This window comes from Sediminicola luteus (genome assembly GCF_002514735.1).
Classification (GTDB): domain Bacteria; phylum Bacteroidota; class Bacteroidia; order Flavobacteriales; family Flavobacteriaceae; genus HQA918.
Window position 1 is genome coordinate 922,743 of record NZ_NBWU01000001.1, and the last position, 230,686, is coordinate 1,153,428.

Consider the following 230,686-nt stretch of genomic DNA (forward strand, 5'->3'; position numbering starts at 1 on the left):
TATCATTATTTCGGACGTAATGATGCCCGTAATGGACGGCATTCAATTCTGTAACCTGGTAAAAAACGACCCCAGGACCAGCCATATTCCCGTGGTATTGCTCACGGCATCCCAATCGGTTCAAAATGAACTACAGGCCCTTAAGTACGGCGTGGATGCCTATGTAGCCAAACCCTTTAATTCGGCACTTTTGCTGCAACGTATCCAAAATCTGGTAACGCAAAGGAAGGAACTGGCCAAGTCCTATGCCTCGAATTGGGACTTGGATCCCAAAATAGATCTGACCCCCATAGAATCACAATTTTTGGAAAAGGTACAACGGTTATTACAGGAAGCATTGACCCAACCCGATTTCAATGCCACCACCATGGCCGAAAGATTAGGCGTTAGTAGAATGCAACTACACCGAAAACTACAAGCCTATACCGGCCAAAGTACTTCGGCCTTTATACGTTCGCAACGTTTAAAATTGGCCAAGGATCTTTTGACCAAAGGAGAACTCACCGTAAGTGAGGTGGCCTATGCTTCCGGCTTTAACACCCCTAGTTATTTTATGAAAAGTTTTAAGGCCCAATATGGTATGACGCCTTCAGAATTTGTGACACAGCAAGATTTTCGGTAATCCATTTCTAATCATCTATTTCCATAGTAGCCCATACATGGTGTGAAAACCATTTTTGCTAACATTATCCTATCTTATTTACATTCAATTATATAGGATACCCTTTCCCAATTAACCAATACATTCGATTTGTAATCTATAAATCGAAAACTATGAGAGCGTTTGCCATTTTACTCCTTCTTATTTTGGTTTCATGTGATGCCGAAGTATTCGTACCGGAAGAGGAACAATTAGAGACCACAAGCTTGATCCATTCGGTAGTTTGTGAGGACTTTACCAATGAACCCGACTTATTCGATCATTTTTTCGTGAGTGCCGGAACCCCTAAAAACCACACCAAATACCGAAGTCCTAGACGAATTATCCTACCCATTAACCCTGAAACGGGAAGGCGGTATTTCAAAAGGGATGTGGTAGGTATGGCAACGGATGGCCATCCCGACCTTCACTTTGTTTGGTATAAAAATCGACGATACAGTGCTGGAAAATCGCACGACCTAGATAGCAGTAGAAAACCCGAAGACTTCACCTACATACTTCCTATAGATCCTGAAGGTAATGGGCAGCGCTATACTCCGGAAGACATCGCCGGTATGGCTATAGACGGAACAAGCAATTGGGTATTCACTTGGTATAAAAACGGATTTGTAAGTGCGGGTAGCCCAAGCAATCTGGGAAAACATAGAGAGCCACAACCCGTTACTTTTCCCACAAATCCCCGCACTAACAGCCCATTTAAAGGAACCCAAATAAGGGCAGTAGCCATAGATGGTAGATATAACCGTACCATTATGTATTTTAAGTATAATTACATGAGTGAAGGAATATCACACGAACCAGGAAGATATGCGGATCCTTACTGCGTAGAAAACAGAGCGGCCGGCAACATTGAGCCAAGACACTATATTGGTGCAGGTATCGACTATACCAATAATCACATGTTCTTTTGGTTTCGGGCCAGGAATAGCGATTGATCCTCCTAAAAAATTGATTTACCGTTGAAATGCCCCAAATTCAGGGGCATTTCGCCCTTTGGTTACATTTGAATACCCTTTAGTTACATACTTACAGCGACTGGCCCCGGGCCTAAAATAGCTTTACCCTAAAAAAGGAAAAAGCTATGCAAGCACAACTATACCACCTCGAAGAACTCAAGGCCATCAGTTACTTTTCATCTTCATTATACCTCAAGGAAACCGAGGAAGAAGTACTGTGGGACATCACTAAAAACGTAATCCATCACCTTGGGTTTATAGACTGCGTAATCTACACCCTGGACCACGAACGACATAAACTGATCCAACGTGCGGCCTATGGCACCAAAAACCCCTGCCAAGAACAGATCCATAACCAGATCGAGCTCGAAATGGGCCAAGGTATCGTAGGTAGTGTAGCCCTGGCCAAAAGGGCCGAAATCGTGCACAATACGGCCGACGACCCTAGATATTTGGTAGACGATGCCTGCCGACTTTCTGAAATCAGTGTGCCAATTATAGTAGGTAAAAAACTATATGGGGTTATCGACTCAGAACACCCAGAGGCCCATTTTTTTAACGAAAGACATCTGCACCTGCTTAAAATAGTGGCGGCCCTTTGCGCACAAAAAGTAAAGGAATTGGGAAGCCAAAGACGCAAGATCTTTACCAAATCGAATCCGTATTTCAAAAGGCTCGAGAACATGATGCGGATCAAAAAAATATACCGCGACCCCTGCTTAAGTCTCGGAAACACCGCTGAACGTCTGGGTATCTCGGCATGCTACCTTTCTAGCTTGGTCAATAGCCTACTTCAAAAAAGCTTTAACGACTTTGTAAACGAATACCGTATTGAAGATGTGAAGGAAAACCTAGGCTCAGATTCCTTTTCCCATTATACGGTGGTCTCCGTGGGCCTCGAAGCCGGTTTCAATTCCAAATCGGCCTTTTACGCGGCTTTTAAAAAACATACGGGTATAACCCCGGTGCAGTTTAAAAACAGTTTGCTGGGAATGGCCTGAACATCTAAAAATGCGTCCCGTTTTTTTTCATTTCCAAAAAACGGGATACCCATGGGATAGGGCCAATCTAGTTTAGCGGTATAGAAACCAAAGTATAAAAATCATGACCACCGCTTCGCTCAAATACGGCCTATGGATACTTGGCTGCATGATGCTTTGCCTTTCCTGTTCCAAAACGGAAGAAGAAGCACCCCTAGAAGATGTTTCCTACCTACAATTCGAAACCAAAACAAACACGAATGGTACAAAGGTATTGTACTCGGAATGGGTAGACAGTGAACTGCCGAATTCCAGTGTTTATGGGGCCGCATTTTGTGATCTACCAAAGGTAAAAAAATCCCTATTCGATATAGATCGTGATTTGGTCATGTTTTTTGCCAAACGCAATAGTATTATGCCGCTACCCGTGAGTATCCCCGTTAGTCGGGAACATTATATGGTAGAAATGGCCCCACATCTCTGGTATAATATCTATATCCCAAGAATACGGGTTACCGCAACCGATTGGGAAACAGAGCCCTTAGATGACATTTTCTTTAGTCCGAACAACAATACCAAGTTCAGGATTATGATCATACCCGGTAACACCCCCTTTCCCTCAAAAGGAACACCAAGACCCGACTTTACAAAAATGGACTATGCCGAGATCTGTAACTACTTCGGTATACCACAATAATCGATAATTAACATAAACCAATTGTAATGAAAACGAAACATGTATGTAAGGCCCTATTTTTATCCTTTAGCCTCATTTTTTTGATCAACTGTTCGCCCGAAGATGGTGAAATGGGCCCTCCCGGACCCCAAGGTGAGCAAGGCCCCGTAGGTCCTGCGGGTGTAGATGGCCAAGACGGTGCCGATGGAGCAGACGGGGCTGACGGTACCGATGGCGAGACCGGTACGGCCAATGTAATCTATTCCGACTGGCTCGATTCGCCCATTGTCGACAACGACAACAACATTATGGCGCCCACCGCCAATGGTTCGTACGATGTGCCCTCTTTAGATGCCGCCATAGTAGAAGAAGGTGTCGTTTTGGTATATGGTAGGACCACAACCAACAATTTTGTCTTCGCCCTACCTTTCATAGGAAGTTCGGGGGTTTCTTACTACTTCCGCTACGAAGAAAACGACCTCAACATCAGATTGGCCAAAATCGATGGTTCGAACATCGGTACACCACTGTTCGATCAATACCGCTACATTTTGATTCCTGGTGGCACCCAAGCCAGTAATGGTACTGGCGGAATCACCGGAAAAACGGCCGACCTAGATCTAAATAATATGAGTTACGAAGAAATTCTGGAGCATTTCAATATCCCAGAATAGTGTCTAACCGGTTCCTCGGGATCCCTGTTTTCCCGGGGGACTTTTTTAAAAATTGCCATGAAGTACTTGAGATATTTTCTTTGCTACCTTTTACTACTGGGCTCCTGTAGCCCGGAAGATGGAGCGGCCGGTGCCATAGGCCCCGCCGGACCACAAGGCGAACAGGGTATTCCGGGTGAGACCGGACCCAAAGGCGATACCGGGGATCAAGGCCCGGCCGGTGAAGATGGAGCCGACGGAACCGATGGCGCAAACGGAAACGCCAATGTAATCTATTCAGAATGGATTCCACTGGATCTACCCGACCCCGTTCCCTTTAGAAATATAGCCCGATATCTAGATGCTCCTGGGATAACCTTGGAAATAGCGGAGACTGGAGACATTCGTGTCTTTGGTACAAAATTACCCGTAAAGGAATCCGATATCGCCGTTTTCCCTATCCCCTACACTTTCTATGGTAACCGTTACCAACATTATACCTATTGGATAGAAGACCCGGAAGTAATCAATTTGGAATTGCATAGTATCGACCCTGATCCAGACGCCCCTTTTGGTAAACCGGCCTTCAATGCGATCCGCTATATAATAATTCCTGGTTCAACCAAGATCGACGACAACGAAGGGCCGGGATCGTTCGGAAAACACAAAGAAGCCCCTTGGCAGGATATGGGTTACCACGAGTTATTGGATTATTTCAATATCCCAGAATACCCCTAGGGTTCGAAAAAACATCTAAATCGAATTCAAAATGAAAACATACCCCATTCTTTTATTAAGCCTGTTTCTCCTTTTTTCATGTAGCCCGGAAGACGGAGCGGAAGGTGCCACAGGCCCTGCCGGACCACAAGGCGAACAGGGTATTCCGGGTGAGACCGGTCCCAAAGGCGATACCGGGGAAGCAAACATCATTGCTTCGGATTGGATTACCGCAACTACCGGAAAACCCAGTATAGACTATAGCCAAATGTCTTATGACGAAGTTGTAACCCTCTTAAATCTGGAACCATGAGAACAGTAACTCTTTTTTTGACCCTAGGTCTGGCAATCTGGACGATTTCCTGCGAAAAATCGGAGGTTCAAGCTGTAACCCCACCGGATGCGCTACTAACCGACGGAAAAATCATCGTAAAAAACCCCCAACCCACTACACTGATCCCCAAAGAGATGAGCAAATCCGTTCCCTTTAACGCACGTCATGGGCATGAGGTCTTGGTATTCCATAAAAAACTTTGGGTAATCGCCGGAGATGGTATGGGCGATTTCTATAACGATGTTTGGGCCAGTGAAGATGGCCTACATTGGGAGACCATGGTTGAAACGGCCCCATTCTTGGGCCGACGCCATTTTGGCGCCTCGGTAATGCAGGATCAAATTTGGTTGGTCGGGGGCGAATTAGGCCAGCCCAACAACCTAACGCAGACCAATGAGGTGTGGACCTCAAAAAACGGATCGGAATGGTTTCAGGTCGAACCCAAATCCCCGAATGCCATTTTTTCACCTAGAAGAAGGCATACCCTGACCACCTTTAATGATAAATTGTTCCTAGTTGCCGGGGGCACCCATGGCACCTATGGGCAATCGCGTAACGATGTTTGGAGTACAAAAGATGGAGCGGAATGGAAAATCGCCATTTTTAACGCGCCTTTTGCCCCCAGGGAAGATCATGCCGCCTTGGTGTTCGAAGACCGACTTTGGATTGTTGGTGGTTTTAGCAAGACAACGGGCAATCCGGTTTTCTTAAATGATGTCTGGTTCACCAAAAACGGGGTCGATTGGCATCAGGCTACCGAAAATGCCGCCTTTACCGCCCGAAGGGGACACAGCCTAACTACCGACGGAGACTATATGTACCTCATCGGGGGCGATTCCGAAGACTATGTATACCATAACGATATTTGGCGCAGTGCCAATGGTATCGATTGGGAAATGGTGACTACCGAAGACAGTTCTTTTGGTCCACGATCCGATCATGCCTCGGTCTATTTTAACCAATTACATTGGATCATTAACGGCTATCCGATCTACAGTGCCTTCGAAAACGGCAGCGTTGACCAATGGGGCTTTTACGATGACATTTGGGCTTTTGAAACCAACTAAAATATAGGCTATGAAGATTTTGAAACTCCTTCTATTCGGATGCCTTGTTTTACTAAGTTCCTGTTCCAATGACGACGGAATTGAAACAACACCCATGCCTAAGACGGAAACCATTTCGGTACCTACTTCGGTTTTTATGGAATACCATACGGGCGAAACCGTAGACTATTCAATGCACTATTCGGCCAATAACCAACTCGAACGGATTGAATACAACCGAAACTTCGATGGGCTCGCCAATAAGGCCCTAGTCGATTTTACGTATAACCAGAACGGACAATTGATCGAGGTGATGACTACCAATACCATCATCGATAAACAATTCCAAATCGCATTTCAATACTATGAAGATGGTACCATTGCCTACCTAAACGCCACCATGGATGGCGAAGCCAAAGCCTGGGACCTTTCTTATTCGAAAAATGAAAACCAATATACCTTGGAAGGTGAACTGGCGACCATGCCCATGGTGTGGCAATTTGGCGACAACAATCAATTACAGACCCTAAGTATGGGTGAAACGGTTACCGAAATAACCTATACCAATGCCGAAAAAGGCTGTTTCCATGCAGTTCCTTTACAACCGGCCCACCGCATTTGGCATAGCATCATTTTTACCTATAACCACTTTGAGCTCTTGTATTTCTCACAAAACAGTATTGGATCGATTATTCATGCAGGGGGCCCAACTCCCCTAAGATTTTCCAACCACTTACGGGATATGGCCGGTTATCCTATTTCATTCACCCTTAGCCAGGCACCCCATTTTTCCTCTAAATATACAATTCGGTATGAAAAACGTGAACTTTAACAACCCTAACACTTGGGTGCTAATAAGCTGTTTCTTTTGCTGGCTGTTTATCGGCTGCTCCAAAGATGATGACCATTCGATGGAAGTAAAAGCGATCGCTAAACCTTTTCGGATCATTTCGGACAGGACGGATGGCGATTATTCTTCCTATAGGTTCGTGTACGATGAAAAAGATCGGATCCAATCGATAGCGATGGTCATCGGCAAGCGGATTGCGGATAGTGACTTCGATCAAATCCTCAACGAATCGCAAATAACCTTCGGTTACCATAACGATGGCCAACTGAACACCATTCGTATGGAGCACCCCGAAGATGGGTTACAGGTACGATTCAATTGGAAATACGACACTCAAGGCGAGTTGACAGGTATGGAGGTAAATTGGCCCGACTCTTCACAAGACTATACCCTCGAATACGATCCAAATTCCCGTAGATTGGACTATACGGCGGAATCGATAAGTTCGGCCTTCCCGTTTTGGGTCGACTTCGATACCAGTGGCAAACCCACAGCAGCTGCATTCGCCGGAAGCCAAAGGGTGTATACTTATTCCGATAGACAAGGTGCTTTTAAAGATATTGAGTTACCTAGGGCCCTTACCCTTTTTTCTCTGTATTTAAACATTATCTACGATCATACCATACCGCTTCAATTGGGCCAGCCCATGGTTCTTGACAGTTATGGCCTTGGATCGCAACATTATCGGGCCAGTGGTTTTGAATACGATACCGAAGACCGGATTACCGGCTATTCATTAATCCAAGAACTACCGGAAGGAACACAGAACGATTTTCTTTTCAAAATAGATTATTTAGATGAAACCATTACGAATGAAACCAGGCCCTAAACCCCTAAGTGCCGAATACCTAGCCACCCTAATGTTCTTGGGGTTTCTTGGCGCTTGCAGTTCGAACGACCCCCAGGTTCAAGAAACACCCATACAGTTCCAATACGCTTCCGATAGTATGGTCGTTAGGCTCGCATCTGCCGGTACCATACCAAAACCAGAAATGGAATGGTCGGGCAATACCGGTAGTTTCTCATTGGTCGGCAATTTGGATGGCCTTGAGATCGATTCCGAGACCGGTGCCATTGAATGGACCCGCGACCTACCCATTGGCCATAATACGGTGCTGGTCAATGCCGTAAACGACCAAGGCAATTGGCATACCGGCTTCGTACTGACCAAGAGTGTCGAGAATAGCTTGTGGGCCGTATCCTATGCCGAACACGATAAGCCGGAAACGGAAGCTGCTACCTATTATTTGAGACTTGGGTATGACAACCAGCTGCAAGTATTGCCTTTGGACGACCCGGAAAACCCCATTGGCAAAGGAATTTGGCAACAAGTTGAAGATGCGGTGGTGATGCAGTTTTGCGACGACTGCCCCGAAATAACCCCAAAGGCAGTTTTAGAAAGACCCTCATTCCTTTTGGTGGAAGCCACGGCCAGAAACGACTCCCCATTCTATTTCATGCGTGGAAAACTGTATAACTATTCCACAGCAAACTCAAGTAAGACCTTCAGCAAGAATTGTTACTTAGGGTTTGACTAAGACCCACCCAATAATCCACAGGAATTTTATCCTCCTCTAACCCATTTAAACTAAAAAAACCATGTTAAGAATACTGCTTTTCGTACTGATCTGCCCCCTAATCGGTTGGTGTCAACAACCCACAAAGATCACGGTCTCGGGCCAGGCTAGCCTTATACCTAAAGATATGGTATACAAGGCCAATATGACCTTAAGTAAAAACCTTGGGGGTAGCTCTCGAGACGATTATGAAATGTCGAACCTTAAAGATCTTTATACCTCACAATTACAAAAACAGGGAATGGCACTCAACAAGCTAGAAGAGTTTCCGTTGGACTATAAACTTACCTATTCGCATACCGAGGGTACCAAATATGTTTTTAAGACACGTTCTTTAGAAGAATTTAATACCTTTCTCGACATCAGTTCGGTGGGACTGGAAAGGGGTTACGTTGACATCGAGACCAAAATCTCGACATCCGAAGCCTTACAACTTAAAAAAGCCGCCATAGACCATGCCCACCAACAGGCCGAACTCACGGCGGAAGCATTGGGTAAAAAACTAGGTGACATAGTTTCTATAGAAGAGGTTACCGCAATTCCTATTAATACCACCCACATTCTTTATTTTAAATTGCCATTGGAAGGGTATACCCACCATCTTAGCATTACCTATACCTTAAAGTAATTTCGGCCAAAAAGCCTCCCCACTAAAACCTATATAACAACCCAGCCATCCTTTGTAGCACATGCATCGGATGGCTATTCTTTTTTAAATAGTTACACTGATAAAAATCATTGTTTATTTCGTTTTTGAAAAAATATATGTCGTCCATTTCCGGCATCTCTCTTTATACCCATTCTAAATAGACACCCCGTCTCTTAAGGGCTTGTTAATAAAGGCGCCGGGGCCTAAATTTGTAACATCAAATTTTTCGATATGAGTGGATTTTTCAAATCTTCGATAGGCCGGAAATACGCTATGGCGCTTTCGGCGATTTTCCTGATCTTTTTCTTAGTTATGCACCTTCTTATCAACCTTTTATCGGTTTTTAACGAAGGGCTTTTTAATGAAGCCTCCCATTTTATGGGTACCAATCCGGTGATTCAGTTTGCTATGCAGCCGGTACTTATCTTCGGAGTGGTCTATCACTTCGTTATGGGCTTTATCTTGGAAATTCAGAACAGAAACGCCCGAGTGGTGTCTTATGCCCGTAACAATGGTGCGGCCAATTCTACCTGGATGAGCCGTAATATGATCTATTCCGGAATGTTTATCTTAATTTTCTTGGTAATCCACTTTATCGATTTCTGGTTCCCCGAAATGAACACCAAGTACATCTTGGGCGATATGAGCGGCATGCACAACGGTGAATTCCGCTATTTTGAAGAGCTTCAGCATAAATTCGTGCCCATCTGGCGTGTGGCCCTATATGTAATGGGCTTTGTTTTCTTGGCGCTTCACTTGCTTCACGGTTTCAACTCCGCCTTCCAATCGGTCGGGGCCAATAACAAATACACTAACGGTTTAAAAGGGTTCGGAAAGGCCTACGCGATCTTGATTCCGGCCGGATTCATTTTCATTGCACTTTTTCACCACTTTAACCATTAATAATACCCTTTCTTATGTCTGTATTAGATGCTAAAATTCCAAAAGGTCCCATAAAGGATAAATGGACGACCTATAAAGACAAGATCGATTTGGTAAACCCCGCCAATAAACGTCTTATCGATGTTATTGTGGTAGGTACCGGATTGGCCGGAGGTTCTGCAGCCGCTACCTTGGCAGAGTTGGGGTATAACGTAAAAGCCTTTGCTTACCAAGATTCGCCACGTAGGGCGCACTCTATTGCCGCGCAAGGGGGTATCAATGCCGCCAAAAACTATATGGGCGATGGCGATTCTACCTACCGCTTGTTCTACGATACCGTAAAAGGGGGCGACTACCGCTCGCGTGAAGCCAACGTATACCGTTTGGCAGAGGTATCGGCCAATATCATTGACCAATGTGTGGCCCAAGGGGTACCTTTTGCCCGCGATTATGGTGGCTTGTTGGACAACCGTTCTTTCGGTGGGGTATTGGTTAGTCGTACTTTTTACGCCAAAGGACAGACCGGACAGCAGTTGTTGCTCGGTGCCTATTCGGCCATGAACCGACAAATTGCCCGTGGTAAAATCGAAATGTTCAACCGTCACGAAATGTTGGACGTGGTCAAGGTCGATGGTAAGGCACGAGGTATTATTGCCCGTGACCTGGTTACCGGTAAGATCGAACGCCACTCGGCCCATGCCGTGGTTATCGCCACTGGCGGATACGGAAACGTATACTTCTTATCGACCAACGCTATGGGATCCAATGCCACCGCGGCTTGGAAAATACATAAAAAAGGCGCCTATTTCGCCAACCCTTGTTATACGCAGATCCACCCAACCTGTATTCCGCGTTCGGGCGATTACCAATCGAAACTGACCCTGATGTCGGAATCGTTGCGTAACGATGGACGTATTTGGGTACCCAAGAACATGGACGATGTAATGGCTATTCGTGAAGGGAAACTGAAACCGACCCAGATTGCCGAAGAAAACCGCGATTATTACTTAGAACGTCGCTACCCGGCTTTCGGTAACCTGGTACCACGCGATGTGGCCTCAAGGGCCGCCAAAGAGCGTTGCGATGCCGGTTATGGTGTAAACGCTACCGGAGAAGCGGTATATCTAGATTTTGCATCTGCCATACAGCGTTATGGTAGCGAGCAGGCTAAAATTCAAGGTATTGCCAATGCATCCAAAGAAAAAATCACCGAATTGGGCGAAAAAGTAGTGGAAGCCAAATATGGTAACCTCTTCCAGATGTACGAAAAGATCGTGGATGAGAACCCCTACAAAACCCCAATGATGATCTATCCGGCCACCCACTATACCATGGGCGGGGTTTGGGTAGACTACAACCTAATGACCACTGTCCCCGGACTTTACTGTATCGGAGAGGCCAACTTCTCTGACCACGGTGCCAACCGCCTTGGGGCCTCTGCCCTAATGCAAGGTTTGGCCGATGGGTATTTCGTATTGCCCTACACCATTGGCGATTATTTGGCCGATGATATCCGTACCGGAACCATACCTACCGATAGCCCCGAGTTCGACGAGGCTGAAAAAGCGGTAAAAGACCGTATCGACTTCTTTATGAACAATAAGGGGACCAAATCGGTAGACCATTTCCACAAACGTTTGGGTAAGGTAATGTGGGATAAAGTAGGTATGGCACGAAACGAGCAAGGGTTGAAGGAAGCCATGGCCGAGATCAAACAGATCCGTGAGGAATTCTGGAAAGAGGTAAAAGTACCCGGAAGCGCCGACGAACTGAACCCAGAACTTGAAAAAGCCGGAAGGGTAGCCGATTTCCTCGAATTGGGTGAACTCTTCGCCAAAGATGCCCTAATGCGTGAGGAAAGCTGTGGGGGACACTTCCGTGAAGAATCGGTGGAATTGGATGGCGAGCAAAAAGGAGAGGCCAAACGTAACGATAAAGATTACGCCTTTGTTGCCGCCTGGGAATACAAAGGAGAACCCGCTGATTCGGTACTGCACAAAGAGCAGTTAGAGTTTAACGATATAGAATTGAAACAGAGATCATATAAATAAGAAGACTATGAACTTAACGTTAAAAATCTGGAGGCAAAAAGGTGCCAACGATAAAGGTAAAATGGTCGATTATAAAGTGACCGATATCTCTGAACATATGTCCTTTCTAGAGATGATGGACGTGCTTAACGAGCAATTAATCGCCGAAGGCGAGGAGCCCGTAGCCTTCGATCACGACTGTAGGGAGGGTATCTGTGGTATGTGCTCTATGTATATTAACGGGGAAGCCCACGGACCAGACCGTGGTATTACCACCTGTCAATTGCATATGCGTATGTTCAACGATGGCGATACCATTACCATTGAACCATGGCGCGCCAAAGCCTTTCCGGTAATCAAAGATCTTATCGTAGATCGTACGTCTTTTGAACGTATACAACAGGCCGGAGGTTATATCTCGGTGAATACCTCGGGGAACACCCAAGATGCGAATGCCATCCCAATTTCCAAACATGCTGCCGACGAAGCCATGGATGCCGCTACCTGTATCGGTTGTGGGGCTTGTGTGGCCACTTGTAAAAACTCATCGGCCATGCTTTTCGTAGGGGCCAAGGTTTCGCAATATGCCCTGTTGCCACAAGGACAGGTAGAAGCCGCAGACCGTGTGAAGAACATGGTTGCCCAAATGGATCTCGAAGGTTTTGGTAACTGTACCAATACCGGTGCCTGTGAAGTAGAGTGCCCTAAAGGTATTTCCCTGACCAATATCGCCCGTATGAACCGTGAGTTCCTTAAAGCGAATTTAAAAGGGTAAAATCTTTTTAAACCATATTTTTAAAAAAATCCTGGTAGTGACCTATCAGGATTTTTTTATGACCATAAGTCATCATGTAATCCAAAGCCTACTATTGTACGTAAATATTTTCAAACAAAACCATTGATTTATGAAATATCTCGGTCTATTCACCTTAATCTTGCTTACGACAAACTGTAATACCACTTCGGAAAACATCACCGATTCCCAAAGCGAAGAGCAAGTGTTTTTAAAGGCATTCGACCAAGAGCTGCAACTGAACAACACAGATACACATACCATTTCCATCGGTGATTTTGGGGATGAGGAAGGTGCCGTGATTTTACAACACCCCTCCCAATTCGAACAAAGTGAAATCGTGCGCGATGCCAGTTCGAATTGGAACCCCGTTTATAAATACAAGGCCAAAAATAATTTTAAGGGCGTAGATGTCGTTTTGATAGAAACCTGTAAGCTAGCCGGCCAATCGACCTCCTTACAATGTGCCAAGGATACCTTAAAGATCAAACTTACCATAGGCAACTAAACAGTAAGTTTTACGCTTAAGAAACGCAACAGGGCCCATTGCTGGACCCAAGGTCTATTTTTTCTTGGTGAGCTTATACAGCAGGTACATAATTCCTACCACAAAATGTAATAGTATAATGCCTGCAATTATATAAATGGTGGTATTATCGCCTCTCATACTTCAAAAATATCCTTTGATCGGGGCAACTACAGTTACCCCGGTTACAAATCGCAAAAAAGAAACCCTAGACCTGAATATAGATCTAGGGTTTCAACAACCTAAAACCAACATTACAAATAAGCGACCGCTTAACCAACCTAACCATTAATCCAACCGCAAGCGGCCGCTTTTGTTACCACAAATATCGGTAGCGCTAACAGGCTATACGGTGACAAAGGTTACATAAGCAGTTGATTTTAGACTATTTAACTTCTTTTTGGGTTAAAACGTCAATACTATACTCCCGTGAAGGCTCCCGGTTTCCTTGGGTATTTTTTCAAAATCCGGATTACCGTTCCTGAGCCGATCTTTGGCCTGCGCTTCTTCGTCCCACGGATCGTAATACAATATGGCCTCCCCCTGAAATTTTAGGTGCACCCCACCCTTATCCATACGATAGGCCTCAAAACGGCCTTGTTGCACTTCCAATTCGTATTCCAAGGTGTCTTGCTTATAAGGAATGTAGAAGACCAATCCGAAATGGGGTTGATCGCTATCAAAACCAGAGTCCAGGTCCATTTCCATTACGCCACTTCCCTCGATTTTGGCTATCTCACCATTCAAAAGTTTTTCCAGTTCGGTAACCGCAGCCATATCGCCGGAAGCGGCCCTTTTACTCAAGGCCTGCATTCGGGCCTCTTTAGATTCCAAGGACTTTTTCAGTTGGGCCGAAGTAGCTTGCAGTTTTTTGGCCTCATCGCTTTGTATCATGGCCCTATTCGCTTCGAACTCCATCTTTCCGAATTCCGGACTGGCCAAAGCCATCCTCAGGGTATCTTTTGTCCCCAATGGTAACAACCCCTCAATATTGTCTAGACTGAATACCAAACGCAGACCCAGGTCCTTTTTAACCCCATCACCGATTTTGGAGGGATCGGGCAGTTTTTTTTCATGGGCCACTAAGGTCAAATACTTACCGTTATGGTTGTATTCTTTGGTGACCAAGCTGCCAACGTTTTTATTAATGCCGTTGAATTGTAGTTGAATGTTATCCTGTGCCCTGCACATAGCTATGGAGGCCATGGCCAGGAACCCTATCAAAATCGTACGCATAACTGGTTGTTTTGTACACAATTTCGGGTATTAGCCCAGTGGTAAGGCCTGAAATTGTACCACTGACCCTAGAACTGTATAGATGGTACGGAAGCGATTAATATTCTTATGGTACAACCAATATTTGATGCAAAAATCAAATGTCGCTTCAATTGTCGCATCGAAAATCCGGCGTATAGCATCTTTTTTATATAATTTCCCGCTTTAAATCGATACCATATGATCGGGAAAAAAGTTCGGGAAATCAGAATAAGAAAAGGACTTACCCAAGCAGAATTGGCTAAAAAATCTAAATTGACCCAAAGGACCATCCAACGGGTCGAACTTGATAAAAATACCCCTAGGGATTACACCCTAAAACAAATCAGTACCGCCTTGGGAATAGACATCGCTATGTTCGATAAAACCCTAGAAAAACCAAAATCCCTTTGGGCGAGCCTATTAAAACTTTCATGGCTGGTAGTATTGAACATCTTCTTAATGACGGTAATCGGTTATGCCACCTTGGATTCAAATGCCAATACCAATAGTAGAATTACCGCTTTTTTACTCAGCTTTTCGTTACCCTTTTTAATTGCCAGCCAAACCCCAAAAACAACCTCTTGGTCTAGGGTACTACAATATGGAAGTGGTTTTATCTTCTATCTAATTCTAATCGTAGTCCAGCATTATAATCTACTATGGTCCGTGGGATTTAAAACGGGATTGATTCCTTGTTTGATCCTGGGTCTTTCTACCTTATATTTCGTCAAATACAACGGCAACCGTGGCACATATTCCCTAAACTGATATTCGAAGGGGTAACAAGCTCCAAATCTATTTGGGCCTATAGGGTTCCGGCGTACCCAATAGAATGGGAGGTTCTTCTTGTAAGGTCTTTTTAAACTTCAACACTTCCTTGGTAACGGCCGGTAATACCCAAGTCAGGTTTTCGGCCCCGGTCTCGTGTCCGCCATAAATACCGAACAATTCCTTGGGGTCGCGCAACAGATTATGTACCCTGGGAAAATTATGCTTTATGGGTTTATCGAACATGTTTTCGTGTTTGTAGTAATGCACCTTGTAATTGCGCCATTTATAAGCGAACATCTCATCTCCATTATAGACCGGGAAACCTTCCCGGGCCGAGTCTTCGGTCTGCCCCATGAACAAGGGCATTTGGTCTACACCATCAATCTTACGGTCGGTGGGCATATCCAAACCTACGGCACTGGCCAAAGTGGGTAATACATCGGTTATATGTACTATAGCGTCGGTCTTTACCCCGGCCTTGATCTTGTTGGGCCACCGGATCAAAAATGGCGTTCGTAAAGAACCTTCCAGGGCGGTAAAGTAGTGCCCACGCCAATATCCTGCTGTCCCGAACCAACTCGATGCCTCTTCAGGACCGTTTTCACTCATCCAGATCACTATGGTGTTCTCTCGTACCTTAAGATTATCTATGGCATCAAAAATCTGCCCGGCCCTATGATCGATCTCCATTAATACATCGGCCCAACCCCCATTACCCGATTTCCCATCGAATTCCGGATTGGGCAAAGTGGGTAAATGCGCCAAGGTATAAGGAAGATAGACAAAAAAGGGCTTGTCTTGCTTTACACTTTTTTCCATAAAGGCTATGGCTTTATCAGCCAATTCGGCATCAATAGTACGCCTGGTTTTAACATTGTATTCTTTGACCGCGGTAGGTGTTTTGCCCTTGGTGCTTTGTTGTATCTGTGGCGGAGTTACCACAGTCGGATCAAAGCCTATTTGGGAGGTATATTCCGATTCATCAGTAGTATTGGCAATACCATACCACTCATCAAAACCTTGATCGGTGGGGAACCTACCTTTCATATCACCCAAATGCCATTTACCATACATTCCCGTAGCATATCCTTTTTCGGAAAAGAGCTCGGCCATGGTCTTTTCCCAACCTACCATACCGTAGGGCAGGCCCCAAACTACCTTGGTGGTGCCGGAACGAATGGGATGCCTGGCCGTCATCAATGCCGAACGCGAGGGGGTACACTGGGGTTCTACATTAAAATTCAGCAACTGCATGCCTTCTTTCGCAAAAGCATCCAAACGTGGGGTTGGCGCACCCCTTAAAATTCCCCCACCATAGGCCCCGATCTCTCCCCAACCCAGGTTATCCATAACAATGACCACCACATTAGGTCGTTCAGAGGTTTGAGCCATACAAAAAGAGGTGACCAAAAAGGCAAGTACTAAGGAATATCGTCGTAACATGGAAAAATGGTTAGATTAAATGTTTCTTTGAAACGAATGTAAGGTTTTTATGCGCTTTTATCAATGCTCTTACGTACTATTCGTATTGTTTATGCCTACAATTTCGGATTTGGACAAGATGGAATCTTTTGGAAAACCGACTTTAAAAAATTCGTAATTTATGTAGCAAAACTAAGTCATGGATCCCTATTCCGAAAAACCCATACAGGTGCCCCGATTTACGGAAGCAGCTGGTTTTTACACAACACCGGAACGTTCGAAGATCATGGGAAAGATTCGCGGTAAGGACACCAAACCCGAAATCGCATTCCGTAAAGCACTCTGGCATGCCGGGTATAGATATCGCAAAGACTACCGCAAACTTATTGGTAGACCCGATATCGTACTCAAAAAACACAAAACCGTTGTTTTTATCGACGGAGAATTTTGGCATGGGAAAGATTGGGAAATCCGGAAACATAAACTCAAAAGCAATCGTGAGTTTTGGATCGCCAAGATCGAGCGCAATATGCAGCGCGATGTAGAGGTAAACCGTGAATTAGTACGGCTGGGTTACACCGTTTACCGGTTTTGGGCAAAACAGATTGAAAAAGATATGGCACATTGCCTGAATCAAGTACTTCGCCATTTAAAAACCTAACACAAACCACGATTTCACAAAGATATATCACAGCTTTAGTGTTTTTTTTAGATATACCGTAAAACAATTGTGAAAACAATAACAATTGGCCCAATGTTTGCGGGCTTTCAATGATTACATTTGAACAGCAATCCTAATCCAATAACCAACCTAACATTATGAAAAACAAAAAGGTCCTCTTGTATGCAGCCTTGGGACTGGTTGCGCTCTTTGTTTTGTACTCCGTTTTCTTTTCCGATGATTCCGAAGCCGATACCGATATTACCGTCAAGGTACGTAAAGGTGAGTTTTTGAACGAAGTGGTAATTTCTGGGGAAGCCCAGTCTACCAGCCTCAAAAAAATCAACGGACCCAGTGAAATACGCAAATTCGGACTCAATCGTGTAAAAATCCAAGATCTTATTCCTGAAGGCACCGTCGTTAAGGAAGGCGACTATGTGGGTAAGTTGGATCCTTCCGGTTTAAATGGTCAGATCATCGATGCCCAATTGAACCTAGAAAAGGCCCAATCGAAATTTACCCAAGAACAATTGGATACCACGCTAACTTTGAAACAAGAGCGTACCGCCATAAAAGATCTTGAATTTACCCTGGCCGAGGACAAATTGGAGTTGGAACGCTCTATTTACGAACCGCCTTCGACCATTAAACAACTCGAAATCAAAATCGAACGTGCCGAGCGTGATCTAAAAGAAAAAAAAGAAGACTACTATATTAAAAGACGTAAAGCCATTGCCAAAATGGCCGAGGTAGGAACCGAAGTTTCCAAGATAAATAAACGCTTGGAAGAACTGCACAGCCTACAAAAATCGTTCACCATTTTTTCTAATGCGACCGGAATGGTCACCTATGCCAAAAATTGGGATGGTAGTAAACGTACCGTTGGCACCGAGATTAGCCCCTGGGACCCCACTTTGGCTACCCTGCCCGATCTAACCAAAATGGAATCTAAGACCTATGCCAACGAGGTAGATATCCGTATGATAAAAAAAGACCAAGAAGTTACTATTGGTTTCGATGCCTTCCCCGATGTATCCATCACCGGTACGGTTACCTCCGTGGCCAATGTTGGTGAAAAAAAGAGGGGTTCCGATATCAATCTATTTCAGGTATTGGTGAAACTGAAGGAATCAAACGATAATATTAGGCCGGGCATGACTACTTCCAACCGGATCCTCATCGATAAAGAAACCGATGTACTCGTAGTGCCCTTAGAAGCTATCTTTAAGCAAGACTCTACCAGCTATGTGTATGTTAAGTCGGGCTTTTCTACCAAAAAACAAGAAGTAGCATTGGGCAATTCCAATCTAAACGAGGTTATCATTACCCAAGGGGTAGCTGAAGACGATGTGGTTTTCTTGAGCAAACCCCAAGGTCTTGAAGATAAAAATATAGAACCCCTTAAATAATGGATGCGATCTTTTTAGAAAAGGTCCGCTCTAATTTTGGGGAGGCCCTTCGTGTAATTGCCATCAATAAGGTACGTACCTTTCTTACCGCCTTGGGAATCATTTTTGGCGTGGCCGCCGTAATAACCATGTTGGCCATAGGTAACGGGGCCGAAAAAGAAATTCTATCGCAATTGGAATTGGTTGGTGTGAACAATATCGTGGTTACGCCCATCCCGGATAAGGAAGAAGACCAAAACACCGAGCAAAGCGATTCGGGCTCAGGCGAAGGTGTGGCCGAGGCTCGACGCTTTTCCAAAGGTTTGGATATGCTCGATGTGGCCAGCTTAGAAGAAAACATTCCTACCATTAAACGTACCAGTCCGGAAATTATACAAGAGACCCATGTAATTAATAAAGGGAAACAATATTCGGTAAAACTGATCGGTATCAGCAATGCCTATTTTGAAACCGCCAATATCCATCTGGGAAGGGGAAAAATGTTTACCGAGGCCCAGATAACCCATGCTATGCCCGTATGTATTATTGGCGAAAAGGTCGAAAAAAAACTGTTTACCGGGGAAAGTGCCTTAGGCAAGCGCATTAAGGTAAAAGATGTCTGGTTACAAGTGGTTGGGGTGATCGAAGAAAAATTGATCTCTGAAAAGGCTCAAGAAGATCTTGGCATTCGCGATTTGAACCAAGATATCTATATTCCCATAAAGACCTTTTTGGTGCGCTATCAAGACCGAAAGATTCTCCACGACAAACGTATGGACTTTAGCGGGGGCTTTATCGTAATGGGAGGCGGTAGTGGCCCTAAAAAACGAATTCCGAGAGGCAACTACCACCAAATAGACAAACTGACCATTCAGGTTAATAACTCGAACGAACTAAAGGCTACGGCCGAAGTGGTAAGCCGTATGCTTAAACGGAGGCATAACGATGTGCTCGATTTTGAGATATCGATACCCATTAACCTACTTAAGCAACAACAAAAAACCAAACAGATCTTTAATATAGTACTGAGCATTATTGCCGGTATTTCGCTATTGATCGGCGGTATTGGCATTATGAACATTATGCTGGCTTCCGTTCTAGAACGCACCAAGGAAATCGGTATCATCCGTGCCCTAGGGGCCACCCGTGAAGATGTCATCTGGCAGTTCTTGTCCGAATCCATTCTTATTAGTTTAGGGGGTGGTATTATAGGAGTGGTATTGGGTATTGTAGCCTCTTATGCCTTGGAGAAACTCACCAATATAGAGACCATTTTATCTATGGGCTCTATACTACTCTCTTTTTTCGTGGCCACCTTGGTCGGACTGGCCTTTGGGGTTTTCCCGGCACGTTCGGCGGCTAGAAAACGACCTATTGAGGCCATACGACAAGAATAAGCTAACCCACCTAATGACTAAGAAAATGAAAAAAACACTAATATACCTATTGGTTTTTACCACTTATGGCCTTGTCGCGCAAACCCATAACATCCAGCTTTCGCAAGCCATAAAAAAAGCCCAAGAGAACTCTCCGGCCTACCAAGCGGTAAAGAATAGGGCGCAGGCTAGTTATTGGCGTTATAGAAGCTACAAAGCTTCCTTTTTGCCCCAACTCGACTTTAGTTTCGATCCTACCTACACCAACTCGGTAAACCGGATCACCAACGATCAGGGGCAAGATATTTTCGTAAAACAAAACCAGTCGTTAATGTCGGCCGGACTCGGGTTACAGCAACAAGTGCCCTATACCGGTGGTATCTTTTCGGTAAATTCGCAATTGCAGCGCATCGACCGTTTTGGCGACGACAAATCGAGTAGTTATTCGGTAGTACCCTTTTCCATCAACTATTTTCAAAACTCTTTATTCTATAATCCGTTTAAATGGGATAAAAAAATAGAGCCATTGTTGTATGAAGAGTCCAAACGGGAGTTTATTGAACGTATGGAGGATATTTCACTTCAAACCTGTGCCCGCTATTTTAGTTTGCTGAAGGCCCAGGAACAATTGGAAATCGCCAAGCGAAACCTCTCGAACCAAGACACGCTGTTACAGATTTCAAAAGGTCGTTATCGTATCGGGAAAATCGCGGAAAACGATCTCTTACAAATGGAACTTAGACATTTGAATTCGAAAAATGCCGTTACCACCCAAACCATAGCTTTTAAAAAGGCTTCCCAAGATCTGGCACGTTTTTTAAAACTCGATTCAGAAGATTTTTCCCTTTCAACACCTGCCACCTTAGGTGATTTTAGCATTAGTGTAGACAAGGCCTTGGAAGAGGCCCAAAGCAACCGGAAAGATGTCATCGAATTTAGAAGAAGACGCTTGGAAATGGAACAAAACTTGGCCGAAGTACGGGGTCGCAATGGGGTAAGCCTTCAGATGCAAGCGAATTTCGGGCTTAATGGCCAATCGGACGAGTTCGAGACCCTTTACCAAGACTACGACCAGCAACAGAACGTACGGGTCAGTCTTCGGGTACCCGTTTTTGATTGGGGCGTAAACAAATCGAAACGAAAAATGGCCGAGGCCAACCTCGAACTTACCGATACCGAAATCGAACAAGACAAACAGGCCTTTGAACAAGAGATTTATCTGCATACCCTGAACTGGTCTAACCAACGTGAGTTTTTACAGACCGCCCAAAAAGCAAAGGAAGTGGCCCTAAAACGATACGAAATCAGTATGAAACGCTATGTTTTGGGAAAGATTTCCATTACCGACCTCAACTTGGCCCAACAAGAAAAAGATAGGGCCATAATCGATTACCTGAACTCCTTGGAAAAATTCTGGTCGGACTATTACCTATTACGCAGGCTTACGCTCTACGATTTTGTGGCCGATCAAAAGATATCGGTGGCCCAATTGGTGTTTGAATAAACCTTTTGGTAAAACTGTTTAGTAGTGGAGTTGTGGAGTCGTTTAGTTGTTTAATTGGATGTTTTTATAGTCAAAATTGAACGAAAACATACTTTGCTTCCTCTCCTGTGGGAGAGGTTTGGCCTGTCCCCAAACATTTCGGGGGGGGGGGGGGGGGGGGGGGGGTGGTGAGGGCTAGCCAGTAAAGAGGTTAAATCGTTTAATCGTTGAGTTGGTTGTGAGGCCTCCCTAAGATCGAGGTGACGTGGTACTGAATTTCAGAACAATGAACACTGATCCCAGGACCCATACTCCCACCTAACGGATCTATCTGTCCCCTTATCCCAATTCTTTGAATGAAAACAGGCTTTTGGTTACTTTCGGTGGTCCCGGTCACTATGAAAACCTATGAAAAAATCAATACTTGTTCTGTTGGCATTGGCGGCTATGGCCAGTTGTAAAAGCAAAAAGGTAGTCCCTGAACCCCTTCCGAAAATTAAAGCCCTACAAGGTAGTTCCCTGTTGGGTTTACCTTTGGTGAGTCCGGATTTGGATAAAGTCGAAGATTCCACCAAAATTTTAAACTACCGCCAAGCAGAGGCCCGTTACGAAAAAGATCCTTCTGCCGATAACTTGATCTGGTTAGGCCGTCGCATGGGCTATTTGGGCGATTATGCCAAGGCCATTACCTTGTTTTCGAAAGGGGTGGCTGAATTTCCGGACGATGCCCGTTTTTATAGACATAGAGGACATCGCTATATCACCTTAAGGCAATACGATTACGCCCTGGCCGATTTCGATAAAGGCATTACCCTTATTCAAGGGACCGATGATGTCATCGAGCCCGACGGAATCCCCAATGATGCGAATATCCCGGTTTCATCTTTACACACCAACCTATACTACCATAAAGGGGTGGCCCACTATCTAAAAAACGAAATGCAGGCTGCGGAAAAGGCTTTTTCCCATGGCTTGGCCATTTCGACAAACGACGATATGCGGGTGGCGTACATCAATTGGTTGTACTTAATCAAAAAACGTTTGGACAAAAACGAAGCCGCCAAAGAAATTTTGTTTTCCATAAATACCGACCAAGAAATCATTGAAAATACGGCGTATCACAAGAATTTGTTGTTCTTTAAAGGTGTTTTGACCCAGAAACAACTAAATCCCGAAAAGGCCAATGCTGCCACAAAATACGCTTATGCCAACGCCCTTTATTTTCAAGGCGATATAACCAAAAGTAAAGCAGCCTTAAAACAAATCGTAGCCCAAGACCATTGGACAGCATTTGCCTATATGGCCGCCGAAGCCGATTTGTCACGAATGTTGGACTGATCTAGAAGTAACGTTCGCGTAATATCTTTAAATGCCAACGTTCATGGCCCAAAATAATGAAGGCGGCTGCCCGGGCCGATAAATGTCCATCACTAGCCGTACCAATAAAAGTTAGGTCGGTCTCCGAAAACTCGTCTAGTATAGATTGGGTATACCCCCGCGTCACTAAATAGGCTTTTAACAAATCTTCGGGCGATTTATCGTTGGCTCGCGAAGGTTTTACAAAAACATCTTGGTCAAATCCGGGCAAAGGGGTATGATCGTGACGCCCGATTCGAAACATACGATAGGCAAACACCCGTTCAGTGTCTACGATATGTTGTAACACCTCCTTAACCGTCCATTTGCCTTCGGCATAGGCATAATCCCATGTATCCATAGGAATGGCCTTAAAAAAAGCCAGTATCTCCTCAGCGCCTACACTTAGGGCCATTTCTAAATCGAGGGAATTCGGCACCAAGTCAATATAACGTTGGTAATATTCTTGGAATTCGGTGGCTAATACATCTTTGCTTGTCATAGGTGTCAATTGGAATACGATCTTAGTCCGTCGCTCCATTAAAACATTACAAACCTATGCTTGTTATAGGTTTCCTTTCTTACTTAATAGGGCCAACATATCGGCTTCCCAATTCTTATGGGGCCTTTCAATTATACGCCCAATTTCCGTTTCCCCTTCATAAATTATTAAGGTAGGTACCCGTGTAATGTTTTTCCCGACTTCTTCTTTACCAGGACTTTTTTTATACATATTTCCCCTATAGTCGACTGCTATCATTTCCAGTTGGTCATCGGATACTTCCAAACCTTCAAACACTTTTAATAGCTGGGGCACGCCCCGTTTACTGTCGCCACACCAAGTTCCCATAAACAATTCGAATCGTCTGCCTTTGATCATGGGTTTCAGGTTGGTCATTACCGCTGGTTTGGGTTTATAATTGGATTTATAGGGAACATACCACTGGGCAAATGCCCCATGCTCTAGAATAGATTCATCAAACTTTCCTAATAACAATGTCCGTCCCTTAGCATCGGTTTCCAATCGGTTTTGTGCCTTAATCGAAAAAGCGGACAATAACAAACAACACAGTATACAAAGATTTCGCATGGCTCTAGTTTTTGCTTAAACCTACACCAGCTAAGGAAACCCACATGGCAACAGGGTATCGATTACCACTAAAAAGGGACCTAAACATTAGCTAGCGGGATAAAACCATAGATCACCTTATTGAGGCTGTTGGAACCGTCTTAACAGCGTTTCGTACCCAAATGCAGCCAGATAGGCCTTATTTTTGGTACCTTTTCGCAAATAATCGAATATGCCCCTTCGCAGTGCCTTATTTAGCCAAATCCTTATCCATTGCTTGTTCTGGGCCCTATTCGTCTTTATTTCACTTTTCGTTTTCTCGGATTTTTATTGGCGTGCCAATCCGTTTTTACACTATCTGGTAATTTTGGTGGCTATCGTATATGCCAACAACCACTTTCTGTTACCCTATTTTGTACAACGTAAACTGTATTTCCCCTATGCCCTGCTTTTTGGGGGTATTGCTTTCTTCGCCACTCAGGCGTATTGTCAATTTTTCGCCCAATGCGGCTGCACCATTTTAAAATGCCTTTCAGATTACCTTTGGCAAACTTTATTCCCATTGGTGTTTTTTTCATTCCTATGGATATTAGAGCGTTATTGGCAACAACAAGAGACCCTAAAGCAGGTACGACAAGAACATACGGCCATGGAACTACAGCTATTGAAATCGCAATTGGATCCGCATGTCTTGTTCAACAATCTAAATACGGTTTATGCCTACGCCTTGGAAAAACCCCAAGATGTGGCCCCATTGATCCTTAAATTGTCCGATAATCTGAAACATATGATCTATGGCAGTACGGAGCCCTGGGTACCCTTAGATCATGAAATGGCCTATCTCGATAATTATATTGCTTTTCAACGCATTCGTACCGAGAACATTATTGCCATTGACTATACTACTACCATAGCTTCCAATGCCTTTAAAATTGCACCCCTATTGTTAATCGCCCCTGTAGAAAACGCTTTTAAACATGCTGCGCCCCATACCAGTATTCTAATCCACATAGATTTACATGGAAACCGATTGGTTTTAAAATGTAGAAATAAAATAAAGGAAGCACCTTCGGCTACAAAGGGAACCGGCACAGGACTTAAAAACCTTAGAAAACGCCTAGAACTTATTTATCCGAATGCCCATAGTTTGGAAATCGTTGAAAATGCTTATTTTGAAATCAATTTGAGCGTAAAACTCCAATAACGCCAAAGAAGGCCAACAAACAACATCTTCCTATGAAATGTATGATTATCGAAGACGAGCTTCCGGCACAAGGGGTGTTGCGCAATTATTTGGCCCGTTTACCCGAAATGGAACTTTTGGGTTGTTATCAATCGGCCTTGGACGCCCATTCCCAATTAAAAACCGGACAAACGGATTTGCTTTTCCTGGATATAGAATTACCTAACATTTCCGGAATGGATTATTTGAAAACTCTGAATAACCCACCGAAGGTGATCATGACCACCGCCTACCCCCAATATGCCGTGGCAAGTTATGATATGGATATGATTATCGATTATTTGGTAAAACCCTTCTCTTTTGAACGCTTTTTAAAGGCCATAAACCGCGCTGAAGGAACCTCAAAAAAAACCGTAGAGCCCAAGGTCAATTCAGAAGAAACACCAGAATCTATTTTTATAAATGTAGACAAGCAATTGCACAAAATACGTTTTAAGGATTTGCTTGTTGTTAGTTCGGAACGCAACTATGTAAGCATGCAGACCACCTCTAAGAAATATGCTTTTTTAGGTAATCTAAAGGATTGGAAAGAAAAACTACCTATTGAATCTTTCCTTCAAATTCATCGTTCTTTTATGATAAATTACAAACAGATAGATGGTGTCAAAAACAACCATGTACTTCTGGGGAATTATAAAATACCTATTGGTAGAAAATATAAAGAGCAGTTACTTAAGACCTTAGGCGTATTTGACAACGAATAGCGCCCCAAAACCGCCCTTCGTCGCTTTTTGCCCTCAATAGCTGTTAATTTGCCTACCTTTTTCAAAAATTTAGCTATGTCTATCATTCGCATTAGTCTAGTACTCTTGGCTTCGGCAAACCTTTTGTTCGGGCAGTCTAAACAAGAACGACCCAACATCCTATTTATTCTTTCCGATGACCATACCTCACAGGCCTGGGGACTTTATGGAGGCATCTTGGCCGATTATGTGAAAAACGACAACTTGGAACGTTTGGCAAAAGAAGGTACGTTATTGGAAAATGCCTTTTGTACCAATTCTATCTGTAGCCCCAGTAGGGCGACCATACTTACCGGGCAATATAGCCACCTCAACCAAGTGTATACCTTACGCGAGGCCTTGCCTAAAGGCCATCCGAATATAGCCAAAACTTTGGGCCAAGCAGGTTACCAAACCGCTATCATAGGCAAATGGCATTTGGTTGAACAACCCGAAGGTTTTGATTATTTTAAGGTGTTACCGGGACAAGGAAAGTATTGGAACCCCACTTTTAAGGTTAAGGAAGGTTGGAAAGATGGTTATATAGGCAAAAATGAAGGCATAAAACACCAAGGTTTCAGTACCGATATCATTACCGACCTTACCTTAGATCATTTAAAGGCACGCGATACCGATAAACCCTTTTTTATGGTCTGTAGTTTTAAGGCCACCCATGAACCCTTCGAATATCCTGAACGGTATAATGATTATTTGAAAGATGTAGAAATCCCGGAACCTGCATCGCTGCTCGACCAAGGGGCAGAAACCACAGGCCGAACCTTCCCCGGCCAGCCCTTGGAAAACTTAGGGAAACGTTGGGACGAAGCCACTAAAAACCCCGATAAGTTCTGGACCTCCTATCCCGGATTACCCTATCCATTAGACGGGCTGGATGCCGAAACCAAGCGAAAAAAAATATACCAAAAACTGGTGAAGGATTTTATTCGTTGTGGGGCAGCCATAGATGATAATATTGGGCGTCTATTAGATTATCTCGAAGCTGAGGGGCTTGCCGAGAATACGATCGTAATCTATACGGCCGACCAAGGTTACTTTTTAGGCGAGCATGGCTTTTTCGATAAACGCTTGATCTATGAAGAGAGCTTACGTATGCCTTTTGTAATCCGCTATCCGAAAGAGGTAAAATCTGGAAAACGATTAGATGATTTTATCCTGAATATCGACTTTGCCGCCCTGTTGGCAGATTATGCAGGCCTAGACACGCCCGATTATATGCAAGGCCGCAGTTTTAGGGACAACCTTAGGGGAAAGACCCCAAAAGACTGGCGTCAGCAAATGTATTTCCGTTATTGGTTGCATCACCCAGATAGGCCAGCCCATTTTGGTATTCGTAACAAACGGTATAAAATGGCTTATTTCTACGGCCAACCTTTAGAGATGCATGGCAGTGACTCTCGTACCACTGCTCCCGCTTGGGAATTTTATGACCTTAAAAAAGACCCTAAGGAAGAACAAAATGCCATTGCCAATCCGAAATACGCCAAGATTATCAAAGAAATGAAGGAGGAATTGATACGGCAACGAGATAGGTACGCCGATACCGACAAGAATAGCACGGTTATGCAGCCTATTCTAGAGCAATTAAAAAAGTAGTTTTCAAGTAACCCGCTCACTAACGTTTCTTAAACTGGAACAAAGAAGTACCCACCACATATTGGTTCAATACTTCGAGGGAATACCCCTCTTTTCGCCAAGAGAGGAATAATGGTTTCTCTTCTATGGCCACATCTTTGGCACTAAAATCGGGTTTGGCAAATATATTCTGGGTCGAATCATTAAGAACCTCGACCTGGCCGGTAACCGTGGCACCATCGGCAACCGACATATGGGTGGCTTCTCCATATTTTTCACCTATACGCCGGTATAAGTTATGTTGTACCACCTCCCGTAGCTGAAACGACACTTCGGTTATGGTACCCTGGTCATTGGTCCGCACCTCCAATTCTCGAATCCATCGGTCGCAAAAGCGCATTTCGGCAGGTTTAAACTTATAGTACCCCACTTCTTCGTGGGTACTGGTCCAGCCCCATTCGTAGAGTTCCGAAACCTGTCTCCCAATCAGCTCTTCCGGTTCGAGACGTTCACCTGGAAAGTTCAGTAATAACAATAGCAGTAATATACGCATGTCCCAAAAATGCAAAATTCTGGTTACAAGCCGATTAAATTTCGGGCTATGTAAAGCTTTTACCGATAATTATTCCTGATTTGTATTATAAACGGACCTGCATTACCCAATCCATCTGTTCGTCGGTACCGATTAAATACGGATGTTCGCCAATCTTCTTAAAACCATGGCGTTCGTAGAAGGCAATGGCCCTTAGGTTGGCCTCCCACACGCCCAACCATAATTTGATCTTGCCTTTTTCACGAGCAATTTGCTTTACCCAGGCCATGATTTCGGTGCCATGGCCATTCCCTTGGAATTCGGGTAAAATATAGATGCGTTGCAGTTCCAAAGATTCGGGATCGTTAAGATCGGTCTGGGCCGGAGCAACATTACATTTTAGATAGCCGACCAAAATTTCTTGCTCATAAATAAAGTAGAAAGTACTGTTGGGCTCTTGCAACTCGGCCAAAAGGGTGGGTTTGGCAAAGGCCCTTTTCATATAGTTGGCAAAATCGGCAGGGTCGTTCTGATCGGCAAAGGCCGCGTGAAAGGTATCTTTTGCGATTCGAATCAACAGATCTAATTCAGCTTCGGTACAAGGTGAAAAACGTAATGCCATACCCAAAGATACACCTTCTGTTACACTTTAAATGGCGTTTTGGTTATCTGAACGGCTAGGTTGCTACAATAACAAATCTATGATAATGCGAGAAGGCCCCAGAATTGGAATGAAGCTTTGTACATAAAAGCTAAATGGAACCTATAAAACAAAAAAAAGGGCGGAAAACCCGCCCATATTTCTTTACGATGATCTGTTGGTTAGATCATGAACAATTTCTTTGCCAGCAACATGAGACCACTATAAAAATCAGATCGGTCTACATAGGCTTGCTCTTCCTGGGGTTTGGTTTGCGCGTTCACGTCAACGATAATTTTTGGGTATTACTAAATAATTTTGTAGGCAACAATATAAGGCATAACGTTGGTTTAAACCAACAAATTGTTTTTATGCCTATGTTAAATTTTCAGTTTTCGATGAACGACACCCTGTTTTGGCGATTTTATGACAAAAATCAATACAATAGCCCGGCAAATCGACCAACTACCCTTAGGCAAATTGCCCTTGCTCGGGGGAAGATAAAAACTCTTTTTTCAACATCTTTATCTGTAGGCCAAAGAAGATTCCCATAAAAAGCACGGCATACAATAAGGTATTAGATCCGTTGAACGGCATTTTCCAGTCGATCTGGGGCATCGATAAATCCAACTTTGGGGTATTTAGAGGTATTTCCAATCCAACTGCAGCCGGATTAAAAAAGAACAGACCTATGGTGGCCGCCGCAAAACAGAGTGCGATTAACCACCACCCTTTTTTACCGATCAAAGGTTGACTTACCACTGGTGTGGGTAGCTCATGTACGGCATCCATGATATTACCCAACAATTGGTCGCTGGGTTGGGGCCGCTCTAAATTGGCCAATATTTTTTTTAGTTCTTCATCTTTACGCACATCCATTACTCCGCAATTAAAGTTTGCTTCTGCCCCTCTAGGGCCGTATACAGCCGCTTACGCGCCCGGTGTAATTTTACCTTCACATTATTATCGGACATACCCAAGGCTTGGGCAATTTCCTTCAAAGATAATTCCTCAAAATAAAATAGCTCTATTATGGTCTTTTGGTCGGCCGGTAATAATCCCATCGCCGTTTTTATCATTCTTTTTTTGGGGTCTTCCTCCCAATGGCCTTCCAAAGCCGGAGATTCGCCCATCTTTTTCTCATGAACTTCTTCCCAGGCCTGTACCCCTCGCCTATCCCGTTTCTTTTTGGCATCTAAAGCCGCATAATAGGCAATGCGGTACAACCAGGTCGAAAATTTGGATTTGCCTTCAAAGCTTCCCAAGGATTTATAGGCCTTAATAAAAACCTCTTGAGCCAGATCTTCGGCTTGGGCAGCATCTTTCAATACATTTAATCCTATACCATATACCATACTTTGATATTGGGTAACCAAAGGCGCGTACGCCCTAGAGTCGCCTTTCAATACAGCTTCGATACAGTCTTGTTCGTGCAGTTGGTTCATTTCAAGGGTATGACGCCATCCTTGTTCCAAAGGTTACAGCCTTGCCTTATAATTTACGAAAAGCAGGGCGTTAAGGAAGGTTTAAAAAGCCTAAAACCGTGTATTGCCCTAAAACTTATCCGTAAATTTACCCTCTAATCCACTATTTGGTTGTTTACAAAAGCGTTTCCCACATACTTTAACCGCATTATAGCTTTTTGGCTGTTCGCTGTGGTATCATTGCTGTTGTTACCATCCGCTTCTGCGCAAATTCGAGGACCCCAAAAAACAGATAGTACATATATACGCCGGTACGAAGATCCTGTTGTTTTCAAAGGCAGTTTCGATACGAATATTAAGGAGTACGAGATTACCGAATCGGGTAATACCCTTAACCTGGCCACGAACGAAAACCTAAGAACGGCTATTACCTTTTTTTACAGGGGTATTGGATTTACCTATGGGTTTGCCCCAAGTGCCATTCCCGTAAACAACGATGATGTACTTAAAGGTAATACCGACCTTACTACCTATCGCCTAAATTTGAATATGGTTAAGGTGATCACCAACTTTGAGTACACCAAAACCAAAGGATTCTATGTAACCAATACCGGAGACCTCCTATCCGATTGGCAATTGGGTGAAGACCCTTATTTATTGTATCCCGATCTAGAAATTACCCGATTTTCGAGTACGGCGGTATATGTGAATAACTATAAAAAGTTTTCTTTCAAGGCACTGACCAACCAGGCCGAAGACCAAATAAAAAGCGCTGGCAGTTTTATCCCTTCCTTCCAATACATATATACCCGTTGGTATAATAAAGACCCTGAAGTGGTAGACGACGATCCTATTCGCGATTTTCATGATTTTATTGTCCGTGGTGGGTATCAATACACCTTTGTCATCTCAAAAAAATGGTTCGCTTCATTAGGCCTGGGATTGGGTGGTGGGGCCAAGATGATCTACGACAAAGAACGTTCGGGTAACACCCTGAAAAAAAAGACCGTACCTATGTTAAGTACCACTTCTGATCTTCACCTTGGGTTTTCGGGCAATCATTGGTTCGGTGGTATGCGCTTAAGCGCCAATACGAACAATTACCAAGACCGCCAGGAAGATGTAAAGATCGAAGACGGTAACACTTATTTTCTTTTCTTTGTAGGATACCGTTTTACCGCCCCTAAAAAGGTGACCCAAGCGGTCGATAAATTCATGGACAAGGTATTACCCATCAAACAATAACATATGTTTCCTCTTCGTAGAAACCGACGTTTACGTACTAATGAAAGCATCCGTGCCTTGGTACGCGAAACCTATTTGACCCCCAACGATTTCTTAGTACCCCTTTTTGTAGTGGAAGGCCAGGGTATTAAGGAAGAAATTCCGTCTATGCCCAACTATTACCGCTTGAGCTTGGATATGCTGAAAAAGGAAATCGTGGAGCTGTGGAATATGGAGCTGAAGGCGGTTTTGCTATTCGTAAAGGTACCCGATAACCTAAAGGACAACAAAGGTACGGAAGCCCTGAACCCAGAGGGCTTGATGCAACGTGCCATTAAGACCATAAAGGAATTTTGCCCCGAAATGTTGGTCATGACCGATGTGGCCCTAGACCCCTACTCGTCTTATGGCCATGACGGCATCGTACAAAATGGTAAGATCGTAAACGACGATACGGCCGAAGTGTTGGCCGAAATGGGGCTTTCGCACGCCCAGGCCGGGGCCGATGTGCTGGCCCCCTCCGATATGATGGATGGCCGCATTCTTAGCTTGCGGGAAGCCTTGGAAGACGAAGGCTTTTTCGATACGGGTATTATGAGTTATTCCGCCAAATATGCTTCTTCGTTCTATGGACCCTTTCGCGATGCGCTCGATTCGGCCCCGGTAGATATGCAAGAGGTGCCCAAGGACAAAAAAACCTATCAAATGGACTTTGCCAACCGTTTTGAGGCCATTCGAGAAACGGAAATGGATATTGACGAAGGGGCCGATATCGTGATGGTAAAACCCGGATTGGCCTATTTGGACATTCTACGAGAAATAAAAAACGAGGTCGATGTGCCCGTAGCCGTATATCAGGTTTCCGGGGAATATGCCATGCTCAAGGCTGCTGCCGAAAAAGGCTGGTTAGATCATGATGCCGTAATGCTGGAGCAATTGATTGCCTTTAAAAGGGCCGGGGCCGATATTATTGCCTCTTACTTCGCTAAAGATGTTGTAAGGTTATTATCGTAGCCATGGCTAATTTCACTACCATAAAGACAAGTTTCTGCGCCTTTTTGCTTAGCGTTAGCTGTACAGGTACCTTATTAGGGCAAGCGAATACATTTGCCCCTAACGGTAGCCTACAACAAGCTGGCCTGGACAGTGTTCTAATATACCAATCGGTAGACTCCATAATGCAAACCTCGATCCAGGCCCAAGCCTTTCCCGGGGCCAATCTATTGGTAGTCAAAAACGGTAAAACCATATTTCATAAAGCATACGGTTACCATACCTATGATAGCTTGGTACCGGTGGGTCGTAATGATGTCTATGATCTGGCATCGGTCACTAAAATTACCGGTCCGCTGCCGGCCCTGATGAAATTGCATGGCGAAGGCAAACTGGACTTGGATGCCCCTTTTTCCAACTACTGGAAACCTTGGAAAAAACGAAAGGATAAAAAAGAACTGACCTTTCGCGAGGTATTGGCCCACCAAGCCGGATTAACCCCTTATATCATTTTCCTGAACGAGGCCATGCGTAAAGGGGCACTCAAAAAACGTTGGTTCTCGACCACGCCCAAAAAAGGGTATGTTCAGGTTTATACCGATCTCTATATCAAAAACCAGTTTCGAAACAAGGTGTACCGTATGGTTAACCGATCCAAGGTATCTGTTGAAAAGAAATACAAATATTCGGGCCTCACTTTTCTACTCTACCCCGAAATCATAGAAAACTTGACCGGTAGTGACTACGAAGCTTACCTGCAACATGAGTTCTATGGGCCATTGGGGATGGAGACCTTTGGCTTCAATCCGAAATCCAAGGGAATCAAGGCCCCTATCGTACCCACAGAGGTCGATACACTATTCCGTCATGATCTTACCCACGAATGGGTACACGACGAAAATGCAGCCTTGTTAGGCGGGGTTTCGGGCAATGCCGGATTGTTCGGAAGTGCCTCGGACCTAGCCAAACTCATGCAACTCTATGTGCAAATGGGCGAGTCTAAGGGTAAGCGATATATTGCAGAAAGTACCCTTAAGGAATTTACCCGCATCCAATACCCTGAAAACGAAAACCGTAGGGGACTCGGGTTCGATAAGCCCTTGATCGGAAATGACACCTTAAGCATAGCCAAGGCCTACCCGGCACCAAAAGCTAGTCCGGAAAGCTTCGGGCATGCTGGTTTTACGGGTACTTTCGTTTGGGCCGACCCAAAAAACCAATTGGTATTTATCTTTCTATCCAACCGGGTTTACCCTAGTAGAGGCCACCGCGAGTTATATAATTTGAACGTACGAGGGGCCTTGCAGCAATTGTTTTATGAGTAAGGCGGTTATACCCCAAAATTGCAACAGCCAGGCAAAAGCCCGGCTGTTGACCGTCAACTCAAATAATCCAGAAATGCTGCTGGGCTTGGGACCCCGTTCCGGATATTTTTGATGACACTGGATGGGTTATTGCCTAATCCCTTAGTGGTCCATCCAATTGATGCATAAACTCCATTTTAACTTCAATTTAATTACTGGGCATAACCCGGATTCTGACTTAGGTTTGGGTTGGCGTCCCGTTCGCGTTGGGGTACGGGCATAACCAAACTCGGATCGTTATAAGGCAAACTGCCAATATTCTCCTGAAGTCGTTTTCGATCGTGTAAATTGTGCCCTTCGAATGCCAGTTCGCGTTTCCGCTCGTCCAAAATGTCCTGTAAGCTTAGCCCAGCGATCGCCACCGCGCCAGAACGTCCGCGTAGGGCATTGATCTCGGCTTCGGGCGATAACCCTAAGGCGGTACCTTCCCTAAAATTGGCCTCGGCCCGTATCAAGTGCATTTCTCCAATCCTCAAAAAGGGGATATTACCAAATTCACTTTGCCATTTGGTGGTGGCCGTACCCCCATTGTTCTCATAAAAGAAGGCCGCACGGGCATCGTTATCCGGATCGTCGTAAATGGCCATATGGGCCGCGGTAATGGCCACATCGGGATTACCAGATCGGCCTCCAAAAGCACTACCGGCCCAATAGGTGTTAAAGTCGTTGGTACCATCTTGAGAGGTTATCTGCCAGGCGAACAGGTCTTCTACCCCATCTTCGGCATTGTTAAAAGCACCGGAGAATTCAGGGGCAAGGCTATGGCCACTGTTCTGCAGTACCGCATGGGCGGCATCACGGGCCGCGGCATAATTACCTTGTTGTAGGTACACCCGTGCCAAAAGGGCTTGGGCCGAATAGCGATCGGCAAACTCCCCGTTCGATTCCGGTAACAAAGAAACGGCCGAATTCAGGTCGGAAATTACTTGGGCGTAGACTTCGGCTACCGTATTCCTAGACGGTGCCTCTACCTGGGCCGCATCGGTAACACCGGTCAATACAATGGGCACCCCTTCTTGACCATTGGCCCCACCAGCTTCGTAGGGCAGACCAAAGCTGCGTACCAAATCGAAGTACACCAAGGCCCTTAAAAACTTGGCCTCTCCTTCCATACGGTTTTTGGTGGCCTCATCTTCTACCACCCCTAGGTTTTCGATAACCAAATTGGTCTGGTTACTTACCTCATAGGCATTCAACCAAAAGTTGGTTACCCAACCATTGGTAGTGGCCAAGGCTTTTTCATTGAATTCCGCCGGCTCTTCAAATGTTCCATTGAACATCAACTCCCCGGCATTGGCATACAACTCCATGCCCGTATATATTTCGCCACCCCAAGTGTTGTCGGGTACCGCCTCCACGCTGCCGTGTGCCGCTTCATCGTAAATACCTACCAAAAGATTCTGTAGGTTGGCCTCATTGGAAAGAACGATTCCCGGGGACAGACTTTGTTCGGGCTGTAAATCTAAATTATCGTCGCAACTACCTAGGATTACCAAGGCAAGCAACATGCTAAAAAATCTAACTATATTCTTCATGGTCTTCTGGATTAAAAGTCAATGTTTACACCTATGGATATGGTCTTGGCCGGAGGGGCCGAATAGAACTCCTCCCCCACTTGGATGTTACTCACGGTCTGGCTGGCACTACCTGCAGTAAAATCGGCCGTTGCCTCTGGATCATAACTCTTATAATCGGTAAAGGTGAGCAGATTGATGCCAGAGAAATACAGGCGTAAACGATCTACGTTGAACTTTGAAGTAATGTCGTTGGGCAGGGTATACCCTAAAGTGAGGTTCCGAAGTCTGATAAAATCCGATTCATCTAAATATCGCGTCGATTCTTGTTGGCCATTGGTGCTGAACAAACGGGCCTGCGGTACATCAGTTACGTCGCCCGGCTGTTGCCAACGGTTCAATTGATCGGCCGTTTGGTTGTCGAAGAACCTGGCATTACCAGACTGGAACCTACCGCCTTGGTTGTATATGCTCGCCCCCCATTCGCCTTGGAAGGTAAAAGCAAAGTCGATGTTCTTATAATTCATGGTATTGGTAAAACCGGCCATAAAATCAGGATACGGACTACCTACGATTACCCGTTGCGCCTCGGCATAGTTACTGGTAGTGCTGCGATCACGGCTACCGTCAGGATTCAAGGTATTGCGTACGAACATGGCATCGCCGGTCTCTGTGTTCACCCCGGCGTATTCTACCGTATAGAACGAGGAAATGGTCTCACCCTCACGAACGATGTTACGGCCAACGATAATATCGCCCCCAGGTAACTTGGTCACCTCATTATCTAAAGTAGAAAGGTTAAACGAGGAGGTCCACTGGAAGTCTTCGGTCATGATGTTCTTGGTGTTCAAGACGAATTCGAAACCTTGGTTGCGCAATTCACCCACGTTTCTGGTAATGGATCCAAACCCACTGGTACCGGGTATGGGTTCGTTCAGCAAAAGATCGTCGGTGTTCTTGATAAAGTAATCGATCTCACCACTGATGCGCTGGTTAAAGAAACCGAAATCGATACCTACGTCCATTTGGGTGGTACGCTCCCACTTCAGCTCGGGGTTACCCAATTGGGTGGGGGTCAAAGCCGCTTTTTGGTTATAGGGTGATCCCTGGAACAGACTTAAACTGGCAAAATTGCCAATCCCGGCATTACCCGTAATACCCCAACTACCCCGAAGTTTTAAAAAGGAAAGGGTTTCGGATTCGTTCAAGAACTCTTCCTCACTTAACACCCATCCCACGGCAGCGGCCGGGAATATACCGTATCGGTTCTCGGCCCCAAATCGGGAAGAACCATCGTAACGGACACTGGCCTTGAACAAATACTTATCGGCAATAGAGAAATTGGCCCTTCCGAAATAAGATAGGAAATTAAAGGCGGTTCGGGTAGAGCTTCCGGCTACGATTTCAGCGGCTGAGGCCAAGGTCTGTAAATCGTCGGACGGGAAACCAGTTCCCTGGGTCAATTGCAAGCGTCTACGACTTTCCTCGAAACTCATACCTGCCACTACATTAAGGTTTAAGGCATCGTTCAGGTTCTTATCGTAAGTAAAGTAATTTGAAATAATATACTTTTCGGTATTTGCATTATTGGCCGTACCCAAGCCACCCGTAGAGGCAGATTCGGTCAAACTTCCCGAGAAACGCTCGGCGATCTGACTATTCAGGTCATAACCCAATTCGGTTCGGAAATTTAAATCGGGTAGTATCTGATATTGCAGATAAGTATTGGCAATAACCCGCCAGATATTGGTCTGGAAATCGCCATTGTACTGCTCCATTAAAAAGTTATAATACTCCGTAGACTCGGTATTCGGGGTAACCCCATCTTCTAAATAAGCCGGTGATAAAGGTACTTGGGCCACAGCCTGCATAGGGGTAGCAAAGGCATTATCGTTAGAGAGCCGGTCCAGTTTACTTTTCGAAACCGTTGCATTTACCCCGATTTTGAACTTTTCGGAAATATCGTGATCCACATTAGTACGCAAAGAATAGCGCTCCAAACGGTTGCCCCGTACGATACCATCGGTTTTGTTATAGGCAGTAGATATAAAAAAGCGGGTTTTGGCATTACCTCCAGAGGCCGATACGCCAATATCTTGCACACTACCATCTACCAAGGCCAGATCTTGCCAATCGGTATCGACATTTTCCTGACCGTTCCTATAAAAATCGAACTGGCCGCGAATGGCGGCCTCACTAAAACCAGAGTTGGCCCCCGCCTCTAGGAACAATTCTTCATATTCGGCCGCATTTAACCAATCTACTTTATTGGTCGCCGTACTCCAACCATAAGAGGTGTTCAATGACACCTTGGTTTTACCTTCCTTACCTTGCTTGGTGGTAATCAAAACGACACCATTACTACCCCGGGCCCCATAAATGGCAGCCGAAGAGGCATCTTTAAGAATCTGGATCGACTCTACATCGTTAGGGTTTAACGAGATCAAAGGGTTAATCGGTGAATTGTTAATAGACTCATCGGCATTGGTCATAGGTACACCATCTACCACATATAAAGGTTCTTGGGACGAAGACACCGTAGAAATACCACGAACCCTAACTTTAATACCCCCTTCGACCTTACCGTTTAATTGGGTTACCCGAACCCCGGCCGCCTTGGCCGTTAGGGCATTCTGTAAACTGGGTGTGGGGATCAGGTTCAGGTCTTCGGCGCTAACCGTGGCGATATTGTCGGTAACCTTTCGCTTCGACTGGCTACCATAGCCCACCAAGATAACCTCTTCCAATTGATTGGAACCCTCTACCATTTGTAGGTTGATGGTATTGGAAGTACCTACGGTACGTTCTTCGGTCTGCAGACCGATATAACTAAAGACCAATACATCGCCTTGGTTCACTTGAATGGAATAGTTTCCATCGAAATCGGTCTGTACCCCTCTAGTAGTGTTCTTGACCACGATGTTGACCCCGGGCAGGGGCAAACCATCTGTCTGGGCACTCACGGTACCCGAGACGGTCTTTTCCTGTGCACTGGCCCAAGCTAGGGAGCATAGCATGAGCACCAGCAGCTGCTGTTTTAACTTTTTCATAAAAAAAGATTTAGTTAAACAATTATTTGAGTTTGGTGCATTTAGATCCCTTACACTATAAGGGACCATTGAAAGACAAAGGCAGTTATTCTTTTCAATAGCTAATTCAAATAAGAACATGGAGATTCTGACCAAGAGGAATCACTTGAGTGTGTACAGAAGTAACCTGCTGCCTTTGTCGGTACAAATGCAACGTAAAAGAAAAGTAAGTGGATGAAAATGGCGGGAACGCCTATAAAGATTACCCTTGCCGAAGGGTATTTACCCCTAATTTACCGCTGTTTCGCGTTATGGCCTCTATATACTGCGAGGGAGTAAGGCCCGTATCTTTTTTAAAGGCTTTGTTAAAGGTCACTTTATTGTTGAAACCTACCCCGTAAGCTATCTCTATTATGGTAAGGTTACGATACACATCTTGGGCCATTTGATCCTTGGCCTCTTGAATACGATAGCGGTTTACCAATTCAAAAAAACTACATTGAAAATGGGCGTTTATAACTTGAGAGGTATGATGTCGGGAACATTCCAATTTGGCAGAAAGGTTTTCCAAAGAAATATCGTTATGCCGGAAATATTCCTCATGATCGAATATATAGTGGATGCGATCGGCCAACTCTTGGGACAGGCTTTCTGCCAAGCCCGATTTTTTGTATTTCTTTATAGGTTCAGGTTTCTTTTCGCCCCCAACCAAAACATTAGGATTAATGTAAGCCGAATAACCCACATACAATACCAATACCGCCATGGATAGGATCTGCGGGTGCACCAAAAATTCGGCATTTACCAAACGGGTTATGATAAGCCCGTAAATGATATACGATAATACATATACCCCATTGAAAATGGTTATGTTCTTTTGCCAAATCATGGCCTTTATACCGGTTTGGCCAATTTTTCGATTCCGGGTATAAATTTTATAGCAAAGGAAAGCATAGGTAATCAGCGAAACTGTTTTTAAGACCACAATGGCGTGATCCAACCAACCCACCTGGGCCTCCCTTTGGTACATCATGGCCAACTTTTGCTCGGCCGGGTACATATAAATAGGTATCAAATAGGCAATCAACAATAAAGAAGGTAGTAAATGCAACGCATCTATGATTCTCAGTTTATAGTTGGAGGATATCCGTTTAAAATAGAAATACAACAAAGGCCCATACAAAAAGGAAAATGAGGCCGAACTATACAGGGAATGCGGAATATAAAATGTGTATTTGGCCCTAAATAGTGAGATATGGATGATGAACAACGAATGTAAAAATAGAAAAACACCGATTAAAACCCGGGCCACCCGATCGCCTTCGCGTTTTAAGTTCAATACCACGGCAATAAATAACCCGATTAAACCCGCATAAAGATAAAAAAGGGACCATCCATCGAATTTTGGGGTATACGCCTCATTCAATTTCTTAAAAGGCTCTTTCTCCTGATGGGCCACCAGCGCATCTTGCTGTAAAATCTGTGCATTATGCGTTTTTTGGATGTATTTTTCGGTAAGGTCGGCTGCTTTTTCAATGGCACCCAATTCGGCATAGATCATGGCCGACTCCTTTAAGGCATCCACAGAAAGGGTATCGCCCTCTTGGGGTATTGGGATTACGTATTCGGGTAATTCAGATAAAACTACTTCCCGTACCACAAAGGCAGCATTCACATGCCAACATAGCATACTCAAAACGCAAAGGAATAGTCCTCGTTTCATTAGGTCTCAGGATTAGGCTAGTAAAAATATAACTGAATTTGACCATTTTTAACAGCAAACCTGTAAGTCCCGATAAAAGTTTACCCCTATTTTAACCAAGTTTTAACGGTTTACCCGTAAAAACTGCATTTTATTAACATTTCAAAATATAAAAACCCTATCAATCCACTAGGGAAAGTTGAATACGCTTCCGGTCCAAATCGACAGCCAATACGGTAACTTGAAGTGTTTGGTTTAATTTAACCACTTCGTTAACATCACTAACATATCCCGCCTTCAATTTAGAAATATGGATCAAGCCACTTTCTTTGATACCGATATCTACAAAGCAACCAAAGGCAGTAATATTATTGACCAAACCGGGTACCTTCATACCAACCTTTAGGTCGGCAATGGTTTTTAGATTTGGATCGAAGGCAAACACCTTGGCCTTCTCCCGAGGGTCTAATCCAGGCTTTTCCAGTTCCTTTAAAATATCGTTTAAGGTAGGCAACCCTACTTCTTGGGTAAGGTATTGCTGTTTGTTTATACGTTTAATGGCGGTTGTATTGGCTACTAGGTCTTGCAATGGCATTTGAAGGTCTTTGGCCATGCGATTTACCAAATCGTAGCGCTCTGGGTGTACTGCCGAATCGTCTAACGGGTTCTTGGCCCCTTTCACCCGGATAAATCCGGCGGCTTGTTCATAGGCCTTGGCTCCCAGCCTGGGTACTTTTAGCAATTCTTTGCGACTAGAGAAGCCGTTGTTTTCTTTTCTATAAGCTACGATATTTTGGGCCAAGGTAGCGCCTATACCCGAAACATAGGTCAATAAATGACTACTGGCCGTATTTAGGTTTATGCCCACGGCGTTTACACAACTGGATACGGTCTGGTCCAATTCTTCCTTAAGTTGGGTCTGGTCTACATCGTGCTGGTATTGGCCCACCCCAATACTTTTAGGATCGATCTTTACCAATTCGGCCAATGGGTCGGCCAGGCGCCTTCCAATGGAAATGGCTCCCCTTACCGTTACATCGTAATTGGGAAATTCCTTTCGGGCCAAGCTAGAGGCGGAATATACCGAGGCCCCAGCTTCGTTTACCACAAAAACCTCCAGATCGCGATCAAAACCAATCGTCTTTATGAATTGTTCGGTTTCGCGGGAGGCCGTACCGTTGCCAATGGCTATGGCCTCAATTTTATGGGCATTTACCAAAGATCGGATCTTCTTTGCCGCTTGGGCCGACTGCCTTTGGGGCGGATGCGGGTAAATGGTCTCGTTGTGCTCCAGCCCACCGTTGGCATCTAAACACACCAACTTACAACCACTTTTAAAGCCAGGGTCTAAAGCCAAGATACGTTTGGTTCCCAGTGGGGCGCCCAAAAGCAATTGTCTTAAATTTTCTGAAAACACCGAAATAGCTTTGGTGTCGGCTTTTTGTTTGGCCTCTTTTAAAACTTCGTTGGCCAAGGCTGAGGCCAATAAGCGTTTAAAAGCATCTTTATTGGCCAGCAACAACTGGTCTTCGGTACTTTTATTGTGGCCTTTTATGATGATATCGTCTATGGTATCCAAGGCACGATCTTCATCTACTTGTACCTTTAATTTACAATAGCCTTCTTTCTCGGCCCGTAACATGGCCAGTAGCCTATGTGAGGGGCAACGCGACAGATTTTCTTCCCAGTCAAAGTACTGCTGGTATTTTTGGGCTTCCGGACTATCTTTTTTAGCAGCGACCACCTTGCTGACCATTTGTGCCTGGCGCCCGTAAATCTTGCGTAATTGGTTACGCACTTTTTGGTTTTCGTTTACCCATTCGGCCACGATATCACGGGCCCCGGCCAAGGCTTCGTCTTCATTGGGTACGGCATCGTTTAAAAATCCGTGGGCGGCTATTTCAACATCGGTATGCCTTTGGGCCATTAGGATCTTGGCCAAGGGTTCCAAGCCTTTTTCACGGGCCACTGTGGCCTTGGTCTTACGTTTCTTTTTGTAGGGTAGGTACAAATCTTCTAGCTGTACTAGGCCCATACAGCCTTTTATTTTTTGGCGTAAGTCTTCATTTAGTAGACCTTGTTCGTCAATGGCCTTACAGATGGTTTCCTTTCGCTTCTCCAAAGCTTCGAACTCCTTCATTTTATTGGCAATGGCTTGGATCTGTACCTCATCCAAATTACCGGTCATTTCCTTTCGGTAACGCGAAATAAATGGAACGGTAGCATCTTCTTCCAATAGCTTTAACGTATTGGCGATCGCTTTTTCAGGAAGTTCTAGGGATTTTTGGATATAGGATAACATCTGTTGATTTTTGGGTGGCTAAAAATACGGATTTTGCCACGCTTTTGACGATAGAAACCACACCGTCATTTATTTGTTTTTACGTATTTTTGGATTATTTCCATGATGAAAGGTAGAGGGGCACAAAACAAAACACACAATAGGTTCGAAAGTCTGCTGTATGAAATGCGGGACGATTTTTTGGAGTATTGCCGTCTCGAAGGCGAACCGGCCGATGCCAACAAGACCCAATACCAAACCATTTTTCCAAAAAGCATTGTAAATCGGGTAACCAGCCCCGATGTGGGCATGGAATTTTCACTGAACCCCTATCAGGGCTGTGAACATGGTTGTGTATACTGCTATGCCCGAAACACCCACGAATATTGGGGTTATGGCGCCGGGCTGGACTTTGAACGGGTAATCTTGGTAAAAAAGAACGCCCCCGAACTGCTGGCCAAAAAACTACAAAGTCGGCATTGGAAACCCAAAACTATAGTCTTATCGGGTAATACCGATTGCTACCAACCTGCCGAACAAAAATTCGGACTGACGCGAGCCTGTTTGGAGGTCTTTGCCAAACACCGACATCCCGTAGCCATAATCACCAAGAATGCTTTGGTATTACGCGATCTAGACCTTTTGCAGGAATTGGCCCAACGGAACCTAGTACGAGTGATCATTTCGGTAACCTCCTTAGACGAAACCACCCGAAGAATCTTGGAGCCGCGTACAGTATCGAGCCAAAAACGTTTGAAAACGCTACAAACGCTCAGCGAACACCACATTCCCGCATTTACTATGCTGGCACCCATTATCCCCGGTATCAATAGTCACGAGATCATGGATTTGGCCCGGGCCACGGCTGCCCATGGCGCCCAGGGCTGTGGCTTTACCTTAGTACGCTTAAACGGCGCCATAGGAAGTATTTTTACGGATTGGCTGCATACCCGATTACCGGATAAGGCTGAGAAAGTACTTAGTTTGATCAAACAATGCCGGGGTGGTAAATTAAATGCCAGTACATTCGGCGACCGCATGAAAGGTCATGGGCCTATGGCCGTGCAAATACATCGGATGATGGCCCTAGCCAAAACCAAGTACTTCCAAGACAAAAAACTTCCGGATCTAGAGACTGGCCATTACCTTAGGAATCGGGGTAACCAATTGTCGTTCTTCGATTAAGCCATAGCGTATATACTAGGAAAATGAAAACGGCGTTACATAAAAAACGTAGTCTTTTTCCTACTTATGAACAATCTGATTATTTTCCGTCTTCTTGTTTCGCTGGCCTTCTTTTTAACCAGCATATGCTTACTAGAAGCCCAAGTTTCCATTACTTCGGGTGCGGTTGTGGGCTATAGCACAGCCAATGAAGGCGAGGTTTATCTTACCAGCGATACCGATGAATTGTATTTGGGGCTACAGGATGGCAGCCTTAGAAAAATTGGGAATGATCCTTTTCAGGCCCAATTGGCCGAATATGGCATCAGTTCCGCTGTAAATGTTACCGCAGCACCTGCCATTCGAGACTTCTTTCAAGACGAGCTAACGAACGAAGGTGCCATATCCAAAACATCGGACAATACGCTTAGTGTGGTCTCCAACGGCTTATACCAAATACATTTCAATTGTAGGCTTAGGGCTACCACAACCTGGATGGGCGCCAGCGTGCGTTTACGCATCAATGGAGCAGATATAGGTATAATGGCGCATTCCGGTTTTCTTTATTCAGGATTTATGCCCGATGGCAGCTGGAATTTTACGCATACCCTTAGGCTGAACGCCTCGGATACCATTCAACTCTATACCCAACGCGAAGATACCGGTGGGGGCGGGGTTATTACGGCCCAAACCAATTTTACCCGCTTTACAATAAGCAAAATTGGGGAATAGATTCTGATCTAAAGCCAATTTTAAATTGGGATAGTAACACCCCTATTGTTTTGGATACCTATATCATATAAACCAAAAAGAATTATGGGAGGAGAAGGGAGTATGTTACATGCTATTAAATCGCTGAAATATAACAGGGATCAACTCCGCGCACGAATAAACCGGAATTCTAAAAAATCGAATAGCAACAGTTCCCAACATAAAACTAAGGTTCAATTTAAGCAGTCAACACCAGAGGATATGATAATTATCCGTGAAAAAATCAGAGGTTATAAACGTGAAGAATTTAAGTTATATCTCATATCCTTTGTGGTGATGCTTTGTATTCTTGGATGTATAGGCTACCTCTTATATAATCTTTAATAACAACAAAGATTACTCAAACACCGGATGCCGGGCCAATTCCTTTTTTAAGGCTGTTTTGATCTTTTTCTGCTTCCGTTCAAGATCGCGGTCCAATAATGGACGTTTTTCCAAGGTGTCTTGGGCCACATGAAAGAACTGTCCGTTAGCGTAAAGCTTATACCCCAGATTTCGAACGAACTGGTTCCGGTATTGGTTTACATTTTTGCCCCACAACGGATCATAGTGTACAAAGGCCTTATCACGTTTATTTTTACCTGTTCCGGTTAACCGTTTTAAAAAACTTTGTCCGTCAGAACTATGTTTTCCATCAACCATATCGTTTAGGGTGGCAAAGAAATCGGAAAACTCAATGAGTCCGGTTTCCACTCCATTTTCTCCAATACCCTGGGGCCAATAGGCAATAAAGGGTACATGGGTACCTGCATCGGTGGTATTCCCTTTTCCACCACGAATATTCCCATGATCGGTTCGTGAACGTATGGCTTTATTGGTACCATTGTCCCCTAAAAAGATCACCAAGGTATTCTGGTCTAACTCCAGTGCCTTCAGTTTGGCCATGATTCGCCCTACCAAGGTATCGGTATAACTTACCATATCGGCAAAAAACCTGGGATCTTGTTTGGTTCGCAGGGCCGGATCTTGCCATTCGGGGGAATTGGGGGTGGGTACAAAAGGATTATGTACCAAGACCATGGGGTAATACACAAAGAAAGGCTGGGCTTTTTTGCGTTCTATAAAATCGAGTATATAATTGGTGAACAAATCGGGACCATAGGCGTTAGGATCACGTTCCAAGAATTTTCCGTTGGCCTCGATCAGGGGATCGGAAAACCGTTCGCCTTGGGCGGCAGTGGCCGTTAATTGCCAGAGACAGTACTCGTCAAAGCCAAAAGCGTTGGGCCTTGAGGCATCTTTCCATTGGGGTAACTCTTTTTTATAGGCTAAACCATTCAATTGCCATTTGCCCACAATGGCGGTACTGTAGCCTGCATCGCGCATCAGGTTACCAAAAGTGTATTGGTCGTCGGGTAAAAAACCGAAATGGGTATAGTTGCGGTAATTGTACTGTCCCGTCATCAGTTTTACCCGAGAAGGGGTACATAAAGGCTGCGATATACAATTGGCAAAACGCAGTCCGTTTTGAGCCAAGGAATCCAATACAGGCGTTTGATAGGCAAGGCTACCATAGCTTCCCAGACATTCATAGCCCATATCGTCGGACATGATCAGAATTACGTTGGGCCTATCGGTCTGTTGGCAAAAAAGCGGCCCCATGGAAAAACTTATCCAAAGGGCCACCCACCAAAATCTTACTATGCGCATAGTGCACGTCTTATTTTAATTCCCAACCTGGACGGTAATCCCGTTTTACCCACTCGTTGGCTTTTTCGTAATTGGTTACACGCATATTCTCGCCATCCCAAAGTAACTTTCTACGGCCTGGATATTCGAATGGGGCCCAATCGCCAATTTTCTTACCAGGTTTCAATTGCTTGTACTGGTACGATTTAATGGCCAAATTCCCCATAAGCACGGCCTCAGTAAGCGGTCCGGCCTTCGAGAAATCGGAAGAGGTTTTGGTCCCGGTCAGACAACCCTCTACAAAATTCTCGATATGGCCATCCATACCACCATCGATCCTAGGATATACCGGTGTCGGCTTTTTAAAGAGATCCATAGTTTCGGAAGGCAACAAACGGGCATTCTTGGAATAGGTGTCGGTTACCATAATACCTTTGGTACCATAGAAAATACAGCCACCACCGCTAGACCCAATAGTCTCATTATCCTTTAGCTCGTCTGGCAGGTCTGGCTTAATTCCCCCGTCGTACCAGTTTACGGCAATGTCGCCATGGGCCTCGGTCTCGTATTTTAAGCGAACGATGGACGATGGCGGACAAGAAGCGCTATAGTCGGCTTCTACAAAATCGCCTACCCAAACGGTAGTACAACTGGCCTCGGCCTCGGTAGGGTATTTAAGATCCAATACACTAAAAGGGGTTTCCATAATATGGCAACCCATATCGCCTAAGGCACCTGTACCAAAATCCCACCAGCCTCGCCATTTGAACGGCAGATAGGCATCGTTATAGGGTCGCATGGCCGCTGGGCCCAACCAAAGGTCCCAATCGAGTCCTTTAGGCACTTTTTGAGCCTCGGTGGGCACGGGAACCCCTTGGGGCCACACTGGTCTGTTGGTCCAACAATCTACTCGTTCTACCTTGCCCAAAACCCCCGATTCAATAATCTCACGTGCGTTTCGGCTACCGGCACTAGAGGCACCTTGGTTTCCCATTTGGGTGATTACCCCATTCTTTTGGGCCTCTGTGGTCAATAGGCGGGTCTCGTGTATGTTGTGGGCCAAAGGCTTTTCAACATAAGCATGCTTTTTGGCCCTGATAAAGGGTAGGGCTATGGTCGCATGGGTATGGTCTGGCGTGGCTACCATAACCGCGTCTATATCGTTGAGTTGCTGGTCGTATACTTTTCTAAAATCGGTATAGCGTTTTACTTTCGGGAATTTTTTAAAAGTATCCTTGGCACGGCGTTCATCTACATCGCACAAGGCTACGAACTTTACCTTTTTGGTATTGTGCAAGCCATTGACCACACCCGATCCTCGGCCACCAACCCCAAAAGCGGCCACATACAGGGTATCGCTAGGTGCTACATGGTTTTTACCCAATACATAACTGGGTACAATGCTGAATGCGGCCGAACTCGCCGCAACGTTTTTTACAAAAGTCCTTCTTTTCATTTCTGTTTCGTTTTGCGTTTCATGGCGGTATGCCGTAGTGAAAAGTCAGCTTCCAGATGGCCGGATGCTTCCCTATACCACATACCTTGGTTTGGTAGTGCATGAAGATACGAAAAATGCCAGGGCATCCCGGATGAATTGACAACTTTGGTCAACTAAAACGTTGTAGTAAAATGTTTTAATGTCAATCTAGGTATTGGGCTTCATCCTATTATTTGGCCTATTGTGGAAAAAACAGTGGAGATCTTTTCCCTTACCCTATTTTGTAAGTGACTGAATCAGGGTAACTTGCCCTAAACCACCAACACATGACACGTTATCTTTCTGCGATTTCTATCTGCATCGCACTCATCTATACCGCACTAAAGACCCAATGGGACCGTTGGACTGTAGAGGAAATAAAACTGATGTCTACATTTAATACATCGGGGAGCGAAACTATGGTTACCGCCCATGCCGATATGCTGCTCTTTTACCTAATACCGCTATTGGTCTCTTTTGGCCTCAGTGTGGCCGGACTCTATCAAGACAACCGTTACAAACTACTTGGCGTAGGCCTGAACATTTTGGCCCTGGTTTACCTTTTTGTCCCCGTGCATTTGTGGTACGGGCCCACCTGGACATAATACAAGCTCTTTTTATTGGTAAGGTCAAGTCATTTAAAGCTAAAAGAAAGACCAGGCTAATCAAAGATTAAGAAAAAAGACGCACTGACTTACGTCTAAAGCCATTAAAATTCCGGATTGCTCTGAGGTATGACATAGGGTTGACAGAACCCCACCATATTTTTGGGTAAAATCGTCTTATGAAACACGAATGGCGTAAAAAAGAAAAATCCTTATATCTACCTAAGGCAAAACCCGAATGGGTTAGCCTTCCGGCCATGCGTTTTCTGAGTATTTCTGGGGAAGGCAGTCCGGAAAGCCCTGCTTTTAGTGAAACTATTCAAGCTTTATTCGCTGCCTCATATGCGGTAAAAATGAGCTTAAAAAAAGAGAAGCATCCCCCTATGGGGTATTCAGATTATACGGTTTACCCGCTGGAAGGGGTCTGGAGTCTACACGAAACCGCGCAAAAGACCTTTACCGGCAAGGTTAATAAAAATGACCTGGTCTATACCTTAATGATCCGCCAACCTGATTTCGTTCCGGAGGAATACCTAAGGACCAAAATTGCAGAAACCATTGAAAGGAAATCAATACCATTTTTGGAGCTGCTAAAAGTGGAGCAAATCACGGAAGGCCCTTGTGTTCAAATGTTGCACCTGGGCCCCTTTGAAACCGAGGCCAAATCATTTGCCCAAATGGAGGCATTTACCGAAACCCAGGGTTTGATACGTAAGTACAAATGGCACCGTGAGATCTATCTATCCGATTTTAGGAAAGTGCCCAAAGAAAAGCTGAAAACCGTACTACGCTTTTCGGTTGAAGAAGTTTAACTTAATCGTTGCATAACAACTACTTAAAAACACAAACCCGTACTTTTCGTATTTTTAAAAAGATATATTCGAATCGTTTTTTTATCAATCTAAAACAACACTTATGACAACAAAAGAAATTGCCGACAAACTCGTTTCATTATGCCGGGAGGGCAAGAACATGGAAGCTTATGACCTTTATGCCGACGACGCCATTAGCCAAGAAATGGACGGAACCCCCAACGAAATCACCCAAGGCAAGGCCAACATCTTAAATGACTTTGAACAATGGGCCGAAAATATCGTAGAAATGCATGGGGGAACCGTAGGCGAACCCATTGTGGCCGACAATCATTTTTCGGTGGTCATGACCAGCGATGTTACCTTTAAAGAAATTGGCCGTTGTACCATGGAGGAAATCTGTGTATACGAAGTGGCCAATGGCCAGATTAAAAAGGCTCAATTCTTTTACGACCCTAAGGCCATGGGTGGGGAAGCATAAGCATTGTAGCATAACTAAAGAAGTGAAAAGCGCTCCCCAAGGAGCGCTTTATTTTTTACCGTCCCATTCGGCATAAAACTGATCCAAGAAACCCTGCATATATTCATGTCGGGCCTGGGCCAATCGTTTTCCGCTTTCGGTATGCATACGATCTTTGAGCAGCAGTAATTTTTCGTAAAAATGGTTTATGGTAGGGGCGTTCGATTTTTTATAGGCCTCCTTGTCCATGTCTAGATTTGGGGCAATATCTGGGTCGTGCATGGGCCGGTTTTTAAAACCTCCGTAATTAAAGGCCCTACCGATGCCTATGGCCCCTATGGCATCTAAACGGTCGGCGTCGCGTACGATCTGTAGCTCCAAAGGGGTGTCTCCCTCGGTATAGCCCTTTGCCAGACTGTTTTTAAACGAAATATGTTCGATAATATAGACCACCTGGGCAATTTTGGCTTCGGCCACACCCTGACCTTCCAAAAAAGTCCGGGCCACCCTAGGGCCAACCGTTTCATCGCCTTGGTGGAATTTGGCATCGGCAATATCGTGTAAAAGGGCCCCTAGGGCCACTACTTCGGCATCAAAGCGCCCTGTCTCTTGGGCCGCTATCATTTGACTGTTGTTATAAACCCGCTGTATATGAAACCAGTCATGTCCGCCTTCGGCCCCGGCCAAGGTTTCCTTTACAAAGGCAATGGTTTTTTCTATGAGTTGACCAGCCATGGTTTATATCTTAATTTGGCTGTTAACCTGCTGCTCTACCTCAGCCAAAAAGGCATCGATATCATCGGTACGTTCTAAGGCCTTCTGGGCATGTACTTGCAGGCGAACCCCAATACCATAGGGGAATTTGCCATACTTAAGTACCTTCCAGGAATTGTTGATGGTCACCGGCACGATCAAGGCCGATGGCGAGGCTTTCAACAACATTTTTAAGCCTACGGTTTTCCAATCGCGGGGTTTCCCGGTTTTAGAACGGGTGCCTTCCGGAAAAATCACCACCGATCTACGGTGCTCTTCAATGTATTTGCCCATTTTTATCAATTGGGTAATGCTCTGCTTGCGGTCTTTACGATCGATCAACACCGAGCCACCATGTCTTAGGTTGAAAGATACCGAGGGAATACCCTTTCCCAACTCAATCTTACTGACGAATTTAGGGTGGTGTTTTCGCAAATACCACTGTAAAGGGGAAATATCGTACATACTCTGGTGGTTCGACACCAAGATCAAAGGACGGTCGGTGGGATAGGCCTCGGCCTGTGAAAAACTATGGGTATTGCCCAACAACAAGGAAGCCTGCATAAGACAGAAATTCATGGCATCTACCGCCTTTTTATGTCCGGCATACCCGAACACTTTGAGTCCGAGCCATTGAATGGGGTGGAAAATCACCAACAATAGCCCAAAGGCCAGTAAATAAATAGGGGTCAGTATAAATGAAATCAGTTTCGCCATAGTAGGGTGTTCTCTTTTAGGTTTGGCACCAATATATTTTCAGACTTTCTGAGATGAACTTCTTTAGATTTTTTGGGTTCAAGCGAAAACTGATTGTTTTGCGGCCAATTGAAAGCTTTTTTGAGTTTCATAGCAGCGCTACGAAAGGAAAAAAAGGTGATTAGTGGTCGTAAAACTGCATTTTTTTAGCGAATCTAAAAGGTCTAAAGGAGTTCAGTAACAAAAAAACCACCCTGTTGAGAGTGGTTTGTAGGTCGTATTCCTATGGGATCAGCAGAACTCGTTATAAGCCTCCATTAGGTTTTCGGCGATTACCTCGGCCGGTCTACCTTCAATATGGTGGCGCTCGATCATATGAACCAATTCCCCATCTTTGAACAAAGCCATACTTGGTGATGAAGGAGGAAAAGGCAGCATCATGCTACGGGCCTGATCAACGGCCTCAAAATCGACCCCGGCGAAAACCGTGGCCAAATGTGCTGGTTTTTTATCGTTCTGCAAACTTAGTTTAGCAGCAGGACGCGCATTGGCGGCGGCGCAACCACAAACCGAATTGACCACCATTAACAAGGTTCCTGGCTTTTTCAAGCTTTCGGTTACGGCATCGGCGGTAAACAATTCTTCGAAGCCGGCAGATGCCAAGTCTTCGCGCATAGGTTTTACTAATTCTGCTGGATACATATCAGTAGTTTTTAATTCGTTTGCAAAGATAATACATAGTAACCAAAGCAATCGAACCACAATGGTCATAAACAAAAAGACGGTTATTCATTTGTGGAGTCGTTTAGTTGAAAGATGCACTGCGTATCAATGTAAAAAACCATTTTCCATTCAGAATAACCTAGCATCAATCACAAGACCTACTTTCGTGCGAATTCGTGAAATTAGTGTCCGCCTGAGGCAATGTACCAATTAAGCAATGAAGCAATGAAGCAATTTGATAATTGGGTAATTTGAAGATTTGAAAATGGGGGCGGGAAGTACGATTTTGGAATTACGAAGTGGGAAGTTTTTGCGTCATAACCCTTTACCCCTAACTCTTTGTTGAATTGGCCAAGCAAAACCTCCGTAAAACTATCCCACTTTTCGTGCCAATTCGTGAAATTCGTGTCCGCCCGAAATTGACTATCGAATATTGTTGATAGATTATTGAGGAATCGTAGAATTATCATTATGATATACCCATAAAACCCAAACCAACGGTAGCTCATAAATCCGCACATAACTTCAAGGGCTAAACGTTTCCTTAGCGCCTCCTTTAGCGGGCAAACCCCTATATTTGGACAAAGTTTTAGACTATGTTCAAATGGGGGGCCGCGTTGTTCGGCTATTTCTTTTTTCGATTGCCCGGTGCCATTCTCGGTTTTTTGGTGGGTAGTTTTATCGATACCCTAGACCCCAAATCGGTGGGTCGTAATGCCGGCAACGTATTTAAAGATGCGACCCGGCCTAGGGTTTCACCGGCCGATTTTGAACTGAACCTTTTATCGCTCTGTTCCATTGTTATTAAGGCAGACGGACAAGTAAACCAACGGGAGTTGGATTATGTGCGCCAGTACTTTGTAAGTACCTATGGTAAAGAACGGGCCAATGCTACCTTCCGCACTTTTAACGAGGTGATTAAAAAAAGGGAAATCTCGGCCCAACGTATCTGCGCCTTTATGACCCAACATACGCGTTATGAAGTGCGCTTGCAATTGTTACATTTCCTTTTCGCCATTGCCCAATCCGACGGGGCCGCCTCTAAGGCCGAGGCCGATAAAATCGCAGAGATTGCGGGCTACCTGCGGGTCCACGACCGCGATTTTCAAAGTATCAGGGCCATGTTCGTAAAATCGGCCGACAATGCCTATACCATTCTCGAAATTGCCAAGACCGCTTCGGACGATGAAGTGAAAAAGGCGTATCGCAAAATGGCTAAAAAATACCATCCAGACCGGGTAGTAACCGATAACGAAGCCATTAAAAAAGGAGCCGAGGAAAAATTCCGAAAAGTACAGGAAGCCTACGAAACCATCCAAAAAGAACGGGGCATGTAGGTGATTGACTATTTTTTATAGCCTATTGATGATTGTTTTGTGTGGAATCCTTTAATTGACAAAAATATCTCCGTGAAACTCTGTGTCTTCTCTGCGAAACTCTGTGTAAAGATTTTTCTTGATTCAGAATAACCAGCTTCAAATACAAAAAGAACATTCGTGTGAATTCGTGAAATTCGTGTCCGCCTATGGCAATGTAGCAATTTGATAATGGGTTAATTTGAAGATTTGAAAATGGTAAAACCAGGTTTTATTGAATTGGCAAAGTAATACCTCCGTGAAACTCCGTGTCTTCTCTGTGAAACTCTGTGTAAAGTCCTTTCTTAATTCAAAGTAACCCATAAACACAAAGCATCTTATTGGGTTAAATCCATTTACATATCCAACTACCCCATCGATTCCCTATCTTAGCCCAGACCAAACCTATTCTTTTATAAAGATCACCTCCTCATGGAAAACTTTCGCTTTTATATCGAACTCGGCCTAGACCATGTGTTGGATCTTGGTGCCTATGACCATATTTTGTTCTTGGCCGCCTTGGCCATACCCTTTATGTTCCGCGACTGGAAAAAGGTGATTTTACTCGCCACCATGTTTACCCTTACCCATTGTGTGGCTTTGGGACTATCAGTATACGAAATCGTGGAGGTAGACGTAGCCCTGATTGAATTCTTAATCCCAGTTACCATTTTCCTTACTGCCTTTTTCAATATATTCATGGCCATAAAAGATCGCTTCGAAAGCGCCTTTAGCTGGCACCTATTGGCCACGGGCTTTTTCGGTTTCGTTCACGGTTTTGGGTTCTCGAACTATTTTAAAATGATGATGGCCGATCAAACCCATAAACTCATGCCACTCTTAGGCTTCGCCACAGGTATAGAATTATCTCAGGTAACCATCATTCTATTGGCCTTGTTATTGGGCTATGTGTGCCTTCAACTCCTTAAACTCCCTAGAAAACACTATGTCTTGGTGGCTTCCATAATCGTCTTGGTTATCGTGCTTCCCATGCTCAAGGACACCTATCCGGGGTAATTTTAGCGTAACATTAACGCATTCCGCCGGAAATACGATGGCTTGGCCCACTTATTATGATAACTTTGTGTGATAGCCTAAGTTATGATAAACGATAAGCAACGAAAATATGATAGGGCCTATCTACGGATGGCACGTGAATGGGGCAAACTTTCGTATTGCGAACGTAAACAGGTAGGGGCCATAATCGTAAAAGATCGTATGATCATTTCCGATGGGTATAACGGTACGCCTACCGGCTTTGAGAATATCTGCGAAGACGAAGCGGGCTACACCAAATGGTACGTGCTACATGCCGAGGCCAATGCCATATCTAAGGTAGCGGCCTCTACCCAATCTTGTGAAGGTGCTACCTTGTACATTACCCTATCGCCTTGTAAGGAGTGTAGTAAACTGATCCACCAATCGGGTATTAAACGGATCGTTTATGAACAGGCCTACAAAGACACCTCTGGACTCGAGTTCTTACAAAAGGCGGGGGTAAGTATTGAGCATTTGCCCTTAGAACCAGTCGAAATGCCCCGTTAGGCATCCCTGCCTAGCCGGCAGTCAAGAAAAAACGAAAACACATGATCAACAAAAAATATAGATTTCTTTGGCCCTTGGTTATCGGGGTTATCTTGGCCCTAGGTATTTTAATTGGGGGCAAACTCGATTTTTCCGACAATCCCGAGCGCTTGTTCTCGGCCAATTCCAATAAAGACAAGCTCAATCGGCTAATCGACTATATCGATCATGAATATGTAGACGAGGTAAATACCGATAGCATCGTAGATGTTACCGTGAACAACATTCTAGAAAAATTAGATCCCCATTCGGTCTATATCCCCAAGGAAAATATGGCGGAGGTAACCGAGAACATGAAGGGCGATTTTGTAGGCATTGGGGTTAGCTTTTATATGTATCGCGACACCATTACGGTAGTGCGTGCGGTAGAAGACGGCCCCAGCTATGGCAAGGGCATTTTACCCGGCGATCGGATCTTGATGGCCGGGGAAGATACCCTATACGGCCCCGAGGTAACCAACACCTCTGTAGTAGAACGTCTAAAAGGTTTGGAAGGCAGTAGGGTGCATTTGCTGATGTACCGTAAAAGTACCGATGAGACCTTTCCGCTGGTCATCCAACGCGGACGCGTACCCATTAAATCGGTAGATGCCCATTATATGCTGAACGACGAATTGGGCTATATCCGTGCCAACCGCTTTGCCGAAACTACTTTTGAGGAGTTTAAAGATGCCCTAGATGACCTATTGGATGAAGGCGCCAGCAAATTGGTACTGGACCTGCGTGATAACCCCGGTGGATATTTGGGTATAGCCGAAGAAATGGCCGATGAATTCTTGCCCGACGATAAACTCATCCTGTTTACCAAGAACAAAAAAGGGAAAATCGACAATACCTATGCCACCTCCAAAGGTGATTTTGAAGACAGACAAGTGTATGTACTGATCAACGAACGTTCTGCCTCGGCCAGTGAGATTATCGCTGGGGCCTTGCAAGATAATGACCTGGGTACCATAGTAGGTCGGCGTTCCTTTGGTAAAGGTTTGGTACAACGCGAAATGCAACTGGGCGACGGTTCTGCCGTACGCCTTACCATATCGCGGTACTACACCCCAACGGGTCGCTCCATTCAACGCGATTATAAAAATGGATCGCGAGATTACTACAAAGAGTTTACCCAACGTTTCCACAACGGGGAACTGACCTCGGTAGACAGTATAAAAGTGGCCGACAGCCTAAAGTTCACCACCCCAAAAGGCAAGGTGGTCTATGGCGGGGGCGGAATCATTCCCGATGTGTTCGTACCCATAGATTCTAAGGAAGAAACCATTAAAGCCCTTGAAAACCTGGTCTCCAGGTTCGCATTCGAACATTTGGAAGACGACCGCTTACGCTATAGCGATTATGACAAAAACAGCTTTGTAACCGATTTTAAGGTAGACGACATCCTATTCGAGAACTTTATCAGTTTTGCCCAACGTACCCCAAGGGTTCGCGAGCTGAATCTACAGTATTACGACCTAGAAACACAGATAAAACTGTATATCAAAGCCGCATTGGCCGAACAGTTGTACGACCCACATACCATGGCCAAGATCCAGAGCGGACAAGACGCCATGATACAAAAAGTATTGGAACTCGAGGCCGATTGGGAAGGGAAGCAGTAATTCTAGTTTGCCTTTTTACTAGTATCCCTTGTAAAAAACATAAATCGTAATATTTATTTCTTCCCGCTCCTATTCATGTCTCGCGGAATGGCGTGTAAAGGGTTCTACTTCCGTCATCATCATCCTTGCTGTGGAAATTTAATCCAAATTTACTAAGGGGGCCTCGAACTTACACCATTGGACATTCACACTGATTACCTATCTTAGCCGGAAAGAATTTTCCCATGGCCCTGCTACTTTTCTACGCCTTTGTTTCCATCTTCTTTTCGTTTTTGTGTTCCATACTAGAAGCGGTATTGCTCAGTATTTCGCCCACCTTCGTAAACGTAAAGAAAAAAGAGGGTAAGGCCTATGCCGTCACCTTGGAAGAATTGAAGAAAGATGTAGATCGACCCTTGATCGCCATACTTACCCTGAATACTATTGCCCATACCGTAGGTGCCATTTTGGTGGGGGTACAGGCCAAGGTAGCCTATGCCGAAATGTATGGTAGTCAAACCCGGACAATCTTCGGAATCACCTTTACCGAAGAATTAATGGTCGGGGTAGTTTCTACGATCATGACCATATTGATACTCGTAGCTTCCGAGATCATTCCTAAGACTATTGGGGCCACCTATTGGAAACAATTGGCCAATTTTACCGCCAAAGCCTTGACCATAATGGTGGCTATCTTAAAATATACCGGCATACTTTGGTTACTGCAACTCTTTACCAAAATGGTGGGTGGCAAAGAACACCACAAAAGTGTGTTGAGTCGTGAAGACTTTACCGCCATGACCGATATTGCTCATGAGGAAGGGGTTTTTGAGGAAAATGAAAGTAAGGTCATTAAAAATATGCTGGAACTGGAAACCGTACAGGTCAAAGATGTCATGACTCCCCGTACGGTGATGAAAATCGCACCGGAAGACCAAACGATACAAGACTTTTACGATGCCCAGAAAAAACTGCCTTTTAGCCGTATACCCATTCATGGCGACGATACCGACAATATCGTAGGCTTCGTTCTTAAAGACGATGTATTGGAAGAGCTGGTCAAACAGAACGGTTCGGCCACTTTGGGTAGCATTAAACGTAAGTTATTGGTTACGGCCCGCAACACCCCGGTGCCCAAACTTTTCGAGATTTTTATTGCCCAGCGCGACCATATCGCCTTGGTAGTAGACGAATATGGCTCGGTCAGTGGTTTGGTTACCATGGAAGACGTTATCGAAACCTTACTCGGATTGGAGATTGTAGACGAAAGTGATAACGTAGCCGATTTGCAACAAATGGCCCGTATGAGTTGGGAAAAGAGGGCGAAACGCCTCGGCCTTATCGACACCGAAGAATGACCGAACAAGCCTATATACAAACCCCTTTGGGAGTAGCCCTTTTGGAAGGCGATACCGACGGTCTGCAAAAAGTGAGCGTTCTAGATGATGCGAATGTGGCCATAGATTCGGTTATACCCGAGATCTTGGAAGATGCCGCATATCAGTTGGGTGAATATTTCGAAGGGAAACGCGACCGATTCGATCTAAAACTAAACCCACAAGGTTCCGAATTCCAACAAAAGGTATGGAACGCCCTGCTCGAAATACCCTACGGCAAACGTATTACCTATATGGATCTGGCCAAACGCTTGGGCGATCCCAAAGCGATCCGGGCCGTGGGCGTGGCCAATGGAAAAAATCCGTTATGGATCATCGTGCCCTGCCATAGGGTCGTAGGTGCCAAAGGCGAACTTACCGGTTATGCCGGTGGACTACACCGTAAAGCTTGGTTGTTGGAGCACGAAAGCCCGAATAAGCAACAAAGTTTGTTTTAACTCTAGTCGGGAAGTATTCGTAATTCGAGCAAAATAACCCCGAAGCCTGGCTAACTTTTATAGCTCCTTTAATACCTCTCCACAATCAGAACAGATCTGTATCCGTACATCGCGTTCGGCATTGTATAGGGTATAGGCAGCAGTATGCGGACAAAAATGTAAGGTTAGGCGTCCGTTGGAATCCAACTTGGATTTGGTCAATTTCATTCTTCTCGGTTCTGGGCAACAAAATAATGGTAAGGCCTAGTCTGCCCCAATATTTCCGATGGTTAGATGAAAATACCGACCAGCGGCCATGGCTACGGAAAAACCTTACGTGACTAATCGATGAACGGCACAACGACCTTATCCAAAATGCTTTTCTACAGCTGGCTATGCTGTGCAAATTTGCCAAATACGATATACATCCAAAAAACCTACCATACACCCTTAACACCAAGTGTTAGCTGCTGTAAATCTGTATTTTACGGTATAGCACTAATCCAAATGGAACAAATAACACATATTCCAAACGAAGCCATTGTCCAAAAAATATATGTGATCCGGGGTCAAAAAGTAATGCTCGACAGCCATTTGGCACAACTTTATGGTGTTAGCACCAAACGATTGAAGGAACAGGTAAGGCGTAACCTCCATCGTTTTCCAGAAAGTTTTATGTTCGAATTATCAAGTTCGGAGTATACGGCTTTAAGGTCGCATTTTGCAACCTTAAAGCGCGGAAGGCATTCCAAATACTTACCTTATGTTTTTATCGAACATGGTATTTTAATGCTTTCCAGTGTTTTAAAAAGCGAACAGGCCATAGCCATGAGTATCCAAATCATTGAAACCTTTGTGCAACTCCGGAAATTGGCCCAGAACTATGAATAATTAATGCATAAGATCCAACAAATGGAATCGAGGAATACGGCCAAGTTCAATGACATCTATAGGGTTCTAAAAAACCTGACCCAAGAATCCCTTCCAAAAAAGCGAACCCGGATCGGTTACAAAAAATAATTCCATTTTCAATTGGCCCATAAAACCTTAAATTGAAGGATGCAAAACCCATATGCGACATGCTCCAAAAAATAAACCTTGAAAACCTCTTGTTCCTAGATATAGAAACGGTACCCCAATTTGCCACTTATGACGAACTGTCCGAAGAGGTACAAGATCTATGGGAACATAAAACACGCTACCAACGGAAAGACGAGTTTAGTGGGGAAGAGTTTTATGATCGGGCCGGAATCTGGGCCGAATTCGGAAAGATCGTTTGTATCTCGGTGGGGTATTTCCATGCCCAAGGCAGTGCATATCAGTTTCGGGTAACCTCCTTTTTCGGGGATGAGGAAACCCTGCTCAAAGAATTTAAAAACCTTTTGGAAAGCCATTTTTCAAAGCCCTACCACCTTTTGGCCGCCCATAATGGTAAGGAATTCGATTTTCCGTACATCGCTAGGCGCATGATTATCAATGGTATTGCCCTACCCCATAAACTGAACCTCTTTGGTAAAAAGCCTTGGGAGGTTCCCTACATCGATACCATGGAGCTATGGAAATTCGGGGACTATAAACATTATACCTCCCTTAAGCTAATGACCCAAGTTTTAGGCGTACCCTCGCCTAAAGAAGATATAGACGGTAGTATGGTACGCGATGTGTTTTACAAAGAAAACGACCTGGACCGTATCGTTCGTTATTGCGAATTGGATGTTGTGGCCACCGCCCAAGTATACCTCAGGCTACGTGGTGATGTATTGCTAGAAGAAGATCAAATCTTAAGGGTGTAAGGCCTAATTCGCTTTTGTTTTCTTAAAAATAGTGAGGTGTATCGCCTCCCCCATTTCGGCTTTTGCCCTAGGATCGTGGTATATTTCGCTAAGCCCATAGGCTTCAAATGCTTTTCTATAGCTGGGGTTTAACAACCAAGGTGGCCCTTTTTCAAAACTTCTTTCCTCTTTCCGTATTTCTGTAATTAAAAGTAGTTTGCCGCTATCGGAAACAAAATCCGAAAGGTTTTGGATCAAGGTGTTTTCATATTTGGGAGGTAAAGCCTGAATAGTGAAAATCTCCAATACCAAATCGAATTTCCCGTGCCATTCCGGAACACCCGCCAAAAGATCGGCCTGTACAAAGTCAACCTGGGATTCAGGAAAGCGTTTTTTACATAAGGCAATGGCACTGTCGGATACATCGAATGCGGTAACCGTATAGCCTTTGGCTTCTAAGGCTAGGGCATCGTCTCCCAAACCGCAACCTACCACCAGGGCGGTTTTACCCGAACCACTTTCGGCCTGTTCCAACCAAGCCTTAAAGAGCGGGTGTGGGGCCATATTTGCCCAGGGCACTCCGGCGCCTGCTTCTTTGGTGCCGGCATATAAGGTTTCGAACCAATCGGTGGGTTTATCTTCTTGTACCCCTAAATGCTTTCTGGTGCTTTCGTCCATAGGTTATATCAAACTTTATTTACGGATTCCATTTTAGGGAAATATAAACGGGAAAATGATCGCTATACCCACCCAGGTACTTTCGGCCTCTATAGGTTCTAAACGGACTCCCTTTGGCCCTGCCCTTCCATTCGGTAAGGAAGCGTTCATCGAAAATATCGGCATGGGCAAAACTATGGGTGCCGGGTACATGGTCAAAAAACGAGTGGGAGATGATGATCTGGTCGAACAGGCTCCATTCCCCTTTGTAATTGGCACTTCCCCTATGGGGCATCAATAGTTTTTTCATGGGGTTGTACAGGGCCGGATACTCCATTAGTGCGTTTACCGAATCGGCATGGGGTCCCGCATTAAAATCACCCATGATCACCAGATTCGGATTGGCTTCCGTTTGACCTAATTCTTCCAATTTTCGTTTTAGGGTCTTGGCGGCTTCCAGTCGTTTGGGGGCCGTTTCTTCATCACCCTCACGGCGCGATGGCCAATGGTTTACAAAGACATGTATGGGTTCGCCGTTCAAATGGCCCTTAACATACAATATATCGCGGGTATAATCGCGCTCGCCATCTTCTTCATAAATCAATAAGGGCAATACTTCGGTCTGTTTGATCTTAAAAAACTTTTTGTGGTAGAGTAGCGCCGTATCGATTCCCCTTTCGTCCGGAGATTCGAAATGTACATAGCCCAAATCTTGGTTACGCAGTCCGCCTGTGTGCAGCAGATCCTTTAACACCCTTATGTTCTCTACCTCAGCCAACCCTAAAAGCACCGGAATGCCGAAGCCTTTGTCATCACCAATCTGGCCAATGGCCTTGGCCAGTTTCTTCAACTTCCGGGCATAGCGTTTTTCTGTCCAGTTTTTTCGTCCCCTTGGGGTAAAATCGTCGTCCAAGACCTGGGGGTCGTTATGGGTATCGAATAGATTCTCCAGATTGTAGAACCCAATGGTGTAGCGTTTGTATTTTGCTTGCATAATTAGCGTAATTCCTACAAATATACGCTTCCTGGATTTTGATATGCCAGATCATGGCGATACGGTTTAGCTCCATTTCAGCCACAATACGTAATTTTGCGGTTCACAACGGAATATGTTAGAAAAAAAGACCAATACCTACGAAAAAACGGTTTTGATTGGCGTGTTGAACCAACACCAAGATCTGGCCAAGGTTACCGAATATTTAGACGAGCTCGAATTCCTAACCTATACAGCTGGGGGCGAAGTAGTGGCCCGTTTTACCCAAAAGATGGATGTACCCAACCCCAAAACCATGATCGGCAGTGGTAAAATGCAGGAAGTTGAGGCCTTTGTAGAAGAACACGAAATAGGCTCGGTTATCTTCGACGACGAACTGACCCCGGCCCAACAGCGTAATATTGAAAAACAATTACGATGTAAGATCATTGATCGTACCAGCCTAATCCTCGATATTTTTGCCCAAAGGGCGCAGACCAGTTATGCCCGCACCCAAGTAGAATTGGCACAATACCAATACTTATTGCCCCGACTGACCGGACTATGGACACACTTAGAGCGACAAAAGGGGGGTATAGGTATGCGTGGACCCGGGGAAACGGAGATTGAGACCGATAGACGTATCGTACGCGATCGCATCTCGCTATTGAAAAAGAAACTGCAAAAGATAGACCGCCAAATGGAGACCCAACGTAGTAACCGCGGGGCCTTGGTACGGGTGGCCCTGGTAGGGTATACCAACGTAGGTAAATCGACCTTGATGAACGTGATCAGCAAATCGGAGGTTTTTGCCGAAAACAAACTGTTCGCCACCCTCGATACTACCGTGCGAAAAGTGGTCATCGGAAACCTACCCTTCTTGTTAAGTGATACAGTAGGTTTTATACGAAAGTTACCTACCCAATTGGTAGAGAGTTTTAAAAGTACCTTGGACGAGGTACGTGAGGCCGACCTATTATTGCATGTGGTGGATATAAGTCACCCTAATTTTGAAGACCATATTGAATCGGTGAACAAGATATTGGGTGAGATTGACTGTACCTCCAAACCTACCCTAATGGTCTTTAATAAAATTGACCAATACCAGGCCGAAACCTTAGACGAGGAGGAGACCGAAAGGACAAGCAAACATTTTACCATTGCCGATTGGGAACAGACCTGGATGCAAAGGGTAGATGGCAATGCCCTCTTTATCTCGGCATTGAATCGCGATAACCTAGAGGACTTTAGAAAAAGGGTGTATGCCGCCGTGCGTGAGATCCATGTGACCCGTTTTCCTTACAACAACTTCTTGTATCCTGAGAATTTAGACGAATACATGTAAGTGTTTTATGACGTTTATCGGTTTTTACTAACGCTTAATTGGACACGCCACAGAATCGCCATAGTTGACAACAAACTTTACCAAAAAGGGCTAAAGCGCTGCTATATTTGCCTTGTATTTAAGTGATAGTGTTTTCCCCAAATTATACCATCACTAAATCGCCGCCGAATGCTTTGTTCCCCAAATTGAGTATAGGCACCTACAGCGCTTTAAAAACGTGGAGTAAAAACCACAAATCTTACAAACCTACTTAACTAAGAAACCCCTCTTTACGGAGGGGTTTTTCTTTAGGATAGATTTTTGAAAGGCCTTAGAAAGTGGCATTTACACCCAAACCGAAAACCTGACGCGTCTGTAGCTCGGTAACGGCATTGTCGTCGTAAATGGCCTGGAACTCAAAGTTGGCAGATAGGTATTTGTTTATCGTCATTACGATATTACCGGTATAATCGATATCTACGTTCTGTGGGTCTTCCAAATAGTTGCTGTATAAGTTCAAAATGTTCTCGAAACTTACGTTTTTCATGATTTCGAACTTGGCATAGGCTCCTATAGAGGCACCGAACTCGAAACGGGTGGTCTTACCTTGCTCAACCCCAAACGAATCACCATCTACCGTAAACTCATCGTGTACCACGATCAGTTTGGAGGTAGCTGGAGCGAAGTTCACTTTTAGGTTATCGCTCTTTTTCCATAACATACCCGGACCGATCTGGAAAAAGGCAGGAGAGAAAAAGTGGGAGGTGCGTACATCTACCCCATTTTCATCTTCTACGTAACCCACATCCATTTGGGTCTTAAAATTGAAAAAGGCGGAATAGAACCAATTACCGCTTGCATTTTTACCCAACACCGAATTGTATTCAATCCTATCGTTGGTTTTTTCCGCGTCGTTCCCTTTAATCTTGGTACGCCCATAGGTGAACAACAATTTGTTGTCCCAAGTAATATCGTCCTTCAAATAGTTGAAGTCGTAGTTCAAATCTAAATTACCGGATAAACTGGAGGTACCCCCTGCTTGCCAAGAGTCGCTAAAAGAAGACTGATTGAACAATAGGGTGGCTTTTCCGGTCTTCGTCCAACCTTGTTTGGGTTCTTCTTTTTCGTCATCGCTTTGGGCAAATCCAACAAAAGTCGCCAATAAGGCAAACAGACAAAATGTGTGTTTCATGATTAGGAATTTTGGGCAAATGTAAGCAATGTTACTAAAAGGACACTGGCTTTTCCTATCCTTAAATTACCGACTTACTTACGTTTAAACAGAGGAACGGCCGAACAAGCCTCGCCATACATTACCGAACGGGCCAATGGCTGTATCTTGTCCATGGCCATGATGTAGGCATTCAAGGGTACGGGTTTATTACTACAACCTTTTAAAATGACTGGTTTGTCTTTTAGGTATTCGTAATCCAACTGGTCGAGAACTTCTTGATACAATTGGGTCTCCAAATTTTCTGCCGTGCCGAAAACCACCCGTTTGGCCAAGGGTTGTAGGTGCGATGCCACCAAAACAAAGGCCCATTGGGGCACGATGGCCTCCACCGAACACGACACACTTACAAAAGCATCTTGATACTGCGACCAGTCGTGTTCCTTTAAATGCCCGCGGAATTCCTTTTCGCGAAGCACCATATGTTGGAACAACCATTCCTTAATATCGATATGCATGCGAATCCCTTGGGGATAATGCTCCTCCAAATCAAAGGTGACCAAGGCCGATTGGGACACGCGGTTTACGATTTCATCCATAACTTTTAGGCATAAAATACCCTACAAAGTTAACCCATTTCAAATCGAGATCAAAAATCGGTCTTGACCCCGGCGACGGCTTTTTCCAATTCAGTCAACTGCTTTTGGGCCAAACTAAAATTGTCGCGCTGGGTTTGGGTAATCTGGGTACTCTCCCATTGGTTATCCAACACCCGATCTAATCGATTATAGATGCCGGGTAGGTAATACTGAAAACGCTTCCTTTTGGTCTCATTGCCATACAACTGGTATCTCAACTCTAACAATTGCTTTCTGCTATGATCCAATCCGGCCAGTTGGGTAGCTTTTCCGGCAGCCAAAAAGGCTTCTTTCTTAGACTTTAAGGTTTTTAAAAGGTCATCGATCGTATCGCCCAAGGCCTCGGCTTGCATACTGCTTTGGGCGACCTGGGTATAAAACCCGAAGCGGTTCGGGGCTGGTTTTTCCTCGGAAATTTCCAAATCGTTCACCTGAAAACTTTGGCTATTGCCCAGCTTTTGGTAATGGCCCGCATACAAGCTCACCAATTGGGCGGTATAGGTCCCAGGTGCTACGAATGACAGCTCTCTTTTGTATTCTCCATCGCTTGACCTGATTTGGGTATGAAGATCCCATACGACTTCCTGAAAGCCTTGGCCCGAAACCGGAATCAATGCGCGGGTAACCCCTTGGGCATCGCTAATGCTTACAAAGCGTTTGGGGCCTTGTTCAAAATCTTCGGCTTTCAATTCCTCGGCAGAGGGATAACGGGAGCTATCGGCTTTTCTTTTTTGGGAAAGACTTGCTATGGAACTTTGCACATATACCCGGATCTTGGCCCCATATTCCGGATTATCAGCACTATAGAAATCGTCGCCCATATTGCCCTTTCTACCATAACCGATATCGCCCTTTTCAAAAAACTGCCAGGTATTCTTGATGGGGAAAATGCGATCAGCCTTGGGGTTATCCAGCTCTCGAAGTGCGCTATAATCGTCCAAGACATACATACCACGCCCAAAAGAGGCCGCAATTAAATCGTGCTCGCCTTTATGGATTTCAAGATCACGGAAGGCAATGGTGGGCAAACCGCCCCTCATCTGGGTCCATTGGGCACCTCCATTAACACTGGCATAGAGCCCGAATTCTGTGGCCGCGAACAAAAGATCAGGGTCGCTATGGTCTTCTACTATGCTCCAGCCGGTATGACCGGGCTGTATGCCCGAATTTATGCTACGCCAACTTTTACCCCCATCGATCGATTTTACAAAATAGGGTTTATAATCGCCTTCTTTATGGTTGTTGAATACCGCATAGATGGTTTTTGGGTCGTGGTTGGAGGTGAACACATCGGCCACATAGGCCTTTTGGGGTACGCCTTTTATTTGATCTACCTGCCTCCATTGGGCACCATCGTTTTCAGTAATCTGAATGAGTCCGTCGTCGGTACCGGCCACGATCAGTCCTTCTTGTATGGGCGATTCCGATAAGGCCACTATGGTGCCGTATGGAGAGGTAAATACATTTTTATAGACGGCTTCGGGCGGCCAAAGCTTGCCCATTACCTTACGTTCGTTCCTGTTTTCGTTCCGACTCAAATCCCCACTTATGGGTTGCCAGCTATCGCCGCGGTCGTCACTTTTAAAAATACGTTGGGCGGCGTAATACAAGCGTTTCGAATTATGCGGACTTAACACTAAGGGAGAGTCCCAATGCCAGCGTAGCGCATCGTCGGTGGCGGCCGGTTGGGGCTGAATATCTATACGTTGGCCCGTACGTTTATCAAATCGTACGATCCCGGCATATTGGTATTGACCATATACGATATTGGGGTCATCGGGATCTACCCTAGCCTGAAAGCCATCGCCGCCGATTACCATTTTCCAGTCGGCATTGGTAATGCCATGTCGGGTAATATTGCGTACTGCGGCATAGTGGGTACAGTTGTCTTGGGTACCCCCATACACATTGTAAAAAGGTTTGGCATTATCTATACCTACCCTATAAAACTGCATAATAGGCAGGTTACTATGGTATTTCCAAGTACCGCCTCGATCCCAGCTTTCATAAATACCGCCATCGCCCCCGATCATCATATAATTGGGGTCTTGGGGGTCGAATTCCATTTCGTGGTTATCGCCATGACGGTATCTACTGTTCAGGCGCTCGAAACTATCCCCGCCATTGGTGGTATAGTGCACCATAACATCCATAGCGTATACATGATCGAAACGGTGGGGGTCGCAAAAAATCTCGCCATAATATTGGGGATCTACCACGCTGTAATCGTTTTTCTTTACCCAGCTACCCCCTGCGTTTTCGGATCGATAAAAACCACCGCTCTGCGGGTCTTTTCCAGAAATTAAGGCGTACACCACCTCGGAACGTTGGGGAGATATGGCCAAGGCGATCCTACCCAAATCCCCTCCGGGCAAGCCGTTGGAAAGGGTGTTCCAAGTAGCACCGGCATCGGTCGATTTGTAGATGCGGGCCTCAGGACCACCAGCAATCAAAATACCCACATGCCTCCTGCGTTGGTACGAGGCCGCATACAACACATCTGGATTATTCGGGTCTTGTACCACATCAGTGATCCCGGTATGCTCGCTTACTTGTAAGACTGCATTCCAAGTTTTTCCACCATCGGTGGTTTTATACAGTCCGCGGTCGCCACCTGCTTTCCAAAGCGGCCCTTGCGAAGCTACATAGACCGTATCGCTATCGCGCGGATCGATTAATATCTTACCTATATGTTCCGATTGGGTAAGGCCCATATGTTGCCAATGTTGCCCGCCGTCGGTACTTTTATAAACACCGTCGCCCCAAGAGGCAGAGCGCTGGCTCTGGTTCTCCCCAGTGCCCAACCAAATGGTTTGTGGGTTTTTGGGATCTACGGTAATGCATCCGGTAGAAAAAGAACCATAATGCTCAAAGATGGGTTGCCAAGTGGTACCGTTATTCTCAGTCTTCCAAACGTTACCCGATGCCACAGCCACATACCAGGTACTGGGGTCTGTGGGGTCTTTGGCAATATCGGAGATGCGACCCGTCATAAATCCAGGGCCCATATTCCGGAATCCGATCTGGGAAATGACTTCGTTGGCCATTTGGGCGTTTAGACCCAAGGCCATAACTAGGGTTAAGCTAAGTAGCAGGAGTTTTTTCATCGTCAAAAGCGTAATAGGGTAACCTATCAAACTTAACGATTAGGACTATTTTGTCCAATTCTTAGCCCTTTTTCTAGAAAATCAAGTTAACATAGTACCTCCTCGGGGTAATTTTGGGTAAAACCCTTGGCTGGGTAATTTTACAAGGCCACTTGAACCAATTGTTTTTTACTGCCCCGTTTGGCGTAAAAAAACAGTCCGTCCGTGGTTTTTAAGGGTTTTGATACCATAAGTGGAATACGGGCCTCTTTATCATTAATCAATTTCCGGTATTCCATTTTCCCTTGTGCATCCAAATTGATGGAGAACAGGTTCGGATTGCGACTATAACCTTGTTTGAATTGAATGCGATCGTTCGAAAGTTTTTGCGGATTCTCACCCGAATTGATAAAGAAATACAGACGACCGTCTTTGGCAAAAGTACTGTAGGAAGCATAGGCGCCATCGCCCTGGGTTACCTCCGTCTTGTTAATGTTCCTGGCCCAGGCCATATGGCCCGAAGCATCTATTTTGGCACAGACGATATCGTTATAATGGAAACGCTCAATCTTTACCCGACCCCCGGCAGAATTGGCCTCTGTGGTCTCGGTTACGAAAAACTCCTCGGCGCTGAATAACAATCCGCCATCGGGACTTAGGGCTACTTCCTTAAAAACCAAATTTTTGATCTCGGCCTCATCGGTACGGCCGAATTTATCGAGCATAAACTGCTCCGAAAAGGCATTGTATCTGGTCTTCTTGATGGAAAGATCCTGTGGGTCCAACTCAAAATACACTAACCCATTAAAACGTTTATCCTTACGGTCGGCATAGAATCCGACGGTCTTTAACGCGCTGCCATCCAATACAGGCTTTAAGGATTCCGGATATTTACCCGCTTCCGAAAAAGATTGAAAATGGGTCTTATCACCAGCTACCCGGACCAATTCATATTGAAAGCGTCTTTCTTTGACATCGAAACGTTTTTTACGGAAAAAGGCCTTCCCCATAAGATAACATACCCCATCTTTTTGGGCCAAATATTCGAAAGCGTAATCCTTGGCTTCGGCGGGAATCTTGAAATCGTGTTCCATAATCGGACTCAAATCGGCATTGAAACCGTAAAGCATTTGTCCGCGTTCCTTACCCTTTTTAAACCGGATATCGATTGCAAAGGCCTGTTTGGAATCGTCAAAAAGTACCTGGGTATTAAAACTACCGTTCGATTTCCCCTTAATGCGTTGGGCCCTTAGCGGGTCTTCGACAGGTTTGGAAGGGAAACTGAGTAATTTTTTAGGTTTAAACCCAAAATGGTCTACCGAGCTGGAGTGTACTATATACTCATAGGCCAAACGCGATTCGTTATAGGTGAGCTCCAAGATGTGGAGTTGCCCTTGGGCCACCCAGGCATCGATCATATACTTACTGGGCTTTTTGAAATTGTAATCGCTCAGCAATTGCATTTGCTTGTCGTACACTTCAATAAATACCCCTTTGGGCTGCAATGGAAGTCCGCCAAAATACTTGCGCACCATAAATATTTTGCCGTTCTGGGTCTGGGCAGATGCCAATAAGGTGGAGTATTTGTAACGGTCGTTAAAACGCTCGCCTATCTCATAGCTAGGCGCTTGAGCGTTTACAAAAAGTACGAATAGCAATAGTAGACCTGATACGGCAGAGGTTTTCATGGGAATGGCGGTTTAAAGAACCTCCCGGATATCCCCCTTATTCCCCCGGAAAATCGGCTTTGCGCTTTTCAAGAAAAGCAGTGGTGCCTTCCTTAAAATCGGCGGTGCCAAAACACTGTCCGAAAGCGGAAATCTCGGTCTGATACCCATCGGTTCCATCTTTAAAACCAGCATTTACTGCTTTTATTGCATGGGTAATGGCCACGGGGGAATTCTGGGCGATTTTTGCCGCCAATTTCTCGGCCAAAGGCACCAAATTCTCTTGGGCCACCACTTCGTTTACCAAACCATAGGCCAAGGCTTTTTCAGAAGGAATCATTCCGGCGGTCATGATCAATTCCATGGCCCTTCCCTTTCCAATGAGTTGGGGTAAACGTTGGGTGCCACCGTATCCGGGAATTACGCCTAAACTTACTTCGGGCAATCCCATTCGGGCATTGTCGGAGGCCAAACGGAAATGACAGGCCATGGCCAGTTCCAGGCCACCTCCCAAGGCAAAACCGTTTACCGCGGCAATGACCGGGGTACCTAGGTTTTCGACCAAATCGAAGAGCTTTTCTTGGCCTTCGGCAGCCAAACGTTGGCCCTCGGCCTCCCCGAAATGGGCAAACTCTGAAATGTCGGCCCCGGCCACAAAAGCCTTTTCACCACTACCGGTTATAATAATGGTCCGTACATCGGGATCGGCATTCAAATGACCAAAAGCATCGCTTAACTCGGCAATGGTAGCCTTGTTCAAAGCATTTAGTTTTTTAGGCCGATCGATAATGATCACCGCCCATTGCTCTTTATATTCGATACCGATGTTTTCGTAAGTCATGATTCCGTGTATTTTGATTTCAAATTTCGGGTTTTTTGGATGGATTAAGAAGCTTCCTGTTATGTCTATTTTTGCTAAATATGGACAAAATACATATCTTTTAACTTAAAACTCATCGAGATGAATATCAGTTTTACCAAAAAACAGGAAGACTACATCCTTGACCAAGTGGCTTCAGGCGATTATCAAAACAATAGTGAGGTCGTTAGGGATGCCCTGAGATTACACAAACTATACCGGGACAAGGTTTTGGAAGATTTAAAAAAAGCCATAGAAGAAGGGTGGGATGGCCCTGATAGTAAAATGACTATGGCAGAAATCATTGCTTCCAAAATGTGATGGATAATTACATTTTATCTATAGCTGCTGAAAGGGATATCGATGCTATATTTTCATATTCTGAAAGCCAATTCGGAACAAAACAAGCCATTACTTATCTCAAAGGACTTCAAGGAACTTTTGAAAAACTTTCGGAACAACCGACCCTTGGCCAGAAACGCGATGAAGTAAAAGAAGGACTGTATAGCTATTCATTTAAATCGCATATCGTCTTTTTCAGGATGCTCCCCCAATTTATACGCATTGTTCGGGTTCTCCATTATCGACGTGATTTACCAAAACTTGATTTTGACTAACTCCCCTTCGGCAAAATCACCGTAAACACCGTGCCCTTGCCCGGTTGTGAGGTAAAATCGATTTGGCCTTGGTAACTATCTACAATGTTCTTGACCATGCCCAGTCCCAGTCCCATGCCACTGGTTTTGGTAGTGAATTTGGGCTCGAAGACTTTTTCGCGGTTGTCGTCTTCAATACCGATACCGTTATCGGCCACTTGGATCTTAACGCTTTCGGCCTCTTCGTTTACCGATACCAAAATATAGGGATCGCTGACCTCAGGTACGGCCTGTAGGGCATTTTTGACCAAATTGGTCACCACCCGGATCAATTGGGTACGATCCATATGGGCCCAAATACTATCGGAGCCGGCCCGGAAATGGATGCAATCCTCGGTAAAGATGTCGAGGGCACGTTTTACAACCTCCACCACATCCAGGCTTTCGTTCTTTTGTACGGGCATATGGGCAAAATTGCTAAAGGCAGAGGCAATATTGCTCATGGTATCTATCTGTTGGATCAGGGATTCGGAAAAGTCGGCCATTTTCTCGGCCATTTTGGGATCGTCGGGGTCAAATTTGCGCTGAAAACTCTGTACCGTAAGCCGCATGGGTGTCAGCGGGTTTTTAATCTCGTGGGCTACTTGTTTGGCCATTTCGCGCCAGGCCTGCTCCCGTTCGCTACGGGCCAGTTTTACAGCACTTTCTTCCAACTCATCGATCATACCGTTATAGGCCGCTACCAAAGAAGCGATCTCGCCCGAAGGCCTATCGAGGTAGATCTTTTGGTTGCGTTGGGCCAAGTTGGTACGGTTCAACAGATCGGAAATGGTTTTTAAGGATCGGGTAATGTACTTGGAAATAAAATAGGCCAGGGCAATGGCCAAGGCGAACATAAGTATATACACTAAGGATAAGCGGCCCAGAAATTCCTTTAGTTCTTTATTCGTAAAGGAATTATCTTCATAATAGGGCAAATTCAAAATGGCGATAGGCTTAAAACGGGTGTCAGTGATATACCGATACGCTGCCTGATAGTTATCGCCCGCCGCCACCAGTTTCTCTACATAGCGCTCATCTTTGGCCAGTTTTAATCCGTCTAGAATCTGTGCATCCAATTGTTGTGCGATGGAGTCGTTCTCTAAACGCGGACTACTACTGATCAACAGATGCCCCTTTAGGTCGTACATATTGAAGGATACATTCAATACATCGGAAATACGATAGATCTCTTCGCGAAAAATATGGGGCACATTATCGGTACGCACTTCATAACTAGTGGCCCGAATCACATTATCTATACTTTGCTTTATCTGGAGTTCTTTACGCTCTAATTTGGCCCGGTGGTAGTCTTTGGCCTGTTCGCGATACTGGTAAATGGTTACGGCGAAAATAAGTACCGAGGCTATCAGTACCAAGAGGATCATACCGAAAAATATTCGGGAACGGAGCGACAGGTTTTTGATCACGTTTTTGACTTCAAAGGATTTTTTCCAAGGGCATCAAAAATTATTCCAAGGCCAATTTTTCGAGCAGGTCACTGGCCTTTTCATATTCGGCATGGGTCAGAAATACCTCTTGACCGGGCGCAGTTTGTCCGAAACCCGCCAAACGGGCCGACTCGTTGCGATCTTTGATCACGGGAACGATATCCAATTCCGTTAAGGCTGCCTTGATTTTGTTTACGTTAACGATGCTTCCGGTGTATATACGTCTGTAATCGGACATGGGCGGGCGGTTTTAGTATGAACAAGGTACTGATAATTGTTGAAAAGGTCGGTTTTAGAGTTCAGAATTCAGAATTAATGGATTCAAGTGGATGGCCGATAATAAAACACATGTACACCCAATAGGGCTAACCCTCACCCCCCGCCCTCTCCTCCCGCCATTCCGCGGGACAGGCGCCAGAGAGGGAGCCAGAAGTAAATCCAATTCCTATATATTTTCGTTTATTTTACCCCATACCTTCTAATGCTAGTTTAGGGTGAAACCGAAAGAATTTAATTACTTCTGTTTTCGAAGTCTTCTTCTTTTTTTAATCTCATCCTTCTAAAGATAAGATAGATAAGACCACCGATTAACGCTGCCCAGACGAGCACATGTATTCCTAAGAAAAACCATGAAATACCATCCATACTATTCTAGTTTAACCGCTGTGCCGTAGGCTAAAATTTCAGAGCAACCCTGCATCACCATTGAAGTCGTTAGCCGTATGTTTACTACGGCATCGGCTCCTAAACGTTCTGCATCCCTGACCATGCGTTGTAGGGCTTGTTCCCTGGCATCGGCTTGGAGTTTGGTGTATTCCTCTATTTCACCCCCCACAATATTCTTTAGGCCGGCAAAAATATCCCTGCCTATATTTCGGGCCCTTACGGTACTTCCTCTTGCAATGCCTAGCACTTCAGAAATGTTTTTACCTGGTATCTTATCGGTCGTTGATGTTATCATAGTTTATCATTTTAAAGGTTAAAAACATTGGTTTAGCCACCACTTGAGGTAGTTGTAGAATATCCGAACGTTTGCCGTAAGGGGTTCAACCTAAGGTAAAAACACCCTACTCCTCTTCCCTACTGACTACCTTGCCAAAGAAGCTTTCCAATTCGGCCAGGGTTTCCTTTGAGGTGGCGATATCGCGCACGACCTCTCCTTTTTCGAGTACTACGATACGTTCGCAAACTTCGGTAACATGGGCCAGGTCGTGACTCGAGACCAATACGGTAACGTCTTCTTTGGCGGCCAATTCACGGATAATGCCTTTTAGTCGGATCTGGGTAGTGGGATCTAGGTTGGCAAAAGGCTCATCGAGAATCACCACTTCGGGGTTTCCGATAAAACTGGCCACGATACCTACTTTTTTCTGGTTTCCTTTCGATAGGTCGCGCAGATATTTCTTCTGTCCCAAAATCTCGCCATGGAAAAAATCCTCAAATCCGGCCAAGAGGGCATCTACATCGGATTTGGAGGTTTGTCTTAACTCCCCAATAAAATAGAAATACTCTTCGGGGGTAAGATAGCCGATCAAAAAGCTCTCATCTACAAAGGCCGAGGTAAAGGGTTTCCAGTCTTCCGAAGTATTGATTTGTACTTCTTTATTGCTAATATGCCCGGTAGAAGGCGAGATCAAATCCAACAACAGACTAAAAAAGGTGGTTTTTCCGGCACCGTTGTTCCCGACCAGACCAAAACTTTGTCCGCGCGGAATTTCTAGGGCGGGTATATTCAGTACCGTATTGGTACCATAGGTTTTCGAAATAGAATCTACTTGGATCATAGTGGTGGTTATTTTTGTTTATAAGCCAACAAAGTGGCGTATTTTTCGCGTTTATAAATACGTTCAATCATTCTAAAGACCATGCCTTTAAAGGCAAAGCCGGCCAGGCCTAATAGACCTACCAAAACATAGCCCAACCAAGGGCCTACCGTATAGTGACCCGCGGCATAGACCAGCATGGGTAATAGTATTTTGGGCAGGGTTAGCAACAGAGTCTTTACATTAAAGGCCTGCGAATCGCCAAAGGCTTTTTTATTGGTGGTAAGGTCTATCGGGGTTTTAATATAGGCCCCGCCCCATAGTACCAGGTAGGCGTTAACCCCAATATTGAAAATACCGCCTACGAAAACCGCCGCATAGGCCTCCCAGCCAAAATACAGATAGGGAAGCGCCAAAAGCATACTAATAGAAGTGGCGATAATAACCAAATACCATTTTGAGTCGAGATAATCTTTATAGGTAATGTTCTGGCTCATCATCAGCGGGTAATAAGACGAATCCCAACTGGGTACAAACTGGCCAAAAGTGAACAAAAAGCCGCCCGAGACAAAAATACCGGCGAAAATCTTCCACATGGGATTTTCATAGGCTTCAATGGCCCCGGTAAAGAACAGGAGGCCATAGAGCAAAAAGAACCCACTCATGATTACGGCCGTTTTGGATCGCTTGTTACGCTTGATCAAGCGGATATCGTTCTTTAAAAAAGTCCCCAAATGTCCGAAGCGATCCAACCAGCCCATTTCCTCGGTCTTGGCATCTACCGATTTTGCGGCCAATCCGCCGTCGAGGTACATTAACGAACGGTAACTTTTAAAAGCCCCGAAATACAAGGCCCCCAATAACAAGAATGGGAGTATTACCAAATACGGACTCTTATAAAAGGCATGGAAAACCGGACCGGTGTACAGGGTAAAATCCCACCAGTCGTAATATTGGCAAAGCCCTAAAAAGGCCACAACCGAAACCACGATGTAAAACACCACGTTTTTGTTGTTTAGCAGTATATTGATATAGTTATTGCAAAAAATAAGGGCGGTTATGGCAAAATGCCACCCGAGCATGCCCCAAAGGTTCTCGCCATTGATCAGGGCGGTTACCGTAAAGGGTATCAGCAAAAAGGCATGGCCCCAGTTAAAGAAGGAAGCCGCGGTCTCGCCCATGGCAAAGTGCACGATCTTATCTTTTTTAACCGGTTGGTACAAAAAGGGTTTGATGTTGAGCACCGGTAACTTTTGCATCATATAGCGAATGATCAGATCCAGAATCAGGTAATAGATCATAAATCGGGATACGGTTTCCAAAGGCTCAAAGCGCTCCGACTTGTCGAGCCCAACATAGGCCACGGCACCCATGACTACGAAAATGACGGCAAAATAGAGGAATCCGAAGCCCATTAAAATCTTCATGACCAGTTTGGTGGCAAAAGAAGCCGAACGGATCATGGATAGCCATTGCAGGCGGATAAAGTGTTTGATTTTCATACGGTCGGTTTACAAGGTTTCGGCTGTGGTACCGAAAAGTTTTCGATGGTATAGGTCAACAAAATCATAAATTCGTTACAATCTTGGCGGAACTCTTCTTCATGGCCAATGTTTTCGTAGCTTTGCGAAAATTTTTTAGCATGGCGCTATTCCATTCACTTCAAGTAGAATCCGTAGAATCATTGACCTCCGATGCCGTTAAGGTAACTTTCGGAGTTCCCGAGACCCTTCAGGCCGATTATCGCTTTAACGCGGGGCAATATGTAACCCTGAAACATCCGGCCGATGATTCGGTGCGTAGGGCCTATTCCATTTGTTCGCCCAGCCATCAGAAAGGCAATTTCTCGGTGGGGATCAAACAAATCGAAAACGGACTATTCTCTTCGTATGCCAACAACAGGATCAAGGCAGGAGATACCTTAGAGGTCATGGTACCCGAAGGTCGTTTTACCTACGAAGCCAGCGGAAAACCACAGCATATAGCCGCCTTTGCCAGTGGTAGTGGTATTACGCCCATCATGTCCATCGCCCATGCTGTGCTCACCGGAAACGAGCAGAGTACCTTTGTATTGGTGTACGGAAACCGCTCGAATGAAGACACCATGTTCCTGTCTGAAATACAGCGCCTTGAACAAAAATATACTGATAGGTTCTTTGTACAACACCTGCATAGCCGCTCCTTGGCCGATGGCGCCCTCTTTGGCCGTATCGATCAAGGCACGGTGAACCTTATCGTTAAAAATAAATTTGCCGAACGCAGTTTCGATGCCTTTTACCTTTGCGGACCGGAGGGGATGATTCAAACCGTGAAAAACACCCTTTTGGAAAATGGGGTAGCTGAAGACCAGATCTTCTTTGAGCTCTTTACCACCTCCGATACCAAGGCCAACATACAACGTGGGCCATCAGGCTCCGTACAATTGAAGGTTACCGCCGATTTCGAGGATTTCGAAATCGAGATGCCCGCCGGAAAAAATGTCCTCGATACCGTGCTCGATGCCGATATCGATGTCTCCTTTTCTTGTAAAGGGGGTATCTGCAGCAGCTGTATGGCCCGGGTTACCGAAGGCAAGGCCTCTATGGTGAACAACCAGATCTTGACCGATAGTGAAATTGAAAGCGGACTCATACTCACCTGTCAGGCACATGCCGAGACCGATACCTTGGCCGTAGACTTCGACGATGTATAGTCATAGAAGTTGTTTATAGTGCCTATACTATTTATTAATGATACCTTATATGACATTCGTCAGTTTATGGCGTATATTTGTGAACTATTTGGACTAAATCCAAAGTCGTATGATAAAAGTATCTGAAACAGCACGAAAAAAGGTAGTCTCCCTTATGGGCGAGGAAGGTTTCGATGCCCAAAACGACTATGTACGTGTAGGCGTTAAAAGTGGGGGTTGCAGCGGACTGTCGTACGAGCTTACCTTTGATAAAGAGGTGGCCGAGGCCGATAAGGTTTTTGAAGATAATACGGTACGTATCGTGGTAGATAAAAAGAGTTTTTTATACCTCGTAGGTACCACTTTGGAATATTCCGGAGGTTTGAATGGCAAAGGATTCGTTTTTAACAATCCGAATGCCCAGCGTACCTGCGGATGTGGCGAGAGTTTCTCGCTCTAATTTGACAATTTGAAAATGAGATAATCTGCCAATTGATACATTTTCAAATTGGTACATGGATGGGTTATGGCATATACTGAAGAAGAATTAAAGAAAGAACTGGAAACCAAGGAATATGAATATGGTTTCTATACGGATATAGAGTCGGATACCTTTCCGAAAGGATTGAACGAAGAGGTGGTGATCGCCTTGTCCAAAAAGAAGGAAGAACCCGAATGGATGACCGAATGGCGCCTAGAAGCTTTCCGTATATGGAAAAGCATGGAAGAACCCGATTGGGCCAATGTACATTACGAAAAGCCCGACTTTCAGGATATCTCCTACTATTCCGCTCCCAATAAAAAGCCCAAATACAACAGTCTCGACGAGGTTGACCCCGAGTTGTTGGACACCTTTAAACGTTTGGGTATTTCCTTAGATGAGCAAAAGAAACTGGCCGGGGTGGCCGTAGATATCGTAATGGACTCCGTTTCGGTGGCCACAACCTTTAAAAAGACCTTGGCCGAAAAAGGTATTATCTTCTGCTCCATATCAGAAGCTATCAAAGAGCATCCGGAATTGGTGCGTAAACACCTCGGTACCGTAGTACCCCAACAAGATAACTTTTACGCAGCCCTAAATTCGGCCGTGTTCTCCGATGGGTCGTTCTGTTACATTCCCAAAGGGGTGCGTTGTCCTATGGAGCTTTCCACTTATTTTAGGATCAACCAAGCGGGTACGGGTCAGTTCGAGCGTACTTTGGTAGTGGCCGACGAAGGCAGTTATGTCAGTTATCTCGAAGGTTGTACCGCTCCGTCACGAGACGAAAACCAATTGCATGCCGCTGTGGTCGAACTTAAGGCCATGGACGATGCCGAGATAAAATACTCAACGGTACAAAACTGGTATCCCGGTGATAAAGAAGGAAAAGGAGGTGTTTTCAATTTTGTTACCAAGCGTGGTTTATGCGAAACCAACGCCAAAATCTCGTGGACCCAGGTAGAGACCGGTTCTGCAGTAACCTGGAAATACCCCAGCTGTGTTTTGAAGGGAAACAACTCGGTAGGGGAATTTTATTCCATTGCCGTGACCAATAACTATCAGCAGGCCGATACGGGTACCAAAATGATTCACTTGGGCAAAAACACCAAGAGTACCATTATCTCTAAAGGTATCTCTGCCGGTAAATCGCAGAACAGTTACCGCGGGTTGGTACAGATTCAACCCAGGGCCGAAAACGCCCGTAACTTTTCGCAATGCGATTCGCTCTTGATGGGAAATAGCTGTGGGGCCCACACCTTCCCGTATATCGAAGCCAAAAATAAATCGGCCCAGATCGAACACGAGGCCACGACCTCCAAAATCGGGGAAGATCAGATATTCTATTGCAACCAAAGGGGTATAGATACCGAAAAGGCCATTGCGTTGATCGTAAACGGTTTTAGTAAAGAGGTATTGAACAAATTACCCATGGAATTTGCCGTAGAGGCCCAAAAATTATTAGAGATCAGCCTCGAAGGTTCGGTAGGTTGATCCCAAAATCGATTTAACTATTACTACATATGTTACAAGTTAAAAACCTACATGCCGGGGTAGAGGACAAAGGAATCCTGAAAGGCATAAACCTAGAGGTAAAACCCGGAGAGGTACATGCCATTATGGGACCCAACGGTTCGGGCAAGTCTACCCTTTCGTCGGTTATCGCCGGGCGCGAAGATTTTGAGGTTACCGAAGGGGAGATTCTTTTGGAAGGTGAAAACCTAGAAGATGTAGCCCCGGAAGAGCGTGCCCATAAAGGTATTTTCCTATCGTTCCAATATCCGGTGGAGATTCCTGGGGTATCGGTGACCAACTTTATGAAAACCGCCATTAACGAAAGTCGTAAGGCCAAAGGGCTCGAAGAAATGCCTGCCAACGAAATGTTGAAACTCATCCGTGAGAAATCGGCTTTGTTGGAGATCGATCGTAAGTTTTTGTCACGCTCGTTGAACGAAGGCTTTTCGGGAGGTGAGAAAAAGCGTAACGAGATCTTTCAAATGGCCATGCTGGAACCCAAACTCGCCATTTTGGACGAAACCGATTCCGGACTCGATATCGATGCCTTGCGTATCGTAGCCAATGGCGTAAACAAACTTCGATCCGAAGAGAACGCCATTGTGGTGATTACCCACTATCAAAGGCTGTTGGACTATATCGTTCCTGATTTCGTACACGTATTGCACGATGGTAAGATCGTAAAATCGGGTGGCAAGGAACTAGCTCTGGAGCTCGAGGAAAAAGGATATGATTGGGTAAAAGCCTAAGACTTAAAGGAGTTTATGGTTTACAGGGTTTATAGTTCTCCAATTATGGCCTTTGAAAACCTAAAAACACAACAGTGAAAACTAGAAACATCAAACGAAGTTTGATAAACTAGAAACTGAAAAAGCATGGATTTAAAAGAAAAACTGGTCTCCTCCTTTATGGTATTCGAAAATCGGGTCGATATCGATCATCCGGTGCACGATATCCGTTCCGAGGCCATCAAGCAATTCGAAGAAAAAGGTTTTCCTTCCAAAAAGGAGGAAGCTTGGAAATATACCTCGCTTAAAAGTCTTCAAAAACACGATTTCAGCTTGTTTCCAAAAGAAGTTGGGGCCTTGGAGTACAAAGACGTTAAAAAATATTTTCTGCACGAGATTGATACCTATAAAATCGTATTCGTAGATGGGGTATATAGTTCCTTCTTGTCGGAGACTACCCACGATGGGGTCGATGTTTGTTTGTTGAGTGCGGCTTTATCCAAAGAAAAGTACGCCCATATCATTGAACGCTATTTCAATAAAACGGCGGCCGCTTCCGATTCCATGACCAATTTGAACACGGCTTTTAGTAAGGAAGGTGCCTACATCTACATCCCCAAGGGGAAAATGCCTTTAAAACCTATTGAGATCGTGCATTTCTCTACAGGTACCGAGGCGGCACTTATGGTGCAGCCCCGTAACCTGATCATCGCCGATGAAAATGCCGAGTTACAGATTATAGAACGCCATCAAAGCCTGACCAAGAATCCGGTATTTACCAATGCCGTTACCGAGATTTTTGCCGAAAAAGATGCCCGGGTCGATTTTTACAAAGTGCAAAACGACCATAAAGAGGCTTCTTTGGTAGACAACACCTATATCTCGCAACAGACCAATAGTAGGGTCAGTGTGCATACCTTCTCTTTTGGAGGGAATATTACCCGCAACAACCTGAACTACTACCAACACGGTGAGCATATCGATTCTACCTTAAAGGGTATTACCATTTTGGGCGATAAACAGCATGTAGACCACCACACCTTGGTACACCACCAACACCCGAACTGTGAAAGCCACCAAGATTATAAGGGTATTTTCGGCGATAAATCGACCGGGGTGTTCAACGGGAAGATCATTGTGGACAAGATTGCCCAAAAGACCAATGCCTTTCAACAGAACAATAATGTACTGATCAGTGATAAGGCTACCATTAACGCCAAACCGCAATTAGAGATCTTTGCCGACGATGTTAAATGTTCACACGGTTGTACCATTGGCCAATTGGATGAAAACGCCCTGTTCTATATGCGTTCACGTGGTATCGGTAAAAAAGAGGCCCAAGCCTTGCTTATGTATGCCTTTTCCAATAACGTAATGGAAAGTGTGCGTATTCCGGCCCTAAAACTGCGTATTAACCGATTGATCGCTGAAAAATTAGGGGTTGATTTGGGGTTTGATCTTTAACAGAAAGATTCACTAAGATTAGAAAATCTTTCATTCTGGAGGGATATCATGTCCATACCGCAATGAACGAGATTTTTCGTCCTTTCGTACTGTCGAATTGACCAGCGCAGTCATTTCGAGCTTAGAGAGAAATCGCATCCAGAACTGATATTCACTCAAAGGTTTCAGATTATCTAACTGATGATTCGACGATTCTGCACTGCCTAAGTTTCGAAGTTGCAGCAACAAACTAATACCTTAACTACATCCTCCTAAACATGATGCGATTTCTCGGTCGTTACCTCCTTCGAAATGACTGATACGGTCCTAATTGATAACAATCTCGTCCAAGAAAATCCAGCTCTTACCACCGGGATTGGGGTGCCAATTGGGGTTGCGCAGCGGACTTTTTACCCGTACCCGAACATAATTGGCTTGGCGGGAAGGGAATTCGATAGGAAAGAAATCCATACGTACGTTAGTATTGGGTTTTTCCTTAGGGAAATCGAGATGCGCGACCTGGGTATAATTTTCTCCGTCGACCGAGGTCCAAACCGTGGCCCCGGTTGGGAAAAATATCCAATTCGAAGGGGTGGAGAGTGCCCCAATGGAAACCGAAGAGATATTACCCCCTTTTTCGAGTTTTAAGGTCGTGGTGGCATGGGTGCCTTCGAAGCCCATCCATTTGCCGTCTACAAAATTGATGGTGCCCCGCCTTCTATCGGCCAAGGTCTGTGCGCCTGTACCCGGATATTTTTCATGGGGTTGCGGTTGTTGGCCTGTTACCTCAGCCGGATATTTTATTTGGGTAAAGCGCTCTTGTGCCACCTCGCTCAAGGCCCACCCCCTTTTATGCGCTATGGCCTTTAGTTGTAGGCTTTTATCAACCACCAATTGTCCTTCGTATTGGGTACTGGTGGTATCGGGTTCGGTACCATCGGTTGTATAATGGATATTTACCCCTTCAAAGAAGTTCTGTAATTGCACCTGGACCGTATCGGTAAAGAAATTGCCACTGGCCAATATGAGTGGCGGTTCTACACTGGAAGCGGCAAAGACCGAATCGTGAATCTTCCCTAAAACCAAATTGGGCCGCGACTTTGACAATGCTGTTAAATGGGGTGCCAAACCTTGGGAGTCCCATAGGTACAATGACCGTAACGCCTTCATTTTTTCCAATAGGGTTAGTGCAGTACTATCTAGATCCGTTCCATAGAGGTTCAAACTTTCTAAATGGGGCAATCGCGACAGCACCTTAAGGGTCTCGGCATTCACATCGGTTTGTTGCAATTGTAGTTTTACTAGATTCTTAAAGCGTTTGAGTGTGCCAGAGATTGTATCGTTGAAATTACTGTAGCCTAAATCGAGCTCGACGATATGCTCGGCCAACGGTTTTAAGGCCGAAAGGCTATTCTCGTCCAAATCTTTTTTATGGGCCAGACTGACCCGTAATAAGGGATTGCCCTCGGCCAATGGATAGACCGAAACCCCTTGGCTCTGCAACTCCGTCAGTTCATCGCCATCAAAGGGTGCTAATTCTTGAGCCAAAACGGCCAAAAAGGTGGTGTCTTGTTCCAATTCGCCTAAAATATGGGCCATTTTTGGGGATTGTGCCAAATTCCCCGCTTGGCAATCGGTACAATGGCCATGGGTGGCCCACCAATCCAGCAAAGCGATTTCTTCTGGACTTAGTTGTACCTTGCCCTTGGGTGGCATATGGGCATCACTGTCCAAAGGGACATGTAAACTGGCACCTAAAAGCGGCATTTTCCCCTGAAGTGAATCTAGAACAGAGCCGTTATCGCCCCCTGCCCTGAGTCCGGATAGGGTACTCAAATCCAAGCCCCCTTTTATTTTTTTTGGATTATGGCAGCCCACACATTTGGCATCTAGGATAGGCTGCACGATATCGGCATAGACCTGGGCTTTGGACACATCGGTAATTACCTGGGTATCCGAAGCGGGTTTAGCGGTCAAAAAGTCTTCCCCGTGGGTCATACTTCCGCCATAATGCCCGGTTAAGGTTATAAGTACCAGCGCTAAAACTATTTGTATACCATATAGTATTTTATTTGATTTCCTCTGAAAATATAGTGCCAAACCGTTAACGATGGTAAAGGCCACCGCCAACCAACGGTGTGTATCGAGCAAACCACTTTCGTAACCCGTACCATTGCCCAAGATCCAGCCCGTTACTAACGACAAACCGGAAGTGATAAAAGAAACCCATAGAATCAGCCGTACCGTACCCTTATGATGTTGCTCGGGTTTCCATAAACCGTAACCTTCCAAGAAGGCCACTAGCATTATGGCCCCAATGGGCAGGTGTACCAATACCGGATGGAAATTTCCTATGGGAAGGGCGAGTAGGTTCATGGGCGGTCAGTTAATTAAGATTTCATCCAAAAAAAGCCAAGGGGTGGTACCGGCACCATCGTGCCAATCGGGAATACTTGCCAAGGGCTGAATAAGAATGCTGAGTTCGGTATAGGTGCCTTTTTCAATGGGTATGCTAATTAGGGCTACTTCTTTGGCCTGGGAACTGGCGGCCTCTTTATATAGTACGGCCCCTACGGCATCCCCCTTATGAAAAACGACTATATGGGAAGGGCCAAAAATCCAGGATCCCTGATCTTCTAAAAAACCTACTTTGACTTCTTCAATTTCTAAAGGGGATTTTAAGCGTAAAATCAGCTGTAGGGAATCGGTTTGGAAACCCATCCAAGCGGAATTGCCCCGAAATGCAGTACTGCCCCGCTTAAGGTCTACCAATCCAGACGGACCAAGGCCCTTATAGCTTTCATGAGGCCTTTCGCTAGTTTGAATGATAGCCGTTCGTATATCGTATCTTATTTTATCTACCGTCATGCTAACGTAATCACTACTTTGTAATTCCGGATGAAACGCCTTGGCCATTATTTGACTGCTTTGGGTTAAGGTGAGTGGGCCATTATACAAGGCATCGGATTCGGTTACTTCTTGCCCATCGGTGCGATACCGGATTTGGACATCCGGATAATCGAGCTGCAACTGAACTTGTACACTGTCGGTAAACAACTGACTGCTAGCCCAGAGTTGGGGTGGGGCCAGTCCAAATTCTGACATGGCGTTGAATTGCTGTCCATAGACCAGGGGGATCATCAACAAGAAAACAAAAACACTTCTCATTGGCGTATCAATTTAATAGGATAGGTTTTACCCGCATTCCATTGGGCTACATAGAGGTTTTCGTCTTGATCTACGCAAACATCATGCGGATGCTGGAATACCTTTACCGTTTGGTACATGGGCGTCAATCCCTTGTCCGTGTAATGTGGTCGGCAGCCCCCTGGCGCAGAAACCAATCGGTTTTTTTCGTCAAGGATCGATACAAAACCAGTACCTTCGGAACCGTCGCCACTCCAAATCGTAGCTAAATAGACCTGATTACCTTGTATTACGGGCCTACAGATAAAAGCACCCGGAAAATCGTAACGTTCCAGATACTTACCATCCATACTAAAGCGTTTTAGGCTATTTTGCTGACGGGCCGTAATCAATAGGCTTGGGTTGTTCGCATCGCGATTATCGATACAAATACCATGGGCATTGTTGAAATGGGCATCGGTTGCGCCCCTACCACCAAAAACGTTCAATAACTCCCCTTTGGCATTATAATGCATAATGTACTGCAAGCCGTAACCATCGGCCACATAAACATCGCCGTTGGCGGCCACAGCTGTTTCGGTTGGAATGTACTGTTCTGGTTTTTCGTATTTACCACTATCGGCCGGGTAAGGAAAAACCTGTACGATCTGCCCTTCTAGCGTGGTTTTGATTACCTCATGACGGGCATTGTCTGAGATATACAGAAAATCTTCCCCGTTTTCCACGTTTAAGGTGAGCCCGTGTGCCCCAGGGAACTCGGTGCCCCAAGTCTCGATCAATTTTCCCGAGGTATCGTAAATGATGACATTGTTCTGGGTATGGTTGGTCAGTAATACGATACGCCCTTTGGAATCTTGCACCATTTCGTGGCAGTCGTTCACCGGATATTTGGAGCTGTCCAAAGCGCCCCAGTCCATATCTATTTTATACCGATGGGTACCATGGCCGATTACCAAGTCTTTATAGGGTTGTAAGGCGGCTAGGGCCGATGGTGCCGCTACCAGGCCCAAGGCGGTCAACCCCGTTTGTTTTATAAATCCCCTGCGCTGCATTAGGCCAAAATATCTTTTACCAGTTTGCCATGTACATCGGTAAGTCTAAACCGCCTTCCTTGGTATTTATAAGTTAGTTTTTCATGATTTATACCCAACAAATGCAGCATGGTGGCCTGAAAATCGTGTACATGTACCGGATTCTCGGTGATATTATATCCAAAATCGTCGGTCTCGCCATAGACCATGCCCGGTTTTATACCCCCACCGGCCATCCACATACTAAAGCTACGCGGATGATGGTCCCGGCCATAATCGGTATCGGTCAGTATTCCCTGGGAATAATTGGTACGACCGAATTCACCGCCCCAAATGATCAAAGTATCTTCCAAAAGACCCCGTTGCTTTAGGTCGGCCACCAAGGCGGCGGAGGCCTGATCCACATCCTTGGCCTGTTTTTCTATGGCCGCGGGTAAATTAAAATGCTGGTCCCAACCCATATGGTACAATTGTATAAAACGCACGCCTTGTTCGGCCAATCGGCGCGCCAATAGGCAGTTGGCCGCATAGGTACCCGGCTTACGGGCCTCTGAACCATACATTTTATAGATATAATCGGGTTCACCACTGATATCCATCACCTCGGGTACCGAAGTTTGCATACGATAGGCCATTTCGTATTGGGCGATACGGCTTTGGATCTCTGGATCGCCAAAATCTTGATAATGTTTATCGTTCAAAGCGGCAATACGATCCAACATCTCCCGCTTACCGGCCTTTGACATACCGTTTGGATCGTTTAAATAGAGTACGGGATCCTTCGCAGCCCTGAACTGCACGCCTTGGTGAAGGGAATGTAAAAACCCGTTGCCCCATAATCGGGTGTATAAAGGTTGTCCGGCAGGCCGACCGGTACCCCGGGACAATAATACCGTAAAGGCCGGTAGATTGTCGTTCTCGCTGCCGATACCATAGCTTAACCAAGAACCTATACTGGGTCTACCGGGTTGTTGCGAACCGGTTTGGAAAAAGGTGATGGCCGGATCGTGGTTAATGGCCTCGGTATACATGGACTTTACAATACAGATATCGTCGGCCATTTTTGCGGTATAGGGTAACAAATCGCTGATCCATGCGCCACTTTTCCCATATTGTTTAAAGTCGAACATAGAGCCGACCATGGGAAAACTTTCTTGGTTGGAGGTCATTCCGGTTAGGCGTTGCCCATCGCGGACCGATTCGGGCAGGTCTTCTCCCCTACGTTGGTTCAATAAAGGTTTGTAATCGAACAGTTCGTATTGCGAAGGGCCTCCACTTTGGAACAGGTATATGACCCGTTTGGCCTTGGCCGGTAAATGGAGGGCATCCAGCTCCCCCTTGGTACCAAAACCACTTTGGGCCACCAATTCGCCCGAGGCATCCTTGGAAAAAAATCGGTACCCCAAGGTGGTCGCCAAGGCGGCCCCACCGATACCGAGGGCAGTTTTACCCAAAAAAGCCCGGCGATTCAAGTTCAAGGCCCTGTCTTTGATAATCTTTTTTTCTCCCATGGCTATCCCCTTGAAATGGTTTCGTCTAAATTCAATATCGTCTGTACGGTAACCGCCAATGCGGTGAGTTGTTTTTTGTCTATGCCGTCGGGTACCTGGGCCATACCAATGGACAAATACGCTTCGGGCAACAATTCCTGGGCCTCAATCTGCTGTAATGCATCCGCATAAAAGGCTTCCAGCTGTTGCAATTCTTCCGGTTGTGGTTTTCGGGAAGTTGCCTTTTCGAAAATGCTTGAAATCTGGTTGCCCACATCGGAAGGGCCACCCACATACGATTGGGCCATTACCCGGGCCGCCTCGATCAGTTGGGGATCATTAAGCAAGATCAAGGCTTGCAGAGGTGTATTGGTTTCTTGCCGTTTTACCGAACATATATCGCGGCTAGAGGCGTCGAAGGTCATCATACTCGGGGGCGGCACGGTACGCTTCCAGAAGGTATACAGGCTTTTACGGTACAATTCGTTTCCGGTACCTAATACATAAGATGCCGTGGTACCACCCCCTCCTCCAGTGGTTTCTTCCCATATCCCTTCCGGTTGATAGGGTTTTACACTGGGGCCACCGACTTCTTTATGTAATAAACCACTCAACAGTAAGGCTTGATCGCGTATGGTCTCGGCGGGCAAACGCAACCTAGAGGCTCGGGCCAACCACAGGTTCTCTGGATCTTTTTCCAAGAGCTCATCCGACAGTTTGGTTGTTTGTTGATAGGTAGCTGAAAGGGCCATATATTTTAATAGGGCCTTCATATCCCAACCTTCATTCTGGAATTTTAGGGCGAGATAATCCAACAATTCCGGATGCGTGGGCAAGGCACCCTGGTTGCCAAAGTCATAACTACTGGCCACCAGTCCCTGACCGAACATACGCTGCCATAGACGGTTTACCGCCACCCGCGCTGTTAAAGGATTTTTCGAATGGAAGAGCCATTGGGCCAATCCCAAACGGTTTTTTGGAAACTCAGCAGGAAAATCGAGCAAAGCTTTTGGGGTATTCGGGGCCACGGCATCGCCATGCTGGTCGTATAAACCCCTATTCAAGATATAGGCCTGTCGGGGTTTTTCCATTTCTTCCATCACCATTATAGGTAGGGTTTTGCCCTCACTTTTGGTAAAATTGACAAAGTCGAGCACCCCATCTACTTCTTTCTGACTTAGATTGATAACCGGCACCGGAATAACACCGGAGGGTACCAAACCTGCTTCAGGCACATTATTGAAGAAACTAAAAAGCTCAAAATGCTCTTTTTGGCTAATGGGGTCGTATTTATGGTCGTGGCAACGGGCACATTCCATGGTAAGGCCCAAAAAGGCAGTGCCGAAGGTATTGGTGCGATCTTCTACATACTCTACCCGGTATTCTTCGGGAATAACCCCACCTTCACCGGTTATCTTATGATTGCGGTTAAACCCTGTAGCCAAAATTTGATCGAGGCTTGCATTCGGAATCAGATCACCGGCCAACTGTTGGGTAACAAAGTCTTTATAGGATAGGTTTTCGTTAAAGGCATGGATTACCCAATCGCGCCAAGGCCACATGGTCCGTTCAAAATCGTCTTGGTAGCCATGGGTATCGGCATAACGCGCAATATCCATCCATTCTGCAGCCATATGTTCGGCATAATCTTGGGAAGCCAAAAGCCGATCGACTACTTTTTCAAAGGCCTTGGCACTTTGATCCTTGACAAAAGCGGCTATATCTTTTGGTGATGGGGGTAATCCGGTAAGATCAAAACTGACCCTGCGGATCAATTTTTCCTTACTGGCCGCATCGGAAGGTTGCAAACCTTTTTCTTGTAAGGTCTCAAAAACAAAGGCATCGATCTCATTTTGGGCCCAATCGGTTTTAGTGGGTACTTCTTGGGGCTCTGGGGCCACAAAGGCCCAATGGGGTTTATACTCGGCCCCTTGCTCGATCCATTTTTCCAACAAGCGTTTTTCGTAGTCGGTCAACGAAAGGTTCGATTCCGGTGGCGGCATACGCAAAGTGGCATCGGTAGCATTGATCCGGGCCACCAAGCTACTTTTTTGGGTATCGCCAGGTACTATGGCCGCATGATCTTTGAGTTCCCCTAAAGCAGCATAAGCGGTTTCGGCCGTATGCAAGGACAAGCCCCCTTCAATGGCATTTTGATCGGGGCCATGGCAGGCAAAACAACGGTCGGAAAGTATAGGTTTGATATCGAAGGTAAAATCGACCTTCTCCGGCAACCGGACCTCCGTCAAGTCAGACCCGCTGTTCCCGGAAGCTTTTTGGCCTTGGTTACAGGCCATAAAGGCAACTAAGCCACATAATAGACCTATGCCGCCCATAGTTCGCAATCGTTCGGTTCGCCTCATCATCAGCTTTTGAATATTTCAGTATGATCTACTTATTTACCAGGATTTTTGGGAAACTCCAATCCCCGAATTATCCTTACATCACTTTGCTTTAGTCAGGACATTAATCCTGCTTTTGGGTAAAACTAGAATAAGTGATTTGTAAAAAACTGCTATAATTTACAAACATTATGCTCATTTACACATCCAAGGCCAAGAGATTGCTTCCCATAAACTTTCATCTTCCTGAAAATAAGGTAGGTACAAGGCCAGTACTACTATTACAAATTGAAGGGATATTGGGTATATCGGGTTTCCTTCCTATGCATGACTGCTTGCAGATTAACGCTACAAGCAGTCCCACATTGCTGGATTCAGGAAAAGCCCATTATTGGTAATAAGTAGTTTCCCCTCATTTATATAGAAGTTTGGATTCCCATAAACTAGGCACAACCCTACTAAAATGGAAGCGATCTCGACGGATTACGTCTCACTAAAGACCAAAGTCTTGTATAACTGTATAAAAACAAGTGTATTACTCCCATATTAAAGTTGAAAAACAATATAGGCTGTGGCGTCTACACAGATAATTTTTACCACAATTGCCCGTACTAAAACTAGGCGGAAATGGGTTATATCACTTGCCTGTTACGGCCTTGTGAATGGCATCCATAAGGCCATTATCTTCTTTGGTGTCTATGCCCAATTCCCAAAACATGAGTCCGCCAATCTTTTGATCACGTACATAATCTACCTTAAGGGCCAAAGATTCGGCATCGTCATATGAAATATAGATGCTATCGGTAGGGCTGTAAAGATAGGGTGCTTTGGCCACGGGATCCCAATGGCGCGTAAACCCATTTTTCGATTCGTATTTCTCGCGGATGTCCACATAGGGCAACCAGTGTACGAATACCCCTTTGTTAGGTTGGTATAGTCCGTTTCCTTGGGGTGGTACCCCTTTATAGGCCCTGCCATAAAAAGCGCCACCTATGACCAATTTTTCTTTGGGCACCCCTCGTTTTATACAATAATCGATGATGTTTTCAACCGAACCTGGTTCCCATTCACGACCCATATCTGCCCAGGCCTTTTTGGTCTCCTGTACCAAATCATGGGCCGGATAACCTTCCATATCCGATTCCTTTAGCCAACCCAGCGGGGTATGGTGACCCGCATAGGGGGTATTCCCCCCGATTTGGTCGTAGGTCATCACATTCATATAATCGATATACGGAATCACTTTCTCCAATTCAATAAAATCGTAATAGGCCTTCCACCCGGCTGAGGCAAAAGACAACAACTGCGGCCGTTCTAGGGTATCCAAAGCTTCGCGTAGGCCTTTCATAAGTGCGGTGAAATTTTGTTTGTCTTCCGGAAGGGCCTCTATCCCAGCCTCATCACTGGTGGGGTATTCCCAGTCCATGTCCATTCCGTCGAGGTCGTATTCCTTAATAAAAGCTATGGCGCTTTCAATAAACTTGGCCCTACTTTCAGGGGTCTCGGCCATAGGCGAAAATCCGCCCGAGCCCCATCCCCCACAGGCGATCATGATCTTTAAATCTGGATATTTGGCACGTTGGGCCACCAATTGTTTTAATTTCTCATCGTGGCCCTCATCTTTAAAAGCCATTTTGCCATCGATGACATGGGAAAACGAGAAAATGATATGAGTGAGTTTATCCAAAGGGATTTTGGCCGCATCGTAATTGGCTTCAGGCACATAGTAGGCCATTACCTGCATAGGGTGCTGCGTTGATTCTGTGGTAGTCTCCGGTTGGGTTTGGGTTTCCTTTTCCTTTTTCTCAGACTTACAGGCCGTTGCCATCAATACTAGGGCCAAGGCCCCGGCTATATTTTTCCAGTTCGATGCCATTTTCGTGTGGATTTAGTTTTTGGTAGGCGATAAAATACGGCTTATCGCAGCAAGGCGCAAGTTTGTTCGCTAGATGATAGTGGCTTGAACGAAATAGAACCTATACACCAAGGAACTAATCTGCAATAGCTGTTAAGATTTATGGTGGAGAACACAAATAATGGGATGTCTCTTGACATAAATGACAACCCAAGGATTCAACAATTACTAAAACAAGTTATGAGTGAGGAGTTATAGGTTATGCCGATTAAACTAACTTTTTACCTCGAACATCGTACCTACCGCACTCATTTTCAAATCTTCAAATTAGCAAATTGCTACATTGTACATTAATGAATTGCTATATTAATACGAATTTCACGAATTTTTCCTTCGTAGCTTGTATTTCCCACTACGTATCCAGCCCTTATTCCTTACCCATCCAGACCCAGTTCAGGTTGCGGTATTGGTAGGCTTTTTCGCCGGTGGCTTTTGAGCTTCCTTTCCATTTGCCTTTTTTGGCGATGGCCTGTAGTTGGGTTTGGGCAAAGGCACCTTTTTCATAGTCGTAACTTACCCCATCGTCGTTATACAGGGTATACGTACTTGGTTTTTCGCCATAATGGCGTACTTCGAGACTGTTTTCATCTTCCTCCGATAACATAGGGATTATACCGCCATCCTTTACGTAAAGCGGAATTTTCGATAATTCGGTCGTAATGGTAATGGTCTCGCCGTTTCCAACATACTTACCGGTATAAAAATCGTACCAATTACCTTGGGGCAATACCACTTTACGTTCTTCCTCACCCCAAAATACTGGGGCTACCAGTAACGAAGGTCCCATCATATATTGGTCGGTCACCTCAAGCTTTTCTTGCTCGGCATAGGGGTTTTTTACGCCATCCAATATGGCTTTTGATAAAGATTCTTGGTTGGTATAGCCTTCCTCCAAAACCATAGCCCGAAACGGTGGGATACCTTGGGTTTGATACGCATGGAATGCGGTGTACAGATACGGCAGCATACGCTTACGCAGCTTGATTACATCGCGGGCCATATCGGTTACCTCAGGGAAACTCCAAGGTTTTTTGCCCGAAGACCAAGCATTGAGCATCATCAGCGGCGAAAAACAAACGGTCTGGAATCTACGGATCCATTCTTCGCCAGAACGGGCATTTCTGATCTCGGGGGTCCATAGCAGCCCGGCTAGTGACGAATTGACCAATGCGGTCACGTAACCTTTGTGCCCATAATAATCGCTATAGATTACGGCATTTTTACTGGCCGCCCCAACATAAGACGAGCGTACTAGGTTATAGGTACGTTTATTCTGCTTTTTAAAATGATCATCGAAGGCATCTTGCATAATCAACCCATAAAGCTGACGGATCTCTACGGCATCGTTACCCGATGGAAAAGTGGCATGATCGGGCCACAACCACTGGTCGTACCCGTCTACCTCATCTATTTTATAACCACTGACACCTAGCGAGATATGGTTTTTTTGATGGTGCTCCAACATCAGTTCGCGGGCTTTAGGCAGGGTATAATCGGGTACCTCGCCCAACCAAACCATATGGCTTCCGGTATAGGGTTTAATGTCGTTGAATAGGGTAGAGCTCGGTGCGATATAGGGATTTTCCCATAGGTTTACTTTAATATTCTTATCGGCAAGACCTTGAACGAATTTCTCCGGATTCGGAAAACGACCCGGGTCCCAATCAAAAGAGCAGGGATAGGCAAAACTTTGCCAACCGGGTTCCAGGCCTACGACATCCAACGGAAAATCGTGTTTCTCAAAAGCCTCGATCTCGGCCATGACATCGGCATCGGAGCTTTTGGTATGTAGGCGATGCCAAAACCCGAGTCCCCATTTTGGGGGTAAGGCCCCACCGCCCGAAAACAGGTTATAACGTTGTACCACTTCCAAAGGGGTTTTTCCGGCAAAAACATAAATTTCCAATCCGGAACCTGCCACATTGGCCTCTATGGCATCGGTTTGTGGGCGCGCCGGCCAATTCTTGCCCGTGGTACGATCTATCGGGGCCGGATTTTTGCCATCCTTATGGTTACCCACACCCACATGGATCTTTACCCGTTGGGGCGCATTGATCAACACGCCATACCCGGCACTCGATACATAAAAGGGTACCGGGGCATGGGTAAAACCCTTTACCCCGCCGTAATGGTCCACTTTTAGGGCATATACATTTTTGCGACGGTTCAATCCTTGGAACTCCAAGCCCAGTCCGTATATTTTTTCGGTTTCTCCCAAAGGCATACGTACACTGAAAAGACTAGGGGTCTTTTGACCCAAGGTCGCTTTTTTGTCCAGCGGAAAATCGGGCTCCCCAAGATCTTGTAGGCCTTCCAGTTTTGGCGCCGCCGCATAATCAAAGGCATTAAGTTTTAAAGCCCCCATTTCGGCTTTCCAAACCCCTGGGGCCACTTTTTCCCATTGCAATTGCTGCATATCGCTCAAATGGGTCTGGGCCTGTACGCCCATTAAGGGGATTAGGAAAAGGTAAAAACGGAAGAAATGTCTCATGGTGGTCTGGTAAAAATTGAAGTGTCCAAATTAGTTTATATTGATGTATAGTATGCGATTATTAACTGGGGTATTTTGTTATATTCCTGTTTTACAGTACAATACACAGGATGAACTGGTGGCTACTGGTAGGGTTATTGTTGCTGTGACCACGATTGAATTCCTTATGCAAATTCCTTGTATCTTGTCCGTGGCATCCAAACCACTAGAAAGCCTTTCTTATGAAAAAAGTAATAGTCATTTTTGTTTGTGTATTGGGAATGCAGTGGGGCTATTCCCATGAGCAACCGATACGTTTAGGGGTGGTTGGACTCACGCATGCCCATGTGGGTTGGATACTGGAACGTGATACCAGTCTTACCGATATACGTATGGTCGGTATCGTAGAACCCAACCAAGATTTGGCCCAACGTTATTCCGAACAATTCGGATTCCCTTTAGAAATGGTCTATGCCGATATCGACAGTATGCTGGATGCTGTTAAACCCGAGGCCGTTGCGGCATTCAATGACATTTATGGGCATTTGGAGGTGGTTCGTGCCTGTGCGCCCCGCGGAGTCCATGTCATGGTGGAAAAACCTTTGGCAGTAAGCAATGCCCATGCCAAGGAAATGGCCCAACTGGCCCAGAAACATGGCATTCATTTGCTGACCAACTATGAAACGAGTTGGTATGCCAGTAACGAAAAAGTGTATCGTAGCCTAAAGGCTGGGGCTGTTGGTCCGGTGCGAAAAGTGGTTATCCGAGACGGACATAAAGGCCCCAAGAAAATTGGGGTAAATGCCGAATTCTTGGCCTGGCTTACCGACCCCAAATTGAACGGTGGCGGGGCACTAACCGATTTTGGCTGTTATGGGGCCAATCTTATGACTTGGCTTATGGATGGGGAACGACCTAAATCTGTCACCGCCATTACACAACAAATGCAGCCCGAGAATAACCCGAATGTCGATGACGATGCCACGATAATCTTGACCTACGATACGGCCAACGCCACCATTCAGGCCTCTTGGGACTGGCCCATGGGCCGCAAAGATCTTGAGGTGTACGGACTAACCGGAGCCCTCTATGCCGATAGCCCCAATCGTTTTCGAATCCGGAAGGCCCAAGGGTATAGCGACTATAGCGAACAAGTACTGGATTTGGAAGATAGGCCGGCACCATGGAATGAACCTTTCGCCCTATTTGCAGCAGTAATCCGTGACGAAATTACCCTAGAAAAATACGATCCCTATAGTTTGGAAAACAACCTGTTGGTGGTCGCCATTTTAGAAGCCGCCCGTACCAGTGCTGAAACCAAACGGACTGTTTCCCTGAATTAATTCAAGTTGAGAAAGATGATGAAACTGATAAAGAAGCTTCTTTTTATACTCTTTGGTTTAATTCTATTGCTGTCCCTTTGGCTCGTACTCGCCGACAGAACCTATCTGGTTGAAGCTGTCCGGGTAACTTGGTTACAGGGTAAAGGCGATGTGACCATAGACGATTTTAGGTTGCAAAAGACCCGTATCGTAAAAAAAGGTAGGCCCCAAACCTGGAAAAAACATACCGATTATAATAAAGTTACCCTATCGCCTGAAATTCGACAGCTACACGACAGTCTGCAAAGCCTGGCATTTTTGGTCATCAAGGACGGTAAACTTTTACAGGAGCGATACTTTCGAGAGGGTGGCCCCGATCATGCTACCGGATTGTGGTCGGTAACCAAAAGTTTTACGGCTATGATGATGTTAAAGGCCATTGAGGAAGGTCATATTGGAAATGTAGACGACCCCTTGACCCAATATTTACCTGACTGGCCCGTTACACAAGATCCGGCCTTGACCTTAAAACATTTAGGTAGTATGAATACGGGCTTATTTTGGGACGAACAGGCCCACGACCCATTGGCCCTGATTACCAAACTGAATTTTACCTCGGATCTGGAGGCCTTTGTTCTGGAGGATATGTACGCCGTAAGCCCACCCGGGACCAAACAGCATTACAATTCCGGCGGCACCCAAACCTTGGGATTGGTCTTGGATCGTATACTCCAAAACACCACCATTAGCGAGTATTTCGCCACACGTTTTTGGCAACCTTTGGGTTGCGAAAACCATGGTCAATTCCTTGTTGACGGCCAGGGTTTCGAGAAAACCTTTGGAGGTATGGTGTCCACCGCACGAGATCTGAGCAAGTTCGGCCAATTGCTATTGAACCGTGGCCAATGGCAAGGTAAACAGCTACTAAGTGAAGCGAGTATCCGTCAGCTCACCACCAAACCATATAACAATACGACTTACACCTTCGGAATGTGGACAGGGGCCTTTGAAGGAACGCCCTTTTACTACCTATCCGGCTTTTTAGGGCAGGTCTGTATCGTAGTACCAGAACATAATCTCGTCATTACCCGACTAGGTCACAAAGCCACTGCAAAACCCCATTTGGAAGCTGTTTCGCCCGATGTGTACGATTATATTGCCGAGGCCATACGCATTTCCAATGATTCACTTGATTAGTTCAGATAATAACCAAGCTGCATATATGGTTATTTGCAATGACCAAATACTACCCATACCCTAGCCCTTACTTTTTTAATTTGGCCCAAGGAACATAAAAACCTTTCCATGGATAAACAGGCCTTCATCAAACAAAAATTTGAACGTAACCAAACAGCCTTACGTTTAAAACCCAGTCTAGGCCTGGGTACGGCTATTTCGAAAACCAAGATCAGCGGACTCACTTGCGAATCTACCGAAGGTACTTGGTCTTTCATTACCGATATGCCCGAACAAATGGGCGGCGCGGCAGCCGGGCCTACACCCGGGGTCTTAGGTAGGGCCGCCTTGGGCAGTTGTTTGGCCATGGGCTATATGCTTTGGGCATCCAAAATGGAAATCGAGATCAATTCTTTAGAGGTAGAGGTTCAAACCGATTATGACGATGGGGCTTTATTAGATACCTCAACGGCCTTCCCCGGATATTCCCAGGTGCGATATGTGGTGCATATAGAAAGTGAAGCTTCGGAAGCAACTATAGCGCAATTACTGGACAAAGCCGATGCCCATAGCCCCTACCTCGATGTATTCTCACGGGGGCAAAATTGTGTACGACAGACAAAAATCATAACCCCTAAATCTTAAGGTATGGGTCCGGAATTACAACGAAGGGTACAACGATACGGTTGGGACAAGGCCGCCAACTTTTATGAAGATTCGTGGCAAGAGCAGTTGCGGCCCGCCCACGATTTGGTCATGGCCCATTTAGATCCCGAACCGGGTCAACATATTTTGGAATTGGCTGCCGGTACCGGTCTGGTCAGTTTTCGTATGGCCCAATCGGTGGGTATAAATGGTCAGGTGTTGGCTACCGACATTTCAGACAGCATGGTAACTATCGGAAATTCGAGGGTAGAAAAACTGGGGCTAGAAAATATTAGTTTTGAACGGGCTGAGGCGGAAAAGCTCTCCTATCCCGACGCACATTTCGATAGTGTGGTCTGTGCCTTGGGCTTGATGTATTTCCCGCACCCTGAACAGGCTCTAGCAGAAATGTACCGGGTGTTACAAAAAGACGGTAAAGCCGTGGTTGCGGTCTGGGGAAGTCGGAAACACTGTGGTTGGTCCCCGATTTTTCCGATAGTAGATGCCCGAGTAAAAACCGATGTCTGCCCAATGTTCTTCCATTTGGGTGAAGGCGGGGTATTGGAATATCATTTTGAACAGGCCGGTTTTCGTGAAATCAGTTTCGAGAAAATTAAAACGGAACTACACTATGCCTCTGCAGAAGAAGCCTGCGTGGCTTCCTTTTTGGGCGGCCCTGTGGCCATGGCCTATTCCCGCTTCGATGAGGTAACCAAACAAGAAGCCCAAAAAGAATACATTCAGGCCTTAACCCCTTTTAAAACTGAAAATGGATATAAAGTTCCCGCCGAATATGTGGTTTTGAGTGCCATAAAATAAATGTTTCAATCCGCGATAATCAACCTAGTTTGGTCTGGGGAAACCAAGGTTTCCGAATCGGGAAAATCGCTAAAAGTGCGGCCACGATGATCAGGTTCTTCATAATGTATTGCCCCACTAGGGTCAGAGAAACCGGTGCCGACCCAAAAGTAACCTCGGAAAGCAATACCAATGGCATAAAGGTGCCCAACATATGAAGCAAGGCCAAGGTAATGGTACATTTCGGACACAGACCTATAACCAACATAAGGCCAAGTACGGTTTCCCATAGGGCAAGTATCAAATACGAAGTTTGGGTGGGGATCAGACCCAGGGTGAGTAAATCTATGGTGTCTTTGGCTAGAACCTCGGCCGGACTCACCTCAGGGAAAAATTTTAAGGCACCGAACCAGATATAGATAATTCCAATACTGACACGGATCAAACGGTAACGCCAATCGGGGCTTGCGGTCAACTTCATAGGGCGGTAATTAAGGGCAAGACGGTAGCTTGCAGTGTAGTTAGCCCCTAAATATGCGAAAAATCTATAGTACTATCAAGAAAACCTATCAACACGAAAACGTTTGCGTGTAACAACAATAAAAAGTCCGGGTGTTTTTCACACCCGGACATACTTTTTTTAAAGGATAGGAAGTCTACTCCTGCAGTTTTTTGGTCATAAAGAAGCCGACCAACAAACCAATACCACCAAAGGTAAAGATTGCACTTGGGTAAACGGCATCGTTAAGGAAGCCTGATTGTTCCAGAATAGCGGCGATGAAAATACCAATACCCAAACCGATCATTAAAAGCGAAACGTTTAGTATGAACACCTTCCAAAAAGGCGTAAGACGTTTGGCTTTATTAAAAAAGATAGAGGCATCGGCACCTTTTTCTATCAAGGCCAAGCGTTCTTTGTTGCGGGCACTGATGTAGAGGTAGAACATACCGAATACAATGCCAAATAATGCGGGTACTATAATTACTTCTGCTCCCATAACTGTCGATTTTTGATGTTTTTAATTTCGTTTGTTTGGCGGTTTGACGACACATAGATTGTGTAGGTTACACAATTATCATTTTATTATTGGTGTTATCCGAATAAAAGGCCCGAAAAGCCATTTCAAGTCACCACGATTTTGCACGAACCTTAAGCTGTTTGGTAAGTTTCTCAACCATTTGTGATGTGGGCTGTTACACAGAGTTTCACTGAGAAGCCACAGAGTTGCGCAGAGGTATTCTATCCCCAATTAAACTATTCAACACCTTCACGATTCATCAGTAATTAATTTCTATCTGACACGAATTTCGCTAATTACTCGAATAATGGGGCTAATTTCCGACAGTTATTTTTCCAACTAAAAAATGAAGCTGTTTCACAGAGGTATTACTTTGCCAATTCAATAAAACCAGGTTTTACCATTTTCAAATCTTCAAATTAACCCATTATCAAATTGCTTCATTGCTACATTGATTAATTGGTACATTGCCGCAGGCGTACACGAATTCCACGAATCTGCCCAGGGATTACCTGTTTTCAATTAAACGATGCAACTACTCAACGATTAAACAGCCGAATAAACAAGTTTAGACCGCTAAGCCCTACCTTTGCAGTTCAATAGTGTACCTATGTTGGACGTATCCGTTATTCGAAAAGATTTCCCGATTCTAGACCGTCAGGTTCATGGTAAACCTTTGGTCTATTTTGATAATGCCGCCACTTCACAGACCCCAAAACAGGTGGTATCGGCCATATCGGACTATTATTTTGGGTATAACTCCAACATACACCGGGGCGTGCACCGCCTATCGCAAGAGGCTACCGACGCCTACGAGCAGGCTCGTATCAAAATGCAGCACCATTTTAACGCGGCCCATGCCCATGAAATCATTTTGACCTCGGGTACCACCCACAGTATTAATTTGGTGGCCCATGGTTTTGGTGCCCTTTTAAAAAAGGGGGACGAAATCATAGTCTCGGCTTTAGAACACCATTCCAATATCGTGCCTTGGCAAATGTTATGCGAGCGTACCGGGGCCCAATTAAAAGTGATCCCCATGATGGAAAATGGATCGCTTGACCTAGAAGCGTATGGCCAATTGTTGAACGAAAACACCCAATTGGTATTCTGTAACCATGTTTCCAATGCCCTGGGCACGGTAAACCCTATAGAAAAGATCATTGATATGGCCCATGGGGTAAATGCCGTCGTATTGATCGATGGCGCCCAGGCCGCACCACACATACAGGCCGATGTACAGGCCTTGGATGTAGATTTCTATACCGTGTCGGCCCATAAAATGTGCGGACCTACCGGAGTAGGGCTATTATATGGCAAAGAATCTTGGCTGCGTAAACTGCCCCCCTATCAAGGTGGGGGAGAAATGATCGCCGAGGTCAGTTTTGAAAAAACCACCTATGCCGATTTGCCCCATAAATTTGAGGCCGGGACCCCAAACATAGCTGGGGGAATTGCCTTTGGGGCCGCTTTAGATTATATGCATACCATAGGGTTCAAAGCCATTGCTGAATATGAGCAAGAGCTGTTGGACTATGCCACCGAACAATTAAGTGCGATTGACGGACTGCGTATATACGGTACCCAACACCCTAAAACCGCGGTGATTTCCTTTAATTTGGAAGGCGTACACCCTTATGACGTGGGTACCATTTTAGATCAATTGGGCATTGCCGTACGAACCGGACACCATTGTGCCCAACCGATAATGGACTTCTACCAAATTCCCGGTACCGTTAGGGCCAGTTTTTCGTTTTATAATACCAAGGCCGAAATCGACGCCCTGGTCGATGGGGTAAAACGGGCGAAGATGATGTTGCAATAAGGTAACCCTGGAAGTACCCTCACCTACCCCAAATGTCTCAAATACAAATCAGGGTTGTTTAAAAAACCTTTGGTTAGGCTGTAATGTTCCAGTTCTTTCAAAGGGGTGGCCACCATGGCCCCTTCGGTGATCTCGTAATGGAACCCACCTGGAATAGACATAAGTATAGGCGAATGTGTGGCGATTATGAATTGGGAAGTATACTGTTTTAGATGTTGGTTTATATGATAGATCAAGGCGATTTGTTTGGCGGGCGAAAGGGCGGCTTCCGGTTCATCGAGTAGGTAAATACCGCGTTGGTTTATCTTGTCCTGCAAAATCTTCAGATAGGCCTCCCCATGGGAAAAAGAGTTCAAATCTTGCCCATATTCCTTTCGCATATGATGTATCTGATAGTTGGCATTGTCCTTCATCTGTTGGATGATATGCGGGGGTACGGCCCCATCCAATCCATCCATTTGTTGGTGCAATTTAAAATCGGTACGGTCGATACTGTTCATAAAATCGCCAAAATCTTCCGCCCTAAAAAAGAAGCCGATGGGTCGGTCTATACCAAATTCCAATTCTAGATAAGGGGCCAACTCTACCGCGGCCTGAAAGGCCCGTTTACCATATCCGCCCCCATCCATATGGGGTAATTGTAGGCGGAAGGCCAAGGCTTCCAGCAAGGTAGATTTGCCAGAACCATTATCACCTACCAAAAACAAAATGGGATGATCCGTATCGAGCCTTTTGGCATATTGGATGCTGGGTACATCATAGGGAAACGGATGGGTACGTTCGGTATTGATATGTATTTGTGTAATGTACGGCATGGCTCTAATTCACCCAAAGATACACACCCTAGGGGGAATATAAATGGTTTGTGACGTAACCCACGCTTGAACCAGGAAAAGACTACCCAGTCGGTTCTTAACGGTAATTCCATTCCAAGGCCATCAAAAACAACAGGTGAATAACCCCTCAACTCGTTCAAGTGATGCTTTCCCACAGAAATTGCTTTGAAAAATCATTTTATCAAACTAGGTGGTTGGTATTCTTCACCAATTCCGAAACAGTCATAAACCAAATCGTTGGAAAAATCGCTACTTTAGGTGCCCTAAAACACCACACATGAACCTTATCAAAATCGCTCCCGTGATTATGTTGATCTTATTTGCCAGTTGTAGTCCATCTAAAAAGCCGGGTAAGACCTACCCTTTATTCGTAGGCACCTATACCGATGGAGCTAGTGAAGGAATCTATGCCTACACCTTCGATTCGGGTACCGGTCTACTTTCTGAAAAGGTTCTGGCCAGTCCCTTGGTGAATCCGTCTTTTGTAAAGATCAGTCCGGATAAGAAATTCTTGTTTGCTGTACAGGAGACCGATAATTATGACTCACTCGGGGGTGCCATAACGGCTTTTAAGGTAAAGGACAAACGCTTGGGATTTATCAATACCCAGGCTACGAAAGGGGCGCATCCTTGTCATATCGGTATTTCCAAAACTGGTGATAAAGTGGCCGTTTCCAATTATACCGGTGGCAATGTCGCTATCTATGGTCGGGATGAAAGGGGCGGATTGACCAACGAGCCACAAGTATTGGATCATAAACTTTTGGATAGTAGTACAACCTCGCATGCCCATGCCGCTCAATTTAATGGTGATGATCTGTTCGTTGCCGATCTTGGATTGGATGCCGTACAACGCTACCAAGCTACCGATTCTATTTTCGTACCACATACCCAGTCCCGTTTGGCTATGGCCCAAGGGGCCGGACCACGACATTTTACCTTTAATGCACAAGGCGAGGTAATGTACGTGATCAACGAATTGAATTCGACCCTAACCGTGCTCAAAAAACAGGCCGATGGTGGTTTTTCGGAAATGGAAAGCCATGCTACCCTGGCCGATGGGTTTTCTGGCGACAGTTACTGTGCGGACATTCACCTATCGCCAGACGGAAGTTTTCTATACGGCTCCAATAGGGGTGAGAATACCATCGTGATTTTTGCGGTTGCGAAAAATGGTAATTTGACCTTGGTCGGACGCAGCAGCGTTGAAGGTGATTGGCCCCGAAATTTCGTTATTGATCCTAGTGGGAATTTTCTATTGGTAGCCAACCAAAAAAGCGATAATATAACCGTATTCGAACGCGATGCCGAAAAAGGTACTTTGCGTTTTATGCATGAAGTAGCCCTTTCCAAACCCGTTTGTCTCGAATTTTTGGATTAATGCCGTTGTATCACTCTTTGGTGCTTACCAACCTATAGGTATAAGGCCTTAGCTGGCCCTGGTAATCGGTAAATTGGCCTTTGACCTCAATATACAAACGTTGACTTTGGTCCAAACGACCCAATACCAATTTATAGGTTTTTTGTCCGGTTGAATCACGGTAATTATGCTTCCACAACATACCTTCCCAAGGACTTTTTAGAATATTATCGTTTTCCTTTATCCGGAAACAATTTTTTAGGGCCATTTCCTGTCCGTTAAACTGGGCCGTTTTAGTACGGGCATCTATGGTAATGGCCGGAAGCGCGGTCTTTAGGGGATTAAGCCTCCACCCTAAGGAATCGCTTTGTGTTTCTAGTGTTAGTCGGGCGATTACCCCGCGTTTTACCGACGGACTTGTAGATTTGCCTTTGTAAAGACTACTACCATCGGCATGGCCGCCCGATTCGGTATACACTTCGGTAAGAGAGCGCTGTTGAGTTAGATGTTCGTCGATATGAACGCCGATTAAATTGAAATGCTGTTCACCTTTTGAGAAGAGTTCCGCAATCCGCAGAGACAGGGAGTCGCATTTAGTTTGGGCCCAAAGTCCTGAAAGACAAAGGCAACATAAAAGTAGGAAACTGAATCTGGGTGTAGGTGATACCAACTTAACCATGCCCTAAAATAAGCAAAGCATTTATTTTAGGGCGTGGTTTTCGTTGAGTGGTTAATGCGAAGAATTCTTTTTACCGAATTTCTCCTTCAGTTTTTCGACTGTAAAAAAGAGACACATAAAATAAAATAGTCCCCAGCAAATCATCAATAGCTCCATAGTCATTCTTTTATCGATTCATTTTCAGTGTTGCTGGTTAGGAAAAGCTTCCCTACTAAAAAGAAAGTACCTTTAAGAGTATAACGCTTGTTCAAGCAAAAACCCTACCGCTATTTACGGGGGTATTTACTATTCGGTTGTGCATCAACGATAAAGCGCTTATATTTTGTGATATTTTTAACCTTATGAAACCAAAACGTTAAATAAGTCACTTTAGTGTTTTCCCCTTTCAGGTAAGTTGTGTTTTATAACCATAACCTAAATACGAGGACAAGACCAATAATAACGGCCGGTCCCAACAAACCGGCTACCAGTCCGCCAAAACGAAAATCGCGCTGAGAGATACGACCGGTGGCATAGGCAATGGCGTTCGGCGGAGTGGAAATGGGTAAAAACAAGGCCGTTGAAGCACTGAGTCCGATAACCAAGGGCAAAATCTCGGTGTTTTGGGAAACCAAGATAATGGCGATCGGAATTAAAATGGTAGTGGTTGCCGTATTGCTCATAAAATTTGAGAGCACTACCGTTAACAGGGAAAATACCACTACTAGGGCATAAAAGTTAAGCTGATAGCCTTGGATCATATTCACGTAGTAAGCGGCCAAGCCTGTTTCTTGTATGGCCAGACCCAAGGAGAGTCCGCCCGCCACCAACATCAAGGTATCCCAGGGCAACTGGCGCACCTCGGCCCCGGAAACAATGCGGAACATACTGAGCATGATTATAGGCAAAAGCGATACGGCCGAAGCGGGAATTCCATGTAGGTTACCCGTAAGCCAAAGCAAGAGCGTCAACAACAAAATGGCCAAGACAAAACGTCGTTTTAAGACATAGATACGGTCGTCGGCGTCTATGGTTTTTTCCTTAGGGGTAATAATGTTGATGCTGCTTACCTTAGGTACATATTTTAGGGTGAGGCACCACCATAGCAACACTACGAGAATCAAAGCTATGGGAAAGCCTATGGCCGCCCATTCCAAAAAGCCGAAGGGTATGCCATGGTTGTTCAGGGCTTCTACGGCAATCGCATTCGGGGGCGATCCTATAATGGTTCCAATGCCGCCCAAAGAAGCCGCGCCCGGAATGCCGATCAAAAGGGCTTTGGAGAACGGGGCCCCCTTATCCAAGGTATCGATAAAGGGGATTACCGCAGCGATCATCATGGCGGTTGTGGCCGTATTGGACATGACCATAGAGAAAATGGCCGTAATAAGCATAATACCCAATAGTACCACCCGGGGCTTGGTCCCCAACCGCTTAACACAAATACGGAACAAGGTTTTGTCCAACCCTACCTTTTGCATGGCCTCGGCCATAAAAAAACCGCCCAACATAAGCCAAATGACCGAGTTGGACCAGGTTTGAATGTATTTCTGTACATATTTATTGGCGTTTTCGGGATCAATGGCTTGGTAATAATTGCCCAAGGCGAACACCAAAAAACCAAAAATAAGCAGTCCCACCGCAAAGGGCGGTACGGCCTCGGTTATCCATAGACCTACCGATAAAAAGAGTAAAAAGAGCACATAGATCTGTGCCTGATCCATTTGTGCATCGGCCAAAAAGTAAGTGAGCCCGAAAGCGAGAATGATACTCAATAAAAAATAGATGATCTTCTGTTGAAAATCGACTACCCCTTGTATTTTGGTCAAATAGCGTAACGAAGCCGTTCTGGAATCTGCCATAACCTTGGTTTTAGACTACAAAATTAGGGTCTGAAGGGATTTAAACCCAGTAAAACCAGGGGTTTTTTAACGCAAACGTTATCGGGAACGATTTCGTTCTATTGGCTGATTATCAGCCCATAACCAAGGGGATACTTCCTATGATTTTGGTCATGGAAAGCTTGTTGAGTTCCCCTTATAGAACTCATTCACACAATGTAATCTTTGGCTTAGTTCCATAGGCTCAATTTTTCCAGAAATAGGATTGGCCTGCCATGCCGAAATAATCCTTTTTATTTTAATGCTATCGGTTTTCTCTACAATAGCAATGATATTCTCATCTTGGGCGTCACCTAAATAACAATAACCCATGGTTATCATTTCTTGTGTTCTTAAGTGTGGAATGGCCAAAGTATCCATAGCATAGTAAGTCCTTTGGAAAAGGGAATCATAGGCGATACTATCAAAAACAATAAGATGGGATCTATTATCCCTTAAGTGAAGCATGCGATATATCGGGTCATAATCGCTACCATAAATAACTGTATCAACTACTTTTTGGAAAGAAGCCAATGCAGGCAAGTCGGTAAAAATGCGATAAGGTGTATTAAAAAGGTTGATATCTGATTCTCTCTCGCGGCAAGAAAGGCATGAAATCAGACATAACGCCCAGAATAAATGTCTCATAATAGGCTGGTTATTAGTATAAACCCAACAACAATCATGCCGTGGACAAATGCTAATGGCCCTCCTTATTTTGATGTTTCAACCTATAAATCGTATTTACCAACTCGGTTCGGTCAAAGTACACCTCGTTCCGTTTGATCTTGCCCCTAGCGTTGAATTGTAGAAAGCATACCCCGATACAAACCACTTGCTTTTCCCCAACCGGAATGGTGGCCTTCCATTTATTAAGGAATCCGCCTTCTAGAGGAATACCTTCGATCTGTTCCCAAACCCATTGCGGATTCTGGGCCAAGATCCTGGAGAAATAAACCGTTAACTCGGCTTTGCCATGTATACCGCCTGGGCAACCGGCATCGAGGTAAAAGCAATCATCGGCATAAAAATCGGCCAAGACCTCCGGACGGTTGCCTGTCCAGGCGGGCAGCCATTTTTCAGCAAACGCCTTGGCTTCTTCCCTAGTAAACATAGAGCAGTTTTTTAACAGGAGGTATCAGCGATCACCTTCCACTCACCATCAATCTTTTTAAGGATGATCATAAAGATCCCATTAGCATCGCCCACGCTACGGGTTAGGTGGTATTCGCCCATTACCGAATAGGCCCCATCGGTAATTTTCGAGATATCGTTGATCACAAAACGTAGCTTACCGATATGCTCATTGGTCGGATAGCCCTTTTTGTAATTCGCCAAGGTCTGCTCCCAACCTTTGGTAACCCCGCGGCTTCCATAAAATTTAAGTTCGGGCGATTTCCAATAGCCGGCCATAAAACCTTCAAGGTCAAAGTTGTTCCACGCGGCTTCTTGGGTCTTAAGTACGGCCATAATGGCTTCTTTATCCTCGGCTTCCGTGGTGGTGGATTGGGTAGATTTACAACTGAATGTTAGGGCCAGTAGGGCGAAAAGGAAAAGTGATTTTTTCATTATACGGTTGTTAGTTATTGATTTTTAAGTGCTAAAAAAGCCTGTTGTAGGCGTTGGGTTATGGGTCCTATTTCGCTGCCTTCAAAAAAGGTATGCGTACCCATACGCCCAATGGCCGCAATTTGGGTAGAAGTGCCTGTCAAAAAGGCCTCATCCATTTGGCTTATGTCAATTTGGGCCACGGCTTCTTCCCGAACCGGAATTCCGAGTGAACCGGCCAATTCAAGGGTAATATCCCGTGTTATACCGTCTAGTATAAACCGATTTTTAGGATGGGTAAACAATTCGCCATCCTTTACAAAGAAGACATTGCTATGCGAGCCTTCGGTTATTTTTCCGTTTCTGACCAAAACGGCTTCATGGGCACCGCCGGTTACCGCGCTATCCTTGGCCATCACATTGCCTAATAAAGAGGTCATTTTAATATCGCAGCGTTCCCAGCGTTGATCGGGGAGTACGGAAACTTCCATCCGTTTCGTATTGACATCGGGCAACGAAAAGGGTAATAAATACATGAAGGCTGTTGGGGTTATATCTTTCGGAAAAGCGTGTTGCCTTGGGGCCGTTCCCCGGCTTACTTGAATATACAGCAGAACATCTTGATCCAAAAGCCCGGCTACCTGGGCCAAATCGGAAACATTTTGCCGTAAGAGGCTTACCGAATACGCAATGCCAATCTTTTCCAAATTCCTTTCGAGGCGTTCCCAATGGGCCTCGCCATAAAAAAACCTCCCTTGCAAGCGTACCATGACCTCGTAAATTCCATCGCCAAAGAGGAATCCACGATCAAAAACAGAGATTTTGGCTGCTTCGGCCGGGAGCACCGCCCCGTTAAGCCACACATGGGAAGGATAATTGGGCATGGTTACAACAGTTGTTTTGACATGGCTATAAATTTAAAGTCTTCCCGACCAATGGAAAAGGTATGACTACCTATTTTTTCAAAACCGTGTTTTTTGTAAAACCCAATGGCCCGCTGGTTGCTTTCCAATACCGACAACCATAACTGTGGGCGTTGTTCGGCTGTAGCCCGATCGAAGACCGCTTGTTGTAAGGCCTCGCCAATTCCCTGACCTAAAAAATCTTGTAATACATAAATTTTTTGCAGCTGCGCCTCAGTTCCAGAACTACCAAAACCCGAATCGGAATGTAGTTTAAGCTTGGCGTAACCTACAGGTAAACCCCCACCCCAAGCCAACCAGAACCTATTGTTCGATTTTTTTATACTGTTCGTTATTTTAGTAACGGAAAAGGTACGCTCCAAATATTCGAGTACATCTTCAGGGGCCGAGAAAAGGTGACCAAAGGTGTCGTCAAAAGTTACCCTACCCAAAAGGGCTATCAACGGGGCCTCGTTTTCCGTAGCGGGTTTTATTTCGATTTCCATGGGGTTAAGTTACTAAATTGAACCTTGTTAAAATCGAATGGTTACTTCCAGACGGTGGCCTGTTTGGTTGGGGCATCGGAATCGCCCAATTGACGTAATCTAATTTGCACCAACAGCCTTCTTCCTTCCAAAGTTCGGGTATATACCAAATCAGATCTACCTATTAGATTACGCCAATGGTGGTGAAAAACAGTGGCCCTTTCCTTTTTGTCGGCAAATATATCCGGTACACTATAGTAGAGGGGTACACCCAAAGACTTTCGCCAAAAGGGTGTCCTACTTATTAGGTAACGGGGGTTTTCAATGGGTTGTAACAACGCTTCCAAGGCATCGATAAAAAGGGCACTTTCATATTCACTGCCGCCCACCAAAGCACAGTGTATTATGGCATCATCAGTGGTGTAACATTCAATTTTTAAATTTTCGAATGGGGTTCGCAGGTAACGAAGGTCGCGTAAACTGTACAATACGGCCCAACCCATTTTTTCGACATGGGTATGGATTTTACCGAAATAGAGGTAAGCCTTAACCAGCCTAAATACGCGAAGACCGTAACCAAAAAACAAAACGGTGACTAGGGCGTATATAGCTTGGATCCAGCCCTTGGTCAGAATCAATTTTAGGTTCTTGACCAGAAATTCAGGAATAAAGTAGCCCAACGACCAAATAAACTGGGTAATGCCATATTGCACCAAATCGCGTTGTCGCAGGCTTTTCGTCTTCTGAAATTCGGTTTGTTTGGGCAAATAGCTTTTAAGTTCACGTATCAAAGTGCCCGGTTTTGCAATGGCCGTGGCCCAATTTGCCCGTATTTGGGCCAGGTTTTGTGAGGTATGTAGACTATCTGTATTGGTCTGGCGCATGGCTTCCGGTGTGGTAGGAAGACCAAGCCCTAACCTTTCCCATCCGTTTTCTATACTTAGGGGCGTATTTTGGGACACGCCCATAAAGGCCGAAAACCTACGTGACAAGCGGTGCATATCGGCCCCACCCGTGGGGTCGGAAAAATCGAGACAACACAAATGCCATATGACCGCGGTTTTATCGGGTACAGGCTTAAAAGTCCGTATGGCCCTACCTCGCATTTGGTTGGAGCTAACGAAAGAGCCCACAAACGAGGCCAATAGTAAGGTGTTTAATGCCGGGGCATCCCAACCTTCGCCCAATAGTGCCTTTGTACCAATAAGTATTTTAATGTGCCCTTCTTGAAATAACTGGGTCAATACGCCTACCGGGTTAGCCGCTGAATCAATTTGCAATTGCACGAAATCCGGGTTGGTCGGTATAGGTTTGCCCTTGGCCTCCACCTCCGGAAATTGGGTTTGGATTCGGCTAAGAATAGTGTTGGATACCAATACCACAGTCCCTGTAAGGACGGCCAATCCGTCGGTGTCTTCTAGTTTTTTACATAAAGCCTTGAAAATTGGAACAGCACCCAGTTTCCCAAAGTGTTGGTCTTTGTCTATTTCTTGATCTAAAAAAGCCTTTCGAATATAATCGGTGAGGATTACGGCTCGTAAGCCCTCGCCCCGTTGTCTTTGCGAGGCCTGACAAATGGCTACGATACTGCGAAGTTTTGCCGGACTAGACGATAATTGCCTGTAAAAATCGGTTTCGCCTACTAGATCTACCCGGTGGCTCTTTAAAACCCCAAGCCTCCTTAAATCCGATTTTAGCGCCTTTTCCAATTCTATGGGTAAGCGATAAGCTTCGGAAGGGTTGAACAATAGCGCGTTTAAAAAAGTGGTGGCCCAAGCTAGCTGCCATGGTGGTATGGTTAGGCTTTCTTTCTCCTCGAATCCTAAGATTTGTAGCTTCTCTTTTGGAAAAGGGGTTCCGGAGGCTTTTAAATAGATCAATAAGGCCGAAAACACTTCCGGTGCCTTGTAAATGGCTTCTAAATGATTCGCTGTATCGCTTAAATACGGATGCTTTTGTACATAGGCCACTAAAGCCTCTTGCTTTGGAAGGGAATCGATATAATCGGCCACCGCCAAGCGGAATTGTGCTATACGCTGAATCAAGGCCTCATCTGGGGTAGAAAAATGTACAAAATCTTGATGCGGACATAAATCTTTTTCCCGGACCAAGTCAGGCACGGCAATTTCATCGTCAATGGGGCCACAAAGCTGAAAATACTTGTCCAGTTCGTGTTGCGGACTATCATAAGGCGGGGTTGCGGTCAGCGCCACCAGGGTAGCATCACTACTTTTTTTTAGCTGGAACAATGGGGTCCACCAACTGTTTTTTAGATGATGGGCCTCATCCAAGACTATGGTGCCAAAGGCATGTTGTTCAAAGAAATGCAAATAGGCAGCGGTCGAACCACACCTTTTATAAAAGGCATATAACGCCTGATAGGTGGTAAAGGTTATTGCCTTGGGTTGCTCTAGATCAAAAGAGTGATCGGTGAACGCGTTATCCGTATTAAAATAGCTGCATAATCGATCGTACCATTGGTTACGGATCGTGAGTGTTGGTGCCAAAACCAAGGTCTTTTGGTCCAGTTGCCGCACCATTTCGAGTCCCAACAAGGTTTTTCCAGATCCCGGTGGGGCCACCACATGCAAATGCCCATCGGTAATATGCGCTTGAAAATGCGCCAAAAAATGAGCTTGGTAGCTACGCCATGAAAGTTTAAAACGAAGGGAAGTAAAAGGCAAGGTAGGTTTCTTTGGCTATTTGCTCATAAAAATAACCCATTCTCCCTAGCCAAGCCATTCAATCTAATAAAACATCAATGAAAAGTTACTCTTTTGATTAGTTACCCAAAGGTAAGTGCAGCCCAAAATAGCCCATAACCCCACTGTACCCATAGGGAATCTATTCCGAGCATTTCCGTATTTTAGGGGATTGCTAACTTGAACACTTTTCGATCATGATCAAAACTATGTGGGGGTTTTGCACGGTATTGTGCTTAGCCTTAGTGATTCCCATGCAAGACGGAATCGCCCAAAGAAGAAAAAAAAAGCAAACTGTATCAGAAACCTATCCTTCGGAACTGTACAGCAGTTTAAAATACCGCTTGGTCGGACCCTTTCGTGGTGGCCGATCGGCAGCGGTTACCGGTGTGCCCGGTCAGCCTAACCTTTATTATTTTGGCGCAACAGGTGGTGGGGTATGGAAAACTAACGATGGCGGCCGTAGCTGGGAAAATATTTCCGATGGCTACTTTGGCGGTAGTATAGGGGCTGTAGAAGTGGCCCAATCAGACCCGAACGTTATTTACGTAGGGGGTGGTGAAAAAACCGTACGTGGTAATGTATCATCGGGTTATGGTGTTTGGAAATCGGAAGATGCCGGAAAAACATGGGAAGCGGCCGGGTTACCCAAAAGCCGACATATTTCCCGTTTGCGTATAGACCCCAATGATCCCAATACGGTTTATGCCGCCGTAATGGGAAATATCTATAAAGACACCCAAGAACGTGGTGTTTATAAGACCACCGATGGGGGTAAAACCTGGAACAAGATCTTGTTCGTCAATGCCGGTGCCGGTGCGGTCGATCTTATTATAGACCCCACCAACCCCAGGGTATTGTATGCCTCTACCTGGAAAATACAACGTACACCCTATAGCCTAAGTAGTGGTGGTGCAGGGTCTGCCCTATGGAAGAGTACCGATAGGGGAAGTACCTGGCAAGAGATCTCTAAAAACGAAGGTTTTCCGAAAGATACCTTAGGTATCATCGGGGTTACCGTTTCCCCCGTAAACCCGCAACGGGTCTGGGCCATGGTAGAGAATAAGGAAAAAGGCGGCTTGTACCGATCTGACAATGGGGGTAAGACCTGGAGCCAGGTGAACAGCGAACGTAAGTTGCGCCAACGGGCTTGGTATTATACCCGGTTGTATGCCGATACCCACGATGCCGATAAAGTTTATGTATTAAACGTGCGCTACCACCGCTCCACCGATGGGGGTAAAAGCTTTAGCACTTTTAATGCCCCACATGGCGATCACCACGACCTTTGGATATCGCCCGAAAACCCCAATCGTATGATTATCGGTGACGATGGTGGTGCCCAAGTTTCCTACGATGGCGGTGATACCTGGAGCACCTACCACAACCAGCCTACCTCACAGTTTTATAGGGTTACTACCGATAATGCCTTTCCGTACCGCATCTATGCGGCCCAACAAGACAATTCGACCATACGTATCAACCACCGATCCGATGGGGGTAGTATAGACGAAGGCGATTGGGAGGCCACCGCTGGGGGCGAGTCGGCCCATATCGCGGTAGACCCTACCAATAATGATATAGTCTATGGTGGTAGTTATGGTGGTTTCCTTACCCGGGTGAACCATAAAAACAATACGGTTCGGGGCATAAACGTATGGCCCGACAACCCTATGGGCCATGGGGCCGAAGGTATGAAATACCGTTTTCAGTGGAATTTCCCGATTTTGTTCAGTAAACACAACCCCAAACGTTTATACACCTTTTCGAACCATGTACATGTATCGGAAAACGAAGGTCAAAGCTGGCAAGTAATCAGTGGCGACCTTACCCGAAACGACCCCGATAAACTGGTATCTTCCGGAGGGCCCATTACACAAGACAATACCGGGGTAGAATATTATTGTACCATTTTCGCCGCTAATGAGAGTCCATTGAAAGAGGGCTTACTTTGGGTAGGTTCCGACGATGGTCTAATCCATATTTCCCAAGATGGGGGACAAAACTGGGAGAATGTAACCCCACCATCACTGCCTGAATGGTCTATGATCAACAGTATTGAACCCTCGGCTTTTGATGCAGGTACTTGTTATGTCGCCGCCACCCGATATAAATTGGGCGATTTTACCCCATACCTCTATAAAACCACCGATTACGGGAAAACCTGGAAAAAAATAACGAATGGTATAGAGAGTGAACATTTTACCCGTGCCCTTCGCGAAGACCCCAAAAAGAAAGGGCTTTTATACGCCGGTACCGAAACCGGTATGTATATCTCTTTTGACGATGGTGCCCATTGGAACAAATTCCAATTAAACTTGCCCATTGTGCCCATTACCGATCTTACGATCAAGGAGAATAATTTGATAGTAGCCACCCAAGGCCGTTCGCTTTGGATTATAGACGATCTAACGGTTTTACATCAGTTGCAAGCGGCTCAAAAAGATCAGGCCGCGGTACTTTTTCAACCTAAAGATGCGTATCGCACCAAAGGAAGGGCCGCCGAAAAACCTTCTAAAACGGCCGGACAAAACCATCCGAATGGGGTGGTTACCCATTTCTACCTGAAGGAGTTGGGCAAAAAAGACACCCTTAGTCTTAGCTATTTAAGTATGGCCGGCGATACCTTGGCCACATTTAGCAATCATGCCAAAGACAAAAAGCAGCGATTAAAGGTAGCCAAAGGAGGTAATACCCATGTTTGGAATACCCGCGGTACCGAGGCCGAAAAGCTAAAAGGTATGATTTTATGGTGGGCCAATTTAAGTGGGCCCAAAGCCGTGCCCGGAAAATACAAAGTGGCCTTGAACCTAAACGGAAACAGCCAAGAACAGGTATTTACCATTCTACCCGATCCCAGGGCTGAGGCCTCCGTAGCTGAGATGCAAGAGCAGTACGATTTTATCTCCGATATCAACACCACCATAAACCAGGCCCATGGCAGTATCAAAAAAATCCGGAAGGTAAATGCCAAACTCGATGCCTTTGTTAAACAATATGGCGCTAACGAAGCCACGGCCGATTTGGTGGCAAAGGCCAAGGAAATGAAAAAAGGGTTTGAAAGCGTGGAAAAGGCCTTGTACCAGACCCAAAACCAATCGATTCAAGATCCTTTGAACTTCCCGATCCGATTGACCAATAAATTAGGACATTTGAACTCTTTGGTCGCTTTGGACGATTTTCCGCCTACGGCCCAAGACCAGGCGGTGAAAAAAGAATTGACCCAACAGATCAATGCCCAGTTGGAAGCTTTTGATGCCTTGGTTGAAAAGGAAGTAGCCGATTTTAATGCCCAATTCAACCAATTGAAATTGGATTACCTATCGGTGGAGGAATAGGGCCCTCACCCCCGGCCCCTCTCCCCAAGGGAGAGGGGAGCAAAAGCCGTGCTGGACCCTATTCTGCACGGCTTTTTGGTTTGCCAATACGTATGCGAATTCCGCTACAACTTGTCACACCGCAGACATGTTTAATCTTGTACAAATCGTTAGTTGAAGGGCTTGTCAAGCAGATTTTTGGGCAGTCCGCCCTCACCCCCTGGCCCCCTCTCCTCCCGCCATTCCGCGGGACAGACACGGGAGAAGGGGAATTATTTTCTTTCGATGGTATCCCTATATTAAAACGATGGAACTAATATTTATCATTACCCGGTTTAACCAAGGCATCGTACCTTTGTGGTTCTGAACCCAACCCTTATGTTGTATCCTTATATCAAAGCTCTGCATTTAATTTTCGTAGTCACTTGGTTTGCGGCCTTGTTTTATATGCCGCGTTTGTTCATCTATAGGATAGAGGCCGAGGACAAACCCCAAACGGAACGCGATATTTTGGCCAAACAACTCAACCTTATGGCCAAGCGCCTTTGGGTAATCATCGGTTGGCCGTCGGCCGTATTGGCCACTCTTTTCGCCGTTTGGTTGGTAATCATCCAACCTATGTGGCTTAGCGAACCTTGGATGCTGATCAAGCTCGCCTTTGTACTCTTGTTGTTTATCTATCATTGGAAAATACACCTCATCCAAAAACAACAAGAAGCGGGTATTATCAAACACAGCTCCAATTGGATGCGTATGTTCAACGAAGTGGCCACTTTGGTACTTTTTGCCGTAGTCTTTTTGGTAATCCTAAAAAGTATCTTCAACTGGATTTTCGGATTGGTTGGCATGTTCGTACTTGGCGTGCTTCTAATGCTGGGAATACGGATCTACAAACGCCTTAGAAAAGAAAAAGGTTGGGAAAAATAGGCTCGAAATTGGGTGTTGATGATTGCCGATTGATTATTGTAGAATCGTTTAATTGTCATGTCGACGGAAGGAGACATCTCACTTTTTATGGAAAGCTGTAAAAGTCAATTTAAGAATGGGCCAATCTAACGATGTAGCAATTTGACAATTTGAAGATTTGAAAATGAGTGGGGTAAGTATGATGTTTGAGGTACGAAGTTGGATCGGCATAACCCATAACCAGATTGTATTCGTGTTTAGGGTTTTATCGTTCAATTTGTGATAGAATTCTCCGTGAAACTCCGTGTCTTCTCCGTGGGACTCTGTGCAACAGTTTTATTTTCAGGCCCTAATACGGTTCAAGAAAAACAACACAAAAATTCGTGTCAATTCGTGAAATTTGTGTCAGCTCGAGGCCATGTAACCATATACCCATAAATCAATGTAGCCATTTGAAGATTTGAAAATAAGTCGAGAGTAGGTAGTGGGAGGTATTAAACTTTGCCAAGCCTTGTAACGTTTCAACTCCTTTATCGTTTTAATGAAAGATTTGGCCCGTCAAAAACGAGCTGAATCTGTTAGGTAATTCGACCAATAAAAATCTATCACCGAATGGAGTTCACCAAAAATGATAAACTTGACATATTCGAAAACGCCATCAGTTGGATCGTTGTATTAGCGATGTTTATTTACGGCGGGGCCAAACTATTTCAATTTGATGGGGCCACCGAAATCGATAAAACCGTTTCAGAATTGTCGGGTATGGAGCTCATGTGGGCTTTTTATGGCTATTCAAAATCATTCGCCATCACCCTTGGGGTTTTTGAAATCTTGGGCGGACTTTTAATCCTTTTCAAAAAAACACGATTGATAGGTTGTGTATTCACCTCCACCATTTTGGTAAACATCATTTTACAGGACATCTTTTATGGTGTGAACGAGGGCGCATTGCGCGCTGCCATACTCTATCAAGTTTTGTTATTGGTCATCCTATGGCTACATAAAGACCGAATCCTGAACAGTTTAAAAGCTCTACTTATCCAAGAAAAATTGAAACAACCTACAACCAAAATCTTGATCAAACTATGCATCGCTTTCGCGAGCTTTGTGGTATTTCGTTTTCTGGAGTATTACATAACCATTAAATGGTAATCCTCTAAAATCGATATACCCCAAAACGATACTAATTTTGGGGAAGTATGAAAGGAAATCCGCTTTAACTACAACATCCCCAATTCCAACTTGGCCTCTTCGCTCATCAAGTCTTGGCTCCATGGGGGATCGAAGGTAATCTCTACCTCGGCATCATTAACGGCGTCAATAGATTTTACTTTCTCCTCTACCTCAACCGGAAGGGTCTCGGCAACCGGACAGTTAGGCGTGGTTAAGGTCATCAAGATCTTAACGTCCATATCTTCATTGACGAAAACATCGTAGATCAATCCCAACTCGTAAATGTCGACCGGAATCTCTGGGTCGTATATGGTCTTGATTACGGCAACGATCTGTTCGCCCAAGGCTGCTGTATCTATCGTAGTATCACTCATTTGCTTCTCTTTAAGAATTTAATTGGGTCTGATAGGCTACGGCATACAGTTTAAGCTGTTTTACCATACTAACCAATCCGTTGGCACGGGTAGGCGATAAATGCTCTTTTAAGCCGATCTCATCCAAAAATTCAGTATCGGCCTCCATAATATCCTTCGGATGTTGCCCCCCAAAGACCCGAACCAAAATAGCTATGATGCCCTTGGTGATTATGGCATCTGAATCTGCGGTAAAGTCCAAACGATCGTTGGTCATTTGGGCATGTACCCACACCTTGCTTTGGCAGCCTTTAATGATATGGTCATCGGTCTTGTATTGCTCATCTATCAAGGGCAACGATTTCCCTAATTCGATGATGTATTCGTAGCGCTGCATCCAGTCGTCGAACATGGAGAACTCGTCTACGATCTCTTCTTGAATTTCTTTTATGCTCATACCTATCAATTCCCCGCAAAAATACGATAAATCCGACTTTAGAAATACCCGACAACCCCAAACCCGTTAAAAGGGTTTTGCTTTTAAGATAAGATTGGGAAAAAGAGTTTGAAAATTGACAATTGATGAGTGTTGATGGAGTATTATTGAGTCGGAATACAACCTGAAGGTTCGTGTTGCCTATGGCCATGTAACAATGTATCAATTATTCAATGTAGCGATGAAGCAATTTGATAATGGGTTGATTTGAAGATTTGAAAATGGGGGCGGGAAGTACGATTTTGGAATTACAAAGTGGGAAGTTTGTTGCGTCATAACCCATAACTCATTTGTTGAATTGGCCAAGCAGAACCTCCGTGAAACTCTGTGTATTCTCTGCGAAACTCTGTGAAACAACCACTTTTTATAGTTGGGAAAAAGCCTAACGATGGTTAAACCCATTTTTCGTGTAATTGGTGAAATTCGTGTCCATCTTATGCAAGGAAGCAATTTGATAATGGGTTAATTTGAAGATTTGAAAATGGGGGCGGGAAGTACGATTTTGGAATTACGAAATGGGAAGTTGTTGCGATATAACCCATAACTCGTTTGTTGAATTGGCCAAGCAGAACCACCGTGAAACTCTGTGTATTCTCTGCGAAACTCTGTGAAACAACCTCTTTTATAGTTATGAAAAAAACTGTTGGAGGTTAACTCCATTATTCGGGCAATTAGTGAAATTCGTATCCGCCTGCGGCAATGAAGCAATTTGATCATGGGTTGATTTGAAGATTTGAAAATACTCATAACTGGTTTAGTTGAGGCGCAGTTTCCCAAAGACAGACCCAATAAACCATAAACCCATCAAACTAAAAAACAACCCTTACCCCAAGCGTGCCATTTCCCTTTTTAAAGCAATACCCGTAACGATTGTAGCCAACAAATCGGCCAACGGAAATGCCAGCCAAACCCCTAGGGCACCCCAGTAGACAGGCAAGATTAGAACAAGTGGTATAAAAAAGAAGCCCTGTCTACTCAGCGTCAGCAAAAAGGCAGGTATAGCCTTGCCTACGGCTTGAAAATAGGCCGAACCTATCAATTGCAGGGCTATGATGGGGGTGGCTGCGAATACCCAGCGTAGGGCATTGGGGCCATGTGCCCGTACATAGGCATTGATATCTAAAATGGATTGGGGCAGATCGGCTTTGTCACTCAAAAAGAGATTCACCATAAAATCGGGAAATATCAACAAGCCCAAAAACACCAAAGTACCCACCAAAGAGGCATATTTTATGGCCGTATAAATCGATGTTTTTACCCTATCGAATTTTTGGGCACCATAGTTATACCCCGCAATGGGTAAAAAACCCTGGGTTACCCCAAAGACCGGGAAAAGGGCGAACATAAGCATACGTCCGATTATGGCATAGACCGCTACTAGGGCCTCGCCGCCCAAATCGAAAAGCACATTGTTTAGAATCAGATAATTCACGCTGGTTACCGCTTGCCGCGCCAAAGTCACCGACCCTAGGGCACTGATTTCCTTTACGATCGACCATTGAAAACCTACGGCCTTCCACCAACCTATTATCTCGGTGTTTTTCCCTAGAAAGAAATAGGCCACATACACAAAACAAGAGAGATAACCCACCGTAGAGGCCCAAGCAGCCCCTTGCATACCCCAATCGAACAGGTAAATGAAAATATAATCCATTAGTAGGTTACCTACCGAAGGTACGATCATGGCGATCATGGCGAATTTGGGTTTGCCCTCGGCCCGTATTACCGTATTCCCCATCATACAAAGCGCCAAAAAGGGTACGCCGTAGAGTATAATGGTATAGTAGATTTTTGCCGGCTCAAAAATGGCGCCTTTTCCTCCAAATGCCGGAATAAGGACGTCGCGATAACTTAAACCCACTACTACCAAGGCCACGGTAATCAGTATGGTAAGGGCAATCTGGTTGCCAAAAACCGAAACGGCTTTGGTACGGTCGCCCTGTCCAAGAGCCCGAGAAATAATACTACTACCACCTACCCCTATGGCAATGCCCAAAGCCCCAATAAAAAAGGAAACGGGTAAAACGACATTGATTGCCGCAATGGCCATGGGTCCGATCCATTTACCAACGAAAATAGAATCGACCAAGATGTTGAGCGACATCACCAGAATACCAATGGCTGCGGGTATGGCTTGTTTTACCAAAAGCTTGCCAATGGGCCAAGTGCCCAATTCATCGGATGCCACACGGGCCATTACACCGGAAGGGTATTATGTGCTTCCCAATCTTTGATCCACTGGGCCATAAGTTGGGCCCAATCGTCGTTGTCGTTTAAGCAGGGTACATGTTTATATTCGACACCACCGGCTTCCTCGAACTGTTCCTTACCCTCCATGGCAATCTCTTCGAGGGTCTCTAAACAATCAGAGACGAAAGCTGGGGTTATCACGGCCAATTTCTTGACCCCTGATTTGGCCAAACGCTCAAATTCGGCATCGGTATAGGGTTTTATCCAAGGGTCTCTTCCCAATCGCGATTGGAAAGAAGAGCTTACGTTCTCGCCCAAATCCATATGTTCGATTACCATATCGGTGGTAGCCAAACATTGATGACGATAGCAACTATGGTGTGCCACCGAATTGGTAGTACAGCAACTTTTGTTTAATTGGCAGTGGAATTTGGTAGGGTCGCCTTTGTAAATATGCCGCTCTGGAATGCCGTGGTAAGAAAATAGGATATGATCGGGTTCAAAATCGGCCAGACCCTCGCGAATGCTATTCCCCAATACCTTGATATAGTCGGCATTCTTATAAAAGGCCGGCATGGTGGTCATTTTTAAATCGGGAAAAAGACTGCGTTGTACTTCTAGGGCCTTAACCACAACGGTTTCATAAGACGACATGGCATAATGCGGATACAGCGGCACCAATAACACCTCATCTACCCCTTGGGCCATCAACTTTTCGAGTCCTTCTTGAATGTTGCCCGAACCATATCGCATTCCCAAGGCCACGGGAATGTTCACCTGATCGGCCACTTTTTTGGTAAAACGCTCGGAGATGATAATCAAGGGAGAGCCTTCTTCCCACCAAATTTTCTGATAGGCTTCGGCCGATTTTTTAGGCCGGGTATTCAAAATGATGCCCCGAACCAAAAGGTTGCGCTTCCAATACGGTAGGTCAATGACCCGTTCATCCATCAGAAATTCATCTAAATACGGACGTACATCTTTCGCGGTCGGACTATCGGGCGAACCCAAGTTTACCAGTAAAACTCCTTTCATATATGGGTCTAATTTTTTTTACCATTGCAAAAATACGGTTAAATGTGGCTCATTGGCGACCCCTTTCCCATTAAAAATCGAGGGCCCGTTGGCAGAATTTTACTTGTAATCTCTGGCTCGAATTTTGAGATGGGTTAGATTGAGGTAACCATAAGGGAACCCCTGAATAATACGGAATTAGTATCTTTATCTTATGAAATCACTTGAGGAAATAAAAACTATTCTTTTACAGAATAAGAGTCATTTGTATTCGAAGTACCCTATTAAATCCTTGGCTATTTTCGGTTCCTATGCTAGGAAAGACCAAAATGAGCAAAGTGATTTGGATTTACTTGTGGAGTTTAATGATAAGATTGGTATCCGGTTTATTGATCTCGCAGAAGAATTAGAAATCTTATTTGGTTTTAAAATCGATTTGGTTTCTAAGAACGGTATTAAAGAAAAGTATTTGAAGTCCATTAAATCCGATTTAATTTATGTCTAAACGAGACCATTTACTTCTTCTCGAGGACATGTTGGAATCTTGTAAAAAAATAGGTCGGTATACACAAGGGCATAACTTGGATTCGTTTTCAAATGATGAAAAGACCATTGATGCCGTTATTAGAAACTTCGAAATTATTGGTGAGGCCGCTAATCGTATAGATGAAAAATTCAGAGCGCAACATCCTGAAATTGAATGGAGTCGATTACGTGGATTCCGAAATAGGATTGTTCATGAATACTTCGGCATCGATATTGAAATCGTATGGTCCATCATTCAAAATTATTTGACCGAATTAACGAATTGGCTTGAGGAAATCACCGATTAGTGTACAACTCCATGTATTAATCGAAAAGTTGTAAAAGTACCCCTACTCCACCTGAAACTCTTACCGACTATCGACCACCTTAATTTTAAACGTGGAAGCAGGTAAGCCCTCGCCATTGACCAAATTGGCCTCGGAAAAAGGTCGCCAAGCGTAATATACATATTCGGGGTTATTACGACAGGGAATCCATATACGATTATTGACTAGGGTACAGAGTATTTCGTTTTTCCCGTCTAAAGAAAAGCCGCGGATATTTTGTCCGTTTCCTCCCTGTAATCCTGTATCGAATTCAAAATCGACCACGACCTTGCTCCCATCGAAAATGGCACTTTTTACAAGTGGTCCAGAAGGCACTATGGGCCTGCCATAGGTTTGGTTAAGGGCCCAACGTGCCAATCGCTGGCCCACAGTTTTTTTATCGGTAGGGTGCACGTCATTTTTGGCTCCCACATCGCTACTTACGGCCATTCCCCCATGGGTTATTTTCGATAACAAAAGCCTTTGTTGGTTTCTGAATTCAGGCCAAAACCGTGACTGGTACTTTAGGGTATCTATAGAAGAGAGTTGCACCCAATAAAAAGGCAATTCCGCATTCGCCCATTGGCTTCTAAGCTCCTTTACCATCAATTGCTGCAAGTCCCCGTATTCCATTACACGTTCTATTTCTTGCGCATTGCTCTCCCCTTGGTACCAAGTAACACCTTTTATGGGCATAGGCAATATTTTGGCTATACCCGCGGCATTGGCAAAGCCGGGTTTAAAGGCATGGTTTGGTCCCAGGCTATCACCAGGTACATCTGCGATTCCGCCTACATTTTGCTTGCCCCGGGTTCGGATCCAAACCGCTAAGGCGTCGTTATCTAACCAAGGCGACTGGACTTTGGCCCCAAAGCTCGGATGGGTTTTTAAGATTTCGGTGCTCATAAATGTTTCTATCGGGGCCCCACCAATGGCCATATTAACCAAGCCAATCGGAATCTTCTCTGATTCTAAAAGGCTCGATCCAAAATAATAGCCCACGGCACTCATCCGTTTCGCTGTTTCGCTGTGGCTTTCTTGCCAACGGCCCTGAAAGAAATCAGTAGGGGTAAGCCGCTTGCGCAAGCTTTCATTAAAGGGTGCATTGTAAACACCCTTACCGGCATAATCCGGATTGTAAAAACGAAGTAAAGACTGTTTGGTATTTTTTATTTCGGAAAGATAGTAGTCTTCTTTTTCCAGCGGCCATTCCATATTCGATTGGCCTATACAAAGCCAAACATCGCCAATGACAATGTTCTGTAAAATTTGTTCCCCTTGGTTATGCCTAATGCGAAGACTTTGGGGCTTCAATACGGCCTGTTGTGGCGGAAAAAATATGCTCCACTGCCCTTCTGCATTTACTCGGGTGACTACTTCCTGACCCATAAAGTGCGCTACGATTTGGGTTTTGGGCATACCCTTACCCCAAAAATGGATGGGTTGATCTCGTTGTAAGACCATATTATAGGTAAGTACATCGGCCAGGGAGAACTGGGCAAAAAGCCCAAAGCCCCAAAAACATAGGGCCAAAGGTAACAGCTTGCGGAGCATCAAAAAATCGCTAGGTTTGGTTCGTTTCAAAAGTACAGGGATTATATCGTAGCTAGCACTTAAGTTTGCTTGGCTTAATGCGTTTTCGTGTCAATGGTTTCGGTAGTATCTAAATCAACTATCCATTCCTTTTGGTTTAAAAGCTCATTTTGTTGAAACAGTGCTTCACCTTCAACTTTTAAACTAAAAACCACCTCTGCAAAAAGATGGGAATCCGTTTCTACCGGTGGCGTTCCAACCCTCATGGCAAAATCGTATATAAATCCGTTGTGTTCTGTATACAAATTATAAAAGGCGTTATTCTTATCATCATCTTTGACATCGAACCTTAGATAAAAAACGTCTCTTTCTTCAAATTCTAGTTTAACACACAAACCATGTGTCTTATTATTAGCCTCCTTTTCTTTTAATTCAATTACCGCGGAATGAAAGTAATCTTCCAAGCTCAGGCCTATTTCAGAAATAGAGTACCTTTTTACCAAGAAAAAGTCATATGACCTGTTTTCTAAACGAGAGAAAAACAAAAAGTCCTTATTTTCTTTTAGCTCCCAAGATGTTGGATAATTTATTTGAATAGAACCATTGTCATAAACCGACCAAATACGTGAAAATTTTTCACCATCTAGCTCGTAATGCCAAAACCCTCTTTTTAATCCTCCGGCAATGGTGCCCTTTTTAGAAAATTTGGAGTAATCATTGGCATTCGTAAATGTATTACTTAACTCTGGTAAACTCCATTCCAAAAGGATTCTAGAAGAATTCCGCTTACACGAACCCAAGCAACCTAAAAAAATAATAAACAGTAGGATCCTTTTTAATCTGAACATAAAAGTTGTCGTATGTCTTAAAAATAGTTGCCCCAGAGCTTCATTGAACACCTAGATTTTCAATTAACTGTTAAAGCTCTTGACAAGTTACTGCTTTAAATGAATTTTCATTCCTTCTTAAAACACTAAGGGTATACATAGATACTAAATCCAACAGTAGCATGGTGTTCAAAAAAACCGTGGACTAACTTCTCCTTAACAAACTTTAAGACCCCTTTAGGCGTTCTTATTTGGTAATGGGGCTATTTATGGTAATTTTTGTTTTATGCGAAATCTGGTATTGATCCTATTTTCGGTAGTGTCCGGTCTGTATGCTCAAGAACCCAAAAGTCTGCTTTGGGAGGTTTCCGGTAATGGACTGGAAAAGCCATCTTATGTCTATGGTACTATGCATGTGAGCCGAAAAATCGCTTTTCGGTTAGACGATGTCTTCTATACCGCACTACAAACATCAGAGGCGGTGGCCTTGGAGAGCGACCCGGCCACTTGGCTCGATTTTCAGGATGAGGATTATTTCGACCTTATGGGTATGCGAGCAGCCGACCATCAAGGGTTCTATATCTATCCGTTTGTTATGGAGAACCCCAAAAAGGAGAACTTGGCCCAAGTGCTTTCCTTTGAAGATCAGTTGTTGAATGGGTTGTTGTACAGAACCAGTCCTTTTAGCCAAGATTTTGAGGAAGAGACCTATCTGGATATGTTTTTATACCAAGCCGGTAAAAAACTGGGCAAAGATGTGGTCGCGCTGGAAGATTTGGAAGAGTCTCGCGCCCTGGTCGGGCGGGCCGCCCTGAACGCTATGCGCGATAAACCGGCCGAATGGCTTCAAAAACGGTTACAGCAGCAAAGCCTTCCGAACCTGATGCAAGAGGCCTATAGAAACCGTGACCTGGCCTTACTCGATTCCTTGGACCAGGGCATGTATTCCAATTACTATTTAGAGCATATGCTATATGCCCGGAATAGGAACATGTTGGAACGCCTGGTGCCCCTAATGCATTCCCGATCGGTCTTTACCGGTGTAGGGGCCGCACATTTGCCCGGGGAAAAGGGAATTTTGGAACTGCTCCGGCAACAAGGCTATACCGTAAAACCCTTAGTCTCTAGACGAACCTCAAAGGGGACCAATGCCAAAGATGCCTTGGAAAAAGCTCATATACCCCCGGTTTTGACCGAAAGAAGGCCCGACGATGGCTTTTTTAGCCTAAAACTGCCCAACAAGCTCTACCCCATAAACGAGGGTTTGGGTACCACCTACGTTTCGCCCGATTTGGCCAATGGTAGCTATATGCTAATCCACCGTATGCCTACCCACCATTTTATAAAACAGGAATCGGTATTGACGCTGGCCGACATCGACGCCCTGCTCTTTGAGAATATACCCGGAACCATTCTTGATAAAACCCAAATTGAAAAAGACGGTTATCCCGGTATTGATATTAAAAATCGCTTAAAAAATGGCAAACACCAGCGCTACCAATTGTTTGTGACCCCCTTGGAAGTATTGGTGTTTAAAATGGGGGCCGACGGCGGCTATGTATCCCAGGCCTCCGATACGGTTTTTAATAGTTTGCGCTTTAGGCCCGAGACCGATTTACCTGCCAAAATACAATCCCCCTATAAAGATTACCACTTCCAAATTCCGGGAAACTACCGTTTTACCAACCAATTACGCAAGGGAACCCGGCAGATGGAAGCTTATGATACCGATTCGTATTTTTTTATGCAGAAAGCCAGTTTGGCCGATATGGGGTATCTGGAATCGGATACTTTTGAATTAAAGCAGATCATAAAACGGTTTACTTCCGATCTGGGCCTAAAACCAAAATGGGGCAAGGCCTCTGCAAGGCGACTTCGTTCATTGTCCGATTGGCACCAAGATACCAGTAAAAAAATGCATTTGGAGACCCGTATTTTAGGGCCCGATTACTATTTGATTGGTTGTGTGACCCCAAGCGCAGAAAAGGCTGATGCCTATTTTGATTCTTTTCGGATAAACCTTCCGGAAGAACAGCACCCCTATAAGGTCATCAAAGACACCAGTATGTTGTTCAGCACCAATACTACGGTACCGGCCAAGGTCTTTGTTATGGATGCCAACCATACCAAAAACAAAAAATCCTATATGCCTTTCCATAAAAAGGCGACCTATACCAACGCTAATAATGAAGCAGTGCAGGTAAAGGTTATAAAATCGCATGATCTGTACGGCTTGCCCAGTCTCGATTCGGTTTGGGCCAGACGTAAGGCCAAATACCGTAAATCGGGTTTTATTTTAGGGCCGGATTCGGTGCGGGTCGATACTACGGCCGGTTTGGCTTATTTCGATATTCAATTGCGCGATACCGCTACCCAAAGAACCTTGTGGGTACGCAATAGCCTAAGGGCCGGATTGCTGCACGAATTGCGGGCCGTTCGGGACCAAGAAGCCGGTCCCAGTACCTTTGTCCGCAACTTTTTCGAACATTTTAAACCGCTCGACACCTTGGTAGGCAGCCCGGTATTAGGCGATAAGGTGCCCCTGTTTTTTTATGCCTTGCGGGCCAAGGACAGTTTGGCCTTAACAGGATACAAATCGGTATATTTTGATAAACGCCATATCGATAGCCTTACCCATTACATTTCGAACTATGAATGGGCGGCCGCACAACAGCCCATACAATCCGATCTGATCCATAAGCTCATCCAAATCAATGACCCAAGGGTGCGGCCTTTTCTTTGGCAACTCTATAGCCAAGCCTATGGTAATTCAGATGCCCAAATTCAAATTCTACAAGCCCTGACCAAAAAAGCCGATGAAAAGTCGGTTGCGGATCTGTTGACCCTATTGGAAACGGATTTGCCCTTACCCAATTCAGAACAAGAGATAACCTCAATTTTTGCTCCCTTCTTTGATAAACCCGAGTTGGCTTCGGCCTTGTTTCCGGAATTGTTGGGTTATAGTGGTGTACCGGAATACAAAGCTCCGATAATCTCGTTATTGGCCACCTATTACAGGGCTGAGGCTTTAAAACCCAAAGTGTATAAAAGGTATAGGAATGCCTTAATAAACGATGCCCAATTGCTACTGAAACGCGTGTTGGCCGCTGAAAAATCGGAACACGCCCATTTTACGTACCACAAAAAAGAACGCAATCGCTTGGCCGGCTTGTTAAGCGACTATATGGTACTGTTACAACCATTTTCCTCCGATAAAAAAGTACAACGGTTTATGGAAAAGGTCCCCCGATCCCAAACCCCAAAGGTACAGGTACAGTATGTGCTTAACCAGGCCATTTTAAATGGGGATACCAAACCCGCATTGGTCAATGATTTGGCAAAAGACCCCGAATCGCGGGTATTATTATATGAAGGGCTGCAGAAAGCGGGAAAATTATCTTGGTTTCCTAAAACCTATGCCAAGCGGGCTGAACTGGTGGCGAGTACGCTAATTCGGAATCAAGATAATCCGGAAATAAAACTGGAGTTCGTTAAAAAACAATCCCTAACCCGGAAAGGGGTGGCCTATGTAGCCTACTTTTTTAAGGAGACCGGGAAAAAGGGCCGGATTAAAATTCATGTATTGGCCTATACCGCCAACGACAAGCTATCGGAACCTTCGTATAACAATGGCGGATTTGAACTGGAAAATACCGAGAATGAAACCGATGGTTTGCGTTTGGTGTTGGAAGAGTTTGAATTGGCCGAACGAAAAAGAGCTATGGTCTACCGGCCCAATGCCTATTATTTTGGGGTTTGGTAATCATCTTTGCTTGGTTTTCCTTTACTTTAACCTAGAAACACCTTTAGCATGTACCGATACCTTCTTATCGTCTTTTGCCTTTTACAATTTTCGCCCGGTTCGGCCCAGCAGATCAGCTGCTCCCCGGCCGATAAAAAGGCGGCTTTAACCAAAATAGAAGCGTTAAATCAGGCCAATCTAGCCCAAATGGACATGGGAGACCTTATGGAGTTTATCGGGAAAAGCTTTTTACAAACCCCATATGTGGCCCAAACCCTAGAGGTTGGTGATACCGAATCTTTGGTGGTAAACCTACATGGCTTGGACTGTACCACCTATGTTGAAAATGTGTTGGCCCTGGCCTGTATGGTCCAGGAAGGGAAAACCAGTTTTGAAGATTTTTTGGACAATCTTGAAACCATTCGGTATTATAACGGCAAACTTAATGGCTATGGCTCTAGGCTACATTATTTTACGGCCTGGATCGCCAACAACCAATCGAAAGGTTTGGTGACCGATATTACGGCCCAGTTGGGTGGGGAACGCTTGGAAAAGGAAATCGACTTTATGGGTACCCACCGTAAAAGTTATCCTTTTTTGCAGGATGATAAAAACTACCAAGATATCTTGGCTATGGAAGCCCGTATGAAGCAACATCAGCTTTGGGTGCTGCCCCAAAACAAAATCAAGGCTGTTGAAGATAAGATCCACCCCGGCGATATACTGGCCTTGGCGACTTCCATAAAAGGTTTGGATGTAACCCACACCGGATTGGCCACCAAGGTGAATGGCCGCTTGCATTTATTACATGCCTCGTCTAAAAATAAAGAAGTCGAGGTCAGCGAAAAACCCCTGGTCGATTACCTTAAAGGTATTAAAAGCAATATCGGGATTATTGTGGTAAGACCGCAGTGATGGATTTTCTATGGTTTATTGCCTATTGATTATTGTCTAAAGAATCCTTTAGAACCCAATATTCATAGCTGTAAAACCCAACCCCTATAATCAAAGCCCACTGCCTTACTTTATTTCTGCTCTTTCTCATTTTTAAAAATTCCCCAAGCCGATGCCACGATTAAGATTAGAGCAGCAAGAAAAAACCAAGTGCTTTTTGATTGCCAACTAAAAGTTGAAAAATCAAAATTGAGCACATGCAAGAGCATAGCCAGAATAATCAAAACAGAAGACAGATTTCGTTTTACCATATTAACAAGAGTTCGATTTTAAAAAACAAATACGTTGTTCCCTTTTGTTGGAGAAAGCTAACGGGAAAGGCCTAATTCCCGCCGGCCAAAGACATTAAATACTTCTTAGGTGTAGTACCGAATTTCTTTTTAAAGGCCGCGATAAAATGACTGGCCGTACTATAACCCACTTTTAAGCCTACCTCGTTAACATTGTGTTGTCCGGAAGCCAACAGTTTTCGGGCGAATTCCATCTTATAGTCGAATAGAAAGCCGTAGACCGGTTCGCCATAAATCTGTTTAAAGCCTTCTTTTAGTTTTTTTAAGGGCAAGCCGATCTCCGTGGCCAATTCGTTCAAAGTGGGGGGCTCGGCCATACGTTCGATCATAATCTCTTTGGCCTTACGTATACGCTGTACGTTGTCTTCGTTGATCAAAAACGGACATTGCTCTACATCTACATCATTGCCTTTGTTAAAATACAGGGCCATCAATTCAAAAATCTTCCCGCGGATATATAACTCCTTTACCGATGGATGCATATTAAAATGGAAAATCTGGCTTAAAATAATGGCCATAGGCGGACTCACCGGTTCTTGGGCATAGTGTTTCTGTAATTTGTTACCATCGGCCAAGAAAGGGATAAAGCTGGCCTCATGCGAAAAGAGGGTATGAAACTTACGCAGGCTCATAACTACTGAAATCAACCAAGACTGGGGTTGCAGTTGCAGGTTTAAGGGTAAATCAGTTTGGGTATTGTACAATAACAGCGATTGTTCTTCCGATACTTCGAGTGCATAATTCCCTTGGTTGAACAAAAACTTCCCGCTGCCTTTTAAACAAAAATGGAACTGGATAAAACTACTATCAATTTCCCGCTCTACATGCAACACCTCATCACTATCGTTTTGAATCTTAAGCACATAGGAGTCTTCCCGTAGATATACGATATCAAAGGAACCTGTGGCGATATTTTTGTCCATACTATCTGATTTTAACTTCCATTGAATTTATTTAGAACCCCTCTAAATAACCAAGGTAAAATGCCGTTTACCCCTCAAAAATAGCTGATTTCAACGATATTATAACGCCAGAAGTCTAATTTTCCCCGGTATCGTCATAATTAGAACCGCTGGCGTTATTTTTAGGTCTTATGTCCTATTATTTTTGTGCGGACGTTTTCATCTGGGCCTGTTTATAGGTATTTTAAAGGCTTAGATGTAATCCGCTTAAAAAACTTATGTCGCCATAGCCATATCTTTTTGGGCGTATTTCATAGCAAATGAAGGGTTACCATATATCCAGACATAATTCATTTTATACTATTGGCCTGAATTACAAAAAGGCCGATGCCGAGATTCGGGGGCAGTTCAGTCTATCCGAAACGGCCATAGATGCCTTGTTGACCGAGGCCCATCGTATGGGTATCGATGGCTTGTTGGTAACTTCGACCTGTAACCGTACCGAGTTACACGGTTTTGCCCAGCATCCGTTCCAGTTGATTAAATTGCTCTGCGCCCATTCCAATGGTAGTGTAGAAGATTTCCAGGAAGTCGCTTATGTGTACAAAAACAACGATGCCATCAATCATTTGTTCCGTGTGGGTACCGGACTCGATAGTCAGATTTTAGGTGATTTCGAAATCATTAGTCAGCTAAAACAGTCTTTTACCCGTTCCAAAAAACACGGCTTGGCCAATCCGTTTTTAGAGCGTTTGGTGAATTCGGTGATCCAGGCCAGTAAGCGTATTAAAAATGAGACCGAGATTTCCTCTGGGGCCACCTCGGTAAGTTTTGCCTCGGTACAATACATTTTGAAGAATGTAGATGCCGTGGCCGAAAAGGATATCCTCTTGTTCGGTACCGGAAAGATCGGCCGAAACACTTGTGAAAACCTGATAAAGCATACCAAGAATCCGAATATCACCTTGATTAACCGTACCAAGGAAAAAGCAGAAAAGGTGGCCGGAAAGTTCAATCTTTCCGTTAAGGATTATGGCGACCTGCAAAGCGAAATCCGTAATTCAGATATATTGGTCGTGGCCACAGGGGCCCAACAGCCTACGGTTTCCAAAGCCATTCTACATCCCAAAAAGCCTTTACTGATTTTGGATCTATCCATTCCTAAAAACGTATCGGACGATGTGGCCGAATTAGAGGGGGTTACCTTGGTACATATGGATCAATTGTCTAAAATGACCGATGAGACCCTGGCCCGTCGCAAGTCGTTTATCCCACAGGCCGAAGCCATCAATGCCGAGATCATAGCCGAATTTACCCAGTGGTTAGAAACCCGGAAATTCGCCCCGGTAATCAAGGCACTAAAACAAAAATTGACCACCCTAAAGGCCGAGGAACTGGACTTTCAGTCGAAAAAACTGAACGATTTCAACGAACACCAGGCCGAGGTTATCTCGAACCGTTTGATACAAAAGATAACCACCCAATTCGCCAACCACCTCAAGGGCAACGGAAACGATGCCGACGCCAGTTTGGAACTTATCCAGCAGGTTTTCCAGTTAGAAATAGAAAAACGATGAGCAAGACCATACGCATAGGCACCCGCGACAGCGAGTTGGCCTTATGGCAAGCACATACCGTTCAAGGCCGTTTACAGGCCTTGGGCTATGCTACCGAATTGATGCCCGTAAAATCGCAAGGCGATATTATTCTCGATAAACCCCTTTATGAACTGGGTATTACCGGGATTTTCACCAAGACCCTCGATATTGCCATGATCCAAGGGCAAATCGATATCGCTGTACATTCCATGAAAGACGTACCCACAGCCTTGCCAAAAGGCATTATACAGGGTGCTGTTCTGGAGCGGGCCCGTACGGCCGATATTTTAGTGCACAAAGGCTTAGGGTTTTTAAACGGAGACGGTACCATTGCCACCGGAAGTCTAAGGCGAAAGGCCCAATGGTTGCACCGTTACCCTGGCCATAAGGTTGAAGACTTACGTGGCAATGTGAACACCCGTATGCGTAAATTGGAGGAAAACGATTGGAACGGAGCCATTTTCGCCGCTGCCGGTCTAGAGCGTATCGATCTACTCCCAGAAAATTACGAGACCTTGGATTGGATGGTTCCTGCACCCGCGCAAGGGGCCATGGTAGTGGCCGTAAATGAAGCCGACGGCTATGCCAGAAAAGCGGTGGCACAACTGAACCATAGCGATACGGAAATCTGTACCCAGATCGAACGCGAATTCTTGAGGGAATTGGAAGGAGGTTGTACCGCACCCATTGGCGCTTTGGCCACGGTTAATGGAGATCAGATCCATTTTACCGGGGTACTCTTTTCCTTGGATGGCACCCAAAAAGTGGGAATCGAAAAGCAAATTAAACACCACGAAGCCACTGGATTTGGAAAGGCCTGTGCTCAAGAAGTATTGACCCAAGGGGGTAAAGCCCTTATGACGGAGATTAAAAAGACCTTGAATACTTAATATTTCCGCTCCCCTCTCCCTGTGGGAGAGGGGCCGGGGGTGAGGGCAAGCATGCGATATAGAACCCAAATAGCAAGAAAGTTAAGGCAAGAACAAACCCAAGCTGAGCAACACCTTTGGGAATACCTACGCAACCGGAATTTTAGAGGACTTAAATTCCGAAGACAACATCCTTTAAAACAATATATCGTAGATTTCTTTTGCCATTCCCATGGCATTATAATTGAATTGGATGGTGGATATCATAAAAGGGGCGATGTGGCAAAACAAGATTATGCCCGCGACTTCCATTTAGAAGAATTAGGATATAAGGTTTTGCGATATAGGAACCATATGGTGTATAACGAACCCCACCATATTCTAAACGATTTGAAAAGAGCGGTAAGGCAGCAAAAAAAATATGCGCAACATAAAAAGCAAACCACCCTCACCCCTAACCCCTCTCCCGGAGGTAGAGGGGAATCGGAGATCATTCTCTCAACCAAAACCCTTTCCCAATCGGATCGGGAACGGCTGCTTCAGGCTGGGGTACGTTTGGTCAGCTATGATGCCATTAGCATTTCACCCCTTGATTTTCAGTCCGCCAAGGTAATACCCCATGCGATCGTGACCAGCAAGAATGCAGCCCGATTGGTGTTAGAAAAAGGTATCCAAGTGGGAAACTGGTACTGTGTGGGTGATAAAACCCAATCCTTTTTAGCCAAAAAAGGGCAACAAGTGGTAGAAAAAGCCCAAAATGCATTCGATTTGGCCCAACGGATCATAAAGGGCTATCATCAAAATAAGTTGGTGTTCTTTTGCGGACAAAGTCGGCGTGATGAATTGCCAAACGAATTGAAAAAGGCCCATATTCCGTTCGAGGAAATCGTAGTATATCGCACACAATTGATACCCAAAAAATTCAACCAAACGTTCTACGGCATATTGTTTTACAGTCCATCCGGAGTACGTTCTTTTACTACAAAAAACAAGCTGGAAAGCCCTACCTTTGCCTTTTGCATTGGCCAGACCACGGCCCAAGAGGCAAAAAAATATACCGATAAGATTATTGTAGCCAAACAGTCCACGGTATCCCATACCGTAGCCAGTACGGCCCAACATATTAGAAATACGAGTACATGGAACTAAAGAATGACCTTTTTTTACGTGCCCTAAAGGGTGAAACGGTAGAGCGACCACCGGTATGGATGATGCGCCAAGCCGGGCGTTACTTGCCCGAGTTTATGGAATTGAAACATAAATACGACTTCTTTACCCGTTGCCAAACCCCAGAGCTGGCTTCCGAGATTACGGTACAGCCCATTCGTAGGTACGGCATGGATGCTGCTATTTTGTTCAGCGATATTTTGGTCATTCCGCAAGCCATGAACATAGAAGTTGAAATGAAACCCAATTTTGGACCCTATTTACCCAACCCCATCCGTTCCCAGGCCGATGTAGACCGTATTCAGGAAGTTGATATCGACGCCACTTTGGGCTATGTGATGGATGCCATAGACATGACCAAAGAAAAATTGGCAGGGGAAGTGCCTTTGATCGGCTTTGCCGGATCGCCATGGACTATCTTGTGCTACTGTGTACAAGGCCAAGGTTCCAAAAATTTCGATAAGGCCAAGGAGTTCTGTTTTACCCAACCACTGGCCGCCCATGCCTTGCTGCAAAAAATTACCGATACCACCATTGCCTATCTAAAGCAAAAAGTGGCCCACGGGGTAAATGCCGTACAGGTTTTTGATAGTTGGGGCGGCATGTTATCGCCCACCGATTATACCGAATTTTCTTGGCAGTACATCAACCAGATCGTAGAGGCCTTGGCCGATGAGACCGAGGTTATCGTATTCGGTAAAGGTTGCTGGTTCGCTTTGGGCGATATGGCCAAAAGTAGGGCGTCTGCCCTTGGGGTAGACTGGACCTGCTCCCCTAAAAACGCCCGTTATTTGACCGGTGGCAATATTACCCTTCAAGGTAATTTTGATCCTACCCGATTATTATCACCACCCGCTACCATTAAAAAAATGGTAAAAGAAATGATCGACGCTTTTGGCAAGGACAAGTATATCGTGAATTTAGGTCACGGTATCTTACCCCATGTACCTATCGAAAACGCGGGGGCCTTTATTGAGGCCGTAAAGGAATACGGCCAATAACACGGTTGCAATTTTGGCAAACCCTTTTGGCATCATAGAACGCTACGACCGCCAGTTCGAATACGCTGGCGTCTTGTTCCAATTGGTTATTGCCTACAAGTATTTTCAGTTGTGGTCGGCCCCACAACCCCATCAGGCCGAAATCATACTCTCCATGGCCCTGCTCATGATATTTGAGTTCGTTATGGTACATTCCGGGGTGTTTATGGCGGTAATGCCCAAAAAGTGGTGCCTGTTCGTCTTTATACCATTTTACGGGGTGTTCGCTTTGGTGTTTACCTTGGCGATTCCGAACAACTATATCATTTTGGTCGCCTATTTGTTGGTGGTCATCAATCGGATGCGTTTCGCATTTTCCGATGTGCCCCGTGCCCTTAGAATACGTACCATTATCATGTCGGTTGCCGCTGCTCTAGTCTATTTTGTGCTTATTTTTGTGGTGCTGATGGCCTCGAACCTTATTCCGGAATTAGGGCTCACCCCATCGTTCTTAACATCATCAGGATATAACGATATGGAAAAAGGTTCGGGCGAATTTGTAGACTATCCGCATCTCACCCTGTGCTTTGGGGCCCTGTATTATACCCTTTCCGCCTTGGTGGAATTCAAATTGATGCGGACTGATTTTTCGAAAAAATTCAATACATTCTGACCTGACAGGTTTTCGAAACCTGTAAGGTCTCATGCCAAATGATAAATGATGTTACCATGGATTTTTTGGAAAAAGGGTTTTGTTACCATATTTACAACCGAGGCATTAATGGTTGTAACATTTTCTCTGAACCAGAGAACAAAACGTATTTTTTAAAATTGGCGAACAAACATTTGCAGGGTAAATGTAAATGGTTCGCCTACGCTTTACTTGATAACCACTTCCATTTTGCCATAGAAATAGTTGGTGATGGTCGAATGGTTACCCAAGCCTTATCCAATCTATTCAATGCCTATGCCAAGGCGTATAACAAACGTTATCAAAGAACGGGTTCGTTGTTTGAAAGACCATTTAAGCGTAAACGTATTGAAACTGAAGAATACCTTAAAAACCTAATCCTATACATTCATTCGAACCCTGTAAACCACGGACTAGGTATCGATGGCATGGCCATGGATACGTCCTACGGGCACTATTTAATCAATAAGACCGAATCAAATGTGCCAAAACTGGAAAAAGATACCGTTTTCGAGTACTTTGGCGGTCTTGAAAATTTCGTTATGTCGCACAATAATGTAGACCTGACAGGTTTTGAAAACCTTTCAGGTCAAACCCCATCCATAAAAGATCGTTTTTACGATTATATCCAAAACCTTCAAGATCAAATCTGTGCCGGTTTGGAAACCTTGGATGGCCAAGCCCAATTTAAACAAGACCTTTGGGAGCGCCCTGGGGGCGGAGGTGGCCGTACCCGGGTTATCGAAAATGGTGCCGTTTTTGAAAAAGGTGGGGTCAATATTTCTGCCGTACATGGCGCCTTGCCCGAAAGTATGCAAAAGCACTTTGGGGTATCGGAGGCCGATTTTTTTGCCTGCGGACTCAGTTTGGTCATACATCCCAAAAACCCTATGGTGCCTACGGTACATGCCAACTGGCGCTATTTTGAGATGTACGATGCCCAAGGCGATATAGTGGATAGTTGGTTCGGTGGCGGACAAGACCTTACCCCTTATTATCTATTTGAAGAAGATGCCCAACATTTCCACAGCGTATGTAAAACAGCTTGCGATGCGCATAACCCTAGCTTTTACCCAAACTATAAAAAGCGATGCGATGAATACTTTCATAACACCCATAGAAATGAGGCCAGAGGTGTGGGCGGACTCTTTTTCGATTATCTAAAAGCCACGGAAAGCATGCAAATGACCAATTGGTATAATTTTGTAACCGAAGTCGGTGATAGTTTTCTCGAAGCCTATGGCCCAATCGTAGCAAAACGTAAAACGCTCGAATATACGGCTGCCCAACGCGATTGGCAGGAAATTAGACGCGGTCGTTATGTGGAGTTTAACCTCGTGCACGACAAGGGTACCTTGTTCGGTTTACGTACCAATGGCCGTATCGAAAGCATTCTTATGAGTTTACCACCCCATGTACAATGGCACTACAACCATCAACCTGAGCCCGGAAGCCCAGAGGCCGAGTTGTTGTCCGTACTGCAACAACCACGGGAATGGGTATAGTCGTTAAATTGACTATCGATTACTGCCAATTGATTACTACTGCATTGTGAATACGTTTATACGTTGAATCGGAACTTTTATAGTCCTAATAATTTGGGTAGTTACAACATAGCTGTAAAAACCGACTAAGTAGCTGATAGGCTCTATAAATACATGGGTTACGATGAGGGTTTTGGCGGGCTTTTTTGATCTTATTTCAAAAAGCATGACAAAACCCTAGCCCAAACCTTGGCACGAAAGCCCGAATGTGCGAAGATGGATAAAAAAAGCCCTCTCGGGCCTGTCTGGATTCGATAAGTACCATCAAAAAGATAGCCCTGAGGCTATCCTTTGAGTCCAAGGAACAATGATACCACCGTAACGATTACCACCAGAAAGGATATCATACCCAAAAGCACATTATATTTAGCGTTCATGGTTTCCTTTAAACCTCTGATCTCTGAAATTACTTCTCGCATTTCATTACTGATTTTTAAATCGATAATTTCCAATATAGCTGTTTTCTCTTTTTTCGGCAAGTTTTCGATACTTCTGGCAAACTCTGTTGTTTTCATAATGAATGGGTTTAAATTAAACGATCGTTTTGCGAGCTTCACGATCGTTCAAGATTTCATATCAAAAGGAAACGGAATAAAAAAGAGGTCGCACCGCGGCCCTGGTTTATGCCGTAGTCTTTTGATGGGAATATCTTGTGGGCGTACATTGCAAGGACGATTGATTGATTTATAAAGTAGAGTGTACTTTGGCCCGGTGCGTGGGCAAGGCCCTCCGCTGCCCGCGGAGCGACGCCATACACAGTGTGCGAACTTCTGCGATTTCTGACGTGTAGCTTACCCCAACAATTCTTGTATGCGGTCGACCACCCTTTTCGGGCTTATGGTTTCCATTACGCTTTCGTAGCCTTCCGGAAATTTGTTGCCGTATACCGAAGTTGGAATCAAAGGGTACTGTTCCCTATCGGCTGTAATACAATTGTCGGCAGGTTGCCCAAAAGGGGCAAAACCGGCATATGGGTGGGTCACCCCCCATAGGGTAAGGGTAGGCACCCCATATAAGGCCGCCAAATGTGCATTGCCACTATCCATGGCCAACATAAGATCAAGGTTCGAAATCAGATCCAGTTCCGAAGCAAAGTCGAGTTGACCGGCCATACAGATACAATCTTCATGTACTTTGGCCATTTTGGTAAGTTGCGCCACCTCACTTTTACCACCACCGAACAACATAACCTTATAGCCTTTATATTGCGTTAAATCGGACACGATTTCCTTCATTAATGCTAGCGGATACATTTTCCCAGAAAAGGCCGCAAAAGGCGCCACTCCCACCCATTTTTTAGGAGCGTTCCCGATACGCTGCGCCAATTGGGCATTTAGATCGGATTTTGTCAATACATCTGCTTTGCTTAGCTGTACCGGATATCCCAATTGGGCGAAAACGTCTGCATAGCGCTCATGGGTCGTTTTTAACGGGCTAAATATTTTAGACTTGGCACGGGTCAAGGCCTTTTTGGCCACCCTCCCCTTATCGATTTGACGTACCCGAACCCCCGAAAACTTAAAAAACCGAATCAGAATATTAGAACGCAGTACATTATGCAAATCGGCTACGGCATTGATTTTCGCCCTCTGTAACTCCTTAAACAACCGGTACAAACCAGCCACTCCTTTGTGTTTATCCTTTACCTGGGCCACCACCACTTGGGTACGGGGCAAGCCCGAAAAGATAGGGGCCATAAAGGCCTTGGTAAGTACGGTTATACGTATATCTGGATAACGTTTTAAAACGGCTAATAACACCGGAACGGTCATAGCCACATCGCCCATGGCCGACATACGAATGACCAGTATATGCTTTTCAGATGGGGCGCCTTGATCCATTCGGACTATTTACGCTCGCGGAGTACGGGGTTAAGCTCATCGTCGTTGTACATTTTCATCTGTTTGTAGACTTTCATGTACTTCTTCCCGCCTTCTATATCGGTAAGTAATTGATCAATGGCCGTAGAAAGATCTTGGCGTTGCTCTAAAAGCACATCCAATTTCTTTTGGCATTGGGCCGTATGATCAGCAGTGGCATCGGTACGATCTACCTCCTCTTGCATATGATAGATCTTTAAGGCCAAAATGGACAAACGATCGATGGCCCAGGCCGGACTTTCGGTATTAATCGATGCATCCGCAGCCACGGACACGTCTTTATATTTCTGCAAAAAGTAACTGTCGATATACTCTACCAAGTCGGTTCTGTCTTGGTTACTGGCATCGATCTTACGTTTTAAGCTAAGTGCGGCCACGGGATTTATTTCTGGATCACGGATAATATCTTCATAATGCCACTGCACCGTATCTATCCAGTTCTTGCGGTACAATAAATGGGCGACCTCATCTTTGGGGTACGGATTCTCAAAAGCTTGATCGACCGAATCGATTATATGATATTTGGCTATACTTTCCTCAAAAATCCCGAAGGCGAAATCACTGAACATAACTTAAAAATTTAGGCAAAGATACGCCTTTTAACCCATCAAGGTGACCACGGCGACCACAAGTGGAACCACAATAAGCGCCGAAAGTAATATCTCTTTTAAGCGTGGTTTTTGAACCCCATCTATATAGTTCGCCATAAATACCGCAGCCGGGAAAAAAGTAACCATGACCGGGTGCGTCCCAGGGCCCGATTTAAGTACGGTCAATAGCACCCCGAGGATAAAAGAGGCCATTATCAATCGAATACTGACCAAACCGGCGGTACCCGGATCTTTATGGTTAAAGAAGCTGAGGGTAAGGGTGAGTACGGCCACCAAAACCAAAGCGCCAAACTGCACCGTATATAATTGGTCTTGCATAAAACTCCCCACACTGCGCCAGTTAAAACTATAGTGGTCTACATGCCATTGCCCCTCGCGGAACAATAACACGTAGCAGTAGTAGAGCACTACCACGGTAACCAAGGCCGAAAGGGGAACCAACCAATTCCTAAGGTTTTTAGGTTCGTAAAAATAAACGGCCAAAAATACCAATAGCAGGTACAAAACGGCCCAATCGTAGAAAAAGGAAGCTACCAAGATCCATAGGGTAGCATCATAGATCTTCATTCGGTTTTGGCGTAACGATTTCAAGCTCAACAAGCGTCTTTGCGCCAACAATAAGAAAAGGTTGCACCAAACGGCCTTATCGTCCAATAAGGTTCTGGGAAAGACAAAAACCAAGGCGGTAAACCCTAAAATAACAAAGGCATTTGGGCCAGTGAGTTTATTGCGCTCGACAATAAAATTGATAAGCCAGATACTGAAGGCCAAAACCAAAAACAGGGCACTGGTATACCCCCAAACCATCCAATCCGTGGTGGTGGGGCGCAGAAAAATATGGGCCAAAAGCATTAATACGGCCAAACAAGCGAACAGTATCAGGTAATTGAACGGTTTGGTTTTGGCGAAAATGCTTGAAATCATAATTTCTAGACTATTAGATTATAGACCGATACGCTTTACGATTATTAAAATCGCTAATCGGAAGGCAACGAATTGATGTTCTTTTTCAAGCCATTCCATCTTTGATTAGGACACTTTTCCACTTAAACCAATAAGTTTTGGTTACCACTGGACTAATATCACATCTTTATCTTATTTTTGCCGTATAAAGATATGCAAGATGCAACATCTTGACCTAAATTTAGTTTATAAACTTGATTCAGGTTTTCGATTTTGTTTGAATCGCATTACAGCACTAAAATATACTCATGAAAGCATTTTTTGAAGCCATTGCCAGCTTATTTGTAGATTTTCTTTTCATTCCCATGGATTTGCTACGTAATATGGAAAATTGGTGGGGAGCCAATACCCTGAACTGGATTTTTATGATCATTGGCGCCGTAGCCATGGTGTATTGGTTGGGTGAGTTGAAAAAATATAATGATAGTGGGGAAGAGGAACGCGATATTATCGCGCATCCGTACCTCGGTAGTGACAAGGATACTACCTTGAAGGTTTAATACCCGCCCACCCTATTAAAAAAGCCCTTTTTGGATGAACCAAAAGGGCTTTTTTAGTTTGGGATATTCAGTATGTCTATAAATCGAATCCGAGGTCTTTGCGATAGTACATGCCCTCGAAGCCAATTTTAGAAATCTCTGTATACGATTTAATCAAAGCCGATTTAAAGTCGTTTCCATAGGCGGTTACGGCCAAAACCCTGCCGCCATTGGTCAGCACTTTATCTCCTTCAGACATGGTTCCGGCATGGAAAACGATGGCATCCTCAACCTCTTGGATTCCTTTTATTTCCTTCCCTTTTTCATAAGCTTCCGGATAACCACCCGATACCGCCATTACCGTAGTTGCCGCCCGGGGATCGATCTGTAGGTCGATATCGGCCAAACGCTTTTCGGCCACGGCCTGTAATAGGTCAACAAAATCGTTTTGTATGCGCGGGATTACCACTTCCGTCTCCGGATCTCCCATACGAACGTTATATTCGATTACCTTAGGTTCGCCATCTACATTGATCAGTCCGATAAAGATAAAGCCACAGTAGGGCAAATTATCGCTTTTAAGGCCGTTTACGGTAGGTTTAACGATACGCTCTACCACTTTGTCCATAAACTCGCCTTGGGCGAAGGGAACGGGCGAAATGGCCCCCATACCGCCTGTATTGAGTCCGGTATCGCCTTCACCGATACGTTTGTAGTCTTTGGCCGTGGGTAATACTTTATACCCTTCACCATCGGTAAGGACGAAACAGCTGAGCTCAACCCCGCTCAAAAACTCTTCGATGACCACGGTCTGGCTGGCCGCTCCGAATTTGGCCTGGGTAAGCATGGCCTCGAGTTCAGCTTTGGCCGTACTAAGATCATCTAAGATCAATACCCCTTTTCCGGCGGCCAGTCCGTCTGCTTTTAACACATAGGGTGGCGCCAAGGTTTCCAAAAACTGTTTGCCCGCCTCCAAGGTTTCGGCTGTAAAGCTTTGGTAGGCTGCGGTAGGAATACTGTGGCGGGCCATAAACCTTTTGGAGAAGTCTTTACTACCTTCTAGGGTGGCCGCGGCTTTTTGCGGACCGATTACGGGAATATGTTTTAATTCATCATCTCCCAAAAAGAAATCGTGAACACCATTCACCAAAGGGTCTTCTGGCCCGACCAAGACCAAATCGATTTGGTTTTCCACTACGGCCGACTTAATCGCAACAAAGTCGTTTACACCCATGGGAAGGTTGGTCGCTATGGCAGCTGTACCGGCATTTCCGGGGGCCACGAAAAGAGAGTTGAGTTTGGGGCTTTGGGCAATTTTCCAAGCCAAGGTGTGTTCTCTACCCCCTGAACCTAGTATTAAGATGTTCATCTGATATGGTTTTCGGCAAAAATAGGGGAGTTCGGTTGAATGGCAAATGGTAAACGAAAAATGAACCCTCAAAAGGCATAAAAAACCCTGAGGTTTTTAAGCCCCAGGGTTCTATATCAGTGGTCAGGTATTCCTATTTTCTATTTCTATCGGCAAAATCGCGATGTGCCGTACGCTTAAGATCTTCTTGTGAAAGGGTTTTAAAATATTCAAAAGTCTTGCGCATACCTTCTTCCCTACCAACCTTGGGTTCCCATCCCAGTAACTCTTTGGCCTTACTAATATCGGGCTGTCGTTGCATTGGATCATCTTTAGGTAAGTCTTTATAGATTACTTTCTGGGTGGTTCCGGTTAGTTTTATAATCTCTTCTGCAAAATCCCTAATCGTAATTTCATGCGGATTACCGATGTTAACAGGTAAATCGTAATCACTCAGTAACAAGCGGTAAATTCCCTCTACTTGATCATCGACATAACAAAACGAACGGGTTTGGGACCCGTCTCCGAAAACCGTCAAATCCTCGCCCCGTAAGGCCTGCCCCATAAAGGCCGGAATTACACGACCGTCGTTCAGGCGCATTCGCGGCCCATAGGTATTAAAAATACGTACTATACGCGTTTCAAGACTATGAAAACGGTTATAGGCCATGGTAATGGATTCTTGAAACCTCTTAGCTTCGTCATATACCCCGCGCGGACCTATGGTGTTTACGTTACCATAGTATTCTTCGGTCTGTGGATGTACCAAGGGATCACCATATACCTCAGAGGTTGATGCAATCAATAATCTGGCTCCTTTTTCTTTGGCCAAACCCAACAAATTATGGGTACCCAAAGCCCCTACCTTTAAGGTCTGTATGGGAATTTTCAAGTAATCGATCGGACTGGCAGGAGAAGCGAAATGAAGAATATAATCCAATTTACCCGGTACATGCACAAAAGTGGTAACATCGTGGTGATAATATTCGAATTGTTCTAATTTGAACAAATGTTCGATATTCTTAAGGTCGCCGGTAATCAGGTTATCCATACCGATAACATGATAACCTTCTTTTATAAATCGGTCGCAAAGGTGTGACCCCAGAAAGCCGGCCGCACCGGTGATTAGGATTTTTTTCAAAATATTCAGCTTTGACGAAGTAAAGTTAGGTTTTTCAATGTTTAATAGGCCTTTTCTTCGCCTTTAATGGCATTTAAAACGGTTTGAAGGATAATCTTCAAATCTAAAAAAAGAGACCAGTTTTCCACATAAAAAATATCGAATTTGACTCGGTTCATGATATCAGATTCCTTTTCTATTTCTCCGCGATACCCTCTAACCTGGGCCAGTCCGGTAATACCGGGCTTTACGAAATGGCGTAACATATACTTGTCTACCCGGTTGGCGTATTCATTGGTATGTTTTACCATATGGGGCCTAGGACCAACAACCGACATGGACCCAAACAAAACATTATAAAACTGGGGAAGTTCATCTATACTTGTTCTTCGAATAATGCGGCCCACCTTAGTTACCCTCATATCGCCTTTGGTGGCTTGGGCTTCGTCGGCATTATCATTCGGCGCCATGGAACGGAATTTGTAGCAATAAAACTCTGAATTGTCCAGACCATTCCTTTTTTGCCTAAAAAAAATGGGGCCTTTGGATTCTATACGAATGATTAAAGCTAAAAGAGGTGTTAACCAAGACAATAACCCAACAATGACCAATGCCGCGAATACTATATCAAAAAACCGCTTAATCCCATAATTAATAGTATCATGTAAGGGAATTTCCCTAAGGGATAAAACCGGAATGTAATCGTAATATTCAAACTTAAGTTTCTTGGCAAAGATGTTTTTATTATCCGGTATGAATTTTAGGGTTTTCAGATTGTTATCGGCAAAGTTGATGAGTTTCACTATTTGTTCATTAGACAATTCCGAAACGGAACAATATATCTCATCAATCTGTTTATCCATGACATAACGAAATACGTTATCGAGGCTAAAACCGTAATCATTTGGACAATATCGTTTTTGGTTTTTATAACCATACTCTACCCGTTCATTAAATACATGGATCAACTGGTCGGTTTTTTTGTTTTTTCCGATAACGACCACCTTAGTGGCATTATCGTGAAGCCTACTCCTGTATTTTTGCATGATAACATAGTGTAGGAACTTAAATGTGGAAATAGTTATTAATGAATAGGCTAAAAATTGGGCTAAAGCTAATCGGCTAATATTTGGCTGTTTAAAAAAACCTATAAAGGCATAAAGGAATAGAAAGAAAAAAATAAACTGAATAAACAGTTTCCGTAGTATTTTTGCCACTTTTGTATATGGCTTAACCATGTAATATTCATTTCTAAAAGAAATTACCATCCATGACAAAACAATATAGGGAAGAAATAAATAAGGATAATTGAACCCTATGGGCAAATAAAAAGCAAACACCCATAATATGGTAATATCTAATATTGGTAAAAACGGGATTTTTTTCAGACTAAAACTCTCTCTTAATAACATTTCATTTTGTCACAATCAAAGGCCAAGCCCAAAAATAAACAATAATAATATAAATATTGAACTTAAAAACCAAGCTTCCCAAAGTTGATTGTAATAGGATTTCGTTCTACCTCTTAAAGGCTTTACAATAAGTTTTTTTGTCTGTTAAATTCTTGAAACTTTTCAAAAACAAAGTTTCGAAATTCAAGTTCAAAACGTTCTTTTGAAAATCGTAGGGCATTGGTTCGGATTTTTTCGGAATCAAACTGAAGTTTTTCAAATCTTGATACCGCGTTTACTATTGCTTCCGTATTTTGTTCATCGAAAAACAACCCTGTTTCGTTATTAATCACAGTTTCTGTTAAACCTCCTTTCCCGTAACCAATAACCGGGGTGCCACAGGCTTGAGCCTCAACTGGCATAATCCCGAAATCTTCCTCTGCAGCAAAAACAAATGCTTTAGCTTTTTGCATGTACTCCTTTAAGGTTTCATTCGACTGAAATCCAAGCATCAAAACATTGTTGTTGGCGATTTTTGATATTTTTTTAAACTCAGGGCCATTGCCTATTACTATAAGTTTTTTATTAGGCATCTGATTAAACGACTGAACAATTAATTCGATTTTTTTATAAGGAACTAGCCTGGAAGCCGTTAAAAAATAGTCTTCCTTATTTTTAATCAACTCAAACCTATTGACATCAACAGGGGGATATATCACATGGGCATCCCTTCGGTAAACTTTCTTTATTCTTTTTGCTATATATTTTGAATTGGCAACGAAAACATCAACCCTATTACTTGAAACAACATCCCAAACTCGCATCTTATGAAGGACATATTTAGCATAAAACCCTTTAAGGCCCCTCTTAAGGTTAGAATCCTCAAGTGTTTGATGGTACAAATCCCAAGCATACCTTGCCGGGGAATGGCAATAACAAATATGTAGTTGATTTTGATTGGTTAGTACACCTTTGGCCACAGCAGATGAAGAACTCAAAATTAAATCAAAATTCCTTAAATCTAAAGATTCTATTGCACTCGGAAAAAGCTGTAGAAACAATCTATGTCTTTTTTTAATCAACGGCCATTTTTGGAGATAGGTGGTTGTCACGGTTTTTCCGTTTAAAATAGATTGCCTATCGTGATCGTTAAGATTATCGATTAACGAAAAGTGCTCTATATCATTCCATATATTATCAATACTTCTTATAACTTTCTCCGCCCCTCCATTGGTATAGTACCAATCATGTACCAATACTGTTTTCATATTAATTCTAAAAAGATTAGTAATGATGAAAATATAAAACAAGAGCTTAAAACGATCTTCGAACTCCTAAAAATTATACTATTTTGTTTTAGTGTATTTAGTTGTAAATATGCACTAACAAAAATCAAGACAAAAATAACAAAACACAGCATGTTTAATGAAAGCTGTTGACCTCCAAATAATAAAACAAGGCCAAAGACAAAAACTGCCAAAAACAATTTCCTATTATTCTTCTTGGCCAAATTTTCCCTGTCTATTACATTGGAATTCATAGCCGTGGCAATCCACATGACCATCTGACAAGATAGTATAAGGTAAAGGGTTTTATTCTGGTCTATATTTGTTCTAAAAAAACCTGAAAATTGGCCAATTAAGTCAGTACTTAAAAAATAAAAAAGCAACGATAATAAATATACTCCACCATAAAACCATGCTAACAGTTTATCTAGTTTAGCCAATTCAAATGAATAAATCTGTCTAAAAAATAAAATATTGACAACCTGGTGTATCATTATAACAATGGCCGCCAGTCTATAAAAGAATCCGTAAACAGCAACTTTTTCGTAATCGAAAAAATATTCAACCATTATTCTACCGGTCGTTGTAATCGCAAAAAGGAGAATTGATCCTGCCAATAAATGAAAACTATATTTTAGAATTTTCTGATAATGACGAAATGCGTTTTTAAAACTACTTATGTTTACAATGGTAATACACGCTTTGATAAAATATACCAGAGCGTAGAGATTTAAAGCATAATAAATGGAGTAAATATTGTTTGAGAGTACATTTAAGTTAATCAAAACATATACCATTAAAAGAGATATATACATGAAAGAATCAACAAAAACAGCCTCCATCGACCTAGAAATTGATTTAAGCTTGGTTGAATAAAATATTTGATTTGAAATAATATATGCAACCGTAATAACCAAGGCATATTCTATACCTTCCCTATTGAATATAAAAAATAGGATATTGATGATAAATAATAGGGACAACCAAATTGGATGGATTTTAAAGCCGTTCAACAAATTTTTGTCTTTAACCTTTATTAGGAAATAGGGAATTGCACCTGGTACCCCAAGACTTATTATTCCATTTAAGAAGAAACCTAAACCTGCAAGTGAATACTCTAACAAGCCATAATCATTGAGTGTCAAAGTTTCCGCAAGTAAAAGCGGTGTAAAAAATACAATGCCTTTGCATACCCCAAAAACAAACAAAAAGAAAATTCCCTTTTTCACTTCTTGACTGTGTTAAAAAAGAGTGGGATGATTACGCAAAAAATGTATATCCCATGCTGTCGATTTAAGAAAGATTCAAATAGGCAACCAATAATAAATACAAAAACAACCCCGGAATAAACTAACTTGTTTTTATAATCAACTCTACGCCCAAGAAAATACAATAAACAGAGAAAAACAAAGCCACCCAATACACCTGTTTTCATAAACTCCGTTAAGTATTGGTTGTGCGGATTAAATTGACTGGTCATCCCATATTTAAAATGAACCCTTTCATACTCCAAATTCAGTTCGTCTTGGTAATCTCCAGTCCCCAGGCCAATAGGAAAACTAGACTTAATCAGACCTAATGACAAGTAATTGATTAATATTCTGTGCTCAAAGGTGTTCGCCGTGTAGGTTATACTGTTTTTAGTGATAATTACAGGAATACTTAAATCGGTTGTTTTTGAAATAGTTTTTAATTTTGTTTGAATTCCAGAGTACTTTTGAAGCGAAACCACACCAACTATCACCATAATTAATATTACGCCTATACCCTTTATTGAAACAGACTTTGGGCCCTCAATCTTATGCCAAAATAACTTGATTATTATTGGAATAGAGATTAACAGGGATGTTCTATTATTTAAAAGTACTATTCCAAAAAGAAAAAATGCAATGAAAATAATTTGTTGCCAGTGAAACTTGTGGTGGATTAATTCGTCTAAAGCAAATAATACTGGAATATAAAACAAGAATGCCACATAGAATTGACTGATTCCCAGTTCGTCATTTACAATATAATTGACAAAGTTATTTATACTCCTATCATCGAATAAGATGTGTTTAATTATTAAAGCGGTTAGAATGGCGATTAAACTCCATGAAAATGTATTAATAGTTTTTCTTTCGATTACGATACTACGCCTTTCTGAAATAATTATCAATGGCATGAATACCATTGGCGCGAAGCGCATTAATTCTTTTAAACCATAATCTATGTTCGTTGTGTGAACTAAACCTATCAGATTTGATAAAAACAATAAGTAAAAAAGGAGAACAACGGGGTTGGTGATTTCTTTCAGTTTTGTCCTAATATTCTTTCGGCTATCACAGAAAAAAAAGAGCAGGAACATTACATAACTTAAAGAATTGATCGCATAAGATACCAAGAAACTGATTAAACCAACGTATACTAAAAAGTAGAAAATGTGTACCCTTAATATCTTGTTTTTCATTAAATACTATCTTTAACTCTCTTTATTAAAACATTTGTTGTTTTTTTGTCATATATCAATGTATCCTCATAAATTCGGTTCATTTCTAAGTAATCGATTACTACTGGTTTATATACCGGACCTTCATCCAGTTTCATGAAAACTGGCCATTCAAGCGAATCATCGGCAAGTATATTAACTCTTCTAAAATAGGTGTCTTCACACCGGTTAATCCAAATGCCGCAAAAGGTTAGATACTCATTACCCACAGTCTCTTGGATTTTGTTTAAGTGTTCTTTAGACCCTTTACCAAATGAGCTAATATTAACAATACCAAAACTATGATTGTTTCCGCTAACATACATTCCATTCCTATCAACATTTGATATAACTACCTCTTGGATGGAGATATTCTTAGGGTTGTCACCCATACCATCGATCATTAAGGCTGCATAAGTGTTCTCAAATAATTTAGAACCAGAACCGACATCACTAATTTTGAGGTATTTTATTTTTACATTATTGGTCTTCTTATAGAATTTACAACCCCTATTTCTATAATTCAACAAAACATTGGTAGTATCTGAATATACAATTATGGAATCCATTTCTACCCCATTAATATTATAAGCCCCTAACCGATCTACCAATTTTAAGGTCCCTTCAAGTTTAATTTGATTTAGAATTTCTTCATTTTCATTGGTTAAGTACAAGGTTTTAAACGTAGCATTTTCAAATATTAACCTTACATTTCTTCTTTTTATCAATGTTAGGTCAAAAGGATAATAACCCTCTGTAAATCTGATTTCAATCTTACCTCTCTCTGAAATGTCCAACAAGGTTTGAATTTTCGATTTACCTGAAAATGGGTGTGGAGACCCATCAGCTTGTTTGTCAGGAAAAACACCATACCTTCTTGAATCTCCTTTTTCATAAACAGAATATAAAACATAGTTTTTTTCGACAAAAGTATCCAAAGACTTTTCACTACCAACAACATTCTGTTTTCCCGACCTATCCAAACAGGACTTGGTAACCAAACAAATGAATAGGGCAAAAAGTAAGGAAACGTTATTTTTTCGATTCAAAGGCATATGGTCTATACAATGAATATATTATTAACCAATAGAAAAGATTAGCGGAAGCCCCCAAATGAAATGTTTGAACGAACATGCAAAACAGAAGAATAACAACAAATATAAAATCTGAGTTTAATCTCAGGAAATTCCTTGCAAACAACAAAAGGATAGGGAATAGGTAATATATAAAACCAACAATACCATTATTTAGAAGCAAAGTTATCCATCCATTTTCGGCATTATTTTTATAAACTTGAAGAAAATAACCATTATTACCAAAAACGAGATGGTTTAAATCATAGTTGAAATAAGTGCTTATCCCGTTTATCCAATACTCTATACGGGCATTATTACCAGCGTTATGAGTATCAAATACTTCTTTAAACCTTTCTATAGAGGCCGCATCTAGAAGTAATATCCCAGATATCATAAATCCTAGGACCGCAAAAGTTACTAAAATCATTACCCATGGCCTTTTTATTAAGGTAGCGATATTGTATCGCTGATACAAATAGGCAAAAATAATAATACCGCAAACCAAAATACCTAATCGTCCGTTTGCGAATATTGCGGTCAAAAATATCGGAATCAATATTTTAATATGTTTTCGATAGAACAAACTCGCCCCCATACAAAACTGGGATAGAGCCAATGGACCTTCAAAAAAGACCTTGGATCTGAAAATACCCGCAACACCTCCAAACAGTTTTTCATCTAGTGCTTGGAACCCAAAAACTGTTTCTCTATATACTATAAAAATATATGACTTACTTATAAATTCGTATAAGGCCAAGGCGCAGGTCAACCAAATTAGAATAACAAATAATTTATTGAAAAACCTTCTGCCATCAATTACCATAATGGCTGTTAGTGGACTTAAATAAACATTAATGTCAAAACGGTTTAACCAATGTACATTGGACAGTAGAAGTAAAACCAGGGAAAAACACAAATAGCTAAATATGAGCGTATTAATATTAATCTTTCTGGTCAAGAATATTTTTATTCCGAATAAAAAGTATGAAAAAAACAATAATGGAACCCTTACATTAGAAAAGGGCGTGAATTGCTCGATAATCAAATAAAAGTAAAAGGAGCATATTAAGAAAAACATACTTGCCCCCCTTAAGAAATCGCTAAATGAAATATGATTTTTTGACAACAAGACTTTGGTCATTTACTATAGACTTCTTCAATTAGTCCTTCGCATTGAATTTTGTTTAGTTTTGCCCTAATTTTTTCTATTGAGTTATTTATAAAACGTAATGATTGACCGACATACATACCCGGCTCACTCAGGTTTTTCGAAATTGTAGATCCAGCTCCGATATGTATATTATCTGAAACGGAAACACCTGGATTGAAAATGCAAGAAGAACCAACATAGACATTGTCCCCTATACGCACAGGGCCATCAATTCTTATACGTCCTTTCCCTGTACTTTCATGATAATAGCCGTGGGTCCATATTTGAGTTCTAATTCCTGCGATTATGGAATGACAACCAATCGTTACACTCCTGGTAAGGTCAATGAAATGGTTTGAAACTATAAAAGAATTAATCCCTAAAATTAAACTAGCTTTACCATAAGTGACTGGTGGGATTGCCCTCCTTATTTTATTCTGGGAAGAAATACCTGAGCAGGATTGTAAAATCAAATCAAATGGCCCTCTAATAAAATTAAGCTTTTTTATACTGGTATTCTTTTCCATGGATAATTTGTCTACCATTATCAAGTTAAATGACCCAATTGAAGAGTATTCCGCTAAATTCAATTCCCCAACAAATATAATAGAGAGGCCTATTTTAGCCTTTTTGTGAACCTTACACCCTAACAACCTGAGAAGAAAAATTTTTATCGTGTTGATTGGTATTAGACAAATAATAAAAACAAAAGAACGTTTCATAGTTTATATTTAAATACCTCCATGAAATAATCTGTAAAATACTGCTCCATTTTCTTAGCAAACACACCCTCCTTATCTATTTCTATGTCATCATCCTTCTTATTAATTCTAAATTTTTCAGAAGGCATATCCCTGTTAATATTAATAGAATCTAGAATATCGTTAACGACATATTTGGGTTCCTTAATTTCATCGTTTTCATCCTTATTTTCAATTGTGGCATAAATTATTGCAGGAGTTGCAAATGGCATTATTGTATATACTTCGGCCTCTTTAGAGGCATTGATTACTACTTGATTATCTGAACCTTGTGAAAAAGAATTAATCTTAATAAACATTTCTTTTGAGTAATAGGAACTCAAGTTAAGAGTTATATCTTTAATTTGTTTCAATAAATAATCATAATAGTTTTTAGGCGGAAATAGTTCAAGAGCCCTTGAATATTTGTATTCATCAAAGAGTGCCAATAATCGACCTTCTTCGCTGTATGGCATTTTAAAAAACTTTCGTGCTTTCATTTGCAAAAGAAACAAGCCTAAGCTTGCAACAAAAGATTTTGGTTTGTAGAGCATCTGCCTTCTAAAATAGCTCATCAAACTATCTTCTGATGGGCCAAAAGAAAAAATACTGTCTGAACTTTGACCATTAATGACTACTATGTTTTTTCCAAAACGTTTCCGTATTTCGGAATAGCCCAAGTAATGCAATAGTGAAAAATGTCGGTCAAAAAACTGTTTGCCTACAATTTGTTGTAATCGTTTATTCGGAATCGACTTTAGATCTAATTGTATTTCCTCAACATCAATATTTAAAATTTCAGCTCCCTTTCTAACCTTGTCCAAATCTTGTAGCCCAAAGACAGAAATAGGATTTATTTTAAAGAAAACGGGCGTAAACTCAATTTCGAAATCGATTAAATACTTCACCAACAAAAAAGAATCCTTTCCTCCACTAAATAACACAACTACCGGGGTATTAGCTTTTTTAATGGAAGAAAAAGTACTTTGCAAATCTTGGCTTACTTTAAGTACATGAGAATTTCTATTTGGGATCCTTTCCAGATCCTTAAAATAAAAATTATGGACTAGAACACTGTTTTTAACGGTTGTTATTGAAGCGGGAGGTAGTTTATTAAGATTTTTAAATAAGGTATTACATGAAGTTGTATAACCATGCTTTTTCCAGTACAAAGCTTCAAAAGTGTTTACCTCTACATGACTATGATTTTTTGTGAGAATTCTAAAATCATCCGAAATTTGAATATTGTTCCCGTCTTGAAGATAATAGATACGGTAACCGCCCAAAACATCATTGATGATCGTCAAATCATTACCGGAAAAATCAAATATTGCCCAATATCCTTTTAAGTCATTTGCTTCGTTTTCAAAACAAGAATATTCTGCATTTTCCTCAAGATTGATGGGAAAACCAAAGTAATATTTGTCTCCAAAAACCTTAAATGGCTTTTCAGTTATGGTAATATTTACAATTACCTCTCCAATCTGTATTGTTTTTTCAAACATTATGAATACTCTATAACATGTAACCAAGCATTAACCAAATCCGTAATATTATTAGAATCAACACAACGACGATCACTTAAAGGGTCTGAAATTATTCCTGGATAACTAGATTTGGTCATTAACGAAACAAAGGCGTGCATATCAATATTTTTATTAACAGGAAAAGTTCCTTGTGTAACATTCATAATTATATTAGGCAGTTCTTTTATTCTATCAAGAAATACACAATTTTTTGATTTGTTAAAAAGTGTTTCCACTAGGGTAACCACAGGCTTATTTGATAAAATACATTCTATTGCAATGGTTCCCGTTACCGTTACAACCAAATCAATGTGCTGAATAATCTCTTTCATTTCAACACTGTGATCCATTAACACGATATTGTCGGATTTAGACGCAAAATCTATCAGTTCTTCATTTATCTCATATTTCGATTTGGGATTAGGTTTAATTATTAAGGTTTGCCCCTTACCCAGTTGTTTCGCAATTTGAATAATGGTATCGGTTTGATTTCTGTAAGCCCTTCCCCAAACATCAATATTGGCTTCTGGTTGCATTTGCATTGGATAAAGAACCAAGAAACTATTTTCTGGTAGACGATCGCATGCTATATTGTCCCAACTCCTAATTAATTTACGTTTTCTACGTTCGATAAGTTTCTTAACGAAGGGGTTCGGTGTATTGTATGACTCTCCCTTAAAATAAGCACTTGTTAATATTATCTTGTTCTTTAGATTTATTTTCAAGGCGGCCGTAGTATTGTTCATATAGTCTGGAATAGTATTGCGACTAGATATACCTGAAATAATATTACTCAACTCTTCATTATCAAATACCTCATTACTGCCCTTATATGGTTCTAACGAATCATTTTTATAGAAAGAAAACCTGCCCTTTGGGTACCGACATGTTGAAGGATTAAGATATATCAAATTACTCCTTTTCGCTACCTCTATCGTAAGGAGTTCATGAAAAGCAGTAGATTCCCCAAATATGAAATCAGGCATAATATCTTCTAGATATTCCTTTATTTGATTATAATAGTAATGGAAGTATCCCTTGCCTTTCTTCTTGAAAAAGTTTTGTTGTCTATCGGATTGAATTATTAAGTTTAACGAGCAATCGGCCAAACTGGTTCTTGAAAGATCATTCTTACTTGGATAAGGAATACAATAAATATTTTTCGTTTTTGGAACAAAACTGTGGTTTTGAACTAACCAGTATACTTCAATGCTAGAGGGTAATCTTCTGGCAATCGCTTCATATAGTTTAGTTTTATACCTGTTCTCAATAAATACTATCTTCATTTCAAGATATCCTTTCCATCGTTAAGGGCGTTCCTTTAGCATAATCTCCTTTAAACCGTAACCCTATTATTTCTTTTAAATGTTTCGGATGCATACCATACCCGGGCCGTATGGATTTTACATTTTCCGTTGAGACCAAATCTCCAGAATTTACATCTTCTACAATAAACAGTGATCTTGCAAATTTTTTGTTTTTCTTTACTTTTTCCGACAATTCGTAGGACACTTGACCCAATAACTTCTCTGTATTCCTAACATCATTAACCATTTTACCAAACTCAGCCGTATCCAAAGAAAAATCTGCATCCGGTCCACCAATAGCTTTGTCCAAAATAAAATGTTTTTCAAGTACTTTAGCTCCGAGTGTAACGGCAACAGTTGGAGCTAGGCTCCCATATGTATGGTCACTAAACCCTACCTGAACCTTATATTTTTCTTTTAAATCGGGAATAGTATTCAAGTTCGCCAATTCTAATGGAGCCGGATAAGAAGACGTGCATTTTAACAAAACAATATCATTATTACCTACACTTCTGCATGCTTCTACAGCCAATTGAATGTCATCTTCATTGGCAATACCCGTAGAAATAATAATTGGCTTTCCTTTGGAAGCTGTATACTCTATCAATGGAATATCACGAATCTCAAACGAAGCTATTTTGTAGGCCGGTACTTCTAGCTCTTCTAGAAAGTCCACGGCAGTTTTATCAAAAGGGGAAGAAAAGCATATTAGACCCTCTTTTTTTGCAAGGTCAAAAAGCTCTTTGTGCCACTCCCAGGGTGTATATGCCTCACCATAAAGTTCATATAAGGTTTTGCCATCCCATAAAGTACCGTGATCTATTCTAAAATACTCATTATCACAGTCAATGGTTATAGTATCGGGAGTATATGTCTGAAGTTTTATTGCATTTGCTCCAGCATTTTTAGCCGCTATGATAGTATCTTTAGCCACTTTAATATCCCCGTTGTGGTTGGCAGATAACTCTGCGATTATAAAACAGGGCGAAAACTCGTTTATCTCAAAACCGTCTATATTCATTTCTTATTTTTTAATTCCCCAAAACCAATGCTGGTGTTAATAATTTTAAATCTTCTTTGTTTGCCAATTCTAGTTCTAGTGCTCCATTATTCGTTTTAACGGTCAACGGATCCAATGCCAAAACAGTTCCATTCCTTAAATCATAATTAAATCCTAGATTACTGAATTTACTGGAGACAAAAGTGATTTTGCTTTTGCCCAAAAATGTAAACGACCCTGGATACGGTGGTGCCTGTGCCCGAATCCAATTATATATACGTTCTTTGCACCAATCCCAATTAATTAAACCATCCTCAGGAGTCCTTTTTCCATAATATGTGGCAAGGGTATTGTCCTGTGTAATGGGTGAGATGGTTCCTTTTTCTATTTGGGTTAGTACATCGGTTACCAATTCTGGGTAGGCAAATGCAAACTTTTCCAAGATATTTGCGCCCGTATCATCATTTTCTATTGGAATATTTACCTGTTTAAGAATTTTTCCCGTATCACAACCCTCATCAATTAAATGGGCGGTTATTCCTGTGTTTTCTTCTCCGTTAATAATTGCCCAGACATGGGGGGTACGACCTCTGTATTTTGGTAAAAGGGATCCATGGATATTGAAGGCATATTTTTTGGGCAATTCGATTACATCCTGTTCTATTAGAAATAGGTAATTTACGGAAACCAAAACATCTATTTCCTTTCCAGTAATGAAGGAAGCGCATTTACCCATCCTAGGGTTTCCAATAAAACACTCAATATTGTTGCTTTTGCAAAAGTCTATGATAGAACGAGAGTTTATATCGGTGAATACAAAAATCAAATGACATTCATTCTTCAATTTCTCGAGAAGAATCAGGCCTAAACCTCCACTAACCAATAATCCAATCCTCATGACAAAGCAATTTTAGAATGTATCACAACATCTTTAAAGGAACCATCAAATAAACAGTGATCTTTTAATCGTGCGTCTTCAAAGTAGGAATAGTCTTTTAAAATATCATATAAATGTGGTCTCAGATCAAAGGCATAAACATAAATCTTATGTAATTTAAGGTTCTCAAATGCCACTTTTTCTATTAATCCTAAGTACGTATGCCAATGCTGTCGGAAGTAATCTTTCTCTAATTCTGTTTCCATGATAAAAGATATCTCAGCATTTTTATCGATCCAATTAATATGTACCAACCCTCCATAACCTATACAATTGTTATCTTCCAAAAAAGAAAATAATATCTGCTTAGGATATGGTTCATCGAATTCGTGGGCAACAACATTATTGAAATAATTTATCTGATCCTCGATGGTCAAAGGAGCATTTTGTCTTAAATGATAAATTTGTTCATTCCTCCATTTCATTATGTTAATACGATCCTGGAATCTTATTGGAACAATAGAGAAATTCCCTTTATTCAACTTTTGGACATCAAGAACTTTATACTTCGTTGGAAATTCCATTCGTCTTTAATTTATATTTGATTTCCGCAAGTACCCAATCTGATGGATTATCTATATCCTGAACCTCCATTTCATCCAATAAAGTATAAGTCGTGTTTTTTGGAACCAAAGTTTGTTCCTTTAAGATCGCTTCAGGTTTAAAGAAATAAAACTGCCCGGCGTCGTGATATGACCTTTCTAAATCTTGACTCCTTGTCTTCTCATGAATAGGCTCAAAGTAACGCAACAGACCTTTTTCAATTTTAAAAGCCCTTTGAATAGGGAAAGAAAAAGGAACAATTGGAACTACGGCATCTATATGGGAATCTAAGGCATTACATGCTTTTATTAAGCTTTTCTCCTCCAGTAAAGGACTACATGGGTATAAACAACAAACTTTATCAAAGAATGTGTTGTCCATTTTAAACTGGCTTAATACTTCCTCTACAACATCCAAGGTGGTTGCAAAATCATTAGAATTATCCCTACTGCGGATAAATGGAACATCAGCGCCATACTTTTTCGAGACTTGTATAATCTCCTTGTCATCAGTAGAGACAATAACCTTGTCAAAAAGACCAGACTTTAATGCTTTTTCAATTGAATAAGCAATTATTGGTTTACCTAAAAAAAATTTAATATTCTTTTTGGGAATTCTCTTACTTCCTCCCCTAGCAGGTATAATACATAAATTAGCCATTGACATAGGCTTTAACTTCGTGAATCACAAAATCTTGTTCTTCCGCAGATAGTGTAGGATACATGGGCAAACTTATACAACGGCCATAATACGCTTCCGCCATACTCAAATCAGCATTACCATAACCAATTTTTCTATAGTATGGTAATGTATGCACCGGGATGTAGTGAATTTGGGCAAAAATCCCCTTGCTTCTCAAATGTTCATATAGCCCGGCCCTATCCTTAACCTCAACAATAAAAAGATGATGGGCGTTATGGCAGTTTACAGGTAAAGTTTGGTACTTTAATAAGCCATTAAACGCACTTTTATATCTATCTGCAATTTCATTACGTCTTAAAACACCCGCATCATTCTTTTTCAATTGGGTAATACCTAGGGCGGATTGAATGTCCGTTAGACGGTAATTAAACCCTAATTCCTGCATTTCGTAATACCAACCCCCATGATTTTCAACCATGTTTTCTTTGGTAATGCCGTGTGTTCGTAGGGACAATAATTTTTTGTAAAGTTTTTCGTTGTTGGTTGTAATTATTCCTCCTTCGCCACAGGCAATATGTTTGACAGGGTGGAACGAAAAAACCGCTAAATCGGCATAAGCCCCATTCCCACATTTCTGGTCAACATTATTGCTGTCCACGAAATATCCTCCCGGAGCATGACAAGCATCTTCAATAATCCAAAGATTATGTTCATCCGCTAGATTTCTAAACGCTTCTAAATTTACAGGTAAACCACCAAAATCTACAGGGATTATCCCTTTAAAAAAACCTTTGGGCTTGCTTTTTATAAGCTTTTCGGTTGCCTCTAATGACAGTAAATAAGTGTCTGGATCAATATCGGCAAACCAAACTTCTCCACCAGCATAACGTATACAATTAGCGGTGGCGGCAAAGGTTATAGGGGTTGTAATTACCCGTTCGCCCGGCTGCAAACCATTAGCCAAAACAGATAAATGTAACCCTGCTGTGGCATTGGATACAGCTACAGCATATTTGGCTCCGGTATAATCTGCAAAAGCATCTTCAAACTGCTTTACCTTAGGCCCTTGGGTGAGGAAATCGGCTGTTAAGGTTTCGATTACGGCAGAAATATCTTCTTTATCGATATGTTGTCTGCCATATGGAATATTATGTTTTGCCATTTTAAACTTTGAATGTTGTGTCTACGTGATCCACAATTAATCGCCTCAGGCTTTCAACAGTCTCCCATTCTTCATTTTCCCCAGAATTGTAACTAAAACCTTCTGAAACCTTAGTTGCGCCAAACTCCGAAATAAACTCATCTAATGACCATCGATGTGTTGCAGGTAAAATGGCATAGTATTTACCTAAATCATAAGTATAAAAGGAATCCGAAGGTGTAATCATTTCCTCATGAAGTTTTTCTCCTGGCCTTATCCCAACTACCCTTTTTTCACACTCTGGACCAATAGCTTCTGCAACATCCATAATTTTGTAGGAAGGAATCTTCGGAACGAACAATTCACCACCCCAAGCCTGATGCAAAGCATGCATAACCATCTCTACACCGCCGGTCAAAGAAATATTGAATCTTGTCATATTCTTATCGGTAATGGGCAAAACCCCTTCTCTTTTCCGATTTATGAAAAACGGTATCACCGATCCATTTGAACCCATAACATTCCCATATCGCACAACGGAAAACCTAATTGGATTATCCCCCTTAATGTTGTTCGCGGCAATAAAAAGTTTATCTGAAGTTAATTTAGTCGCCCCGTACAAATTAATCGGGGCACAAGCTTTGTCAGTGGACAATGCAACTACACGCTGAACCCCTGTTTGTAAACAGGCATCAACCACATTCTGAGCGCCACCAATATTGGTTTTAATACATTCTTCAGGGTTGTATTCTGCTAAATGTACATGTTTCATTGCTGCAGCATGGATAACATAGTCAACACCCTTAAACGCTCGAATCAGTCTTTCTTTATCCCTTACATCTCCAATAAAAAACCTGATTTGGGGAAACTTTTCCACTGGATACTCTTGCGCCATTTGAAATTGCTTCTGTTCATCCCTCGATAATATGATCAATCTTCTAATTTCGGGATAAGTTGCAAATATATGTTTCGTTAACGCTTTACCTAAGGAGCCTGTTCCTCCGGTAATTAAAATTGACTTTCCAGATAAATCCAGCATTATTGTTACAGTTTTTAATGTTATTTAATAGTTAGGTTAAAAATCACTTAGAGTTTTTTAGTATTCTATGTTAACCAGAAAATTAAAGTATGTCCTTGTAAATTCCATGAATTTTGTTCTTACTTCAGATTCACAAAAATTGGTCGTTTAGCTAAAGTACGATATTCCTTAACCCTTTGAAGGGATTCATCTCTTTTTAAACCATTTTCTTTCAAAATCATTTCGGCAAACTCATACCAACTCATCACATCACCATCCGAAAAATGGTATAAACCAAATGGTTTTTTATTAAAAATAATGTCGCTTAGTATATGTTCGGCCAGTTCAAAGGTATCCGTAGGGCGGCCGAATTGATTGTCTACCACTTTTAATTGTTCACCATTCCCGGCTTTTTCGGCAATGGTTCGGTAAAAATTCTTACCGTATACCCGGCAGTACAACCATGAGGTGCGCACAATATAATGGTCACCCCAAATTTCTTGGATATACTGTTCCCCTTTTAGTTTGGATTTTCCGTATTCATTTATCGGATTTGTTTTATCGTCTACCGTATAACCTTCTTCCTTTTCACCATCAAATACGTAGTCGGTCGAAACATGGATCAGTATGGTTTGGTTTCGTTTACAGGCTTCGGCCAAATTTCTCACCCCTTCGGCATTAATGGCAAAGGCCTTTTTAGGGTCTTTTTCTGCCCCCTCCACATCGGTATAGGCCGCACAATTGATACAGTATGTATAATGACCATTGTCCAAGACATAATCGACCTTTTCCGGCTGTGTGATATCTAAGGCTTTGGTGTCTTTTAAAACAAAGTCGAAGTCGGTATAAAACTCGGATATCTGGCCTATGGTCCATCCCAATTGCCCTTTGGCCCCTGTTACCAATATCCTATCCATGGGCAAGCTGTTTTAAAAAAGGTAGCTGGGCGTCGCGACCAGATACAATGGGGGTTACGTGACCCAGTTTCCAGTCAATATTTAAATCAGGGTCGTTATACCGAATCCCTGCCTCTGCATTTGGATTGTAATAATGGTCACATTTATACAGGCATATGGCCTCTTCACTTATAACTGAAAAACCATGGGCAAACCCTCTAGGAATAAAAAGTTGTTTGCCGTTTTCGGCCGACAACTCTACACTGAAATGTTCTCCATAAGTTTTAGAGCGGAGTCGGAGATCAACGGCTACATCCAATACGGTCCCTTTTATTATACGAACCAGTTTGGCCTGAGCAAATTCACCTTCTTGATAATGTAGCGCCCTAATGACCCCCTTTTTAGAATAGGACTGATTGTCTTGTACAAAACGTACATCAACACCGGTTTCTATTTGAAACCGCTCTTCATGGAACGACTCAATGAAATAGCCACGTTCATCTTTATAAACCTTGGGCTCAATGACAAAGCAACCTTTTAAAGGGGTTTCCGTTACCTTCATACTACTCTATTAAACCCAATAGTTTTTTACCATAACCGCTTTTCTCCAAGGGCTTGGCCAATTTTCTCAATTGTACGGCATCTATATATCCCATTTCATAAGCCACGCCTTCTATTGCCCCGATTTTAAGTCCTTGACGCTCCTCGATTACCTCTACAAATTGGGCTGCCTGCATGAGCGATTGAAAAGTCCCCGTATCTAACCAAGCCGTGCCCCGATCTAGAATACTAACTTGCAATTTTCCGGCTTGTAGGTAGGCTTTGTTCACGTCGGTAATCTCCAATTCGCCCCGACTACTAGGGGTAGTTTCATTGGCAATTTCAACCACCTGGTTATCGTAAAAATATATACCGGGTACCGCAAAGTTCGACTTAGGCTCTTTTGGTTTTTCTTCTATGGATATGGCCTTACCATTATGATCGAACTCAACGACCCCGTAACGTTCGGGGTCATGCACATGATAGGCAAAAATGACACCTCCTTCCGGATCGTTGTTGGCTTGCAACAAATCGGACAAACCAGTTCCATAAAAAATATTATCACCCAAAATCAGGGCCACTTTATCTTGTCCTATAAAATCGGCTCCTATGATAAAGGCCTCAGCCAATCCGTTGGGATTTTCCTGTACAGCATATTCAAAACGACAACCCAGAGCCGAGCCATCTCCCAATAAATCCCTAAAAAGCGGAAGGTCTTTTGGGGTAGATATGATTAAAATTTCCCTGATTCCGGCCCACATCAAGGTAGAAAGGGGGTAGTAGATCATGGGCTTGTCATATATGGGCATTAATTGCTTACTTACACTAAGGGTAAGTGGGTGCAAACGTGTACCGGATCCGCCGGCAAGTATTATGCCCTTCATATATAAACTAAGACTTGTATTGCTTTTCGTAATATGCTAAATAATCACCGGAGGTCACATTCTTCAACCATTCGGTATTTTTGAGATACCAATCCATGGTTTCCGATAGGCCTTGTTCAAAAGTTACCGAAGGTTCCCATTTTAGTTCTTCCATAATTTTACTGGCATCTATGGCATATCGTAAATCGTGTCCGGGTCGATCTTTTACAAAGGTTATTAGTTTTTGGGAACTTTTGGCAGGTCTCACTAACTTATTGTCCATCAATTCACAAAGCAAACGAACCAAATCGATGTTTTTCCACTCATTATCTCCCCCAACATTATAGGTTTCCCCATTTTTACCATGATGGAAAATCGTATCTATGGCTTGGGCATGGTCCTTTACATAGAGCCAGTCGCGCGTATAATTTCCATCTCCGTATACGGGCAAAGTTTTGTTCTGGATAATATTATTGATAAAAAGGGGGATCAACTTTTCAGGAAATTGGTTGGGTCCGTAATTATTGGAACAATTGGAAATCACATAGGGTAACCCATAAGTTTCACCATATGCCCTTACAAAATGATCGGAACCCGCCTTGGAGGCCGAATAAGGGGAATTAGGGTCGTAGGCTGTTTTTTCGGTAAAAAGGCCCGTATCACCCAAGGAACCATATACCTCATCGGTACTAATACTATAAAATCGTTTTCCAGAGGTATCTTTCCAATACTTTTTGGCGCTATTCAAAAGATTTACGGTACCGATAATATTGGTTTGTACAAAGGCTAACGGATTGGCTATGGAACGATCTACGTGCGATTCCGCTGCCAAGTGGATAACCCCATCAAACTGGTATTGGGCAAATAGTTTATCCAGTAAATTAGTATCGGATATATCGCCTTTAACAAAAGTATAATTTAAAGACCCTTCAACATCGGTAAGGTTTTCGAGATTACCCGCATAGGTTAAGGCGTCGAGGTTTACGATATGGTAATGCGGGTATTTCCTGACCAAATACCTAACCACATGGGAACCGATAAAACCGGCCCCTCCCGTAATCAATATGTTTTTAGACGTACCCATATCGTACGTGCTATAGTTTCTCTTTCACCTGCTTATTTAAAAAGGCCAATAAGGACCAAAAGAAATAGGCGCCAATCAACAAGGTAGGCAACAACACCAAACTATGTCCAAAAAAAGATTTTTCCACCTCTTGGGGCTGACCAAAATTAAAGACTTTAATGGTCTCTTGTAGTTCTCTTATGGCCACCTTACTGGAAGCATTGTTTTGTATTAAGTCGTTTTTTTGACTTAAGAGTGAAGGAATGTTCAATCCTTGCTCCCCACCCAACATTACCGTACCATCGCCTCCTTCTTTTGACTTATTGCCTAGGGCTTTGGTATAGTTATCTATAAGACCATCGATTTGTTTAATGACAATATCATTCTCTTTAATGCGTTGTTCGGTATTGGCTATATAAATTTCGCGCAACTCCTTAAAATGCGGATTCGCATTGATATAGTCCATTATCTTATGGGCCGCTTCCTGGCCCATTTTAGAATCTTTGAAATACACGGTAATCTTATGATTAACATAACTTGTGGAGAGTACTTCATTCTTAATTACTTGCTTTATGGAACTATCATTCTTGAGGTCCCCTAAATACTCCAAATATTTTAGTTGTTCTTCTAAATTAGCCTCGACCCCTTCTTGCTTCATAGGAGCAATTGCGATTTTTAATCCACCTATCGAATCCAAATCTATCCCAATTCCATTAAAAAAGTCAACGTCTTTACCTTTAATCTTACCTTCCAATTCCTGTACTACCCCATACAGGTAATCTTTACTCTCAAAATTGGGTTTGACGATGATTTCGGTCTTTTTAGTCTTGGTACTTATTTTGCTCAATCCATACCCAGCGGCCAAACCAATAATACCCAGTATGGCTAGTATTACAAAGTTGGATTTGAAATATTGGAATACCTTAAGAATACCGATAAAGACCTTATCCAGGCCATTGCGGATCATTTGGAACAATTGGCCCAAATCGATTTCATCGGATTGGGGGTTCGGGTTGGTAGGCAGTTGTTCTCCCATGTTAAGCTTCAAATATTTGTTTTAGTATCTTATCTGTTATCAAGTAGGTGGGTTTTACCCCAGTGGTTCCCAATCCGCCAGATGCCAAGGTGCTTCCGGTTTCCAACGGATTATCAGAGGCGTAGTAGGCATATCGTACCTTAACGTCTTCCCGTATACTCTTGCGTATCTTGGAAGCCGATTGTATGGCTTTTTGGTAATGTACCCCTTCCATTTCGAGTCCGATGACGTTCCAGGTGGATTCGTGAAAGAATTTCAAGATGTCCTTATTCTGTAGGGAGGTACCCAAAACAGTGACCATACTGCCCTCCAACACCAAAAGATCGTGTCCTTTAAAATCTTCGGCACATAACTCATTTTTAAACGGATAATTGTCCCCGGATCCTTCAAAAATATGGGCCGATGGTATCATCAGGTCGCCCTTGCCCCCTTCCAAGATACCGGCCTTACCCATAATGGAGATAGAGGCCACATCTAAATACATCGGGGTTTGTCCTTCCTTTTTATAGGGCTTTAAAAACTCGTCTATAGTCTCATAGGCCTGTTCGCCAAAGGCATAGTCCATAACGAATAGTACGGGCATTTTATCCTTGGGCGTATCTTTTGGTAAAGCAAAACAACAAGCCTCCTGACCTAATTTTGCCGAATCGAATATTTGGATGTCTATATTGGTGCCTGAAGTATCCTTTTGGTAGATCATACCATTTTTCTTGGCAATCGTCTCCACCTTTTTTCTCAAATTGCCATTGCCAGGCGCACTTAAAGCCTCAAAAACTTCCAATGAATCGGCCTTTGGGAATTCCTTGGCCAGGGCCTTTTTCGCAAAAATGGAATTCATGACCGAATGCATATTGGCCGAAATAATGTGTATGGGCCGCTCCATCAATCCCTGCTTCATTAAGGTGTCCTTAATCGCATTCGCCCATTTTTCGCCATGTATATGATGGCCCAAACGCTCGCGGAGAATGGGGCTGAAGGTAATCGCCCTTTTCTGGTAGTTCCGCTCTTCATCAATGGCCAATTTGCCCAACCAGTATACGATCTCCAAAAAGCGATCGGGTTTCGACTTTGAAGCCAACTGGGTATGCATATCCATGGTTTCTTCAAAAGAACGACCTAGGATATTTGAGGTATGCACCAAGGCCACCTCCCTTTCGGTTTGGGTAAGTTTAGTTCCCTTGAGCGCGTTTTCGAGTTTTTCCCAATCGCGAATGGTCTTGCCCGAACTTTTGATCAATACCCGCTTACAGATCTTTTGCGATTCGATAAACAAAAAGGTCAAATGGGTAAGTATATCGTAAATGTCGGAACGCCCACGGGTAATCTCGATATTCATTTGCTCGTCATCGATACGATAACAATTTCGACGGCGTTTCGGGGGCACTATGGGGGTAAAATGGGTACTGCCATAACCTTCTTCGGAGGTCAGATTGATAAAGCGGCATTGTTCAATTCCCTCTGGCAAACGTTCGAGTACGTAAACCAATCCGTTAAGCTCTACCTTCTCTTCGGCAATGGAACCATAAATCTCGGGGCGTAATTGTAACAAGGCATTGCGTAAAGCCTCGCCAGATATACCCATAGGCTTATAAAAACCACGGTTAAACAAGTGTAACATGGTTATATAAAGCCGTTCTATGGCATTGGTAGATTCTTGGGCGCGGGTGGTGTTCTTCACGTTCAATTCTCGTATTCTGTTATGCTAAATTACGGTTTATATTGTGTATTTCGGAATTGCCAAAAATGAAATCAGAAAAAACAACATACAATTAACCCAATTGCTTACCGCTTTTTTGTCATTCCAAAGCTCTAAATACAGACAAAGCATTGGCCACCTTGCGGTCATTACCCAGGCGTTGTACCTTGTTCTGTCCGCCCAAACGACCTACCGATTTCATATAGTCGATAAAGGCACCCCGCTTTAATGGGCTTACCTTTAAAGCTTGAAGCACTTTTCCATCTATCAAATCGAAATAATAGGAATTCTGTTCTTGTAGGGTCTGATCCAAAACAGCAATAAAAGTTTCCATGTCGGAAGGTTGTTTCTCGAACTCGATCAACCACTCGTGGTAGGGGAGCCCCCCCTCGGGCGGATTCGTCTGTGGGGCCACGGTAAATTCGTGTACCATGGCATCGGTGGCCGCTATGGCCTTCCGCATACTTTCTTCTACCTCTTTACCGATGACATGCTCGCCAAAAGCGGATATAAAGTGTTTAATCCGACCCGAAACAATTACCCGGTAAGGCGCTAAAGAAACAAATTGTACGGTATCGCCAATGTTGTAACCCCATAAACCTGCGTTGGTCGAGATAATCAAAACATAATTGACGCCCAGTTCCACTTCGCCTAAAGTATACCGCTTGGCATTTTCTTCAAAAAATTCATCTGCCTTGATAAACTCATAGAAAATTCCTGAATCTACACACAAAAGGAGTCCGGGTTCGGTTTGGGTGTCTTGGTAAGCAAAAAAACCTTCACTGGCCGGAAAAATCTCAATACTATCTACCTTTCGACCCATCAGGTTCTCAAAGGTGGCCCGATAAGGTTCGTAATTAACCCCACCATAGATAAAGAGATCGAAATTCGGAAAGACCTCTGCAATCTTCTTCCCGGTTCGTTGGGTAATACGTTCGAAATACATCTGCACCCATGAGGGTATACCGGCAATAACCCCCATATCTTCGGGTAAGGTCTCGTCAATGATCTTTTCTACTTTGGTCTCCCAATCTTCAATACAATTGGTTTCCCAACTTGGTAAACGGTTCCGTTGCAAATACCCTGGTACATAATGAGCCGAGATTCCGGATAGGCGGCCCAATTTAACCCCGTTTTTTTCATCCAATTCGGGACTACCTTGTAAAAAAATCATCTTCCGCGTTACAAAATCGGCATTACCGGTTTCTTTTATGTAGGCCAGAATAGCATCGCGCGACGCCCTTACTTGTTCTTTTATGGATACTTTGGTAATGGGTATGTATTTTGAACCTGAGGTAGTACCCGAAGTTTTCGCAAAATATGCAGGCTTGCCTGGCCATAATACATCGTTGGCGCCATTTACGACCAAATCCACATAGTTTTTTAACCCTTCGTAGTCGCGTACTGGTACCCGTTCTTGAAAATCAGAAAAAGACTGAATGGTACCAAAGTTGTGGTCTTTACCAAATTTGGTGTTGGCCCCATTTGTAATCAAGTCCTTAAAAACCTTTTCTTGGGCAGCAATGGGATTTTGTATCCATTTAGCATTCTTACGGCCTACGTTCTTAGCGAACAACTTTGCCGCCAGTACTTTTAATTTCATGCGAACGATATCAATTAAAATCGAGGTAATCGGACGGATTCATAGGGTTACCATGACTCCATAATTCAAAATGTAAATGGGGTCCGGTGGTCAGTTCCCCAGTGTTGCCTACCGAGGCGATTACTTCTCCGGCCTGAACGATTTCCCCTTGCGATTTAAGCAGTTTTCCATTGTGCTTATAAATAGACAACAAACCATCTCCGTGTTCTAAGATAATAACATAACCTGTTTCGGCCGTCCATTCCGAAAGAATTACGGTACCATTGGCCACCGCTTTTACCGGACTATCGACTGCCGCGGTAATATCTACGGCAAAATGTTTTTCCTGGGCGTTAAAGCCATTGGATAACATGCCGTTTACCGGAGGAAAAAAATTCAAAGTCCGATCGCGTACCTCGGTCTCGAACAGATTGTATTTATCTTCCAAGGCCACTTGGGCCCTAAGGATGGAATCTTCTTTTATTGGAGTTAAGTCCACCGTATTTGGGTCGAGTTTAAATTGTTCGAACAACGAATCGCGATTCACCTCATTATTGGCCACATCGCCACTTAAAACTTTACGTACATTTTCTAAATACTGATTGGTATAATTAAGAACGGTAACCAAAGAATCCGTTTTATAGGTAAGCTCGGTGGCCTTGCGTTTCAAGGCGGTGGAAGAGTAACCCGGAATATATTCACGTAAAGGAGTAAAGGCGATTAATAAAGTCGTAAGTCCTATCAAAAAGATCATGGCAATAGTACCCGAAACAAAAACATTTAACCTGCTTAGCTTAAAGGAAATCTTTTCTTCGAAAGTACTTTCGTTAAGGATGACCAACCGGTACTTATGCAGTAATTTCTTCTTGATTTCTTTAGTCTTGCGCTTCTTTTTGGCCATAAGTCTTTGTACTATGGTGAATACCAGAACCGACCCTATAGAATCGACTTCAGGTAATCGCTTCGCCAAATTTATACTTTTTAGCCTAGTCAATGGCCATATTTAGCAGTTAGGCCCTATCTTTTTAACGATTCCATGCTATCTTTTTACTACATTTGTTGCCTAAATCCTCTATCATGATAAGTTTGTTACCTTTTTTAGCCATCGGAGCCCCCCAGATCATCTTGATTGTGGTAGTAGTGCTTTTACTTTTCGGTGGTAAAAAAATCCCAGAGCTTATGCGCGGACTGGGAAGCGGAATAAAAGAATTTAAAGACGCCTCTAAAGACGATGAAAAGTTGGAAGAGAAGAACGATTAATAATATACCCCCAATACATACAAAAAACCCCTGCTTTTTACAGGGGTTTTTTATTTGCCTTCACCAAATTTTGTTTTCCTACAAACATTTCAATCCAACTTCAATTTTAACGGGTTTGCTTATTCGATTTAGAGGTGTTCCAATTATCGATTAAGCGTTATATAATATAGCCTAATAGATAAACTGCACCATACAAATCTTTGTGTTTTTGTAGGAAATCGACTTCTTAAATAGTATAAAAACCAGCCTATACCTACTAAAAGGAGTGGGTTCACAACAATTTATTTCTCATCGGGGCTAACACAATTACTTTTACGATTGTTGTTTGGTATACCTTACCCATACGGTAAAATCTGATTTTCATACACTAACCTTTACCATTCAACCGGAATTATAAGTAGGAGAATTATGAAACAATTAATCCTTGTTTGGTCCCTTTTTGTATGTGCTGTATTGCAAGCACAAGACCAAGGACAACAAACGATAAACCAAGACCCCATATCCTTGGAGGAAGTAAGCTATTCGATGCTGACCCCCATCGATGAAGATGTTAAGGTAGATCCCGTTAAAAAAACATCTAAATCTAGAATGGTGGCCAAGGCCGATAGTTACTTCGATAAAATGTGGTATGCAGAAGCTTCCGCATTATATGAGAAGGCCTTGCGTGATCAAGAAAACCATTCGTTCGATGTACTTCGTAAAGCTGCAGACGCTTATTATTTCAACACCAATATGGAGCGGGCCTATTACTGGTACGATAAGCTTTATAAAAATTATAAAGATGAAATGCCGCCTGAACTTATTTTTAAATACGCCCATAGTCTAAAAGGGAACGGAAAGTATGGCCGTGCCAAAAGATTGATGCGTTTGTATAACAAGAAAATAAATGACCCGGAATATGTCGCCCCTGATCAAAACGAAGAGATTTTGAAGGAAAATGAACAGAAACTAGATCTGATCATGGCCAAGGTGGCTAAGAATATTGAACTTAAGAATGCCGCCATTAACACCGAATATTCTGATTTTGGTGTACAGTATTTCGGAGATGATGGTATTATGTACGCCTCTGCCAAAGATTCATCTTTCTTTAAGTCGCGTACCTATAAATGGAACGAACAACCTTATCTGGACATTTATACAGCCAAACTGAACAAAGAGGACCAAGAAGTTCGCGATGCCGTAAAACTTTCTAAGAATATCAATACCAAATACCACGAAGCTTCGGTCTCCTTTACACCCGATAACGAGACCATGTTCTTTACCCGTAATAATTACGAAAAGAAACTCCTTAGAGACAAAAACGGTATAAACCATTTAAAAATATTCGTTAGTAAAAAGGTAGATGGCGAATGGCAAGAAGCCACCTCTTTACCCTTTAATAGCGACGATTATTCTTGCGGCCACCCTACGGTAAGTCCGGATGGAAAACAGCTTTACTTTATTTCTGACATGCCCGGTAGTATTGGGAACACCGATATTTTCGTGGTAGATATACTTGAAGATGGATCTTATTCCAACCCAAAAAATCTAGGACCGGAGATCAATACCGAAAACCGTGAAATGTTCCCCTTCTTTGATGGAAAGAAGTTGTTCTTCGCATCTGACGGACATGTAGGTCTTGGGGGGCTTGATGTATTCGAAGTGGCTCTAGATGAAGAAGAAGGGTTTGGCGAAGTAAAGAATATGGGCCAACCCATTAATAGTAATAAAGATGACTTTGCCTATATCGTTAACAAAGATTACGACAAAGGCTTCCTTTCCTCTAACCGAAGTGGTGGACGTGGCGATGACGATATCTATTCGTTCGTTAAGCTCATGCCAGATGAACTAGATCCCGTGGCCATTTCAGGGGTGGTTTTAACCGCTGAAACCGGCGATGTAATTCCGAATGCCCTTATCGAGCTACTTGATGAAAACAACAAAAAAATCAAAGAGATCGAAAGTGATGCCGATGGCTCTTTTGTATTTGAAGACTTAAAAGCAGATACCAAGTATACCCTGCGCACCCAAGCAGAGACTTTTGAAACGCTCGAAACGGATATAGCCATGAAAACCGATGATGCCGACGTAACCGTTGCATTGGATAAAGTAAAAGCCATGATCGCAGTTGAAGACGGAATTAAAAAGATCAAATTGAACAACATACACTTTAATTTCGATCAACACAACATAAGACCCGATGCCGCCATGGAATTGGATAAGGCCGTAGCCCTTATGCAACAAAACCCAAGTATGAAGATCCGAATCGAGTCGCATACCGATAGTTGGGGCGATAACGATTACAACCTTTACCTATCGGACAAAAGGGCCAAGTCTACCAAAGCCTATATGGTCGCCCAGGGTATTGATCCCGAGCGTATTGTTGAAGCCAAAGGTTTTGGGGAAGAACAATTGTTGAACGATTGCTTCGATGGTTCTAGCTGTTCTAGGGAAATGCACCGTTTAAACCGTAGATCGGAATTCATTATAGTAGATATGTAAAAACCCATCATAAACCCTTATAAAGTACCGCTAATCATAGGTTAGCGGTATTTTTTTTGTATTTTATCTAACGTACAACACAAAAACGTGCTTTCCCTACATTTTGTAGGGTTTTCACTACAAATTTAAATTTATCCTTGGCTGGTATTACATTATCACATATATTTGTAGTGTTGAGTTAAGGGGTTAACCTTTAACTATTAAGAATAAAAACAAGCCTATTCTGCTTGCCTTTGTAATCAATATTTAACTGGTTGTGCGTTTCATTGATGCAAAGGCCAATAGCATAGGACCGGCGCCCCTTAGGGGCGCTTTTTTTGTAGGATAAATTCAAGGCATCCTAGTAAAATAGCCCCATAAAGCTATCGTAGCAAAGAACATTACTCTCCTGATACTAAGCCAAGAATAGTAACAAAACCCTGCAATACAATAGGAAACTATCTTAAAAAGACAAAGGATTTATTCCTTAACGGGTGTTTCTAAAAACCTTACCGATTTCATAATCGCTTCCAATTGGAACATATAGTCCCTTTTCTCGGTAGATGGGGCAAAAGTAAAGCCCTCTAATACCACCTTACGATCATTTTCCGGGTCGTTTATGATATAGGTAATAAACGGACCAGCCATGGGATAATTCTTAACCTCCCAAATTCCCCTCACCTCTGCTGCTTTGTGTCCATCTAATTCTGCTGGGAAAACATAGGGTGCAAAGGCTTTTTCAGTTACCATATAGGTTACTTTATCAGGGCTATCGGGCCCAGGTATATAAAGTTCGCCAATAGAGTCGCGCATGCGAATAATATCCTTCACAAAGGTAGAGTCGGTTCCAAAGCTTTCACCGGGCATAGTATAGGCAATAATATTCATGTGCCCTTTTCGAATTTGCCTATCGATCCAAACAAAATTATCGGCTTCGCGCCCTACCCTATAGGCCGAAGGTATGTTCAGACTAATACCAAACTTCTTTTGCAGGGCAGATTCTTTGTTCAACGACTTTCTAAAGCGGTTTTGGGCCGCTAAAATCTCTTGATCTTTAAACGCTTTGACCAAACGGGGCGCCACGGAATCTATATGGGCAATCAACCCATCGGCAGTGGTCGATTTTATGACCCCTATCTTTTGTGGTGCGGCGTAGAGGTCGGTTTTGATATGGGCCCGTTCAATACTATCTTTTTTAACGAAGAGAACGGCTCGGGTATTTTTAGTTGCGCCACTAAATACTTGCTCGGGCATTTGGGTGAGGGTAAACTTGGCCTCGTCCCAGGGCAATCCTTCCATAGGGGCGGCAAAATGTTCGCGGATCTTATCGCCTACACGACCTTCCCATAGGTCGGTATCCATAATAACGGAAACCGAGTTTATGGCCCCGATAGATTCTGGCTTGTACTCTCTTTTTGGGGCCTCTTTACAGGCCGAAAGGCTAATGGCACCTACAAGTACCCAAAACACCGATTTTTTCATTTTCAGTCGTTATTATGGACAATATTAGGGAATGTAATCACTAACAACCCCCACAAAGTTTTAATTTTTGCCCTGGTTTTAGGTTTCTACCACTAATACCGTTCCATTCTTGCAAATTGTCGACGGTAATTCCAGGATATTTTTTAGAAATAGTCCAAAGCGAGTCCCCATCTTTTACCGTATAGAGTTTGTTTGGGGGTACATTGGCCAAACTTACCGGTTTTTTCGTTGGTTGTTTTTTGGCTGGAGCCTGGGCCACCGCACCTGGGTTCCTCGGGTATATTGTTAAACGCTGCCCTACCCTTAGGTTGTTGGATCGTAAACCGTTCCAACGCTTAATATCACTTACCCGTACTCGATAGCGGTTGGCTATCTTACCCAAATAATCGCCGGATCTCACCCGATAGCGGATCCTATCGCTGCCTTTGGTGAATTTAGGTAAGGGTTTCTCGCGTTTTTTTAGTTCTTCGGATACATGGGCATAAATGGCCTTTTCATTGTTCACAAAAGCCCCGATTTTTGACACCGGTAAACGCAAGGCATAATCTTTTCCTTCCACATAAGGTATAATATCCAATTTATAGGCCGGATTCAACACCTTTAACTCTTCTTTACTGATATTGACCAATTCAGCTACCTGATCAAAGGTTATCAAATGTTTTACATGTATGGTATCGGTCTCAAAATAGGCGCGATCCGCCTTAGCGCCTACGATGCCATGTTCCTCGGCATATTCGAATAAATACATGGTGGCCAAAAATGCCGGTACATAACCTGCCGTTTCCCGTGGTAGATTCCGGCGGATATTCCAATAATTTTCATAGCCTCCCGAACGGCGAATGGCCTTGTTCACATTACCAGGACCCGAATTATACGCGGCCAATACCAAATCCCAATCCTCGAATATACCGTACAGTTTTTGCATATAGGCACAGGCGGCCTTGGTAGCCCGTATAGGGTCGGAACGTTCGTCTACATACGAATTCACCTCCAATTTATACATCATACCGGTGGTGTACATAAACTGCCAAAGACCGGTGGCCCCTACCCGAGATCGGGCCCTGGGGTTCAACGCCGATTCTACTATGGCCAAGTACTTTAGTTCCATGGGAATGTTGTAGGCATCCAATTCTTGTTCGAACAAGGGAAAATAAAACTGGCTGGCCGTTAACATGCGCTCTATAAAAGGTCCCCTTCGCTTTAAAAAGGATTTAATCACATTTTCTAGAGAGGGGTTATATCCGATATTAAAAGGTGATTTGGCATCTAACTTGGCCAAGCGGGCCTTTAGGGTGTCCGTTGGCAGATCAACGACATAGGTTTTTTCTACATCGAGATTGGCAATATCGGTCTGAATGGTATCGTACAAAGGAAATGCGTTGTACAGTTCTACCAGCCACAGACTGTCTTGACGGGCCAGTTCTTCTTGATCCTTAAGGTCGTATTGTCGCGGTAGATCACTACCTATACCCTCCCCTTCCGGACCTTTGGCCAAGGTAAGTTGGGGTACCACCTCAAGGGTATCTGCCATTTGAACCGTCTTGGGCTGGGTCAGGGTATCTTGTACTGCTTCTTCATCTTGTTGGGCGTGGGTCAATGGGGTGCATAAAAGCAATCCGACGACACCAAGCTTTTTGGGGTTCCAAATCTCCATAGTACGTTTGGGTTAATGCTGTAACTAAGTACTGATCATCCGTTGTTGAATTCCTTCGAATCCACTTACCTACGGACCTATTTAGCACTGTTCACGAAAGTCGTGCTTTTTTACAGATATTCAAAGAGGTAAATAAACCGCACCAACATTTTTGGCTAAATCCCGCCTGCCGGACGGGCAGGATTGTTCTTTTGCGCCCTTCCTTCGCGCATTTTTTCTTAGGTAGCTGTGCTACCCTTCAAAAAAATGGCACTTCGCCAGAACCCAAAATCCCTAATTCTCGCTTCAAAACCGTTGATACTGTTTATTTACAAAAAAGAAGGGCCACTTTGCAGTGGCCCCGTTTATCGATAACGCTAGTATTAATCCAATATTGCGGCTATACCCGGTAAGGTGCGTCCTTCCAAGCTTTCGAGCATGGCGCCACCACCGGTTGATACGTAACTTACCTTGTTCTGGAAACCGAATTGCTTAACGGCTGCCACAGAATCGCCCCCACCCACAAGTGAAAAGGCGCCATTTTGGGTAGCTTCGGCAACGGCATCGCCCATGGCAATGGTACCGTTGGCAAACTTTTCTATTTCAAAAACCCCTACCGGACCGTTCCATAAAATGGTCTTGGAGTTTAAGATAACCTCTTTAAAGTTGGCTACAGTGGCCGGACCAGCGTCCAAGCCCATCCAGTTATCCGGAATATCGTTCGAAGGAACCACTTGGGTATTGGCCGATGGCCCGAACTCGTCGGCCGCCAACACATCAGAGGGTAAAAATACCTGTACCCCTTTGGCCTTGGCTTTTTCCAAAATCTCTAAAGCCAGTTCTTGTTTATCATCCTCAACGATAGAAGTCCCTATTTTACCGCCTTGGGCCTTAACGAAGGTGTAGGTCATACCTCCTCCGATAATCAGGTTATCTACTTTGTCGAGTATGTTTTCGATAATGGTAATCTTAGAGGAAACCTTGGCACCACCCAAAATAGCGGTTACCGGCTTTTCACCCGTTTCCATGACTTGTTTGATCGATGCGATCTCTTTGGCCATTAAATAACCAAAGCATTTGTTCTCACCAAAATATTGAGCAATTACGGCCGTAGAGGCATGGGCCCTATGGGCCGTACCAAAAGCATCGTTTACGTATATGTCGCCCAATTTCGATAGTTGCTCTGCAAAAGCGGCATCGCCACTGGTCTCCTCGGCATGAAAGCGTAGGTTTTCCAACAACAACACCTGGCCACTTTTTAGGTTGGCCACGGCAGCCTCGGCCTCTTCACCAACGGTAGCCGCTACGAAATTGGTCTGTACCCCGATAACTTCCTCGATCTCGTCGCAAATCTGCTTTAGGCCCAACTCTGGTTTTACCTCGCCTTTGGGTCGGCCCAAGTGGGTCATCAATACAGCACTGCCCCCGTCTTCCAATATTTTTATTATGGTAGGTTTGGCCGCTTCAATTCGGGTATAGTCGGTTACTTGTCCGGTTTCGTCTACCGGTACGTTAAAATCTACCCTTACCAAGGCTTTTTTGCCCTTGAAATCGAAATCGTCTATCGTTTTCATCTCCGTTACGTTTTTGGTTGACCCAAAGGTAACCAAATCCGGCAAGGCCCCAAGTACTTTAGCCTTGGGTTGTTTACATATATCGTTGTAGTTGAAGGAAAAATGGTTATACGTAAAAAAACCTAGTGCTTTCTCGTCAACCTTTGGGGTTTTTCCGAAAGGCCTTGAGTTTGATTTCCGTTACCCAAACGGATAATCCTAGGGCGATCACCCACAAAAAGGCGGTTAGAAGTAGTACATGAATGGCCTCTAAAAATAGTATTGATCCAAATTGAATCACCAAGACAGCAAGACTAAACTTTAAAAGTACCCTAGGCCAAATAAACTGAGCTTTGTCCCAAAGATATTGATTGGCCAATGCGGTTTTGGAGCGATAACCAATTAACGAGTTAGGTTTCTCTGGCGGATTTTGGATAAAATATAGAGGCAATCCCATGATTAAAATACTCAGCAATATTAATAATACCATGGAAATTGACATTGATGGTTAGGTTGTTTAAAAGTAAATCAATCTAACAAAAATATCTGTAGTGAAAGAAACCCCCTCACCCCAAGCCTCACCTCCCGCCATTCTGCGGGACAGGCAATGGAGAGGGGGCAAAAATCAAATATGCTCTTTAAATTTCTTAGATAGATTTAGTATTTAAACACTTTTGTTAGGTACCCTTGTTTCTTAGGAAAGGGATAAAAAAAATTGGGTACTTTTGACCCATGGCGTTTGAAGGTATACTGGGACAGCAACACATTAAAAACCATTTGGTATTTAGTGCCGATGCCGGGCGTATTGCCCATGCACAGCTGTTCGTGGGGCCCGAAGGTTGTGGCTTATTACCAATGGCCTTGGCTTATGCCGAGTACCTACTATGTAAAAAAGCGCCCCAAGATGCGGCTTCGCAAGAGGCTTGTCGCCAAAAATGCCGTACCCTTAGCCATCCCGACCTGCATTTCGCATATCCGGTAGCGAACGGACCCAAGGTAAAATCGCATGCCGTAAGTGACGACTATCTTTCCGATTGGCGCGATTTTGTGCAGGCCACGCCTTATGCCAACCTTTTCGATTGGTACCAAGCCATTGGTATCGAAAAAAAGCAGGGACAGATTGGGGTAGACGAGGCCCAGGCCATTGTAAAAAAATTGGCTTTGAAATCGTATGAAGGGGGGTATAAAATCCTAATCATATGGATGGCCGAAAAAATGAATACCGCCGCGGCCAATAAGCTGCTTAAACTTATAGAAGAGCCTCCCAAGGATACTATTTTGCTGTTGTTGGCCCAAAACGAGGAGCAGATCATTCAAACCATCTTGTCACGTTGCCAAACCTTACATGTACCACCCATTGGAGAAGATGCGGTAGTCGCCGCCCTTTTACAAAAAGGTCTCGATAACGATAAGGCCACAGCCATTGCCCACGAGGCCCAAGGGAATTTCAATAAGGCTCTGGATTTGATGAACCAAGACTCGGAAGAATTGGTCTTCGAAAAATGGTTCGTGCATTGGGTACGTTCGGCTTTTAAGGCCAAAGGCAACAAAACCGCCATTCACGATATCGTAAAATGGGCCGAAGAGGTGGCCAAAACCGGAAGGGAGGTTCAAAAAAACTACCTAAACTACTGCCTAGCTATCTTTAGACAGGCCCTCTTGATCAATTACAATTTACAAGAACTGGCTTTTATGCGTATTCATGTCGATGGCTTTGATTTGGCCAAATTCGCGCCCTTTGTGCATGAAAATAATATTGAGGATATCGTAAAGGAATTGGAAGACGCCCGTTACCATATAGAACGTAACGGCAACGCCAAAATCGTATTTACCGATCTATCTATTAAACTTACCCGACTACTACATCGTAGAGCGGCTTAAAACTACTGACCATGATGCATTTTACCCATTTCATTACGGAAATCTTTCTGCTTTTGTTCTTGTTGATAACCTATCTGCAAAGCGGCATGGATAAAATTCTGGATTGGAAAGGGAATGTGGGTTGGCTAAAGGAGCACTTCGCCAAAACACCCTTTAAAAATAGTGTCCCCCTACTCTTATCCATTATTTTGATCACTGAAATGATAGCCGGAGCCCTATGTGCCATCGGCATTTTCCAAATGGGCTTTTCGGGCAGTACGACCATTGCTTTTTATGCGGCCGTTTTAAGTTGTATCATTCTCTTAATGTTGCTTTTCGGACAACGTATGGCCAAAGATTATGAAGGCGCCAAAACCATTGCGGTTTATTTTATTCCATCGGTTTTTTTGTTGTATTTATTGAATACATAAATATTAGCAATCCAGCATATCGAACAGGACTAGGCACAAATTAAGTACGATTTGGGCGTGGAATATCATTAAACAAATCGTAACCCATTCGGTTGCCAATTCAAAAGGGTACCTTTAGAATTATCTGATTCCAGGTGTCGTCTTGAAAGATTATACACATTTCAAATGGTTTAACAGCGACCTTCAAAATTTGGCTCCATAATTCGGTTCACCTGCAGAACAAGATGAGACCGGGTGCATCCGGTCTCATCAGAACTAAAAATAGATAAGGATTATATGTTTTCTCTTATCCCCCATTTCCTGCACTGCCAAATTCCGGATGCATATTATATTTTACAAACTGAACATTTGTGGGTAATTGTAAACTAATATTACGTGTTGTACTAGGCGCCATATCTACGGACGGTGAGGGTCCGTATTCCGTACTCTTGTTGTTGGCATCGAAAACATGGACTTCGAAACGAGTTGCCGGCATGGTCGTTGTATTGGTATTGGTCAGTGTTCCGGTAAATGAACTACTTGCTGCATCCCAACGAATTTGTAATCGTAATCCGTTAAGGGTTTCATCAGCATCTTGATCAATATTCCAAAGCACACCGGTTTCGCTTCCTTCTTCCCCTCCGTTTCCTTCCATTCCTTCAGGGCCCTCACCGGAATCCTTACTGCATCCGATCAGACCCAAGGTCATAAAAAGTAAAAGCATAGGTTTTGACATAAAATTTCTCATAACAATAGATTAAAAATTAACAATACGTTCTAGCCGGTCGGCATCAAGTTTTGGGTGGTGTCATTAATTGTTAAATCGATACTTGCTTTTGATACAAGGCCCCATAGGGAACATACATCGAAAACCGAGGAAGAGCGACTCGGTTGGATTATCAATGCGGTTTACCCATGTGTATGTGCATGCTCATTGGACCCTTGCTCGGCATGGGCGCTCCAAAGTTTAAATGGTTTTCGGCTTGCCTTAAGGTTAACAGGTAGTTTTTGTTTGGGCGATAGATTATGGCTTGGTGTGGGCCCTAACTCGATACCATTATCCAAATGAACCTCTACCCTAGCCTTTTTGATGGCCTTTGTACCCATATTTTCCAGATACCCCTCAAAGGCATTGGTGGTGACATTGTATGCCAAATACAGTCTTAAACCTTTTTTGGTTACATCGTAGACTGCTGTTTTGGACAGTTCGGCTTTTTCCTCTTCGCCTTCACGGGCTTCGCCCTTATCACGACGATGTTCGTTGTTCCCTGATGCCCCATGTTCGTGTGAACCACTATGTTCTTGGGCCTGTATTGGGCCGAAGCTTAAAACAATGCCCATTAAAAAAGGCAAAAACAGTCCCTTTCCAAGAAGGGATTTCCTTGGTAAAAATCTCATAATAAATGAATTAAATTAAACTATAGGTGATTTATTATTTTGAATGCAAATGGTGTTCACGACCATGCTCCCCATTGCTATGTTCTGATGAAGAATTGGGGTTAGAAAACAAGAATAAGAGTAATACAAAAAGTGGAACCAAAGTTAATTTTACCAAATTCTGCAGTGGTTTTCGGGGTTGTTTTCCCATCATAATAAAACGGGTACGTGTTCGGGAGAAAGTACTTGAACTTACCAAGGCCAACCTTGGTTTCGGGTCTACTAGATGAAGGAGTAGCCTTTGATACTGATCGATTTTTCCATGGTTTTCAATAACTACGGCATCCGCCAGATACTCATGGTTCAAACGTAATTGGTTATACCAGGCGAACACGACCGGGTTAAACCAAAATAATATCTTGACCCATTGGGCAAAGATGACATCCAAACTGTGGTATTGGTTCACGTGCGCCTTTTCGTGGGTAAATAGAATAGGATCAATATTATTGTTTTTATAGTCGGGAGCATATACAAAAATCCAACGGAAAAAGGTATGCGGTACCACGGGTTCGTTCAATAATACGATTGTGGTTTTAGCACTTTTTATTTTTTCATTTTGTCTGAGTTGCCTGATCAATATAAATAACTGATGTACAAATCGGCCGATAAACAAGGAGGTTACTATTATATAAATAATGAGAAGTATTGTACGGATACCTATTGGTTCTAAACCTATTAGATTATGTAATTCCAAGTCAATTTTTACTTGATCGAATCCAACGAGTGGGATAAAGGGAATAGACAGGGATAAAATGGGAATGCACAACAAAAAATAGCGATTGAAAGCTGGCATTTTCAAACGGGACAGCACGAGTAAATATAGCCCGAACAACAGCGCAAAAAGAAGTACTGATTTAAAGACAATTACCATCATGATTCCTTCCTTTTCAGTTGGATGTCAATGATTTCTTTGAGCTGTTCCAACTCGTCTGTAGAAAGTTGATCTTGTGCCGTACAGTAGGAGGCCAATTGGGCCATGGAGCCATTAAAAAACCTACTTACCAAATTACTTACCGAACTTTTGGAGTAATCAGATTTACTTACCAATGGGTAATACGAACGAGCACTACCTTGGGTCGTATAGGCAACGGCATTCTTATCTATTAGGCGTTTTAAAAGTGTAGCCAATGTGGTCTTGGCAGGCTTGGGCTCAGGAAAATCGGCCATTAAGTCTTTTAATAAGGCCTTTTTACGATGCCATAAAAGTTGCATTAGTTTTTCTTCTGAGGGCGTCAAGGGTATCATACCAATCAATTTTGTTCTACAAATCTAGAACAAAAAATTTGTTCTACAAGAATAGAACACGTTTTAACATGATTTTGACGTTGTTCGGAAATGGGGCTTTCGTAGGTTTAAGTGTTTTAAAATCGACAGCATTAACTATAACCTAGTTGTCTACATACTGCCCGTATCTATGTTATCTAATATAACTGGCCAATTAATGATTTGTATGTTTTAAATCCTGTAAAATCAATTCAACGTTATCGGGTTCATCAAAATCGACTTCCAAACCGTTCCAGGCCAACATATGCCAATAGAGCATGACGATAGTGGTGCTAAGGAAACCCAATATTCCCACTAGAACAGGCACGCCCAATACGACCACAAGGACCGTAGTAGAAGCCAAGGCGATTATCTTTAATAAAATGACCGTACAATCGTTCAGAGGTTTAGAGGTTTTACCCAAAAAATCGATTTCGGAAGAAGTAGGGTTGGTCGAGGTTGGTAATTGCAGCGAATTTTCCATGTCGTTTGTTTAGTTGAAAGCGCAAAGTTCTGTTTTTTAAAACTCGACACAACAGCCAAAACACTACATACCAGTTTCTTAGGATTTACTTAATCTAAAATTTACAATTAGCGCTATCTAACTATTGTTGTTACCACAGAAAACACATGACATAGGTTTAGCTGCCCTAGCCTATACCTCTAATTAGTGATCTTTAGGCATGGCGTTCCCTACCGGTAGGCTGTGCTTCAATTTTTTATCAATCGAATCGCATTGCCGCCATCAGTTGCCAAATAAATCGAAAGGGTATCGTCTTTTTTAACCGGGACTTTCCGGATACGGTAGGCTTCAGGGTCGGTGTCAGTGGCTTGGGTATCTTCATACAACCAAGCCTCGTACGTAGCTCCGGGTTCCAAGAAATCGAGATTTAGTTCCCATTGGCGTGCTTTACCCGCCGATACGGTTCCAACATACCAATCGGTACCATGCCTCCTAGCGGTGGTAATCTGTTTTCCGATTTCGGCCTCCAGAATGTGGCTTTCGTCCCATTGGCCTACCGGCATTGACTTTATAAATTTGAACAGATCGGCTTTGGCGGCATAGGCCTCTGGGGCATCGGGTATACAGACCAAACCACTGTGAATGATTAGTGTTCGCGCAGTTTCAGATACTACGGTGGAACGGTAACTGTTCTTTTTCTTAGGTCCTTTTTTACGGATACCGGCATTGATGCCACCCAAGTCAAAATTCCCATTGTTCATATCCAAAGGACCGGTAATGGCATTGATCAATGCCATTTTTATAAAGCTCTCTGGCGTAAAGGCCCTACGACTGTCTTGTTGGGCATGGCAATATTCGCGGGTAATGGCATTGGGCAAAGTACGTTCTACCCCGGTAATGGGTAACGGACCATCGTGAAAATCGATAAGAAGGCCTTCTTCGGCCGTTTTACGAATGGCCGATTTGGTAAAGGCTACATCGGTGCTCATAAAACCATATTTAATGCCTTTGACCCCTAAGCTATCGGCATAATAGGTGAAAAGTTTATCGTCTCCGTAATCGCCCTTGTGACGGTCGTAATACAGTATGATCTCTACCCCTTTTTCTTGGGCATAGGCCAAGGTTTTGGCAAGATCCAGGTTCGGATTTACCTCAAAACGGCCGGGGTGGGTTTTGGTAAACCAGTTCGCATCGATCATAAAATAAGGCAGTTCGTGCTGTGCCGCAAAATCGATAAATCGCTCGTAACTGCTATTATCAATGCCATATTCATGCCCGTCTTCAGTCGTATACCCATGTACCCGCCAATCCCAAAGGGTTAGGCCTGGCTTAACCCATGCAAAGTCTTCATTTTCGGGCGGACTCGCCACGTTCAAGGCCACTGTATTGGTAGGTAAATCGGCCAGGTCATCACCAACCAAGATCAACCGCCATGGGGTTACCAAAGTATCGTTTTGGGGTACTATCCGATTTTCCCCGACAAAAGTTGCCCCATTTGTAGGGCGGATCGCCAAAGCTTGGGTAGCGGTAGCGGAATACAAATCCGATTCTAAAAATGCCAGGGCTCCCTTTTTAGGATTCGTGGCTACCAAAGGTACTTTTATACCCTTCGACTTGGCACGGGCCTCTTGTTGCATTTCGGCTAGCGACAAAGGCCCTAAGGGTTCACGCTCGCCATTCGGGGCATAAAGCTCCCAGGCCTGATCTATAGCATAAGTGGTTTTGAACAAAAGCGTGTCGCCTGCACTACCCTCGTAACGCATGGCCACACCTTGGTCGTATGCCCGGATCCATAAATAGCCATTAAAACGAGACGAACGAATGGGCCAACCGATTTCATTATAATAATCCCGAATTCGCGAAGCTTGGCCCCATACGGGTTCCCAAACCGTGTCTTTTGACCTTGTAATGGGTTTACCTACTACTTCCATAGTACCTTGACCCAAATCGATATAAGCCGTATCTAATAGCAATTGACCGTCCTTTAGAATTCGGTATTGAAAACGGTCGGCCTGCGGCTGGATTTCGATTTGTAATCGGCCATCCGGGGCTTTAAGATCTACCACAGAATCTGAACAAGAAAAACTGATGCAAGCAAGAAATACTAAGGCAATGGTGTTACGCATGGGTTATTATTTAAGCAAGGCAAGTTAATTTAAAGGTAGCTAAAGCCCATGTGTGGTAGGTAAGCAAATTACTGACATTAGCGCATCATTCTGTTAAGAAAGCAACAGCCCTAGTTGGGCAATGAAAAGGCTCAAAAATGAGAAAAGGCCACCGAATGGGTGGCCTTTGGCATAGTTGTCATTTAGGGACTACTATTGCTTGTACTTGTCGTTCAAAACTTTAACAAGGGCATCGGTTAGGTTTTTGGTTTCGTCACCGTATAAAACGGATCCGCCTTCGCCACCACCTAAAATATACGTATAGCCGTTGGCCTTACCATATTCCGAAATCTCTCCTTTTACTTTTTTGATCAAGCTATCCATGGCCGCCTGACCTTCCATTTGGGCAGCTTGTTCCTCTTGTTGTAATTGCTGGCCAACAGTCTGACCACGTTGCTGTAACAACTGGTATTCTTCTTGGGCCTTTTTCTGCGACATATTCTGCACCTTGGTCTGCAACATCTGCAATTCTAATTGAAAAGCCTGTGAGAGACTGTCGCCCTTCTTTCTGATCTTATCCAATTTGGCTTGGTACTTCGCCTCTACATCGATTTTTTCCTGATAGGCCTCCATCATCTTTACATTGTCTACATAACCTATTTTATCTTGGTTGCAGGCAACGATGGCCAATAGGGCTAAGATTCCGAATACTTTTTTCATCTGAAGTTTTTTAAATCACACTACCTTATAAGCAAGTGGATACATTATTAGTTTGTGTACTGATCGTGGCAAAAATAGAAAAGTTTTTATTGGAAGGATATTTTGGCACTTATACTTGATAAGGACACCGGCCTTGCCAATGCCGAACCATCCCTATTCCCAAAAATTTGAGCCTGGACAAATAATTAGCCCCTTAAGGCCATTATGAATCAGAAACCACAAGAAAGTAAATGATTTTTCAATCATAGAAAAAACCAATTGGTTTTACGAATTAACATAAGTAAAACACATTGAAAACGGCATGTTTTAAGCGCATTTAACGGCGTTTCATAAAAACAGAAGGCAATATACCACCTAAATCAAAACACGCTTAGAGCGGCAAGCTAAACGATTATTTTGCTTTTTGGAGGATGTAGATCAAAGAAGAATACTCACCGGATCGTTTGGCTTTGGCATTGGAGGTCCAACCCGAACGAAAAGCGGCCCACCAACGCTGTTTGCCGGTTTTATATTTTTCGGATAAAAGCGACACATAATAGGCATCGAAAGGCATAGGTTTGGTTTCCAAAAGCCGGAAACCTTGGGATTCAAAAATCCGTTTTATGGCTGCTTGGGAAAAATGCCACAGGTGTCGAGGTACATCATAGGCCGCCCAATACGCTCCATATTTCTCCGCATCGTAGGCTTTATAGTTGGGGACGGCCACCACTAATACCCCATCAGTTTCGAGTAGGTCATGTATACGGACAATATCCTTATACAAATCGGGCAGATGTTCTAAGACATGCCATAAAGTAATCGCATGGAATTTTTCGGTGGAAACCGTTGCTAGATCTTCGTGTAAGGCGATACCTTTCTTTTGAGCCAAAGCACGGGCCGAGTCATTGGGCTCTACCCCACTTACCTGCCAAGATTGTTTTTTGCAATGCAGTAAAAAGTCGCCCGTTCCGGCACCAATATCGAGTAACTTTTTATCTCCGCTTAGTACACGGCTTAATAAACGTTCTTTGCGTTTTAGGTTATACGATTTCACCCATTGGTACACCCAATCGAACGCGGAACTTTTCGCATCGGTATGGGAAATATAATCGGTACTCTCGTAGTATTTGGCCAAATTATCAGGAACCGGATGGGTAACCAACATATCGCCTTCGGCCGCCTGATGCAGTTCGAATACTTCTTGGGTAAGGGTATGGTCTTTACATTTTAAAAAGGGCGTCATGGTATTGCTGTGCACTGATGTATTCCTGTTTTAGGTCACGAAGATACGCCAATACAATTTCCCTATAAGGCGAGGTGGTCGATAAACAATCGCCATAACGGTCGTGATCTACACCAATGGCAATATACCAATGTCCTTTTCGGCTCGAATATTGATCTTCAAAAATAGGTCCTATATCGGTACTCGACAGGGCAAGATCTACGAATATGGTCCCTACGTTTACAAATTTCGTCGGGATTTCTACTTCGTAAAAAGTGAGGTAAAAGTGTTCATTATTCAGATCAAAACCAATATCGGTATCCAACATTTCCCCCTTTCCATCAAACTTACGGTCCACGAATTTGTAAAAGGCCTCCGCCTCTTTCGGGTCGCTAAAAATGAACAATTGGTCCTTCGGCAAATGATTTTTAAACTTTTTACCGGTAACCACCTTATGGTCATCTATAGTTGGAGCAATACGAAGCGGAATACAAGAACTACAGAAACATAGGAGCACAAAGTACAGCAGTGGTTTCATTTCAGGAATGGTTTAGAAACTAGAATCAAGAACCAAGCCACAATACTCTATTAAGATGGAAAGGCTACCAACAACCATGGTCAATACCTTCTCCTACTGGACAAGAAACGCACTATTCAAACATGAAGAAATAATATACCAAAGATCCCATTTTTGAGTAATAGACATTCATTAAAGTCATCGACCTTAATATAAATTGTCTGTTAGAACATCTTGTCTTCCGAAAGGTAAGCGGTTAAAGCCCAATTAAGAATAGCGTCATTAAATGCCCTTAGACGGCGCTCAAGGTGACAATGCTTTTATACCATTAACTTAATTCAGTAAACAATTAAATCAAATAAGGCTACAAACTAGATTGCACGGGTTACATTCAAACCATGTAGAGCCAAGAATTATAAGTTTACACTTTGTTAGCACTTTTACTTTAGTAGGATTAATATACCAATGATCCCATTTACAGGTACAAAATATAGAAGAGAATCATTCGTATGCTTTAAGCTATGCCGATAGAGTTACCCCCTAATTAAACAATTCCGTTCTGACCTATAATACGGCCATACCAAAATGCAAAACATACAAGCTTATTACGGCTAAATAAGTGGTATTTAAGTTTGGGTAATCTATATAGAAGAATCCAGAACTGACAGCAACATGGTTATCCATAATCTACCTAGATATGGAAGCTCGTTGAAAAGAAATCAAATACAAGCTTGCACATTGGTAACTGGGTCCTGCTAAAAATAACATCTTAAGCTTTCAACCTAAATATTTACAATAAGAAAGTAACGGTTAACCGTATTATACGGGTAAGTAGACACACCCACAATAATATACCAATGATCCCATTTCAGATTAATAATATATGCCAGGCCCATAACACACTATTAGGTTGTTGTCAAATCATGGTTAGTATCATTTGTTTTACTACTGAATTAAAACCACAAAAAAACCCTTACGGAATAGTACCATAAGGGGACTTTATATTAATGTTCCACGTGGAACATTTTTATGTACAATTGAAAATTTAAGTAACTATCTACCTAAATGAACCAGTAAAACAGATATATCCGATGGAGAAACACCACTAATTCTAGAAGCTTGACTAATGGTTGTTGGTTTTATTTCTTTCAATTTTTCCCGTGCTTCAAAAGAAAGAGATTTTAATTTGTCATAATCAAAGTAATCAGGAATACGAACACCCTCTAAACGATGCAATTTATCTGCGTTGGCTTTTTCCTTTTCTATATAACCTGCGTATTTAACTTGAATTTCGGTTTGTTCGAGAATTTCTTCATCCAAATTGTTCAAACTGATATATGCTTCAACCGAATCAATTTCACGCATTAAGTCCATAGATACTTTAGGACGTGAAAATGGTTTGAACATTTTATCGCTTTGTTTAACCAAAGTACTACCAACTTTTTCCAAAACTGGATTTAATTCTTCTGGAGAAACGGAAGTTTTTTTGAAAAAAGTTACAAAATGATTCGATTTTTGTTCCTTTTCGTTCATTCGGTCCAACCTTTCATCAGACGCCAAGCCAATTTCATGCCCTTTTGGTGTTAAACGTAAATCGGCATTGTCTTGTCGTAATAAAGTACGGTACTCTGCACGAGAAGTAAACATACGATAGGGTTCCTCTGTACCTTTTGTGATTAAATCGTCAATCAAAACACCAATATAGGCTTCATCTCGAGTTAAAATTAATGCATTTTGTTCGTTTAATTTCAAATGGGCATTAATTCCGGCCAATAACCCTTGTGAAGCGGCTTCCTCATAACCAGTCGTACCATTTATTTGTCCGGCAAAATATAAATTGCCTATGGTTTTGGTTTCTAAGGTATGTTTTAACTGTGTTGGCGGAAAATAATCGTATTCTATGGCATAACCAGGTCTAAAGAATTTTACGTTCTCAAAACCTGCAACCGAACGAAGGGCATTCGCCTGTACATCTTCAGGTAAAGAAGTACTAAAACCATTAACATAAATTTCAACGGTATCCCAGCCTTCAGGTTCAACAAAAATTTGATGTCTGTCCTTATCGGAAAAACGATTTATTTTATCTTCAATTGATGGACAATAACGCGGACCTATACTTTGAATACGCCCGTTGAACATCGGTGATCTATCAAATCCTTCTCGTAACAAATCATGTACTTCGGGTGAAGTATAGGTCATATGGCAATCACGTTGCGTATTTAATTTTGGGGTATTGGTATAGGAGAATTTCTGGGGAATAGCATCACCTGGTTGGGGAATCATCTTAGAAAAATCCAACGAGCGGGCATCTACCCTTGGTGGAGTGCCAGTTTTCATACGCCCACTGCTAAACCCTAAATCTACCAACTGCTCGGTAATGCCCGTGGCCGCCTTCTCCCCTGCTCTACCCCCACCGAATTGCTTTTCACCAATATGGATAAGACCATTTAAAAAGGTGCCATTGGTAAGAATTACAGCCCTAGACTTTACCTCTATTCCAAGAGAAGTTCGAACGCCACAAACGGTTTCACCCTGCATTAATAATCCAGAAACCATGCCTTGATAAAAATCGAGATTCGGTATCGATTCTAAAGCCTTACGCCACTCCTCAGCAAACCGCATACGGTCGTTCTGGGCTCTCGGACTCCACATAGCCGGGCCTTTGGATTTATTGAGCATCTTAAACTGTATGGCTGACAAATCGGCAATAATACCAGATTGACCCCCCAAGGCATCTATTTCACGAACAATTTGTCCCTTAGCTATTCCACCCATAGCAGGATTGCAGGACATTTGTCCAATAGTTTGTAGGTTCATGGTAACCAATAAGGTTTTGGAACCCATATTGGCAGCTGCAGCTGCAGCTTCAGCACCTGCATGACCACCACCTACTACCACTACATCGTATATATCTTTAAACATAAAATCAGTGTTCCACGTGGAACATTTTGATGTACAAATCCTCTTTATGACGCATGATTAATTGATCATCTTCATGCTTATCACCATAGCCTATTAGGTGCAATACCCCATGTACCATGACTCGCTTTAATTCCTCTAAAAATTCAGAGTGGTATTTTTTGGCGTTGTCCGCTACCCTATCAACAGAAATAAATAAGTCGCCAGAAACCAAATCGCCATCACAATAATCAAACGTAATTATATCAGTAAAATAATCGTGGTTCAAGTATTCCTTATTCATTTGAAGTAAGGCCTCATCTGATAAAAAAATGAAATTCAATTCCCCTAATACTTTTCCTTCTTTTTGTATTACGGCTTGTAACCAATTAGAGTATAAACCCTGATCTGATAGTAGAAACTCAGTTTGATGGTGATAATGTATCATCCTTTAAATACGCCTTTACTTTACCTTTATAAAATCGCTGCAAAGGTAATACCTTCTTGTTTAAGGTTTCGATACGCTCTGTTTCCTGCAAAGATTTAGGTTTGGTAGTAATCGGGTTACTATAGTCTTTAGTATTGGTAGTACCCTTGCGCTCTTTCTTTTTATCTTGTTCTAAAGCCGCATCTTTAAAACGTAACATTTGATTCTTTATCCGGCTTACCTTTGTGGTGCTATTTCTACTAATACCTTCATTCAATAACTGTTCTTCCGTCTGTTCCATCTGCCGGATAAGCGCCTTGGCTGCATTCTTATCTGAGATACGAATCATATTCTCTAACTGATCTTCCAAATGCTTACGAATACGGCCTTGTTCCTTATAGATCTCATAGAGTTCTTCTAAACTTTCCTCGGAATCACCGTACCCCAAAGGGGCCTTCGTATCACCTTGTTTTAAAGTTTCTCCCGAATGTAAACCATCTCCTTTATTACCAAGCTGGCCTTTTCCATTTTGATATCCATGCCCTTTTCCTTTGCCTTGTTGTCTCTGCTGACCATGCTGACCCTGCCGACCATGCTGACCCTGCCGACCATGCTGACCCTGTTGACCCTGTTGACCCTGTTGACCTTGTTGACCTTGCTGACCTTGCTGGCCTTGCTGACTCTGTTGACCCTGTTGCCCTTGTTGCCCTTGTTGTCCTTCCTGACCTTGTTGTCCTTCCTGACCTTGTTGTCCTTCCTGACCTTGTTGACCCTGTTCGCCTTCTTGACCCTCTTGACCCTCTTTACTTTCCTGACCCTTGGATTGACTTTGTTGACCTTCCTTACCGGATTGATCCTGTTGTTGCATTAACTGCTCCATCTTCTTTTGCAGTTCCTCTTGGCTACTGATAATATCGGGTAATTGGAAACCCTTAGGAGAACCTTCCCCCTCGCCACTCTTACTCATACTTTCCTGCATATTATCGAGACTGTTGGCCAAAAAATCCGCCATTGTGTTCAACGAGGTCAACGCCCTTTGTTGGGAGGCTCCAGCCTGATATAATTGATTATCGGCAAAGTATTGTAGGCTCTTATCAAAATTATAGTTCACTTCTGATATCTCATTATTGATAACCTCGGAAATCATCGGCTGCCGTAATGACAAGACGAAAAGACTATCGTCTACATGCCTGAACAATCCTTGCAATTCTTTTTGGTTTCTAATTGTACTAGAAAGTTCGAACCCATTTTCATTGTACTCACTATACAAATCAATCAGTCCTTCTTGCCTGTCAGAGATTATAATCAGATTTTCCAACACACGTCGTAACATTTCAGCATCTTCGGCCGGGCCTCCACCCCCACTACCCTTTTGTTGATCGGAAGTCATTTGCTGGGCCAATTTCTTCATCTTTTGAGCAGCTTGCTTTTGCTGCTGACTAGCTTTATTAGTTTCGGTCCCTTTATTTATTTCTTTAGTTGCCGCTTCCTGATGTTGTTCTATGGCTTTTTGAAGGTTTTTCCCAGTGTCTAAAGGCATTGGCTTTCGCATTCCTTGATTCATCCTGTCCAATTCCTTTAAATCGCGCTGAACGTCCTTAAAATCCTCATTCAACTTTTCTTGACTATCAATCCTTCCAAAATTTGAGTTAGCCAAAGAATCTTGCTTATGGGACAACTCTTCCAAATCACGAATTATCAGATTGGCCTTTTCCACTACATAAAACTTTTTGGTAAGCTCCAACAACTGTTCTAACCCCCTACTTCTTTTTTGCTGTTCCTTACCCAATTGTTCTAACTCCCTGCCCAACTCTTCCTTACTCATCTTTTGGGTCAGGGAATCTAACTGCTTTAACAGTTCCTGGTTCTTTTTAGCCTCTGCCTCCTGACGGCTTAATCGCTCTTTAAGCAATTCATCGGTAACTTCTTTTTGTTCGACTTCATTAAGTAATTCCCTTAACTGATAGCTCAATTTCTCCAATAACTTTTCTTTACTATGCAACTGATCTAATGCCTGATTGACCGCCTCCCTTTTCTTATAATCCAACTCCGTTTCTTGCCGCTGTTCGTCCAATAACTGATCCAACAATTGATTCTTATCTTGCCACTGTTCTTGTAACTGATCCCATTGTTCCAGTAATTGTCCTTGTTTATCTATGTTATTGTTTATCAACTCTTTATCTGTCCTTACTCCATATACGAAAACATTACTTTTTGATGATTTACCCCCTCTAATACCATCATTATCAATTACTTCGAAATAATACTCATACTTTTTGCCAGTTTCAAAAGCTATTCCAGATGGGAAGGTGTAATAAAAAGTACCCACCGTACCCAACCCCGTAACCAAATCTAACTTAGAAAATGGCTGACCCGACTGAAACTCACGGTAACGTATAAGCACTTTTTTGATACCATAATCATCGGTAACCTGACCTTCATAATACGCCTCGTTCATGGTTATGGAATCTAACAATTGATTGACCTGAATGGTCGGGTACCCATCTTTGATTACCTCTACTGCATACACTAGTTTCTCATATTGTTTTACGTGTGCATTGGAAGACTCTATTGTATAGTCATAGCTATTAAAAACAGTATCAGATCTAAAAAAGGCCTTGTTTTTAAAAGTAAAAGGCAGCCGTAAACTATCTTGTAAAAAATGTAGGGAATCTGAGGCCATACCATTAACCGACCATGAAATAGTACTCCCTTCGGGAACTCTTAAATTACCCGTATTATAAAAATGCTCCTTTAATTTATTTAAATATTCCGGGTAAGATATGTCTACCTGTAACCTACCTATAGTCGGGGTATGCAACACCTCCAAATTATATTCTTTGGAGCGAAAACCGTTAGCCTCGAAATAAAATGTTCCTGAATGTAACGGTAACCGTAAGGTATACTGAAAAACACCATTTTTGGCATCCATTAAATTTAGGTTCCCATCCCAATTCAGAAATACATCTTCAGGCTGAGAAGTACCATTCAATTGTAACTGAAGCACCACTTCGGTATCATCCAAAACCTGAAGATTTTCATTTAATAACTCAAAATCGAAGGGAGCTGGTGGAGCATAGGCCAGGTCGTAATTTGCAATCCTAGTAGAACCATCGAACAAGGGTCGTAATATGCCAATTACTCCCAATACAAGTAAGACAGCAAACAAGATCCATGCATAACGTAATCGCCCTAAATAAGATTTTGTACTTATGGCTTTGGTAAATCTAAAAGGTGCTAAATGTTCTGAACGCTGCTTTATACTGGCAGCCAATAATTCACTTTTATGCGGCGCATTTACAAACTGCACAAAGTTTAAAAGTCCATCGGAAATTTCAGGAAAATGTTGGCCAACGATACGGGCGGCCTCTTCCAAATCTATACCCTTTCGCCATTTGAATAGGTACAAGACGGGAAAGATGATGAACCGCACAAACAAGAAGATTCCCCCAATGACAAAAGCAGACAAGAACACCAACCGCACGGTACTACTTGCCCATAACCAACTTTCTAGCAACGACAAAATAAGCCACAACAACAAAAAGAGTAATCCGAACCAGATAACACCCTTTAATAGCCGTACACGATAATACTTCGTTACAAATCCATGCAATTTATCAAGTATACCCTTATAGGCCTCCATAACACACTTTTAACCCAAGATAGTACGAAATGTAAGACAGTAGATCTAAAATCTGTTAAACTAGGATGAAAACGATCAAAAAGGCGAAGTAATTACCACTTAAATTAAATATGACAAGACATATCCCATGACATTTTCAACTACCGCGTATCTTTGCCAAAAAAAGAAACCTTATGGCCCAAAATGTTCGGGTAAGATTCGCCCCAAGTCCAACTGGTCCACTCCACATCGGAGGCGTGCGTACCGCATTGTTCAACTATTTATTTGCGAAAAATAAAGGCGGTACGTTCGTATTACGTATAGAAGACACCGATCAAAAACGTTTTGTTGAAGGTGCTGAATCTTATATAACCGAATCATTGGACTGGCTTAATATTCCGTTTGATGAAGGCCCAGGAAAAGACGGTGGTTTTGGCCCTTATAGACAAAGCGAACGCAAACATCTTTACAAAGACTATGCTTTACAATTGGTAGCCCAAGGTAAAGCCTATTATGCCTTTGATACGGCCGAAGCCTTGGATGCCCACCGTAAAAATCATGAGGCAAAAGGAAAAACCTTTATCTATAACCACCACAATAGGGAAAAATTGGATAATTCCCTGACTCAAGATATGGCCCAGATAGAGGCGCGTATCGCCGCTGGGGAAGATTATGTAATCCGATTTAAGCATACGCCCTTTGTTGAAATCAAACTTCAAGATCTTATTCGCGGGACCGTAACCGTACCTTCGGAAACCTTGGATGATAAGGTGCTTTACAAATCAGACGGTATGCCAACGTACCATTTGGCCAATATTGTAGATGATCATCTTATGGAAATTTCCCATGTAATCCGTGGGGAAGAATGGCTACCCTCCTTGGCCCTGCATGTAAAATTGTATGAAGCTTTCGGATGGGATTCCCCTCAGTTTGCCCACCTACCATTGATTATGAAACCAGTTGGTAAAGGTAAATTGAGCAAAAGGGATGGTGAAAAACTAGGTTTTCCAGTTTTCCCCTTGGCTTGGAAAGAATCGGCGGGCTATCGTGAAGATGGATATTTTCCGGAAGCGGTGATCAACTTTTTGGCCCTTTTAGGTTGGAATCCCGGTACCGAACAAGAATTATTCAGTCTGGAAGAACTTTGTTCCCACTTCGATTTGGCCCGGGTAAACAAATCCGGAGCGCGTTTCGATCCCGAAAAAAATAAATGGTTCAACCATAATTATCTACAGCAAAAACCCACTGCCGATTTGGTCGATTCTTTTAAACCCATTGTAAAAGCTAACGGATTTGAAAGCGATACCACTACCCTAGCCTGTATTATTGACATGATCAAGGAGCGAGCCAATTTTGTGACCGACCTTTGGTCTTTATCGGATTACTTCTTCCAAGCTCCCACTACATTTGCTGCGAAACCTGCTAAAAAACAATGGAAGGAACAAACCCCAACTATAATGAACCAATTACTAGTTCATTTTGAAAATGCGGACAATTTTGACTCGGAACCCTTGGAGGTCTACACCAAGGCTTGGATCTCGGATAATGAATATGGTTTCGGACAAGTAATGCCACCTTTGCGACTTTTAATGGTGGGCGATATGAAAGGCCCACACATTTTCGATATTATGTCGGTTCTTGGAAAACAGGAGGTATTAAACCGATTGCAATACGGTATAACTACTTTAAGCGAGAATCCATCCTAACCCCAGGATTGTAACGAAACCTAAAAATTAACTACCAATAACTCAGTACCACGATAACCGAAACTTAGTTTCATAAAACCAACGATTATGGACAACCTTTTTACTTTAATCCCAATTGGCATTATTGGGTTCTTTATTTTACTTTCTTCATTCTTTATCGTGAAGCAGCAAACCGCATTCGTAATAGAACGCTTCGGTAAATTCCAAAGCGTTCGTAATTCCGGACTCCAAATGAAAATTCCGATTGTAGATCGTATTTCAGGAAGACTGAGCCTAAAAATCCAACAGCTCGATGTTATCGTCGAAACCAAAACCTTGGACGATGTTTTCGTTAAACTAAAGGTATCCGTACAATATGTTGTCATCCGTGATAAAGTATATGAGGCTTTTTATAAGTTGGAATATCCGCATGATCAAATTACATCTTATGTTTTTGATGTGGTTCGTGCCGAGGTTCCAAAAATGAAATTAGACGACGTGTTTGTTAAAAAAGATGATATTGCCATTGCTGTAAAAAGTGAACTACAGGAAGCCATGTTGGCCTACGGTTACGATATTATCAAAACCTTGGTAACCGATATTGATCCCGATTCCCAGGTAAAAGAAGCCATGAACCGAATCAATGCTTCGGAGCGTGAAAAAATCGCCGCACAATTCGAAGGGGATGCCCAACGTATTCTTATCGTAGAAAAGGCCAAGGCCGAAGCCGAAAGTAAACGCTTACAAGGTCAGGGTATCGCCGACCAACGTAGGGAAATCGCACGCGGACTAGAAGAATCGGTAGAGGTGTTGAACCGGGTAGGCATTAATTCGCAAGAGGCTTCTGCCTTGATCGTAGTTACCCAACATTACGATACCCTGCAATCTATAGGTGAAGAAACCAATACCAATTTGATATTATTACCAAACAGTCCGCAAGCAGGTAGCGATATGCTGAATAATATGGTAGCCTCTTTTACGGCCAGTAACCAAATTGGTGAGGCCATGAAAAATTCTAAAAAAGAAAAAGGGGATAAATAAAATTACCTCCCTCCTATTTTCAAAAATGTCCAGTATTCCGCTGGACATTTTTTTGTTTACTGATGAAATTCTGTGGTCTTCATGAAAAGCACGGTGGAACTTCCTTCCTTAACAAAATACTCCATTTAAGCCTCTTTCAGTCCATTTGAGACCAATACATATACCATACGGTTTAAAAAACGTAAAAGCCCCGCAAAACGTTTCTTTCGAGGCTATATTGTATATTAAAAATTGATACTTATTATTGGTTCGATTATTAAAATCTATTATCCTAGTTTTTAAGTTTTGCCCAAGTATCTCGAAGTCCTACCGTCTTATTAAAAACCAATTGGTCTTTTTTAGAATCGGTATCCAGAACAAAATAACCCATTCGTTGAAACTGGACTTGTTTGCCGATTTCGAGATCCAGAAGGGCAGGTTCGCAATATCCGGTTACGGTTTCCAAAGAATCCGGGTTAACGTAATCCATAAAATCAACCTCCTTATCACCATCTGGGTTTTCATGACTGAACAATCGGTCATAAATACGAACCTCGGCTTTTACGGCATGATCCGTGCTCACCCAATGTAAGGTTCCTTTTACTTTACGCAAACTCTCTGGTGTTCCACTACCACTCTTGCTTAAGGGGTCGTAGGTACAATTTACTTGGGTTATATTACCTTCGGCATCCTTTTCACAGCTTTCGGCTTTAATAATATAGCCATTCTTTAAGCGTACCTCTCCCCCTAACTTTAAACGAAAGAACTTTCTATTGGCCTCCTCCCTAAAATCGGCCTTTTCAATAAATATTTCACGACTTAAAGGCAGCTTTCGGCTTCCAGCATCGGTATCTTCCGGATTATTCTCGGCTTCCAACCATTCTGTTTCGCCTTCCGGATAATTGGTTATGACCACCTTTAAAGGATCTAAAACCGCCATATACCTATCGGCTACTTTGTTCAGGTGATCCCTTACATGAAATTCCAGCAAAGAAACATCTACTACATTCTCGCGCTTGGCAATTCCAATAGTATCGGCAAAATTACGGATGGCTTCTGGCGGATAGCCCCTTCTGCGCATACCACTAATGGTGGGCATACGCGGATCGTCCCATCCGGTGACCACACCGTCTTCGACCAAACGGGCCAACTTACGTTTGCTAACTACGGTATGGCTTAAATTCCTACGGGCAAACTCACGTTGTTTAGGTCGTAATTTATCAGAAGATACCAATTGGTTCAAAAACCAATCATACAACTCCCTATGCGGTAAAAATTCCAGGGTACATAAACTATGCGAAATCTGTTCTAGGTAATCACTTTCGCCATGAGTCCAATCGTACATGGGGTAAATACACCAATCATTGCCCGTTCTATGATGCGATTTCTTTAAGATTCGATAAATTACGGGGTCGCGCATTAACATATTGGGCGATGCCATATCGATTTTGGCACGCAATACATAACTACCTTCGTCAAATTCCCCGGCTTTCATCCTACGGAAAAGATCTAGATTCTCTTCTACCGTGGTATTCCTAAACGGACTATTGGTACCAGCCTGGGTAGGGGTTCCTTTTTGGGCGGCCATTTCTTCAGATGATTGTCCGTCTACATAGGCTAAACCTTTGTTTATCAGTAACTCGGCCCAATCATATAATTGCTGAAAATAATCGGAGGCATAACACTCCCTATCCCATTCAAAGCCCAACCATTCTACATCCATTTTAATGGCATCTACGAATTCCTGCTCTTCCTTGGCCGGATTAGTATCGTCGAACCTAAGGTTCACAGGCGCCTTGTATCTAAGACCCAGACCAAAATTTAAACAAATGGAACTGGCATGGCCCACATGCAAATACCCATTGGGTTCGGGTGGAAAACGAAAACGTAAATCGGATGGGGTATACCCATTTTTCAGGTCGTCTTCGATGATATGCTCAATAAAATTCAGGGATTTTTCTTCCTTGTCCATGGCTAAAAATTACCCCGCAAAAGTAGAAAAAAAGTAGGGTACCCTAACCTTGACCTTGCAATAATCCCATTTCACAACAAAAAAAGCCTTTACGACAACATAGAGTTGATCCACCTACAATTAAAAGCCAAATTTGTTGTTGATAATTTTGTTGATAAAAAGGTTTCAGACCTTTTCGTATCCCACGATCTTCGACGAAAAGCAAAACCAAAAGTTGCAATGCCATACCCAAAAAACGCACATTTCGGCCTCCTACTAGCCTTGTTTATAGGGTGTTTGGGCAATTCATGGGCACAGACCCTGAATGCACCGACTCCGGCCGACAATCCCAACCTACCAGGTAATTCACCTTGGTCCGCGGCCTGTGCCTCCGCTAGTTTTAACGAATATTTTATGGACTTTAGCTGGAGTACGCCTCTGGTAAATTCCAATAATGAATTCATTTTAGAGCTATCAGACGCTACGGGTGACTTTAGCAGTGCCACGGAATTGGCCAAAGTTAGTGATGATAATCTAGACTTGGCCGTTTCATTTTCCTTTGCCGTACCCAATACGGTGCGCGGCAGTGGTTACAAGTTCCGGGTACGGTCTACTAGTCCGGCCATTACTGGCCCTGAAACTGCTGCTTTTAACGTCTATTTTATGGACTTTACCTCTTCCATATTGATTAGTGAAGACGCCAGTGGCGTCATTCCCCCAGGAGGAGAACTCCAAATATGTGATGGCAATGCCGTAACCATTGGCGCCCATAATGTGCCCAATGCCGATACCTATACCTACCGTTGGACACGAAGCGGTACGGTACTTGCCGAAACCGGCCCTAGTATTACCGTATCTCAAACCGGCATGTATATGGTTGAAATCGATTACGGACCTGTATGTTCGGGTTCGGCCAACACCCTATCCAATTCAATAACCGTAACCAATGGAAGTACAATCGGTATCGCCATTAACCCGCCAGCCAATACGGCTTTATGTAGCGGGGAAACCCAAGTACTCGAAGCCAATGTATCGGGACAAGGACTAAGCTATACCTGGAAAAAAGATGGAACTACCGTTGCTGGCCCAACCGTAGATGCCCATACCTATACCGTAGACGCCTCAAATACGGGCTTTGCGGGTGATTATACCGTAGAAATATCAGGGGCTGGCGCCTGTCGCGAAGAATCGGCAGCAGTTACTATAACCAATACCGGAGATTTCGATATTAGTTTAAACCAAGGTACCCAACTCTCCTTATTACCCGGAGATTCGGTCAATTTAGGGGTAACTACCACGGCAGCTTCCCCAACTTATCAATGGTACCGAAACAACATCATCATAACAGGGGCCACAAATGCAAATTTTGATGCCACACAAGCCGGAGATTATTTCGTTAGGGTAGGTACCAGTGGCGGGGCTTGTGCCAGTGCTACGAAAGATTCTGAAGTAATGACGGTGAGTTTACCCGCTTCTTTTGATATTACCATTGCCTACAACGGAAACTTTACCAACTGTGTCAGTAGCGATGCCACTTTAGAAATAAGCCTGATAGAAGCCGTAGACGGTAGTGGTACACCTAGTGATGTTACCAGTCAAATGCAATCCCAGTTCAGCTATCAATGGCAAAAAGATGGGGTTAATGTCGCTGGGGCCACCAATGCAACGCATACCGTATCTGATGCCGCCGATAACGGCGACTATAGGGTAGTGGCCACCTTAGACAGTTTTACACCCCAGTCAAACACCTTGGGCGTGGCCTTAGGCAGTGGCCAAACTTTGACCATAACAGCTACCAGTACGGTTTTATGTGAAGGCGGTGATGCCATTACTTTAAGTACCGATACCGCTCTAGGCGGAAAGACCTTTGGTTGGTTCCGCGATGGTACCCAAGTAGATGCCTCTAGCCCCAATTACAGCCCTACAGAACCCGGTACCTATACGCTACGTATTACCGAAGACAGCTGTACGGTTGATAGCAACGAAGTAGTTATAACCAACTTTGACGATAGCCAAGTTACTTTAGATTCAGATACTAATGTCGTTATTCTAGAAGGTAGTTCACAAACCGTTACCGCAAGCGGGGCAGATAGTTATGCCTGGTTTAACAGTGCCAACGAACAAATTTCCAATGGTCCCAGTGTTACCCTTAGTCTAGAAGGCGATTACCGTATGGTGGCCACCTCGGGCAGTTGTACCGTAACAAGAAACCTAACGGTATCTTTTAGGGATACCTTTGGCATTCCGAATGTGATTACAGCCAATGGCGACGGATTGAATGACCAATGGATCTTACCCAATAGCTATGCCAACGATCCCGATGTTACCGTAATCATTTACAACCATTTGGGTGACGAGGTATTGAACCAAAACGATTATCAAAACGACTGGCCCTCGTCCAGTACTGCATTCCCAAAACAGAATATGGTATTCTATTATACCATTAAAAACACAACCGAGACCCTTAAAAAAGGTACCATAACCGTAATTAGATAATGAAGTTCCCAAGTCCATATAGCGTACTCCTGTGCTTATTTTTCGCGCTAGGCCTTAATTTGGCCGGGGCCCAGGAAGAAAACCCGTTCGTACCCTACGACGTACCCTCACAGAACCTGCTAAAATTCAACAGGTTCTTGATCAATCCCACCTTTTCCACGGTACGGGAAGACAAGTCGTATATAAACCTATTCCACCGTAACCAATCGACATCCTTCAAAGACAATAACCAGACCTATTTTCTAAGTTATAGTGGTCGTATCGGTGATAGATCTGGTTTGGGTCTTAGCCTGTATACCCAACGCGAAGGTGTACTGAACAACTATGGGGTATTGGCCAATTACGCCTATGGCATAAAACTGAACGATAAAAGTAATTTTACCTTTGGTGCCAATGTCTCTTATTACAACAGTGGCTTAGACCAAAATAGGGTAAACACAATTGAGGACGATCCTTTCCTCAGTAATTTTGAGGATCAAAACCTATTGTCTTTCCAACCCGGTTTCAATATCTCCTACGGAAAATTCGATTTCGGGGTTTTTGCAGAAAACCTGCTAGACTACAACCTTAAGACCAGCGAAATGGCCACCGAATTTGCAGACAAAACCTATTCGGCCCATTTGCAATATACCCATCAGTTTGATAACGGAAGCGGTATTATGGAAGGAGCCCGCTTAATGCCCCTAGCCCGCGTTAGAAAAGTAGGCGACGAAGATGTGGTATTGGGTGGAAGCCTTATTCTAGACCTACCTAAACTCGGTTGGGTACAAGGGGGTTATGATAGCTTTTATGGCGCCGCTGCAGGCGTTGGTTTTAACCTAGGAAAACGCCTTTCGTTAGGGTATACCATGGAAAAAGGTCTGGGTAGTAATTTCGATAATTTCGGAGTTACCCACGAAATATCTTTTGCGTACTCCTTTACCCCAACCCTTACCGAAGACCGCGTAATGTTGGAAGAACAACAAGAAGAGCAATTGGCCCAAACCGAGGAAATCAAAGAAGAACTTACCGACAAAGACCTACGTATACAAGAACTCGAAGAAGCCTTGGCGAGTACGAATTCTTTGTTAGATGAGCATATCTTAAAACAAGACTCTATTGAAAACAGCCGAAATTCTGATTTAGAGCGTCGTTTTGAACAGATTATGCGTATGGTACGTGCCGAAACCGGGGGCAATCGACCCGATCTAGAGGAAAAAGCACGTCAGATGTATTATGTGAACAATGACAAATCTGGAAGTTCACTTACACCTCAGCCCAATAGTAATGCAGGTATACCTGAAACGGAAAATCTAAGCAGTATACTCAAGGAAAACAATACGGCCGTAACTACTAACCGTAACGCCCTTAAAAAGACCAAAACCCAAACTCAAGACCGTACGGCCACCTCTGGTATTAAAAGACGAAAATTCAAAAACTTAGACGGGGTTGCCGAAGGTTATTATGTAGTGGCCAATGTGTACAAAGGCAAACAATACATGAATAAGTTCATGGATAAAATGCGTGCCCAAGGCTTTGAAGCCGACTATATTGACAATACCAACAACGGACTCAAATACGTATACCTAGATAAGTTCGATAATTACCAAGACGCACTATCGGCCGCCGAAAGCCAATTGAATGGTAACTATGGCGATAAACTTTGGATCATGGAAGTCGGTACCTCCAATACCCGCTACGCCGAGGAAGCTTATGCCGCCAATACCGATAAACTCAAAACTAAAGCCGCTTCGTACGATACCGACAATCTTCAAAAAAATGTGGTTAGCCGCGATAAGGTAGCCGTTCAAAAGCGACCTGTGGCCACCCCAATGGAACTCGATGGGGTAGCTTCCGGCTTCTATATTATTGCGAACGTTTTCGCCAATCCGCGTAATGCGAACCGCTTTGTTAAGGTATTGAACCAACAAGGATTAAGTGCTTCGTACTTTATCAATCCAAAGAACAACTACCGCTACGTTTACATTAAAAAACATGAAAGTTGGAATAACGCCTTAATGTCATACTACTCCAAACTGAACAATAGTTATGACCAAGATATGTGGATCATGCGCGTTACCTCCGATCATATAGTCTAAAACCAAACTAAACCCTACATAGCCCCAAACGCTAAGGTTCTAAATAACCTTGGCGTTTTTTTTGTGACGCCATTAATTAATATTCCAATTGGTATTTTAGTAAATACGAAGCACTGATATAACATACTTTTAAAAACCAGTACGATACACCTCAGCCATCAACTAAATGCCACCTAAACGTAAAATCGTTAACATGGCATAGAAACGAAATTGGCCAACGACTTCCTTGGGTATACCTTCCCAATATCAATTTAGTTACCGTTGAAAACAGATAACTCGTCTTTTTAATCATAGCTCCAGGCTATCACAATCCCCATTAAAACCTTTTTCATAGGTATCTAACCCACAAAATATCACCGACCAAATACATGGATAAATCGATTATAATATAAGTTATTTCCTACTAAACCACAAAGATCAGCAGCTTTACAACACTGAGGTTTTTTCCTACAACATAAGATTTTACGTACAAATTCTAAATACCATTTTTGCTTTACCCGAAACTTTGACCGGTACCAACAGGTTTAACACACCGGTCTTTTGACCGCATAACCAAGCATTAATGATGAATCCCATTTCTACAGTACTCCGACAAAAATGCCACATCATTCTTAAAAAGACCCATTATCATAGGGGTAAACCTATGCAATTGGGACTTTTCTTTTTTCTATGGATAAGTACTTTATTATTTACATCCCTTTGGGCACAACAAGTAAACGGTTATGCCAAAGTAGACGGCATATCGGCCCAAACCCTTTTTGTTTCTTCGGTCGATGAAACCTTTGACACCTTCGAAGACGGGGAAACCATTCTTATAATCCAAACCCAAGACGATGTTATAGGTACCAACACCAATAACGATGTCAATTTCGGGGATTTAGCTGATATACAATCCGCCGGATTATTTGAATTTGTGACCATTGCAACCCATACCGAAACCGGGGGATTACCACAAAGTATAACACTAAGTAGTCCGTTACTAAACAACTATAATACCGGGCCTAACAGTACATTACAGATAGTTACTTTCCCAAACCTAGGGAACAATTATACCACCACCGCCAATATTACAGCCCAAGCCTGGGATGGCGACAAAGGGGGTATTGTAGCCTTCGAGGTAGGAACCCTAAACCTGGCCCATAATATAGACGTAAGTGTTCAAGGCTTTCGGGGAGCCATGCCAAATTCTGGATCTAGCTCCTTTTGTCAACCATCAGTATATATTACCACCACAGGCGCCATTATTGCCGATAAAGGTGAAGGCATCTACAAAGATACCGACCCGAATTTCGCTGCCGGTAGGGCCAAAATTCTCACCGGTGGCGGTGGGGGTAGTAGCCATAATGGTGGTGGCGGTGGCGGTGGCAATTTTACCGCAGGAGGCCCTTCCGGCCCTGGGTGGAGTTGTGGAACACAACATGCCGGAGGACACGGTGGTATAGGTTTGACTAACCAATATACCAACACACCTACCAAATTATTCTTTGGCGGTGGCGCGGGCGCCGGGGAAGATAATAACCTGCAAAGTGGGACACCTGGTAATGGTGGGGGCATCATTTACGTGAAAGCAGAGTCCATTATAACCCCTAACGGATGCACCGGCGGACAAATATTAGCCGATGGCGGACATTCTACAAACCACGGGAATGATGGCCAAGCCGGGGGGGGTGCCGGGGGTACAATAGTTTTAGATGTAAGAAATTGGACAATTAATGCCGTTTGCCCCATGACCATTAGCGCGTCTGGGGGTAATGGTGGCCACGTTTTATCGGGTGCCAAACATGGTGGTGGTGGCGGTGGGGGCTTAGGAGCCCTATATTTTGCCTATGATCCACCCCCAACCAATACCATAATTCGAAATGAACCTGGCGCGGGAGGTCTTAATTGCGCCACTAGTAGTTGTGATAGTGCTGAGTCGGGTGTTGATGGTAACGGATTATTCACCAATTATAAACAAGGGCCAGCGGCTATACCTGGAGCGGCCTTATGGGTAAAAGCAAATCAAACCAATTCATTAACCTTAATCGGAAATGAAGTAAACTCATGGGCCGATGTTAGTGGCAATACCAGTATCACCACACAAGCTTCAACGGCTCCTTCTAACCTTATTACCTTACAGCAAAATGTGGTAAACTTTAACCCTTCGGTCCAATTTATGGAAGGCCACACCGGCTTGTTGGGCCATGCCCCGGCTAACAATTGGGATGGAGAATTAACCGCCTATATCATTGCGCTCAATACCTCACATAACAACCATGTTCATCCCTATTATACGGTGTTCTCGAGTGATCGTAAAGAATTCTACTCAAATTCAAACCTCGGATATCATTTAGATTCCAATGGGATGGTACCAGCTGTGACACCTGCAGCAGCTACTACCGAACCTTCTGTGGTTAGTTTAACTTATATCGGGGGAAATTCTACGGGTGCTGCCTTGAACGGATCCGGAGGTTTTACCAATAATGCCAATTTAATTACAACTACCCTTGGTAATAACATAATGGCCGCCAGTGGTGATTTTGGTATCGGTAAATACACGGCCGGTAATGTTTTTCAAGAAAGAAATTTTATTGGGGACATCCTCGAAATAATCGTTTACCCACAGAACCACCTCAACCAGAATGATTCCAGGTTATCCATTTCATCTTATTTAGCTCTTAAATATGGTATAACCTTAGACCAAACCAACGCTCAAAACTATGTAAGTAGTAATGAAAATGTCTTTATGTGGAATGCTACCCAGGCCGGGAATTATAACCATGATATTTTCGGTATAGGCCGCGATGATAATTCAGAATTACATCAAAAAATATCGAAATCGGTAAATAGTTGTACCATTTTAACGGCCTCGACTTCAACTGATTTTACAAATCCCAACCAAGAGGCTTCCCGTACAAATGTAGGTACACCAGGAACCGATGATCTTGTCTTCGCTACTTTTGCAAATAATGGAGATGACATTTCATTCCAAACCAATGAATTGCCAGCAAGTAGACCCCCCCATTATAACGTACGTATTGGCAGGGAATGGCAGGTACAAAAAACAAATTTCTCACAAGAAATTCATTTACAATTTGATGGTTTTGATACGCAATGGAGTGTATTCGTATCTAACAACCCAAACTTTTCTACAACCCATTATACGGCACCTTTAGATGCCAACGGAAGGGTGAATATATCACATGCCAATCTACCCGACGGTGCTTATATCACCCTCGCCGGATTTAGTGCAAGCCTTGATGGTAGCGAAACCCACGATCTTCAAATTTGTGGATCCGACCTACTACTACAGGCCGAAACTGGGTACACCAATTATGAGTGGTTTCAAGATCAAAACGGAAACAATCAAATTGATGGCAGCGACAGCCCGCTAAACGACGGTGACCCAGACAACGATGCCAGTACCATGACCGTTACCAATGCCGGTACGTATATGGTTCGAAAATCGAATGGGGCCGGTTGTGCCACCTTCTTAGAAATATTCAATGTTACCCCTTTCGATAATACCACCGACCTCATCGTAGATTACCTTAGGGCACTCAATGCTGATAGCGACCCCAACAACGATTATTCAGGCGAAATCGTTCAATGTAGTGTAGACGGTTCGGAACTGGCCCGCATTTTTCTATGTGGTTCGGCCGATACCCAATTGTTAGATCTTACGGTAAGCGGTACCGCAACCGTGCATTGGGAAAAACTGGATGAAAGTAGTTGTGGAGCGGCTTCACTGAATTGTCCGAATACCAATTCGGCATGTACTTGGAACCAAGTCGCTGCAGGAAGTAGTTATACCGCAAACGACCCCGGAAAATTTCGTGTGGTAATCACCGATGCCAACGGCTGTAGTAGTCGTTCCTATTTCGACGTCTTTAGAAACGAACTCAATTTTGGCCATGATAGCCAAGACATGCTTTGTGGTAATGATGGTTATATTAACATCACCGGAATCGGTTCTGGTTATGGGTATCAATTGGTAAATGCCGTTTCACAGGCTATTTTAGTACCCTATTCAGCGCAAAACGGCCCTAACTTTACCATAGGAACAGCCGGTACGTATAAAGTCCAGATTACCCAGCTGAATCCACTGGATAATACACCGATAACCGACGCTTGTATTTTTGAAACCCCTAATATCCAAATCGAGGAAAGACCGATGGATATGCAGGTTCAGGGTAATATCGATACCTGTGATGGCAATTCTTCTATAGAAGTGACCATAAACAACCTTAACCCTAATTATACTTTTGAGCTATATACCGATAATGGTAGCGGCTCGGCGGGCACCTTAATCGATACCGAAACTGCCAGTGTTTCTAACAACTATACCTTTGACAATCTAAATTTTGGTAACTATGTAATCGTAGGTAAAACCGAAGATGGTTGCGAAGAAACACAAACCTACTCCTTGGTCTCTACAGTGGTTCCCATCAGTGTTTCTGCAGTAGTAAACAAAAATATAGATTGTTCAGACGCCCAAATAACCCTGACCGGTTTAGGTGGTGATTTAAGTACTTTTCCGCAAATTCGTTATGCCATTTGGAGTATAAACGGTACCGATGTTTACCCAGGTGGGGTAACCAACGTACCTAGTGCCGATTGGCAGACCAATCCTGTTTTTAACGTAGCCCGAGGCGATGAAGGTAACTATACCTTTGTAGCCGTAGATAGCAATCTGTGTTATGCCATATCCAACCCAGTGACCATAACCGATCTAGGCGATCTATCCCATGCCATAAGTTTAGATACCCCAGCAAGTTGTGGGGGTGGTTCAGGGGTTATCAGTCTAACCGCCAATGGGGGTACGGCACCCTATCAATACAGTATCGATGGTGGGACTACCTTTCAAAATTCACCGACTTTTACCAACCTTACCTCAGGTACTTACGACGTATTGGTAATCGATTCCGGAACCTGTGCCAGTGGCGAAAGTTTCGAAATACCAGGCGGTAAAAACTTTACGGCCAATGCTACTGTCATTCAGGATGCTACCTGTAGGGCCGATGGCCAATCGATAGTACGTTTCACCAATGTAAACGGGGGTACGGCACCCTATAGTTTTAGTTATGACGGCGGACTTAATTTTACCACAGATACGGAAAGATTAATGCCCCCAGGTAACTATGTTATGGTCGCGCAAGACGCAGCTGGCTGTGAATTGCAAATCAACGTTACCACACCGGTTTTACCCACCGTACCTAACATAACACCTACAATAACCTACAATTGCGATGGAACAGGTAATGTTAGTTTTAGCAACGACCAACCTACTTATGAATATAGGTATGCCAGAAATGGTATGGAGAATAGCCCTGATCCGGCCGACCCCAACTTTAGCAATGTACCCGTAGGTAATCATACGTTTACAGCTTCTTACCGTTTAAACGATTTAGATTATAGTGTATTGCTATTGGATACCTTTGGTACCGGACCCAACATTGAAAGTCCGGAAACCCTAGGCTATACTTTTGAAGATCAAGTGGGTCCAGGCGCACATATCAATGATTATGAATATTCGGTTACTTCATACATAGAATATCCTTTTGGCCAATGGTTACGTCCTACAGACCATACCGCAAACGACCCCAACGGCCGTTATTTGGTAATCAATATTGGTTCGCCTCAACCCGGACAAGTTATTTACAAAAAATCCATCAGTGATATATTACCCAATCAACCTTTAGAAATATCCTTGGCCGCCATAAATCTTTTACAAAGTGGTTCTACAGGCCTTAGACCAGACTTGGTAGTCCAAGCCCGTATACCAAATACCACAACAGTAGTGGGTGAGGTACGTACCAATAATATACCCAAAGATGATGTTTGGCATACCTATTCCTTTACTTTGGACCCAGGAGTTAATACCTCATTAGATTTTGTCATTATTTCTGAAAAAATCGGGAACTTCGGTAACGACGTGGCCATAGACGATATAATGGTACGTCAACTACCCCAAAGCTGCTGGCAAGACATCGATTTTCCTATTACAATTGAAGCGGGTAGGGGCTTTGACGCCCAACTCGTAAGCGTTACCGATGCCGGATGCGATAATGGGGGAGGTTCGGTAACATTTACCGTAGCTAACTTCGATTCCGTTAATGGCTTTGAATACTCCTTCGATAATGGTACCACTTGGAACGGGCCACATACTACCTCTCCCTTTACTACTCCGGCAACCCTTAGTGCGGGCGCTTATAATTTGATTATTCGTAATATGGGTAGTGCAGACTGCGACGTATTACTAAACCCAACCGTAAACCAAACCCCATCTTTACAAGTAGCTGCACAGATCAATAGGGAGGTAAGTTGTACGGATAAAGGTATATTGGAAGCCATCCCGCTGGCACCCGCTACCGATTTTGGCGGTACACCACCCTATGAATATAGTTTACAAGACGATTTAGGAACTACCTTGGTAGCCTTCCCTAACCCTACTGGACCAATATTCAATAACCTAGACCCCGGAACTTATCGCATTTTAATACGAGATGCCCGCTACGTTCCAGGTAATTCTTGTGAAGCCCAATCGGCTTTGATTACATTAAACCCAACCGATCCAGTTACCTTTGATGCCGTGCCCTCGGCTTGCTATTCGGGTGCTAACGATGGTAGTATTACTATAACGGTTAACAGTGGTAACGGTGGCTATCAATACAGACTGAACACTGGGCCATGGATTACCCCAAGCCCGGCAGCGGCAAGCTATACCTTTACCAATTTGGCCAATGATACTTATGTGGTTAGTGTACGAGACGCTTCAGGTTGTGAAGATTCAGATACCAATGTTGTGGTACCCACCCAATTGGTGGTAGATACACAGCTAACGCATCCTACATATTGTGATGGGGTACAAACCGATGGTAACATCACCATTAATGCCTCTGGCGGAAAAGGTGCGTATACCTATGCGGTGGTAAATGATGGAATAAGCCCATCACCAACAGATTTTAGCCCAACGAATAATGTGGTAAGTATTACCAACGCCCTTGCAGGTACCTATGACGTATACGTACGGGACGATAATGGCAATACCAACCATTGCGAGGTTATAGTTCAAGATTTGGTTATTTCAGCTGCCGTGGAATGGGAAATGGCCTATACCGTGAATGCCCCGAATTGTAATGGGGAAACCGGAAGCATTGAAATACAACTTCAAAATACCAGTGCCATAACCCTTAGCCCGGCCGAAATAGCCCAAATAGGACCCTTTGAATATGAGGTTTCCTTTGCTGGGGGTGCCGTAATCGAAACCGTATCCAATATCAGTGCACTAACCCAATTGTTCGCCAATTTAAACGGCGGGACCAACTACGATATACGGGTAAGCAATAGCATAGGCTGTACCCTGACCGAGACAAATATTAACATGCCCGACCCGGTAGCATTATCGGCAAATCTGCATACCATACTTCCTTCAAGTTGTGGTATGGCCACAGGATTTGAGTTCCAAGCCGTTACTGCCCCAGCGGGTAGTACCCTAGAATACAGTATAGATGCAGGAACCACCTGGCAAACGGATGAGGAATTCTTTACCGTAACCTCGGGTAATGCCATATTCCCTTCTATTAGAACCGTAGATGGTAGTAGCAATACGCTTTGTAGATTGGATTTTCCAAGATATACGCTCGAATTTCCTTTAGATGATTTAGATATCAGTATCTCTACCTTGGTAGTAAACTGTAACGACTTACAAGTAACCGTTCTAGGAACAGCCGGAAACCCGAACTATACCTATACCTATAGCGAAGATCCAACCAATTTTGATCCCAATACAGCGACTTGGACACCCGCCCAAGCCGCAGGTGTACCCTATACCTTTACCAACCTAATTCCGGGTAAGACGTATGTGTTTTATGTACGAGATGGTCAAGATTTAACAGCAGGCGTAGACCCCGGATGTACACGCCAAAGTAATGTGAATGTTAGTCAATTGATTATTGACAACAACCAAATGCCTATTTTGATTACACCTACCATTACCGATAGTTGCGACGGATTGGCGAATGGTGAAATAAGTTACTCCATTGCCCCCGATGTGGCAGAACCCCAAATGCGTTGGGAGTTTTATCAAGTTGGGGTAGCTACACCACTACAAGTAAGTACAGGCCCGGGTCAAACGGCAACCACTGGTGGTAGAACCGCTTTTGTAAATACCTTAAACTTTACCGGTCTTGCCACAGAAGACTACTTTTTACAAGTAACCATGATAGATGGTAGCGATACGGAAACCTGTATTAGTGCCAGTGAAAACAATTTTGTTAACGAATTACCCGAAATGACGGCTAATGCCTCGGTACTAAGAAACATTAGTTGTAACCAACCCGGACTCATTCAAATGTCCAATCTTAATGGAGGTAATGGTAGTTATACTTTTACCATAACCGGGCCACCAACATTTACGACCATTAGCAATATTGTTCAAAACCCCATTGCCATTCCTGCCGGTTCACCAGCGGGTACCTATACGATTCAGGTTAATGATACCAGTGGTAATAATTGTAGTGTGGTAACCGCTCCAACGGTATCCATGACCTTAACACCAAGTCCGACGATTACCAGCGTAACGGCAGCAAATTGTAGCGGAACCATTGAAATTACAGCTGTGGGTAACTCGGCAACCGGACCGCTTCGCTATGCCCTAGTGCCCGATGCCGCACCCATACCGACTTCTTTTGAAGCTAATGGGGGTATATTTAGCAATGTAAGCCCTGGCGATTGGGATGTTTATGTAATAGACGGTAACGGTTGTATATCGCCTGCGGCAAGTATTCTGGCCTATCCGGTACTTTCTGCCCAAACTACCTTAACCCAACAGTTGTCTTGTGGTGTTGGGCCAACCTATACTTCACAACCAGCAACTATTCATATAGAAGCTTTGGCTGGTTCTGGCGATTATGAATACGAGATAAGTGGTGCTTCTACCGTTGCCCGCGCCGATTTCCCAACCAGTCCGGCTTTTGATTACCAAACCTTGGCTAGCGGGAATCATGTTATCAGCGTTTACGATAAAAACCTTCCGGCTTGTCCGCCAAGGGTATTTACCGTAAACCTACCCGTACCCGAAGTTCCTAACTTTAGCCTTAGCAAGACCGATGAGACTTGTTTCAATGCCGAAGATGGTACCATTTCATGGACCGAAACCAGTAATTCGGTAAGTCCGCTCACTTATGAACTACGCTATAACGATGTGGGCAACACCTTGGTGCCACCGGCTAATTTTACTGAAAATCTGGCCATACAAACCTTTAGCGATTTGGCACCGGGCGACTATATCGTTAGGGCCATAGGCACCAACGGTTGTCCGCAAGATTCACCGGTTATCACCATAAACGATGTTCCAGAGATCCAAATAACCGGGGTCGGACTCATTCCGTTTACCTGTAGTTCGGGCAATACGCCAGGTTTGGCACAAATACAAGTAAATACCGTAACTGGCGGTAGCGGTAACTACCTACGCTACGAATTTTTGGATGCCAGTAACACCAGCCTTCAAAATGGGTCTAATTCGGTATTCAATGTTTTGGATACCGCCGGTGGTACTTTTACCATCAATGTATATGACGATAAAGGTTGTATGGGCACCACCACGGCCAGCATTCCGGCCATGGATCTGCTCTTGACACCGACCATAAACCTAGATCCGGCCGACCGTATCTCCTGTATCCAAAGTACAGAACGTATTACTATTACCGCCCATGGATCTATAACAGACTCTTCGGTAGGGCCACACGATTATAGTTTTACTTGGATCGGTTCCAGTCCATTGGAAACCAATACCAATGGTATATTCGCCAACCTGCCCGAAGGTAACCATGCATTTAGCGTAACCAATGTACTAACTGGTTGTTCTACTACGGTGTACCATACCGTAAACGCACCAGATACCTTCGATATTGAAATAGACAAAATATCGGATGTGGTTTGTCATGGTACCCAAAGTGGTGAGATTAGTTTCGAAATGTTCAACACGGCCTATACAGGCAATGTAGACTGGACCGTTTACGATGCTTTGGGTGCAGTGGTTTATTCCGGAACCGATTTGGCCAGTACCCAAATTACCGGAATTATGCTCGAAGTGGGTACCTATAGGGTAGAAATGGTTCAACAAAACTATCCCAGCTGTACCGAATCGCGTAATATTACCATTACCGGACCCGATGCACCGCTTACGGTAACCGGACAACAAATGGCCAATGTGCAATGTTCGAACGACCAAGGTGTACTGTTCATAGAACCGCAAGGAGGTATAGCCCCTTATACCATAACCCTCTCTTCTGGAAGTTTTACCACAACACAAACCGATGTATATGCCTCAAATTTTAATGGCTTAAGTGCAGGTACTTATGATGTTGAGGTAGTAGATAATGCTGGTTGTAGTATTACACAGAACGCTATAGAAACCTTAGCATTACCGGAAGCCATAGTGGCCAGTCTGAATATTGATACCCCCTTGATTTGTTTTGGAGGAACCAATGCCATTTTAAGTGCCAATATCAGTTCTACACCCACAGGTACCGTACGCTATTATCTTAATCGATGGAATACCGCCGGTACTCAAATAGATCAAACTTCGGTAAGTCAATTGTCAAATACCTTTTATAATCTTACCGCTGGTTATTACAGTATTACCATGATAGACGATGCCCTATGTGAAACCGAAGTAGGGCCCATTGAAATCGTTAATCCGAACGAGGTGGTGGCAAGCTTGGTGCGTACCAGTCCATTGAGTTGCCATACAGATGCCGAATTAACATTAACGGCAAACGGTGGTGCCAACCCAGGCGGGGGTTACGAGTACAGTGAAGATGGTATTAACTTTACCCCAATGAATGGGGGTAATACCCATACGTTTACAGTACGCGATGGCGACTTTAGATATTATGTACGCGATGTTAATGGTTGCGAACCCATATTATCTAACCAAATTTCTGAAACCGAATTACGACCCCTTACTATAAGTATCGATGATTCGGCAGCTGTTTTGGGCTGTGCCGGAGATGCCACCGCAACGCTACACGCTACCGCAGATGGTGGTATGGGAGACTATAGTTACGAACTCTATACCGATGCTTCCCTTAGTGGATCGGTCCTACAAAGCAATACCACAGGAATATTCCAAGGCTTGGCCGCCTATACCTACTACGTAAAAGTATTGAGTGGTGACTGTGTTGCCGATTCTGGTCCCACGGTAATAGAAGATCCACTGCCCTTGGAATTAACCGAAAACACCACGCAAATTAGCTGTTTCGATGCCGCTGATGGCCGTATTGAACTAAACCTAAGCGGTGGATCAGGAAACTATCAATACGCCATCTCACCAAATCTAGATCAATTCGATGATGAATCGGTCTTTGAAAACCTTGATGTGGGTACTTATACCGTAATCGCACAAGACAGTAATGGTTGTTTTGCAAGCCTCGAAATAGAGATTACCCAACCCGAAGAATTGGTTATTACAGGAGACGCACAAGCCGAAATCTGCGCAGGCGACGCCAATGGTCTAATCCAAGTACAGATCAATGGGGGTACCGCACCCTATCGTACCGCTATAAACAGTAATAATGAAGCCGATTTTGTAGACGACCGTCTCCAATTCAACGATCTGGCCGGCGGCACCTACGTCATTTTCGTGCGCGATGCCAATAATTGTGAAGCCAATATAGCACTAACCGTAAACCCCGGTGTTAACTTAGATGCCGAAGTAGTGCCTGTATATAGCTGTACTGGCGTGCTACCTACAAACCGTATGAGTGTTCGTCTTTTGGATGTGTCGGTAGCTACCGAAGTAATGTACGGCCTAGATACCACAGACCCATCGGAAATGGTGTTGGTACCTGATTTTGAAAACTTGACAGCAGGAACACATTTCCTGACTATTGCCCATAGCAATGGTTGTGTTCAAAGTGTCGATTTTGAGGTCGATTCTTTTGAAGCCCTAGGTTTAAGTGCAGAAAACACCAATATCAATGAAATAACCCTAACGGCCACAGGCGGAAGTCCAGATTACAGTTACGCACTGAACGATGGACCTTTCCAGGCCGAGCCCGTATTTCTTATCAAAGAAACCGCTACCCATGTACTTACCGTTCGCGATGCCTTGGGTTGTGAGACCCAGGTCAGTATTTTCGTAGAGTTCTTCGATATTGAATTTCCAAATTTCTTTACCCCGAACCACGATGGTGAAAATGATGTTTGGAAACCCTTACACATGGAACCCCATGCTAATATTATCGTAAAGGTTTACGATCGTTTCGGACGCTGTGTACATACCATGGGTCGCGACGATTCGGGCTGGGAAGGTCTTTATCAAGATACTAAAATGCCAACTGGCGATTATTGGTATGTGGTTAAACTTAATGGCGAAGAAGACGACCGAGAATTTGTAGGTCACTTTACCCTATACCGATAATAGTAATAACAAATACGTTGAAATCTTACCATTTACTTAAATACAGTTAGCAGTAAAAAGGCCCTATTTTCATGGGCCTTTTTCATTTCTAAAGACGAACTCTTATTATTTTTGCCAAAAAATCTCTTATGGGTAAGGTTGTTTTAAATAATATCAGGGTATATGCATATCATGGTTGTTTACAGGAAGAAGGCGCAATCGGTAGCGATTATAGGGTAGATCTGACCATTTACGCCAACCTTAGAAAACCAAGCCAGACCGATCAATTGTCCGATACGGTAGATTATGTGCACCTGAATAAAATCGTAAAGCAAGAAATGGCCATACGATCTAAACTTTTGGAACATGTAGCCCAACGAATCAGCGATCGTATTTTTGCCGAAATTGGTAAGGTAAATGCCATAGAAGTCTCGGTATCAAAGGTAAATCCGCCCATTGGTGGCGATGTTGAACTGGTAACCGTAACCCTTAGCCGAGAAAGAAGTTGATTTTTCTATTAAAAAAGTAGATAAATACTATATTTGCAGCCCTAAGGCATCGTGGCCGAGTGGCTAGGCAGAGGTCTGCAAAACCTCGTACAGCGGTTCGAGTCCGCTCGATGCCTCAAATTAGAAACCTGACAGAATCCTATTCTCGTCAGGTTTTTTTATTGGCACCGCCAATTAGGGTTTAATACTTCAAGGTTAGCATCGAAATATAAATCTTGTTTTCTTCGGTTGCCTCGTGTCCCAATGGCTATCGAGATTGCACCGGGATAGTTTATTCGTGTTCTTGGATCATTTCCAACCCATCTTGAATATTGAGTTTATCCTTGGGTAAAAATCCTTTGGTTATCAATACTACCCCACAAATGATAAGTATAACGGCCAAACCACGTTTTACCCAAAAAATACGGGCCGGGGTCAGGTACCGTTTTAATTGTTTAGCCAATACGATCTTAATGAGGTCGGTAATAAAATAGGCACCCAACATACTACCGAAAAATACCAACATACGATTCGGTTGGTTATCGAGACTGGGTCCCACGACAATGATAACCCCTAGCCAAAACACCAAAACACCAATATTGATAAAGTTTAGCAGAAAACCTTTTACGAACAGACCCAAATAATCGTTTCGGGTTACCTTAAAACTGGTATTGGCTTCTTTGGCCGCCCTTTTTTTAAAGGTTACGATACCATACAATAGTAAGATCATACCCCCAAAAACATAAAGACCGGGTTGGTTACTCAGGTTCTCCAACAATTGGAAGGAGCTGAAATATGCTATCAATAAAAAAATGATATCCGCTATAATAACCCCAAAATCCAACGCTATGGCCGCCCTTGCCCCTTTGATGGCACTGGTTTCCAACAACACAAAAAATACGGGTCCAATCATAAAGGCCAATAATACCCCTAAAGGAATCGCGGCCTGGATATCATCTATCATACTACATTCGGGTAATCTTACCGCCAAATAGGGTTTTTTCGTCCATTTTATCGGGGTTGCCGTATACTTTTACATTACCCCCGGCCTTAACGGTGACCTTTACATAATCGGTGCTGTTAATCTCGGCCAAACCTCCGGCATTTACCACCACGGTAGTAATCTGGGTGGCCAGTTCCTTACCTAAAAAACGACCTCCGGTATTAATGTTAATATCTTGGTTGGTAGCGGTACCACTAACGGTTACCTCGCCTCCGGTTACAGCTTTAATAATCAATTGTTCCAAATCGGCCCCTATCTCACATTCGCCCCCTTCTTGGGCCTTTATCTCCAATACTTTTTGCACAATTGGTGCTTTTGTAGCGATGCGGGCATCTTCATTTACGTCTAAAACGTTGATCTCTTGTTTGTAATATAGATCTACGAAAGTGCGATGGCCACTAAAAATCTTGTCTATATCCATTCGGATCTTTAGGTTACCGTCTTTGTTTATGACCGACACCTTTTTGGCATCGTCGCCTGTGATCACCACTTTATTCACATCCGAAGGTATCAAGGTTATAGAGAGTCCGTCGAAAACCTTCAGTTCGGCAAAGGCCCCTATTTCTTGGGTAATTTTATCGCTTTGGGCCACAAGTTGGGTACTTAGTACCAAAGCGAAAACAAGTAGAATATGTTTCATAATATGTTGGTTTTATAGGGTTTAAACCAATTCGGTAAACGAACCAAATCTTTAAGGTCTACCCAAACTATTCGTAGCTGTATAAGCAGAAATGGTGCCAAATATGATCATTGCGAATTAGCACAATTAATACGGACAGCACATTATAAAGTAAAAGTACGGATTGTTTGCCAAATAGGGTGCTACGGTAGGCCTTCAGAAAACGAAAAGAGGGATAACTTAACCTTTTGGAAAAGTGATTCTTTCTAATATGGAAATTTGAAATTTTACTGACTGCTCATATTGGCAGGAAAAACCTTTTAAAACAAAAAGCCCCGCTAAAAAACGGGGCAGATAGAATTATATTTTGAAAATTATCATTCCTCAACCGGTCGGCCTATCAAAGAAAAGTCGAGGTGGCGTTTGATCAAATCGGTGTTTTTTACCATAACCAGAACTTCGTCGCCCAATTGATATACCCGGTTCGAATGTTGACCCACGATGGCGTATTCGGACTCGTCGAAAACATAGTAATCATCTTTGATATCGCGGATTCGGATCATGCCCTCACATTTGTTTTCAATGATTTCTACATAAATACCCCATTCGGTAACGCCCGAAATTACCCCTTTGAACTCTTGATCTTTATGGTCTTCCATAAATTTGATCTGCATGTATTTGATAGAGTCCCTTTCGGCATTGGCGGCCAAATTTTCCATGGATGAGGAATGTTGGCATTTTTCCTCATATTGCTCCGCATTAGCGGGTTTACCACCATCGAGATAATGCTGTAACAAACGATGTACCATCACATCCGGATAACGACGTATAGGGGAGGTAAAATGGGAGTAATAATCAAAAGCCAAACCGTAATGCCCAATGTTTTGGGTAGTATATTCGGCCTTGCTCATGGTTCGTATGGCCAGGGTATCGACCATATTCTGTTCTTTTTTACCTTTTACATCGTGTAATAATTTGTTCAAAGAACTACTTATACTCGATTTGTCGCGCAGGTTTAAACTATGTCCGAATCGGTGTACCAATCCGTTTAGCGCGGTCAATTTATCGATATCGGGTTCGTCGTGTACCCGGTATACAAAGGTATGTGGGGGTTTGCGTTTACCAATATATTCGGCCACTTTACGATTGGCCAGTAGCATAAACTCCTCAATCAATTTATTCGCATCCTTCGATTCCTTAAAATAAACCCCGGTAGGGTTGTTGGCATCGTCCAATTGAAAACGTACCTCTACCTTATCAAAGGAGATAGCTCCTTCGCCCATACGTTTTTTACGCATGATCTTGGCCAATTTATCCAAGGTCAAGGTCGCTTCTACGATAGTTTCATCTACGGTATAGGCACCTTCATCACGTATGGAAATATCGAAAGGGATCAAACCTTTGCCACTTTCAATGATCTGTTGTGCCTCTTCGTAGGCAAAACGTTCGTTGGAATTAATAACCGTACGTCCGAACCATTGATTCACTACCTGTGCGGCCTCATTCATTTCAAAAATGGCCGAAAAGGTATACTTCTCTTCCCGCGGACGTAAGGAACAGGCGTTGTTCGATAGTATTTCGGGCAACATGGGTACCACACGATCTACCAAATAGACCGAAGTAGCCCGTTCATAGGCTTCATCGTCTAAAATAGTACCGGGTTTTACGTAATGCGAAACATCGGCAATATGGATTCCAATTTCGTAATTTCCATTCTCCAGTTTTTGAAAAGAAAGGGCATCGTCAAAATCCTTGGCATCCTTTGGGTCAATGGTAAAAGTAAGTACCTCGCGCATATCGCGGCGTTTGGCAATTTCTTCTTCCTTTATACTGGTATCGAGTTTATTGGCAAAGTCTTCTACCTCGTAAGGGAACTCATAGGGTAGACCATATTCGGCCAAAATGGAATGGATCTCGGTATTATGTTCACCGGGTTTACCGAGTACCGAAAGTATTTTTCCGTAGGGCGAATCGGTATCTTCTGGCCAACTGTATACGTCTACCAATACCTTATCGCCATCTTCGGCATCGCCCAAATTGTCCTTGGAAACGAATATATCGGTATACATACGGTTATCCATCGGACGTACGAATCCGTAATTACCGTTAAGTTCCAATATACCAACAAATTTGGTCTTCTTACGTTCTACCACCTTGGTAATCTCACCTTCGGGCCGTTTGCCTTTGGTCTTCGGATATACATAGACCTCAACGGTATCGCCATGAAAGGCACGGTGGAATTTGTTGGCAGGTATAAATACATCTTTTTCCAACTCTTCTACGATAACAAAGGCATTGTTACCCCGAGTGGTAATATCTATTTTACCCGTATAATGGGTTATCTTTTCGGCAATGGCCTGGTACTTACCGCGCTCTACTTCCTTTATGCGGTCTTTGGCCACCAATTGGCCCAATCGCTTAATCAATAGGTTTCTACCGGCGGTATCTATAATACCGAGTTTTCCGGATATCTGTTTATAATTAAAGGTTTTTGAAGGCTGTTTTTCGAGAACCGTGAAAATTCCTTTCGTAATCTGGTTCTTCAAATGGTTATTGGCCCGTTTCTTTTTTTTGGACATCTACTGTATTTCTTAGTTCGAAAATAACTGATTTTACGATCAACTAAGACCTAACCCATTTTATCAAATCGAAAAGAAAAGTGAATTCATATATATAATAACTTTCTTTTCTTCTTTTTTAAAAAAATTAAAAATGATGGGTATTATAGGGTGTTGATAGTGGATATAAAATATGGATTAAAAGCTTGCTTTTTTGATGCGTGTCGCTTTATGAACGATCTATTTACGTAAGTTAAGCGAATTGGGATGTCAGCATCAGGCTTTTATAAAGTTTATCCACAGTTGTTGATAACGAAAACCGTTGTTTATTTTTTGAAAATTTAATGTAAATCTACTGTTAATTATTGGATCTTGCCTTTTGATATCTTTCGAAAACTGGGAATAAAAACCGTTGTGATACCACGGATTTATTTCGTAAGGCGGAATTTTTGGTAAAAAACAAAATATTTTGATCGGGTTTTTATCAACAATCCCTTAACATTAGGTTCATATCAAAGGGCCTTTAAAACCAAGGCTTTGTAATCTTATCAAAAATTGTTCTTTTGGGTCAAGATAAGGGCTTCTTCAGGTGAATTCGTATTTTTGTTGTCAATCCCTAAATATTGTTTGTAAACCCCAAGGAAGTTGTATCCTTGTCCCCAAAACCTAACATTATGAAGATAGCCATTGGCAACGACCATGCCGGAACCGATTATAAACTAGCCATTATAGGTTGGCTTAAATCCATGGGAATGGAGGTAACCAATTATGGTACCGATTCCGTTGATAGCGTTGATTATCCCGATTTTGTACATCCGGTGGCCGAAGATGTGGAAAATGAAGTAGTAGATTATGGTATAATCATCTGCGGAAGTGGCAATGGTGCCAGTATGACGGCCAATAAACACCAAAAAGTACGTTCGGCCCTATGTTGGAACAAAGAGATCGTGGCCTTGGCCCGTTCGCATAATAATGCCAATATTTTAAGCTTGCCCGCACGTTATATTTCATTGCCCCAGGCCTTGGATATGGTAAAGACCTTTTTTGATACCGAATACGAAGGTGGCCGACATGATAGGCGACTGGCAAAAATGCCTTGTAAATAAAAAACTTGTAAAGGAGCCTTCGGGTTCCTTTTTTGTTATTTGGAATTCGATTACATTTAGTCGGATATACAGCTTTAATTAATCCCTACCCTAATAGATCGGCATGTCCCATACGGATCACCATCACCATCATTCGCATAGCAAGTATTTACTGTTCACCATTCTGTTGAATATGGTTATTACGGTGGCCCAAGTATCCGGGGGCTTGTGGTCGGGTAGCTTGGCCTTATTGTCAGATGCCCTGCATAACTTTTCAGATGTACTTTCGTTGGTTATCAGTTATGTGGCCGAAAAATTGGCGAAACGCAAATCGACCCGAACCAAAACTTTTGGGTATAAACGGGCCGGAATATTGGCGGCCTTCATCAATGCGGCAACTTTACTGATTGTAGCCCTGATCTTGATCAAGGAGGCCATAGAACGTTTTCTGGAACCTCAATTTATAGATAGTACATGGGTCATTTGGTTATCGGTGGTGGCCATTGTCGGAAACGGACTCAGTGTTTTCCTATTGCACGATGGGGCCGATAAAAACCTGAACATGAAATCGGCCTACCTACATTTACTGACCGATATGTTGGCCTCGGTAGCGGTATTGGTTGGTGGCTTGTTAATGAAGTATTTAGGTTGGTTTTGGGTAGATCCGGTACTGACTTTGGCCATAGCGCTTTATCTTATCTATGTAGGATATCAATTATTGGTTTCGGCAACCAAAATCTTAATGTTGTTTAGCCCAGAGCATATCGATATTAACCAATTGGTAAAAAAAATTACCGCTTTGGATGGGGTGGCCAATATACATCATATCCATCTTTGGCCCTTGAATGAAGACGAGTTGCATTTAGAAGCCCATATAGAAATGGATATCGATTGCCCTATTTCGCAACTCAATGCCCTTCACGCAAAAATCAGTAACCTACTATTGGTTGACTATGGTATTAACCATGTGACATTACAACCTGAGTATGGCCGAGAAGGAGATAAAAATATAATCGTACAAGATTAAAAGCTTAAGCGTAATGACAGTAAATAAATCGGAAATTCTGGATTTGGAAAATCGTTTGCTTCAGGCGATGAAAACACAAAACCTAGCCGAAATGAATGCCTTGTTACATGAAGATCTTTTGTTCGTAATCCCGACCGGGCAAATCATGTCCAAGGCTATGGAGTTGGAAAATATAACATCTGGGAGGGTACAATTACAATCGGTAAGCGTATCCGATCATAAAATCGTTTGTTTGGGCGATACGGCTTTGGTCTCCGTTAAAATGCTACTCAAAGGTACCTTTGCCGACCACCCCATCGATGGGGAATACCGCTATTTTCGAACTTGGAAATTGTTTGGTACCGATTGGAAGCTTATTGGCGGAAGCGGCATGGCCCTCTAAAAAAATCGGCCCTACGGGCCATTTAACAATATTATAAATGCGTTTTGAAACTAAAACCTTTGAAAATCTAACTAAAACCGAATTGTATACCATACTGCAGTTGCGCTCAGCCGTTTTTGTAGTGGAACAAAACTGTGTGTACCAAGATATAGATGGCAAGGACCAAAAAGCCCTGCATGTATTAGGTTATCACGAGGATACTTTGGCAGCCTACACCCGTATTTTTGCCCCGGGGAAATATTTTGACGAGGTAAGTATCGGTAGGGTAGTGGTACACCCAGAACATAGGGCCTTTGGCTATGGTAAAGATCTGATGCTGGCCTCTATCGAAGCTTGTAAAGCTGCCTTTGGAGGGCAGCCCATAAGAATATCGGCCCAACAATATCTACTCAAATTCTATAACGAACTCGGTTTTACCGAAACTGGGGAAGGCTATTTGGAAGATGGTATCCCGCATGTGAATATGGTGTTTTCATTTAAATAAGAGATAATAATGAACAAAGCCCTGCTGATTATAGATATGCAAAAAGGGTCTTTCACCCCTAAAACCCCTAGATTTAGGACTAATGAGGTAGTTGATAACATTAATATTTTGGCCATGGAATTCCGAAGTTTACATTGGCCTGTGGTAGTTATACAACATGATGGAACAGGTAGTGGGGAGTTCGAAAAAAATGCATCCGATTGGCAGAATTTGGATACTCTAAACCTAAAACCAGACGATGTTTATATTGATAAATATGCCAATGATGTATTTTACCGATCTAGACTTCAAGAAGTTTTGCAAAAATCTGGGATTTCCCATTTGTTCATAACCGGTTGTGCCACGGATTTTTGTGTTGAGTCCAGTATTCAGTCTGCTTTGACCAAGGATTTTCATGTAACCGTGGTCGAAGATGGGCATACCACCGGCGATAGGCCACATCTTTCCGCTAAACAAGTGATAGACCATTACAATTGGGTATGGCAACATATGCTTCCCACGGCCGGGGGAATTGAGGTGTTATCGACTAAAAATATCTTAAGGACCCTATAATTGACGACCTGTACTTAACTGATTTATGTATTGAAAATTTACCACAAGGATATGAAATCGAAATTGTTGTTATCTGTTTTAATGCTATTGGCCATAACGTTAAGATCTCAAGAAATTGAGCCATCAAAAACCACTATTAAAGTACTAAGCCTAAATATTTTGCATGGGGCCACTACCCAGGGCAATTTTGATCTGGATGTTATCGCACAGCTGATTTTGGATGCCGATCCCGATTTTGTGGCCATGCAAGAGGTCGATTTTAAGACCCGTAGGGCGAAGGGTTATGATCTTATGACCGAATTGGGTTGGCGCACTAAAATGGCCCCGATTTTTGGCAAGGCCATGGCCTTTGATGGGGGCGAATACGGCGAAGGGATCTTATCTAAACATTCTTTTCTAAGTAGTCGTAACTTACCCTTACCCCATAGCCCCAATGCCGAACCAAGAACTGCCCTGGAAACCCGGGTTCGGTTAAATGCTACCGATACGATCGCCTTAGTGGGTACCCATTTCGACCATTTACCCGATGGTGGCGATCGAAGGGCCCAGGCCGCCCAGGTAAATGCCTATTATAAAGACACCAAGCTACCCACCATCTTGGCCGGTGATCTTAATGCCCTGCCCCATAGCGAGACCTTGGCCCTATTGGAACAGTTTTGGACGCCAGCTTATAAGCCCAAAAAAGCCGAACCTACTTATCCATCGGACAATCCTTCCAAAAAAATCGATTATGTCTTGTTTTACCCTAAAAACCGATGGCGGGTCGTAGCCACAGAAGTAATTCAGAATAGTATCGTTTCTGACCATTGTGGGTATTTGGTTACTTTGGAGTTGCTTCCTGAGTAAATGTGAATAAGTAGTAGGTTTTTAGCAGTATACAGGGAAGTTTGTTCATTCGAAAATGTTATCTTGATTCCAAGAATGGGATCCCATTATGAACCAACCGCCAACCCGAAATTTATGGATTGAAAAAGGCTACGAACAGTTTGCCCTTTTTGGTCCGGAATATCTCAGTATAAACCGACTAAGTAAAGAATTGGTTCTCTCCAGAGCCACCTTTTATCATCATTTCGGGGATATAGAGGGGTATATTGAAGCCATTTTACAGACCCATAAGGCAGCGGCCAAACAGTTCGATTCTTGGTGCAAAAAAGAATGTAACCAGTTTTTCCCGGACATCTATGTGCATTTAAGTCAGGCCAAAATCCCTTTTCTGTTTACACGACAAATGTTCCTACATCGTCATATACCCTTGTATGAGGCTACCTTTTTAGAGGTATTCAAAGCTTCTTCCGACACCTTTGCCCTTGATCTTTTTGCCCAACAATTCGATTTACCCCGTAATGCCGAAAATACCTTTAAACTATGGATAACGGTTTGTGAGGCCTGGTATTCGCGCATAGATCCCGAAGACCTATCTACTGAGAGTATGATGGCCCTTGGTAAAGAGGTGTTGGCCTCGGTTTTAAGTTTGAGCCCCGAGAAATTGCATTATTTGAATTAGCGGAACCCCGATTCTCCCAGTCACTATATGCTCTGGTTAGACAGGGCTGTCTAGAGCCGCTCAAGCGTTTGGGATAAATTTGTTAATACCTCCAATATTCCTTGCTATGAGACACTTAATTTTCTGTTTTACCATTGGCTTATTTTCCTTGTCGTGCCTGGCCCAATCCGCACCTAAATATGCGGCTGAGGTACCCCAGAACATTCTTACTCCAGATCAGGTAAACACCAAATTGTTGGGTGAATTGGAGTTTTTTGATGGTATGCCAACTGAAGAAACAGTAAACAAAGCTTACGACTTTATGACCGTTTCCCGTGCGGCCAATCTTTTTTTAGATGGGATGCCTGCTGCTTCTCTTTATGCTATGTTGGAAGGCTTGAAACAAGCCGGCCTGGAAGCTGGTGATATAGGAACTTTCGAAAAATTGATGGATGCCCGAACCCTGTTTTTAACGGCCAATTCAAGTACGCCCTATATTGTAGGTGAAATCGATTTGAAAAATGGTCCGGTGGTGCTCGAAATAGCCCAACCGGCCCTCGGTTTTGTAAACGATGCCTATTTTTTACATGTGGCAGACATCGGTCTTACCGGAGAAGATCAAGGAAAAGGGGGTAAGTACCTTTTTTTAGGCCCGGATGATGCCGACCAAAACCGAGAAGGCTATATTACGGTTAGATCCCGGTCTTACCGCAATTGGTTATTGTTACGATTGGTTTCCCAACCCGAAGAGGCCCAAGCCGCAATGGATCTTTTTCGATCTACCTTTAATTTATACCCTTTGGCAGAGGCCCGTACCAAACCCAAACAACGTTTTGTAGACCTCTCTGGGCAGCGGTTCAATACCATACATGCCAATGATTTCGATTTTTTCAAGGAATTGGATACCGTGGTTCAATATGAGCCGGCTTCGGCTTTTACGCCTGAATTTTTAGGGAATTTGGCAGCGGTCGGCATCAAAAAGGGACATAAATTCGACCCGGACCCTCATACCAAAAAACTTTTGGAAGAAGGTGTAGCCATTGGTAATGCCATGGCCAGGGCCATAAGTTTTAGTCCGCGGAACGAAAGCCAGTATTTTTATCCGGACCGAAAGTGGTATTCCTCCCTAACCAGTGGGGCCCACGATTTTGTTAACGAAGGGGCCATCGTGCTCACCGATCGGGTAGCCTTCCATTATTTGGCAACGGGTATTACCCCCGCCATGGCGGCACCGGCCGTGGGAACGGGATCGGTATACGCCTTTGCGGCCCACGATGCCCAAAACCAATTTCTCGATGGCGGAAAAACCTACCAAGTAACCTTGCCTGCCCCCGTACCTGCCAAAGATTTTTGGTCTTTTATGGTGTATTCTACCCAACACCGATCCATGCTGGAAACCGACCAAAAATTGGCTGGACTCGATAATTTATCGCCAGACGTTAAGCCGAATAAAGATGGTTCGTATACCGTGTATTTTGGCCCCAAAGCCCCCAAGGGGAAAGAAAACAACTGGGTACAGACCATTCCGGGTAAGGCCTATTGTGTGCTTCTCCGCCTGTACGGCCCCCTGGAACCTTGGTTTGATAAAAGTTGGAAACCGGGCGATTTTGAGCTGTTGAAGTAGGGTTTTACCCCTTACACATGCTGATCTACCAAGATCATATTCCCGTCGGGATCGGTAACCACAAAACTACCGGGCCCTTGGGTGTTTTCGGCTACTTTAGAGTTAAAATCTAGGCCTTGGGACTCTAAATGTGCCTGAATGTCCCGTACATCGTCAAATTGATCTTGTTTCTGGGCGTTTTCGTCCCAGCCCGGATTAAAGGTAAGGATGTTGTTTTCGAACATACCCTGAAAGAGGCCCACTAGGGCATTACCGTTCTTTAAGATCAGATAGTTCTTTTCTTCTTGGCCGGCAAAGACCGTAAACCCAAGTTTTTCATAAAATGCCTTGGATACCTGTAGATCCTTGACCGCTAAACTCATGGAAAATGCACCTAGTTTCATATCTATCGTTTTTGTGGTTTGTTTAAAGTTACGGGTTTTGGGTTTAAAAGGATTGTTATACATACCTTTACACATACCAACTTATTATTTTTATGGAAATAGACTTAGCCGATTTTTCTCCCACGCTTTTTCTTTCCCAAGTTTTGGCCGTTCTTCATTTAACGCTTTGCATGTATTGTTTGGTTGAGATATTTAGAAGCCAAAATAAATCAGAAAATAAATTTTTATGGGTACTTATTGTGTTCTTTATCCCCTTAATTGGTTCCCTAGTTTATATAAACAGGAGTCGTATAAACAATACTAATACCTATTAAAATCTCTTAGGAAGATAGAGGTAACCCCAACACATAATACCCCAGGTTTTTCCCATTTCTTTTTTTGGCTTTTTCCATGGTCCAGGTATAGCCTGCTTCAGCTGGGGGCAATATACTTTTTAGGTCGTCAAAGGTATAGGTACGCATGGTAGAGGCTTGTCCGTCCCAGGCATATACCAAGGGTATTATGGGTATCAAATAGGTAAAGACCACTTGTTTCCACCCCAAGGGTTTTACGAAAAGGGTCATGATCAAGGCCATGACGATTAAAATACAGAGCGATAGGGGTAACAATAGCCACCATAGCCAGGTGGGTACAAAGTTTTCGCCCATTTCATATATCAAAAGAGGTTGACGATTGTCTTGGGCCGAGGCCAAGATCTTTCGGGCCATAGGGGGCGACATATGGTGAAAAGAGTTTACCATGGTTTTTAACCCACCAGGAACCTGGTCAAATTGGGTGGCGTCTACGGCATCTGGGTGATATCTTAGATAGTCGAGCCCTTTTTTGTTGATGTAGCTAACGAATTCCGGATGCGGGTGTAGGTCGGTCAAAAGCAGCTGTACGGACTCTGTTTTATGCTGCCATTGTTCCATGACCAGGGGCATGGCCCCGCCTGAACCCGAACCCAAATCGGTAATTTGGGTAAAGGGATAATGTTGTCGTACGTTTCGTAACAGATCGATCAAAACCGCTGGGGTACCCAGCATTTTATGCAATACCACAATCAGATGGGTACAACTGGTCCGAATAGTTTTGGGTAACCAGTCGTAATCTTCAAATTCAAAGAGTTCAATACGTTTCATGTTTAGTTTTTGAAAGATGGATTTTTGTGCTTTTTCAATTGGTACAACGCATAAGAGGCCAAACCAAGCTCGGCAAAAGTGCCCCAGAAAAATAGGGCCGATGGCATACCGTCTAAAAGCAGACTAAGTAATCTGCCCAGACCTAACCCGCCCATAAAGAGTATCAAACTATAGGTCGCGGGTACCCAAAAGTTAGGTTTGATCATACCTGAATACCAGAGGTAACAACAACCTAGGTACAGCCCCATTTGTGCTCGGAATATATTCGGAACATCGTTTTGGGTAAAGAGAATATCCAAATATCCACATGAGGGAAAGGAAGGTAAAAGACCATAGCCCAAGGCCACAGGGACAACCACTACCAAGGCCGCAACGAGATGGGCATTTTTGGTTGTATTCGATGTGATATTTGACATAAAAAATTGGGTCTGGTTTTTACAAAAGCCGACGCATTGGTTTGAAAATAGCGGACTATATAAAAATACGAAACACTACTAAAAAACTGTATATCAAAACCTTATTTGTTTAACTGCTTCAAAAACAAACTAGGTGGTTTGTGAAATCTGAAAAATATAACGTTTAAAAAAGTCGTTTGGCGACCTTTTTTGCGACTAAATAGTCTAGTCTTAGAATAATATTGATCGGTCTCTCCGCTTTATGATGGGTGACATAGAAATAACCTTCGGTTTTTCGGCATAATCCAGGCCATGTATGTAGTCCTGGTTGTTGTTCTATATCGTGTAAAAAGGAGCCTAGAGTATGTGGCCCTATGTTATGGGTTTTCAATGACCCAATGAGTTTTTCCCGGTTTACGAAATAGAGGTTACAGGCGGTGAACACATCATCTTCATCGCTATAGATGGAGGTCACCAAAGCGTAGAATTCAGTTGTTTTAAGGGGATCGAACAACCAACCTGGTTTGGTTTTACCATACAATTGGTATTGTAGTTCAAAGGCGAAGGTGGGTAGGGATTCGTTCAGGTAGTCGAGCTGGGCCTTTTCATCTACGGCATAGCTTTTTCCGGATGTTTTATGGATCAGTTCTAGGTCGATACCCGCTTTTTGTTTTTTAGTACTCCTAATCCGTTTAAAGTGATATAGGCGGAGGTATTTCCGGTATTGGGAATCCAAGAATTTGGCCAAGGCGCGCTCTTTATGCAAATCGTCATAAAAAGTGCTCTTGGCTTCCATAGGGTCATTCTTTAAGTCGTTCCAATAGGGTCTGGGCCATTTGTTCTACAATGCCGACCACAAGGGCATTGCCCATAAAAAAGGCCCGTTTGGCATCGGTAATTCCCGCCAATTCGGTATGGTGATCGGGGAACATGTTCAGGCGTTCGAGTTCTACCGGGGTCAGCCGCCGTAATCCCTTGCCATCGTGTACCACATGCTTAAAACGCGAAGGGCCTTTACCACCCTCACCGGTAATAATGGTCCGCGAGGGCATATCCAAGGGATCTGGGAAACGCATGGCCCCTTCACTATAAAGATAGTCAAAACCGGCCTTGGTCTTTCGGGTCTCTTTTTTGGCCCCTTTCATGTACTCCCATTTGGGTACACTTTCGGTGGTTAAATAAAAACCTTCATCAATAGGACCGGCTTCCAAGATATCGGACAATACGGTACGATCGCCCATATAATGGGGTTGGGTCTTTAACGAAAACACCTTTCCGTTATGGTATAGCCCACTGTTTAAAAAGGGTGAGGTTTTCCCTTTTTTATTGAATCCGTTGGAGAGTGATACCAAGTCGCCTTTTAGTGAAAAGTGCGATTTCCCTTCGTGTTTTTCAAGCAGGGGGAAGCTTTGGGCGAATAGTCCTTCTTGAGTTATCCAGTTTTCAGGATTTGCCGTTATCATGCTTTCAAATAAGGGTGATGAGGTATGATAGGCCAGAAAAAAAATGCGCCTGCGGCGCTGGGGCATACCATAATCTGCCGCATTAATTACCCGCCATTCTACGGCATAACCCAGTTCTTCCAAGCTTTTGAGTATGATGGCAAAATCGCGACCACGTTGTTGGGCCGGCGATTTTAGTAAGCGATCTACGTTTTCGAGAAACAGGTATTTGGGTTTGTTTTCTTTTTCCTTAAGGATGCGGTGTATACTCCACCATAGCACCCCTTTTTTACCGATAAGGCCTTTGGAATTGACCAAAGAAGTGGCTACGGAATAGTCTTGGCACGGAAAACCACCCACCAGCATATCGGCATCCGGAATAGCGGCCGTGGGTACCGAGGCTATGTCTTGGTTAGAATGTTGCTCCGATCCAAATCGGGCCTCATACACCAAGGAAGCATGTTGGGTTTTGGTCGAAGGCTCCCACTGGTTGCTCCATACGACACGGAAGCCCTCGGTTTTTTCCAAGCCCAATCGAAAACCACCGACCCCGGCGAAAAGTTCTATAACATCCAGTTTTGCCATTGCAGGCAAATATATCGGATTCCTTTCAAATGGTTAAAACCTAAACTAATCATATAAGTCCTTCGGATCCGCCGCTGCCAATTCCGAAAAGAAACCGGCCAGCTTTTGGGTCAGATCTTTAAAAAAGCGCTGCCCTTTTTCGGCCGAGGCCGCTTTGGGGTCGCCAACACCGGTATCAGCACTTATGGCCGACCATTCGCGCTCCATCCAGGCCCAGCCTTCTTGGAAACCTTGGATTTTATGTTTTTTTTCGGCCCCGTTTCCGGCGGCTTCCAAGGGTAAAACCAAATCGGGACGTAGGTGCATAATCAAACTGCTCTCCATTTCATCGGCATGGTCCCCGGGTTCGTCAAAATAGACACTGCGATCCATGCTTTTAAACCAATGGCATTCCGCCAACAGCATTTTTGGGAATACGAGCCCCAATTCGCGTAACATGGTCTTAAAACTATTGCCGCCATGACTATTGAATACCAACAATTTATGTACCCCTTGGCGATCCAATACGGTTATCAGATCTTTTAAAATGGCCTGTTGGGTACTGGGGTTTAGGTTCATATCAAGAAAAATATCGGATTGGCCGGTATTTACCCCAAACGGAATGGTGGGCAGAACAATGACCTTACCTCCAGCCTCATGGGCGATCCTCGCGGCCTCAATGGCGATTTGTTCGGCCTCTATATTGTCGGTGGCATAGGGTAAGTGGTAGTTATGGGCCTCTGTGGCCCCCCAGGGCAAAATGGCCAAGTCGAATTGAGCGTCTTTTAGGTGTTTCCAGTTGGTCTCGGCCAATACATAGGGTCGTATCATGCTTTTTGGTTTTGGGTAATGGTTTTACGATGCATTTTACCCCAGTTCGATATTTCGTTTATCAAGGGTTTTAAGGTTTGGGCATATGGGGTTGCTTCGTATTCTACGGTAATTGGTTTGGTGTTTTTTACCGTTCTGGTAACCAGCTGGTTTATTTCCAATTCATGAAGATCGTTGGAAAGCTTTTTGGCGCCAATGGCCCCTAAAGATCTTTTGAGTTCCATAAACCGCATAGTTCCCAAATACAATAAATTGCCAATGATTTGAATCTTCCATTTTCCAGATAGGAGTTCCATGGTATCTGAAATGGCCAATATTTCCTTGGTACATTCAGATACACTGAAATGATCTGTCATTTTTTTCATACTAAAGCGATATAAGTTTCTTTAGGAATAGTTAGTTTCCTTTAAGAAACAGATAGTAAAAGTAAACCATCTGCGGATTAACTTCGTCCTATAAAACATTAAAATTGTTATGAAGAAAAACAAGATCGTATTTTGGGTAAGTACTTCCATCGTAGGGGGTATGATGGCATTTTCCGGATTCAATTATTTCAGTTCTCCCGATATGATGGCTGCATTTACCCATTTGGGTTTTCCTGACTATTTTAGAATGGAATTGGGAGTGGCCAAAATCTTGGGCGGATTCGCTTTATTGTTGCCATTGGTACCTAAAAATATAAAAGAGTGGGCCTATGCCGGCTTTGGTATTACCCTGATTTCCGCTATAATCGCACATATGGCCATGGGCGACCCCATAAGTATGGCAGTGGCCCCGGCCGTATTTCTGGGCTTATTGGCTGTTTCCTATATATTTTATAAAAAAAACCATGGTGTAAAATAGCCTAGGCATTGGTGGGTTGGCTCTTGTAAATATATACTGGGTTATTTTTATAAATGGTCTTTTTCCAAGCCCGCATCCCATTACGTTCGGCCACTTTTTGCGAGGGTAGATTCGTTAGGCTTATAATGGAAACAACATAAGGCACTTGGGCCTGTTGTTTGGCCCATTGCATACAGGCTTGGGCCGCTTCGGTAGCAAAACCTTGACCCCAGGACGAAGGGAGCAACGAATAGGCTACCTCCAATTCGGTATTCCCGTCTATTTCTTGGACCAATAGTCCGGCATAACCCAGTAAGCGGTCCGTAGTTTTTTCGTAAAGGGCATTCATTCCCCCTTGTTTATGGCTTACTCGCCAGGCTTGTTTTTTGAACCATTCCGAACAGCTTTTTTCCGGATGGGAAATAGGGGGTTCCCAATACCTAGAAGTGGCCGGATCTTGGAAAAAGGGCAACCAGTCGTGGTATTGGGTTTTGGCATCGCAGCCCATAAATCGAATACGTTCGGTTTCTTGTCCGCTTAGCAAATACATGGCGGCAAGTTAGTTATTTTAGGTTGAGGTTGGGGCTGAAGGCATGTGAAGTTCCAAAGGCTATTGGGCCAGTTGATTCGATACCAGTATTTTGAGTTCGGGCAAGACTTCTGAACGAAACCAAGGGTTTTTAGCCTGCCAAATGTTGTTTCTTGGGGAAGGATGGGGCAATACGAAATGTTTTGGTAAAAACTCCCTAAAATGGGCCACGGTGGTGGTTAAAGTGCGATGTGGGTTTGGGGCGAGGTATTGTTTTTGGGCATAGGCACCGATTAAAAGGATTAGTTCTAAATGCTCCATTTGTTCCCAAAGCAAAGGATGCCATTTTGGGGCACATTCAGGTCTGGGGGCCAGGTCGCCCGATTTTCCCTTTCCCGGATAACAAAAGCCCATAGGGATCAAAGCGAAATTATCTGGATCGTAAAATTGGTTTTCAGTAACACCCAACCAACTTCTAAGGGTTTC

At 43.5% G+C, this 230,686-nt stretch carries 202 protein-coding genes and 1 tRNA gene (2 of these 203 only partly in view); 90 read left to right on the top strand and 113 right to left on the bottom strand.

Annotated features, from left to right (window positions below):
- The 16 genes from B7P33_RS10640 to B7P33_RS10715 form a co-directional block, all read left to right on the top strand.
- A protein-coding gene (locus B7P33_RS10640) for a hybrid sensor histidine kinase/response regulator transcription factor (protein WP_097441943.1) crosses the window boundary here: on the top strand, positions 1–622 show its end. Its footprint begins 3,314 nt before the window's first position; only the last 622 of its 3,936 coding nucleotides appear in the window; its start codon lies beyond the left edge, outside the window; it ends in the stop codon at positions 620–622.
- A gap of 152 nt (positions 623–774) precedes the next feature.
- A complete protein-coding gene (locus B7P33_RS10645; protein WP_097441944.1) occupies positions 775–1,596 on the top strand; it encodes a hypothetical protein in 822 nt (273 codons plus the stop codon).
- A gap of 146 nt (positions 1,597–1,742) precedes the next feature.
- The gene (locus B7P33_RS10650) at positions 1,743–2,618 is read left to right on the top strand and encodes a helix-turn-helix domain-containing protein (RefSeq protein WP_097441945.1); all 876 of its coding nucleotides are present in this window, start codon (positions 1,743–1,745) and stop codon (positions 2,616–2,618) included.
- 103 nt (positions 2,619–2,721) lie between these two features.
- The gene (locus B7P33_RS10655) at positions 2,722–3,294 is read left to right on the top strand and encodes a hypothetical protein (protein WP_097441946.1); all 573 of its coding nucleotides are present in this window, start codon (positions 2,722–2,724) and stop codon (positions 3,292–3,294) included.
- Positions 3,295–3,320: 26 nt separating this feature from the next.
- A complete protein-coding gene (locus tag B7P33_RS10660) occupies positions 3,321–3,947 on the top strand; it encodes a collagen-like protein (RefSeq protein ID WP_097441947.1) in 627 nt (208 codons plus the stop codon).
- Positions 3,948–4,004: 57 nt separating this feature from the next.
- Positions 4,005–4,664 (top strand): collagen-like triple helix repeat-containing protein, encoded by a 660-nt coding sequence (locus tag B7P33_RS19380; RefSeq protein ID WP_097441948.1) that lies wholly within the window; start codon positions 4,005–4,007, stop codon positions 4,662–4,664.
- Positions 4,665–4,695: 31 nt separating this feature from the next.
- Positions 4,696–4,956: a collagen-like protein gene (locus B7P33_RS19595; RefSeq protein ID WP_097441949.1), complete on the top strand. Its 261-nt coding sequence runs from the start codon at positions 4,696–4,698 to the stop codon at positions 4,954–4,956.
- The gene (locus tag B7P33_RS10675; RefSeq protein ID WP_141402449.1) at positions 4,953–6,044 is read left to right on the top strand and encodes a Kelch repeat-containing protein; all 1,092 of its coding nucleotides are present in this window, start codon (positions 4,953–4,955) and stop codon (positions 6,042–6,044) included. The genes B7P33_RS19595 and B7P33_RS10675 overlap by 4 nt, the downstream gene beginning before the upstream one ends.
- Before the next feature lie 10 nt (positions 6,045–6,054).
- Positions 6,055–6,855 (top strand): hypothetical protein, encoded by an 801-nt coding sequence (locus tag B7P33_RS10680; RefSeq protein WP_097441951.1) that lies wholly within the window; start codon positions 6,055–6,057, stop codon positions 6,853–6,855.
- The gene (locus B7P33_RS10685; RefSeq protein WP_097441952.1) at positions 6,836–7,702 is read left to right on the top strand and encodes a hypothetical protein; all 867 of its coding nucleotides are present in this window, start codon (positions 6,836–6,838) and stop codon (positions 7,700–7,702) included. The genes B7P33_RS10680 and B7P33_RS10685 overlap by 20 nt, the downstream gene beginning before the upstream one ends.
- A complete protein-coding gene (locus B7P33_RS10690; RefSeq protein WP_141402450.1) occupies positions 7,671–8,411 on the top strand; it encodes a hypothetical protein in 741 nt (246 codons plus the stop codon). The genes B7P33_RS10685 and B7P33_RS10690 overlap by 32 nt, the downstream gene beginning before the upstream one ends.
- Positions 8,412–8,472: 61 nt before the next feature.
- Positions 8,473–9,078, top strand: a complete 606-nt coding sequence (locus tag B7P33_RS10695; protein WP_097441954.1) for an SIMPL domain-containing protein — start codon at positions 8,473–8,475, stop codon at positions 9,076–9,078.
- Positions 9,079–9,330: 252 nt separating this feature from the next.
- Complete coding sequence (locus B7P33_RS10700) at positions 9,331–10,002, top strand: succinate dehydrogenase cytochrome b subunit (RefSeq protein ID WP_097441955.1); 672 nt, start codon at positions 9,331–9,333, stop codon at positions 10,000–10,002.
- A gap of 14 nt (positions 10,003–10,016) precedes the next feature.
- Entirely contained in the window at positions 10,017–12,032 is a 2,016-nt protein-coding gene (locus tag B7P33_RS10705; protein ID WP_097441956.1) for a fumarate reductase/succinate dehydrogenase flavoprotein subunit, read from the top strand.
- 7 nt (positions 12,033–12,039) lie between these two features.
- A complete protein-coding gene (locus tag B7P33_RS10710; protein WP_097441957.1) occupies positions 12,040–12,786 on the top strand; it encodes a succinate dehydrogenase/fumarate reductase iron-sulfur subunit in 747 nt (248 codons plus the stop codon).
- 130 nt (positions 12,787–12,916) lie between these two features.
- Complete coding sequence (locus B7P33_RS10715) at positions 12,917–13,312, top strand: hypothetical protein (RefSeq protein ID WP_097441958.1); 396 nt, start codon at positions 12,917–12,919, stop codon at positions 13,310–13,312.
- 423 nt (positions 13,313–13,735) lie between these two features.
- Here the strand turns inward: B7P33_RS10715 and B7P33_RS10720 are convergent, their stop codons facing one another.
- Positions 13,736–14,566, bottom strand: coding sequence for a hypothetical protein (locus B7P33_RS10720; protein WP_097441959.1), 831 nt, complete (start codon positions 14,564–14,566; stop codon positions 13,736–13,738).
- Between the two features lie 219 nt (positions 14,567–14,785).
- On the opposite strand from B7P33_RS10720, the gene B7P33_RS10725 reads away from it, so the two are divergent.
- Entirely contained in the window at positions 14,786–15,355 is a 570-nt protein-coding gene (locus B7P33_RS10725; protein ID WP_097441960.1) for a helix-turn-helix domain-containing protein, read from the top strand.
- Positions 15,356–15,382: 27 nt separating this feature from the next.
- On the opposite strand, the gene B7P33_RS10730 is transcribed toward B7P33_RS10725, so the two are convergent.
- On the bottom strand, positions 15,383–16,801 hold the full coding sequence (locus tag B7P33_RS10730) for an arylsulfatase (RefSeq protein ID WP_097441961.1): 1,419 nt from the start codon (positions 16,799–16,801) through the stop codon (positions 15,383–15,385).
- Positions 16,802–16,979: 178 nt separating this feature from the next.
- Between B7P33_RS10730 and B7P33_RS10735 the strand changes: the two genes are divergently transcribed.
- The 5 genes from B7P33_RS10735 (at position 16,980) to B7P33_RS10755 (ending at position 23,026) form a co-directional block, all read left to right on the top strand.
- Complete coding sequence (locus B7P33_RS10735) at positions 16,980–17,441, top strand: very short patch repair endonuclease (RefSeq protein ID WP_097441962.1); 462 nt, start codon at positions 16,980–16,982, stop codon at positions 17,439–17,441.
- Between the two features lie 158 nt (positions 17,442–17,599).
- A complete protein-coding gene (locus B7P33_RS10740; protein WP_097441963.1) occupies positions 17,600–18,850 on the top strand; it encodes an efflux RND transporter periplasmic adaptor subunit in 1,251 nt (416 codons plus the stop codon).
- Positions 18,850–20,226, top strand: a complete 1,377-nt coding sequence (locus B7P33_RS10745) for an ABC transporter permease (protein WP_245871752.1) — start codon at positions 18,850–18,852, stop codon at positions 20,224–20,226. The genes B7P33_RS10740 and B7P33_RS10745 overlap by 1 nt, the downstream gene beginning before the upstream one ends.
- Positions 20,227–20,251: 25 nt before the next feature.
- Positions 20,252–21,709, top strand: coding sequence for a TolC family protein (locus B7P33_RS10750; protein ID WP_097442314.1), 1,458 nt, complete (start codon positions 20,252–20,254; stop codon positions 21,707–21,709).
- Positions 21,710–22,096: 387 nt separating this feature from the next.
- Positions 22,097–23,026, top strand: a complete 930-nt coding sequence (locus B7P33_RS10755; protein ID WP_097441965.1) for a tetratricopeptide repeat protein — start codon at positions 22,097–22,099, stop codon at positions 23,024–23,026.
- Between the two features lies 1 nt (position 23,027).
- Here the strand turns inward: B7P33_RS10755 and B7P33_RS10760 are convergent, their stop codons facing one another.
- Both B7P33_RS10760 and B7P33_RS10765 read right to left on the bottom strand, forming a co-directional pair.
- On the bottom strand, positions 23,028–23,546 hold the full coding sequence (locus B7P33_RS10760; protein ID WP_097441966.1) for a DinB family protein: 519 nt from the start codon (positions 23,544–23,546) through the stop codon (positions 23,028–23,030).
- A gap of 63 nt (positions 23,547–23,609) precedes the next feature.
- Positions 23,610–24,134 carry a thioredoxin family protein gene (locus B7P33_RS10765; RefSeq protein WP_141402451.1) on the bottom strand — a complete coding sequence of 175 codons (525 nt, stop codon included), beginning with the start codon at positions 24,132–24,134 and terminating at the stop codon, positions 23,610–23,612.
- Between the two features lie 211 nt (positions 24,135–24,345).
- Here B7P33_RS10765 and B7P33_RS10770 point away from each other — a divergent pair, with 211 nt between their 5' ends.
- From B7P33_RS10770 to B7P33_RS10780, 3 genes are all read left to right on the top strand, one after another.
- Positions 24,346–25,317 carry a sensor histidine kinase gene (locus B7P33_RS10770; RefSeq protein WP_097441968.1) on the top strand — a complete coding sequence of 324 codons (972 nt, stop codon included), beginning with the start codon at positions 24,346–24,348 and terminating at the stop codon, positions 25,315–25,317.
- A gap of 32 nt (positions 25,318–25,349) precedes the next feature.
- Positions 25,350–26,060: a LytR/AlgR family response regulator transcription factor gene (locus tag B7P33_RS10775; RefSeq protein ID WP_097441969.1), complete on the top strand. Its 711-nt coding sequence runs from the start codon at positions 25,350–25,352 to the stop codon at positions 26,058–26,060.
- Between the two features lie 75 nt (positions 26,061–26,135).
- Positions 26,136–27,692, top strand: a complete 1,557-nt coding sequence (locus B7P33_RS10780) for a sulfatase family protein (RefSeq protein ID WP_097442315.1) — start codon at positions 26,136–26,138, stop codon at positions 27,690–27,692.
- A 19-nt stretch (positions 27,693–27,711) separates the two neighbouring features.
- Here the strand turns inward: B7P33_RS10780 and B7P33_RS10785 are convergent, their stop codons facing one another.
- The 4 genes from B7P33_RS10785 to B7P33_RS10800 form a co-directional block, all read right to left on the bottom strand.
- A complete protein-coding gene (locus B7P33_RS10785; protein ID WP_097441970.1) occupies positions 27,712–28,224 on the bottom strand; it encodes a hypothetical protein in 513 nt (170 codons plus the stop codon).
- A gap of 85 nt (positions 28,225–28,309) precedes the next feature.
- Positions 28,310–28,825 carry a GNAT family N-acetyltransferase gene (locus B7P33_RS10790; RefSeq protein WP_097441971.1) on the bottom strand — a complete coding sequence of 172 codons (516 nt, stop codon included), beginning with the start codon at positions 28,823–28,825 and terminating at the stop codon, positions 28,310–28,312.
- Between the two features lie 489 nt (positions 28,826–29,314).
- Entirely contained in the window at positions 29,315–29,722 is a 408-nt protein-coding gene (locus B7P33_RS10795) for a hypothetical protein (RefSeq protein WP_097441972.1), read from the bottom strand.
- On the bottom strand, positions 29,722–30,288 hold the full coding sequence (locus tag B7P33_RS10800; RefSeq protein WP_097441973.1) for an RNA polymerase sigma factor: 567 nt from the start codon (positions 30,286–30,288) through the stop codon (positions 29,722–29,724). Before B7P33_RS10800 ends, B7P33_RS10795 begins: the two co-directional genes overlap by 1 nt.
- A gap of 150 nt (positions 30,289–30,438) precedes the next feature.
- Between B7P33_RS10800 and B7P33_RS10805 the strand changes: the two genes are divergently transcribed.
- The 3 genes from B7P33_RS10805 to B7P33_RS10815 are packed head-to-tail and all read left to right on the top strand — an operon-like array spanning position 30,439 to position 33,809.
- Entirely contained in the window at positions 30,439–31,512 is a 1,074-nt protein-coding gene (locus B7P33_RS10805; RefSeq protein WP_172435921.1) for a DUF4421 family protein, read from the top strand.
- Between the two features lie 3 nt (positions 31,513–31,515).
- Complete coding sequence (gene hemB / locus B7P33_RS10810; protein ID WP_097441975.1) at positions 31,516–32,505, top strand: porphobilinogen synthase; 990 nt, start codon at positions 31,516–31,518, stop codon at positions 32,503–32,505.
- A gap of 2 nt (positions 32,506–32,507) precedes the next feature.
- On the top strand, positions 32,508–33,809 hold the full coding sequence (locus tag B7P33_RS10815) for a serine hydrolase domain-containing protein (protein ID WP_097441976.1): 1,302 nt from the start codon (positions 32,508–32,510) through the stop codon (positions 33,807–33,809).
- A gap of 191 nt (positions 33,810–34,000) precedes the next feature.
- Here the strand turns inward: B7P33_RS10815 and B7P33_RS10820 are convergent, their stop codons facing one another.
- The 4 genes from B7P33_RS10820 to B7P33_RS10835 form a co-directional block, all read right to left on the bottom strand.
- A complete protein-coding gene (locus B7P33_RS10820) occupies positions 34,001–35,383 on the bottom strand; it encodes a RagB/SusD family nutrient uptake outer membrane protein (protein ID WP_097441977.1) in 1,383 nt (460 codons plus the stop codon).
- Positions 35,384–35,394: 11 nt separating this feature from the next.
- Complete coding sequence (locus B7P33_RS10825) at positions 35,395–38,412, bottom strand: SusC/RagA family TonB-linked outer membrane protein (protein WP_097441978.1); 3,018 nt, start codon at positions 38,410–38,412, stop codon at positions 35,395–35,397.
- Positions 38,413–38,653: 241 nt separating this feature from the next.
- A complete protein-coding gene (locus B7P33_RS10830; protein ID WP_097441979.1) occupies positions 38,654–40,114 on the bottom strand; it encodes a helix-turn-helix domain-containing protein in 1,461 nt (486 codons plus the stop codon).
- 160 nt (positions 40,115–40,274) lie between these two features.
- Positions 40,275–42,395: a Tex family protein gene (locus B7P33_RS10835; RefSeq protein WP_097441980.1), complete on the bottom strand. Its 2,121-nt coding sequence runs from the start codon at positions 42,393–42,395 to the stop codon at positions 40,275–40,277.
- A gap of 102 nt (positions 42,396–42,497) precedes the next feature.
- On the opposite strand from B7P33_RS10835, the gene B7P33_RS10840 reads away from it, so the two are divergent.
- Together B7P33_RS10840 and B7P33_RS10845 are read left to right on the top strand one after the other, a co-directional pair.
- The gene (locus B7P33_RS10840; protein WP_097441981.1) at positions 42,498–43,559 is read left to right on the top strand and encodes a PA0069 family radical SAM protein; all 1,062 of its coding nucleotides are present in this window, start codon (positions 42,498–42,500) and stop codon (positions 43,557–43,559) included.
- 66 nt (positions 43,560–43,625) lie between these two features.
- Positions 43,626–44,270 (top strand): hypothetical protein, encoded by a 645-nt coding sequence (locus tag B7P33_RS10845; RefSeq protein WP_097441982.1) that lies wholly within the window; start codon positions 43,626–43,628, stop codon positions 44,268–44,270.
- 375 nt (positions 44,271–44,645) lie between these two features.
- Here the strand turns inward: B7P33_RS10845 and B7P33_RS10855 are convergent, their stop codons facing one another.
- Together B7P33_RS10855 and B7P33_RS10860 are read right to left on the bottom strand one after the other, a co-directional pair.
- Entirely contained in the window at positions 44,646–45,959 is a 1,314-nt protein-coding gene (locus B7P33_RS10855; RefSeq protein WP_097441984.1) for a sulfatase-like hydrolase/transferase, read from the bottom strand.
- A gap of 10 nt (positions 45,960–45,969) precedes the next feature.
- Entirely contained in the window at positions 45,970–47,394 is a 1,425-nt protein-coding gene (locus B7P33_RS10860) for a Gfo/Idh/MocA family protein (RefSeq protein WP_097441985.1), read from the bottom strand.
- Between the two features lie 308 nt (positions 47,395–47,702).
- Here B7P33_RS10860 and B7P33_RS19270 point away from each other — a divergent pair, with 308 nt between their 5' ends.
- The 3 genes from B7P33_RS19270 to B7P33_RS10875 all read left to right on the top strand — a co-directional run bounded on the left by B7P33_RS19270 (position 47,703) and on the right by B7P33_RS10875 (position 49,313).
- A complete protein-coding gene (locus tag B7P33_RS19270; RefSeq protein WP_141402452.1) occupies positions 47,703–48,020 on the top strand; it encodes a hypothetical protein in 318 nt (105 codons plus the stop codon).
- 179 nt (positions 48,021–48,199) lie between these two features.
- Complete coding sequence (locus tag B7P33_RS10870) at positions 48,200–48,832, top strand: GyrI-like domain-containing protein (RefSeq protein WP_097441987.1); 633 nt, start codon at positions 48,200–48,202, stop codon at positions 48,830–48,832.
- A 103-nt stretch (positions 48,833–48,935) separates the two neighbouring features.
- A complete protein-coding gene (locus B7P33_RS10875; protein WP_097441988.1) occupies positions 48,936–49,313 on the top strand; it encodes a SnoaL-like domain-containing protein in 378 nt (125 codons plus the stop codon).
- Positions 49,314–49,361: 48 nt separating this feature from the next.
- Here the strand turns inward: B7P33_RS10875 and B7P33_RS10880 are convergent, their stop codons facing one another.
- The 3 genes from B7P33_RS10880 to B7P33_RS10890 form a co-directional block, all read right to left on the bottom strand.
- Positions 49,362–50,027 carry an HD domain-containing protein gene (locus B7P33_RS10880; protein ID WP_097441989.1) on the bottom strand — a complete coding sequence of 222 codons (666 nt, stop codon included), beginning with the start codon at positions 50,025–50,027 and terminating at the stop codon, positions 49,362–49,364.
- Positions 50,028–50,030: 3 nt separating this feature from the next.
- Positions 50,031–50,762 (bottom strand): lysophospholipid acyltransferase family protein, encoded by a 732-nt coding sequence (locus B7P33_RS10885; protein ID WP_097441990.1) that lies wholly within the window; start codon positions 50,760–50,762, stop codon positions 50,031–50,033.
- A gap of 270 nt (positions 50,763–51,032) precedes the next feature.
- Positions 51,033–51,443 carry a BrxA/BrxB family bacilliredoxin gene (locus B7P33_RS10890; protein WP_097442316.1) on the bottom strand — a complete coding sequence of 137 codons (411 nt, stop codon included), beginning with the start codon at positions 51,441–51,443 and terminating at the stop codon, positions 51,033–51,035.
- 617 nt (positions 51,444–52,060) lie between these two features.
- Between B7P33_RS10890 and B7P33_RS10900 the strand changes: the two genes are divergently transcribed.
- The 6 genes from B7P33_RS10900 (at position 52,061) to B7P33_RS10925 (ending at position 57,823) form a co-directional block, all read left to right on the top strand.
- Entirely contained in the window at positions 52,061–52,801 is a 741-nt protein-coding gene (locus B7P33_RS10900; RefSeq protein ID WP_097441992.1) for a tellurite resistance TerB family protein, read from the top strand.
- 450 nt (positions 52,802–53,251) lie between these two features.
- Entirely contained in the window at positions 53,252–53,836 is a 585-nt protein-coding gene (locus tag B7P33_RS10905; protein ID WP_097441993.1) for a HupE/UreJ family protein, read from the top strand.
- Positions 53,837–53,920: 84 nt separating this feature from the next.
- Complete coding sequence (locus tag B7P33_RS10910) at positions 53,921–54,364, top strand: deoxycytidylate deaminase (RefSeq protein ID WP_097441994.1); 444 nt, start codon at positions 53,921–53,923, stop codon at positions 54,362–54,364.
- A gap of 41 nt (positions 54,365–54,405) precedes the next feature.
- A complete protein-coding gene (locus B7P33_RS10915; protein WP_097441995.1) occupies positions 54,406–56,010 on the top strand; it encodes a S41 family peptidase in 1,605 nt (534 codons plus the stop codon).
- 224 nt (positions 56,011–56,234) lie between these two features.
- Positions 56,235–57,347 (top strand): CNNM domain-containing protein, encoded by a 1,113-nt coding sequence (locus tag B7P33_RS10920; protein WP_097441996.1) that lies wholly within the window; start codon positions 56,235–56,237, stop codon positions 57,345–57,347.
- The gene (locus B7P33_RS10925) at positions 57,344–57,823 is read left to right on the top strand and encodes a methylated-DNA--[protein]-cysteine S-methyltransferase (protein ID WP_097441997.1); all 480 of its coding nucleotides are present in this window, start codon (positions 57,344–57,346) and stop codon (positions 57,821–57,823) included. Before B7P33_RS10920 ends, B7P33_RS10925 begins: the two co-directional genes overlap by 4 nt.
- A gap of 57 nt (positions 57,824–57,880) precedes the next feature.
- On the opposite strand, the gene B7P33_RS19385 is transcribed toward B7P33_RS10925, so the two are convergent.
- Positions 57,881–58,030, bottom strand: coding sequence for a hypothetical protein (locus tag B7P33_RS19385; RefSeq protein WP_172435922.1), 150 nt, complete (start codon positions 58,028–58,030; stop codon positions 57,881–57,883).
- A 279-nt stretch (positions 58,031–58,309) separates the two neighbouring features.
- Between B7P33_RS19385 and B7P33_RS10930 the strand changes: the two genes are divergently transcribed.
- Positions 58,310–58,693, top strand: a complete 384-nt coding sequence (locus B7P33_RS10930) for an ORF6N domain-containing protein (protein WP_097441998.1) — start codon at positions 58,310–58,312, stop codon at positions 58,691–58,693.
- Between the two features lie 188 nt (positions 58,694–58,881).
- Positions 58,882–59,595 (top strand): 3'-5' exonuclease, encoded by a 714-nt coding sequence (locus B7P33_RS10935; RefSeq protein ID WP_097441999.1) that lies wholly within the window; start codon positions 58,882–58,884, stop codon positions 59,593–59,595.
- A gap of 3 nt (positions 59,596–59,598) precedes the next feature.
- On the opposite strand, the gene B7P33_RS10940 is transcribed toward B7P33_RS10935, so the two are convergent.
- Positions 59,599–60,252, bottom strand: coding sequence for a class I SAM-dependent methyltransferase (locus tag B7P33_RS10940; RefSeq protein WP_097442000.1), 654 nt, complete (start codon positions 60,250–60,252; stop codon positions 59,599–59,601).
- 19 nt (positions 60,253–60,271) lie between these two features.
- Positions 60,272–61,225, bottom strand: a complete 954-nt coding sequence (locus B7P33_RS10945; protein ID WP_097442001.1) for an endonuclease/exonuclease/phosphatase family protein — start codon at positions 61,223–61,225, stop codon at positions 60,272–60,274.
- 115 nt (positions 61,226–61,340) lie between these two features.
- Here B7P33_RS10945 and hflX point away from each other — a divergent pair, with 115 nt between their 5' ends.
- Entirely contained in the window at positions 61,341–62,549 is a 1,209-nt protein-coding gene (gene hflX / locus B7P33_RS10950; protein ID WP_097442002.1) for a GTPase HflX, read from the top strand.
- Positions 62,550–62,859: 310 nt separating this feature from the next.
- Here the strand turns inward: hflX and B7P33_RS10955 are convergent, their stop codons facing one another.
- From B7P33_RS10955 to B7P33_RS10975, 5 genes are all read right to left on the bottom strand, one after another.
- Positions 62,860–63,720: a DUF3078 domain-containing protein gene (locus B7P33_RS10955; protein ID WP_097442003.1), complete on the bottom strand. Its 861-nt coding sequence runs from the start codon at positions 63,718–63,720 to the stop codon at positions 62,860–62,862.
- Positions 63,721–63,794: 74 nt separating this feature from the next.
- Positions 63,795–64,298, bottom strand: coding sequence for a DUF2480 family protein (locus B7P33_RS10960; protein ID WP_097442004.1), 504 nt, complete (start codon positions 64,296–64,298; stop codon positions 63,795–63,797).
- A 50-nt stretch (positions 64,299–64,348) separates the two neighbouring features.
- Positions 64,349–67,444, bottom strand: a complete 3,096-nt coding sequence (locus B7P33_RS10965) for a WD40/YVTN/BNR-like repeat-containing protein (protein WP_097442005.1) — start codon at positions 67,442–67,444, stop codon at positions 64,349–64,351.
- Positions 67,445–67,584: 140 nt separating this feature from the next.
- A complete protein-coding gene (locus B7P33_RS10970; protein ID WP_097442006.1) occupies positions 67,585–69,111 on the bottom strand; it encodes a hypothetical protein in 1,527 nt (508 codons plus the stop codon).
- 37 nt (positions 69,112–69,148) lie between these two features.
- Positions 69,149–69,931: an enoyl-CoA hydratase/isomerase family protein gene (locus B7P33_RS10975; protein WP_097442007.1), complete on the bottom strand. Its 783-nt coding sequence runs from the start codon at positions 69,929–69,931 to the stop codon at positions 69,149–69,151.
- A 120-nt stretch (positions 69,932–70,051) separates the two neighbouring features.
- Here B7P33_RS10975 and B7P33_RS10980 point away from each other — a divergent pair, with 120 nt between their 5' ends.
- Both B7P33_RS10980 and B7P33_RS10985 read left to right on the top strand, forming a co-directional pair.
- Positions 70,052–70,270, top strand: coding sequence for a type II toxin-antitoxin system ParD family antitoxin (locus B7P33_RS10980; RefSeq protein ID WP_097442008.1), 219 nt, complete (start codon positions 70,052–70,054; stop codon positions 70,268–70,270).
- On the top strand, positions 70,270–70,566 hold the full coding sequence (locus tag B7P33_RS10985) for a type II toxin-antitoxin system RelE/ParE family toxin (protein WP_097442009.1): 297 nt from the start codon (positions 70,270–70,272) through the stop codon (positions 70,564–70,566). The genes B7P33_RS10980 and B7P33_RS10985 overlap by 1 nt, the downstream gene beginning before the upstream one ends.
- On the opposite strand, the gene B7P33_RS10990 is transcribed toward B7P33_RS10985, so the two are convergent.
- From B7P33_RS10990 to B7P33_RS11010, 5 genes are all read right to left on the bottom strand, one after another.
- Positions 70,563–71,972, bottom strand: coding sequence for a sensor histidine kinase (locus B7P33_RS10990; protein WP_097442010.1), 1,410 nt, complete (start codon positions 71,970–71,972; stop codon positions 70,563–70,565). The two genes, B7P33_RS10985 and B7P33_RS10990, sit on opposite strands and share 4 nt — an antisense overlap.
- Before the next feature lie 82 nt (positions 71,973–72,054).
- Positions 72,055–72,273, bottom strand: a complete 219-nt coding sequence (locus B7P33_RS10995; protein WP_097442011.1) for a putative signal transducing protein — start codon at positions 72,271–72,273, stop codon at positions 72,055–72,057.
- A gap of 408 nt (positions 72,274–72,681) precedes the next feature.
- Positions 72,682–72,996 (bottom strand): YbjQ family protein, encoded by a 315-nt coding sequence (locus tag B7P33_RS11000; protein WP_097442012.1) that lies wholly within the window; start codon positions 72,994–72,996, stop codon positions 72,682–72,684.
- A 106-nt stretch (positions 72,997–73,102) separates the two neighbouring features.
- Complete coding sequence (locus tag B7P33_RS11005; RefSeq protein ID WP_097442013.1) at positions 73,103–73,819, bottom strand: ABC transporter ATP-binding protein; 717 nt, start codon at positions 73,817–73,819, stop codon at positions 73,103–73,105.
- A gap of 8 nt (positions 73,820–73,827) precedes the next feature.
- Positions 73,828–75,300, bottom strand: coding sequence for a DUF5687 family protein (locus B7P33_RS11010; RefSeq protein WP_097442014.1), 1,473 nt, complete (start codon positions 75,298–75,300; stop codon positions 73,828–73,830).
- A 140-nt stretch (positions 75,301–75,440) separates the two neighbouring features.
- Between B7P33_RS11010 and B7P33_RS11015 the strand changes: the two genes are divergently transcribed.
- The 5 genes from B7P33_RS11015 (at position 75,441) to sufD (ending at position 80,654) form a co-directional block, all read left to right on the top strand.
- Positions 75,441–76,490 carry a ferredoxin--NADP reductase gene (locus tag B7P33_RS11015; protein WP_097442317.1) on the top strand — a complete coding sequence of 350 codons (1,050 nt, stop codon included), beginning with the start codon at positions 75,441–75,443 and terminating at the stop codon, positions 76,488–76,490.
- A gap of 109 nt (positions 76,491–76,599) precedes the next feature.
- Entirely contained in the window at positions 76,600–76,929 is a 330-nt protein-coding gene (locus B7P33_RS11020) for a HesB/IscA family protein (protein ID WP_097442015.1), read from the top strand.
- 66 nt (positions 76,930–76,995) lie between these two features.
- Positions 76,996–78,441 carry a Fe-S cluster assembly protein SufB gene (sufB, locus tag B7P33_RS11025; protein ID WP_097442016.1) on the top strand — a complete coding sequence of 482 codons (1,446 nt, stop codon included), beginning with the start codon at positions 76,996–76,998 and terminating at the stop codon, positions 78,439–78,441.
- 29 nt (positions 78,442–78,470) lie between these two features.
- Positions 78,471–79,211, top strand: a complete 741-nt coding sequence (gene sufC / locus B7P33_RS11030) for a Fe-S cluster assembly ATPase SufC (protein WP_097442017.1) — start codon at positions 78,471–78,473, stop codon at positions 79,209–79,211.
- Positions 79,212–79,337: 126 nt separating this feature from the next.
- A complete protein-coding gene (sufD, locus tag B7P33_RS11035) occupies positions 79,338–80,654 on the top strand; it encodes a Fe-S cluster assembly protein SufD (protein ID WP_097442018.1) in 1,317 nt (438 codons plus the stop codon).
- Positions 80,655–80,960: 306 nt separating this feature from the next.
- On the opposite strand, the gene B7P33_RS11040 is transcribed toward sufD, so the two are convergent.
- From B7P33_RS11040 to B7P33_RS11070, 7 genes are all read right to left on the bottom strand, one after another.
- Entirely contained in the window at positions 80,961–83,009 is a 2,049-nt protein-coding gene (locus B7P33_RS11040) for an FN3 associated domain-containing protein (protein WP_097442019.1), read from the bottom strand.
- A 6-nt stretch (positions 83,010–83,015) separates the two neighbouring features.
- Complete coding sequence (locus tag B7P33_RS11045; protein ID WP_097442020.1) at positions 83,016–83,801, bottom strand: chitobiase/beta-hexosaminidase C-terminal domain-containing protein; 786 nt, start codon at positions 83,799–83,801, stop codon at positions 83,016–83,018.
- On the bottom strand, positions 83,798–84,832 hold the full coding sequence (locus tag B7P33_RS11050) for an NHL repeat-containing protein (protein ID WP_097442021.1): 1,035 nt from the start codon (positions 84,830–84,832) through the stop codon (positions 83,798–83,800). Before B7P33_RS11050 ends, B7P33_RS11045 begins: the two co-directional genes overlap by 4 nt.
- A complete protein-coding gene (locus tag B7P33_RS11055) occupies positions 84,832–86,322 on the bottom strand; it encodes a DUF1501 domain-containing protein (protein ID WP_097442022.1) in 1,491 nt (496 codons plus the stop codon). The genes B7P33_RS11050 and B7P33_RS11055 overlap by 1 nt, the downstream gene beginning before the upstream one ends.
- Before the next feature lie 2 nt (positions 86,323–86,324).
- Positions 86,325–88,664 (bottom strand): PSD1 and planctomycete cytochrome C domain-containing protein, encoded by a 2,340-nt coding sequence (locus tag B7P33_RS11060; RefSeq protein ID WP_245871754.1) that lies wholly within the window; start codon positions 88,662–88,664, stop codon positions 86,325–86,327.
- 616 nt (positions 88,665–89,280) lie between these two features.
- A complete protein-coding gene (locus B7P33_RS11065; protein ID WP_216359380.1) occupies positions 89,281–90,519 on the bottom strand; it encodes a glycoside hydrolase family 18 protein in 1,239 nt (412 codons plus the stop codon).
- A gap of 406 nt (positions 90,520–90,925) precedes the next feature.
- The gene (locus B7P33_RS11070) at positions 90,926–93,049 is read right to left on the bottom strand and encodes a TIM-barrel domain-containing protein (protein ID WP_097442024.1); all 2,124 of its coding nucleotides are present in this window, start codon (positions 93,047–93,049) and stop codon (positions 90,926–90,928) included.
- 221 nt (positions 93,050–93,270) lie between these two features.
- Between B7P33_RS11070 and B7P33_RS11075 the strand changes: the two genes are divergently transcribed.
- From B7P33_RS11075 to B7P33_RS11090, 4 genes are all read left to right on the top strand, one after another.
- Positions 93,271–94,371: a Gfo/Idh/MocA family protein gene (locus tag B7P33_RS11075; protein WP_097442025.1), complete on the top strand. Its 1,101-nt coding sequence runs from the start codon at positions 93,271–93,273 to the stop codon at positions 94,369–94,371.
- Between the two features lie 15 nt (positions 94,372–94,386).
- On the top strand, positions 94,387–95,547 hold the full coding sequence (locus B7P33_RS11080; protein WP_097442026.1) for a serine hydrolase domain-containing protein: 1,161 nt from the start codon (positions 94,387–94,389) through the stop codon (positions 95,545–95,547).
- 108 nt (positions 95,548–95,655) lie between these two features.
- Positions 95,656–96,171, top strand: coding sequence for an OsmC family protein (locus B7P33_RS11085; RefSeq protein ID WP_097442027.1), 516 nt, complete (start codon positions 95,656–95,658; stop codon positions 96,169–96,171).
- A 3-nt stretch (positions 96,172–96,174) separates the two neighbouring features.
- On the top strand, positions 96,175–96,990 hold the full coding sequence (locus B7P33_RS11090; RefSeq protein ID WP_097442028.1) for a class I SAM-dependent methyltransferase: 816 nt from the start codon (positions 96,175–96,177) through the stop codon (positions 96,988–96,990).
- Positions 96,991–97,009: 19 nt separating this feature from the next.
- Here B7P33_RS11090 and B7P33_RS11095 read toward each other — a convergent pair whose 3' ends face one another.
- The gene (locus B7P33_RS11095; RefSeq protein ID WP_097442029.1) at positions 97,010–97,450 is read right to left on the bottom strand and encodes a DoxX family membrane protein; all 441 of its coding nucleotides are present in this window, start codon (positions 97,448–97,450) and stop codon (positions 97,010–97,012) included.
- 175 nt (positions 97,451–97,625) lie between these two features.
- Positions 97,626–97,967, bottom strand: coding sequence for a DUF6249 domain-containing protein (locus B7P33_RS11100; protein WP_097442030.1), 342 nt, complete (start codon positions 97,965–97,967; stop codon positions 97,626–97,628).
- Positions 97,968–98,598: 631 nt separating this feature from the next.
- Here B7P33_RS11100 and B7P33_RS11105 point away from each other — a divergent pair.
- Positions 98,599–99,813, top strand: a complete 1,215-nt coding sequence (locus tag B7P33_RS11105) for an aminotransferase class V-fold PLP-dependent enzyme (RefSeq protein ID WP_097442031.1) — start codon at positions 98,599–98,601, stop codon at positions 99,811–99,813.
- A 23-nt stretch (positions 99,814–99,836) separates the two neighbouring features.
- On the opposite strand, the gene B7P33_RS11110 is transcribed toward B7P33_RS11105, so the two are convergent.
- Positions 99,837–100,628: an AAA family ATPase gene (locus tag B7P33_RS11110; RefSeq protein ID WP_097442032.1), complete on the bottom strand. Its 792-nt coding sequence runs from the start codon at positions 100,626–100,628 to the stop codon at positions 99,837–99,839.
- A 298-nt stretch (positions 100,629–100,926) separates the two neighbouring features.
- Between B7P33_RS11110 and B7P33_RS11115 the strand changes: the two genes are divergently transcribed.
- Entirely contained in the window at positions 100,927–102,030 is a 1,104-nt protein-coding gene (locus B7P33_RS11115) for a lactonase family protein (RefSeq protein WP_245871756.1), read from the top strand.
- Between the two features lie 10 nt (positions 102,031–102,040).
- On the opposite strand, the gene B7P33_RS11120 is transcribed toward B7P33_RS11115, so the two are convergent.
- The 8 genes from B7P33_RS11120 to B7P33_RS11155 form a co-directional block, all read right to left on the bottom strand.
- Positions 102,041–102,688 (bottom strand): hypothetical protein, encoded by a 648-nt coding sequence (locus tag B7P33_RS11120; protein ID WP_097442033.1) that lies wholly within the window; start codon positions 102,686–102,688, stop codon positions 102,041–102,043.
- Positions 102,689–103,089: 401 nt separating this feature from the next.
- A complete protein-coding gene (locus B7P33_RS11125) occupies positions 103,090–104,529 on the bottom strand; it encodes an SLC13 family permease (RefSeq protein WP_097442034.1) in 1,440 nt (479 codons plus the stop codon).
- Between the two features lie 150 nt (positions 104,530–104,679).
- The gene (locus tag B7P33_RS11130; protein WP_141402453.1) at positions 104,680–105,195 is read right to left on the bottom strand and encodes a hypothetical protein; all 516 of its coding nucleotides are present in this window, start codon (positions 105,193–105,195) and stop codon (positions 104,680–104,682) included.
- 52 nt (positions 105,196–105,247) lie between these two features.
- Positions 105,248–105,661: a nuclear transport factor 2 family protein gene (locus B7P33_RS11135; RefSeq protein ID WP_097442036.1), complete on the bottom strand. Its 414-nt coding sequence runs from the start codon at positions 105,659–105,661 to the stop codon at positions 105,248–105,250.
- A gap of 11 nt (positions 105,662–105,672) precedes the next feature.
- Positions 105,673–106,116, bottom strand: a complete 444-nt coding sequence (locus B7P33_RS11140) for a YybH family protein (RefSeq protein WP_097442037.1) — start codon at positions 106,114–106,116, stop codon at positions 105,673–105,675.
- A gap of 14 nt (positions 106,117–106,130) precedes the next feature.
- Entirely contained in the window at positions 106,131–106,979 is an 849-nt protein-coding gene (locus tag B7P33_RS11145) for an aminotransferase class IV (RefSeq protein WP_097442038.1), read from the bottom strand.
- Between the two features lie 2 nt (positions 106,980–106,981).
- Entirely contained in the window at positions 106,982–107,503 is a 522-nt protein-coding gene (locus B7P33_RS11150) for a GNAT family N-acetyltransferase (protein WP_097442039.1), read from the bottom strand.
- 41 nt (positions 107,504–107,544) lie between these two features.
- Positions 107,545–110,166 (bottom strand): DEAD/DEAH box helicase family protein, encoded by a 2,622-nt coding sequence (locus B7P33_RS11155; RefSeq protein WP_097442040.1) that lies wholly within the window; start codon positions 110,164–110,166, stop codon positions 107,545–107,547.
- Between the two features lie 272 nt (positions 110,167–110,438).
- Here B7P33_RS11155 and B7P33_RS11160 point away from each other — a divergent pair, with 272 nt between their 5' ends.
- The 3 genes from B7P33_RS11160 to B7P33_RS11175 all read left to right on the top strand — a co-directional run bounded on the left by B7P33_RS11160 (position 110,439) and on the right by B7P33_RS11175 (position 115,559).
- On the top strand, positions 110,439–113,522 hold the full coding sequence (locus tag B7P33_RS11160; protein WP_245871781.1) for a WD40/YVTN/BNR-like repeat-containing protein: 3,084 nt from the start codon (positions 110,439–110,441) through the stop codon (positions 113,520–113,522).
- Positions 113,523–113,879: 357 nt separating this feature from the next.
- A complete protein-coding gene (locus tag B7P33_RS11170; protein ID WP_097442043.1) occupies positions 113,880–114,428 on the top strand; it encodes a CopD family protein in 549 nt (182 codons plus the stop codon).
- A 591-nt stretch (positions 114,429–115,019) separates the two neighbouring features.
- On the top strand, positions 115,020–115,559 hold the full coding sequence (locus B7P33_RS11175; RefSeq protein ID WP_097442044.1) for a MauE/DoxX family redox-associated membrane protein: 540 nt from the start codon (positions 115,020–115,022) through the stop codon (positions 115,557–115,559).
- A 68-nt stretch (positions 115,560–115,627) separates the two neighbouring features.
- On the opposite strand, the gene B7P33_RS11180 is transcribed toward B7P33_RS11175, so the two are convergent.
- The 4 genes from B7P33_RS11180 to hemH form a co-directional block, all read right to left on the bottom strand.
- Positions 115,628–115,954 carry an SUF system Fe-S cluster assembly protein gene (locus B7P33_RS11180; protein WP_097442045.1) on the bottom strand — a complete coding sequence of 109 codons (327 nt, stop codon included), beginning with the start codon at positions 115,952–115,954 and terminating at the stop codon, positions 115,628–115,630.
- A 10-nt stretch (positions 115,955–115,964) separates the two neighbouring features.
- A complete protein-coding gene (locus B7P33_RS11185) occupies positions 115,965–116,390 on the bottom strand; it encodes a SufE family protein (protein WP_097442046.1) in 426 nt (141 codons plus the stop codon).
- A gap of 862 nt (positions 116,391–117,252) precedes the next feature.
- Positions 117,253–118,626: an MATE family efflux transporter gene (locus B7P33_RS11190; RefSeq protein WP_097442047.1), complete on the bottom strand. Its 1,374-nt coding sequence runs from the start codon at positions 118,624–118,626 to the stop codon at positions 117,253–117,255.
- The gene (gene hemH, locus B7P33_RS11195) at positions 118,626–119,654 is read right to left on the bottom strand and encodes a ferrochelatase (RefSeq protein WP_097442048.1); all 1,029 of its coding nucleotides are present in this window, start codon (positions 119,652–119,654) and stop codon (positions 118,626–118,628) included. Before hemH ends, B7P33_RS11190 begins: the two co-directional genes overlap by 1 nt.
- Positions 119,655–119,847: 193 nt before the next feature.
- Here hemH and B7P33_RS11200 point away from each other — a divergent pair, with 193 nt between their 5' ends.
- Both B7P33_RS11200 and B7P33_RS11205 read left to right on the top strand, forming a co-directional pair.
- Positions 119,848–120,138, top strand: coding sequence for a nucleotidyltransferase family protein (locus B7P33_RS11200; RefSeq protein WP_097442049.1), 291 nt, complete (start codon positions 119,848–119,850; stop codon positions 120,136–120,138).
- Complete coding sequence (locus tag B7P33_RS11205; protein ID WP_097442050.1) at positions 120,131–120,466, top strand: HepT-like ribonuclease domain-containing protein; 336 nt, start codon at positions 120,131–120,133, stop codon at positions 120,464–120,466. Before B7P33_RS11200 ends, B7P33_RS11205 begins: the two co-directional genes overlap by 8 nt.
- A 60-nt stretch (positions 120,467–120,526) precedes the next feature.
- Here the strand turns inward: B7P33_RS11205 and B7P33_RS11210 are convergent, their stop codons facing one another.
- Positions 120,527–122,068 (bottom strand): sialate O-acetylesterase, encoded by a 1,542-nt coding sequence (locus B7P33_RS11210; protein WP_141402454.1) that lies wholly within the window; start codon positions 122,066–122,068, stop codon positions 120,527–120,529.
- A gap of 44 nt (positions 122,069–122,112) precedes the next feature.
- On the bottom strand, positions 122,113–122,781 hold the full coding sequence (locus B7P33_RS11215) for a hypothetical protein (protein WP_141402455.1): 669 nt from the start codon (positions 122,779–122,781) through the stop codon (positions 122,113–122,115).
- A gap of 349 nt (positions 122,782–123,130) precedes the next feature.
- Between B7P33_RS11215 and B7P33_RS11220 the strand changes: the two genes are divergently transcribed.
- Both B7P33_RS11220 and B7P33_RS11225 read left to right on the top strand, forming a co-directional pair.
- Positions 123,131–126,607: a TraB/GumN family protein gene (locus B7P33_RS11220; RefSeq protein ID WP_097442053.1), complete on the top strand. Its 3,477-nt coding sequence runs from the start codon at positions 123,131–123,133 to the stop codon at positions 126,605–126,607.
- A 48-nt stretch (positions 126,608–126,655) separates the two neighbouring features.
- On the top strand, positions 126,656–127,501 hold the full coding sequence (locus tag B7P33_RS11225; protein WP_097442054.1) for an N-acetylmuramoyl-L-alanine amidase-like domain-containing protein: 846 nt from the start codon (positions 126,656–126,658) through the stop codon (positions 127,499–127,501).
- Positions 127,502–127,862: 361 nt separating this feature from the next.
- Here B7P33_RS11225 and B7P33_RS11235 read toward each other — a convergent pair whose 3' ends face one another.
- A complete protein-coding gene (locus tag B7P33_RS11235; protein ID WP_097442056.1) occupies positions 127,863–128,753 on the bottom strand; it encodes a helix-turn-helix transcriptional regulator in 891 nt (296 codons plus the stop codon).
- Between the two features lie 299 nt (positions 128,754–129,052).
- On the opposite strand from B7P33_RS11235, the gene hemA reads away from it, so the two are divergent.
- From hemA to hemF, 6 genes are all read left to right on the top strand, one after another.
- A complete protein-coding gene (gene hemA, locus B7P33_RS11240; RefSeq protein ID WP_097442057.1) occupies positions 129,053–130,309 on the top strand; it encodes a glutamyl-tRNA reductase in 1,257 nt (418 codons plus the stop codon).
- The gene (gene hemC, locus B7P33_RS11245; protein ID WP_097442058.1) at positions 130,306–131,220 is read left to right on the top strand and encodes a hydroxymethylbilane synthase; all 915 of its coding nucleotides are present in this window, start codon (positions 130,306–130,308) and stop codon (positions 131,218–131,220) included. The genes hemA and hemC overlap by 4 nt, the downstream gene beginning before the upstream one ends.
- Before the next feature lie 51 nt (positions 131,221–131,271).
- A complete protein-coding gene (locus B7P33_RS11250; RefSeq protein WP_097442059.1) occupies positions 131,272–132,348 on the top strand; it encodes a DUF559 domain-containing protein in 1,077 nt (358 codons plus the stop codon).
- On the top strand, positions 132,339–133,367 hold the full coding sequence (gene hemE, locus B7P33_RS11255; protein WP_097442060.1) for a uroporphyrinogen decarboxylase: 1,029 nt from the start codon (positions 132,339–132,341) through the stop codon (positions 133,365–133,367). Before B7P33_RS11250 ends, hemE begins: the two co-directional genes overlap by 10 nt.
- 13 nt (positions 133,368–133,380) lie before the next feature.
- On the top strand, positions 133,381–134,019 hold the full coding sequence (locus B7P33_RS11260) for a hypothetical protein (RefSeq protein ID WP_097442061.1): 639 nt from the start codon (positions 133,381–133,383) through the stop codon (positions 134,017–134,019).
- 620 nt (positions 134,020–134,639) lie between these two features.
- Positions 134,640–135,542: an oxygen-dependent coproporphyrinogen oxidase gene (gene hemF / locus B7P33_RS11265; RefSeq protein WP_097442320.1), complete on the top strand. Its 903-nt coding sequence runs from the start codon at positions 134,640–134,642 to the stop codon at positions 135,540–135,542.
- A 323-nt stretch (positions 135,543–135,865) separates the two neighbouring features.
- Here the strand turns inward: hemF and B7P33_RS11270 are convergent, their stop codons facing one another.
- The 4 genes from B7P33_RS11270 to B7P33_RS11285 all read right to left on the bottom strand — a co-directional run bounded on the left by B7P33_RS11270 (position 135,866) and on the right by B7P33_RS11285 (position 138,996).
- Positions 135,866–136,096, bottom strand: a complete 231-nt coding sequence (locus B7P33_RS11270; RefSeq protein ID WP_141402456.1) for a hypothetical protein — start codon at positions 136,094–136,096, stop codon at positions 135,866–135,868.
- 276 nt (positions 136,097–136,372) lie between these two features.
- Positions 136,373–137,422 (bottom strand): glycosyltransferase family 9 protein, encoded by a 1,050-nt coding sequence (locus B7P33_RS11275; RefSeq protein ID WP_245871759.1) that lies wholly within the window; start codon positions 137,420–137,422, stop codon positions 136,373–136,375.
- Positions 137,423–137,427: 5 nt separating this feature from the next.
- On the bottom strand, positions 137,428–138,030 hold the full coding sequence (locus B7P33_RS11280; protein ID WP_097442063.1) for a DUF4254 domain-containing protein: 603 nt from the start codon (positions 138,028–138,030) through the stop codon (positions 137,428–137,430).
- A 30-nt stretch (positions 138,031–138,060) separates the two neighbouring features.
- Positions 138,061–138,996: a hypothetical protein gene (locus B7P33_RS11285; protein WP_097442064.1), complete on the bottom strand. Its 936-nt coding sequence runs from the start codon at positions 138,994–138,996 to the stop codon at positions 138,061–138,063.
- A 287-nt stretch (positions 138,997–139,283) separates the two neighbouring features.
- Between B7P33_RS11285 and B7P33_RS11290 the strand changes: the two genes are divergently transcribed.
- The gene (locus B7P33_RS11290; protein ID WP_097442065.1) at positions 139,284–139,535 is read left to right on the top strand and encodes a DUF6341 family protein; all 252 of its coding nucleotides are present in this window, start codon (positions 139,284–139,286) and stop codon (positions 139,533–139,535) included.
- Between the two features lie 76 nt (positions 139,536–139,611).
- Here the strand turns inward: B7P33_RS11290 and purD are convergent, their stop codons facing one another.
- The 25 genes from purD to B7P33_RS11415 all read right to left on the bottom strand — a co-directional run bounded on the left by purD (position 139,612) and on the right by B7P33_RS11415 (position 166,783).
- Entirely contained in the window at positions 139,612–140,883 is a 1,272-nt protein-coding gene (gene purD, locus B7P33_RS11295) for a phosphoribosylamine--glycine ligase (RefSeq protein WP_097442066.1), read from the bottom strand.
- Between the two features lie 133 nt (positions 140,884–141,016).
- Positions 141,017–142,003 (bottom strand): UDP-glucuronic acid decarboxylase family protein, encoded by a 987-nt coding sequence (locus tag B7P33_RS11300; protein ID WP_172435924.1) that lies wholly within the window; start codon positions 142,001–142,003, stop codon positions 141,017–141,019.
- Between the two features lie 41 nt (positions 142,004–142,044).
- The gene (locus B7P33_RS11305) at positions 142,045–143,394 is read right to left on the bottom strand and encodes an undecaprenyl-phosphate glucose phosphotransferase (RefSeq protein ID WP_097442068.1); all 1,350 of its coding nucleotides are present in this window, start codon (positions 143,392–143,394) and stop codon (positions 142,045–142,047) included.
- Positions 143,395–143,516: 122 nt separating this feature from the next.
- Positions 143,517–144,641, bottom strand: coding sequence for a glycosyltransferase family 4 protein (locus B7P33_RS11310; protein WP_097442069.1), 1,125 nt, complete (start codon positions 144,639–144,641; stop codon positions 143,517–143,519).
- A complete protein-coding gene (locus tag B7P33_RS11315) occupies positions 144,638–145,888 on the bottom strand; it encodes an MATE family efflux transporter (protein WP_097442070.1) in 1,251 nt (416 codons plus the stop codon). Before B7P33_RS11315 ends, B7P33_RS11310 begins: the two co-directional genes overlap by 4 nt.
- Positions 145,885–147,108 carry an O-antigen ligase family protein gene (locus B7P33_RS11320; protein ID WP_097442071.1) on the bottom strand — a complete coding sequence of 408 codons (1,224 nt, stop codon included), beginning with the start codon at positions 147,106–147,108 and terminating at the stop codon, positions 145,885–145,887. Before B7P33_RS11320 ends, B7P33_RS11315 begins: the two co-directional genes overlap by 4 nt.
- Positions 147,108–148,109 carry a hypothetical protein gene (locus B7P33_RS11325; protein WP_141402457.1) on the bottom strand — a complete coding sequence of 334 codons (1,002 nt, stop codon included), beginning with the start codon at positions 148,107–148,109 and terminating at the stop codon, positions 147,108–147,110. Before B7P33_RS11325 ends, B7P33_RS11320 begins: the two co-directional genes overlap by 1 nt.
- A 49-nt stretch (positions 148,110–148,158) precedes the next feature.
- Positions 148,159–149,160 carry a hypothetical protein gene (locus B7P33_RS11330; RefSeq protein ID WP_141402458.1) on the bottom strand — a complete coding sequence of 334 codons (1,002 nt, stop codon included), beginning with the start codon at positions 149,158–149,160 and terminating at the stop codon, positions 148,159–148,161.
- Positions 149,161–149,339: 179 nt separating this feature from the next.
- Positions 149,340–150,074 carry an acyltransferase gene (locus B7P33_RS11335; RefSeq protein WP_097442074.1) on the bottom strand — a complete coding sequence of 245 codons (735 nt, stop codon included), beginning with the start codon at positions 150,072–150,074 and terminating at the stop codon, positions 149,340–149,342.
- On the bottom strand, positions 150,071–151,597 hold the full coding sequence (locus tag B7P33_RS11340; protein WP_097442075.1) for an asparagine synthetase B family protein: 1,527 nt from the start codon (positions 151,595–151,597) through the stop codon (positions 150,071–150,073). Before B7P33_RS11340 ends, B7P33_RS11335 begins: the two co-directional genes overlap by 4 nt.
- Positions 151,597–152,904 (bottom strand): capsular polysaccharide export protein, LipB/KpsS family, encoded by a 1,308-nt coding sequence (locus tag B7P33_RS11345; protein ID WP_097442076.1) that lies wholly within the window; start codon positions 152,902–152,904, stop codon positions 151,597–151,599. The genes B7P33_RS11340 and B7P33_RS11345 overlap by 1 nt, the downstream gene beginning before the upstream one ends.
- 1 nt (position 152,905) lies before the next feature.
- Positions 152,906–153,946, bottom strand: coding sequence for a pseudaminic acid synthase (gene pseI, locus B7P33_RS11350; protein ID WP_097442077.1), 1,041 nt, complete (start codon positions 153,944–153,946; stop codon positions 152,906–152,908).
- Positions 153,947–153,956: 10 nt separating this feature from the next.
- The gene (locus B7P33_RS11355; protein WP_097442078.1) at positions 153,957–154,823 is read right to left on the bottom strand and encodes a methionyl-tRNA formyltransferase; all 867 of its coding nucleotides are present in this window, start codon (positions 154,821–154,823) and stop codon (positions 153,957–153,959) included.
- Positions 154,820–155,386 carry a GNAT family N-acetyltransferase gene (locus tag B7P33_RS11360; RefSeq protein WP_097442079.1) on the bottom strand — a complete coding sequence of 189 codons (567 nt, stop codon included), beginning with the start codon at positions 155,384–155,386 and terminating at the stop codon, positions 154,820–154,822. Before B7P33_RS11360 ends, B7P33_RS11355 begins: the two co-directional genes overlap by 4 nt.
- Positions 155,364–156,065, bottom strand: coding sequence for a pseudaminic acid cytidylyltransferase (pseF, locus tag B7P33_RS11365; protein WP_097442080.1), 702 nt, complete (start codon positions 156,063–156,065; stop codon positions 155,364–155,366). The genes B7P33_RS11360 and pseF overlap by 23 nt, the downstream gene beginning before the upstream one ends.
- Positions 156,058–157,209 (bottom strand): UDP-4-amino-4,6-dideoxy-N-acetyl-beta-L-altrosamine transaminase, encoded by a 1,152-nt coding sequence (gene pseC, locus B7P33_RS11370; protein ID WP_097442081.1) that lies wholly within the window; start codon positions 157,207–157,209, stop codon positions 156,058–156,060. The genes pseF and pseC overlap by 8 nt, the downstream gene beginning before the upstream one ends.
- A gap of 1 nt (position 157,210) precedes the next feature.
- On the bottom strand, positions 157,211–158,227 hold the full coding sequence (gene pseB, locus B7P33_RS11375; RefSeq protein ID WP_097442082.1) for a UDP-N-acetylglucosamine 4,6-dehydratase (inverting): 1,017 nt from the start codon (positions 158,225–158,227) through the stop codon (positions 157,211–157,213).
- 119 nt (positions 158,228–158,346) lie between these two features.
- Positions 158,347–159,123 (bottom strand): dTDP-4-dehydrorhamnose reductase, encoded by a 777-nt coding sequence (gene rfbD, locus B7P33_RS11380; RefSeq protein ID WP_097442083.1) that lies wholly within the window; start codon positions 159,121–159,123, stop codon positions 158,347–158,349.
- Positions 159,116–159,664, bottom strand: a complete 549-nt coding sequence (gene rfbC, locus B7P33_RS11385; protein ID WP_097442084.1) for a dTDP-4-dehydrorhamnose 3,5-epimerase — start codon at positions 159,662–159,664, stop codon at positions 159,116–159,118. Before rfbC ends, rfbD begins: the two co-directional genes overlap by 8 nt.
- Before the next feature lies 1 nt (position 159,665).
- Positions 159,666–160,526, bottom strand: coding sequence for a glucose-1-phosphate thymidylyltransferase RfbA (rfbA, locus tag B7P33_RS11390; RefSeq protein ID WP_097442085.1), 861 nt, complete (start codon positions 160,524–160,526; stop codon positions 159,666–159,668).
- A 7-nt stretch (positions 160,527–160,533) separates the two neighbouring features.
- Complete coding sequence (rfbB, locus tag B7P33_RS11395) at positions 160,534–161,589, bottom strand: dTDP-glucose 4,6-dehydratase (RefSeq protein WP_097442086.1); 1,056 nt, start codon at positions 161,587–161,589, stop codon at positions 160,534–160,536.
- Positions 161,590–161,599: 10 nt separating this feature from the next.
- A complete protein-coding gene (locus tag B7P33_RS11400; protein ID WP_097442087.1) occupies positions 161,600–162,604 on the bottom strand; it encodes a hypothetical protein in 1,005 nt (334 codons plus the stop codon).
- A gap of 1 nt (position 162,605) precedes the next feature.
- Entirely contained in the window at positions 162,606–164,222 is a 1,617-nt protein-coding gene (locus tag B7P33_RS11405) for a DUF6909 family protein (RefSeq protein WP_245871783.1), read from the bottom strand.
- A 178-nt stretch (positions 164,223–164,400) separates the two neighbouring features.
- Positions 164,401–165,903, bottom strand: coding sequence for a GH3 family acyl-acid amido synthetase (locus tag B7P33_RS11410; protein WP_097442089.1), 1,503 nt, complete (start codon positions 165,901–165,903; stop codon positions 164,401–164,403).
- Positions 165,904–165,913: 10 nt separating this feature from the next.
- The gene (locus B7P33_RS11415; RefSeq protein WP_097442090.1) at positions 165,914–166,783 is read right to left on the bottom strand and encodes a M23 family metallopeptidase; all 870 of its coding nucleotides are present in this window, start codon (positions 166,781–166,783) and stop codon (positions 165,914–165,916) included.
- A 176-nt stretch (positions 166,784–166,959) separates the two neighbouring features.
- On the opposite strand from B7P33_RS11415, the gene tatA reads away from it, so the two are divergent.
- Positions 166,960–167,142 carry a twin-arginine translocase TatA/TatE family subunit gene (tatA, locus tag B7P33_RS11420; RefSeq protein WP_097442091.1) on the top strand — a complete coding sequence of 61 codons (183 nt, stop codon included), beginning with the start codon at positions 166,960–166,962 and terminating at the stop codon, positions 167,140–167,142.
- A gap of 408 nt (positions 167,143–167,550) precedes the next feature.
- Positions 167,551–169,623 (top strand): OmpA family protein, encoded by a 2,073-nt coding sequence (locus B7P33_RS11425; protein WP_097442092.1) that lies wholly within the window; start codon positions 167,551–167,553, stop codon positions 169,621–169,623.
- A 459-nt stretch (positions 169,624–170,082) separates the two neighbouring features.
- On the opposite strand, the gene B7P33_RS11430 is transcribed toward B7P33_RS11425, so the two are convergent.
- From B7P33_RS11430 to B7P33_RS19830, 4 genes are all read right to left on the bottom strand, one after another.
- Complete coding sequence (locus tag B7P33_RS11430; protein WP_097442093.1) at positions 170,083–171,084, bottom strand: DUF4837 family protein; 1,002 nt, start codon at positions 171,082–171,084, stop codon at positions 170,083–170,085.
- Positions 171,085–171,124: 40 nt separating this feature from the next.
- On the bottom strand, positions 171,125–172,738 hold the full coding sequence (locus B7P33_RS11435) for a LysM peptidoglycan-binding domain-containing protein (RefSeq protein WP_097442094.1): 1,614 nt from the start codon (positions 172,736–172,738) through the stop codon (positions 171,125–171,127).
- A 362-nt stretch (positions 172,739–173,100) separates the two neighbouring features.
- Complete coding sequence (locus tag B7P33_RS11440) at positions 173,101–174,291, bottom strand: phosphoglycerate kinase (RefSeq protein ID WP_097442095.1); 1,191 nt, start codon at positions 174,289–174,291, stop codon at positions 173,101–173,103.
- 136 nt (positions 174,292–174,427) lie between these two features.
- The gene (locus B7P33_RS19830; protein ID WP_097442096.1) at positions 174,428–174,772 is read right to left on the bottom strand and encodes an SdpI family protein; all 345 of its coding nucleotides are present in this window, start codon (positions 174,770–174,772) and stop codon (positions 174,428–174,430) included.
- A gap of 230 nt (positions 174,773–175,002) precedes the next feature.
- Between B7P33_RS19830 and B7P33_RS11450 the strand changes: the two genes are divergently transcribed.
- Both B7P33_RS11450 and B7P33_RS11455 read left to right on the top strand, forming a co-directional pair.
- Complete coding sequence (locus B7P33_RS11450; RefSeq protein WP_097442097.1) at positions 175,003–176,151, top strand: DNA polymerase III subunit; 1,149 nt, start codon at positions 175,003–175,005, stop codon at positions 176,149–176,151.
- Between the two features lie 11 nt (positions 176,152–176,162).
- On the top strand, positions 176,163–176,561 hold the full coding sequence (locus B7P33_RS11455; protein ID WP_097442098.1) for a DoxX family protein: 399 nt from the start codon (positions 176,163–176,165) through the stop codon (positions 176,559–176,561).
- Positions 176,562–176,847: 286 nt separating this feature from the next.
- Here B7P33_RS11455 and B7P33_RS11460 read toward each other — a convergent pair whose 3' ends face one another.
- The 12 genes from B7P33_RS11460 to B7P33_RS11515 all read right to left on the bottom strand — a co-directional run bounded on the left by B7P33_RS11460 (position 176,848) and on the right by B7P33_RS11515 (position 191,214).
- Entirely contained in the window at positions 176,848–177,264 is a 417-nt protein-coding gene (locus B7P33_RS11460) for a hypothetical protein (RefSeq protein ID WP_097442099.1), read from the bottom strand.
- A 185-nt stretch (positions 177,265–177,449) separates the two neighbouring features.
- Positions 177,450–177,938 carry a hypothetical protein gene (locus B7P33_RS11465; RefSeq protein ID WP_141402459.1) on the bottom strand — a complete coding sequence of 163 codons (489 nt, stop codon included), beginning with the start codon at positions 177,936–177,938 and terminating at the stop codon, positions 177,450–177,452.
- Between the two features lie 34 nt (positions 177,939–177,972).
- The gene (locus tag B7P33_RS11470) at positions 177,973–178,851 is read right to left on the bottom strand and encodes a M56 family metallopeptidase (protein WP_097442101.1); all 879 of its coding nucleotides are present in this window, start codon (positions 178,849–178,851) and stop codon (positions 177,973–177,975) included.
- Positions 178,848–179,222, bottom strand: a complete 375-nt coding sequence (locus tag B7P33_RS11475; protein WP_097442102.1) for a BlaI/MecI/CopY family transcriptional regulator — start codon at positions 179,220–179,222, stop codon at positions 178,848–178,850. Before B7P33_RS11475 ends, B7P33_RS11470 begins: the two co-directional genes overlap by 4 nt.
- A 193-nt stretch (positions 179,223–179,415) precedes the next feature.
- On the bottom strand, positions 179,416–179,724 hold the full coding sequence (locus tag B7P33_RS11480) for a hypothetical protein (RefSeq protein ID WP_097442103.1): 309 nt from the start codon (positions 179,722–179,724) through the stop codon (positions 179,416–179,418).
- A gap of 227 nt (positions 179,725–179,951) precedes the next feature.
- Positions 179,952–181,829, bottom strand: coding sequence for a glycoside hydrolase family 97 protein (locus B7P33_RS11485; RefSeq protein WP_097442104.1), 1,878 nt, complete (start codon positions 181,827–181,829; stop codon positions 179,952–179,954).
- Positions 181,830–182,021: 192 nt separating this feature from the next.
- A complete protein-coding gene (locus B7P33_RS11490) occupies positions 182,022–182,528 on the bottom strand; it encodes an OmpH/Skp family outer membrane protein (protein WP_097442105.1) in 507 nt (168 codons plus the stop codon).
- A 391-nt stretch (positions 182,529–182,919) separates the two neighbouring features.
- The gene (locus tag B7P33_RS11495) at positions 182,920–183,750 is read right to left on the bottom strand and encodes a class I SAM-dependent methyltransferase (RefSeq protein WP_097442106.1); all 831 of its coding nucleotides are present in this window, start codon (positions 183,748–183,750) and stop codon (positions 182,920–182,922) included.
- Positions 183,728–184,267, bottom strand: a complete 540-nt coding sequence (locus B7P33_RS11500) for a hypothetical protein (RefSeq protein ID WP_141402460.1) — start codon at positions 184,265–184,267, stop codon at positions 183,728–183,730. The genes B7P33_RS11495 and B7P33_RS11500 overlap by 23 nt, the downstream gene beginning before the upstream one ends.
- 1,032 nt (positions 184,268–185,299) lie before the next feature.
- Positions 185,300–187,168, bottom strand: a complete 1,869-nt coding sequence (mnmG, locus tag B7P33_RS11505) for a tRNA uridine-5-carboxymethylaminomethyl(34) synthesis enzyme MnmG (protein ID WP_097442108.1) — start codon at positions 187,166–187,168, stop codon at positions 185,300–185,302.
- A 4-nt stretch (positions 187,169–187,172) separates the two neighbouring features.
- Positions 187,173–187,592 (bottom strand): rRNA maturation RNase YbeY, encoded by a 420-nt coding sequence (gene ybeY, locus B7P33_RS11510; RefSeq protein WP_097442109.1) that lies wholly within the window; start codon positions 187,590–187,592, stop codon positions 187,173–187,175.
- Positions 187,567–191,214, bottom strand: coding sequence for a DUF4175 family protein (locus tag B7P33_RS11515; RefSeq protein WP_097442110.1), 3,648 nt, complete (start codon positions 191,212–191,214; stop codon positions 187,567–187,569). Before B7P33_RS11515 ends, ybeY begins: the two co-directional genes overlap by 26 nt.
- A gap of 173 nt (positions 191,215–191,387) precedes the next feature.
- Between B7P33_RS11515 and gltX the strand changes: the two genes are divergently transcribed.
- Both gltX and B7P33_RS11525 read left to right on the top strand, forming a co-directional pair.
- The gene (gltX, locus tag B7P33_RS11520) at positions 191,388–192,899 is read left to right on the top strand and encodes a glutamate--tRNA ligase (RefSeq protein ID WP_097442111.1); all 1,512 of its coding nucleotides are present in this window, start codon (positions 191,388–191,390) and stop codon (positions 192,897–192,899) included.
- A gap of 87 nt (positions 192,900–192,986) precedes the next feature.
- Positions 192,987–193,919: an SPFH domain-containing protein gene (locus B7P33_RS11525; protein WP_097442112.1), complete on the top strand. Its 933-nt coding sequence runs from the start codon at positions 192,987–192,989 to the stop codon at positions 193,917–193,919.
- A 271-nt stretch (positions 193,920–194,190) separates the two neighbouring features.
- Here B7P33_RS11525 and B7P33_RS11530 read toward each other — a convergent pair whose 3' ends face one another.
- On the bottom strand, positions 194,191–195,870 hold the full coding sequence (locus B7P33_RS11530; RefSeq protein ID WP_097442113.1) for a glutamine--tRNA ligase/YqeY domain fusion protein: 1,680 nt from the start codon (positions 195,868–195,870) through the stop codon (positions 194,191–194,193).
- 219 nt (positions 195,871–196,089) lie between these two features.
- On the opposite strand from B7P33_RS11530, the gene B7P33_RS11535 reads away from it, so the two are divergent.
- From B7P33_RS11535 to B7P33_RS11555, 5 genes are all read left to right on the top strand, one after another.
- A complete protein-coding gene (locus tag B7P33_RS11535) occupies positions 196,090–198,345 on the top strand; it encodes a T9SS type B sorting domain-containing protein (RefSeq protein ID WP_097442322.1) in 2,256 nt (751 codons plus the stop codon).
- Complete coding sequence (locus tag B7P33_RS11540; protein ID WP_097442114.1) at positions 198,345–200,423, top strand: PorP/SprF family type IX secretion system membrane protein; 2,079 nt, start codon at positions 198,345–198,347, stop codon at positions 200,421–200,423. The genes B7P33_RS11535 and B7P33_RS11540 overlap by 1 nt, the downstream gene beginning before the upstream one ends.
- Before the next feature lie 562 nt (positions 200,424–200,985).
- Positions 200,986–212,829, top strand: coding sequence for a T9SS type B sorting domain-containing protein (locus B7P33_RS11545; RefSeq protein WP_097442115.1), 11,844 nt, complete (start codon positions 200,986–200,988; stop codon positions 212,827–212,829).
- 128 nt (positions 212,830–212,957) lie between these two features.
- Positions 212,958–213,317 carry a dihydroneopterin aldolase gene (folB, locus tag B7P33_RS11550; RefSeq protein WP_097442116.1) on the top strand — a complete coding sequence of 120 codons (360 nt, stop codon included), beginning with the start codon at positions 212,958–212,960 and terminating at the stop codon, positions 213,315–213,317.
- A gap of 45 nt (positions 213,318–213,362) precedes the next feature.
- Positions 213,363–213,433, top strand: a tRNA-Cys gene (locus B7P33_RS11555).
- A 155-nt stretch (positions 213,434–213,588) separates the two neighbouring features.
- On the opposite strand, the gene B7P33_RS11560 is transcribed toward B7P33_RS11555, so the two are convergent.
- From B7P33_RS11560 to rnr, 3 genes are all read right to left on the bottom strand, one after another.
- Entirely contained in the window at positions 213,589–214,260 is a 672-nt protein-coding gene (locus B7P33_RS11560; RefSeq protein WP_097442117.1) for a LysE family translocator, read from the bottom strand.
- Position 214,261: 1 nt separating this feature from the next.
- Complete coding sequence (locus B7P33_RS11565) at positions 214,262–214,939, bottom strand: head GIN domain-containing protein (protein ID WP_097442118.1); 678 nt, start codon at positions 214,937–214,939, stop codon at positions 214,262–214,264.
- A 356-nt stretch (positions 214,940–215,295) separates the two neighbouring features.
- Complete coding sequence (gene rnr, locus B7P33_RS11570; RefSeq protein WP_097442119.1) at positions 215,296–217,497, bottom strand: ribonuclease R; 2,202 nt, start codon at positions 217,495–217,497, stop codon at positions 215,296–215,298.
- Between the two features lie 653 nt (positions 217,498–218,150).
- On the opposite strand from rnr, the gene B7P33_RS11575 reads away from it, so the two are divergent.
- The 8 genes from B7P33_RS11575 (at position 218,151) to B7P33_RS11610 (ending at position 224,113) form a co-directional block, all read left to right on the top strand.
- On the top strand, positions 218,151–218,582 hold the full coding sequence (locus B7P33_RS11575) for an RpiB/LacA/LacB family sugar-phosphate isomerase (protein WP_097442323.1): 432 nt from the start codon (positions 218,151–218,153) through the stop codon (positions 218,580–218,582).
- A 103-nt stretch (positions 218,583–218,685) separates the two neighbouring features.
- The gene (locus tag B7P33_RS11580; protein WP_097442120.1) at positions 218,686–219,588 is read left to right on the top strand and encodes a cation diffusion facilitator family transporter; all 903 of its coding nucleotides are present in this window, start codon (positions 218,686–218,688) and stop codon (positions 219,586–219,588) included.
- A gap of 13 nt (positions 219,589–219,601) precedes the next feature.
- The gene (locus tag B7P33_RS11585) at positions 219,602–219,970 is read left to right on the top strand and encodes a nuclear transport factor 2 family protein (protein ID WP_097442121.1); all 369 of its coding nucleotides are present in this window, start codon (positions 219,602–219,604) and stop codon (positions 219,968–219,970) included.
- 37 nt (positions 219,971–220,007) lie between these two features.
- Positions 220,008–220,454, top strand: a complete 447-nt coding sequence (locus B7P33_RS11590) for a GNAT family N-acetyltransferase (protein ID WP_097442122.1) — start codon at positions 220,008–220,010, stop codon at positions 220,452–220,454.
- A gap of 9 nt (positions 220,455–220,463) precedes the next feature.
- Positions 220,464–221,006 (top strand): isochorismatase family protein, encoded by a 543-nt coding sequence (locus B7P33_RS11595; RefSeq protein ID WP_216359381.1) that lies wholly within the window; start codon positions 220,464–220,466, stop codon positions 221,004–221,006.
- 51 nt (positions 221,007–221,057) lie between these two features.
- Positions 221,058–221,852 carry an endonuclease/exonuclease/phosphatase family protein gene (locus tag B7P33_RS11600; protein ID WP_097442124.1) on the top strand — a complete coding sequence of 265 codons (795 nt, stop codon included), beginning with the start codon at positions 221,058–221,060 and terminating at the stop codon, positions 221,850–221,852.
- Positions 221,853–221,940: 88 nt separating this feature from the next.
- The gene (locus B7P33_RS11605) at positions 221,941–222,510 is read left to right on the top strand and encodes a TetR/AcrR family transcriptional regulator (protein ID WP_097442125.1); all 570 of its coding nucleotides are present in this window, start codon (positions 221,941–221,943) and stop codon (positions 222,508–222,510) included.
- 106 nt (positions 222,511–222,616) lie between these two features.
- On the top strand, positions 222,617–224,113 hold the full coding sequence (locus tag B7P33_RS11610) for a DUF1254 domain-containing protein (RefSeq protein ID WP_097442126.1): 1,497 nt from the start codon (positions 222,617–222,619) through the stop codon (positions 224,111–224,113).
- Between the two features lie 11 nt (positions 224,114–224,124).
- On the opposite strand, the gene B7P33_RS11615 is transcribed toward B7P33_RS11610, so the two are convergent.
- The gene (locus B7P33_RS11615) at positions 224,125–224,496 is read right to left on the bottom strand and encodes a VOC family protein (RefSeq protein WP_097442324.1); all 372 of its coding nucleotides are present in this window, start codon (positions 224,494–224,496) and stop codon (positions 224,125–224,127) included.
- Between the two features lie 170 nt (positions 224,497–224,666).
- Between B7P33_RS11615 and B7P33_RS19835 the strand changes: the two genes are divergently transcribed.
- Positions 224,667–224,810 (top strand): PLDc N-terminal domain-containing protein, encoded by a 144-nt coding sequence (locus B7P33_RS19835; RefSeq protein WP_394341531.1) that lies wholly within the window; start codon positions 224,667–224,669, stop codon positions 224,808–224,810.
- A gap of 6 nt (positions 224,811–224,816) precedes the next feature.
- Here B7P33_RS19835 and B7P33_RS11625 read toward each other — a convergent pair whose 3' ends face one another.
- From B7P33_RS11625 to B7P33_RS11650, 6 genes are all read right to left on the bottom strand, one after another.
- Positions 224,817–225,617 carry a hypothetical protein gene (locus B7P33_RS11625; protein ID WP_097442128.1) on the bottom strand — a complete coding sequence of 267 codons (801 nt, stop codon included), beginning with the start codon at positions 225,615–225,617 and terminating at the stop codon, positions 224,817–224,819.
- Positions 225,618–225,619: 2 nt separating this feature from the next.
- Entirely contained in the window at positions 225,620–226,033 is a 414-nt protein-coding gene (locus B7P33_RS11630) for a DUF4345 family protein (protein WP_097442129.1), read from the bottom strand.
- 163 nt (positions 226,034–226,196) lie between these two features.
- Positions 226,197–226,808, bottom strand: a complete 612-nt coding sequence (locus B7P33_RS11635) for a hypothetical protein (protein ID WP_097442130.1) — start codon at positions 226,806–226,808, stop codon at positions 226,197–226,199.
- 4 nt (positions 226,809–226,812) lie between these two features.
- Positions 226,813–228,039 (bottom strand): DNA (cytosine-5-)-methyltransferase, encoded by a 1,227-nt coding sequence (gene dcm, locus B7P33_RS11640; protein ID WP_097442131.1) that lies wholly within the window; start codon positions 228,037–228,039, stop codon positions 226,813–226,815.
- Positions 228,040–228,084: 45 nt separating this feature from the next.
- Entirely contained in the window at positions 228,085–228,849 is a 765-nt protein-coding gene (locus B7P33_RS11645; protein ID WP_216359382.1) for a creatininase family protein, read from the bottom strand.
- Entirely contained in the window at positions 228,846–229,214 is a 369-nt protein-coding gene (locus B7P33_RS11650; protein ID WP_097442132.1) for a winged helix-turn-helix transcriptional regulator, read from the bottom strand. The genes B7P33_RS11645 and B7P33_RS11650 overlap by 4 nt, the downstream gene beginning before the upstream one ends.
- Before the next feature lie 109 nt (positions 229,215–229,323).
- Here B7P33_RS11650 and B7P33_RS11655 point away from each other — a divergent pair, with 109 nt between their 5' ends.
- Positions 229,324–229,692: a DoxX family protein gene (locus B7P33_RS11655; RefSeq protein WP_097442133.1), complete on the top strand. Its 369-nt coding sequence runs from the start codon at positions 229,324–229,326 to the stop codon at positions 229,690–229,692.
- 1 nt (position 229,693) lies between these two features.
- On the opposite strand, the gene B7P33_RS11660 is transcribed toward B7P33_RS11655, so the two are convergent.
- Both B7P33_RS11660 and B7P33_RS11665 read right to left on the bottom strand, forming a co-directional pair.
- Positions 229,694–230,221, bottom strand: a complete 528-nt coding sequence (locus tag B7P33_RS11660; protein WP_097442134.1) for a GNAT family N-acetyltransferase — start codon at positions 230,219–230,221, stop codon at positions 229,694–229,696.
- 60 nt (positions 230,222–230,281) lie between these two features.
- Positions 230,282–230,686, bottom strand: the 3' portion of a protein-coding gene (locus B7P33_RS11665; protein WP_097442135.1) for a uracil-DNA glycosylase family protein. It continues 168 nt past the right edge of the window; 405 of the gene's 573 nt are visible here — the last part of the coding sequence; its start codon lies beyond the right edge, outside the window — the gene reads right to left on this strand; the stop codon is at positions 230,282–230,284.

Coding starts and splice junctions, on each gene's coding strand:
- B7P33_RS10740 (WP_097441963.1), top strand. CDS start 17,600: ATGAAAAACAAAAAGGTCCTCTTGTATGCAGCCTTGGGACTGGTTGCG.
- B7P33_RS11495 (WP_097442106.1), bottom strand. CDS start 183,750: ATGACGCCCTTTTTAAAATGTAAAGACCATACCCTTACCCAAGAAGTA.
- rfbC (WP_097442084.1), bottom strand. CDS start 159,664: ATGAAGGTAACGGAAACCCCTTTAAAAGGTTGCTTTGTCATTGAGCCC.
- B7P33_RS11545 (WP_097442115.1), top strand. CDS start 200,986: ATGATGAATCCCATTTCTACAGTACTCCGACAAAAATGCCACATCATT.
- B7P33_RS11100 (WP_097442030.1), bottom strand. CDS start 97,967: ATGGGAGCAGAAGTAATTATAGTACCCGCATTATTTGGCATTGTATTC.
- B7P33_RS11340 (WP_097442075.1), bottom strand. CDS start 151,597: ATGTTTGAAAAAACAATACAGATTGGAGAGGTAATTGTAAATATTACC.
- B7P33_RS11180 (WP_097442045.1), bottom strand. CDS start 115,954: ATGAGTGATACTACGATAGATACAGCAGCCTTGGGCGAACAGATCGTT.
- B7P33_RS11560 (WP_097442117.1), bottom strand. CDS start 214,260: ATGATAGATGATATCCAGGCCGCGATTCCTTTAGGGGTATTATTGGCC.
- hemB (WP_097441975.1), top strand. CDS start 31,516: ATGTTTCCTCTTCGTAGAAACCGACGTTTACGTACTAATGAAAGCATC.
- B7P33_RS11470 (WP_097442101.1), bottom strand. CDS start 178,851: ATGATGGTAATTGTCTTTAAATCAGTACTTCTTTTTGCGCTGTTGTTC.
- B7P33_RS10710 (WP_097441957.1), top strand. CDS start 12,040: ATGAACTTAACGTTAAAAATCTGGAGGCAAAAAGGTGCCAACGATAAA.
- folB (WP_097442116.1), top strand. CDS start 212,958: ATGGGTAAGGTTGTTTTAAATAATATCAGGGTATATGCATATCATGGT.
- B7P33_RS10975 (WP_097442007.1), bottom strand. CDS start 69,931: ATGACTTACGAAAACATCGGTATCGAATATAAAGAGCAATGGGCGGTG.
- B7P33_RS11185 (WP_097442046.1), bottom strand. CDS start 116,390: ATGAGCATAAAAGAAATTCAAGAAGAGATCGTAGACGAGTTCTCCATG.
- B7P33_RS10695 (WP_097441954.1), top strand. CDS start 8,473: ATGTTAAGAATACTGCTTTTCGTACTGATCTGCCCCCTAATCGGTTGG.
- B7P33_RS10905 (WP_097441993.1), top strand. CDS start 53,252: ATGGAAAACTTTCGCTTTTATATCGAACTCGGCCTAGACCATGTGTTG.
- B7P33_RS11250 (WP_097442059.1), top strand. CDS start 131,272: ATGCGATATAGAACCCAAATAGCAAGAAAGTTAAGGCAAGAACAAACC.
- B7P33_RS10770 (WP_097441968.1), top strand. CDS start 24,346: ATGCCCCTTCGCAGTGCCTTATTTAGCCAAATCCTTATCCATTGCTTG.
- B7P33_RS10705 (WP_097441956.1), top strand. CDS start 10,017: ATGTCTGTATTAGATGCTAAAATTCCAAAAGGTCCCATAAAGGATAAA.
- B7P33_RS10880 (WP_097441989.1), bottom strand. CDS start 50,027: ATGGCTGGTCAACTCATAGAAAAAACCATTGCCTTTGTAAAGGAAACC.
- ybeY (WP_097442109.1), bottom strand. CDS start 187,592: ATGATACATTATCACCATCAAACTGAGTTTCTACTATCAGATCAGGGT.
- B7P33_RS11220 (WP_097442053.1), top strand. CDS start 123,131: ATGCGAAATCTGGTATTGATCCTATTTTCGGTAGTGTCCGGTCTGTAT.
- B7P33_RS10820 (WP_097441977.1), bottom strand. CDS start 35,383: ATGAAGAATATAGTTAGATTTTTTAGCATGTTGCTTGCCTTGGTAATC.
- B7P33_RS10910 (WP_097441994.1), top strand. CDS start 53,921: ATGATAAACGATAAGCAACGAAAATATGATAGGGCCTATCTACGGATG.
- B7P33_RS11085 (WP_097442027.1), top strand. CDS start 95,656: ATGGATAAACAGGCCTTCATCAAACAAAAATTTGAACGTAACCAAACA.
- B7P33_RS19835 (WP_394341531.1), top strand. CDS start 224,667: ATGTATTGTTTGGTTGAGATATTTAGAAGCCAAAATAAATCAGAAAAT.
- B7P33_RS11335 (WP_097442074.1), bottom strand. CDS start 150,074: ATGAAACGTTCTTTTGTTTTTATTATTTGTCTAATACCAATCAACACG.
- B7P33_RS10790 (WP_097441971.1), bottom strand. CDS start 28,825: ATGGCATTACGTTTTTCACCTTGTACCGAAGCTGAATTAGATCTGTTG.
- B7P33_RS11200 (WP_097442049.1), top strand. CDS start 119,848: ATGAAATCACTTGAGGAAATAAAAACTATTCTTTTACAGAATAAGAGT.
- B7P33_RS10995 (WP_097442011.1), bottom strand. CDS start 72,273: ATGTCCGATTACAGACGTATATACACCGGAAGCATCGTTAACGTAAAC.
- B7P33_RS11660 (WP_097442134.1), bottom strand. CDS start 230,221: ATGTATTTGCTAAGCGGACAAGAAACCGAACGTATTCGATTTATGGGC.
- B7P33_RS11585 (WP_097442121.1), top strand. CDS start 219,602: ATGACAGTAAATAAATCGGAAATTCTGGATTTGGAAAATCGTTTGCTT.
- B7P33_RS10700 (WP_097441955.1), top strand. CDS start 9,331: ATGAGTGGATTTTTCAAATCTTCGATAGGCCGGAAATACGCTATGGCG.
- B7P33_RS11080 (WP_097442026.1), top strand. CDS start 94,387: ATGATGAAACTGATAAAGAAGCTTCTTTTTATACTCTTTGGTTTAATT.
- B7P33_RS11290 (WP_097442065.1), top strand. CDS start 139,284: ATGAAAGCATTTTTTGAAGCCATTGCCAGCTTATTTGTAGATTTTCTT.
- B7P33_RS11345 (WP_097442076.1), bottom strand. CDS start 152,904: ATGAAGATAGTATTTATTGAGAACAGGTATAAAACTAAACTATATGAA.
- B7P33_RS11600 (WP_097442124.1), top strand. CDS start 221,058: ATGAAATCGAAATTGTTGTTATCTGTTTTAATGCTATTGGCCATAACG.
- B7P33_RS11015 (WP_097442317.1), top strand. CDS start 75,441: ATGGCGCTATTCCATTCACTTCAAGTAGAATCCGTAGAATCATTGACC.
- rnr (WP_097442119.1), bottom strand. CDS start 217,497: ATGTCCAAAAAAAAGAAACGGGCCAATAACCATTTGAAGAACCAGATT.
- B7P33_RS11125 (WP_097442034.1), bottom strand. CDS start 104,529: ATGGCAGATTCCAGAACGGCTTCGTTACGCTATTTGACCAAAATACAA.
- hemH (WP_097442048.1), bottom strand. CDS start 119,654: ATGAAAGGAGTTTTACTGGTAAACTTGGGTTCGCCCGATAGTCCGACC.
- B7P33_RS11075 (WP_097442025.1), top strand. CDS start 93,271: ATGAAAAAAGTAATAGTCATTTTTGTTTGTGTATTGGGAATGCAGTGG.
- B7P33_RS11280 (WP_097442063.1), bottom strand. CDS start 138,030: ATGTTCAGTGATTTCGCCTTCGGGATTTTTGAGGAAAGTATAGCCAAA.
- B7P33_RS11190 (WP_097442047.1), bottom strand. CDS start 118,626: ATGGCCCGTGTGGCATCCGATGAATTGGGCACTTGGCCCATTGGCAAG.
- B7P33_RS11430 (WP_097442093.1), bottom strand. CDS start 171,084: ATGAAAAAATCGGTGTTTTGGGTACTTGTAGGTGCCATTAGCCTTTCG.
- B7P33_RS11270 (WP_141402456.1), bottom strand. CDS start 136,096: ATGAAAACAACAGAGTTTGCCAGAAGTATCGAAAACTTGCCGAAAAAA.
- B7P33_RS10830 (WP_097441979.1), bottom strand. CDS start 40,114: ATGAAACGAGGACTATTCCTTTGCGTTTTGAGTATGCTATGTTGGCAT.
- B7P33_RS11170 (WP_097442043.1), top strand. CDS start 113,880: ATGTTGTATCCTTATATCAAAGCTCTGCATTTAATTTTCGTAGTCACT.
- pseI (WP_097442077.1), bottom strand. CDS start 153,946: ATGAATATAGACGGTTTTGAGATAAACGAGTTTTCGCCCTGTTTTATA.
- B7P33_RS10915 (WP_097441995.1), top strand. CDS start 54,406: ATGATCAACAAAAAATATAGATTTCTTTGGCCCTTGGTTATCGGGGTT.
- sufC (WP_097442017.1), top strand. CDS start 78,471: ATGTTACAAGTTAAAAACCTACATGCCGGGGTAGAGGACAAAGGAATC.
- B7P33_RS11110 (WP_097442032.1), bottom strand. CDS start 100,628: ATGCCGTACATTACACAAATACATATCAATACCGAACGTACCCATCCG.
- B7P33_RS10875 (WP_097441988.1), top strand. CDS start 48,936: ATGACAACAAAAGAAATTGCCGACAAACTCGTTTCATTATGCCGGGAG.
- B7P33_RS10985 (WP_097442009.1), top strand. CDS start 70,270: ATGGATAATTACATTTTATCTATAGCTGCTGAAAGGGATATCGATGCT.
- B7P33_RS10845 (WP_097441982.1), top strand. CDS start 43,626: ATGAACAATCTGATTATTTTCCGTCTTCTTGTTTCGCTGGCCTTCTTT.
- B7P33_RS11450 (WP_097442097.1), top strand. CDS start 175,003: ATGGCGTTTGAAGGTATACTGGGACAGCAACACATTAAAAACCATTTG.
- B7P33_RS10945 (WP_097442001.1), bottom strand. CDS start 61,225: ATGCAAGCAAAATACAAACGCTACACCATTGGGTTCTACAATCTGGAG.
- B7P33_RS11005 (WP_097442013.1), bottom strand. CDS start 73,819: ATGATCCAAGTAGATTCTATTTCGAAAACCTATGGTACCAATACGGTA.
- B7P33_RS11310 (WP_097442069.1), bottom strand. CDS start 144,641: ATGAAAACAGTATTGGTACATGATTGGTACTATACCAATGGAGGGGCG.
- B7P33_RS10930 (WP_097441998.1), top strand. CDS start 58,310: ATGGAACAAATAACACATATTCCAAACGAAGCCATTGTCCAAAAAATA.
- B7P33_RS11235 (WP_097442056.1), bottom strand. CDS start 128,753: ATGGACAAAAATATCGCCACAGGTTCCTTTGATATCGTATATCTACGG.
- B7P33_RS10955 (WP_097442003.1), bottom strand. CDS start 63,720: ATGAAACACACATTTTGTCTGTTTGCCTTATTGGCGACTTTTGTTGGA.
- B7P33_RS11575 (WP_097442323.1), top strand. CDS start 218,151: ATGAAGATAGCCATTGGCAACGACCATGCCGGAACCGATTATAAACTA.
- B7P33_RS10675 (WP_141402449.1), top strand. CDS start 4,953: ATGAGAACAGTAACTCTTTTTTTGACCCTAGGTCTGGCAATCTGGACG.
- sufB (WP_097442016.1), top strand. CDS start 76,996: ATGGCATATACTGAAGAAGAATTAAAGAAAGAACTGGAAACCAAGGAA.
- B7P33_RS10940 (WP_097442000.1), bottom strand. CDS start 60,252: ATGGACGAAAGCACCAGAAAGCATTTAGGGGTACAAGAAGATAAACCC.
- B7P33_RS11630 (WP_097442129.1), bottom strand. CDS start 226,033: ATGTCAAATATCACATCGAATACAACCAAAAATGCCCATCTCGTTGCG.
- B7P33_RS10860 (WP_097441985.1), bottom strand. CDS start 47,394: ATGAAAAGAAGGACTTTTGTAAAAAACGTTGCGGCGAGTTCGGCCGCA.
- B7P33_RS11055 (WP_097442022.1), bottom strand. CDS start 86,322: ATGGGAGAAAAAAAGATTATCAAAGACAGGGCCTTGAACTTGAATCGC.
- B7P33_RS10935 (WP_097441999.1), top strand. CDS start 58,882: ATGCTCCAAAAAATAAACCTTGAAAACCTCTTGTTCCTAGATATAGAA.
- B7P33_RS10795 (WP_097441972.1), bottom strand. CDS start 29,722: ATGGATGTGCGTAAAGATGAAGAACTAAAAAAAATATTGGCCAATTTA.
- B7P33_RS11040 (WP_097442019.1), bottom strand. CDS start 83,009: ATGAACCTACTCGCCCTTCCCATAGGAAATTTCCATCCGGTATTGGTA.
- B7P33_RS11435 (WP_097442094.1), bottom strand. CDS start 172,738: ATGGAGATTTGGAACCCCAAAAAGCTTGGTGTCGTCGGATTGCTTTTA.
- hflX (WP_097442002.1), top strand. CDS start 61,341: ATGTTAGAAAAAAAGACCAATACCTACGAAAAAACGGTTTTGATTGGC.
- tatA (WP_097442091.1), top strand. CDS start 166,960: ATGATAAGTTTGTTACCTTTTTTAGCCATCGGAGCCCCCCAGATCATC.
- B7P33_RS10925 (WP_097441997.1), top strand. CDS start 57,344: ATGACCGAACAAGCCTATATACAAACCCCTTTGGGAGTAGCCCTTTTG.
- B7P33_RS11050 (WP_097442021.1), bottom strand. CDS start 84,832: ATGCAGCGCAGGGGATTTATAAAACAAACGGGGTTGACCGCCTTGGGC.
- hemE (WP_097442060.1), top strand. CDS start 132,339: ATGGAACTAAAGAATGACCTTTTTTTACGTGCCCTAAAGGGTGAAACG.
- rfbA (WP_097442085.1), bottom strand. CDS start 160,526: ATGAAGGGCATAATACTTGCCGGCGGATCCGGTACACGTTTGCACCCA.
- B7P33_RS11490 (WP_097442105.1), bottom strand. CDS start 182,528: ATGAAAAAAGTATTCGGAATCTTAGCCCTATTGGCCATCGTTGCCTGC.
- pseB (WP_097442082.1), bottom strand. CDS start 158,227: ATGCTGGATTTATCTGGAAAGTCAATTTTAATTACCGGAGGAACAGGC.
- B7P33_RS11540 (WP_097442114.1), top strand. CDS start 198,345: ATGAAGTTCCCAAGTCCATATAGCGTACTCCTGTGCTTATTTTTCGCG.
- dcm (WP_097442131.1), bottom strand. CDS start 228,039: ATGGCAAAACTGGATGTTATAGAACTTTTCGCCGGGGTCGGTGGTTTT.
- B7P33_RS11605 (WP_097442125.1), top strand. CDS start 221,941: ATGAACCAACCGCCAACCCGAAATTTATGGATTGAAAAAGGCTACGAA.
- B7P33_RS10715 (WP_097441958.1), top strand. CDS start 12,917: ATGAAATATCTCGGTCTATTCACCTTAATCTTGCTTACGACAAACTGT.
- hemC (WP_097442058.1), top strand. CDS start 130,306: ATGAGCAAGACCATACGCATAGGCACCCGCGACAGCGAGTTGGCCTTA.
- B7P33_RS11645 (WP_216359382.1), bottom strand. CDS start 228,849: ATGATACGACCCTATGTATTGGCCGAGACCAACTGGAAACACCTAAAA.
- B7P33_RS10920 (WP_097441996.1), top strand. CDS start 56,235: ATGGCCCTGCTACTTTTCTACGCCTTTGTTTCCATCTTCTTTTCGTTT.
- B7P33_RS11070 (WP_097442024.1), bottom strand. CDS start 93,049: ATGAGACATTTCTTCCGTTTTTACCTTTTCCTAATCCCCTTAATGGGC.
- rfbB (WP_097442086.1), bottom strand. CDS start 161,589: ATGGGTACGTCTAAAAACATATTGATTACGGGAGGGGCCGGTTTTATC.
- purD (WP_097442066.1), bottom strand. CDS start 140,883: ATGAACATCTTAATACTAGGTTCAGGGGGTAGAGAACACACCTTGGCT.
- B7P33_RS11205 (WP_097442050.1), top strand. CDS start 120,131: ATGTCTAAACGAGACCATTTACTTCTTCTCGAGGACATGTTGGAATCT.
- B7P33_RS11115 (WP_245871756.1), top strand. CDS start 100,927: ATGAACCTTATCAAAATCGCTCCCGTGATTATGTTGATCTTATTTGCC.
- B7P33_RS10815 (WP_097441976.1), top strand. CDS start 32,508: ATGGCTAATTTCACTACCATAAAGACAAGTTTCTGCGCCTTTTTGCTT.
- B7P33_RS19595 (WP_097441949.1), top strand. CDS start 4,696: ATGAAAACATACCCCATTCTTTTATTAAGCCTGTTTCTCCTTTTTTCA.
- B7P33_RS11465 (WP_141402459.1), bottom strand. CDS start 177,938: ATGAGATTTTTACCAAGGAAATCCCTTCTTGGAAAGGGACTGTTTTTG.
- B7P33_RS10745 (WP_245871752.1), top strand. CDS start 18,850: ATGGATGCGATCTTTTTAGAAAAGGTCCGCTCTAATTTTGGGGAGGCC.
- B7P33_RS11400 (WP_097442087.1), bottom strand. CDS start 162,604: ATGGGAGAACAACTGCCTACCAACCCGAACCCCCAATCCGATGAAATC.
- B7P33_RS11455 (WP_097442098.1), top strand. CDS start 176,163: ATGATGCATTTTACCCATTTCATTACGGAAATCTTTCTGCTTTTGTTC.
- hemA (WP_097442057.1), top strand. CDS start 129,053: ATGAAGGGTTACCATATATCCAGACATAATTCATTTTATACTATTGGC.
- B7P33_RS11360 (WP_097442079.1), bottom strand. CDS start 155,386: ATGGAATTTCCAACGAAGTATAAAGTTCTTGATGTCCAAAAGTTGAAT.
- B7P33_RS11500 (WP_141402460.1), bottom strand. CDS start 184,267: ATGAAACCACTGCTGTACTTTGTGCTCCTATGTTTCTGTAGTTCTTGT.
- B7P33_RS11160 (WP_245871781.1), top strand. CDS start 110,439: ATGCAAGACGGAATCGCCCAAAGAAGAAAAAAAAAGCAAACTGTATCA.
- B7P33_RS10780 (WP_097442315.1), top strand. CDS start 26,136: ATGTCTATCATTCGCATTAGTCTAGTACTCTTGGCTTCGGCAAACCTT.
- B7P33_RS10900 (WP_097441992.1), top strand. CDS start 52,061: ATGTTCAAATGGGGGGCCGCGTTGTTCGGCTATTTCTTTTTTCGATTG.
- B7P33_RS11530 (WP_097442113.1), bottom strand. CDS start 195,870: ATGGACAAGGAAGAAAAATCCCTGAATTTTATTGAGCATATCATCGAA.
- B7P33_RS10655 (WP_097441946.1), top strand. CDS start 2,722: ATGACCACCGCTTCGCTCAAATACGGCCTATGGATACTTGGCTGCATG.
- B7P33_RS19380 (WP_097441948.1), top strand. CDS start 4,005: ATGAAGTACTTGAGATATTTTCTTTGCTACCTTTTACTACTGGGCTCC.
- B7P33_RS11525 (WP_097442112.1), top strand. CDS start 192,987: ATGGACAACCTTTTTACTTTAATCCCAATTGGCATTATTGGGTTCTTT.
- B7P33_RS10755 (WP_097441965.1), top strand. CDS start 22,097: ATGAAAAAATCAATACTTGTTCTGTTGGCATTGGCGGCTATGGCCAGT.
- mnmG (WP_097442108.1), bottom strand. CDS start 187,168: ATGTTTAAAGATATATACGATGTAGTGGTAGTAGGTGGTGGTCATGCA.
- B7P33_RS10990 (WP_097442010.1), bottom strand. CDS start 71,972: ATGATCCTCTTGGTACTGATAGCCTCGGTACTTATTTTCGCCGTAACC.
- B7P33_RS11095 (WP_097442029.1), bottom strand. CDS start 97,450: ATGAAGTTGACCGCAAGCCCCGATTGGCGTTACCGTTTGATCCGTGTC.
- B7P33_RS11485 (WP_097442104.1), bottom strand. CDS start 181,829: ATGCGTAACACCATTGCCTTAGTATTTCTTGCTTGCATCAGTTTTTCT.
- B7P33_RS10720 (WP_097441959.1), bottom strand. CDS start 14,566: ATGCGTACGATTTTGATAGGGTTCCTGGCCATGGCCTCCATAGCTATG.
- sufD (WP_097442018.1), top strand. CDS start 79,338: ATGGATTTAAAAGAAAAACTGGTCTCCTCCTTTATGGTATTCGAAAAT.
- B7P33_RS11145 (WP_097442038.1), bottom strand. CDS start 106,979: ATGCCCAATTATCCTTCCCATGTGTGGCTTAACGGGGCGGTGCTCCCG.
- B7P33_RS11460 (WP_097442099.1), bottom strand. CDS start 177,264: ATGCTTTTACTTTTTATGACCTTGGGTCTGATCGGATGCAGTAAGGAT.
- B7P33_RS11625 (WP_097442128.1), bottom strand. CDS start 225,617: ATGAAACGTATTGAACTCTTTGAATTTGAAGATTACGACTGGTTACCC.
- B7P33_RS10690 (WP_141402450.1), top strand. CDS start 7,671: ATGAAACCATTACGAATGAAACCAGGCCCTAAACCCCTAAGTGCCGAA.
- B7P33_RS11355 (WP_097442078.1), bottom strand. CDS start 154,823: ATGAGGATTGGATTATTGGTTAGTGGAGGTTTAGGCCTGATTCTTCTC.
- B7P33_RS11565 (WP_097442118.1), bottom strand. CDS start 214,939: ATGAAACATATTCTACTTGTTTTCGCTTTGGTACTAAGTACCCAACTT.
- B7P33_RS11045 (WP_097442020.1), bottom strand. CDS start 83,801: ATGAGAAGTGTTTTTGTTTTCTTGTTGATGATCCCCCTGGTCTATGGA.
- B7P33_RS11535 (WP_097442322.1), top strand. CDS start 196,090: ATGCCATACCCAAAAAACGCACATTTCGGCCTCCTACTAGCCTTGTTT.
- B7P33_RS10750 (WP_097442314.1), top strand. CDS start 20,252: ATGAAAAAAACACTAATATACCTATTGGTTTTTACCACTTATGGCCTT.
- B7P33_RS11140 (WP_097442037.1), bottom strand. CDS start 106,116: ATGAAAAAATCACTTTTCCTTTTCGCCCTACTGGCCCTAACATTCAGT.
- B7P33_RS10855 (WP_097441984.1), bottom strand. CDS start 45,959: ATGCGCATAGTAAGATTTTGGTGGGTGGCCCTTTGGATAAGTTTTTCC.
- pseC (WP_097442081.1), bottom strand. CDS start 157,209: ATGGCAAAACATAATATTCCATATGGCAGACAACATATCGATAAAGAA.
- B7P33_RS10645 (WP_097441944.1), top strand. CDS start 775: ATGAGAGCGTTTGCCATTTTACTCCTTCTTATTTTGGTTTCATGTGAT.
- B7P33_RS11475 (WP_097442102.1), bottom strand. CDS start 179,222: ATGATACCCTTGACGCCCTCAGAAGAAAAACTAATGCAACTTTTATGG.
- B7P33_RS11635 (WP_097442130.1), bottom strand. CDS start 226,808: ATGGAAGCCAAGAGCACTTTTTATGACGATTTGCATAAAGAGCGCGCC.
- B7P33_RS10960 (WP_097442004.1), bottom strand. CDS start 64,298: ATGGATGAAATCGTAAACCGCGTGTCCCAATCGGCCTTGGTCACCTTT.
- B7P33_RS10835 (WP_097441980.1), bottom strand. CDS start 42,395: ATGTTATCCTATATCCAAAAATCCCTAGAACTTCCTGAAAAAGCGATC.
- B7P33_RS11135 (WP_097442036.1), bottom strand. CDS start 105,661: ATGTTTACTAGGGAAGAAGCCAAGGCGTTTGCTGAAAAATGGCTGCCC.
- B7P33_RS10650 (WP_097441945.1), top strand. CDS start 1,743: ATGCAAGCACAACTATACCACCTCGAAGAACTCAAGGCCATCAGTTAC.
- B7P33_RS11440 (WP_097442095.1), bottom strand. CDS start 174,291: ATGAAAACGATAGACGATTTCGATTTCAAGGGCAAAAAAGCCTTGGTA.
- B7P33_RS10775 (WP_097441969.1), top strand. CDS start 25,350: ATGAAATGTATGATTATCGAAGACGAGCTTCCGGCACAAGGGGTGTTG.
- B7P33_RS11285 (WP_097442064.1), bottom strand. CDS start 138,996: ATGATTTCAAGCATTTTCGCCAAAACCAAACCGTTCAATTACCTGATA.
- B7P33_RS10730 (WP_097441961.1), bottom strand. CDS start 16,801: ATGTTACGACGATATTCCTTAGTACTTGCCTTTTTGGTCACCTCTTTT.
- B7P33_RS10980 (WP_097442008.1), top strand. CDS start 70,052: ATGAATATCAGTTTTACCAAAAAACAGGAAGACTACATCCTTGACCAA.
- B7P33_RS11010 (WP_097442014.1), bottom strand. CDS start 75,300: ATGAAAATCAAACACTTTATCCGCCTGCAATGGCTATCCATGATCCGT.
- B7P33_RS11120 (WP_097442033.1), bottom strand. CDS start 102,688: ATGGTTAAGTTGGTATCACCTACACCCAGATTCAGTTTCCTACTTTTA.
- B7P33_RS11130 (WP_141402453.1), bottom strand. CDS start 105,195: ATGAGACATTTATTCTGGGCGTTATGTCTGATTTCATGCCTTTCTTGC.
- B7P33_RS11225 (WP_097442054.1), top strand. CDS start 126,656: ATGTACCGATACCTTCTTATCGTCTTTTGCCTTTTACAATTTTCGCCC.
- B7P33_RS11405 (WP_245871783.1), bottom strand. CDS start 164,222: ATGTTACACTTGTTTAACCGTGGTTTTTATAAGCCTATGGGTATATCT.
- B7P33_RS11320 (WP_097442071.1), bottom strand. CDS start 147,108: ATGAAAAACAAGATATTAAGGGTACACATTTTCTACTTTTTAGTATAC.
- B7P33_RS11415 (WP_097442090.1), bottom strand. CDS start 166,783: ATGGCCAAAAAGAAGCGCAAGACTAAAGAAATCAAGAAGAAATTACTG.
- B7P33_RS11425 (WP_097442092.1), top strand. CDS start 167,551: ATGAAACAATTAATCCTTGTTTGGTCCCTTTTTGTATGTGCTGTATTG.
- B7P33_RS10840 (WP_097441981.1), top strand. CDS start 42,498: ATGATGAAAGGTAGAGGGGCACAAAACAAAACACACAATAGGTTCGAA.
- B7P33_RS10970 (WP_097442006.1), bottom strand. CDS start 69,111: ATGAAAACCTCTGCCGTATCAGGTCTACTATTGCTATTCGTACTTTTT.
- B7P33_RS11150 (WP_097442039.1), bottom strand. CDS start 107,503: ATGGAAATCGAAATAAAACCCGCTACGGAAAACGAGGCCCCGTTGATA.
- B7P33_RS10765 (WP_141402451.1), bottom strand. CDS start 24,134: ATGCGAAATCTTTGTATACTGTGTTGTTTGTTATTGTCCGCTTTTTCG.
- B7P33_RS11060 (WP_245871754.1), bottom strand. CDS start 88,664: ATGAGGCGAACCGAACGATTGCGAACTATGGGCGGCATAGGTCTATTA.
- B7P33_RS10680 (WP_097441951.1), top strand. CDS start 6,055: ATGAAGATTTTGAAACTCCTTCTATTCGGATGCCTTGTTTTACTAAGT.
- rfbD (WP_097442083.1), bottom strand. CDS start 159,123: ATGGATAGGATATTGGTAACAGGGGCCAAAGGGCAATTGGGATGGACC.
- B7P33_RS11480 (WP_097442103.1), bottom strand. CDS start 179,724: ATGGAAAATTCGCTGCAATTACCAACCTCGACCAACCCTACTTCTTCC.
- B7P33_RS10685 (WP_097441952.1), top strand. CDS start 6,836: ATGAAAAACGTGAACTTTAACAACCCTAACACTTGGGTGCTAATAAGC.
- B7P33_RS11065 (WP_216359380.1), bottom strand. CDS start 90,519: ATGGCATCGAACTGGAAAAATATAGCCGGGGCCTTGGCCCTAGTATTG.
- B7P33_RS11590 (WP_097442122.1), top strand. CDS start 220,008: ATGCGTTTTGAAACTAAAACCTTTGAAAATCTAACTAAAACCGAATTG.
- B7P33_RS10785 (WP_097441970.1), bottom strand. CDS start 28,224: ATGCGTATATTACTGCTATTGTTATTACTGAACTTTCCAGGTGAACGT.
- B7P33_RS10735 (WP_097441962.1), top strand. CDS start 16,980: ATGGATCCCTATTCCGAAAAACCCATACAGGTGCCCCGATTTACGGAA.
- B7P33_RS19385 (WP_172435922.1), bottom strand. CDS start 58,030: ATGAAATTGACCAAATCCAAGTTGGATTCCAACGGACGCCTAACCTTA.
- B7P33_RS11610 (WP_097442126.1), top strand. CDS start 222,617: ATGAGACACTTAATTTTCTGTTTTACCATTGGCTTATTTTCCTTGTCG.
- B7P33_RS10725 (WP_097441960.1), top strand. CDS start 14,786: ATGATCGGGAAAAAAGTTCGGGAAATCAGAATAAGAAAAGGACTTACC.
- pseF (WP_097442080.1), bottom strand. CDS start 156,065: ATGGCTAATTTATGTATTATACCTGCTAGGGGAGGAAGTAAGAGAATT.
- B7P33_RS10885 (WP_097441990.1), bottom strand. CDS start 50,762: ATGGCGAAACTGATTTCATTTATACTGACCCCTATTTATTTACTGGCC.
- B7P33_RS11615 (WP_097442324.1), bottom strand. CDS start 224,496: ATGAAACTAGGTGCATTTTCCATGAGTTTAGCGGTCAAGGATCTACAG.
- gltX (WP_097442111.1), top strand. CDS start 191,388: ATGGCCCAAAATGTTCGGGTAAGATTCGCCCCAAGTCCAACTGGTCCA.
- B7P33_RS10870 (WP_097441987.1), top strand. CDS start 48,200: ATGAAACACGAATGGCGTAAAAAAGAAAAATCCTTATATCTACCTAAG.
- B7P33_RS11175 (WP_097442044.1), top strand. CDS start 115,020: ATGGAGTTCACCAAAAATGATAAACTTGACATATTCGAAAACGCCATC.
- B7P33_RS10800 (WP_097441973.1), bottom strand. CDS start 30,288: ATGAACCAACTGCACGAACAAGACTGTATCGAAGCTGTATTGAAAGGC.
- B7P33_RS19270 (WP_141402452.1), top strand. CDS start 47,703: ATGACACGTTATCTTTCTGCGATTTCTATCTGCATCGCACTCATCTAT.
- B7P33_RS19830 (WP_097442096.1), bottom strand. CDS start 174,772: ATGTCAATTTCCATGGTATTATTAATATTGCTGAGTATTTTAATCATG.
- B7P33_RS11090 (WP_097442028.1), top strand. CDS start 96,175: ATGGGTCCGGAATTACAACGAAGGGTACAACGATACGGTTGGGACAAG.
- B7P33_RS11000 (WP_097442012.1), bottom strand. CDS start 72,996: ATGATAACATCAACGACCGATAAGATACCAGGTAAAAACATTTCTGAA.
- B7P33_RS10965 (WP_097442005.1), bottom strand. CDS start 67,444: ATGAAAAAACTCCTGCTACTTAGCTTAACCCTAGTTATGGCCTTGGGT.
- B7P33_RS10660 (WP_097441947.1), top strand. CDS start 3,321: ATGAAAACGAAACATGTATGTAAGGCCCTATTTTTATCCTTTAGCCTC.
- B7P33_RS11275 (WP_245871759.1), bottom strand. CDS start 137,422: ATGGATCAAGGCGCCCCATCTGAAAAGCATATACTGGTCATTCGTATG.
- B7P33_RS11305 (WP_097442068.1), bottom strand. CDS start 143,394: ATGTTATTAAGAGAGAGTTTTAGTCTGAAAAAAATCCCGTTTTTACCA.
- B7P33_RS11655 (WP_097442133.1), top strand. CDS start 229,324: ATGAAGAAAAACAAGATCGTATTTTGGGTAAGTACTTCCATCGTAGGG.
- B7P33_RS11105 (WP_097442031.1), top strand. CDS start 98,599: ATGTTGGACGTATCCGTTATTCGAAAAGATTTCCCGATTCTAGACCGT.
- B7P33_RS10760 (WP_097441966.1), bottom strand. CDS start 23,546: ATGACAAGCAAAGATGTATTAGCCACCGAATTCCAAGAATATTACCAA.
- B7P33_RS11650 (WP_097442132.1), bottom strand. CDS start 229,214: ATGAAAAAAATGACAGATCATTTCAGTGTATCTGAATGTACCAAGGAA.
- B7P33_RS10825 (WP_097441978.1), bottom strand. CDS start 38,412: ATGAAAAAGTTAAAACAGCAGCTGCTGGTGCTCATGCTATGCTCCCTA.
- B7P33_RS11410 (WP_097442089.1), bottom strand. CDS start 165,903: ATGAAATTAAAAGTACTGGCGGCAAAGTTGTTCGCTAAGAACGTAGGC.
- B7P33_RS10890 (WP_097442316.1), bottom strand. CDS start 51,443: ATGTATCCAGCAGAATTAGTAAAACCTATGCGCGAAGACTTGGCATCT.
- B7P33_RS11595 (WP_216359381.1), top strand. CDS start 220,464: ATGAACAAAGCCCTGCTGATTATAGATATGCAAAAAGGGTCTTTCACC.
- B7P33_RS11515 (WP_097442110.1), bottom strand. CDS start 191,214: ATGGAGGCCTATAAGGGTATACTTGATAAATTGCATGGATTTGTAACG.
- B7P33_RS11020 (WP_097442015.1), top strand. CDS start 76,600: ATGATAAAAGTATCTGAAACAGCACGAAAAAAGGTAGTCTCCCTTATG.
- B7P33_RS11580 (WP_097442120.1), top strand. CDS start 218,686: ATGTCCCATACGGATCACCATCACCATCATTCGCATAGCAAGTATTTA.